Annotated in this window: 216 protein-coding genes, 2 tRNA genes, 1 other RNA gene and 7 pseudogenes (2 of these 226 cut by a window edge); 115 read left to right on the top strand and 111 right to left on the bottom strand. The window is 66.6% G+C overall.

All coding sequences use genetic code 11. The features are described 5' to 3' along the window. Both polA and BDW16_RS11055 read left to right on the top strand, forming a co-directional pair. A protein-coding gene (gene polA, locus BDW16_RS11060) for a DNA polymerase I (RefSeq protein WP_066578257.1) crosses the window boundary here: on the top strand, window positions 1-336 show its 3' portion. It extends 2,430 nt beyond the left edge of the window; the window shows 336 of its 2,766 coding nt (coding positions 2,431-2,766); its start codon lies off the left edge, out of view; its stop codon occupies window positions 334-336. Window positions 337-433: 97 nt separating this feature from the next. After that, on the top strand, window positions 434-1,951 hold the full coding sequence (locus tag BDW16_RS11055; RefSeq protein WP_066578254.1) for a lipopolysaccharide biosynthesis protein: 1,518 nt from the start codon (window positions 434-436) through the stop codon (window positions 1,949-1,951). 89 nt (window positions 1,952-2,040) lie between these two features. On the opposite strand, the gene purH is transcribed toward BDW16_RS11055, so the two are convergent. Genes purH through htpX form a run of 5 tightly spaced genes read right to left on the bottom strand, consistent with a single transcriptional unit; the run spans window position 2,041 to window position 8,364 of the window. After that, window positions 2,041-3,612, bottom strand: coding sequence for a bifunctional phosphoribosylaminoimidazolecarboxamide formyltransferase/IMP cyclohydrolase (gene purH, locus BDW16_RS11050; RefSeq protein WP_066578247.1), 1,572 nt, complete (start codon window positions 3,610-3,612; stop codon window positions 2,041-2,043). Window positions 3,613-3,652: 40 nt separating this feature from the next. Beyond that, a complete protein-coding gene (locus BDW16_RS11045) occupies window positions 3,653-5,401 on the bottom strand; it encodes a heparinase II/III family protein (RefSeq protein WP_066578244.1) in 1,749 nt (582 codons plus the stop codon). Then, window positions 5,398-6,057 carry a ribulose-phosphate 3-epimerase gene (gene rpe, locus BDW16_RS11040; protein ID WP_066578238.1) on the bottom strand — a complete coding sequence of 220 codons (660 nt, stop codon included), beginning with the start codon at window positions 6,055-6,057 and terminating at the stop codon, window positions 5,398-5,400. The genes BDW16_RS11045 and rpe overlap by 4 nt, the downstream gene beginning before the upstream one ends. A 17-nt stretch (window positions 6,058-6,074) precedes the next feature. Next, window positions 6,075-7,355: an RsmB/NOP family class I SAM-dependent RNA methyltransferase gene (locus BDW16_RS11035; RefSeq protein WP_066578235.1), complete on the bottom strand. Its 1,281-nt coding sequence runs from the start codon at window positions 7,353-7,355 to the stop codon at window positions 6,075-6,077. A 43-nt stretch (window positions 7,356-7,398) separates the two neighbouring features. Then, window positions 7,399-8,364, bottom strand: coding sequence for a zinc metalloprotease HtpX (gene htpX / locus BDW16_RS11030; protein ID WP_066578230.1), 966 nt, complete (start codon window positions 8,362-8,364; stop codon window positions 7,399-7,401). Between the two features lie 67 nt (window positions 8,365-8,431). On the opposite strand from htpX, the gene BDW16_RS11025 reads away from it, so the two are divergent. Further along, complete coding sequence (locus BDW16_RS11025) at window positions 8,432-8,593, top strand: DUF1674 domain-containing protein (protein WP_083954300.1); 162 nt, start codon at window positions 8,432-8,434, stop codon at window positions 8,591-8,593. Window positions 8,594-8,606: 13 nt separating this feature from the next. Here the strand turns inward: BDW16_RS11025 and BDW16_RS11020 are convergent, their stop codons facing one another. The 9 genes from BDW16_RS11020 to BDW16_RS10980 all read right to left on the bottom strand — a co-directional run bounded on the left by BDW16_RS11020 (window position 8,607) and on the right by BDW16_RS10980 (window position 14,609). Next, the gene (locus BDW16_RS11020; protein WP_066578227.1) at window positions 8,607-9,407 is read right to left on the bottom strand and encodes a hypothetical protein; all 801 of its coding nucleotides are present in this window, start codon (window positions 9,405-9,407) and stop codon (window positions 8,607-8,609) included. A gap of 75 nt (window positions 9,408-9,482) precedes the next feature. Continuing rightward, window positions 9,483-10,013 carry a DUF1697 domain-containing protein gene (locus BDW16_RS11015; RefSeq protein ID WP_083954299.1) on the bottom strand — a complete coding sequence of 177 codons (531 nt, stop codon included), beginning with the start codon at window positions 10,011-10,013 and terminating at the stop codon, window positions 9,483-9,485. Further along, the gene (locus tag BDW16_RS11010; protein WP_066578221.1) at window positions 10,010-10,987 is read right to left on the bottom strand and encodes an NAD(P)H-dependent glycerol-3-phosphate dehydrogenase; all 978 of its coding nucleotides are present in this window, start codon (window positions 10,985-10,987) and stop codon (window positions 10,010-10,012) included. Before BDW16_RS11010 ends, BDW16_RS11015 begins: the two co-directional genes overlap by 4 nt. After that, window positions 10,984-12,012: a tRNA (adenosine(37)-N6)-threonylcarbamoyltransferase complex transferase subunit TsaD gene (gene tsaD / locus BDW16_RS11005; protein WP_066578218.1), complete on the bottom strand. Its 1,029-nt coding sequence runs from the start codon at window positions 12,010-12,012 to the stop codon at window positions 10,984-10,986. Before tsaD ends, BDW16_RS11010 begins: the two co-directional genes overlap by 4 nt. Before the next feature lie 198 nt (window positions 12,013-12,210). Beyond that, entirely contained in the window at window positions 12,211-12,756 is a 546-nt protein-coding gene (locus BDW16_RS11000) for an SRPBCC family protein (protein WP_066578215.1), read from the bottom strand. Window positions 12,757-12,761: 5 nt separating this feature from the next. After that, on the bottom strand, window positions 12,762-13,196 hold the full coding sequence (locus tag BDW16_RS10995) for an SRPBCC family protein (protein WP_066578212.1): 435 nt from the start codon (window positions 13,194-13,196) through the stop codon (window positions 12,762-12,764). Then, entirely contained in the window at window positions 13,193-13,564 is a 372-nt protein-coding gene (locus BDW16_RS10990; protein WP_066578210.1) for a DUF1428 domain-containing protein, read from the bottom strand. The genes BDW16_RS10995 and BDW16_RS10990 overlap by 4 nt, the downstream gene beginning before the upstream one ends. Beyond that, on the bottom strand, window positions 13,561-13,893 hold the full coding sequence (locus BDW16_RS10985; protein ID WP_066578208.1) for an ArsR/SmtB family transcription factor: 333 nt from the start codon (window positions 13,891-13,893) through the stop codon (window positions 13,561-13,563). The genes BDW16_RS10990 and BDW16_RS10985 overlap by 4 nt, the downstream gene beginning before the upstream one ends. A 44-nt stretch (window positions 13,894-13,937) precedes the next feature. After that, window positions 13,938-14,609 carry an MBL fold metallo-hydrolase gene (locus tag BDW16_RS10980; RefSeq protein WP_066578206.1) on the bottom strand — a complete coding sequence of 224 codons (672 nt, stop codon included), beginning with the start codon at window positions 14,607-14,609 and terminating at the stop codon, window positions 13,938-13,940. Window positions 14,610-14,688: 79 nt separating this feature from the next. On the opposite strand from BDW16_RS10980, the gene pabB reads away from it, so the two are divergent. From pabB to msrA, 3 genes are all read left to right on the top strand, one after another. Then, window positions 14,689-16,452, top strand: a complete 1,764-nt coding sequence (gene pabB, locus BDW16_RS10975; RefSeq protein WP_066578204.1) for an aminodeoxychorismate synthase component I — start codon at window positions 14,689-14,691, stop codon at window positions 16,450-16,452. 34 nt (window positions 16,453-16,486) lie between these two features. After that, entirely contained in the window at window positions 16,487-17,686 is a 1,200-nt protein-coding gene (locus BDW16_RS10970; protein ID WP_066578202.1) for a pyridoxal phosphate-dependent aminotransferase, read from the top strand. Between the two features lie 317 nt (window positions 17,687-18,003). After that, window positions 18,004-18,630, top strand: a complete 627-nt coding sequence (gene msrA / locus BDW16_RS10965; protein ID WP_066578378.1) for a peptide-methionine (S)-S-oxide reductase MsrA — start codon at window positions 18,004-18,006, stop codon at window positions 18,628-18,630. On the opposite strand, the gene BDW16_RS10960 is transcribed toward msrA, so the two are convergent. Together BDW16_RS10960 and mgtE are read right to left on the bottom strand one after the other, a co-directional pair. Next, window positions 18,627-19,049 (bottom strand): DUF1489 family protein, encoded by a 423-nt coding sequence (locus tag BDW16_RS10960; protein WP_066578199.1) that lies wholly within the window; start codon window positions 19,047-19,049, stop codon window positions 18,627-18,629. The genes msrA and BDW16_RS10960 overlap by 4 nt on opposite strands. 34 nt (window positions 19,050-19,083) lie before the next feature. Then, window positions 19,084-20,481 (bottom strand): magnesium transporter, encoded by a 1,398-nt coding sequence (gene mgtE / locus BDW16_RS10955; RefSeq protein ID WP_066578197.1) that lies wholly within the window; start codon window positions 20,479-20,481, stop codon window positions 19,084-19,086. A 259-nt stretch (window positions 20,482-20,740) separates the two neighbouring features. Here mgtE and BDW16_RS10950 point away from each other — a divergent pair, with 259 nt between their 5' ends. The 5 genes from BDW16_RS10950 to BDW16_RS10930 all read left to right on the top strand — a co-directional run bounded on the left by BDW16_RS10950 (window position 20,741) and on the right by BDW16_RS10930 (window position 24,591). Next, on the top strand, window positions 20,741-21,199 hold the full coding sequence (locus BDW16_RS10950) for a peptidylprolyl isomerase (protein ID WP_066578196.1): 459 nt from the start codon (window positions 20,741-20,743) through the stop codon (window positions 21,197-21,199). Window positions 21,200-21,352: 153 nt separating this feature from the next. After that, a complete protein-coding gene (locus BDW16_RS10945; RefSeq protein WP_066578375.1) occupies window positions 21,353-21,970 on the top strand; it encodes a LolA family protein in 618 nt (205 codons plus the stop codon). A gap of 346 nt (window positions 21,971-22,316) precedes the next feature. Beyond that, window positions 22,317-23,102 carry an exodeoxyribonuclease III gene (locus tag BDW16_RS10940; protein WP_066578194.1) on the top strand — a complete coding sequence of 262 codons (786 nt, stop codon included), beginning with the start codon at window positions 22,317-22,319 and terminating at the stop codon, window positions 23,100-23,102. Continuing rightward, window positions 23,099-24,157: a GTP cyclohydrolase II gene (ribA, locus tag BDW16_RS10935; RefSeq protein WP_066578191.1), complete on the top strand. Its 1,059-nt coding sequence runs from the start codon at window positions 23,099-23,101 to the stop codon at window positions 24,155-24,157. Before BDW16_RS10940 ends, ribA begins: the two co-directional genes overlap by 4 nt. Beyond that, window positions 24,157-24,591 (top strand): hypothetical protein, encoded by a 435-nt coding sequence (locus BDW16_RS10930; RefSeq protein WP_066578189.1) that lies wholly within the window; start codon window positions 24,157-24,159, stop codon window positions 24,589-24,591. Before ribA ends, BDW16_RS10930 begins: the two co-directional genes overlap by 1 nt. Here BDW16_RS10930 and BDW16_RS10925 read toward each other — a convergent pair. Both BDW16_RS10925 and BDW16_RS10920 read right to left on the bottom strand, forming a co-directional pair. Next, window positions 24,588-25,262, bottom strand: a complete 675-nt coding sequence (locus tag BDW16_RS10925; protein ID WP_237241219.1) for an HAD family hydrolase — start codon at window positions 25,260-25,262, stop codon at window positions 24,588-24,590. The genes BDW16_RS10930 and BDW16_RS10925 overlap by 4 nt on opposite strands. Beyond that, window positions 25,259-25,927 carry a YggS family pyridoxal phosphate-dependent enzyme gene (locus BDW16_RS10920; RefSeq protein ID WP_066578182.1) on the bottom strand — a complete coding sequence of 223 codons (669 nt, stop codon included), beginning with the start codon at window positions 25,925-25,927 and terminating at the stop codon, window positions 25,259-25,261. Before BDW16_RS10920 ends, BDW16_RS10925 begins: the two co-directional genes overlap by 4 nt. 22 nt (window positions 25,928-25,949) lie before the next feature. On the opposite strand from BDW16_RS10920, the gene BDW16_RS10915 reads away from it, so the two are divergent. After that, a complete protein-coding gene (locus BDW16_RS10915) occupies window positions 25,950-26,477 on the top strand; it encodes a thiamine phosphate synthase (protein ID WP_066578179.1) in 528 nt (175 codons plus the stop codon). Here BDW16_RS10915 and BDW16_RS10910 read toward each other — a convergent pair. Next, window positions 26,474-27,199 carry a hypothetical protein gene (locus BDW16_RS10910; RefSeq protein ID WP_241230434.1) on the bottom strand — a complete coding sequence of 242 codons (726 nt, stop codon included), beginning with the start codon at window positions 27,197-27,199 and terminating at the stop codon, window positions 26,474-26,476. The genes BDW16_RS10915 and BDW16_RS10910 overlap by 4 nt on opposite strands. A gap of 196 nt (window positions 27,200-27,395) precedes the next feature. Between BDW16_RS10910 and BDW16_RS10905 the strand changes: the two genes are divergently transcribed. From BDW16_RS10905 to holA, 4 genes are read left to right on the top strand one after another with little or no spacing between them, the layout of a single operon-like run. Next, window positions 27,396-27,845, top strand: coding sequence for a DUF3576 domain-containing protein (locus tag BDW16_RS10905; RefSeq protein WP_066578369.1), 450 nt, complete (start codon window positions 27,396-27,398; stop codon window positions 27,843-27,845). Window positions 27,846-27,888: 43 nt separating this feature from the next. Continuing rightward, on the top strand, window positions 27,889-30,393 hold the full coding sequence (gene leuS, locus BDW16_RS10900) for a leucine--tRNA ligase (protein ID WP_066578174.1): 2,505 nt from the start codon (window positions 27,889-27,891) through the stop codon (window positions 30,391-30,393). Continuing rightward, window positions 30,390-30,893: an LPS assembly lipoprotein LptE gene (gene lptE, locus BDW16_RS10895; RefSeq protein ID WP_066578172.1), complete on the top strand. Its 504-nt coding sequence runs from the start codon at window positions 30,390-30,392 to the stop codon at window positions 30,891-30,893. The genes leuS and lptE overlap by 4 nt, the downstream gene beginning before the upstream one ends. Continuing rightward, entirely contained in the window at window positions 30,890-31,912 is a 1,023-nt protein-coding gene (gene holA / locus BDW16_RS10890) for a DNA polymerase III subunit delta (RefSeq protein WP_066578170.1), read from the top strand. The genes lptE and holA overlap by 4 nt, the downstream gene beginning before the upstream one ends. 386 nt (window positions 31,913-32,298) lie before the next feature. Here holA and BDW16_RS10885 read toward each other — a convergent pair whose 3' ends face one another. The 6 genes from BDW16_RS10885 to BDW16_RS10860 are packed head-to-tail and all read right to left on the bottom strand — an operon-like array spanning window position 32,299 to window position 38,008. Beyond that, a complete protein-coding gene (locus BDW16_RS10885) occupies window positions 32,299-33,219 on the bottom strand; it encodes a ParB/RepB/Spo0J family partition protein (RefSeq protein WP_066578168.1) in 921 nt (306 codons plus the stop codon). Further along, complete coding sequence (locus tag BDW16_RS10880) at window positions 33,216-33,995, bottom strand: ParA family protein (protein ID WP_066578166.1); 780 nt, start codon at window positions 33,993-33,995, stop codon at window positions 33,216-33,218. The genes BDW16_RS10885 and BDW16_RS10880 overlap by 4 nt, the downstream gene beginning before the upstream one ends. Further along, entirely contained in the window at window positions 33,992-34,600 is a 609-nt protein-coding gene (rsmG, locus tag BDW16_RS10875; protein ID WP_066578162.1) for a 16S rRNA (guanine(527)-N(7))-methyltransferase RsmG, read from the bottom strand. The genes BDW16_RS10880 and rsmG overlap by 4 nt, the downstream gene beginning before the upstream one ends. Then, a complete protein-coding gene (mnmG, locus tag BDW16_RS10870; protein WP_066578159.1) occupies window positions 34,597-36,432 on the bottom strand; it encodes a tRNA uridine-5-carboxymethylaminomethyl(34) synthesis enzyme MnmG in 1,836 nt (611 codons plus the stop codon). The genes rsmG and mnmG overlap by 4 nt, the downstream gene beginning before the upstream one ends. Window positions 36,433-36,488: 56 nt before the next feature. Then, window positions 36,489-37,778: a tRNA uridine-5-carboxymethylaminomethyl(34) synthesis GTPase MnmE gene (mnmE, locus tag BDW16_RS10865; protein WP_066578157.1), complete on the bottom strand. Its 1,290-nt coding sequence runs from the start codon at window positions 37,776-37,778 to the stop codon at window positions 36,489-36,491. Further along, window positions 37,775-38,008 (bottom strand): DUF6489 family protein, encoded by a 234-nt coding sequence (locus BDW16_RS10860; RefSeq protein ID WP_066578155.1) that lies wholly within the window; start codon window positions 38,006-38,008, stop codon window positions 37,775-37,777. Before BDW16_RS10860 ends, mnmE begins: the two co-directional genes overlap by 4 nt. A gap of 50 nt (window positions 38,009-38,058) precedes the next feature. Between BDW16_RS10860 and BDW16_RS10855 the strand changes: the two genes are divergently transcribed. Next, complete coding sequence (locus BDW16_RS10855) at window positions 38,059-38,304, top strand: hypothetical protein (protein ID WP_066578153.1); 246 nt, start codon at window positions 38,059-38,061, stop codon at window positions 38,302-38,304. A 12-nt stretch (window positions 38,305-38,316) separates the two neighbouring features. Next, window positions 38,317-39,009 carry a dienelactone hydrolase family protein gene (locus BDW16_RS10850; protein ID WP_066578147.1) on the top strand — a complete coding sequence of 231 codons (693 nt, stop codon included), beginning with the start codon at window positions 38,317-38,319 and terminating at the stop codon, window positions 39,007-39,009. 56 nt (window positions 39,010-39,065) lie between these two features. Here BDW16_RS10850 and BDW16_RS10845 read toward each other — a convergent pair whose 3' ends face one another. The 4 genes from BDW16_RS10845 to hemE form a co-directional block, all read right to left on the bottom strand. Continuing rightward, on the bottom strand, window positions 39,066-39,743 hold the full coding sequence (locus tag BDW16_RS10845) for a YjbE family putative metal transport protein (protein WP_066578144.1): 678 nt from the start codon (window positions 39,741-39,743) through the stop codon (window positions 39,066-39,068). A 24-nt stretch (window positions 39,744-39,767) separates the two neighbouring features. Further along, a complete protein-coding gene (gene rho, locus BDW16_RS10840) occupies window positions 39,768-41,024 on the bottom strand; it encodes a transcription termination factor Rho (RefSeq protein WP_066578138.1) in 1,257 nt (418 codons plus the stop codon). A 150-nt stretch (window positions 41,025-41,174) separates the two neighbouring features. Beyond that, window positions 41,175-41,630 (bottom strand): CopD family protein, encoded by a 456-nt coding sequence (locus tag BDW16_RS10835; protein ID WP_066578135.1) that lies wholly within the window; start codon window positions 41,628-41,630, stop codon window positions 41,175-41,177. After that, window positions 41,627-42,682 carry a uroporphyrinogen decarboxylase gene (hemE, locus tag BDW16_RS10830; protein ID WP_066578132.1) on the bottom strand — a complete coding sequence of 352 codons (1,056 nt, stop codon included), beginning with the start codon at window positions 42,680-42,682 and terminating at the stop codon, window positions 41,627-41,629. The genes BDW16_RS10835 and hemE overlap by 4 nt, the downstream gene beginning before the upstream one ends. A 297-nt stretch (window positions 42,683-42,979) precedes the next feature. Between hemE and BDW16_RS10825 the strand changes: the two genes are divergently transcribed. From BDW16_RS10825 to BDW16_RS10775, 11 genes are all read left to right on the top strand, one after another. Then, the gene (locus BDW16_RS10825; protein WP_174532056.1) at window positions 42,980-43,807 is read left to right on the top strand and encodes a pyruvate, water dikinase regulatory protein; all 828 of its coding nucleotides are present in this window, start codon (window positions 42,980-42,982) and stop codon (window positions 43,805-43,807) included. Then, a complete protein-coding gene (locus tag BDW16_RS10820; RefSeq protein WP_083954297.1) occupies window positions 43,804-44,391 on the top strand; it encodes a Maf family protein in 588 nt (195 codons plus the stop codon). Before BDW16_RS10825 ends, BDW16_RS10820 begins: the two co-directional genes overlap by 4 nt. Continuing rightward, window positions 44,388-45,200 carry a shikimate dehydrogenase family protein gene (locus BDW16_RS10815; RefSeq protein WP_066578130.1) on the top strand — a complete coding sequence of 271 codons (813 nt, stop codon included), beginning with the start codon at window positions 44,388-44,390 and terminating at the stop codon, window positions 45,198-45,200. The genes BDW16_RS10820 and BDW16_RS10815 overlap by 4 nt, the downstream gene beginning before the upstream one ends. A gap of 10 nt (window positions 45,201-45,210) precedes the next feature. Then, on the top strand, window positions 45,211-45,804 hold the full coding sequence (gene coaE, locus BDW16_RS10810) for a dephospho-CoA kinase (RefSeq protein ID WP_066578129.1): 594 nt from the start codon (window positions 45,211-45,213) through the stop codon (window positions 45,802-45,804). A 7-nt stretch (window positions 45,805-45,811) separates the two neighbouring features. Next, entirely contained in the window at window positions 45,812-46,504 is a 693-nt protein-coding gene (gene dnaQ, locus BDW16_RS10805) for a DNA polymerase III subunit epsilon (protein WP_066578126.1), read from the top strand. Window positions 46,505-46,553: 49 nt separating this feature from the next. Further along, window positions 46,554-47,132, top strand: a complete 579-nt coding sequence (hpf, locus tag BDW16_RS10800) for a ribosome hibernation-promoting factor, HPF/YfiA family (RefSeq protein WP_066578121.1) — start codon at window positions 46,554-46,556, stop codon at window positions 47,130-47,132. 10 nt (window positions 47,133-47,142) lie between these two features. After that, window positions 47,143-47,613, top strand: coding sequence for a PTS sugar transporter subunit IIA (locus BDW16_RS10795; RefSeq protein WP_066578117.1), 471 nt, complete (start codon window positions 47,143-47,145; stop codon window positions 47,611-47,613). After that, window positions 47,597-48,058 carry a PaaI family thioesterase gene (locus BDW16_RS10790; RefSeq protein ID WP_066578114.1) on the top strand — a complete coding sequence of 154 codons (462 nt, stop codon included), beginning with the start codon at window positions 47,597-47,599 and terminating at the stop codon, window positions 48,056-48,058. Before BDW16_RS10795 ends, BDW16_RS10790 begins: the two co-directional genes overlap by 17 nt. Next, window positions 48,058-48,396 carry a DUF1491 family protein gene (locus tag BDW16_RS10785; protein ID WP_066578111.1) on the top strand — a complete coding sequence of 113 codons (339 nt, stop codon included), beginning with the start codon at window positions 48,058-48,060 and terminating at the stop codon, window positions 48,394-48,396. Before BDW16_RS10790 ends, BDW16_RS10785 begins: the two co-directional genes overlap by 1 nt. A 165-nt stretch (window positions 48,397-48,561) precedes the next feature. Then, window positions 48,562-49,218 carry a cell wall hydrolase gene (locus BDW16_RS10780; RefSeq protein WP_066578104.1) on the top strand — a complete coding sequence of 219 codons (657 nt, stop codon included), beginning with the start codon at window positions 48,562-48,564 and terminating at the stop codon, window positions 49,216-49,218. Between the two features lie 59 nt (window positions 49,219-49,277). After that, window positions 49,278-49,772 carry an MmcB family DNA repair protein gene (locus tag BDW16_RS10775; RefSeq protein ID WP_066578099.1) on the top strand — a complete coding sequence of 165 codons (495 nt, stop codon included), beginning with the start codon at window positions 49,278-49,280 and terminating at the stop codon, window positions 49,770-49,772. 7 nt (window positions 49,773-49,779) lie between these two features. On the opposite strand, the gene BDW16_RS10770 is transcribed toward BDW16_RS10775, so the two are convergent. After that, window positions 49,780-50,379 (bottom strand): ankyrin repeat domain-containing protein, encoded by a 600-nt coding sequence (locus tag BDW16_RS10770; RefSeq protein WP_066578097.1) that lies wholly within the window; start codon window positions 50,377-50,379, stop codon window positions 49,780-49,782. A gap of 71 nt (window positions 50,380-50,450) precedes the next feature. Between BDW16_RS10770 and BDW16_RS10765 the strand changes: the two genes are divergently transcribed. The 3 genes from BDW16_RS10765 to BDW16_RS10755 are packed head-to-tail and all read left to right on the top strand — an operon-like array spanning window position 50,451 to window position 52,140. After that, window positions 50,451-51,044: an SCO family protein gene (locus tag BDW16_RS10765; RefSeq protein WP_066578093.1), complete on the top strand. Its 594-nt coding sequence runs from the start codon at window positions 50,451-50,453 to the stop codon at window positions 51,042-51,044. Beyond that, a complete protein-coding gene (locus BDW16_RS10760; RefSeq protein ID WP_066578091.1) occupies window positions 51,041-51,469 on the top strand; it encodes a YcgN family cysteine cluster protein in 429 nt (142 codons plus the stop codon). The genes BDW16_RS10765 and BDW16_RS10760 overlap by 4 nt, the downstream gene beginning before the upstream one ends. Next, window positions 51,466-52,140: a M48 family metallopeptidase gene (locus BDW16_RS10755; protein ID WP_066578088.1), complete on the top strand. Its 675-nt coding sequence runs from the start codon at window positions 51,466-51,468 to the stop codon at window positions 52,138-52,140. The genes BDW16_RS10760 and BDW16_RS10755 overlap by 4 nt, the downstream gene beginning before the upstream one ends. Here BDW16_RS10755 and BDW16_RS10750 read toward each other — a convergent pair. The 3 genes from BDW16_RS10750 to BDW16_RS10740 form a co-directional block, all read right to left on the bottom strand. Then, window positions 52,116-54,218: a transglycosylase domain-containing protein gene (locus BDW16_RS10750; RefSeq protein WP_066578081.1), complete on the bottom strand. Its 2,103-nt coding sequence runs from the start codon at window positions 54,216-54,218 to the stop codon at window positions 52,116-52,118. The genes BDW16_RS10755 and BDW16_RS10750 overlap by 25 nt on opposite strands. A 74-nt stretch (window positions 54,219-54,292) precedes the next feature. Next, entirely contained in the window at window positions 54,293-54,703 is a 411-nt protein-coding gene (gene msrB / locus BDW16_RS10745; protein WP_066578078.1) for a peptide-methionine (R)-S-oxide reductase MsrB, read from the bottom strand. Window positions 54,704-54,734: 31 nt separating this feature from the next. After that, a complete protein-coding gene (locus BDW16_RS10740; protein WP_066578075.1) occupies window positions 54,735-55,358 on the bottom strand; it encodes a class I SAM-dependent methyltransferase in 624 nt (207 codons plus the stop codon). Window positions 55,359-55,490: 132 nt separating this feature from the next. Here BDW16_RS10740 and BDW16_RS10735 point away from each other — a divergent pair, with 132 nt between their 5' ends. Next, a complete protein-coding gene (locus tag BDW16_RS10735; protein ID WP_066578072.1) occupies window positions 55,491-55,814 on the top strand; it encodes an antibiotic biosynthesis monooxygenase family protein in 324 nt (107 codons plus the stop codon). Between the two features lie 52 nt (window positions 55,815-55,866). Further along, window positions 55,867-57,132 (top strand): MFS transporter, encoded by a 1,266-nt coding sequence (locus BDW16_RS10730; RefSeq protein WP_066578358.1) that lies wholly within the window; start codon window positions 55,867-55,869, stop codon window positions 57,130-57,132. Here the strand turns inward: BDW16_RS10730 and BDW16_RS10725 are convergent. Then, window positions 57,086-59,377, bottom strand: coding sequence for a CDC48 family AAA ATPase (locus BDW16_RS10725; RefSeq protein WP_066578070.1), 2,292 nt, complete (start codon window positions 59,375-59,377; stop codon window positions 57,086-57,088). The two genes, BDW16_RS10730 and BDW16_RS10725, sit on opposite strands and share 47 nt — an antisense overlap. Window positions 59,378-59,725: 348 nt before the next feature. On the opposite strand from BDW16_RS10725, the gene BDW16_RS10720 reads away from it, so the two are divergent. Continuing rightward, the gene (locus BDW16_RS10720; protein WP_066578068.1) at window positions 59,726-60,613 is read left to right on the top strand and encodes a LysR substrate-binding domain-containing protein; all 888 of its coding nucleotides are present in this window, start codon (window positions 59,726-59,728) and stop codon (window positions 60,611-60,613) included. Window positions 60,614-60,667: 54 nt separating this feature from the next. Here the strand turns inward: BDW16_RS10720 and BDW16_RS10715 are convergent, their stop codons facing one another. Beyond that, window positions 60,668-62,977, bottom strand: coding sequence for a DNA translocase FtsK (locus tag BDW16_RS10715; RefSeq protein ID WP_066578343.1), 2,310 nt, complete (start codon window positions 62,975-62,977; stop codon window positions 60,668-60,670). 96 nt (window positions 62,978-63,073) lie between these two features. Between BDW16_RS10715 and BDW16_RS10710 the strand changes: the two genes are divergently transcribed. Beyond that, complete coding sequence (locus BDW16_RS10710; protein WP_066578061.1) at window positions 63,074-64,291, top strand: FAD-dependent monooxygenase; 1,218 nt, start codon at window positions 63,074-63,076, stop codon at window positions 64,289-64,291. A gap of 1 nt (window position 64,292) precedes the next feature. Here the strand turns inward: BDW16_RS10710 and BDW16_RS10705 are convergent, their stop codons facing one another. Beyond that, entirely contained in the window at window positions 64,293-64,916 is a 624-nt protein-coding gene (locus BDW16_RS10705) for an LON peptidase substrate-binding domain-containing protein (RefSeq protein WP_066578058.1), read from the bottom strand. Next, the gene (locus tag BDW16_RS10700; protein WP_083954296.1) at window positions 64,913-65,824 is read right to left on the bottom strand and encodes a tetratricopeptide repeat protein; all 912 of its coding nucleotides are present in this window, start codon (window positions 65,822-65,824) and stop codon (window positions 64,913-64,915) included. The genes BDW16_RS10705 and BDW16_RS10700 overlap by 4 nt, the downstream gene beginning before the upstream one ends. A gap of 192 nt (window positions 65,825-66,016) precedes the next feature. Between BDW16_RS10700 and BDW16_RS10695 the strand changes: the two genes are divergently transcribed. The 3 genes from BDW16_RS10695 to BDW16_RS10685 all read left to right on the top strand — a co-directional run bounded on the left by BDW16_RS10695 (window position 66,017) and on the right by BDW16_RS10685 (window position 67,691). Continuing rightward, window positions 66,017-66,091, top strand: a tRNA-Gly gene (locus BDW16_RS10695). Window positions 66,092-66,381: 290 nt separating this feature from the next. Next, window positions 66,382-66,846 (top strand): DUF2147 domain-containing protein, encoded by a 465-nt coding sequence (locus BDW16_RS10690; RefSeq protein WP_241230435.1) that lies wholly within the window; start codon window positions 66,382-66,384, stop codon window positions 66,844-66,846. Between the two features lie 35 nt (window positions 66,847-66,881). After that, on the top strand, window positions 66,882-67,691 hold the full coding sequence (locus BDW16_RS10685; RefSeq protein WP_066578055.1) for a DUF72 domain-containing protein: 810 nt from the start codon (window positions 66,882-66,884) through the stop codon (window positions 67,689-67,691). 101 nt (window positions 67,692-67,792) lie between these two features. Here BDW16_RS10685 and BDW16_RS10680 read toward each other — a convergent pair whose 3' ends face one another. From BDW16_RS10680 to BDW16_RS21325, 12 genes are all read right to left on the bottom strand, one after another. Continuing rightward, window positions 67,793-68,899, bottom strand: coding sequence for a CaiB/BaiF CoA transferase family protein (locus BDW16_RS10680; RefSeq protein WP_066578052.1), 1,107 nt, complete (start codon window positions 68,897-68,899; stop codon window positions 67,793-67,795). Beyond that, the gene (locus tag BDW16_RS10675) at window positions 68,896-69,420 is read right to left on the bottom strand and encodes a GNAT family N-acetyltransferase (protein WP_083954295.1); all 525 of its coding nucleotides are present in this window, start codon (window positions 69,418-69,420) and stop codon (window positions 68,896-68,898) included. The genes BDW16_RS10680 and BDW16_RS10675 overlap by 4 nt, the downstream gene beginning before the upstream one ends. Beyond that, entirely contained in the window at window positions 69,420-70,604 is a 1,185-nt protein-coding gene (locus BDW16_RS10670) for an acyl-CoA dehydrogenase (protein WP_066578043.1), read from the bottom strand. Before BDW16_RS10670 ends, BDW16_RS10675 begins: the two co-directional genes overlap by 1 nt. Before the next feature lie 22 nt (window positions 70,605-70,626). Further along, window positions 70,627-71,520, bottom strand: coding sequence for a hypothetical protein (locus BDW16_RS10665; RefSeq protein ID WP_066578041.1), 894 nt, complete (start codon window positions 71,518-71,520; stop codon window positions 70,627-70,629). A 24-nt stretch (window positions 71,521-71,544) separates the two neighbouring features. Then, window positions 71,545-72,213 carry a uroporphyrinogen-III synthase gene (locus BDW16_RS10660; protein WP_066578039.1) on the bottom strand — a complete coding sequence of 223 codons (669 nt, stop codon included), beginning with the start codon at window positions 72,211-72,213 and terminating at the stop codon, window positions 71,545-71,547. Beyond that, window positions 72,210-73,118, bottom strand: a complete 909-nt coding sequence (gene hemC / locus BDW16_RS10655) for a hydroxymethylbilane synthase (protein WP_066578036.1) — start codon at window positions 73,116-73,118, stop codon at window positions 72,210-72,212. The genes BDW16_RS10660 and hemC overlap by 4 nt, the downstream gene beginning before the upstream one ends. Before the next feature lie 124 nt (window positions 73,119-73,242). Then, window positions 73,243-74,439, bottom strand: coding sequence for an acetyl-CoA C-acyltransferase (locus BDW16_RS10650; RefSeq protein WP_066578033.1), 1,197 nt, complete (start codon window positions 74,437-74,439; stop codon window positions 73,243-73,245). 65 nt (window positions 74,440-74,504) lie between these two features. After that, window positions 74,505-75,290: a crotonase/enoyl-CoA hydratase family protein gene (locus tag BDW16_RS10645; RefSeq protein ID WP_066578030.1), complete on the bottom strand. Its 786-nt coding sequence runs from the start codon at window positions 75,288-75,290 to the stop codon at window positions 74,505-74,507. Window positions 75,291-75,318: 28 nt separating this feature from the next. Then, complete coding sequence (locus tag BDW16_RS10640) at window positions 75,319-75,780, bottom strand: winged helix-turn-helix domain-containing protein (protein ID WP_066578027.1); 462 nt, start codon at window positions 75,778-75,780, stop codon at window positions 75,319-75,321. A 169-nt stretch (window positions 75,781-75,949) separates the two neighbouring features. Continuing rightward, complete coding sequence (locus BDW16_RS10635) at window positions 75,950-76,783, bottom strand: hypothetical protein (RefSeq protein WP_066578015.1); 834 nt, start codon at window positions 76,781-76,783, stop codon at window positions 75,950-75,952. Continuing rightward, the gene (locus tag BDW16_RS10630) at window positions 76,771-77,718 is read right to left on the bottom strand and encodes a hypothetical protein (protein WP_066578012.1); all 948 of its coding nucleotides are present in this window, start codon (window positions 77,716-77,718) and stop codon (window positions 76,771-76,773) included. The genes BDW16_RS10635 and BDW16_RS10630 overlap by 13 nt, the downstream gene beginning before the upstream one ends. After that, window positions 77,715-77,873: a hypothetical protein gene (locus BDW16_RS21325; protein ID WP_157081403.1), complete on the bottom strand. Its 159-nt coding sequence runs from the start codon at window positions 77,871-77,873 to the stop codon at window positions 77,715-77,717. Before BDW16_RS21325 ends, BDW16_RS10630 begins: the two co-directional genes overlap by 4 nt. Before the next feature lie 127 nt (window positions 77,874-78,000). Here BDW16_RS21325 and BDW16_RS10625 point away from each other — a divergent pair, with 127 nt between their 5' ends. After that, window positions 78,001-78,438: a PaaI family thioesterase gene (locus tag BDW16_RS10625; RefSeq protein ID WP_066578010.1), complete on the top strand. Its 438-nt coding sequence runs from the start codon at window positions 78,001-78,003 to the stop codon at window positions 78,436-78,438. After that, window positions 78,435-78,824 carry a PaaI family thioesterase gene (locus tag BDW16_RS10620; protein WP_083954294.1) on the top strand — a complete coding sequence of 130 codons (390 nt, stop codon included), beginning with the start codon at window positions 78,435-78,437 and terminating at the stop codon, window positions 78,822-78,824. Before BDW16_RS10625 ends, BDW16_RS10620 begins: the two co-directional genes overlap by 4 nt. Here BDW16_RS10620 and BDW16_RS10615 read toward each other — a convergent pair. Further along, a pseudogene (locus BDW16_RS10615) lies at window positions 78,821-79,962 on the bottom strand (PQQ-dependent sugar dehydrogenase). The gene BDW16_RS10620 and the pseudogene BDW16_RS10615 overlap by 4 nt on opposite strands. Before the next feature lie 117 nt (window positions 79,963-80,079). Between BDW16_RS10615 and BDW16_RS10610 the strand changes: the two are divergent. From BDW16_RS10610 to pnp, 12 genes are all read left to right on the top strand, one after another. Continuing rightward, the gene (locus BDW16_RS10610) at window positions 80,080-81,783 is read left to right on the top strand and encodes a sulfatase-like hydrolase/transferase (protein ID WP_066578007.1); all 1,704 of its coding nucleotides are present in this window, start codon (window positions 80,080-80,082) and stop codon (window positions 81,781-81,783) included. A 131-nt stretch (window positions 81,784-81,914) separates the two neighbouring features. Then, on the top strand, window positions 81,915-82,460 hold the full coding sequence (gene rimP, locus BDW16_RS10605; protein ID WP_066578004.1) for a ribosome maturation protein RimP: 546 nt from the start codon (window positions 81,915-81,917) through the stop codon (window positions 82,458-82,460). Continuing rightward, a complete protein-coding gene (nusA, locus tag BDW16_RS10600) occupies window positions 82,460-84,091 on the top strand; it encodes a transcription termination factor NusA (RefSeq protein WP_066578002.1) in 1,632 nt (543 codons plus the stop codon). The genes rimP and nusA overlap by 1 nt, the downstream gene beginning before the upstream one ends. 13 nt (window positions 84,092-84,104) lie before the next feature. Beyond that, entirely contained in the window at window positions 84,105-84,815 is a 711-nt protein-coding gene (locus BDW16_RS10595; protein WP_066578334.1) for a DUF448 domain-containing protein, read from the top strand. A gap of 1 nt (window position 84,816) precedes the next feature. Then, on the top strand, window positions 84,817-87,474 hold the full coding sequence (gene infB, locus BDW16_RS10590) for a translation initiation factor IF-2 (protein WP_066577999.1): 2,658 nt from the start codon (window positions 84,817-84,819) through the stop codon (window positions 87,472-87,474). 15 nt (window positions 87,475-87,489) lie between these two features. Beyond that, entirely contained in the window at window positions 87,490-87,870 is a 381-nt protein-coding gene (locus BDW16_RS10585) for a glyoxalase superfamily protein (RefSeq protein ID WP_066577997.1), read from the top strand. Then, a complete protein-coding gene (gene rbfA / locus BDW16_RS10580; RefSeq protein WP_066577995.1) occupies window positions 87,857-88,258 on the top strand; it encodes a 30S ribosome-binding factor RbfA in 402 nt (133 codons plus the stop codon). The genes BDW16_RS10585 and rbfA overlap by 14 nt, the downstream gene beginning before the upstream one ends. Window positions 88,259-88,343: 85 nt before the next feature. Beyond that, window positions 88,344-88,928: a thymidine kinase gene (locus tag BDW16_RS10575; RefSeq protein ID WP_066577993.1), complete on the top strand. Its 585-nt coding sequence runs from the start codon at window positions 88,344-88,346 to the stop codon at window positions 88,926-88,928. 43 nt (window positions 88,929-88,971) lie between these two features. Next, window positions 88,972-89,664, top strand: a complete 693-nt coding sequence (locus tag BDW16_RS10570) for a site-2 protease family protein (protein WP_066577990.1) — start codon at window positions 88,972-88,974, stop codon at window positions 89,662-89,664. Further along, entirely contained in the window at window positions 89,664-90,578 is a 915-nt protein-coding gene (gene truB, locus BDW16_RS10565) for a tRNA pseudouridine(55) synthase TruB (RefSeq protein ID WP_066577987.1), read from the top strand. The genes BDW16_RS10570 and truB overlap by 1 nt, the downstream gene beginning before the upstream one ends. A gap of 21 nt (window positions 90,579-90,599) precedes the next feature. Beyond that, window positions 90,600-90,869 (top strand): 30S ribosomal protein S15, encoded by a 270-nt coding sequence (gene rpsO, locus BDW16_RS10560; protein WP_066577984.1) that lies wholly within the window; start codon window positions 90,600-90,602, stop codon window positions 90,867-90,869. Between the two features lie 180 nt (window positions 90,870-91,049). Further along, a complete protein-coding gene (pnp, locus tag BDW16_RS10555; RefSeq protein ID WP_066577979.1) occupies window positions 91,050-93,404 on the top strand; it encodes a polyribonucleotide nucleotidyltransferase in 2,355 nt (784 codons plus the stop codon). Window positions 93,405-93,416: 12 nt separating this feature from the next. Here the strand turns inward: pnp and BDW16_RS10550 are convergent, their stop codons facing one another. Further along, window positions 93,417-94,163, bottom strand: coding sequence for a siderophore-interacting protein (locus tag BDW16_RS10550; RefSeq protein WP_100362748.1), 747 nt, complete (start codon window positions 94,161-94,163; stop codon window positions 93,417-93,419). A gap of 256 nt (window positions 94,164-94,419) precedes the next feature. On the opposite strand from BDW16_RS10550, the gene BDW16_RS10545 reads away from it, so the two are divergent. Further along, entirely contained in the window at window positions 94,420-95,223 is an 804-nt protein-coding gene (locus tag BDW16_RS10545; RefSeq protein WP_198585787.1) for an AraC family transcriptional regulator, read from the top strand. A gap of 48 nt (window positions 95,224-95,271) precedes the next feature. Here the strand turns inward: BDW16_RS10545 and BDW16_RS10540 are convergent, their stop codons facing one another. Then, entirely contained in the window at window positions 95,272-97,065 is a 1,794-nt protein-coding gene (locus tag BDW16_RS10540; protein WP_066577970.1) for an ABC transporter ATP-binding protein, read from the bottom strand. Window positions 97,066-97,303: 238 nt separating this feature from the next. After that, complete coding sequence (locus BDW16_RS10535) at window positions 97,304-98,200, bottom strand: LysR family transcriptional regulator (protein ID WP_066577967.1); 897 nt, start codon at window positions 98,198-98,200, stop codon at window positions 97,304-97,306. 125 nt (window positions 98,201-98,325) lie between these two features. Between BDW16_RS10535 and BDW16_RS10530 the strand changes: the two genes are divergently transcribed. Beyond that, the gene (locus tag BDW16_RS10530) at window positions 98,326-99,393 is read left to right on the top strand and encodes an NAD(P)-dependent alcohol dehydrogenase (RefSeq protein WP_066577964.1); all 1,068 of its coding nucleotides are present in this window, start codon (window positions 98,326-98,328) and stop codon (window positions 99,391-99,393) included. 34 nt (window positions 99,394-99,427) lie between these two features. After that, window positions 99,428-100,585: a serine hydrolase domain-containing protein gene (locus BDW16_RS10525; RefSeq protein WP_066577962.1), complete on the top strand. Its 1,158-nt coding sequence runs from the start codon at window positions 99,428-99,430 to the stop codon at window positions 100,583-100,585. Between the two features lie 39 nt (window positions 100,586-100,624). Here BDW16_RS10525 and ssrA read toward each other — a convergent pair. After that, window positions 100,625-100,985: a transfer-messenger RNA gene (gene ssrA, locus BDW16_RS10520) on the bottom strand. 48 nt (window positions 100,986-101,033) lie between these two features. Here ssrA and BDW16_RS10515 point away from each other — a divergent pair. Further along, a complete protein-coding gene (locus tag BDW16_RS10515; protein WP_066577958.1) occupies window positions 101,034-101,465 on the top strand; it encodes an RrF2 family transcriptional regulator in 432 nt (143 codons plus the stop codon). A 118-nt stretch (window positions 101,466-101,583) separates the two neighbouring features. On the opposite strand, the gene mscL is transcribed toward BDW16_RS10515, so the two are convergent. Next, on the bottom strand, window positions 101,584-102,012 hold the full coding sequence (gene mscL / locus BDW16_RS10510; RefSeq protein WP_066577956.1) for a large conductance mechanosensitive channel protein MscL: 429 nt from the start codon (window positions 102,010-102,012) through the stop codon (window positions 101,584-101,586). Between the two features lie 156 nt (window positions 102,013-102,168). Here mscL and BDW16_RS10505 point away from each other — a divergent pair, with 156 nt between their 5' ends. From BDW16_RS10505 to BDW16_RS10490, 4 genes are read left to right on the top strand one after another with little or no spacing between them, the layout of a single operon-like run. Then, entirely contained in the window at window positions 102,169-102,753 is a 585-nt protein-coding gene (locus BDW16_RS10505) for a LemA family protein (RefSeq protein ID WP_066577950.1), read from the top strand. A 23-nt stretch (window positions 102,754-102,776) separates the two neighbouring features. Then, the gene (locus BDW16_RS10500) at window positions 102,777-103,628 is read left to right on the top strand and encodes a TPM domain-containing protein (RefSeq protein WP_066577948.1); all 852 of its coding nucleotides are present in this window, start codon (window positions 102,777-102,779) and stop codon (window positions 103,626-103,628) included. A 5-nt stretch (window positions 103,629-103,633) separates the two neighbouring features. After that, window positions 103,634-104,305: a TPM domain-containing protein gene (locus BDW16_RS10495; protein WP_371836694.1), complete on the top strand. Its 672-nt coding sequence runs from the start codon at window positions 103,634-103,636 to the stop codon at window positions 104,303-104,305. Beyond that, window positions 104,302-104,838: an NUDIX hydrolase gene (locus BDW16_RS10490; RefSeq protein ID WP_066577944.1), complete on the top strand. Its 537-nt coding sequence runs from the start codon at window positions 104,302-104,304 to the stop codon at window positions 104,836-104,838. The genes BDW16_RS10495 and BDW16_RS10490 overlap by 4 nt, the downstream gene beginning before the upstream one ends. A gap of 6 nt (window positions 104,839-104,844) precedes the next feature. Here the strand turns inward: BDW16_RS10490 and BDW16_RS10485 are convergent, their stop codons facing one another. Next, window positions 104,845-105,126, bottom strand: a complete 282-nt coding sequence (locus tag BDW16_RS10485; RefSeq protein WP_066577942.1) for an ETC complex I subunit — start codon at window positions 105,124-105,126, stop codon at window positions 104,845-104,847. An 11-nt stretch (window positions 105,127-105,137) separates the two neighbouring features. Continuing rightward, entirely contained in the window at window positions 105,138-107,594 is a 2,457-nt protein-coding gene (hrpB, locus tag BDW16_RS10480) for an ATP-dependent helicase HrpB (protein ID WP_066577941.1), read from the bottom strand. Between the two features lie 90 nt (window positions 107,595-107,684). On the opposite strand from hrpB, the gene BDW16_RS10475 reads away from it, so the two are divergent. Next, the gene (locus BDW16_RS10475; RefSeq protein ID WP_066577940.1) at window positions 107,685-107,897 is read left to right on the top strand and encodes a hypothetical protein; all 213 of its coding nucleotides are present in this window, start codon (window positions 107,685-107,687) and stop codon (window positions 107,895-107,897) included. A gap of 39 nt (window positions 107,898-107,936) precedes the next feature. Here BDW16_RS10475 and BDW16_RS10470 read toward each other — a convergent pair whose 3' ends face one another. Beyond that, window positions 107,937-108,950 carry a polyprenyl synthetase family protein gene (locus tag BDW16_RS10470; protein ID WP_066577938.1) on the bottom strand — a complete coding sequence of 338 codons (1,014 nt, stop codon included), beginning with the start codon at window positions 108,948-108,950 and terminating at the stop codon, window positions 107,937-107,939. Between the two features lie 213 nt (window positions 108,951-109,163). Between BDW16_RS10470 and BDW16_RS10465 the strand changes: the two genes are divergently transcribed. Beyond that, window positions 109,164-109,457, top strand: coding sequence for a chorismate mutase (locus tag BDW16_RS10465; RefSeq protein WP_066577936.1), 294 nt, complete (start codon window positions 109,164-109,166; stop codon window positions 109,455-109,457). A gap of 97 nt (window positions 109,458-109,554) precedes the next feature. Continuing rightward, window positions 109,555-112,056, top strand: a complete 2,502-nt coding sequence (locus BDW16_RS10460; RefSeq protein WP_100362747.1) for a TonB-dependent receptor — start codon at window positions 109,555-109,557, stop codon at window positions 112,054-112,056. 121 nt (window positions 112,057-112,177) lie between these two features. On the opposite strand, the gene BDW16_RS10455 is transcribed toward BDW16_RS10460, so the two are convergent. The 3 genes and pseudogenes from BDW16_RS10455 to BDW16_RS10445 all read right to left on the bottom strand — a co-directional run bounded on the left by BDW16_RS10455 (window position 112,178) and on the right by BDW16_RS10445 (window position 115,504). Beyond that, window positions 112,178-113,083, bottom strand: coding sequence for a flagellar motor protein MotB (locus tag BDW16_RS10455; RefSeq protein WP_066577927.1), 906 nt, complete (start codon window positions 113,081-113,083; stop codon window positions 112,178-112,180). Window positions 113,084-113,085: 2 nt separating this feature from the next. Next, window positions 113,086-113,949 carry a flagellar motor stator protein MotA gene (motA, locus tag BDW16_RS10450; protein ID WP_066577925.1) on the bottom strand — a complete coding sequence of 288 codons (864 nt, stop codon included), beginning with the start codon at window positions 113,947-113,949 and terminating at the stop codon, window positions 113,086-113,088. Between the two features lie 398 nt (window positions 113,950-114,347). Next, window positions 114,348-115,504: pseudogene (locus tag BDW16_RS10445) on the bottom strand (IS110 family RNA-guided transposase). Window positions 115,505-115,638: 134 nt separating this feature from the next. Here BDW16_RS10445 and BDW16_RS10440 point away from each other — a divergent pair. Then, the gene (locus tag BDW16_RS10440; RefSeq protein WP_125958771.1) at window positions 115,639-115,962 is read left to right on the top strand and encodes a hypothetical protein; all 324 of its coding nucleotides are present in this window, start codon (window positions 115,639-115,641) and stop codon (window positions 115,960-115,962) included. Between the two features lie 293 nt (window positions 115,963-116,255). On the opposite strand, the gene BDW16_RS21645 is transcribed toward BDW16_RS10440, so the two are convergent. From BDW16_RS21645 to BDW16_RS10430, 3 genes are all read right to left on the bottom strand, one after another. Beyond that, window positions 116,256-116,594 (bottom strand): tyrosine-type recombinase/integrase, encoded by a 339-nt coding sequence (locus BDW16_RS21645; RefSeq protein WP_371836741.1) that lies wholly within the window; start codon window positions 116,592-116,594, stop codon window positions 116,256-116,258. After that, a complete protein-coding gene (locus tag BDW16_RS21950; RefSeq protein WP_422396479.1) occupies window positions 116,507-116,716 on the bottom strand; it encodes a hypothetical protein in 210 nt (69 codons plus the stop codon). The genes BDW16_RS21645 and BDW16_RS21950 overlap by 88 nt, the downstream gene beginning before the upstream one ends. A gap of 107 nt (window positions 116,717-116,823) precedes the next feature. Then, on the bottom strand, window positions 116,824-117,432 hold the full coding sequence (locus tag BDW16_RS10430) for a TetR/AcrR family transcriptional regulator (protein WP_066581542.1): 609 nt from the start codon (window positions 117,430-117,432) through the stop codon (window positions 116,824-116,826). Between the two features lie 172 nt (window positions 117,433-117,604). Between BDW16_RS10430 and BDW16_RS10425 the strand changes: the two genes are divergently transcribed. Further along, on the top strand, window positions 117,605-119,908 hold the full coding sequence (locus BDW16_RS10425; RefSeq protein WP_066581544.1) for a TonB-dependent receptor: 2,304 nt from the start codon (window positions 117,605-117,607) through the stop codon (window positions 119,906-119,908). Between the two features lie 2 nt (window positions 119,909-119,910). Next, window positions 119,911-120,783 (top strand): alpha/beta fold hydrolase, encoded by an 873-nt coding sequence (locus tag BDW16_RS10420; RefSeq protein WP_066581547.1) that lies wholly within the window; start codon window positions 119,911-119,913, stop codon window positions 120,781-120,783. Window positions 120,784-120,895: 112 nt separating this feature from the next. On the opposite strand, the gene BDW16_RS10415 is transcribed toward BDW16_RS10420, so the two are convergent. The 5 genes and pseudogenes from BDW16_RS10415 to BDW16_RS10395 form a co-directional block, all read right to left on the bottom strand. Further along, window positions 120,896-121,108 carry a hypothetical protein gene (locus BDW16_RS10415; protein ID WP_125958772.1) on the bottom strand — a complete coding sequence of 71 codons (213 nt, stop codon included), beginning with the start codon at window positions 121,106-121,108 and terminating at the stop codon, window positions 120,896-120,898. Further along, on the bottom strand, window positions 121,099-121,812 hold the full coding sequence (locus BDW16_RS10410) for a LysR family transcriptional regulator (protein ID WP_169803340.1): 714 nt from the start codon (window positions 121,810-121,812) through the stop codon (window positions 121,099-121,101). The genes BDW16_RS10415 and BDW16_RS10410 overlap by 10 nt, the downstream gene beginning before the upstream one ends. A 27-nt stretch (window positions 121,813-121,839) precedes the next feature. Next, window positions 121,840-123,339, bottom strand: coding sequence for an alkaline phosphatase D family protein (locus BDW16_RS10405; RefSeq protein WP_066581555.1), 1,500 nt, complete (start codon window positions 123,337-123,339; stop codon window positions 121,840-121,842). A 26-nt stretch (window positions 123,340-123,365) separates the two neighbouring features. After that, window positions 123,366-125,657, bottom strand: a complete 2,292-nt coding sequence (locus tag BDW16_RS10400) for a TonB-dependent receptor plug domain-containing protein (protein WP_083954464.1) — start codon at window positions 125,655-125,657, stop codon at window positions 123,366-123,368. 293 nt (window positions 125,658-125,950) lie between these two features. Then, window positions 125,951-126,070 (bottom strand): annotated as a pseudogene (locus BDW16_RS10395) (IS5 family transposase); the annotation flags it as partial. A gap of 385 nt (window positions 126,071-126,455) precedes the next feature. Between BDW16_RS10395 and BDW16_RS10390 the strand changes: the two are divergent. Then, entirely contained in the window at window positions 126,456-127,421 is a 966-nt protein-coding gene (locus BDW16_RS10390) for a thiolase family protein (protein WP_241230436.1), read from the top strand. Window positions 127,422-127,424: 3 nt separating this feature from the next. Then, a complete protein-coding gene (locus BDW16_RS21640; protein ID WP_255265783.1) occupies window positions 127,425-127,715 on the top strand; it encodes a hypothetical protein in 291 nt (96 codons plus the stop codon). 193 nt (window positions 127,716-127,908) lie between these two features. Here BDW16_RS21640 and BDW16_RS10385 read toward each other — a convergent pair whose 3' ends face one another. From BDW16_RS10385 to BDW16_RS21490, 6 genes are all read right to left on the bottom strand, one after another. After that, on the bottom strand, window positions 127,909-139,917 hold the full coding sequence (locus tag BDW16_RS10385) for a LysM peptidoglycan-binding domain-containing protein (protein WP_066581562.1): 12,009 nt from the start codon (window positions 139,915-139,917) through the stop codon (window positions 127,909-127,911). Between the two features lie 30 nt (window positions 139,918-139,947). After that, on the bottom strand, window positions 139,948-141,507 hold the full coding sequence (locus tag BDW16_RS10380) for a ComEC/Rec2 family competence protein (RefSeq protein ID WP_066581565.1): 1,560 nt from the start codon (window positions 141,505-141,507) through the stop codon (window positions 139,948-139,950). Further along, window positions 141,504-145,340, bottom strand: coding sequence for a hypothetical protein (locus tag BDW16_RS10375; RefSeq protein ID WP_066581568.1), 3,837 nt, complete (start codon window positions 145,338-145,340; stop codon window positions 141,504-141,506). The genes BDW16_RS10380 and BDW16_RS10375 overlap by 4 nt, the downstream gene beginning before the upstream one ends. Window positions 145,341-145,344: 4 nt before the next feature. Beyond that, window positions 145,345-148,896 (bottom strand): hypothetical protein, encoded by a 3,552-nt coding sequence (locus BDW16_RS10370; RefSeq protein WP_066581571.1) that lies wholly within the window; start codon window positions 148,894-148,896, stop codon window positions 145,345-145,347. 118 nt (window positions 148,897-149,014) lie between these two features. After that, on the bottom strand, window positions 149,015-150,688 hold the full coding sequence (locus tag BDW16_RS10365) for a Hint domain-containing protein (protein ID WP_066581572.1): 1,674 nt from the start codon (window positions 150,686-150,688) through the stop codon (window positions 149,015-149,017). Between the two features lie 401 nt (window positions 150,689-151,089). Beyond that, window positions 151,090-151,296 (bottom strand): hypothetical protein, encoded by a 207-nt coding sequence (locus tag BDW16_RS21490; protein ID WP_066581575.1) that lies wholly within the window; start codon window positions 151,294-151,296, stop codon window positions 151,090-151,092. Here BDW16_RS21490 and BDW16_RS10360 point away from each other — a divergent pair. Together BDW16_RS10360 and BDW16_RS10355 are read left to right on the top strand one after the other, a co-directional pair. Further along, window positions 151,247-151,458: pseudogene (locus tag BDW16_RS10360) on the top strand (transposase); the annotation flags it as partial. The gene BDW16_RS21490 and the pseudogene BDW16_RS10360 sit on opposite strands and share 50 nt — an antisense overlap. Continuing rightward, window positions 151,459-151,989, top strand: a pseudogene (locus BDW16_RS10355) (IS5 family transposase); the annotation flags it as partial. Between the two features lie 109 nt (window positions 151,990-152,098). Here BDW16_RS10355 and flgL read toward each other — a convergent pair. From flgL to BDW16_RS21100, 12 genes are read right to left on the bottom strand one after another with little or no spacing between them, the layout of a single operon-like run. Then, window positions 152,099-153,007 (bottom strand): flagellar hook-associated protein FlgL, encoded by a 909-nt coding sequence (gene flgL, locus BDW16_RS10350; protein ID WP_066581017.1) that lies wholly within the window; start codon window positions 153,005-153,007, stop codon window positions 152,099-152,101. A gap of 5 nt (window positions 153,008-153,012) precedes the next feature. Next, entirely contained in the window at window positions 153,013-154,347 is a 1,335-nt protein-coding gene (gene flgK, locus BDW16_RS10345; RefSeq protein ID WP_066581019.1) for a flagellar hook-associated protein FlgK, read from the bottom strand. Continuing rightward, window positions 154,344-154,688 (bottom strand): rod-binding protein, encoded by a 345-nt coding sequence (locus BDW16_RS10340; RefSeq protein WP_066581020.1) that lies wholly within the window; start codon window positions 154,686-154,688, stop codon window positions 154,344-154,346. The genes flgK and BDW16_RS10340 overlap by 4 nt, the downstream gene beginning before the upstream one ends. Beyond that, the gene (locus BDW16_RS10335) at window positions 154,685-155,779 is read right to left on the bottom strand and encodes a flagellar basal body P-ring protein FlgI (RefSeq protein ID WP_066581023.1); all 1,095 of its coding nucleotides are present in this window, start codon (window positions 155,777-155,779) and stop codon (window positions 154,685-154,687) included. The genes BDW16_RS10340 and BDW16_RS10335 overlap by 4 nt, the downstream gene beginning before the upstream one ends. 11 nt (window positions 155,780-155,790) lie before the next feature. Further along, window positions 155,791-156,477, bottom strand: a complete 687-nt coding sequence (locus tag BDW16_RS10330) for a flagellar basal body L-ring protein FlgH (protein WP_100362746.1) — start codon at window positions 156,475-156,477, stop codon at window positions 155,791-155,793. A gap of 25 nt (window positions 156,478-156,502) precedes the next feature. Next, window positions 156,503-157,291 carry a flagellar basal-body rod protein FlgG gene (gene flgG / locus BDW16_RS10325; RefSeq protein ID WP_066581025.1) on the bottom strand — a complete coding sequence of 263 codons (789 nt, stop codon included), beginning with the start codon at window positions 157,289-157,291 and terminating at the stop codon, window positions 156,503-156,505. Between the two features lie 54 nt (window positions 157,292-157,345). Next, window positions 157,346-158,089 carry a flagellar basal-body rod protein FlgF gene (gene flgF / locus BDW16_RS10320; RefSeq protein WP_066581027.1) on the bottom strand — a complete coding sequence of 248 codons (744 nt, stop codon included), beginning with the start codon at window positions 158,087-158,089 and terminating at the stop codon, window positions 157,346-157,348. A 26-nt stretch (window positions 158,090-158,115) separates the two neighbouring features. After that, the gene (flgE, locus tag BDW16_RS10315; protein ID WP_066581029.1) at window positions 158,116-159,405 is read right to left on the bottom strand and encodes a flagellar hook protein FlgE; all 1,290 of its coding nucleotides are present in this window, start codon (window positions 159,403-159,405) and stop codon (window positions 158,116-158,118) included. A 22-nt stretch (window positions 159,406-159,427) separates the two neighbouring features. Beyond that, the gene (locus BDW16_RS10310) at window positions 159,428-160,114 is read right to left on the bottom strand and encodes a flagellar hook assembly protein FlgD (protein WP_237241214.1); all 687 of its coding nucleotides are present in this window, start codon (window positions 160,112-160,114) and stop codon (window positions 159,428-159,430) included. Beyond that, window positions 160,114-160,527 (bottom strand): flagellar basal body rod protein FlgC, encoded by a 414-nt coding sequence (flgC, locus tag BDW16_RS10305; RefSeq protein ID WP_066581032.1) that lies wholly within the window; start codon window positions 160,525-160,527, stop codon window positions 160,114-160,116. Before flgC ends, BDW16_RS10310 begins: the two co-directional genes overlap by 1 nt. Window positions 160,528-160,529: 2 nt before the next feature. Further along, window positions 160,530-160,883, bottom strand: coding sequence for a flagellar basal body rod protein FlgB (gene flgB / locus BDW16_RS10300; RefSeq protein ID WP_066581034.1), 354 nt, complete (start codon window positions 160,881-160,883; stop codon window positions 160,530-160,532). A 35-nt stretch (window positions 160,884-160,918) separates the two neighbouring features. Beyond that, window positions 160,919-161,125 carry a hypothetical protein gene (locus BDW16_RS21100; RefSeq protein WP_125958773.1) on the bottom strand — a complete coding sequence of 69 codons (207 nt, stop codon included), beginning with the start codon at window positions 161,123-161,125 and terminating at the stop codon, window positions 160,919-160,921. Here BDW16_RS21100 and BDW16_RS10295 point away from each other — a divergent pair. From BDW16_RS10295 to BDW16_RS10260, 8 genes are all read left to right on the top strand, one after another. After that, window positions 161,124-161,810, top strand: a complete 687-nt coding sequence (locus BDW16_RS10295) for a motility protein A (protein WP_066581121.1) — start codon at window positions 161,124-161,126, stop codon at window positions 161,808-161,810. The two genes, BDW16_RS21100 and BDW16_RS10295, sit on opposite strands and share 2 nt — an antisense overlap. Further along, window positions 161,807-162,325: a flagellar motor protein MotB gene (locus tag BDW16_RS10290; protein ID WP_174532078.1), complete on the top strand. Its 519-nt coding sequence runs from the start codon at window positions 161,807-161,809 to the stop codon at window positions 162,323-162,325. Before BDW16_RS10295 ends, BDW16_RS10290 begins: the two co-directional genes overlap by 4 nt. Before the next feature lie 13 nt (window positions 162,326-162,338). Then, window positions 162,339-162,860 carry a flagella basal body P-ring formation protein FlgA gene (locus BDW16_RS10285; protein WP_066581036.1) on the top strand — a complete coding sequence of 174 codons (522 nt, stop codon included), beginning with the start codon at window positions 162,339-162,341 and terminating at the stop codon, window positions 162,858-162,860. A gap of 67 nt (window positions 162,861-162,927) precedes the next feature. Next, the gene (gene flgM / locus BDW16_RS10280; RefSeq protein ID WP_066581037.1) at window positions 162,928-163,215 is read left to right on the top strand and encodes a flagellar biosynthesis anti-sigma factor FlgM; all 288 of its coding nucleotides are present in this window, start codon (window positions 162,928-162,930) and stop codon (window positions 163,213-163,215) included. Next, window positions 163,202-163,522 carry a hypothetical protein gene (locus BDW16_RS10275; protein ID WP_066581039.1) on the top strand — a complete coding sequence of 107 codons (321 nt, stop codon included), beginning with the start codon at window positions 163,202-163,204 and terminating at the stop codon, window positions 163,520-163,522. The genes flgM and BDW16_RS10275 overlap by 14 nt, the downstream gene beginning before the upstream one ends. Window positions 163,523-163,694: 172 nt before the next feature. Beyond that, on the top strand, window positions 163,695-164,564 hold the full coding sequence (locus BDW16_RS10270; RefSeq protein WP_066581041.1) for a flagellar biosynthesis protein FlgJ: 870 nt from the start codon (window positions 163,695-163,697) through the stop codon (window positions 164,562-164,564). Window positions 164,565-164,569: 5 nt separating this feature from the next. Beyond that, the gene (flhA, locus tag BDW16_RS10265) at window positions 164,570-166,660 is read left to right on the top strand and encodes a flagellar biosynthesis protein FlhA (protein WP_066581043.1); all 2,091 of its coding nucleotides are present in this window, start codon (window positions 164,570-164,572) and stop codon (window positions 166,658-166,660) included. After that, complete coding sequence (locus BDW16_RS10260; protein WP_066581044.1) at window positions 166,657-167,400, top strand: sigma-70 family RNA polymerase sigma factor; 744 nt, start codon at window positions 166,657-166,659, stop codon at window positions 167,398-167,400. Before flhA ends, BDW16_RS10260 begins: the two co-directional genes overlap by 4 nt. A 169-nt stretch (window positions 167,401-167,569) precedes the next feature. On the opposite strand, the gene BDW16_RS10255 is transcribed toward BDW16_RS10260, so the two are convergent. Then, window positions 167,570-167,917 carry an antibiotic biosynthesis monooxygenase family protein gene (locus BDW16_RS10255; RefSeq protein WP_066581045.1) on the bottom strand — a complete coding sequence of 116 codons (348 nt, stop codon included), beginning with the start codon at window positions 167,915-167,917 and terminating at the stop codon, window positions 167,570-167,572. Further along, entirely contained in the window at window positions 167,914-168,219 is a 306-nt protein-coding gene (locus BDW16_RS10250) for an NIPSNAP family protein (RefSeq protein WP_066581047.1), read from the bottom strand. Before BDW16_RS10250 ends, BDW16_RS10255 begins: the two co-directional genes overlap by 4 nt. A gap of 66 nt (window positions 168,220-168,285) precedes the next feature. Here BDW16_RS10250 and BDW16_RS10245 point away from each other — a divergent pair, with 66 nt between their 5' ends. Genes BDW16_RS10245 through BDW16_RS21095 form a run of 3 tightly spaced genes read left to right on the top strand, consistent with a single transcriptional unit; the run spans window position 168,286 to window position 169,626 of the window. After that, a complete protein-coding gene (locus tag BDW16_RS10245) occupies window positions 168,286-168,954 on the top strand; it encodes an ArsR/SmtB family transcription factor (RefSeq protein WP_066581049.1) in 669 nt (222 codons plus the stop codon). Beyond that, the gene (locus tag BDW16_RS10240; protein ID WP_066581050.1) at window positions 168,955-169,308 is read left to right on the top strand and encodes a YbaN family protein; all 354 of its coding nucleotides are present in this window, start codon (window positions 168,955-168,957) and stop codon (window positions 169,306-169,308) included. Window positions 169,309-169,317: 9 nt separating this feature from the next. Continuing rightward, on the top strand, window positions 169,318-169,626 hold the full coding sequence (locus BDW16_RS21095; RefSeq protein ID WP_125958774.1) for a hypothetical protein: 309 nt from the start codon (window positions 169,318-169,320) through the stop codon (window positions 169,624-169,626). A gap of 168 nt (window positions 169,627-169,794) precedes the next feature. Here BDW16_RS21095 and BDW16_RS21635 read toward each other — a convergent pair. Beyond that, window positions 169,795-170,070: pseudogene (locus BDW16_RS21635) on the bottom strand (flagellin); the annotation flags it as partial. Between the two features lie 816 nt (window positions 170,071-170,886). After that, window positions 170,887-171,252, bottom strand: a pseudogene (locus tag BDW16_RS21630) (flagellin N-terminal helical domain-containing protein); the annotation flags it as partial. A 249-nt stretch (window positions 171,253-171,501) separates the two neighbouring features. On the opposite strand from BDW16_RS21630, the gene BDW16_RS10230 reads away from it, so the two are divergent. The 18 genes from BDW16_RS10230 (at window position 171,502) to fliS (ending at window position 186,665) form a co-directional block, all read left to right on the top strand. Next, window positions 171,502-172,749 (top strand): sigma-54 interaction domain-containing protein, encoded by a 1,248-nt coding sequence (locus tag BDW16_RS10230; protein WP_066581055.1) that lies wholly within the window; start codon window positions 171,502-171,504, stop codon window positions 172,747-172,749. Beyond that, complete coding sequence (gene fliE, locus BDW16_RS10225) at window positions 172,746-173,117, top strand: flagellar hook-basal body complex protein FliE (protein WP_066581057.1); 372 nt, start codon at window positions 172,746-172,748, stop codon at window positions 173,115-173,117. Before BDW16_RS10230 ends, fliE begins: the two co-directional genes overlap by 4 nt. 5 nt (window positions 173,118-173,122) lie before the next feature. After that, entirely contained in the window at window positions 173,123-174,790 is a 1,668-nt protein-coding gene (gene fliF / locus BDW16_RS10220) for a flagellar basal-body MS-ring/collar protein FliF (protein ID WP_066581058.1), read from the top strand. Further along, a complete protein-coding gene (gene fliG, locus BDW16_RS10215) occupies window positions 174,787-175,797 on the top strand; it encodes a flagellar motor switch protein FliG (RefSeq protein ID WP_066581060.1) in 1,011 nt (336 codons plus the stop codon). Before fliF ends, fliG begins: the two co-directional genes overlap by 4 nt. After that, entirely contained in the window at window positions 175,790-176,509 is a 720-nt protein-coding gene (locus tag BDW16_RS10210) for a FliH/SctL family protein (RefSeq protein ID WP_066581062.1), read from the top strand. Before fliG ends, BDW16_RS10210 begins: the two co-directional genes overlap by 8 nt. Before the next feature lie 9 nt (window positions 176,510-176,518). Beyond that, window positions 176,519-177,847, top strand: coding sequence for a FliI/YscN family ATPase (locus tag BDW16_RS10205; protein WP_066581064.1), 1,329 nt, complete (start codon window positions 176,519-176,521; stop codon window positions 177,845-177,847). Window positions 177,848-177,861: 14 nt separating this feature from the next. Next, entirely contained in the window at window positions 177,862-178,287 is a 426-nt protein-coding gene (locus tag BDW16_RS10200; RefSeq protein ID WP_066581065.1) for a hypothetical protein, read from the top strand. 28 nt (window positions 178,288-178,315) lie between these two features. Continuing rightward, window positions 178,316-179,497, top strand: a complete 1,182-nt coding sequence (locus BDW16_RS10195; RefSeq protein WP_125958775.1) for a flagellar hook-length control protein FliK — start codon at window positions 178,316-178,318, stop codon at window positions 179,495-179,497. A gap of 24 nt (window positions 179,498-179,521) precedes the next feature. Continuing rightward, window positions 179,522-180,127, top strand: coding sequence for a flagellar basal body-associated FliL family protein (locus BDW16_RS10190; RefSeq protein ID WP_066581068.1), 606 nt, complete (start codon window positions 179,522-179,524; stop codon window positions 180,125-180,127). A gap of 27 nt (window positions 180,128-180,154) precedes the next feature. Then, window positions 180,155-181,084 (top strand): flagellar motor switch protein FliM, encoded by a 930-nt coding sequence (locus BDW16_RS10185; RefSeq protein ID WP_241230438.1) that lies wholly within the window; start codon window positions 180,155-180,157, stop codon window positions 181,082-181,084. Then, entirely contained in the window at window positions 181,081-181,371 is a 291-nt protein-coding gene (gene fliN / locus BDW16_RS10180; RefSeq protein ID WP_066581072.1) for a flagellar motor switch protein FliN, read from the top strand. The genes BDW16_RS10185 and fliN overlap by 4 nt, the downstream gene beginning before the upstream one ends. An 11-nt stretch (window positions 181,372-181,382) precedes the next feature. Continuing rightward, window positions 181,383-181,634, top strand: coding sequence for a flagellar biosynthetic protein FliO (locus tag BDW16_RS10175; protein WP_307695810.1), 252 nt, complete (start codon window positions 181,383-181,385; stop codon window positions 181,632-181,634). After that, window positions 181,631-182,449 carry a flagellar type III secretion system pore protein FliP gene (fliP, locus tag BDW16_RS10170; protein ID WP_066581076.1) on the top strand — a complete coding sequence of 273 codons (819 nt, stop codon included), beginning with the start codon at window positions 181,631-181,633 and terminating at the stop codon, window positions 182,447-182,449. The genes BDW16_RS10175 and fliP overlap by 4 nt, the downstream gene beginning before the upstream one ends. 9 nt (window positions 182,450-182,458) lie before the next feature. After that, window positions 182,459-182,728 (top strand): flagellar biosynthesis protein FliQ, encoded by a 270-nt coding sequence (gene fliQ / locus BDW16_RS10165; RefSeq protein ID WP_066581078.1) that lies wholly within the window; start codon window positions 182,459-182,461, stop codon window positions 182,726-182,728. Between the two features lie 130 nt (window positions 182,729-182,858). Next, complete coding sequence (gene fliR, locus BDW16_RS10160) at window positions 182,859-183,632, top strand: flagellar biosynthetic protein FliR (RefSeq protein WP_066581080.1); 774 nt, start codon at window positions 182,859-182,861, stop codon at window positions 183,630-183,632. After that, window positions 183,632-184,774 carry a flagellar type III secretion system protein FlhB gene (flhB, locus tag BDW16_RS10155; protein ID WP_066581082.1) on the top strand — a complete coding sequence of 381 codons (1,143 nt, stop codon included), beginning with the start codon at window positions 183,632-183,634 and terminating at the stop codon, window positions 184,772-184,774. The genes fliR and flhB overlap by 1 nt, the downstream gene beginning before the upstream one ends. A 33-nt stretch (window positions 184,775-184,807) precedes the next feature. After that, complete coding sequence (gene fliD, locus BDW16_RS10150; protein WP_066581084.1) at window positions 184,808-186,262, top strand: flagellar filament capping protein FliD; 1,455 nt, start codon at window positions 184,808-184,810, stop codon at window positions 186,260-186,262. Window positions 186,263-186,278: 16 nt separating this feature from the next. Continuing rightward, window positions 186,279-186,665, top strand: a complete 387-nt coding sequence (gene fliS / locus BDW16_RS10145; RefSeq protein WP_241230439.1) for a flagellar export chaperone FliS — start codon at window positions 186,279-186,281, stop codon at window positions 186,663-186,665. Here the strand turns inward: fliS and BDW16_RS10140 are convergent. Continuing rightward, on the bottom strand, window positions 186,662-187,726 hold the full coding sequence (locus tag BDW16_RS10140) for a CaiB/BaiF CoA transferase family protein (protein WP_066581088.1): 1,065 nt from the start codon (window positions 187,724-187,726) through the stop codon (window positions 186,662-186,664). The genes fliS and BDW16_RS10140 overlap by 4 nt on opposite strands. Before the next feature lie 67 nt (window positions 187,727-187,793). Here BDW16_RS10140 and BDW16_RS10135 point away from each other — a divergent pair, with 67 nt between their 5' ends. Together BDW16_RS10135 and BDW16_RS10130 are read left to right on the top strand one after the other, a co-directional pair. Continuing rightward, a complete protein-coding gene (locus BDW16_RS10135; protein WP_066581089.1) occupies window positions 187,794-188,339 on the top strand; it encodes an NADPH-dependent FMN reductase in 546 nt (181 codons plus the stop codon). A 70-nt stretch (window positions 188,340-188,409) separates the two neighbouring features. Beyond that, window positions 188,410-189,015, top strand: a complete 606-nt coding sequence (locus BDW16_RS10130; protein ID WP_066581091.1) for a response regulator — start codon at window positions 188,410-188,412, stop codon at window positions 189,013-189,015. On the opposite strand, the gene BDW16_RS10125 is transcribed toward BDW16_RS10130, so the two are convergent. Genes BDW16_RS10125 through argH form a run of 5 tightly spaced genes read right to left on the bottom strand, consistent with a single transcriptional unit; the run spans window position 188,993 to window position 193,578 of the window. After that, window positions 188,993-189,943 carry a zinc transporter ZntB gene (locus BDW16_RS10125; RefSeq protein WP_066581092.1) on the bottom strand — a complete coding sequence of 317 codons (951 nt, stop codon included), beginning with the start codon at window positions 189,941-189,943 and terminating at the stop codon, window positions 188,993-188,995. The genes BDW16_RS10130 and BDW16_RS10125 overlap by 23 nt on opposite strands. Next, on the bottom strand, window positions 189,940-190,695 hold the full coding sequence (locus BDW16_RS10120) for a precorrin-2 dehydrogenase/sirohydrochlorin ferrochelatase family protein (RefSeq protein ID WP_100362745.1): 756 nt from the start codon (window positions 190,693-190,695) through the stop codon (window positions 189,940-189,942). The genes BDW16_RS10125 and BDW16_RS10120 overlap by 4 nt, the downstream gene beginning before the upstream one ends. Continuing rightward, complete coding sequence (gene lysA, locus BDW16_RS10115) at window positions 190,692-191,951, bottom strand: diaminopimelate decarboxylase (protein ID WP_066581093.1); 1,260 nt, start codon at window positions 191,949-191,951, stop codon at window positions 190,692-190,694. The genes BDW16_RS10120 and lysA overlap by 4 nt, the downstream gene beginning before the upstream one ends. A 19-nt stretch (window positions 191,952-191,970) precedes the next feature. Beyond that, entirely contained in the window at window positions 191,971-192,204 is a 234-nt protein-coding gene (lptM, locus tag BDW16_RS10110; RefSeq protein ID WP_066581094.1) for an LPS translocon maturation chaperone LptM, read from the bottom strand. 3 nt (window positions 192,205-192,207) lie between these two features. Continuing rightward, complete coding sequence (argH, locus tag BDW16_RS10105) at window positions 192,208-193,578, bottom strand: argininosuccinate lyase (protein WP_066581096.1); 1,371 nt, start codon at window positions 193,576-193,578, stop codon at window positions 192,208-192,210. Window positions 193,579-193,594: 16 nt separating this feature from the next. Here argH and BDW16_RS10100 point away from each other — a divergent pair, with 16 nt between their 5' ends. After that, the gene (locus tag BDW16_RS10100) at window positions 193,595-194,191 is read left to right on the top strand and encodes a TlpA family protein disulfide reductase (protein WP_307695821.1); all 597 of its coding nucleotides are present in this window, start codon (window positions 193,595-193,597) and stop codon (window positions 194,189-194,191) included. Between the two features lie 557 nt (window positions 194,192-194,748). Here BDW16_RS10100 and BDW16_RS10095 read toward each other — a convergent pair. Next, a complete protein-coding gene (locus BDW16_RS10095) occupies window positions 194,749-195,408 on the bottom strand; it encodes a TetR/AcrR family transcriptional regulator (protein ID WP_066581100.1) in 660 nt (219 codons plus the stop codon). Window positions 195,409-195,521: 113 nt separating this feature from the next. Here BDW16_RS10095 and BDW16_RS10090 point away from each other — a divergent pair, with 113 nt between their 5' ends. Together BDW16_RS10090 and BDW16_RS10085 are read left to right on the top strand one after the other, a co-directional pair. Further along, window positions 195,522-197,753, top strand: a complete 2,232-nt coding sequence (locus BDW16_RS10090) for a TonB-dependent receptor (RefSeq protein ID WP_066581102.1) — start codon at window positions 195,522-195,524, stop codon at window positions 197,751-197,753. Window positions 197,754-197,844: 91 nt separating this feature from the next. Continuing rightward, complete coding sequence (locus BDW16_RS10085; protein WP_066581103.1) at window positions 197,845-199,122, top strand: spinster family MFS transporter; 1,278 nt, start codon at window positions 197,845-197,847, stop codon at window positions 199,120-199,122. A 29-nt stretch (window positions 199,123-199,151) separates the two neighbouring features. Here the strand turns inward: BDW16_RS10085 and BDW16_RS10080 are convergent, their stop codons facing one another. Further along, window positions 199,152-200,726 carry a peptide chain release factor 3 gene (locus BDW16_RS10080; RefSeq protein WP_066581104.1) on the bottom strand — a complete coding sequence of 525 codons (1,575 nt, stop codon included), beginning with the start codon at window positions 200,724-200,726 and terminating at the stop codon, window positions 199,152-199,154. Between the two features lie 155 nt (window positions 200,727-200,881). Between BDW16_RS10080 and BDW16_RS10075 the strand changes: the two genes are divergently transcribed. Further along, a complete protein-coding gene (locus tag BDW16_RS10075; protein WP_066581105.1) occupies window positions 200,882-201,712 on the top strand; it encodes an alpha/beta fold hydrolase in 831 nt (276 codons plus the stop codon). A gap of 6 nt (window positions 201,713-201,718) precedes the next feature. Here BDW16_RS10075 and BDW16_RS10070 read toward each other — a convergent pair whose 3' ends face one another. The 9 genes from BDW16_RS10070 to BDW16_RS10030 all read right to left on the bottom strand — a co-directional run bounded on the left by BDW16_RS10070 (window position 201,719) and on the right by BDW16_RS10030 (window position 210,324). Beyond that, window positions 201,719-202,579, bottom strand: a complete 861-nt coding sequence (locus BDW16_RS10070; RefSeq protein WP_066581107.1) for an aldose 1-epimerase family protein — start codon at window positions 202,577-202,579, stop codon at window positions 201,719-201,721. Beyond that, window positions 202,576-203,322 (bottom strand): SDR family NAD(P)-dependent oxidoreductase, encoded by a 747-nt coding sequence (locus BDW16_RS10065; RefSeq protein WP_066581109.1) that lies wholly within the window; start codon window positions 203,320-203,322, stop codon window positions 202,576-202,578. The genes BDW16_RS10070 and BDW16_RS10065 overlap by 4 nt, the downstream gene beginning before the upstream one ends. Before the next feature lie 139 nt (window positions 203,323-203,461). Beyond that, window positions 203,462-205,873 (bottom strand): phenylalanine--tRNA ligase subunit beta, encoded by a 2,412-nt coding sequence (gene pheT / locus BDW16_RS10060; protein WP_066581110.1) that lies wholly within the window; start codon window positions 205,871-205,873, stop codon window positions 203,462-203,464. Beyond that, window positions 205,870-206,967: a phenylalanine--tRNA ligase subunit alpha gene (pheS, locus tag BDW16_RS10055; RefSeq protein WP_066581115.1), complete on the bottom strand. Its 1,098-nt coding sequence runs from the start codon at window positions 206,965-206,967 to the stop codon at window positions 205,870-205,872. The genes pheT and pheS overlap by 4 nt, the downstream gene beginning before the upstream one ends. 70 nt (window positions 206,968-207,037) lie before the next feature. Beyond that, on the bottom strand, window positions 207,038-207,661 hold the full coding sequence (locus BDW16_RS10050) for a LysE family translocator (RefSeq protein WP_066581116.1): 624 nt from the start codon (window positions 207,659-207,661) through the stop codon (window positions 207,038-207,040). A 199-nt stretch (window positions 207,662-207,860) separates the two neighbouring features. Continuing rightward, complete coding sequence (gene rplT, locus BDW16_RS10045) at window positions 207,861-208,226, bottom strand: 50S ribosomal protein L20 (protein WP_010543146.1); 366 nt, start codon at window positions 208,224-208,226, stop codon at window positions 207,861-207,863. A 14-nt stretch (window positions 208,227-208,240) separates the two neighbouring features. Further along, the gene (rpmI, locus tag BDW16_RS10040; RefSeq protein WP_066581118.1) at window positions 208,241-208,444 is read right to left on the bottom strand and encodes a 50S ribosomal protein L35; all 204 of its coding nucleotides are present in this window, start codon (window positions 208,442-208,444) and stop codon (window positions 208,241-208,243) included. Between the two features lie 230 nt (window positions 208,445-208,674). Then, the gene (gene hisN / locus BDW16_RS10035; protein ID WP_066581255.1) at window positions 208,675-209,457 is read right to left on the bottom strand and encodes a histidinol-phosphatase; all 783 of its coding nucleotides are present in this window, start codon (window positions 209,455-209,457) and stop codon (window positions 208,675-208,677) included. Window positions 209,458-209,544: 87 nt separating this feature from the next. Then, complete coding sequence (locus tag BDW16_RS10030; protein WP_083954445.1) at window positions 209,545-210,324, bottom strand: DUF1134 domain-containing protein; 780 nt, start codon at window positions 210,322-210,324, stop codon at window positions 209,545-209,547. 179 nt (window positions 210,325-210,503) lie between these two features. Between BDW16_RS10030 and BDW16_RS10025 the strand changes: the two genes are divergently transcribed. The 7 genes from BDW16_RS10025 to BDW16_RS09995 all read left to right on the top strand — a co-directional run bounded on the left by BDW16_RS10025 (window position 210,504) and on the right by BDW16_RS09995 (window position 217,220). Then, a tRNA-Ser gene (locus BDW16_RS10025) sits at window positions 210,504-210,593 on the top strand. Window positions 210,594-210,805: 212 nt separating this feature from the next. Next, window positions 210,806-211,525: an META and DUF4377 domain-containing protein gene (locus BDW16_RS10020; RefSeq protein ID WP_066581258.1), complete on the top strand. Its 720-nt coding sequence runs from the start codon at window positions 210,806-210,808 to the stop codon at window positions 211,523-211,525. 262 nt (window positions 211,526-211,787) lie between these two features. After that, window positions 211,788-212,894, top strand: coding sequence for a phospholipase A (locus tag BDW16_RS10015; RefSeq protein ID WP_066581259.1), 1,107 nt, complete (start codon window positions 211,788-211,790; stop codon window positions 212,892-212,894). 65 nt (window positions 212,895-212,959) lie between these two features. Beyond that, window positions 212,960-213,505: a peroxiredoxin gene (locus tag BDW16_RS10010; RefSeq protein WP_066581260.1), complete on the top strand. Its 546-nt coding sequence runs from the start codon at window positions 212,960-212,962 to the stop codon at window positions 213,503-213,505. A 122-nt stretch (window positions 213,506-213,627) separates the two neighbouring features. After that, window positions 213,628-214,653 (top strand): GGDEF domain-containing protein, encoded by a 1,026-nt coding sequence (locus tag BDW16_RS10005; protein ID WP_066581261.1) that lies wholly within the window; start codon window positions 213,628-213,630, stop codon window positions 214,651-214,653. A 651-nt stretch (window positions 214,654-215,304) separates the two neighbouring features. Further along, complete coding sequence (locus BDW16_RS10000; protein ID WP_066581262.1) at window positions 215,305-216,306, top strand: threonine aldolase family protein; 1,002 nt, start codon at window positions 215,305-215,307, stop codon at window positions 216,304-216,306. After that, the gene (locus BDW16_RS09995; RefSeq protein ID WP_066581264.1) at window positions 216,303-217,220 is read left to right on the top strand and encodes a DMT family transporter; all 918 of its coding nucleotides are present in this window, start codon (window positions 216,303-216,305) and stop codon (window positions 217,218-217,220) included. The genes BDW16_RS10000 and BDW16_RS09995 overlap by 4 nt, the downstream gene beginning before the upstream one ends. Here BDW16_RS09995 and BDW16_RS09990 read toward each other — a convergent pair. Next, a complete protein-coding gene (locus BDW16_RS09990; RefSeq protein WP_083954446.1) occupies window positions 217,130-217,954 on the bottom strand; it encodes a Rossmann-fold NAD(P)-binding domain-containing protein in 825 nt (274 codons plus the stop codon). The genes BDW16_RS09995 and BDW16_RS09990 overlap by 91 nt on opposite strands. A gap of 31 nt (window positions 217,955-217,985) precedes the next feature. Next, window positions 217,986-219,680, bottom strand: coding sequence for a M28 family metallopeptidase (locus BDW16_RS09985; RefSeq protein WP_066581266.1), 1,695 nt, complete (start codon window positions 219,678-219,680; stop codon window positions 217,986-217,988). 112 nt (window positions 219,681-219,792) lie between these two features. On the opposite strand from BDW16_RS09985, the gene pepN reads away from it, so the two are divergent. Then, on the top strand, window positions 219,793-222,375 hold the full coding sequence (gene pepN, locus BDW16_RS09980; RefSeq protein WP_066581268.1) for an aminopeptidase N: 2,583 nt from the start codon (window positions 219,793-219,795) through the stop codon (window positions 222,373-222,375). Here the strand turns inward: pepN and BDW16_RS09975 are convergent. After that, the gene (locus BDW16_RS09975) at window positions 222,372-223,988 is read right to left on the bottom strand and encodes an alkaline phosphatase D family protein (RefSeq protein WP_066581270.1); all 1,617 of its coding nucleotides are present in this window, start codon (window positions 223,986-223,988) and stop codon (window positions 222,372-222,374) included. The two genes, pepN and BDW16_RS09975, sit on opposite strands and share 4 nt — an antisense overlap. Before the next feature lie 107 nt (window positions 223,989-224,095). Here BDW16_RS09975 and BDW16_RS09970 point away from each other — a divergent pair, with 107 nt between their 5' ends. Continuing rightward, a protein-coding gene (locus BDW16_RS09970; RefSeq protein ID WP_066581272.1) for a dipeptidyl-peptidase 3 family protein crosses the window boundary here: on the top strand, window positions 224,096-224,112 show its start. 1,642 nt of this gene lie beyond the right edge of the window; 17 of the gene's 1,659 nt are visible here — the first part of the coding sequence; the start codon lies at window positions 224,096-224,098; its stop codon lies beyond the right edge, outside the window.

Here is a 224,112-nt window from a genome sequence, read left to right as displayed (position 1 = left end):
ACGCACTTCCCGCGCCTCAAATCGGCCACCCAGCACGAGCGTGCAGGCAGCGAACGCGCTGCGATCAACGCGCCGATCCAGGGCACCAGCGCGGACATCATCAAGCGCGCGATGGCGCGGATGGGCCCGGCGCTGCGGGACGCCGGACTGGAGAACGTCAGGATGCTGATGCAGGTCCATGACGAACTGGTCTTCGAGCTGCCCGCAGGCGATGTCGAAGCGGCAACACCGGTCATCCGCGGGGTGATGGAGAGCGCGGCGGAACCCGCCGTCACGCTCAGTGTGCCGCTGGGGGTCGAGATCGGCACAGGCCCAAGCTGGGGCGCGGCGCATTGACGATGGATATTTCGTTCGTTTCGGGGGAAACCGGTAACGGCATGGTGACAGGAGAGGCTTCGCGACACGGCGTTGCGCGCTCGAACGGAGTTCGCGCGTGACGTCCGACGCACGCCCCGCCCCCTCAAGCGCGCCTTCCGACGACATCGCGGCGCTCGCCAAGGGCGGGCGCACCAACATCTTCGGGTTCGTCCTGCGGCTCGCCGCGCGGCTGCCCTTCCTGTTCATCGCCGGGCGTCTGTACGGCCCCGAGATCGTCGGACGGTTTGCGCTCGCCGTCGTCGTGGTCGAGCTGGCGGCATTGCTCGCGACCCTGGGTCTCAAGCGCGGGCTGGCGCAGGCGCTCGCCTCGACCGAGCGGCCGCATGCCCATGTCGTGTGGGACGGTATGGTGGTCGCCTTCGTGGTCTCGATGATCGCAAGCGCGGTGCTCTTCACCTTCCCGCAGATCATGTACGCCAACAGCCAGGTGACGGGGCTTGAGGGGTTGCTGCCAGTTATCGTCTTCGCGATCGCCTGGTCCGACGTCAGCCTCGCCGCGCTCGCCTATCGCGGCAATGTGAAGGCCGCGGTGACCGCGCGGGCGATCGTAGAGCCTTGGACGATCAGCATCGCGGCCTGGGCGCTTTACTACGCCTCGCCGCGCGATGGTCTGATCATCGCCTATGTGCTGTCGATGGCCGCCGCCCTGATCGCCAGCCTGATCCCCTTCATCCGCAGCTATGGCCTGCCGCATGGCTGGTCGCCGCATGTGACCCCGCTGCTCCAGCTTGCCCGGCGCAACGTGCCGCTGGCGGGCGCGGACGCGATCGAATGGGGTACGCGCAACATCGATCGCTTCATCCTCGGCCTGCTGTTCCCCCCGGCGATCGTCGGCATCTATTACATGGCGCAGCAGGTCGCCTCGATCCCGCAAAAGCTCAAGACCAGCTTCGATCCGATCCTGGGACCGGTGATCGCGCGCAACCTCGCCGCCGGAAATCGCGTCGCGATCGCGCATCAGGTGAAGCAGGTCGCATTCTGGATCATCACCGCACAGGCGGCGTTGCTGCTGATGGGCGGCATTCCTGCCGAGGGCGTGATGGGCGTGGTCGGCCCGCAATTCGTCGCGGGCGCGGGCGCGCTGTGCTTCCTTCTCGCCGCCGAAATGTTCGCCTCGCCAGGGGCCGTCGCCGAAGCGGGCCTCGTCTATATGGCGCGGCACCGCAACCTGATGGTTTCGATGTTGCTGCTTGGCTTTCAGGCCGCGCTAAGCTTCGCGCTGGTCTTCATCATGCGCGACCTCGGCTGGGACGTGAACTATCAGGCGGCAGGCCCGGCGGTGGCGCTTGCGGTCACGCTGGCGGCCGGATCGACGATCAAGTGCTGGATGTTGTCGCGGCTGACCAAGGCGTCGGTGTTCAGCCTGCGCCCCGGCTTCGTCGCCGCGGTCGCAGTGGCGGGAGTGGTCGGCTGGGCCTTCACCCAACTCCCGCCCCGCCTCGAATGGGTCGAACTGTCGGTCGGCGTGCCGGCCATCTTCGCTGCCTATTTCGCCGTGATCGGCAAATGGGCGTTCGGCGAGGAAGATCGCAAGCTGTTCAAGAAGCTGCCGAAGGAGGGCAGCGGGGCCTAAGCGATTTGGATATGGCGAATGCGATGACGGCCGGCCCCCGGGATGGGAGCGGAGCGGGCCGCCATTTCGTCAGTAGAGCCAGAGCGGCATCAATGCCGGAAGTGGCGCATCCCGGTGAACACCATCGCGAGGTCCGCTTCGTCGGCCGCGGCGATGACTTCCTCGTCGCGGATCGATCCGCCCGGCTGAATCACCGCCGTTGCGCCCGCCTCGACCGCGGCGAGCAGGCCGTCAGCAAAGGGGAAGAACGCGTCCGAGGCGACCGCCGAACCGATCGTGCGCGGCGTCGCCCAGCCCGCCTTGTCGGCGGCGTCCTTCGCCTTCCACGCGGCGATGCGCGCGGATTCGAGGCGGTTCATCTGGCCCGCGCCGACACCGGCGGTGCTGCCGTCCTTGGCATAGACGATCGCATTCGACTTGACGTGCTTGGCGACGGTCCAGGCGAACAGACAGTCGGCAAGCTCCTGCGCCGTGGGTTCGCGCTTGGTCACGACCTTGAGATCGGCGCGCGTGATGATGCCATTGTCGCGCGACTGGACCAGCGCTCCGCCCGCGATCGTCTTGAGCATCAGGCCGGGACGCGCCGGATCCGGCAGCGCATCGCAGATCAGCAGGCGCAGATTCTTCTTTGCTGCGAAGATCGCCTTCGCCTCGTCGCTCGCGCCCGGCGCGACGACGACTTCGGTGAAGATTTCGGTGATCGCCTTCGCCGTTTCGGCATCTAGCGGGCGGTTCAAGGCGATGATCCCGCCGAACGCCGACACCGAATCGCAGGCGAGCGCCGCCTTGTAGGCATCGGCCAGCGTGTCGGCGGTGGCGACACCGCATGGGTTGGCGTGCTTGACGATCACCACTGTGGGCGGGCCGTCGCGAAACTCACTGACCAGTTCGAGCGCGGCATCCGCGTCATTGTAATTATTGTAGCTCAGCTCCTTGCCCTGAAGCTGCTGCGCTTGTGCAATCCCGGCGGCAGCGGGGCCGGCGGGCAGATAGAGCGCGGCCGACTGGTGCGGGTTCTCGCCATAACGCAGTTCCTCGCCGCGCTTGAACACCAGCGGGAGCGTCGCCGGGAAGCGTTCGCCCTGATCGGCAAAGGCGAACCAGCTCGCGATCGCCGCATCATATTGCGCGGTCAGCGCATAGGCCTTGGCGGCGAAGCGGCGGCGGTCTTCCAGCGTCGTCTCACCCTTGGCCACCACATCATAATCGGCGGGATCGGTAACGATCGCGACATAGGCGTGATTCTTCGCGGCCGACCGCACCATCGACGGGCCGCCAATGTCGATATTCTCGATGATCTCGTCGCGGTCGGCGCCCTTGGCCACGGTCTGGGCGAAGGGGTAAAGGTTCACCACCACCAGGTCGATCATGCCGATCGCATGATCGACCGCCGATGCCATGTGCCCGGCATCCTCGCGCACCGCGAGCAGTCCGCCATGAACCACCGGATGCAGCGTCTTGACGCGCCCGTCCATCATCTCGGGAAAACCGGTGAGGTCGGAGATGTCGCGCACCTCAAGCCCCGCATCGCGCAGCGCCTTGGCGGTGCCACCGGTCGAGACCAGCTCGACGCCCCTGGCGGCGAGCGACTGCCCGAGTTCGATGATCCCGGTCTTGTCGGAGACCGAGAGAAGGGCGCGCTTGATTGTGATGCTGCTCATGGGCGCGCCCTTTAGGGAAGCCACCGCGGGCTGCAAACCCCTAACGCGCGCGGTGAAAGAGCCAGGAGACGCTGGTGCCCCCTGCCGGCGACTCCCCGGTTAGCACAAGCTGCTGGGTTTCCCTCGGAATCCCGCGTCCGTCGATCCACACGCTTTCCTCGATACCGAGCGTGGCACCATTGGCCCGAAACTGCCACGCCGCCCCCGATGGCGTGCGAAGCAGCGCGCCGGCGCCGTCGGCGGTGGGCGAGACCTGCACTCCCGGATGCAAATGGAAGCGGACCGCAAAGGGAATCGCCGCTGCCTTCCTGCGCCGCCCTGCGGGGATCAGATTGTCTTCGCCTCGGACGTCGCGCCCATCGGCACCAAGCGCGATGCGGCGGCGATGGATGACGCCGTGGCGGCGGACATAGCCGTCGTGGCTCGCCTCGATCCGGCTCGCGGTATCGGTTTCCTGGCGGCTGAGCTCCATCTCGCCCACCCCGCGGCCGAGCGTTCCGTCGGGATGGATCGCGGTCGAGTTGCTGTTGTCCACCACCAAGGTCGAATGCGCCGCAGTGGTCCGCAGCCCTTCGGCAAGCGCCGGCGGCAGCCGCAGATCGGCACCGCGCGCGCCGCCGCAGCTCACCACGATGCGGTCCGGACCATCGGAGAATTCGAACGCGAGGGTCGAAGCGCAACCACCCTCCATCACCCGCGCGACCGGCGGCGGTGCCGCATCCACGATCAACACGGTGCGCTGCTGGGCCAGCCGCTGATAGCCCCAGTCGAGCGCCTGGCGCAGCGGGCGGACGCGTGCGCCGGTCGCGGCGACGATTTCCGCCAGCGTATCACCATCGACGGGTATGCCGCCCTGCCAGCTCGCGAGGCCGCGATCACCATGACACACGCCGAGCAGCGCCGACACCATCTGGGCAAGCGCGCGGCTCTGGGCCTCGGGCGGGTCGAGCCGGCGTGCGGCATAGGTCTCCCGCAGCAGCGTGAGCAGCATGATCGCGTCGAGCAGGGCGGCGGGCGATCGCCCGCTGATCCCCCCATCCTCGCCGACCGATCCTGCCAGCGCCCGTGCAAGCCCCGCCTCGCCAAAGGCACGGCGCGGATCGCCGCCCGGGATCATCAGCCCGGCAACGAGCACCCCGCACCAGGCGGCGATGCGCGGCGCGCCCGGCGGCACCCGATCCGCAGTGCGATCGAGGTGCCGCGCGCCGCGCGCGAGCGTGTGAAGCACCCGCGAGCGGTACACGAGATCGGTGCTCGACAGGATCAGCGGCGCATGCGCGGTCCAGAAGAGGATCCGCCGTCCCCAGAGATCGGCGCGCCATGCCGGGTCGGTGACCTTGTCGGCATGGGCCTCCAGCCATTTGCGCATGAGCGCTTCGGCGACAGGCGCGGCACCGGCGCGGGTCGTCACTGTCGAAAGATCGCGCAGCCAGGCAAAGCTGTGGAGATAGTCGCCAAACGGCTTCGACCAGTTGGGCTTGGCCAGGTCGAGCGCGTCGATGGCATGGTTCTCACCACGAAAGGAGAGCTTGCCATCGAGCAGCGCGTTGCCGCGCGCCGGATCGCCTAGAAAGGGGTCGTCGGCAACCGCAATCAGCTTGAGCGGGTAGCGGCCCTTGAGCCGCAAACCGTGAAGCGGCGTGCGCCAGGCAAGGCGGTGAAAACGCTCGGACAGCCGGTCGGCAAGCGAGAGGCCGCGATCACCGCCGATCCGGATCAGCCGTCGTCCCTGCTCGATCCCGTCGGCTTCAGGCCCATCGACGGCGCGGTCGTCCTGCTGCGCCTTCACCCCGCGCGCAACGCCCGGATATTGTCGGCATAGGCCGACGCGCCGCCCTTGAACGCCGCGGTGCCTGCGACCAGCGCATCGGCACCGGCGGCGATGACGCGCGCGGCATTGTTCTGATCGACCCCGCCATCCACCTCCAGATCGATCTGGCGGCCGCTGGTGTCGATCTTGGCGCGTAGCACCGCGATCTTGGCCAGCTGGCTCTCGATGAACTTCTGCCCGCCGAAACCGGGGTTGACGCTCATCACCAGGATCAGATCGACCAGATCCATGACGTGATCGACGACATCGACCGGAGTCGCGGGGTTCAGCACGACGCCGGCGCGCTTGCCCAGCGCCTTGATCGTCTGAAGCGTGCGGTGAAGATGCGGCCCGCTTTCCGGGTGGACCGACAGGCAGTCGGCACCCGCCTCGGCAAAGGCTTCGAGCATCGGATCGACGGGTTCGATCATCAGATGGACGTCGAACGGCTTGGCGCTGTGCGGCCGCAGCGCCTTGATCACGGCCGGGCCGATCGTGATGTTGGGCACGAAATGCCCGTCCATCACATCGATGTGGATCCAGTCGGCGCCCGCCACGTCGATCGCGCGCACTTCCTCCCCCAATTTGGCGAAGTCGGCGGAGAGGATCGATGGGGCGATACGGACGGCGGTCATGTCAGCCCTTTAACACCTCATGAGTCGCCCGCAACACGCATGAGGCGCACCATGAAAAAGCCGTCGAGCCCGCCTTGTTCCACGAGCATACCGGGAAGTGTGCGTAACCAGCCGCGTTCATGCGCGACCAGCCCCTCAGGAAGTTCGTCCGGCAGCACCGGATCGATCGCGAATTCCGGGTGCCCGGCCAGGAAGCGCTCAATCTGATGCTCCCCCTCCTCGGGCTCGAGTGAGCAGGTGGCATAGACCATCAGCCCGCCCGGCCGCACCCAGCGCGCCGCTCGGGGAAGAAGCTGCGCCTGAAGCTCAGCCATCTCCGAGATCACGCGCGGACGAACGCGGTGGAGCACGTCGGGATGGCGGCGGAAGATGCCGGTGGCGCTGCATGGTGCATCGAGCAGCACGGCGTCGGCTTCGAACCCGGGCTCCCAGTTCATGAGATCGGCAGTGACGACCTTCGCCGAAAGGCCAGTGCGATCGAGATTTTCCAGAAGTCGCGCCAGACGACTTTCGGAGATGTCGACCGCGGTCACGTCCCATCCGGAAGCCGCCAGCTGAAGTGTCTTGCCGCCCGGCGCAGCGCACAGATCGAGCGCGCGCCCCGTTCCGCCGCCGAGTAGGCGCGCCGGAAGCGATGCGGCAAGGTCCTGCACCCACCATGCGCCTTCGGCATAACCGGGCAGCTCGGGAACGGAGGTATCGCCCGTGATGCGCAGATGGTTGGAAACCAGGCTTTCGCCATGCAGCTCAGCGACCTCGGCGCGCAAGGTGAGATCGAGCGGTGGCGGTGCCGCGATCGCGGCGGCGGCGGCATCGGCAACACGCTCGCCCCAATTGCCGGCAATGCGGGCATGGACCGGACCGGGCAGCGAGGGATGATCGGGTAGCACCGCGCCCTTGCGGTCGAGCGTGCCGAACACGCCATGGACCAGCTTGCGCGGGCCACCATCGACCAGAGGCAGCACGGTCGAGATCGCGGCATGCGGCGGCGTACCGAGGCGCAGCGCCTGAGCGAGCGCAATCCGCAGGGCGAAACGCGCCTTGGCGTCATCGGGCAGGCGATTGCGGGTCGCGCTGTCGATCAGCGCGTCGAGGTCGGAGAGCCAGCGCAGCACCTCGGCGGCAATGGCGTGGGCAAGGCCCCGATCGGGCGGGGGCAGACCCTTGGTCGACGCTTCCAGCGCCTGTTCGATGGCAAGGCCGCGGCGGAGCACGGCATCGAGCAGGCGAAGCGCCGCTCGCCGTGCCGGAACGCCGGGGGGATCAGAAGGAAAGCGGTGGTTCGAAGGCCGTGACATCAATCGCCCCTACGCCGTTTCCGGCGTCGGGGACAGCCGTCGATCATCCACGGCGATTGGGGTCGAGCGCGCTGGAGCGGCGCGGCGCCGGCTTGATCCCCAGCGCCGAAGGCCGCGCGGTTGACGAAACTGACGGAATCCGCGGGTTTTCACCGAAACTGTCAAGCGGCGCGCTCCGCCCCATCTCCTGCGCGATCGCCTCGAGTGCGGCGATGCGGTTGCCGGTGTCGGGGTGGGTCGAGAACAGGCTGTCGCCGCCAAGGCCGGGGACGATGTAGAGCTGCGCCGCGGCAGGCACGCGCTCGGCGACCGGATTCGGCACGGCCGCCGCACCGCGGGCGAGCTTGGCCAGCGCCGAGGCAAGCGCGCGCGGGTTGCCCGAAATCTCCGCGCCGCCGCGGTCCGCGCCATATTCGCGCGTGCGGCTGATCGCCATCTGGACGATCATCGCGGCAAAGGGTGCGACGATCACCGCGAGGATCGTCGCCAACATCGCCCCGCGATTGTCGCCGCCGCCACGGAAAAACAGGCCGAAATTGGCGAGCATCGAGATGGCACCAGCGATCGTCGCGACCATCGTCATGATCAGCGTGTCGCGATTGCGCACATGCGCCAGCTCGTGCGCCATCACGCCCGCGATCTCGTCACGATCGAGCATGTTCAGCAGGCCGGTAGTCGCCGCGACCGCCGCGTTCTGTGGATTGCGTCCTGTGGCGAAGGCGTTTGGGTGAGGTGAGTCGATGATATAGACCTTGGGCATCGGCAGCGCGGCGCGCTGCGCCAGCCCCGCGACGAGCTGGTAGAATTCGGGCGCACTGCTCGCATCGACCTGCTTGGCGCCGTGCATCGACAGCACGATCTTGTCGGCGTTCCAGTAGGTGAAGAGGTTCATCCCCACCGCGACCAGCAATGCGATGACCATTCCGCCACGCCCGCCAATGGCGAATCCCAATGCCATGAACAGCGCCGTCAGCGCTGCCAACAGCATCGTCGTCTTGAAACCGTTCACTTGGATTCGATCCTTTCAGCGCCCAATGTGGGGGATCGACGCCACCGCTGCAATCAGGACCCCTATCATGGGCAAGCGCCCCGACCATGTGAAACCGCCTGCCTATCTCTCCAAGAGCCCGCCCGTGCCGAAGCCCAAGCCGGGGACGAAGGCCGACAGCGATCCGCTCGGCGAGGACCCCACCCGCTATGGCGATTGGGAACGCAAGGGCATCGCCGTCGACTTCTAGTGCGGCATTCGCATCATCCCGCGGCGGGATCCGCCCGGCTCGCTGCGAAGATATCGCGGTCGATGAGGTTCATCTCATCCTCCACATCCTGTTCGAAGATCGCTTCGAACCGCTGCTGGCCGAGCTGTCCGGCGACCTCGACCAGATGATTGCGAAGCCGTGCGTCGATTTCCTCGGCGGTGATATCCGCGCGCTCGCCCATCGCGTCGAGTTCCGCGTCGAAATCGCGCCGCCGCGCCAGCAGATCGCCGAGCAGGTCGTTTCGATCCGTCAGAACACGCTGCGCACGTAAGGTGAAATCGTCGCCATCGTCGAACATCGCATCTACGCCGCTGCCTTCCAGGCAGGCGTCGAGCTTAGAAGCCCAGGCCGAATTGCGCCGGCCATATTGCCGGTAGAAATAGACGCTCTTGTAATAGCCGCGCGATCCCCGGACGCTGACCGGCGGCGCGTTCGCCGTAGCGGTGGCGTGAAGGACCTGGTTTGCGACCTGATGGCAAACGCCATGGATGCCGTAGAGCGACACCGTGCCGCGCGCCGCCGGGACTTTGACCGAATCCGCATTGGCCTGGACGACACAGCCGGCCAGCGGGAGCCGCCCGTCCCCCGTGACGATCAGGCCGTCGGCATGTTCCGGCGCGCCGCCTCGCGGATGGAAAGCGCCCCAGCACATCCACAAATGCTCGCCCGCCGACGCAACCTCTTCCAGCGATCCAGGTTGAACCTGACGATTGTCATAGGTCGTAACCCAGGTGTGGTCGGCCCATCTTCCGATCAGATTCGCGGGTTTCGCCCATGCGTGCAGCGTTACCATCCCAGCCCCTCTCTTTCGCCAGCGCCATACGGCATCGGGCGCGACGGCGAGTCAACCGACCGCCGACGCAGAGCATCAGAGCGCGTCGCGGATCTTGAGAACGGTGTTCCAGTTGCGCGCGGTATTGACCGGGTCCAACTTCGCCTTGGTCATCGCCGGATGCAGGGTCGAACGGCCCTGACCGTCGGGGAAGTCGATATAGAGTTCGCGGCCGATGACGCGCATCCGCTCGGGCCCTTCATGGCTTTCCGCGAGCCGTGCCACCGCTGCCGCATCGACCGGCTTGCGGTGGAAGGTGACGACCACGAAGCTCGGGCGGTCGCTGGTGGCTTCGGGGAAGGGGTCGGCGGTGGCAACCGCGGCCATCTCTTCCGGCGAGCGCACGAAAATCTCCGACTTGAGGCCCGTCGCCGCAAACAGCGCACCGTGAAGTGTCGCTTCGAGCGCGGCCGCATCCGCCTCGTCCGCGGTGAAGACGACATTGCCCGAGGCGAGCAGGGTCTTGACGTCAGTATACCCCAACCCTTCGACCGCGGCCTTCAGTTCCGCCGATTTGAGCTGGCGCTTGCCGAGATTGATCCCGCGCAACATCGCCGCCCATCTCATACATGCTCCTCCCGCAGCGGGCGGCTGAGCAGCGCATCGACGACCTGACCAACCGGCGTACCTTCAAGCAATGCGCACACCGCCTGGGTTACCGGCATGTCGACTCCGGCAGCTCTGGCGGCCTCGCGCAAGACCGGCGCGGTTGCCGCGCCTTCAGCGACGGTGCGGCGGTCGGCGAGCAGTTCGGCGGCGCTCTTTCCTTGCCCCAGACCCACGCCAAGTGAGAAGTTACGGGAATTGATCGAAGAGCAGGTGAGGACGAGATCGCCTAGGCCGGACAACCCCGCCAGCGTCTCCGGCCGGCCGCCGCGTGCCACGCCGAAGCGCGTCATCTCGGCAAAGCCACGCGCGATCAGCGCGGCGCGGGCGTTGAGGCCAAGACCCGCGCCCTCGACCACGCCGCAAGCGATGGCGAGGACGTTCTTGACCGCACCGCCGATCTCGGCACCCGCCACGTCCGATGAGCCATAGGTGCGGAAGGCTGGGCCCGCGAGCCGCTCGGCGAGCCGCTCGCGCAAACTGTCGTCCTCGCAGGCGAGCGTGACGGCGGTGGGAAGCCCCTTGGCCACCTCATGCGCGAAGGTCGGACCAGACAGGACCGCAACCGGCGCGTCGGGGTGCAATTCGCGCGCGACTTCGGCGACGAGCTTCTGCGTGCCGGCCTCGATCCCCTTGGCACACAGCACCAGCGGGCGGCACTCGACGGGGACCTGGGTCAGGACCGAGCGAAGGAACTGTGCGGGCACGACAACCAGCAGCGCCTCAGCATCCGCGAGATCGGCAAGGTCTCCGGTGGCGCGGATCGAAGGAGAGAGAGGAACGCCCGGGAGGAACAGGCTGTTTTCGTGGCGAGCATTGACTGACGTCGTGACGTCATCCTCGCGCGCCCATAACGTGACCGGTTCACCGCCCCGCGCCGCGACCTGTGCGAGCGCTGTGCCCCACGCGCCACCGCCGATGACTGCGATCTTCATGCCTTCACCCCCGCTCCCCGTACCCTCTCCGCATCCGGATCGAGCGGCCAGCGCGGGCGCGCGGGCAGGTCGAGCGGATCGGTGAAGCCGAGCGAGAACCGCTCGACCCCGGCCCAGGCAATCATGGCCGCATTGTCGGTGCAGAGCCAGAGCGGCGGCGCGATGAAGGGCAGATCATGCTCCGTCGCCAGCATCGTGAGTGCCGAACGAACGGCGGTGTTGGCGGCAACCCCGCCCGCGACGACCAGAGCCGTCGCTTGCGGCGTCTTGTCCAGCGCGATGCGGGTACGATCGACCAGGCAATCGACCACCGCCTGCTGGAACGAGGCGGCGAGATCGGCGGGGGCGAACTTGCCGACTTTGCGCGCGACGTCGCTCTTGAGACCGGCGAAGGAGAAATGAGGCTCGCCCGATCCGACCAGCGGGCGGGGAAGGGGGACGGAACGGGGATCGCCCTCCAGTGCCGCGCGCTCGACCGCGGGACCGCCGGGGAAGCCGAGATTCAGCAGCTTGGCCGTCTTGTCGAATGCCTCGCCCGCAGCATCGTCGATCGTGGTGGCGAGGCGGCGATAGCGGCCGACGCCCTCGACCAGCAGCAGCTGGCAATGCCCGCCCGAGACGAGCAGCAGCAGATAGGGGAAGGCGAGGTCCGGTTCGGCCAGGCGCGGCGAGAGCGCATGCCCCTCGAGATGATTGACCGCGACCAGCGGCTTGTTCGCGGCATGCGCCAGCGCCTTGCCGGTGACGAGGCCCACCATGACGCCCCCGATCAGGCCCGGCCCGGCGGTGGCGGCGATCGCATCGACATCGGCGAGGGTGACCTTCGCCTCATCGAGCGCCGCCTCGATCAGCGGACCGAGCGCCTCGACATGCGCGCGCGCGGCGATTTCGGGCACCACGCCGCCGAACGGGCGATGCGCCTCGTCCTGCCGGGCGAGGCGGTGGGACAGGATCGTGCGGTCGCCACGCACCAGCGCGGCGGCAGTTTCGTCACAACTCGATTCGAGGCCGAGGATCAGCATCACGCCGATCTAGGGAGTCGCTGGCCGATTGTCGAAGGGGCCCCGTGTCGTCGATCACGGTATTGGATTGCGGCTCGGGCAGCGCGATCCGCGCACGAACCGCACCGCACAGGCATTTGCCTTCGAGCTTCGTCGCATCGGTCATCGCGACCCTCTGCGCTGTTCCGGCCGGCACAGCGCGCCGGGAACAGGACGGGAAGCTCAGCCGGCAGTGGCGATCGCCGCTGCGACCCGCGCCTCCGAATCGGCATGTTGCACCCAGAAATCGCGCACCGGATCGCCGCCCAGCAGCCCCACCAGCACTGCGAGGTGCGAATGCCAGCCGCCGCCGAAATCGGCCATCGGTGCCGGGCCGGTGATGCCGCTATGCGTCAGGGTGAGGCGCGTGCGGCCACCGCCGGCATCGGCCAGTTCGAAGCGCGCGACACCTTCCTTGCCCTCGTCCCAGCTGATCGCGAAAACGTGCGGCGGGTCGAACTCGATCACCTTCTCGCGCCCCACCGCGCCCTTCCATTTGGCGTATTCGGGCGGATAGGGGGCCTGGTCGGCCGACAGCTCGTCATGGTTGAACACCAGCTCGACCGTCTCGCCGAAGCCGATCGCGTCGGTTCCGCCCGAGAACCATTGGCGGCGCAGGTCCGCTTGCGTGAGATAGCGCCACACCGTTGCCGGATCGGCGTCGAGCACACGCACCATCCGGAAGGTATCCGGGGCGAGGATTTCCATGTCGGCGAGGGTAGCGGTCATCGGGGTCACTCCGTGATGCGGGCGAGGCTGGCGAGGATCATCGTCCAGCCGCCGCGCGTCTGATCTTCATAGGCGGCCCATTGCGGGTCCATTTCGTGGGTGAGGGTGAGGGTGCAGCCCGTCGCGGTCGGCACGATGGCAATGCTGACCCGAGTCCATTCGCCATCCTCCGCAGGATCGGCGGCGAACAGGAAGACGAGCCGGGCGGGGCGATCGATCACCTCGAACCGGAGGCGGTGGACGGCATCGCCCTGTGTGCGCCGCTCGACGATGTGCGCGGTGCCGCCGACGCGGGCATCGATCTCCACCGTCCGCATCTCGCCCTCCGGCGTCGCGAACAGGAAGCGTCGCGCCTGCGCCGGATCGAGCCAGGCGTCGAACACACGCTCGGGCGAGGCCGCGAAGTCGCGGCGGATCGTAAGAATGACGGGCCCGCTCATCGGTCGCTGCCCCGCTCGTCGACCACCGGCACGAAGCCACCATAGATCATGCGCCGCGAGTCGAAGATGTCCCTTTCTCCGGGCAAGGGCTCGAGACGCGGGTCGGCCGCAGCCGTTTCATTGCCCCGGTCGCGTGCCTCCTTCGACGGCCATTCGATGAAGGAGAAGACGATGGTTTCGTCCTCTCCGGCCTGTGCCGCGCGATAGAAATCGGTGATCTCGCCCCTGGCGACGTCGTCTCCCCAATTCTCGACCGCGCGCAGCGCGCCATGCTCGACGAAGATCTTGCCGACGCGCGAGGCCATCGCGCGGAACCGTTCGCGATTGGCTGTAGGCACGGCGAGTATGAAGCCGTCGATATAGGTCATCGGGAACCGCCCTTCGGTTCGGAGCGAAGCAAGGCTTCGAGATTGTCGAGGCGAGTGTTCCAGAAGCCGCTCCACTGCTCGAGCCATCGGTTTGCCTCGGCGAGCGGCTCCGGACGGAGCGCGCAGATCTGGGCACGCCCGGCCTTGCGGCGCGTGACGAGACCGGCGCGCTCAAGCACCTGAACATGCTTGGAGGCGCCCGCGAAGCTCATCGCATAGGGCTGGGCCAGTTCGCCGATGCTCTTTTCGCCGAGCGCGAGGCTCGCCAGCATTCCCCGGCGCGTCGGATCGGCGAGGGCATGGAACGTCATGTCGAGTCGTTCAACCATGTGGTTGAATTACGACTTGCTCCGACAATTGTCAACCGATCGGTTTAACTTCTTGCAAGCACCGCATCGGCGACGAAGGGGTTGGTGCGGCGTTCCTGGGCGAAATTGCTCGGCTGGCCATGGCCGGGGACGAAGACGGTGTCGCCGCCCAGCGGCCACAGCTTGCCGGTGATTGCGTCGAGCAGGTCCTGATGATTGCCCATCGGGAAATCGGTGCGGCCGATCGACCCCTGAAAGATCACGTCGCCGACGATGGCGAGCTTCGACGGCGCGTGGTGGAACACGACATGGCCCGGCGTGTGGCCGGGGCAGTGATAGACGTCGAGCGTCAAGTTGCCGACGGTGACGGTATCGCCATCGACCAGCCAGCGATCGGGTTCGAACGGCTTGCCGTCGATGCCGTACTTGCGGCCATCGTCGTCGAGGCGACTGATCCAGAAGCGATCGGCCTCGTGCGGGCCCTCGATCGGCACGCCCAGTTCCTTCGCCAGCATCCCCGCCTGGCCACAATGATCGATATGGCCGTGGGTGATCAGCAGCTTCTCGATCGTGACGCCATGCTGCTGCGCCGCCGCCTTGAGCCGGTCGAGGTCGCCACCGGGATCGGTGAAGGCACCGCGCATGGTTTCGGTACACCAGAGAAGGGTGCTGTTCTGCTGGAGCGGCGTGACCGGCACGATCGCGGCGCGAAGCGGAGGGGTGGAAGCCGTGTTCATCGCCCGTGGAGATAGGCGGAGCGGCGGAGGGCGGCAACAGAGGGTTGCGGCGCGGCGCGCGGGATTGCAATGCGGGCCGATGCTTGGACCGGCTCCTTTCGTGCTGCTCGACGATGCCCGGCCGGATGGCGCCGATGCGCGGCTGTATCGCGATCCGGTGCGGATCGTGACGGCGCAAACACCGCAAGAGGTGCAGCCCGCACTCGATGCACTGGATGCCGCATGTGCGGAGGGCCTGCATGCGGCAGGACATCTCGCCTATGAGGCAGGCCATGCGCTCGAGCCCAGGCTCCGCGCCCGCCATTCTTCGTCTCCGCTGCTCTGGTTCGGGCTGTTCGAGGGGTTCGAGACCATTGCGACTGATGACGTCATCGCGCTGTTGCCCGACCCGAGAGGGGCCTGGATCGGCCGGCCGCAGCCCGGGATCATGCGCGCCGCCTATGACGCCGCCTTCGCCCGCGTACACGACTGGATCGAGGCGGGGGATATCTATCAGGCCAATCTGAGCTTCCGGGCATCGGTACGCATGCTGGGCGATCCGCTGGCCGCCTATGCCGCGATCCGGGCGCGCGCGGCGGCGGGCTATGGCGGGATCGTCTGGACGGGCGACGACTGGCTGCTGTCCTTCTCGCCCGAGCTGTTCTTCGCGCTGCGCGATGGCGAGTTGATTGCGCGACCGATGAAGGGGACCACACCGCGCGGTGCCACCCCCGAGGAGGACGAGGCCGCCAGGGCAACGCTGGCAACCGACGCCAAGCAGCGCGCCGAGAATCTGATGATCGTCGATCTGATGCGCAACGACCTCACGCGCATCGCGGCGCCGGGAAGCGTCCGCGTGCCAGAGTTGTTCAAGGTCGAGACCTATCCGACCCTGCACACGATGGTCTCGACCGTTTCGGCCCGGCTCGCGGATGGAACCGGCATCGCCGACGTGCTGGCCGCGACCTTCCCCTGCGGTTCGATCACCGGCGCTCCCAAGATCCGCGCGATGGAGGTGATCGACGCGGTCGAACCGGATGCGCGAGGGCCTTACACCGGCTCGATCGGGCGCATCGATCCAAACGGAGATGCCGCCTTCAACGTCGCGATCCGCACGCTGCACTTGCCTCGCGTCAGCGAAACCGCGAGCATCGGCCTGGGATCGGGCGTGGTCGCGGATTCACGCGCGGGGGAAGAATGGGACGAGTGCCTGGCCAAGGGCGCGTTCCTGACACGGGGGCAGCGGCAGGTGGACCTCATTGAAACGATGGCGTTCGACCCCAGGGAAGGCATTCCGCTGCTCGAACGGCATCTGGCGCGGATGAAGGCGAGCGCGCAGGCGCTGGGCTTCGCCTTCGACCGGCACGCCGCGCGCAACGAGCTTCAGGCGGCAACCTTCCGCCTGCGCGCGCCTTCACGGGTGCGCCTGCTGCTCTCGCGCAACGGCAATGTCGCGATCGGCACAGCGCCGATGCCCGCCGCACCGGACGGGCCGGTCTCGGTCGCCATCCGCGCGCGCCAGGTTGCGCCGCGCGACTTTCGCCTCGCCCATAAGACCAGCGACCGCAGCGTCTATCCCCGCAGCGCAGGCGCGTTCGAGACGCTCTATGTCGATGCCGAAGGGTATCTGACCGAGGGCAGCTTCACCTCCATCTTCGTCGAGCGAAACGGCCGGTTGCTCACCCCGCCACTGGCCCGGGGCGCGCTTCCGGGGGTGCTGCGCGCCGAGTTGATCGACACCGGCCGCGCGGCCGAAGCGGAGCTCACGCCCGCAGACCTCGGCAACGGATTCTTCATCGGCAACGCGCTGCGCGGACTGGTTTCCGCGGTTACGGTTGCGGAGGAGGCACCGGCGGACCTATAGGGCGCGCGTTTCCCCTCCATACAGGCGACCGCCCATGCAGACTTCCGCCGCGCTCAACCGTATCCAGCCTTCCGCTACGCTCGCCATGACGAGCCGCGTATTCGAGCTGAAACGGCAGGGCATCGACGTGATTGGTCTGGGCGCGGGCGAGCCCGATTTCGACACGCCCGACTTCGTCAAGGAAGCTGCGATCGAGGCGATCCGCAAGGGCATCACCAAATACACCAATGTCGATGGCACGCCCGAGCTCAAGGCCGCGATCGTGGGCAAGTTCGCCCGCGACAACGGCCTCACCTATGCCGAGAACCAGATCAGCGTGAACTCGGGCGGCAAGCACACGCTGTTCAACGCCTTCTGCGCGACGATCGACGCGGGTGACGAGGTCGTCATTCCCGCACCCTATTGGGTAAGCTATCCCGATGTGGTCGAGTTCGCGGGCGGCAAGCCGGTGTTCATCGCCGCGGGCGCCGAGGCGAATTACAAGATCAAGCCCGAGCAGCTTGAGGCCGCGATCACCGCCAGGACCAAGTGGGTCGTGCTCAACTCGCCGTCCAATCCCACCGGCGCCGCGTACAGCGCCGCGGAACTGAAAGCGCTGGGCGAGGTGCTCGAGCGGCATCCGAATGTGCTGATCTATGCCGACGATATGTACGAGCATATCCTGTACGACGGCTTCGAATTCGCGACGATCGCGCAAGTCTGCCCGTCGCTCTACGAGCGCACGCTGACCGCCAACGGCGTGTCAAAGGCCTATGCGATGACCGGCTGGCGCATCGGCTATGCCGGCGGCCCGCAGTGGCTGATCAAGGCGATGGGCAAGCTCCAGTCGCAGTCGACCAGCAACCCGTGCAGCGTGTCGCAAGCCGCGTCGGTGGCGGCGCTCAACGGCGACCAGTCGTTCCTCAAGGATCGCGCTGCAGCCTTCCAGAAGCGCCGCGACCTCGTCGTGTCGATGCTCGGCCAGATCAACGGCATGAACTGCCCGCGGCCCGAGGGCGCCTTCTACGTCTATCCCGAATTCAGCCAGCTGATCGGCAAGACCACGCCCAAGGGTCTGGTGATCGACACCGACGAGACGATGGTCGGCTACCTGCTCGACGACGCCAAGGTCGCGGCGGTGCATGGCGGCGCGTTCGGTTTCTCACCCGCGCTGCGCATCAGCTACGCGACGAGCGAGGACGTGCTGGCCGAGGCATGCGGCCGTATCCAGGAAGCCTGTGCCGCACTGCGCTGAGTTTTTCCGGCAAGGCCTGAAACCTTTTCGGCTTCCTGAACGAATGGGTGAACAAGCCGGCCAGCGCATGTTCATCCCGGCCAAGTAGAACTTCTCTTGGATTCAAGGGCGGAGACCCCATCTCCGCTCCAACCCAAGACAAAGGGCAATGTGATGCTTACGGTTTTGAAGTCGCAGTTCCTGCGGCGTGTTCTGGCCGGGTTCTCGCTCGGTGCGATCGGTATGGTCGCGCTCAATATCGAGCGCGTGACGGCGACCCCGTTCTTCTGATGCGGGCGGCAGCCCTCGGCCTTGCCGGACTGGCGAGCCTGGGCTTCATGTCGGCTGCGGGACTCGTCCCGCCGATCCCATCCGCCAAAGCCGAGAAGGCGGTCGCGATTCCCCCCTCCACCATCGACGTCGCGCCCGCAGCGGGCGATCAGGTCGCGGTTCTTGCCGGGGGCTGTTTCTGGGGCGTCGAGGCTGTGTTCGAACAGGTGAAGGGCGTCCGCGCCGTCACCAGCGGCTATGCCGGCGGCACCAAGGCAACCGCGACCTACCAACAGGTTTCCACCGAACGCACCGGCCATGCCGAAGCGGTACGCATCGTCTATGATCCGCGTCGGGTAAGCTATGCCACGCTGCTCCGCATCTACTTCGCGGTCGCGCACGATCCTACCCAGCTCAACCGGCAGGGTCCCGATACAGGCCCGAGCTACCGTTCGGCGATCTTCCCGCAAAATCCGGGACAGGTACGCGTTGCCCGCGCCTATATCGACCAGCTCGGCAAGGCGGGGATCTACGGCAAGCCGATCGTGACGACCGTCGAACAGGGCCAGTTCTATCTCGCCGAGGCGCAGCACCAGGACTTTGCCCGCCGTAACCCCAACCACCCCTATATCGTCCGCTGGGACAAGCCGAAGGTCGCGGCGTTCCGCGCCGCCTTCCCTTCGCTCGCGCGCTAGACGATCCCGAGCTCCGCCAGCTTCCCCGCCAGTTCGGGCGGAAGTGACGCCATGTCGCCGGTGCCAAGATCGGGCGGCGCATCGCTGCCTTCGAGATAGCGCCAGCCCTGATGCGCGCGCTTGGGGCGCGGCTGGACCAGGATCAGTTCAGGCGCGAGATGGATCGCCACGCGCCCGCCTTCAGCCTCACCGAAGCGCAGGATGGGCGAGCGTCCGACCAGCTGATGCTTGATGATCCAGAACAACGAACCGCCCTCGGCTCCCTCGGAGGCGATTTCCTCATGCCGCTTGGGCAGATAGCGCGTCGTCAGGAACGCCGTCGGGCCATGCGCCGCACGCAGCGCCAGACGCTCGCGCAGATAGTCGATGCTGTCGCACCCATAGGCGACCTTGGTGAGATGAAGCGGCACGCTTCCCATCTGGGCGCAAGCCGCGTGCGGTTCAACCGGCCAATCAGCCGGTAAGACCGCTCGCGCTGGCCAGGCCGAGGAAGACGAGGAAGCCCATCGAATCGGTGGTCATCGTCACGAACACCGACGAGGCAACCGCCGGATCCGCACGGAACCGGGCGAGGGTGAGCGGCACCAGCACCCCTGCGCAGCCGGCGATGACGATGTTCGCAAGCATCGCGGTGGCGATCACCCCGCCGAGCAACGGATTCTGGAAGACGAGACCGACGCCGCTGCCCAGAACCGCGGCGATGGTGACTCCGTTGAGCAGGGCAACCTTAATCTCGCGCCGGATCGCACGCATGGTGTTGGACTGGGTGAGCTGGTTGGTGGCGAGTGCGCGCACTGTCACCGCCATCGTCTGCGTGCCGGCATTGCCGCCGACGCCGGCGACGATCGGCATCAGCGCGGCGAGCGTCACCATCTTGGCGATCGTACCTTCGAACATGCCGATGATCGTCGCGGCGACCATCGCCGTACCGAGATTGGCGATCAGCCAGCGCACGCGCACCTTGTACGAATCGACCACGGGTTCGTTGATGTCGCCCTCGCCCGCACCCGACAGCAACAGCGCGTCCTCGCCCGCTTCCTCGGAGATGATGTGGACGACGTCGTCCACCGTAATCATGCCGACCAGACGGCCGCTGTCATCGATCACCGCGGCGGAGATCAGCGCGTATTTCTGGAAGATCAGCGCGACTTCTTCCTGATCCATCCCAACCGGGATCAGTGTCTGCTCGCGTTTCATGACGTCACCCATCGCCACCGAGCGCGGGGTACGCAGGATCCACGACAAGGCACAGGTGCCGACCGGCTTGTGCCCGGGATCGACCACGAAGATTTCCCAGAAGTCGGTCGCCAGCTCCTCCTCGCCGCGGAGGTAATCGAGCACGTCGCCGACGGTCCAATGCTCAGGCACCGCGATCAGCTCGCGCTGCATCAGGCGACCGGCGGATTCCTCGGGATAGGAAAGCGCTTCCTCGATCGCCGCGCGATCGTCCGGGTCGAGGGCACGCAGCACCGCGCGCTGATCCTCTTCCTCCATGTCCTCGATGATCGCGACGGCGTCGTCGGTATCGAGTTCGGCGGCGATGTCCGCGACCTCGTGCGGATCGAGCGCTTCGATCAGCTCGTCGCGCACCCAGTCGTTCATCTCGGCGAGCACGTCGCCGTCGATGAGGCCCGCAATGGCCGCGGCGAGCGGCTGGCGCTGCTCGGCCGGGGTCAGTTCGACCAGATCGGCGATGTCTGCCGGGTGGAGCGGCTCGACCTTCTCGCGCACCGCCTCGACATCGCCGGCCTCGACCAGATCGAGCACGGTGCGCACGAAATCGCGGCTGAGATGCTCGTGCGAATCGCGGGCTACGGAATCCGGCGCGGTGGTCTCGGTCTCGTCGGTCATCGAGCCTTCCCCTGCTTCGCGCCTGCCCTCCCTCTAACGCGCTCGAATCCCGCTGCCAATCCGCAGCGGCGCCGGTTTGACGGAGAGAGACGGCGCGTGTCCGGCCGGGCATGCCCCCGGCATGATGCAGCAGCACAGGGCGCTGTTGCCGGATCCCGGACCGGCGCGATCCTGTCGAAACCCACGCCGGCGATTTGCAACGGCGCGTGGGAGTGCCTAGTTGACGCGCCCCCATTTTATTTTCGGAGTTGTGTTTCAAATGGCCGACCTTCCCAGCCGCCTCGTCATGACGCTCGACACCGGTGACGTGCACATCAAGCTGCGTCCCGATCTGGCGCCGCAACATGTCGAGCGGATCACCAAGCTGGCCGACAGCGGCTTCTATGACGGCGTCGTCTTCCACCGGGTGATCGACGGCTTCATGGCGCAGGGCGGCGATCCGACCGGCACCGGCATGAGCGGGTCGAAAGAGCCCAACCTCCCCGCCGAGTTCAGCCGCGCGCCGCACGTCCGCGGCGTCTGCTCGATGGCGCGCACCAACGATCCCAACAGCGCCAATTCGCAGTTCTTCATCTGCCTCGACGATGCGACCTTCCTCGACGGCCAGTACACCGTGTGGGGCGAAGTGACCGAGGGCATGGAGCATGTCGACGCGCTGCCCAAGGGCGAGCCGCCGCGCACCCCGGGCAAGATCGTCAAGGCGCGCAGCGAAGCCTGAAGCCTTTTTTCGCGGTGCCGGCCCGCTCCCCCGCCTGGCGACCCATGCTAGTGTATCTTGATGGGTGGTCGAGCGGGAGAGCGGCCGGCACCGTCCTATTCAGAACCCGTTCAACACGGAACCGGCAGGGGCGTGGATATGTTTGGCAAACCCATGACGATCCGGCCCCTGGCGGTTCTGGCCGCCGTAGCTCTTCCCCTTGCCCTGCCCGCCGCTGCTCAGCAGCAGGGCACGCTCGCTCAGGTGCAGCAGCATCTGCGTGGCGCGCAGACGATGACGGCATCGTTCGCGCAGACCGACCGCGCAGGCAAGACGCTCAACGGTACGCTCACGCTCAAGAAGCCGGGCAAGGTCCGTTTCCAGTATGAAAAGGGCGTGCCGCTGCTGATCGTCGGCGACGGCAGCTCGCTGTGGTTCATTGACTATTCGGTCAAGCAGGTATCGCGCTGGCCGGTCAAGAACTCGCCGCTGGGCGTGCTGCTGAACCCCGATCAGGACATTTCGCGCTTCGCCAAGGTGGTGCCGACCGGCAGTCCCGATGTGGTCAGCATCGAAGCTCATGACCCCAAGCGGCCCGAGTACGGGCGCCTGACGATGGTGTTCGCCCGCAATTCCGCAGCGCCCGGCGGCCTGATGCTCCAGGGCTGGGTGGCACTCGATTCGCAGAACAACCGCACCACCGTTCGCCTGACCAACCAGCGGTTCAACGCTCCGGTGAGCGACGGAACGTTCCGCTGGAACGACCCGCGGAATCGCGGCGGGCGCCGCTGATCCGCTTTGGGCGGTGCCATTCATGTTGGCGACAGCTTCCTACCGCTAACACACATAGTGCGGACGGGGCTTTCGGGATTTTTCCCCCTGTTGCCCGAAGCTACCTCGTCCCGCCTGCGTGACGAACGCCAGGTCGGCCCTCGCTCCATGCCCCCGGAGCGGGGGCCTTTGGCGCTTTAGGGTTGGCCGCTTCGCGGCGCGGCACCGGCCCGCTCCCCCGTCCAGCCACCTACTTCAAGGTATCTTCGATGGGGGCCGGGTGAGGAGCGGGCCGTGCCCCCTGCGCCGTCAGGCGCAGAACGACTCTCTGGCGCCGCACGGCTTCCCCGACTACATCCCCGGTCGCATGAAGATCGCATCCTGGAACATCAACTCCGTCCGCTTCCGCATGGAGATCGTCGAGCAATTCCTCCGCGAGGAGGCGCCCGATATCCTGTGCCTTCAGGAAACCAAGGTGATCGACGGGGATTTCCCCCACGCGCCGCTACGCGCGCTGGGCTATGATCACATCATCATCCACGGCCAGCGCATGCACCACGGCGTCGCGATCATCAGCCGCGTCCCCGTCACCGAGGACGACCGGCTCGACTGGCAGGCCAATGGCGAAGCGCGGCACGTCGGCGTGCGCCTTCCCAACGGCGTGCGGCTCGAGAATGTCTATGTCCCCGCCGGCGGCGACATTCCCGACCGCGAGGCGAACCCCAAATTCGGCCAGAAGCTCGATTTTGTCGAGCGGATGACCCGCTGGTCGGAGGGGCTGGGCGATCTGCCCGTGATCCTGACCGGCGACTTCAACATTGCCCCGCTCGAATCCGACGTGTGGAGCCACAAGCAGCTGCTCGGCGTCGTCAGCCATACGCCGATCGAGGTCGAGGCGCTGGCCCGGCTTCAGGCGGCGAACGAATGGGTCGATCTCGGCCGCCACTTCATCCCGGCGCCCGAGCGTTGCTTCACGTGGTGGAGCTATCGCGCCAAGGACTGGGCGGCGTCGGATCGCGGCCGCCGGCTCGATCATATGTGGGCGAGCAAGGACGTCGCGGCCAGGGCGACCGCGCACCGCGTGTGTGAGCCGTGCCGCGGCTGGCTCAAACCCTCGGACCATGTCCCGATCGTCACCGAGTTCGACTTTTGAGCGCCCCCCGCGCCGCTGCCCGCGCGATCGACGCCCTGCGCCGCGGCTGGCCGATCGCGATCCGCGGCGAATCGGGTACGCTCTCGCTGCTGGCGATCGAAACGGGCGACGCCGCGCGTCTGGCTGAGTTCGACCCCGAGTCCTCAGCGCCCGTCCTGATCTCCGCGGGCCGCGCGGCGACGCTCAAGCTCGCCAACCAGCGCGATGCCGCCGTCCCCGATGCACCTGTGCTGGTCCAGCGCGCACTCTGGCTCGACTTCGACGGTGCGGTGGCGCTGGCCGACCCGCAGCTAGACCTCGCCACCCCGCTCAAGGGACCGTTCCGCGCGATTCCCGTGCCCGTACCCGATGCCGCCGCGGCAGCGCTGCGGCTCGCGCGCATCGCTGGGCTGCTTCCGGCCTTCTTCATCCGTGAAGGCGAGGCCGAAGGCGCGATCACGTCTGCCGATATCGATGCGCATGAAGATCCGGCCCGCCTGCGGATCGTGACTCGAGCGCGCCTGCCCGTCGCAGGCGCCGAGAATGCCGAGATCGTCGCCTTCCGCACCCCCGAATCGCCGGACGAGCATGTCGCGCTGCTGATCGGCCAGCCCAACGGCACCGCGCCGCTGGTGCGGCTGCACAGCGAGTGTCTGACGGGCGATGTGCTCGGCAGCCTCAAATGCGATTGCGGACCGCAGCTTCGCGCCGCGATTCATGCGATCGCCGAGAATGGCTGGGGCGTGCTGCTTTATCTGCGCCAGGAAGGGCGCGGGATCGGCCTGATCAACAAGCTGCGCGCCTACGCCCTGCAGGATCAGGGCTTTGACACCGTCGATGCCAATACAAGGCTGGGATTCGCCGTGGATGCGCGCGATTTCGGCGTAGCCGGGCGGATGCTCAGGCTGCTGGGGCAGGATCGGGTACGCCTCCTCACCAACAACCCCGAAAAGGTCGTCGGCCTTGAGTCGACAGGAATTGCGGTTGCCGAACGCGTTCCGCACAGCCTGCCGCCCAACCCGCACAATGAACGCTATCTGGCGACCAAGCGCGACCGCACGGGGCACCAGCTCTAGTGCGCTACTATCTCGACGCCGAGTTCAATGGGTTCGGCGGACCGCTGATCGCATTGGCGCTCGCACCGGAGGATGGTGGCACGCCTTTCTACGCCGCGCTCGAATGCCCGGAGCCGACACCTTGGGTCGCCGCGCATGTGTTGCCGGTTCTCAACATCGCGTCGGTGGATCGCGAAACGCTGGGCCGAACGCTCGCTGCCTATCTGGAGAGCGATCCCGATCCGGTGGTGATTGCCGACTGGCCCGAGGATATCGCCCATGCCGCGATGACACTGATAGCGGGACCCGGTTATCGCCACCCGATCGCACGCATCACCTTCGAGCTGTGCGATGCCCCGGGCTTCGACACGGCCAAGGCTAGCGCGATACCGCACAACGCGCTTGAGGACGCGATCGCCTTGCGCGCATTCATGCTGAAGCATCGCGGCTGCTAGGCGAGCAGCCGGGCAACCTCGCCGAAGTCATGCGCGATATCGTTGACGCCGACGGCACGCAGCCGTTCGTCATGTCCGTCGCCGCAATGGCTGCCAGCGCACAGTCCGATGACGTGCGCGCCGGATGCGACTGCGCCGGTCGCCCCCACCGGCGAATCCTCGAGGATCGCGCAACGTGCGATATCGACGCCCAGCGCCTGCGCAGCGTGAAGATAGATGTCCGGCGCCGGCTTACCGCGCTTCACATGCTCGCGGCCGCTGAAGATCCTGTCCCCGAATGCATCGCGGATGCCGAGATGGTCGAGATGCCCGGCAATCCAGGGGGTCCGGCTCGACGACGCGATGGCGCGGGGAAGCGACTCCGGGAGTGAGCGGATGAAGGCGACGGCACCGACCACGGCCTCGATTCCCTCCTCGAGCGCCCGCTGGTCTTCGATCGCGCGCGCATCGTGGAAATCATCGGGCAACGGCCGGCCGATCCAGCGTTCGACGGCGTCCAGAAACTCGCGTCCCGAAAACCCCATGAAGTTCGCCATCGACTCTTCGGGGGTGGTCGGATGACCGATCCCGGTGAGATACTCGGCGACCTGCTTGTTGCCGGCATATTCGCTTTCGAGGAGCACGCCGTCGAAGTCGAAAATCAGGGCATCGAAGCGGATCGGCAGGCTCATTCACGTTCTCCGAACAGGGCAGTGCCGACGCGGACATGCGTGGCGCCAAGGGTGACGGCAGTCTCAAAATCGTCGGACATGCCGATGCTGAGGCCACTGACGTCATGGTCGCGCGCCAGCTTCGCCAGCAGGGCGAAATAGGGCGCCGCATCGACGCCAAGGGGCGGAACCGCCATCAACCCCGCAACCGGCAGCGCCGCACTGCGCGCTTCGGCCAGCAGCACCGGCAGGCCGGCGACCGCGCAGCCCCCCTTTTGCGGCTCGTCCCCGATATTGACCTGAACGAAGCAGGACGGGCGGCGGTCGGCCTTGTCCATCGCGTGCGCGAGCGCGGTGACGAGCGATGAGCGATCGACCGAATGGATAGCGTCGAACAACGCCACTGCTTCCTCCGCTTTGTTCGACTGAAGCTGGCCGACCAGATGGAGTTCGATGCCCCGCGCCTCCTCGCGCAGACCGGGCCATTTGGCCGCCGCTTCCTGCACGCGATTCTCGCCGAATATGCGCTGGCCTGCATCGATCAGCGGGCGGATTGCGTCCGCCCCATGCGTCTTTGAAATCGCGATGAGCGTGACGTCGGCCGGATCGCGGCGCGCGATGGTCGCTGCACGGGCGATTCGGTCGCGGATGGTGGAAAGGCGCGAGTCAGCGGTGTCGGATGCCATGGGCGCGGCTATAGAAGGGGCAATGCGCCGCCGCCACCCCTCCCTTGCCCAGGAATTGCCCCGGCGCTGGCTGATGACCGACGAGCGGCTGGGTGAAAGGCTCTGGGATGCGCTTGCCGCATTGCCAAAGGGATCGGGTGTGATCCTGCGGCATTACGGGCTGCCACCGGCCGAGCGTCGGGTCCTGTTCGCCAGGATCGCCCGAATCGCGCGGCGCCGGGGGTTGGTCCTGGTTGTCGCGGGCACGGAGCGGCTGGAACAGGCCCCGCGCCATGGCCGTCATCGCGGCGCCCTGACCGCACCGGTTCATTCCCGGCGAGAAGCGATCGCAGCGGTGCGCAACGGCGCGAAGCTGATCTTCGTTTCGCCGGTGCACGCGACTCGCTCCCACCCCGGCGCGCGAACGCTGGGAGCTGTCCGACTAGGGTTGCTGATTCGCGGATCGAACGTACCGGTCATCGCACTTGGCGGGATGAACGAGCGCCGCTGGCGCGCACTCAGGCCGCTAGGCGTATATGGCTGGGCCGGGATCGACGCGTGGAGCGGTTAGAAGCGGATCGCAGTGCCGACATAGACCGACTGGCTGTCACGCCGGTTGTCAGTCAGCTGCGGCAGCCGGTTCTCTTCCGACTTGTAGCGAACGCCCGCGGTCAGGTCGAAATTGCGGCTCAGCGAATAGGAGCCGCCGACATCGATCGAATAGCTGGGATCGGCGGCGATCAGGCGCGGCGCACCGTCGAGCGGGCGCTCGGCTCCGGCCTTGATCCGGCCCGATGCGCGCTTGCCGGTATAGCTGATGCCGACATCCACCGCCTCGCGGCTGCCCGGCTGGCCAGCCAGATCGAGCTTGGACAAATCCCCCGAAACGGCGAACCGCTTCCAACCCACCGACATGCCGAGATTATAGGCGATCGGCTGCAGCGTGACGGCGGCGGGCGCCGCAGCGCCGCGATCCGCGAGCGCCGCTGCCGGGCGCGCCGTCCGGGCGCGTACCGCTACGGTCACGCTGCGGCTGGTTGCACGGGCCGAATCGGCGGGTGTGAATCGGAAACCATTGCCGCCCAGACCAGTGCGCGCGAGAACCGCCGCAAGCTTGGGGTCCGCAGCCGCGGGGGTAAAGGTACCGATGCTGCCGATCGAAGCCGCACGCTTGGTGACGGCGAGTCGCTGCTGCTGCGGGGCAGTCTGGGCGAGAAGCGCGGGCGCGACGACAAGGCCGGCTGCGCCCAGCGCGCCGATCCCGATGCCAGTCATGAGTCGCCGAACGCTCATTTCGTCCCCTACCTTGGCTTTGGGCCTACCATGATTCGGCCGCAATGTTCCACAGGTGGAATCGCTTTTCCCCGCAAGTGTTGCACAAGACGCACATAGGGGCGCACCGGCAGGACAAAGCGGCTTGCGCTTGCGGCGGGCGCATGACGATCTATAGATGCTGGCCACCCATAGAGTTTCCCATAGGAAGATGCCGATGAACCGCCTGTTGCGCACCGCGATCCTGGGCAGCCTTGCCCTGAGCCTCACGGCTCCGCTTGCCGCGTGCGGCGGCGGCAAGGAACGCCCTCGCGCGGATCTCGCCGCGTCGAAGGTCACGACGATCGGCGTCAATGCCTATCTGTGGCGCGCTGCACTCGACACCGTTTCGTTCGCGCCCATCATGCAGACCGACTCGAACGGGGGCGTGATCGTCACCGACTGGTACGTGAATCCCAACCTCCAGACCGAGCGGACCAAGCTGACGGTCGCGATCCTAGACCAGGATCTGCGGGCCGATGCGCTTCGCGTGAGCGCGCAGCGCCAGGTCAACCGCAACGGCCAGTGGGTCGATTCGCCGGTCGAAGCATCCACGGTGCAGAAGATAGAGGACATCATCCTGACTCGCGCCCGCGACCTGCGCCGCGCGGCGATCGTCGAGAATTGAGAGCGGGCGGGATCGCCCGCCGCTCCGAAAAGAAGGAAGAAATGTGTCGCGGTTCAACGCGCTGAAGGCCGATTCTGCGTGGCAGAAGCTGTGGGAGGAACGCGGCACCTTCGCCGCCGACGACAGCTCGCCAAAGCCCAAATCCTATGTGCTCGAGATGTTCCCCTATCCGTCGGGGCGCATCCATATGGGCCATGTCCGCAACTACACGATGGGCGACGTGCTGACCCGCTATCGGCGGATGAAGGGCATGGAAGTGCTCCACCCGATGGGCTGGGACGCATTCGGCATGCCTGCCGAGAATGCGGCGATGGAAAAGAAGGTCCATCCGGGAAGCTGGACGCGCGACAACATCGCGACGATGCGCGCGCAGCTCAAGCGGCTGGGCCTCGCCATCGACTGGACGCGCGAACTCGCGACGTGCGAACCCGACTATTACGGGCATGAGCAGGCGCTGTTCCTGGACCTGTTCGCCAATGGACTCGTCTATCGCAAGGAATCGACGGTCAACTGGGATCCGGTCGACATGACCGTGCTCGCCAATGAGCAGGTGATCGACGGCCGCGGCTGGCGATCGGGCGCGCTGGTCGAGAAGAAGAAGCTCAACCAGTGGTTCCTCAAGATCACCGATTTCGCCGACGAGCTGCTCGACGGTCTCGGCACGCTCGACAAATGGCCCGACAAGGTCCGGCTGATGCAGGAAAACTGGATCGGCAAGTCCGAGGGGCTGCAGTTCCGGTTCAAGCTCTCCGATGGCGCTGACGTCGAGGTCTTCACGACGCGGCCCGACACGATCTTCGGATCGAGCTTCGTCGCGATCGCGGCGGACCATCCGATCGCACGCAAACTCGCGCAGACCAGCCCCGAAGCCGAAGCGTTCATCGCGCGGTGCAAGCTGGGCGGCACGACCGCGGCCGAGCTGGAAACGCAGGAGAAGCTGGGCTTCGACACCGGCATCCGTGCGACGCATCCCTTTGATCCCGCTTGGGAATTGCCGGTCTACATCGCCAATTTCGTGCTGATGGACTATGGCACGGGTGCCGTCTTTGGCGTGCCGGCGCACGACCAGCGCGATTTCGAGTTCGCGACCAAATACGGCCTGCCGATCCGCCGCGTGGTCTCCGACGGCGCCAGAACGGAACCCGAATTCACCGACGCGGAGGCCTATTCGGGGCCCGGCACGCTGGTGAACTCGCACTTCCTCGACGGGATGGACGTCCCCGATGCCAAGCGTGAGGTGATTACTCGCGCCGAGGCGGGCGGCTGGGGCAAGGGCACCACCGTGTGGCGCCTGCGCGACTGGGGCGTCAGCCGCCAGCGTTACTGGGGCACGCCGATCCCGATCGTCCATTGCGAAGTGTGCGGCGTCGTTCCGGTGCCCAAGAAACAGCTTCCCGTGGTGCTGCCCGAGGACGTCAGCTTCGACATTCCCGGCAACCCGCTCGATCGTCACCCGACGTGGAAGCATGTCGATTGCCCGCGCTGCGGCAATCCCGCGCGGCGCGAGACCGACACGCTCGACACGTTCGTCGATTCGAGCTGGTACTTCATCCGCTTCGCCAGCCAGCCCGGCGACATGCCGTTCGACCGCAAGATCGCCGAACAGTGGCTGCCGGTGAACCAGTATATCGGCGGGGTAGAGCATGCGATCCTGCACCTGCTCTATGCCCGCTTCTGGACGCGCGCGCTCAAGCGCATCGGCATGCTCGACATCGCCGAGCCGTTCGAGGGGCTGTTCACCCAGGGCATGGTGACGCACGAGACCTACAAGGCCGCCGATGGTCGCTGGCTCTCGCCGGGCGAGGTCGTGCGCAAGGGCGAGATCTGGATCGAGGAATCGAGCGGCAATCCCGCGACGGTCGGCCGCATCGAGAAGATGTCCAAGTCCAAGAAGAACACCGTCGATCCCGAACCGATCGTCGACCAATATGGTGCGGACGCGGTGCGCTGGTTCGTGCTTTCGGATTCGCCGCCCGAGCGCGACCTCGAGTGGACCGAGAACGGCATCGAGGGTGCGTGGCGCTTCGTTCAGCGGCTGTGGCGCCTGTTCGACGGGCTCGAGGCCTGGGAGGGTGAGGACAAGCCGCTCGATCGCATCCTGCACCAGACGATCGCCGGGGTGGCTTCCGACATCGAAGGGCTTCAGTTCAACAAGGCCGTCGCCAAGCTCTACGCACTGGTCAACGCGATCGAGAAAGCGCAGCCGAGTGCTTCGCGCGCCAGCGCGATCCGCACCGCGATCCGGATCGCCGCGCCGATGGTTCCGCACCTGGCCGAGGAAGCCTGGGCAGCGATGGGGAATGACGGGCTGATCGCCGACGCGGAATGGCCGCAGGTAGATCCGGCATTGCTGGTCGAGGACGAGGTGACGATCGCGATCCAGGTCAACGGCAAGCTGCGCGACACGGTGAAGGCCGCAAAGGGCGAAGCGAAGGACGCGCTCGAGGCGATGGCCTTGGCAAACCCGAATGTGCAGCGCATTCTGGAAGGCGCCACCCCCAGGAAGGTGATCGTCGTGCCCGACCGTCTGGTGAACATCGTCGCATGAGAATCGCGCCAGCCCTGCTCGCGCTCTCGGCGCTCGCGCTCAGCGGCTGTGGCGGGCTGCGGCCGCTTTATGGCGGGGGAGTCGGCGGTCCGGTGCAGACGATGCTCTCAGGTGTCGAGGTCGCGCCGATCGAGGGCGAGAGCGGCTGGCTGGTCGCCAACGCGGTCCGCGACCGGATCGAGGCGACACGCAGCGGCACCCCCGCCTATCGGCTCGACATCAAGCTCGACGACCAGATCCAGGGCCTGGGCGTACGCCGCGACGATGTGGTGACGCGCGAGCGTCGCACGTTGCGCGCACGCTATCAGCTCGTCGACCTCGCGACCGGGCAGGTTGTGCTCGATGCCACCGCTGGCTCGGACGCCGGCATTGACGTGGCTGGCTCGGAATATGCCACGATCGCGGCTGAGAAGAGCGCGCTCGAGCGGCTGTCGGGGATCGTCGCCGACCAGATCGTCGCACGCCTCGCCCGCTACGCGCGCGCCTCCGAAACCAAGTGAAGGCCAGCGAAGCGCAGATTAGGGCCCGGCTGGACAAGCCCGGGCCGGATATCCGCCTCTTCCTCCTCTACGGCCCCGACGAATCGGGTGCCAACGATCTCGCCGCGCGGCTCGGCCGGGCAATGGGGGCCGAGGCCGAGCGCATCGATATCGAAGGATCCTCGCTAAAGGGCGACCCGGGACGGCTCGCAGGCGAAGCCGCATCGCTCTCGCTGTTCGGCGGCGCGCGCTATGTCCGCATCGCCGGCATCGACGACGACGGTACCGAGGCGGTGCGGCTGCTGCTCGACGCGGAAGTGGCCGGGAACCCCGTGGTCGCGGTCGGTGGGGCTCTGAAGGGCACCGGAAGGCTGCTCAAACTCGTCCTCGCGGCACCCGGCGCGATGGCGCATGCCTGCTATATCCCCGACGCGCGCAACGCGGCCCAGCTCGCCGCCGGAATCGCACGCGAGAATGGCCTGAGGCTGATCAACGGCAGTGCCGAACGGCTCGCGGCGCTCTCTGGTGGCGATCGCGCTGTGCTGGCGCGGGAGATCGAGAAGCTTTCCATCTATCTCGATGCCGCACCCGATCGCCCGCGTGAGGCGGGAATGGAGGCGCTGGAGGCAATCGGCGCCGATCTCGGCGACGCAGAGATGCAGAGCGCGATCGAGGCGGTGGTCGAGGGCCGAGCGGCCGAGATCGGCATCGAGCTCGCCAGACTCGAACAGGCCGGCGTCTCTGCGATTCCGCTGCTTCGCCAGCTCGTCCGCCGACTGATGAGCCTCGCCGAGATGCGCGCCGATATCGACCGCGGCGCGTCACCCGATGAAGTCGTCAAGAAGCACCGCGTCTTCTTCAAGGAGGAGATGAGCACCAAGATCGCGCTGCGCCGCTGGACCAGCCCGATGCTGGCGCGCGCCGTAGAACGCGTGCGGGAGGCGGAACGCGGCATGACCCGTGCCGGCGGCAATGCGGGCCAGGTGATCGCTGACGAGGCGTTGGTGACGCTGTCGCGAGCCGCGGCGCGGGGGCGGTGAAGGGACAACAATCGATTGATAAGGTCAGACCTGTCAGTCGGGTTCCTTCTCGGTTGCGATCATACCGCAACGCCGCAACACTCTCCGTTTGCGCAACGGCGAGCTAGCTATCGTACCGATACCCGCTCTCGTGGCGATTCTACTCGATTGAGAGCGGAGAAAGGGTCTCCGCTAATCGAAGATGAGGTTTTAGCTGTCCGGGACGGGCCGGCCGTATGCATGACGGTGCCTCCTCCGGTAGCTGCGGAACTCGCGGCGAAGCGCCGTTATGGCGACAGCAACTCCGAGACTGTGTGAGAGGATTGGCAAGCAACCGTCCATTCTGGTCGTTTAAGTGTTCGGCTCATGGGCGAGGTACGGAGAAATCAGTTAAGCATCTGAAAATACTATATTTTCTCACCCGTCAGCCGCTGGCAGATCATGTCGAGCTGATCGAGCGTCGAATAGGCCAGGGTCATCGTCCCGCCTTTGTCGCCATAGCCGATCTTCACATTGAGGCCGAGCACATCGCCCAACTGCCGCTCTAGCGCAGCGATATCGGCATTGGCGCCAAGATCGGAAGACGGACCGTTCCCCTTCCCCGGCGCGCGTGGCTTAGCTTCGCGCGCCAGCTTCTCGGTCTCGCGCACCGACAGGTCGCGCTCGACGACAATCCGGGCGAGCTTCTCGGGGTCGGGCGCGCCGATAAGCGCGCGGGCATGACCCATGGTCAGCGTACCCTCGACCACGCGCTCGCGGACGCTCGGCGGCAGATCGAGAAGGCGTAGCAGGTTGGCGATATGGCTCCGCGACTTGTGGACGATCTTGGCCAACACTTCCTGCGTATGGCCGAACTGCCCGATCAGCTTGGCATAGGCCTCCGCTTCCTCGATCGCGTTCAGCTCCTCGCGCTGGATATTCTCGATGATCGCGATCTCGAGTGTCTCGGCCTCGTCGAGATCGCGGACGATCACCGGAACCTCGTGCAGCCGCACCCGCTGCGCCGCTCGCCAGCGGCGCTCACCTGCGACGATCTGATACTCCTTGCCATGCGGACGCACGACGATCGGCTGGATCAGCCCGCGCGCCGCGATCGACTTGGCCAGCTCCTCCAGCGCGTCCTCGTCGAAGTGACGCCGCGGCTGCTCCGGATGCGGCGCGAGCGAACTGACCGGCAACATCCGGACGCCCGGCGAATGCTCGGAACCGGGGCGGACCGGCTCCTCGCGCTCGGCATCGCCGAGCAGCGCGCTAAGCCCGCGACCGAGTCCGGGCCGCGGCTTGCGCAGCGGAGTGACGGAGGCGGATGGCGTGGTTTCGTCGGTCATGCGGCTTTCCTCAGCCTGGGCAGTCGATCAATTACCTCGCGAGCGAGCGCGATATACGCTTCCGAGCCAGCGCAGCGATAGTCGTAGATCAGCGCCGGCATGCCATGGCTCGGTGCTTCGGAGAGGCGAACATTGCGCGGAATCACCGTGTCGAACACGACGCCCCCCAGCACCGCGCGCACATCGTCCGCGACCTGATCGGTGAGGCGGTTGCGGCGATCGTACATCGTCAGCACGACGCCCAAGATCGACAAGCCGGGATTGAACCGGCTGCGAATCCGCTCGACCGTGCTCAGCAGCTGACTCAGTCCTTCCAGCGCAAAGAATTCGCATTGGAGCGGGACCAGCAGCGCATCCGACGCGACCATCGCATTGATCGTCAGCAGGCCTAGCGAGGGCGGGCAATCAATCAGGATCACGTCCCAGCGCTGTTCGCTGCGATCGATCGCATTGTCGAGACGATGGGTGCGCGCATCGAATTCGATCAGCTCGATCTCTGCGCCCGACAGGTCGACCGTGGCCGGAACGATGTCGAGCCCCGGAACCTTGGTCGCGACGGCGACCTCCTGCAGCGTGACATCGCCGACCAGCAGATCATAGGTTGAACGCTCGCGATCGGCCCGGCTGATACCGAGCCCTGTCGAGCAATTCCCCTGCGGGTCGAGGTCGAGGAGCAGCACGCGCTGCCCGGTCGCGGCAAGCGCAGTGCCGACATTGATCGCGCTCGTGGTCTTGCCAACCCCACCCTTCTGGTTCGCGATGGCGATGCAGATCATCTCGGGCGGACCCCCTTAGCGACGACGATGAGTGAATCGGGAGCCGTAATGCTCGGTTCCACGTGGAAGGAACCATGCCAGTTGCGGCGCGCCTCTTCCACCTCCGATTGCGCATTTCGGCCCTTTGGCAGCACCCAGACTGTGGAAGACGTGGATCGATGCCTGGCGATGCGGAACAGGTCGGCGAGCTGTGCGACGGCTCGGGCGGAGATGACGGCTGCCGGCCCTTGGGTCCGTTCGATCTTCGCGGTGTGGACGGAGACGTCGCTCAGATCCAGCTCCGCTGCTGCACGCGACAGAAAATCAGTGCGCAGCTTGCGCGGTTCGACAAGTTCGACCGGCGCGTCCCGAAGCAGCGCAACGACCAGCCCCGGTAGCCCCGCACCGCTACCGATATCCAGCCACATACCAGTGCCGGGCGCATGGGCCAGCAGCTGCGCCGAATCGACGATATGCCGCGCCCAGATCTGATCGAGCGTCGAGGGTGCGATCAGATTCTGCTTCTCCGCTTCCTTGCGGAGCAGCTCGACGAACAGTGCGAGCCTTGTTTCACGTGAAACACCGTAACGCTCACGGATCCAATCTCTGGCTTCATCCTCAGTCATGCGGCACGCCGAACATGAAGCATGATGGCGGTGAGCGCCGCCGGGGTGATCCCGCGCACGCGCGCGGCATCGCCAACCGTTGCCGGCCGTGCGAGCGACAAGCGCTCGACCATCTCGTTCGACAGGCCGGGGATCGCCGCATAGTCAAGCGATCCGGCGATCGGCGTCGCATCGGATCGTGCCATCGCCTCCTGCTCCGCTGCCTGCCGCTCCAGATAGGGCGCATAGCGCGCATCCTCGATCAACTCGGCGAGCAGGTCCGGATCGACATCCCCGGTATCCAGACCGAGATGAGCGATGCTAACCCCCGGAAAGCGCAACCACTCAAACGCGCTGCGACGCGCGCCATCCTGAGATACCGATGCCCCCGCCTGCCCCAGCTGGCGGGCTGTCAGCGGCGCGGTGAAGCGCGCATCGAGCGCCGCGCGGTCCTCGCGGCGGCGCCGCTGATGCGCTTGCCGGACCTCGCCGATGCAACCGGCCGTTTCTCCGATCGCACCCAGCCTGGTCTCGGCATTGTCGGCACGCAGGCGCAGGCGATACTCGGCGCGGGCCGTCAGCATGCGATAGGGCTCGGTCACGCCCTGAAGCGTGAGGTCGTCGATCATCACGCCGATATAGCTGAGCTCGCGCGGCAGGATCATCGGCGCCTGGCCGAGCGCCAGCGCCGCGGCGTTGACCCCGGCAACCAGCCCTTGCGCCGCCGCTTCCTCATAGCCCGTCGTGCCGTTGATCTGACCCGCGCAGAACAGTCCCGGCACATCTCGGCACTCAAGCGAAGCCTCCAGCGCGCGCGGATCGACATGGTCATACTCCACGGCATAGCCCGGCGTGACGATCGCCGCGCGTGCCAGCCCCGGGATCGACGCGATCATCGCTGCCTGCACATCGGTCGGCAGTGAGGTCGAAAGGCCATTGGGATAGACCAGATTGGTGTCCAGCCCCTCCGGCTCGAGGAAGATCTGATGCCCGTCGCGGTCGCCGAAGCGGAAGATCTTGTCCTCGATCGACGGGCAGTAGCGCGGACCGCCGGCCTCGATCGCGCCGCTGAACAGCGGCGAGCGGTCGAGACCACCCCGGATGATATCGTGCGTTTCGTGCGTCGTACGCGTGATAGCACAAGCGAGTTGGCGCAGGCGCGGCGTGCATGTCAGCGGGGACATTCGCCACGATTCCGTGTCGGAGGGCTGTTCTTCGAGCGCGCCCCAGTCGATCGTGCGGCCGTCCAGACGCGGCGGGGTGCCCGTCTTCAGGCGCGTGATCGGAAGCGCAAGTTCGCGTAACTGGATTCCTAACGCGGTAGCGGCACGCTCGCCGACGCGTCCGCCCGTCTCGCGCTCCTCGCCTCGGAAGATGCGCCCGCCCAGAAAGGTACCGCTGGCGATGACCGCCGCCGCGCAACGCAGCATCTCGCCATCACCCAACTGGACGCCGTTCACCCGTCCCTGCTCGATCAGCAAGCCCACTGCCTCACCTTCAACGATATCGAGCCCCGCCTGGGCAGCCAGCATCGTCTGGATCGCAGCGGCGTAGCGCCTGCGGTCCGCCTGAACCCGCGGACCCTGTACAGCCGGGCCCTTGGATCGATTGAGCAGGCGATAATGGATCGCCGCCTGGTCCGCGGCGCGTCCGATCAGGCCATCCAGCGCATCGACTTCGCGCACCAGATGACCTTTGCCGAGGCCCCCGATGGCGGGGTTGCATGACATCGCGCCAAGCATCGCCGGGTCGAAGGTGACAAGCGCGGCGCGCGCGCCACAGCGCGCAGCCGCCGCAGCCGCTTCGGTTCCGGCGTGTCCGCCGCCGATCACGATCACATCCCATGTCCGCATGGCGCCCGAAATAGCGCCGGCGGGGGCCCGGGTCAAAAGCGTTCCACGTGGAACATCTACTTACCGATGCAAAAGCGCCCGAACAGCGTGTCGAGCATCGCCTCGACATCGGCGGCGCCGGTGATCCGGTCGAAGGCGCGCAGCGCGCGCCGCAGCTCCTCCGCGATCAGCAGCAGGTCGCTTCCCTCGGCCACGCCACGTAGAGATGCCGCGGCCAATGCCGCGAGATCACGCTGGCGACGATTGAACGGGATGGCGTCCGGTGTCGGAAGCATGGCTCCAGCCAGCTCGGCGATCCGCTCCCACAACTGCGCCATCCCCTCCCCGGTCCGGGCGGACACACGCAACCGGCGGTCCACGACGGCCCCACGTCCGGGCTCGTCGGTTCGAGGATGGATCAGGATGTGTGGCGCGGTCAATGCGGGCGGCGGAACGTCGTCAAGCCACAGGATCAAGTCCGCCTGATCGAGCGCCTCCTTCGCCCGGACGATTCCGATCTCCTCGACCATGTCCGACGGTGCATCGTGCAATCCGGCGGTATCGGTGAGCAGATAGGCAACACCGTCCCGCATCACCGGAGCCTCGATCCGGTCCCGCGTCGTTCCCGCAAGCGGCGAAACGATCGCCGCCTCACGCCCGACCAACGCGTTGAGCAAGGTCGACTTGCCGGCATTGGGCGATCCGGCGAGCACGACGCGGATTCCATCGCGCAGCCGCTCTATCCCCGGCTCGGCCAGCAGCGCCTCGATCTCCGCCGCCAATGTCCGCGCATCCGCACGCACCTGATCGAGCAAGCCGGCTTCGGCAGCGATATCATCCTCATCGGCATGATCGAGCAGCGCCTCGATCGCCGCGGAGAATTGCAGTGTACGCGTTGCCCAGTTGCCGATCCGCTGACGCATGCCGCCCTCGGCAGCTCGCATTGCCGCACGACGCTGTGCCTCGGTCTCGGCCGCAAGCAAGTCCGCCAGACCTTCCGCCTCGGTCAGGTCGATCCGACCGTTGCCGAGCGCTCGCCGTGTAAACTCTCCCGCTTCGGCGCTACGCAGGCCCGGTACGGTGGAAAGCGCCGACTCGATCGCCCGCACGACTGCCCGGCCGCCGTGGACGTGAAGTTCCGCAAGATCCTCTCCAGTCGCCGTTTCAGGACCAGGGAAGATCAGCACGAGCGCCCGGTCGAGATGCGCGTCTTTTGTGCGTAACGTTCGCAACGATGCGCGGCGTGGCGGCGGCAAGCTACCCGCGAGCGCTTCTACCGCCACGAACGCTTTAGGTCCGGAAATACGGATCACGCCGATCGCCGCGGGTACCTGCCCGCTCGATAGCGCGAAGATCGTGTCGGTCACTCGCTACGCTTGCCCATGTCGAACATGCCGCGCCAGAAATTCATTCCGGCCTCGCCCATTGGCATCCAGCCTTTCATCATCGACTCGATCATATCGGGATTCACCATCCCCTTGTCCATCGAATCGAGCAGCATCTTGATATAATGGTCGTGAACCGGCGTGAAATCCGGCAACCCCATCGTGCGCCGGGCTTCCTCGGGCGTGCAATCGATCTCGACATTGATCTTCATAGGCTCTTCTCCGCTTGAGCGGGACGCTCGCCCTGCCCTACGCTAGTCCCATGTATGCGCGCGACCATGTCCTGATCGCAACGCCCATCGGCCCCGCCCCCATCGAAGGCGCTGGCGAAACGAAGATCCGTATCGATCTGGGCTCGGAAATTAGCGTGCGACAGGGTGAAACGGATATCGTTCGTGAAGCCGAGGAGCAGATACGCGCCTATTTATATTGGAATTTCAATAACTTCTACTTGAACGACCCGGCGACCTCGCAAAAGCTGCTCGATCACGAGCAGCGCCACCTCTGACAGGAGATACGAATGGCGACCACCACGATTCACAGCCTCGATGGCAGCGGCAGCTTTGTCGCCTATCGCGCAGATCCCGAAGAATCGCCGCGCGGCGCCATCATCGTCATCCAGGAGGTCTTCGGCGTGAATGAGGGAATCCGCCGCAAATGCGATCACTGGGCGTCCAAGGGCTATGTCGCCTTCGCGCCCGACCTGTTCTGGCGGCTCGATCCCGGCATCCAGCTCGACCCGGACGTCCCCGACCAGTTCCAGCGCGGGCTCGACCTGTTTGGCAAGTTCGATCAGGACAAGGGGATCGAGGACATCGAGGCGGCGATCCGCGCCGCGCGCGCCGCGACCGACGGCAAGGTGGGCGTCACCGGCTATTGCCTCGGCGGCCGCCTCGCCTACATGACCGCCGCACGCACCGACAGCGACGCCAGCGTCGGTTATTATGCGGTTGGCGTCGACGGGCTGCTGAACGAGAAGCATGCCATCGCCCGGCCGCTGCTACTCCACATCGCCGGCAATGACGGCTTCGTGCCGCCCGAGGTTCAGGCGAAGATGCATGAAGGGCTCGACGATCACCCGCGCGTCACGCTCTACGACTATCCCGGCGAGGACCATGGCTTCGCGACCGAGATGGGCAACCGCCGATCGGAGGCAGCGGCCCATCTCGCCGACAGCCGCACCGAAGCCTTCTTCGCCGAGCATATCGGCTGATACGAAAAGGGCGGCGCCCTGATGGACGCCGCCCGTTTTCGTTCTGGATCAGCAGCTTAGTGGAAGAGCTGCAGGATCCCGATATCCTTGTCGACGATTCCCGAATAGATCATCGACCCGGCGACGTAGAGGATAACCAACAGGCCGACCCAGGCAATCCAGCGATAGCGTTCGATATATTTGGCAATGATGTTCGCTGCGACGCCCATCAGCGCGACCGCGATGACCAGGCCGACCATCAGAATGCCCGGATGTGCGCGTGCCGCACCTGCGACCGCCAGGACGTTGTCGAGGCTCATCGAGACATCGGCTACCGCAACCGCCCAGGCAGCCCCGGCAAAGCTCTTGGCGGGCTTCAGGCCCGAATGCTCGTCGCCCTCGATCTCGGGCGATCCCGGGCTGTGGCTGCCGACGACGATCTCACGATACATCTTCCAGGCGACCCAGAGCAGCAGCACGCCGCCCGCGAAGACGAGGCCGATCACTGCCATCAGCTGGGTCACCACCAGCGCGAAACCGATGCGCAGCACCAGTGCGGCGATGATGCCGATCAGGATCACCTTCTTGCGCTGATCCGCAGGCAAGCCCGCTGCCAGCGCGCCAATGACGATCGCATTGTCGCCCGCCAGCACGATATCGATCAGGATCACCTGACCGAAGGCGAGCCATGCGCTGGCATCGCCCGCGAACAGCCCCGCGAAATCGTGGACGATATGCCCCCAGAGTTCCGACATGCCCTGTTAAACCCCCAAAGCCGCTTACTGGTTCATCGAGTCGAAGAAGTCCTCGTTGGTCTTCGAGTCCTTCATCTTGTCGAGCAGGAACTCCATCGCGTCGATGGTACCCATCTGCATGAGGATGCGGCGAAGGACCCACATCTTACTGAGCGTACCCTTCTCGACCAGCAGCTCTTCCTTGCGCGTGCCCGATTTGCCGACATCGAGCGCCGGGAAGATGCGCTTGTCCGCAACCTTGCGGTCGAGGACGATTTCGGAGTTACCGGTGCCCTTGAACTCTTCGAAGATCACCTCGTCCATGCGGCTGCCGGTATCGATCAGCGCGGTGGCGATAATCGAGAGCGAACCGCCTTCCTCGATGTTGCGCGCGGCGCCGAAGAAACGCTTCGGACGCTGGAGTGCATTGGCATCGACGCCGCCGGTCAGCACCTTGCCCGATGAGGGGACGACGGTGTTGTAGGCGCGGCCGAGACGCGTGATCGAGTCGAGCAGGATGACGACATCCTTCTTGTGCTCGACCAGGCGCTTGGCTTTCTCGATCACCATTTCGGCGACCTGGACGTGGCGGGTCGCCGGCTCGTCGAACGTCGAACTCACCACCTCACCCTTCACGCTGCGCTGCATGTCGGTGACTTCCTCAGGCCGCTCGTCGATGAGCAGGACCAGCAGGAACACTTCGGGATGGTTGTCGGTGATCGCCTTGGCGATGTTCTGGAGCATCACCGTCTTGCCGACGCGGGGCGGCGCGACGATCAGCGTGCGCTGGCCCTTGCCCTGGGGCGAGACGATGTCGATGACGCGTGCCGACTTGTCCTTCACGGTGGGATCGGCCGGATCCAGGGTCAGCTTCTGCTCGGGATAGAGCGGCGTCAGGTTATCGAAATTGACGCGATGGCGCACCGCATCGGGATCGTCGAAGTTGACGCTGACCAGCTTGGTCAGGGCGAAATAGCGCTCGCCGTCCTTGGGCGCGCGGATCTCGCCTTCGACCGTGTCGCCGGTGCGCAGGCCGAACTTACGCACCTGGTTGGGCGAGACATAGATGTCGTCGGGACCGGCGAGATAGTTTGCCTGCGGGCTGCGCAGGAAGCCGAAGCCGTCCTGGAGCACTTCGATCGTGCCCTCGCCCATGATCTGCTCGCCATTCTCGGCCTGGGCCTTGAGGATCGCGAACATCAGATCCTGCTTGCGGAGCGTCGAGGCGCTCTCGACGCCGAGCTCCTCGGCCATCGTCACCAGCTCGGCGGGGGGGGTCTTCTTGAGGTCTTTGAGATGCATTTGGGGGGAGTCCGTGTGGCGATCGCTGGGAAGGTTTCCGGGCGTTGAGACGCTGGCGATGGCTTGAGGAAAAAGGAAGGATGCCGCAGCCGCCGGAAGGGCGACACGACAGTTGCGCGATTAGGTTCCGGCCGGATTCAAGTCAAGCGGTCAGAACGGGCGTACCACGGCAAGAACAACGATCAGCGCGACGAAGATTGCGGGGATCTCGTTGATCATCCGCAACTGGCGGGAGGAGAGGCTGCCCTGTCCCGCCGCGAGCCGCTTAGAATATGCCACGGCCCAGCCATGATAGCCCGACAGCAGCAGGACAAGGAGCAGCTTGGCATGCAGCCAGCCCAGCCCCGCTCCGCCCTCGAAAAGGCCGAGGTTGATCGCCAACGCGATGCCGAGCACCCAGACCACGCCAATCGAAGGAGTTAGAATCATGCGGCGCAGCTTCACCTCGCGATCCGCCCAGGCCCTGGCCTGCGCCGGATCAGCCAGCGCTTCCTGATGGTGAACCAGATACCGGGGCAGAATGAACAGCCCCGCCATCCAGAAGATCACGAAGATGACGTGCGCTGCTTTGACCCAGAGATAGGCTGCGCCCAGAAATCCGGTCACTTGGCTGCCCCCCGAACGATGCCGATCAGCTGGTCGACATGGGCGATCGGCGTATCCTGCTGGATGCCGTGCCCTAGATTGAAGATATGGGGTCGGTCTGACAGCGCATCAAGCACCCGCCGGACCGCCGCCTCCAGCTCCGTTCCGCCGGCGATCAGCGCCAGCGGATCGAGATTGCCCTGAACGGGCAGCCCGGCTGGCAGTTCGCGATGCGCCCAGACGGGATCGACCGTCTCGTCCAGCCCGATCGCGTCCACCCCGGTTTCGCGGGCATAGGCGGCGAGCTTGCCGCCCGCACCCTTGGGAAAGCCGATGATCCTCACCTGCGGACATCGCGCACGCAGACCTGCGACGATGGCCGCATTGGGCGCAATCACCCAGCGTTCGAACTGTGCGGGTGACAAGGATCCGGCCCAGCTGTCGAACAGCTGCACCGCCTCGACGCCCGCTTCGACCTGCTTCGCCAGATAATCGATCGACATCGCGACGATCGCATCGATGATCGCTCCGAATGCGCCCGGATCGGCATAGGCCATTCGCCGCGTCTCGCTCTGGTCACGGCTGCCCTGTCCGGCCACCATATAGGTCGCGTTGGTCCAGGGGCTCCCTGCAAAGCCCAGGAAGGCGGTTTGAGCCGGAAGCGCGGCTGCAACCCGGCGGACCGTTCCGTACACCGGATTCAGCCGCTCAGGGGCCGCAGTGAGGCTTTCCAGCGCATGATCGACCAGCTTGGGGGCCAGCCGAGGTCCTTCGCCCGCCTCGAACCACAGATCCTGTCCCAGCGCATGGGGCACGACGAGGATGTCGGAAAAGAGGATCGCGCCGTCGAAGCCGAAACGCCGGATCGGCTGGAGGGTGACCTCGGCTGCCGCTTCGCTGTCGTTGACCAGCTCGAGGAACCCGCCCTTCTCCGCCCGCAATGCGCGATATTCGGGAAGATAGCGTCCGGCCTGGCGCATGAGCCACATCGGCGGCGCATCGACGCGCTTTCCGGAAAGCACATCGAGAAGGGGCTTTGAGGGCAGAAGGTTCGAATTCACAGGACCGCTCATTCCATCTTCTAAAAGAAGAAAAGATTCAAAGAAGGATGTTGTTGTTAGTTGGCGCGTGGATGCCGGGGCTTAGGCGTTCGTGCCCATTCTGCCAACAGATTGACGCCGGAATCGCCCGCGATTCGCCGCGGAGTCGCAGATGCCGTCCACATCATCCACAGGCTGTGCGTGCATCCGGACCCATGTGGAACGCGTTGTGGATGAGTTGCCCTGATCGTGGATCGATCGGGCCGCTTGGCGTGCCCCTGCCGTTGCGCTAGCGATTTTCCGCATGTTTTCCACAGATCTGTCCCGCTGATGCGGCTGCACCTCCATTTGCTCTCCGATTCTACCGGCGAGACGCTGGAGAATATCGCCAAGGCCGCGCTGGCGCAGTTCGACGATGTCGAGGTGCTGCGCCATTTCTGGCCGATGGTACGAAGCGAGACGCATCTCGAACGTATCCTGGGCGAGATCGCGCAGAATCCCGGGCTGGTGATCTTCACGCTGGTCAATCCCGAGATTCGCCGCACGCTGGAAACGCGCTGCCGTGCGATCGGCCTGCCGGCGGTGGCGCCGCTCGATCCGGTCAACCACGCGCTGTCGAGCATGCTGGGGCAGGAGATGAAGGCGCGGCCGGGCCGGCAGCATACGCTCGACGCCGCCTATTTCGCGCGTGTCGACGCGATCCAGTTCACCATCGCGCATGACGACGGGGTCAATTGGGAGAATTGGGAGGAGGCGGATATCCTCCTTGCCGGCGTGTCGCGCACCTCCAAGACGCCGACCTCGATCTATCTCGCCAATCGCGGGTTCAAGGTCGCAAACATCCCGATCGTCCCCGAATCCCCGCCGCCTTCCACCCTGTTCGCGCTCAAGCATCCGATGGTCGTGGGCCTCACCACCAGCCCCGAGCGGTTGATCCAGGTGCGCCGCAACCGCCTGCTCTCGCTCAACCAGCAGGACGAGACCTCCTATGTCGAGCATGAGGCGGTACAGCGCGAGGTCGCCTATGCCCGGCGCATGTTTGCCGACAATGGCTGGCCGGTGATCGACGTCACCCGCCGCTCGATCGAGGAAACCGCGGCAGCGATCATCACCTTGTGCAACGAGCGCGCGACGGGCTCGGGGACGCGTGCCGAATGATCGTGCTCGCGTCTACCAGCGCCTCGCGCCGCGCGATGCTGACTGCCGCCGGGGTGCCGCATGAGGCGCTGGCCGCACATGTCGACGAGGACGCCGCCAAGGCGGGACTTGCAGGAGTTGCGCCGCGCGACTTGGCCGACGCGCTTGCCGAGCTCAAGGCGCTCAAGGTGAGCCAGCGGGTCCCCGGCACCTTGGTGCTCGGCTGCGATTCGGTCGTGGCGATCGAGGACGGCATTCTGCTCGACAAGCCGGTCGATCGCGCCGATGCGCAGCGGCATCTCCGCCTGCTCTCGGGCAAGCGCCACGATCTCTACAGCGCCGCAGTGATTGCCGAGAACGGCCGCCCGGTCTGGCGCCATGTCGATCGTGCGCGCCTGACTGTACGGCCGCTCTCCGATGCGTTCATCGCCGACTATCTCGATGCCGAATGGCCGGCGATCGCGGGGTGTGTCGGCTGCTACCGGGTCGAGGGCCGCGGGGTGCAGCTCTTCTCCCGGATGGAGGGGAGCCAGTACACGATCCTCGGCATGCCCCTGCTGAACATCCTCGATTATCTGCGTACAAGGGGCGTGTTGACGTCATGACCAATGCCTATGCCGAAGTGATCGGTGACCCGATCGCCCAGTCCAAATCGCCGGTGATCCACGGGTTCTGGCTCGACAAGCTCGGCCTTTCCGCATCCTATCGGAAGACGCATGTCACCGCCGAGGGGCTGGCCGGCTTCTTCGCTTCGCGCCGCGACGATCCGAACTGGCGTGGCTGCAACATCACCGCGCCGCACAAGATCGCGTCGCTCGATCATGTCCCCGATCCCGGCGGCGTGCGCGACACGATCGGGGCGATCAACACGGTGTTCCGCAGCGCGGAGGGAACGCTGATCGGCACCAATACCGATGCGGCGGGATTCTATGCGCCGCTCGCCGAGTTCGACCTTGAGGGCGCGCCGGTCGCCATGGTCGGTGCGGGTGGTGCGGCGCGCGCGATCCTGTTCGCGCTGGCACGCGCCGGGGTCGGGCATGTGACGATCCTCAACCGCTCGCCCCTGAAGGCGATGGGGCTGCTCGCGACCTTCGGGTTGAAGGGCGATGTGGTCGCGCTGAATGCGCCGATCCCGCCGGTGGCGCTGCTGGTCAATGCCAGCTCGCTCGGGATGACCGGGCAGCCGCCGCTGGAGCTCGATCTCGGCAACCTGCCCGACGATGCCGTGGTCTATGACGCGGTCTATGCCCCGCTTGAGACAGGGTTGCTGGCTGCGGCGCGCGCGCGCGATCTGGATACGGTCGACGGGCTGGAGATGCTGATCGGCCAGGCAGCGCTCGCCTTCGAATTGTTCTTCGGCAACGCTCCGCCCCGCGAGCATGATGCCGAGTTGCGGGCGCTGCTCACCGCATGATCATGCGTCGATGATCATCTTGGGCCTCACTGGATCGATCGGCATGGGCAAGTCGACCGTCGCGGCGATGTTCGCTGACGATGGCGTGCCGGTGTTCGATGCCGATGCCGAGGTTCACAGGCTGCAGGGCCCGGGGGGACGGCTGGTGCGGCAGATCGAGTCGGCATTTCCCGGTACGACCGGCGAATCGGGCGTAGACCGGGCGCTTTTGGGCAAGGCCGTCTTCGGTAATCCGGATGCGCTCAAGCGATTGGAGGCGATCGTCCACCCCGCCGTCGCGGACGAACGCGCCGCGTTTCTCGAATCGAATCGCGCGCAGCCGCTGGTCGTGCTCGACATCCCGTTGCTGTTCGAGGCGGGGGGGTGGCAGCAAGTCGATAAGATCGCTGTCGTTTCCGCGCCTGCAGACATCCAGCGCGCACGTGTTCTCGCGCGGCCGGGAATGACCGGGGAACGGTTCGAGTCGATTCTTTCCAAGCAGATGCCCGACTCCGAAAAGCGCAAGCGTGCCGATTTCGTGATCCCCACCGGCGGTACGCTGGACGAAACGCGTTCGGCGGTTCGCGCGGTCATCGCTTGCCTAGCGGGCACGGAAGGCCGATAGTCAGCTCATGCGGGAAATCGTGTTCGATACCGAAACCACCGGCCTCAGCTTCAATGCAGGGCACCGGCTGGTGGAGATCGGCTGTGTCGAGCTGGTGAACCGCGTACCTACCGGTCGCAGCTTCCATCGCTACCTCAATCCCGATCGCGACATGCCGGTTGAGGCGTTCGCGGTGCACGGCCTTTCCGAAGCCTTTCTGGCCGACAAGCCGCGCTTTCCCGAGGTTTGCGACGAGCTGATCGAGTTTCTGGGTGATTGCCCGCTGATCGCGCACAATGCGATGTTCGATTTTGGCTTTATCAACGGCGAGCTGGGTGCTTGCGGGCGCCCGCTGCTCCAGGTGGAGCGCATCGTCGATACGCTGACCATGGCGCGCGCGAAGCATCCCGGCGCGAAGCACACGCTGGATGCGCTGTGCGTGCGTTACGGCATCGATCTTTCGGCGCGCGAGCTGCATGGCGCGCTGCTCGACGCGCAGCTGCTGGCGCAGGTGTTCATCGAGCTGACCGGCGGACGGCAGATCACGCTGGGCCTCGCGGTAGAGGCTGCAGCGGCGAGCGAGCGGGTGGAGGCCGCCGCGGTGAAGAGCAACGCGCGCCCGGCACGGGTTTTTGTGCCGAGCGATGAGGAACTGGCCCGCCATTCGGCGTTTATGGCCGGGTTCGAGGAGCCGCTTTGGGGCAATCCGGCAGCCGGTTGACGGCTGCCGCGTGCGTTCCTAGCTGCTGCTCATATTGACGGAGGAAGATATGGATATCCGGGTTTCGGGTCATCGGGTCGATACGGGCAACGCCATCCGGCAGCACGTGGAAGACCGGCTCCAGGGTATCGCCGACAAATATTTCTCCCGCGCAATTTCGGCTCAGGTGACCTTCGGCAAGGGGCCGCATGACTACGGCTTCACCTGCGACATCGTTGCGCATGTCATGCAGGGCCTGGTGCTCAAGGGCTCGCATGCCGCGCCCGAAGCGCATCTCGCCTTTGACGGCGCCGCCGACAAGATCGAGAAGCAGCTGCGCCGCTACACCCGCCGCCTCAAGGACCGCAACAACGGCCATGCCCAGGCGGCGTTCGATGGCGCCTATGACGCGGGCTACACCGTCTTCCAGCTCGACGAGGAAGAGGAAGACGTCGTCGATGCGCCCCCCGTGATCGCCGAGACGCGGGTTGACGTGCCCGACGCCAGCGTGTCCGACGCGGTGATGATGCTCGATCTGCGCAACACCAACGCGCTGCTGTTCAAGAACAGCGGCACCGGCAATTACAACATGGTCTATCGCCGCGCGGACGGAACGATCGGATGGGTCGAGCCCAACCGGGCCGCCTGACCACCGCACGATGAACGATCTGGGCGATCTGTTGAAACCCGAAGCCGTGGGCTCGGGAACCCCGGCGGGCAGCAAGAAGAAACTCTTCGCGCTGCTCGGCGAGGCCGCGGCCAAGGCCTATGGCCTCGATGCCGCCGAGGTGACCGAGCGGCTGGCCGCGCGCGAGAAGCTCGGCTCGACCGGTTTTGGCGGCGGGATCGCCATTCCCCATGGCAAGATCGCCGGGCTTGCGGGCGTGCGCGGGTTGTTCATCCGGCTCGACAAGCCGCTCGACTTCGCCTCGGTCGATGATCTGCCGGTCGATCTGGTCTTCGCCCTGCTTTCTCCCCCCGATGCGGGGGGCGAGCATCTGAAGGCACTGGCGCGGGTCTCGCGACGGCTGCGCGATCGCGTCTTCACCGCCAAGCTGCGCGGGGCCGGATCGGCAGACGCGCTCTACGCGCTGCTCGCGGGGACGGAGTCGCGTGACGCAGCCGCCTGAACCGGTCGGGGCCGAGGCGCATTACCGTGCGCTTGAATCGCTCTACGCGGCGGCGCCGATCAACCAGCTGTTCGATTCGCGCCTGGAGATTCCGTCCGCGGGGCAGGCGCGGATCTATTTCACCATCGATGAACGGCATTTCCATGCCGGCGGCGCAGCGCACGGCACCAGCTACTTCAAGATGCTGGACGACGCTGCCTTCTACGCCTGCAACAGCCTGGTCACCGACCGCTTCCTGCTCACCACCGCATTCAACCTGCTTTTCACCCGCCCGCTCGGGCCGGGGCCGGTGATCGCCGAGGGGCGCTGGGTCAGCGGACAGCGCCGTGTATTCGTGGCCGAAGCGCGGCTGATCGATGCCGATGGCGAGGAAGCGGCGCGCGGCACCGGCACCTTCATGAAATCGCGCATTCCGCTCGCCGGCCTTCCCGGCTACCGCCCCTGATGGCGCGGCTCGCCGCCGGCCTGCTCGTCAACGCGCTCGTCCGGCGGGTCAATGCGGCGGGCGGAAGCGCGATGGTGCTGGCCAAGGGGGATGCCGAAGCCGGGGCGATCCTGGTCCTGACGCTCGATCGCGGTGAGAATCCCGCCTTCCTCGAGCGCGGAATCGGCCCGGACGGCAAGCCTGCGCTCGTCCGCTCCGGCCCTGCCGAACTCACCGGAGAAGCTGCCATTTCCGACTATTGGCACCGCCGCCGGAGCCGCGATTCGGACCTGTGGGTGGTCGAACTGGATATCGCGGGGGCGGAACGGTTCGCCGCTGAAACGCTCACAACTGGTTGACACTCCGTAACCATTTGGCCAGAGGCTCGCGCACGTTTAAGTAGCGTTGTGCCGTCGGGGTGTGAAGCCGCCGGTTACGCAGTCGGGGGGAAAGCCCGACCGGTCCTTTGTTTATAGCAAGGAAACGGACCGGATCGCGCGCCAACCGCATAGTATCGAAGTTGAATGACCTTTTCCGCTCGCGCCGCGATTGTCGCGGCTGTGACACTTGCCTTTGCCGCAGGCATCGGCGCGACCGCTCCGGGTGTGGCCCGGCAAGCCGAAACCGCGCAGCCTGTCAGCAATAACACGCCGGAACCGCAACAGGTTCCGACCATGGCCGAAGCGCTTGCCGATCTTGAGATCGATGCGCCGGCTGCCCCTGCCAAAGCCGAGCTCCAGACGCTTGTCGATGATGGCGACGATGCCGATTACGCGTCGCTTGCCGCCGCGGTCGCTGCGCAGCCGCTCGCCATCGACGACGACGAGCTCAACTGCCTCGCCATCGGCATCTACTATGAATCGAAGGGTGAGCCGTTGGAAGGCCAGCTCGCCGTGGCCGAGGTGATCCTCAACCGTACCGAGTCGGGCCGTTTCCCGAGCAGTGTGTGCGGCGTGCTCAAGCAGCGCGGCCAGTTCTCGTTCGTCCGCGGCGGCCAGCTGCCGCAGCCGCCCGAGGGCGCCCGCGCATGGAAGACCGCGCTCGCCGTCGCTAAGGTTGCCCGCGGCGACATGTGGGACAGCAAGGTCTCGAGCGCGCTCTATTTCCATGCCCGCCATGTTTCGCCCGGCTGGCGCCGCGCACGCGTCGGCAGCGTCGGCAACCACATCTTCTACCGCTGATCGCAGTGAGCAGCCCCTCAAGGGTTTCGTTCGTTCGACAAATGTTCTAGGCAGCGGGGATGGCGTCCACCATCCCTGCTGCCGAATCGCTGCCCCATGCGGCTGTCCAGCTCACGGCTGAGGTAACGCGCGGCGCGTGCCGCATGCTGCTTCGTCATGATTGCGTGGCGATGGCCGAAGTGCCGCTGGGCGACGGCCGCCGCGCTGATCTGATGGCGCTCAATGCGCGTGGCGAGGTGGTGATCGTCGAGGTCAAGGTGTCGCGAACCGATCTGATGGGCGACGGCAAATGGACGGACTATCTCGCCCATTGCGACCGTTTCTTCTGGGCCGTTCCCGCCGGATTCGACCTCACGCCGCTCGAAACGCCGGGCTTCCTGCCCGAGCGTGCCGGGATCATCGTCGCCGATCGCTATGACGCGGCGATCCTGCGGGAAGCGAAGACGGTTCCGCTCGCCAGTGCGGCGCGACGCAAATGCACGCTCGCCTTCGCGCGCCGCGCCGCGCGCCGGGTGATTGCCCTGACCGATCCTGATGCCGAGAGTATCGGCTGAGCTGCGCCTAGAAGCTCGGTCCTGAAACCGCGCGCTTCTGAATAGCGGGCGCATCCTTGAGCAGCTGCGCGATCGTGGGTGAGCGCGTGTCCCGCGCCGCGTAATCGCGAGCGTTCATGCCGGCCAGCCGGTCTCGCTGGTCGGGATCGGCCTTGGCGTTGAGGAGTGTGCGGACCATGTCGACGTCGCGGCGCTGCACGGCACGCATCAGCGGAGTTTCGCCGCCATTGTTGGCGAGGTTGATATTGGCGCGTTTGGACAGCAGCAGCGTCACGCCCTCGGGCCAGTTCGCTTCGACGGCGAGCATCAGCGCGCTGTTCCCCGCCCCGTCCTGCAAATTGATATTCCCGCCGCGCGCGAGGATGAAATTCAGATAGGTATAGTCGCGACGCTTGGCGACGATATGGATCGCCGCTTCGCCCTTCTCGTCCCTGGCGTTGACGATCGTCTGACCGGGCTGATTGAGAAACTCGGTCACCTTGTTGCCGTCCTGATCGCGCACGGCCTTCAGGAAATTGTAGCTGTCGGAAAATTGCTGAGCGGCCACCGGAAGCGCCAGCGCGAGCAGCGCCGCGGCAAAAACGGGCCGGGACGGACGGAAAGACATGATCGGACGATGCCCCTGATGACTGGGAAACCTTGCAACCTGCCCCGTATCAGATCATTGCGGGCGGCGCCATGAACAGGTTGCTTATCCCCGCCCTTGCCCTTGCTTTCGCCCTCGTCAGTTGCGGTGGAGGCACGTCCGGCAGCAAGTCGCTTGCCGACGCACCCCTCGCCGGCGCTTCGATCGGTGGTCCGTTCACGCTGGTGAATGGCGACGGCAAGACGGTGAAGGACAGCGATTTCACCGGCAAGTACCGGATCATGTATTTCGGCTACACCTTCTGCCCCGATGTCTGCCCCGTGGACGTCCAGAATATCGGCGGCGCGATGAAGCTTCTCGACAAGAGCAATCCCAAGCTCTCGGAACAGATCGTGCCGATCTTTGTCACGATCGATCCCGCGCGCGATACGCCCAAGGTGGTCAAGGAATTCGCCGCCGCTTTCCATCCGCGCATGGTCGGCCTCACGGGCACCCCGGCGCAGGTCGATGCCGCGGCCAAGGTCTATCGCGTTCCCTATGCCAAGCGCGAGACGCCGAGCGGCTATCTGATGGACCATGGCCGCCAGGCCTATCTGATCGGCCCCAAGGGTGAGCCGATTGCGTTGCTGCCGCAGGATCAGAACCCGCAGGCGATCGTCGCGGAGATCGAGCGCTGGATCGGATAACGCCCTTCTGGGAGCAGCCGCTCTCGACGCTTGACCGCGCACAGTGGGAGGCATTGTGCGACGGCTGCGGCAAATGCTGCCTGCACAAGATCGAGGACGAGGACACGGGCGATGTCTATGCGACCAACGTCGCCTGCCGCCTGCTCGACCGCCAGACCGGCTTCTGCAGCGATTACAAACACCGCCGCGCTTATGTCGCCGAATGCGTCCGGCTCACCGCCAGCAATGTCGAGGACATCGCCTGGCTGCCGCGCACCTGTGCCTATCGCCTGCGTGCGAATGACGAGCCGCTGCCCCATTGGCACTATCTGGTGAGCGGGGATCGCGAGGCAGTGCACGCCGCCGGCGAATCGGTGCGCGGCTGGACGATTTCCGAGGACGTCGCGGGTGATCTCGAGCATCACATGGTCGACAGGCTGTTGTGAGCCATCCGATCGAGGTCGTCCGCCATCCGCGTGCGCGGCGGATGAAGCTCTCGGTCGATAATGCCACCGGCCAGGTTCGGCTTACCCTCCCGCCCCGCGCACCGATGGGGGAAGCGATGCGTTGGGCACAGCAGCAGCATGAATGGATCGCGCGCGCGCTGGAGCGCCGAGCCGTACCCGTGCCCTTCGCGCCGGGGGCGACGATCCTGTATCTGGGCGAGGAGATCGGGCTGGGCTGGGATAGCGGCTTTCCGCGCACGCCCGTGCTCGACGATGGGCAACTGATCGCTGGCGGCCCGCGTGAGGGTTATGAGCGCCGTATCGAGCGTTGGCTTCGCAAGACCGCGCTCGATACGCTCAGCACCGAGACTGCCGAATATGCAGCGCTCGCAGGCGTCACCGTCGCCCGCGTCGCGATCGGCGATCCTTCGGGACGCTGGGGCAGCTGCGCGTCATCGGGCGTCATCCGCTACAGCTGGCGGCTGATCCTCGCTCCCCCTGCCGTCCGCCGCGCCACCGTCGCGCACGAGGTCGCGCACCGCGTCCATATGAATCACAGTCCGGCCTTCCACGCGGTTGTCCGGCAGATCTACGGCAAGGATCCCGCCCGCGAGCGGGCCTGGCTACGCACCAACGCGATGCGGCTTCACTCGTTCGGCCGCGATTCCTGAAGCGGACGGGCACCGTCGCGTCCGGAGTCACGCGGCGGTGCGCGGTCGGCGGGCTCGCGGCGCGGCGGCGGCGCATCGCGCTGGCCCCGCCCGGTCATCCGGTCGAGCCAGTCCTGGTCGATCGTGCCATCGTCTTCGTGGGGCGGGTCCTGCGCCGCATCGGGATTGGCCTCTTCGCGCGGGATCGGATTGCCGTCCTCGTCGACGAAAATGGCGTTGTCGGGCGCGCCATAGGATTCGTCGTCGGGCTCGATCTGCCATTCGGGCAGCGTCACCTCGGTTTCGAATTCCTCGGCCGGGCGGTTGGCGACCGCAGGGCGCATGAACGCGGCAAAGGCGCGGGCAGGCGCGGCACCGCCCTGCAGCCCGCCGACGCGCTTAGCATCGTCGCGGCCCATCCACACGCCGGTGGTCAGGCCCGATGAGAAACCGAGAAACCAGCCATCCTTGTTCGAGGTGGTGGTGCCGGTCTTGCCCGCGACCGGACGGCCGATCTGCGCGGCCTTGCCGCTGCCGGTGGCGACCGCAGTCTGCATCAGATCGGTCATCTGCGCTGCGACATAGGGAGCGACCAGCACGCGCGAAGTGTCGACCTCATGCTGGTAGATCACCGCGCCGTTCGCGGTGACTCGGGTGATCGCATAGGGGGTGACGCCCACGCCCTTGTTCGCGACCGAGGCAAAGGCGCGGGTCATGTCGATCAGGCGCACATTGCTGGTGCCAAGCACCATCGCCGGCTGGGTGTTGACCGGGGTGGTGATGCCAAACCGGCGTGCCATGTCGGCAACGGTGCCGAAGCCCACTTCCTGGCCCAGCTTCGCGGCAACGGTGTTGATCGAATAGGCGAACGCCGATCGCAGCGACATCTCGCCCGAGAATCGGCCCGAATTGTTGCGCGGGCTCCAGCCGCCGATCGTCACCGGCTCATCGACCACCTGGTCGTCCGGCTTGTGCCCGGCCTCGAGCGCGGCGAGGTAGACGAACAGCTTGAACGCCGAGCCCGGCTGGCGCGTCGCCTGGGTCGCGCGGTTGTAGATCGACGACACGTAATCGCGTCCGCCGACCATCGCGCGAACTGCACCGTCACGGTCGAGGCTGACCAGCGCACCCTGTGCGCCAGCCGGAGTGTTGGCCTGGATCGCCTGGGTCGCCGCATTCTGCATGCGCAGGTCGATCGTCGTCCACACGTCGAGCGGCGCTTCGGTCTCGTCGATCAGCACCTCGAGCTGGGGCAGCGCCCAGTCGGTGAAATAGCGCACGCTGTTCTGCTTCGGCGCGGCGGCCAGCTTGACCTCGGCCGGGCGCGCGGCGTCGGCCTGAGCGCGGGTGAGCGCGCCGGTCTCGACCATCACGTCGAGCACCACGCTCGCGCGGCCGATCGCGGCCTCGGCGTCGGCGGTGGGCGAATAACGCGACGGTGCCTTGACCAGGCCTGCGATCACCGCGGATTCGGACAGGGTCAGATTGGTTGCGGGATGGCCGAAAAAGGTGCGCGAGGCGGCATCGATGCCATATGCGCCCCCGCCGAAATACACCTTGTTCAGATAGAGTTCGAGGATCTGGTCCTTGGTGAACTTGCGCTCCAGCGCCAGCGCCAGCACCATCTCGCGCAGCTTGCGGCCGACATCATATTTGTTCGACAGGAAGATGGTGCGCGCGACCTGCTGGGTGATCGTCGATGCGCCCTGCAGGCGGCGGTCGGTGCCGCGATGGTCGAATGCGAACTTGGTGATGCGCGCCAGCGCCACCGGATCGACGCCCCAGTGCGAGCGGAAGCGGCGGTCCTCGATCGAGACCATCGCGTCGCGCATCGGGGCGGGGATCTTCGAATAGTCGATCCACTCGCCATAGCTCGGTCCCAGCGATGCGATCACCGTGCCGTCGACGGCATGGACGCGGATCATCTGACCGTTGGGGGAGGATTTGAGTTCCTCGAAGCTCGGGAGCGAGGCGCGGGCGGTGTACACCGCGATGGTCAGCGCGATGAGGCCGGCGAGCGCGAGCGTCACGCCGCCGATCAGCACCCATTTCAGGATGCGGCGAAACTTGCCGGGGCGGGCGGGGGATTTCTTTGGCATCGGAAGTGGCGCGAACCTACCGGCGAACCGCGCGGCTCACAAGCGGGTCCATGGGCTGACCGGACGCATCGAACTCAGGCGTCGTCCCCCTCGCCGCGTGGACGAAACTCCAGCGCGACCGAGTTGATGCAGTAACGCAGCCCTGTCGGCGGCGGGCCGTCCGGGAAGACATGCCCCTGATGCCCGTCGCATCGTGCGCAGCGGACCTCGGTGCGCACCATGCCGTGGCTCTGGTCGCCATGTTCGCTGACATGATCGGGCGCGACCGGCCGCGTGAAGCTCGGCCAGCCCGATCCAGAATCATATTTGTCGTCACTGTCGAACAGCTCGAGCTGGCACCCGGCGCAGCGATAGATGCCATCGGCCTTGTTGTCGGTGAAATGGCCCGAAAAGGCGCGTTCGGTGCCCGCCTCGCGCAGCACATGATACTGCGCCGGGGTGAGCCGCTGGCGCCACTCCGATTCGGAAAGATTGAGCTGATCCATGTCCCCGATGTGATGCGCCGGGGGGCCGCCGTCAATCGGCGGCTTCGTCCTTCCAGGCCCACCAGAGCTGTGCGGGCGGCATGTTCCACCATTCCATGTCATGGTCGATGCGCTGGAAATGCGGGGTCAGGAAATTGCGGACGTTGGGATTGAACTGATAGACCAGAAACTGCCCGCCGGGGCGCAGCACCTTTTGGGTCGCCGCCGCGATCCGCTCGCCCACGCCCGCTGGCAGGGTCGAGAAGGGCAAGCCCGACAGCACGTAATCGGCATGGTCTTCACCGTGATCGGCGACGATCGCATTCACGTCCTCAGCCGAACCGTGAATCGCCGAGAAGCGCGGATCGACGATCGACTGGCGCAGATAGGCGACGAAATCAGGGTTGGTGTCGATCGCGATATATTTTGCATCCGGGCCAAGCCGGTCGAGCACGGCGCGGCAGAAGGTACCGACGCCCGGGCCATATTCCACGAACAGCTTGGTATTGTCCCAATCCACGCGCCCCAGCATCTTGCGGATCAGCTTGCGCGAGGAGGGGATGATCGATCCGACCATCACCGGATGCTTGAAGAAGCCCTGAAGAAAGAGCGCTTGCGGCGAGAGGGGACGCGAAGCTTTGCGTTTCGCGCGGGTAATCGTGGTCGAACCGTTCATCAACTTCCCTCTGTCGGTGTCACGTTCCTGTAGGACGTTTGCCACGCGTCTGTCATCAGATACGTGCGCTTCTTAACGCTCTTCTCGTCGCGGCGGTTGCGCACGCCGCCGAAACGTTTCATCCAGCAACCCATGGAGCACCCGCGCCAAGGTCAGGTCGCCGTGATCTTCGTCTCGCAGCGCACGGACGAGGATGCCGAAGGCTACGCGCAGGCTGCAGAGGCGATGGGCGCTCTCGCCGCGGCTCAGCCGGGCTATGCCGGGGTGGACAGCGTCCGCGATGCGGGCGGGCTCGGTATCACCGTCAGCTACTGGGCGGACGATGCGAGTGCCAGGGCGTGGCGCGACAATCCCGAACATGCGCGGATCCGCGATCAGGGCCGCGCGCGCTGGTACGACTGGTACGTGCTGGAAGTGACGCGCGTCGAGCGCGGCTATCGCTGGTCGCGGCAATGATGCGCGGCTGATTTTGGCCCGGGACCGCACCTTCGGCCTGTTGTTTCTGGTGATGTTCACCATCGCCGCCGGCAACACCGCGCTGCAATCGGTTCTGCCCGCGCTCGGCCGTTCGCTCGGCGTGCCCGACAGCGCGGTGGCGGCCGCCTTCTCGGTTTCGGCGATCCTGTGGACGCTGGTCGCGCCCTTCTGGGCGAACCGTTCGGACCGGCACGGGCGGCGCAACATGGTGCTGCTGGGACAGATCGGCCTCACCGCTTCGCTGTTTTTCTGCGGCCTGTTCCTCGCCGCCGGGATCAACGGCTGGATCGCGCCCACGACCGCCTTCATCTTCTTCGTCGGCGCGCGGATGCTCTATGGCGGGTTCGGTTCGGCGGCGCCGCCGGCGGTGCAGGCGATCGCCGCCGCACGCACCAGCCGGGACGACCGGACCAAGGCGCTCACCCTGCTCGGCTCCGCCTTCGGCCTCGGCACGATCCTCGGGCCGGCGATCGCGCCCTATCTGGTCGTGGGCGACCTGTGGCGCGGCGGCCCGACGATCGGGCTGGCGGGGCCGGCACTGATTTTCAGCGGCGTATCGCTTGCGATGGTCTTCACGGTCGCAAGATTCCTCCCGCGCGACGTGGACAGCTCGGTCAGCCACGGGGCGGTAACCAGCTATCCCTCGATCGGCGGGCAGGCGAGCGGGGCGAGCATCACCGCGGCCACAGCACCCAGGGTCGAGCCGATCGGCTATCTCGATCCGCGGGTGCGGGCCTGGATGATCTGCGGGCTGATCCTCGGCCATGCCCAGGCGATGGCCGGGCAGGTGATCGGCTTCCTCGTCATCGACCGGCTCGGCGTTCCCCCGATCGAGGCAATCCAGGCGACCGGTCTCGTGCTGATGATGGGGGCAGGTTCGGCGCTGCTCGCGCAATGGGGCATCATTCCCCTGCTCAACCTCAACCCGCGTCAGCTGATGCTGATCGGCCTGTCGCTCAGCGCCATCGGCTCGCTCGCCACCGGCAGCGCGACCACGCTTTACGGCATCGCGACGGGCTATGCGCTCGCGACACTCGGGTTCGGCTTCTCGCGGCCCGGGTTCACCGCCGGCTCCTCGCTCGCGGTGGGCCAGGCGGCGCAGGGATCGGTGGCGGGCAAGGTCACGTCGATCAACGGCGCCGCCTTCATCCTCGGTCCGTCGATCGGCGTCGCCCTTTATGGCGTCTGGCGGCCGCTCCCCTATCTGGTCGCGGCCGCCGCACTCGCGCTGCTGATCGTCTACGGCCTGTTCAGCCTGCGTCCTTCTTCCGGCTCTGAAGCATCCCCGGGGCGATGAACCCGATCGGGTTCAGCGCCACCGCATCCTGCTTCATCCTTGCCACGAGCTGAGCGTATTCCGCCTCCATTTCGGGTGTCACTGTGGCGCGCGAATCGGCCAGCGCCGCCTCGAAATGCGCCATGGTCACATGGGTGTTGGTGAGCGATTCGCGCAACGCCACCAGGCCCGCGCGGCGCACCACATCCTCCAGGTCGGCGCCGGTGAAGCGCTCGGTCCGCTCGGCGATCGATCCCAGATCGACATCGTCGGCAAGCGGCATCTTCGCGGTCTGGATCTTCAGGATACGCTCGCGTCCCGCGGCATCGGGCACGCCGACATAGATCAGCTCGTCCAGCCGGCCCGGGCGCATCAGCGCCGGGTCGATCAGGTTCGGCCGGTTGGTCGCACCGATCACGACGACCGACTGAAGCTCTTCCAGCCCGTCCATCTCGGCCAGGATGGTGTTGACCACGCGCTCGGTCACCTGCGGCTCGCCCATGCCTGACCCGCGCGCGGGCACCAGCGAATCGAGTTCGTCGATGAAGATCACGCACGGTGCCACCTGACGCGCGCGGGCGAACAGCCGGGCGATCTGCTGCTCGCTCTCGCCATACCATTTGGACAGGAGGTCGCTCGATTTGGTGGCGATGAAGTTCGCCTCCGCCTCGCGCGCCACCGCCTTGGCGAGCAGCGTCTTGCCGGTGCCGGGCGGGCCATAGAGCAGGAAACCCTTGGCCGGGCGGATGCCCAGCCGCCGGAACGCGTCGGGATCCTTCATCGGCAGCTCGACGCCCTCTTTCAGGCGCATCTGCGCGTCGTCGAGGCCCCCGACATCCTCCCAATGGACGTTGGGCTTCTGCACCATCACCTCGCGCATCGCGCTCGGCTGGACGCGTTTCAGCGCCTCGACGAAATCCTCGCGGGTGACGGCCAGCGTCTCCAGCACCTCGGGGGGGATCGTCTTCTCCTCGAGGTTGAGCTTGGGCATGATCCGCCGCACCGCCTCGATCGCCGCCTCACGCGTCAGCGCCGCGATGTCGGCGCCGACAAAGCCGAAGGTGGTGCGTGCCAGTTCGGTCAGGTCGACCTTGTCGCCCAGCGGCATGCCGCGGGTGTGGATGCCCAATATCTCGCGCCGCCCGCGCTCGTCGGGCACGCCGACCACGATCTCGCGGTCGAACCGGCCCGGCCGCCGCAGCGCTTCGTCGAGCGCCTCGGGCCGGTTGGTTGCGGCGATGATCACGACATTGGCGCGCGCCTCCAGCCCGTCCATCAGCGTCAGCAGCTGGGCGACCAGCCGCTTCTCGGCCTCGCCGGTCACCTGCCCGCGTTTGGGCGCGATCGAATCGACCTCGTCGATGAAGATGATCGCGGGCGAATTGGCGTTCGCCTCCTCGAACACCTCGCGCAGGCGCTTCTCCGATTCGCCATAGGCCGATCCCATGATCTCGGGCCCGTTGATCAGGAAGAAGCTGGCGTCGCTCTCGTTGGCGACGGCGCGCGCGAGGCGCGTCTTGCCGGTACCGGGCGGCCCATGCAGCAGCACGCCCTTGGGCGGGTCGACGCCCAGGCGCTGGAACAGCTCGGGGTAGCGCAGCGGCAGCTCGACCATCTCGCGCAGCTGGTCGATCGTCGCGGCCATCCCGCCGATATCGTCATAGGTGACGTCAGCGCGGCGGAATTCCTTGGCTTCCTCATAATCGGTGCGCAGCTCGATCTCGGTACTCTCGTCGATATGGACGATGCCGCGCGGCGCTGCCGACACCACGGTCAGGCGGATTTCCTGCAACGCATAGGCGGGCGCGCGCAGATGCTGGAGCACGTTGGGCGGCATGTCCGCGACGCGCTGCTGCCCGACGGTCGAGACCGTGTCGCCCTGCGCCAGGGGACGTCCGATGAAGGTGCGCTTGAGCGCGTTGGCCGATCCTTCGAGGCGCAGGTCCTTGCGTGCGGGTGCGAACACGACGCGCGTCGCAGGGCGCGATTCGCCGCGGCGGATCTCGACGAAATCGCCCGATCCGACCCCGGCATTGGCGCGCTGAAGGCCGTCGATGCGCAGCAGCTCCAGCCCTTCGTCCTCGGGATAGGGGAATACCGCGCGCGCCGGAGTGATGCGCTTGCCGACGATCTCGATCACGTCGCCCTGTTGAAGGCCGAGCTCGCCCATCAGGGTGCGCGGCAGATGGGCCAGGCCACGCCCGCTGTCTTCGGGGCGCGAATTGGCGACCTGGAGCTTGCGTGTCGGGGTGTCGGTCTCGGCCATTGGCTCTCCTTCCCTCTGGATCAGCGGTCCAAACGACCTTGGAGGGTGAGCGCGCCAAATAGGCATGCAGTTCCGGATCGCCTAGACAAGCTATCGTTTCACCCGCGATTCGGGCAAAAAAAAGGGCCGGCCCAAGGGGACCGACCCATGAAAGGTTTAGGAGAGGATGCCTGAAAGGCACGCCCTATGTGCAGTGCAGCGAATTATTGTGCAAGTGCGAAAAGGCTATATCGTGATTGCAGTTTCTGCAATCTGTAACAATCGCGGTTTAGTGCCAGTGTAACCGTTGTCAGGGTCGTAACCGCGATAACAAGTTGCAAACGGAAACGCTGCACCACACAAAAAACTATGCGAAGGCTCCCTCCCCTCACTGCCATCGAGGCATTCGTCCAGGTCGCGCGGCTTGGTTCGGTCAAAGCCGCCGCGGAGGAGCTTGCGCTCTCCTCGCCAGCGCTCAGCCGTCGGGTTCAGGCGCTCGAGCGTTTCATCGGCAAGCAGTTGTTCGAACGGCGCCACCAGGCGATGAAGCTCAACGCGGAGGGTGAGCGGCTGCTCGGCCTGATCGCGCCCGCGCTCGATTCGATGAGCGATGCGATCGAGGGGATGACCAGCGGCGTCGAATTGCTCCGTCTTCGCCTCGGCACGCCGGCGTTGTTTGCGACGCAACGACTGCTCCCGCATCTGGGTGCGTTGCGTGCGATGCATCCGCAGCTCCATCTCGACATCGATACCGGCGGGCATGGCATGTCGCGTCTCGGCGACGGGCTCGATGCCGCGATCGTCCTCGCGCGCGATATCGACACGCTGCTTTACGGCCGCCGCCTCGATCGCAACCGCATCCGTCTGGTCGCCGCGCGGCATCTGGTCGAAGGGCCGCAGGCGATCACGCGGCCCGAGCAGCTCGATGGCATGACGGTGATGGTCCACCGCGACATGGCCGACAGTTTCGAGATCTGGCGCGACGCGCTCGGCCTGCCCGCGATCGAGCCGGTCGCGGTCGATCTGTTCGATTCGGGCTCGCTGCTGCTCGAAGCGGCGGCGCAGGGCGTCGGCATCGCCTTCATGCTCGATTCGCACGTGGTGCCTGAGGACGATCCGCGCATCGCGACGCTGTTCGAGCCGGTGGTGAAGAGCCCCTATTCCTACTGGTTCGTCTGTCGCCCGCGCGCGCTCGAGCAGCGCCCGGTCAAGCTGTTCCACGACTGGATGATCGGCACGATCGAGCTGGAGAGCTGAGCGGCGCTCTCGAAAGGGAACGGGCCGGTGCCGGTCGGCGCAGCTGACCCAAACCTACAGCGGCCGCCCGTCCTGATCCATCAGCACCTCGCGCCGCCCGACATGGTCGGGGCGCGAGACGAGGCCGTCCTTCTCCATCCGCTCGATGAGGCGCGCGGCGCTGTTGTACCCGACGCGCAGCTGGCGCTGGAGCCACGACGTCGACGCTTTCTGACTCTCCGCGACCAGCTGCACCGCGCGACGATAGAGCTGCTCTTCGGGGCTGTCCTCGCCATCGGGCGCGCCATCCAGCGCGAACTCCTCGCCCTCGGGCTCCTCGGTGACGGCCTGAATGTAGTCGGGTGCGCCTTGCGCGCGCCAGTGATCGGCGACCCCCTGCACTTCCTCGTCGCTGACGAACGGGCCGTGGACGCGCGCGATCTGCTTGCCGCCAGGCATGTAGAGCATGTCGCCCTTGCCCAGCAGCTGCTCGGCGCCCTGCTCGCCCAGGATCGTGCGCGAATCGATCTTCGACGTGACGTGGAAGCTGATGCGCGTCGGCAGGTTCGCCTTGATCACGCCGGTGATGACATCGACCGATGGGCGCTGGGTCGCCATGATCAAATGGATGCCCGCCGCCCGCGCCTTCTGCGCGAGTCGCTGGATCAGGAACTCGACTTCCTTGCCTGCGGTCATCATCAGGTCGGCCAGCTCGTCGACGATGATCACGATCTGCGGCAGCGGATTGAGCTCGAGCGTCTCTTCCTCGTACATCGGCTGGCGCGTCTCGGGATCGTATCCGACCTGCACCTTGCGGCCGAGCTTCTGCCCCTTGGCCAGCGCCTGGCGCACCTTGTCGTTGAAGCTGCCAAGCGATCGAACGTTGACCGAAGCCATCATCCGGTAACGCTCCTCCATCTGCTCCACCGCCCATTTGAGCGCTCGCACCGCCTTGGGCGGGTCGGTGACCACGTCGGCGAGCAGGTGCGGGACGTCCTTGTACATGCTGAGTTCCAGCATCTTCGGATCGATCATGATCATCCGGCACTGGTCTGGGGTCAGCCGGTAGAGCAGCGACAGGATCATGCAGTTGAGGCCGACCGATTTGCCCGAACCGGTGGTGCCGGCGACAAGCAAGTGAGGCATCGGCGCCAGGTCCGCGATCACCGGATCGCCGGCGATGTTCTTGCCCAGCACGATCGGCAGCTGCGCGCCCATATCCTCGAAACTGTCGCTGCCGATCAGTTCGTGCAGGCTCACCATCTCGCGCTTGGCGTTGGGCAGCTCGATGCCGATCACGCTGCGGCCGGGGATCGTCGCGACGCGCGCCGATACCGCCGACATGTTGCGTGCGATATCGTCGGCCAGCTGGATCACGCGGCTCGCCTTGATCCCGCTCGCCGGTTCCAGTTCGTACATCGTCACGACCGGACCCGGCCGTACCTCGACGATCTGGCCCTTCACATGGAAATCGTCGAGCACGCTCTCCAGCAGCCGCGCGTTGCGCTCGAGCCCCGCTTTGTCGATCGCCGCGCTGCCGCTCTTGGGCGCGGGCTTGAGCAGGTCGAGCGGCGGAAGCTTGTAGCTGCCCTTGAAGTCGAGGCTGGTCTGAACCGGCTTGGCCTTGGGCGGGCTGGGCGGCGGTGCCGGATCGGCGATCACCGGGCCGGGCCGGTTGTCGGGCAGCGCCATCTTGCGCGGCTTGGGCGCCGCCGCGGGGGTGAAGAGGTCGGCGGTATCGTCGATGCCCTCGTCCGCTTCGCCCGCATCCGTGCCGCCCCGCTCGCGTCGCGGCAGACGCAGCTGCGACACCTCGATCTGCACGCTGCGCGCCCAGATGACGACGCCGGCGACCCCGGCGATCAGCCCGAACGCGCGCCCGCCCCACAGGGCCACCGCCGGCTCGCCGGCAAGATTCAGTCCCCAGCGAAGCAGATTCGCGACTGAAAGCCCGACAATTCCGCCCCAGCTGCCCGGAAGCTCCCAGTCGAGCACGGATCGGCTGGAGACGAAGGCGAACGCCGTGCCCATCAGCGCGACGCCCAGCGCGGCGCCGCCCAGCATCCGTCCCCAGGCACCGACCGGATTGCCCTTCCACAGCCGCGTCGCGACGATGAGGCCGACGGGCGCGAGCAGGACGACGGGCAAGCCGCCGATCGCGAGCAGCAGATCGGCGAGCCAGGCGCCCGGCGTTCCGAGCAGGTTCTTCACCGGCCCGCCCGCTGCGGTGTTCAGCGACGGATCGGTTCCCGTATAAGTGCCGATCGCGAGCACCGCGGCGAGGGTCAGCACGAACAGCGCGATCGCACCGATCAGCGCGCCGCTGCGTTTCGCCCCTGCCTTCATCGTGTCACGCCACAGCATCGGCTGCACCCGGCTCGCCATCATTGTTCCTGGAAATGTCTCGAAAGTCCCGCTTTGCCGGATTCATCCACCCTGCGGACTCTGGCGTCAAGGCAGCCGCTCGGCTACTCGCCGCATATGACCCAGGCAGACCTCCTCATCCTCGGCGGCGGACTGGTGGGGAGCGCGCTCGCCGTCGCGCTCGACCGCCATGGCATTTCCTGCATCGTGATCGATCCCGCGGACCCGGCGGTGATACTCGCCGCCGCGCATGACGGCCGCGCTTCGGCCATCGCCGCCGCCCCGATGCGGATGCTCGAAGCGATCGGCGTCGCTGATCGCCTGACCGGCAAGGGTTGCCCGATCCAGAGCATCCGGGTCAGCGACGGACTGGAGCCGGGCAAGCTCGACTTCGATCCGCTCGATGGCGAAGGCGCGCTCGGCACGATGTTCGAGAATCGCCATCTGCGCGCCGCGCTGATGGCGGCGGCCAGCGAAGCGCCGCGCGCCGATGTCCGCATGCAGACCCGCGCGCTTCACGTGGAACGTGGCGCGCACCGGGTGACCGCGACGCTCAGCACCGGCGAAACGGTCAGCGCGCAGCTGCTGATCGGCGCCGAGGGGCGCAACTCGCCCACCCGCGACGCCGCGCACCTCAACGTCGCCCGCTGGACCTATGATCATTCCGCCATCGTGACCTCGCTCCACCACGAGTACAGCCACGAGAATACGGCGTTCGAGATCTTCTATCCCCAGGGCCCGTTCGCGATCCTGCCCTTGGTCGATGACGAACAAGGGCATCGGTCGGCGATCGTATGGTCGGTGAAACGGCACGAGGAAGCGGGAATGATGAAGCTCTCCGAACGCGGTTTCCTCGCCGAGGCGGAAAAGAAAATGGGTGGATTCCTGGGCAAGCTAGGCCCGCTCGGCCCCCGCTTCAGCCACCCGCTCGGCTTTCACCATGCGGCAACGATCACCGCCGATCGCCTTGCTTTGGTCGGCGACGCCGCGCACGGCATCCACCCGATTGCGGGACAGGGCGTCAATGTCGGCTTCCGCGACGTCGCCGCCCTGGTCGAGGTGCTGGTCGAGGGTAAGCGGCTCGGCCTCGACATGGGCGATCCCCAGCTGCTCGCGCGCTACCAGCGCTGGCGCAGCCTCGACACCTTCATGGTCAGTGTCGCAACCGACGCGTTGACGCATCTGTTCGGCATTCCCGGAAAAACCGCCCATGCCGCGCGCCGCTTCGGCCTGTCGGCGGTGGATAAGGTCCCCGCGCTCAAGAACTGGTTCATGGCCGAAGCGCGTGGCGAATCGGGCGCGACGCCCCGGCTGCTGCACGGGGAAATGGCCTAACCTACTGCAACGTCCCCTCGTCGCTGTCGTGGCGGCCGAAGAACTGCATCAGCTGCACCGTCAGCTCGGCGCGATCGCTCAGGCTGCTCGCCTCCAGCAGCGCCTGTTTCGCCGCCGGGTCGAACGGCGCGATCTGGGCGATGCCGTTGACCAGCGCCTCGTCGTCGAGCCGCGACACCGCGCTCCAGTCGATCGCATAGCCCTGCCGCTCGGCGAAGCGGCGCGATTCGAGCTCGAGCGACGCGCGCTCGCCCATCCCCAGCACCTCGTCTTGCGGATCGGCGATCAGCTCCGCCTCGATCTGGCGGAACGGCGTCGTCACCTCCAGCTCGCGCACCAAGCGAAACCGCGACAATCCCTCCAGGACGATGTCGAACTTGCCGTCGTTCAGCGCCTCGACTTCGGCGATTCGGCCGACACAGCCGATCTCGAACAGCGGCACCGGCTCGCCTTTGGCCTCGCGAAAGCCCGGGCGCGGCTGGATCATCCCGATCCGCCGGTCGCGCGCCAGCGAATCGGTCACCATGGCGCGATAGCGCGGTTCGAAGATATGCAGCGGCAACTGCATCCGCGGGAACAGCAGCGCCCCCGCCAGCGGAAAGACGGACAGACGCGTCGTCGTCATCCGAACAGGATGGCGGAAAGCTTGCGGCGCTGGGCCGAAACCCACGGATCCTCCAGCCCCACCGCCTCGAACAGCTTGAGCAGGCGTGCGCGGGCGGCGCTCTCGTTCCACTCGCGGTCCTCGGCGATCATCGCCAGCAGCGTCTCGGCCGCGCCGTCGCGGTCGTTCGCCGCCATCTGCGCGCCGGCCAGCTCGTAGCGCGCGCCCATATCGGCCGGATTCTCTGCCGCCCGCGCGCGAATCGCGGCGAGTTCGTCGTCGGCAGGCGCTTCACGCGCCAGCATCAACGCTGCCTGTGCGCGTTCAACCTCGGCGGTCTTGGCGGCATCGTCGGGCAGCACGTCGAGCGCAGCCTGCGCTTCATCGAGCCGGCCGAGCGCGATCAGCGCCTGCGCGCGTCCCGCCGCAACCTGCGGATGCTCGGGTGCCATCTCGCCGATCTGGTCATAGACCACCAGTGCCCGTTCGTGCTCGCCATTGGCCAGTATCTCGGCGGCCATCGCCAGCAGCGGCTCGAGCTCCGCCTCTTGAGCGGCAAGATCGCTCTCGACGGGGATCTGACGAAGGATCTGGTCGAGATTGGCGCGCAGCTGAGTCTCGGTACGGGCGTTGGTGAGGTCCGCGACCAGCTGGCCCTGGAACATTGCATAGACGGTCGGGATCGACCGCACCTGGAACTGCGCGGCAATGAACTGGTTCGCATCGACGTCGATCTTGGCGAGGATCACGCCCTTGTCGGCATAGTCGGCGGCGACCTTTTCCAGCACCGGCGCCAGCGCCTTGCACGGCCCGCACCACTCCGCCCAGAAATCGAGGATGACCAGCTTTGTCATCGAAGGCTCGACAATGTCCTTGCGGAACGCCTCGACGGCATCCTTGTCGGCGGCGGAAAGTCCCAGCGTGGCCACGGCGAATCCCTTGTCTCGAAAACCGGCGCCCTATGTGGGCGCTGGCGGCGCGCTGGCCAACCCTTTTCGCCGAAACCATATGGAAGTTGGAAAAGGCGTGATTGGGGGCTTGCGGACCCCGAAACCCGCTGCTAGAGGCCGCCACCTTGCCCCGCCCCCTCGGTCTTTCGAGCGGGCACCAAGCGCCAGAGAGCGGGCGTAGCTCAGGGGTAGAGCACAACCTTGCCAAGGTTGGGGTCGAGGGTTCGAATCCCTTCGCCCGCTCCAGGACGACCCGCGATTGAGCGGTGGTCGATACGATCCTTCCAATATGCCTGCCGGCGTCGCCCGATGTGGCTTGTCTGCCTCAGTCGACTCTTGCCGCTGGTCGCAACGCCGATGACCGAGGGGCGCGGCAGTTGCTCAAAGAGGGTGACGGGTAACGCCGAACCTGCCTTATTTCTGAACCGAGCGTTTCAGAAATAGCCCCTTTCCCGCCCTTTTCCGGCCCGGCCCCCTGCCTATCTGACCCTCCAGACGAACGTCCCGTTCGGGATGGAGGTAAAGGAGGTTCATCCATGCAGAGCAAGGAACAGGTGCGGCGCACTTCGCGTCCGCTTCGCTGGATCGCCGCATTCGCCGGCACGATGATGATTGCGACGCCGCTCGCTGCGCAGGCTGGCGCCGGGAACGGCGGCGGCAGGGTGCCCGGGGCTGCGAGCGAATGGCGCAATCCCAAGGACAGCGTCCGCATCCGCTTCAGTCCCTGCGGGCAAGATCGCATGTGCGGCATCGTCACTTGGGCGAGCGACAAGGCGAAGGCAGATGCTCGCCGCGGCGGCACCGATCAGCTTGTCGGCACCAATTTGTTCCGCAACTTCAAGCGTGTCGCCCCCGGTGAATATAAGGGCCATGTCTTCGTGCCCGACATGAACCGCACCTTCTCCGGCCATATGGAGATCAAGGGCGATTCGATGATCGGCAAGGGCTGCGTTCTCGCCGGTCTTATCTGCAAGCAGCAGGTTTGGACGCGCATTTCGTGATGTGAGCGTGTCGCGGCCGCGCTAGTCTCGGCTTCATGACAAGCAATCAGAATCGGGCACCCATCCGAATCGGCATCGGCGGCTGGACCTTCGAACCCTGGCGCGGGACCTTTTATCCGGAAGGTCTCAGCCAGAAGAAAGAGCTGGAGTACGCCAGCCGCCAGCTGACCGCGATCGAGATCAACGGCACCTATTATTCGGGGTTCAAGCCCGCGACCTTTGCCGGCTGGGCCGCGACGGTGCCTGACGGCTTCGTCTTCGCGGTCAAGGCGTCGCGTTTCTGCACCAACAGGAAGGTGCTGGCGGAGGCGGGCGAATCGGTCGCCAAGTTCGTGGGACAGGGGATCGTCGAACTGGGCGACAAGCTCGGCCCGATCCTGTGGCAGTTCATGGCCACCAAGAAGTTCGACGCCGACGATTTTGGCGCCTTTCTGAAATTGCTCCCCCACAGCCATGACGGGGTGAAGCTGCGCCACGCGATCCAGGTGCGGCACGACAGCTTCCACGTGCCGGAGTTCGTGGCTATGTGCCGCGATGCTGGCGCCGCCATCGTCTTCGCCGATTCGCCAGACTATCCCGCGATCGCCGATATCACCGGCGACTTCGTCTACGCCCGGCTGGAGAAGGGCGAGGACGACAATCCTCTCTGCTATCCGGAGGGTGATATCGATCGCTGGGCGGATACGGCGAAGCTATGGGCGGCGGGCGGCACGCCTGAGGACCTGCCCTATGTCGAAGCCGGCGTTCCGCCTGCGCAGCCGCGCGAGACCTTCATCTTCTTCATCCACGGGGGCAAGGTCCGTGCACCAACCGCAGCAAAGGCGCTGATCGAACGCACTGCTTGAAATGTCGGATTCGGGCGGGCAGCTTGATTCCCGCTCTTTGAAACGGTTTCGCCAACCAGCTCGCGTACGCGTGACAGTTTGAACTTCGAGAACTTTGGCCCTCAGGCCCGCGCCGGGCTAGGCTGGCCCGAGACCATCCGTTCGCCGTCGATCACGATCGGGCTGGCGACACCAGGCAGTCCGCCCGCGGCGATCTGCATGCCGCGCGCCACCACCTGCGGGTCGGCGAACACCTCGCCGATATCGTTGATTGGCCCGGCAGGCACGCCCTGCGCCTCAAGTGCGTCGGACAGTGCCTGTTTGGTCCAGCCCGCCACCGCCGCCTGGATCGGCGCGATCAGCCGCGCCCGGTTGCGCACCCGTGCCGGATTGGTCGCGAAATCGGGATTGTTGTGCAGGTCGAGCCCAAGCACCGTACAAAGCTTGGCGAACTGGCCATCATTGCCCACCGCGATGATCAGGTCACCGTCGCTGGCGGTGAACGCCTGATAAGGGGCGAGGTTGGCGTGGCCGTTGCCCATTCGGTGCGGCACCTTGCCGGACGCCATCCAGTTCAGCGCCTGATTGGCCAGCACCGCGACCTGCGTGTCGAGCAGTGCCATGTCGATATGGGCGCCCTCTCCATTCTCGTCGCGTTGCCGCAACGCTGCCAGGATCGCCACCGCAGAATAGACCCCGGTGAAAATGTCGGCATAGGCAATCCCCGCCTTTTGCGGCGGGCCATCGGGCTCGCCGGTCAGCGACATGATTCCACCCATCCCCTGGATGATGAAATCATATCCGGCGCGATGGGCGTAGGGGCCGGTCTGCCCGAATCCGGTGATCGAACAGGTGATGAGGCGCGGATTGACCGCCAACAGGCTCTGGTGATCAAGGCCGTATTTCACCAGCCCGCCGACCTTGTAATTCTCGATCACCACATCGGCCCGCGCGACGAGCGCGCGCACTTCGGCCTGCCCCTCGGGGGTCGCGATATCGATGAAGCGCGCTGTCTTCCCACGATTGGCCGCGTGATAATAGGCGGCGTCTCGGTCGTTGCCCTCGGCGTCGTGCAGGAAGGGCGGACCCCAGTGCCGCGTGTCGTCGCCGGCGCCGGGCCGTTCGATCTTCACGACCTCGGCACCCAGATCGGCGAGCAACTGCCCGCACCACGGTCCGGCCAGAATCCGAGCCAGCTCGACGACCTTGATGCCCGCCAGCGGCTTCATCCGCGAAAGCCCCCGCGGTGAATGACATAATAGCAGTGCCCGGGCAGCATATGTCCATTGCCGCGCTCGACCCGGCCTTCCTGCAGCACCCCGCCGATCTTCTCCATTGCCCGGCGCGAGCGCATATTCTTCTCACCCACCACGAACACCGCTCCGTTCACATATTGATGGATATGATCGAGCATCATCCGCTTGATCTCACGGTTCCACGTCCCGCCCCAATAATTCCGGGCGATGAACGTCCAGCCGATTTCGACCTCGTCGCGCACCGCATCGGGAAAGGCGTAGCGGCTCGCCCCGATGATCTTACCGTTCGCCTTGTCGAGGATGGTCAGCCCGCCCCCGCTTGCCAGCGCATCCTCGAAATAGGCGCGGAAGACCGGTTCCTGCCAGCGGTTGTGGAAGGGGTGCTGTTCCCAGATCAGCGGATCCGACGCGACCGCGAACATGCCCGCCCAATCCTCCGGAACCGTGGGTCGGAGGATGGCAAGTTCGCCGGTCAGCGTCGGCTGGAAGTCCATCAGAACGCCGCGATGCCGGTGATCGCCCGGCCGAGGATCAGACCATGGACGTCGTGCGTGCCCTCATAGGTGTTGACCGTCTCCAGATTGATCGCATGGCGCATGACGTGGAACTCGGCGGAGATGCCGTTGCCACCATGCATGTCGCGGGCAACGCGGGCGATCTCCAGCGCCTTGCCGCAATTGTTGCGCTTGATGATGCTGATCGCCTCAGGCGCCAGTTCGCCCTGGTCGAACATCCGGCCCGCACGCAACGCGGCCTGCAGGCCGAGCGCGATCTCGGTCTCCATATTGGCGAGCTTGAGCTGCACCAGCTGGGTCGCGGCCAGCGGCCGGCCGAACTGCTGGCGGTCGAGCGTGTATTGACGTGCGGCGTGGAAGCATGCTTCGGCTGCGCCCATGCTGCCCCAGGCGATGCCATAGCGGGCGCGGTTGAGACAGCCGAACGGTCCCTTCAGCCCCTGAACCTCGGGGAGCAGCGCATCCTCGCTCACTTCGACGCCGTCCATGACGATCTCGCCGGTGATGCTCGCACGCAGGCTCAGCTTGCCCTCGATCTTGGGCGCCGACAGGCCCTTCATGCCCTTTTCGAGGACGAAGCCCTTGATCCCGCCGCCATGCGCATCGCTCTTCGCCCACACGACGAAGACGTCGGCGATCGGCGAATTGGTGATCCACATCTTGGAGCCGGTGATCCGGTACCCGCCGTCGATCTTCTCGGCGCGGGTACGCATCGAACCGGGGTCGCTGCCCGCATCGGGCTCGGTCAGGCCGAAACAGCCGACCCATTCGCCGCTCAACAGCTTGGGGAGATACTTCCGCTTCTGCTCCTCGGTGCCATAGGCGTTGATCGGGTGCATCACGAGCGAACTCTGCACGCTCATCGCCGAGCGATAGCCCGAATCGACCGCCTCGACCTCGCGCGCCACCAGGCCATAGGCGACATAGCCCAGGCCAGCGCCGCCATAGGTTTCGGGAATCGTCGGGCCCAGCAGACCGAGCTGGCCCATCTCCGACATGATTTCGCGGTCGAAATTCTCGTCGAGGAACGCGCGGGTCACGCGCGGCAACAGCCGCTCCTGCGCATAGGCGCGCGCGGCATCGCGCACCATCCGCTCCTCGTCGGTCAGCTGTGCGTCGAGCGCGAACGGATCGGCCCAGTCGAAACGGCCCATCGCGGCCATGACATCTCTCCTTGGATTGAACTTACTGAGCCGGCTCGGCCTTGGCGGGTACAGCCTCGGCCGGGACGGCGTTTGCGGCAGGTAGCTGCGCGCCTGCGGCAGGCCTAACCGGCCCCCGAATCGCTGCAGATTCCAGTGCATCGAGCGCGTTCCGCGTCTCGACATAGCGGCTGGCGGCAGCCATCCAGCTTTCGGCGCCCTGTGCGCCGGGAAGGCGGGAAACCTCGGCGAGCGCGGCTTCGACATGCCCCTGTCCCAGCAGGCGGCGCGCCCGCGCCAATCGCGCGCGCGGATGCGGGCTGGCCGCGTTCTCCTTGCGCACGATTATCAACGTTGCAGCCTCGCGGCGCAGTGCGTCCCACCAGCTTTCGCCTGGGACGCCGGTCGATAGCCTTGGTGCGATCTGGTCGAAGGCAAGGCGCAGATCCTCAAGCGTCACCGGCTCGTTCGCTCCGCGCACTACCGTTGCTACGGCGCGCGGATCGATCTCGCCGAAACGAGTCCGCAGCTCGCCGGCAATCGGATCGAGCGACTGGCCGCGCTCGATTGCGCGCCGGGCACCAAACACAAGCATCATCGCCTCGGCGCGTCCCGCATAGCTTGCCGCGGTGCGTGCATCGGCATCGCTTGCCTGAATCCGGCTGTCGATCGTGTCGAGACGAGCAGCAAGCGCCTGTTCGCGTGCCGCAAGCGTCGCGACATCGGTTGCGGGAGCTGCAGCGGGCTCGGCACTGAGCGCAGGCTGGACAGGACCGGCCGGCGGAACCGGCGCTGCATTCCACCAGCCGCCGAAGCGGAACACCGCCGCCATCACCGCGAGTCCCGCGAGGAAAGCGATCAGGCCAGCGACTAGCGCGACGGTCAACGTGTTGCCGCGTGCCGTGACCGGCGGCTCGATCGGCGTATCGGAAGTCATGGGTCGTTTATTCTCCCGAAGCGGTCAGGGGTCAATCGTGAGCGGGCGCGCGGCCGCGATCATCGCTTCGTCATTGGGTGCTGCGGCGATGGCGATCGCGCCCCAGCCCGGCCCAGCCGCCGCTGCCGCCTTGCCACTGATGGCCACGATCCGCACTGTCGCACGCGGAATGGCGTGTCGGCCCAGCTCGGCCGCCAGCTGCATTCCGGCGCGGGCCGAATGGATGAGCACGACAGTGTCGCGAATCAAGACGGGATCGGCGAGCGGGATCACGTCACTTGCATAGACCGCGATTGCCGCAGTGAGGGAGGGGTGCTCGATCGCCGTATGCTCGCGCCCCGTGAGCCACAGCAGCCGACTGAAATCCGGCGCGTCGTGCAGCAGCGCCGCGACATCGGTCGATCCGGTACGCGTCACGCCGAGTCCGGCCGCACGCGCGACATCCGCCGTCGCGCTGCCCACCGCTAGGACCGGCAGCCTGCTCATCTGATCCAGCCCCTTGCCCCCATGGCGCACCGCATTGGCGCTGGTGAGCAACAGCCCGTCAAATGCAGTCGTATCGGGTGGCGTCCAGTCGAGCGGGTGCACCTCGAACAGGGGCAGTGACAACGGCTCAAGTCCGGCGTCGCGCAACCGCGTGGCGGTGGCGGCATTGCCCGGTTCGGGCCGCAGAATCGCGACGGGGCGGCTCAATGTCCGAACAGGGCGCGCAGGCGCGGGCTGGCGGCGGCAAGCAGATCGTGGGCGATCGTCGCTGCCTCATGCGCCGTGCCTTCCAGCCCGGATCGGTCCAGGCGGACATGTTCGCTTCCGTCCTCGGTCAGGATTTCGGCACGCAGCCGCAAGGTGCCGTCCTCGATCGTGGCCAGCGCCGCAACAGGCGAATGACAATCGGCCGACAGCGCGGCGAGCATCGCACGTTCGGCGAGCACGCAGCGTTCCGTGACGGGATCGCCGATTGCGGAAACCAGCATCCGGGTTGTGACATCATCGGCTCGGACCTCGATTCCGACGGCGCCTTGTGACGGTGCAGGCAGGAGTTGGTGGAGCGGAATCGGCGCACCGACGTCGGGCCGCTCGAGCCGCTCGAGACCTGCGGCGGCAAGCAGTGTCGCGTCGGCGTGGCCATCGCGCACCTTGGCCAGCCGGGTATCGACATTGCCCCGCAGCGGAACGATCGCGAGGTCGGGGCGAACGCGGCGAATCTGCGCGGCGCGGCGCGGCGAGCTGGTGCCGATCCGCGCGCCATGAGGCAGCGCATCGATCGAGTCCGCGCCGATCAGCCGGTCGCGCACATCCTCGCGCACCAGCATCGCGGCGACGGCGATGCTCTCTGGACGGATCGTCTCGACGTCCTTCATCGAGTGGACGGCGAGGTCGATCTCGCCTTCCAGCAGCGCGCGGTCGAGTTCCTTGGTCCAAAGCGCCTTGCCGCCGATCTCGGCGAGCGGGCGGTCCTGCACCTTGTCGCCGGTGGTCCGGATCGGGACGATCTCGACCGCTTCCGGGCCCCAGCCATGCGCGGCGAGCAGCGCGTCGCGCACAAGATTGGCCTGGACGAGCGCAAGCGGTGATCCGCGGGTGCCGAGACGAAGCATGGCGGCCCTCTAGAAGCTTTTTCGGCAAAGCAGAAGCCGCACCGGCCCACCCCCATCCCGCACCCGGCGACGGCTTTGGCAAGTGGAGTGGCCGAGTGGGCTGGTGCCGTCCGCAAGAGACGCGTCAGGGAATCTCGAACAGTCCGGCCGCGCCCATGCCGCCCGCGGTACACATCGACACCACCACCCAGCGCACCCCACGCTTGCGCCCTTCGATCAGCGCATGGCCGATCAGTCTTGCGCCCGTCATGCCGAACGGGTGGCCGATCGCGATCGCGCCGCCATTGACGTTATACTTCTCCGGATCGATGCCCAGCGTGTCGCGGCAATAGAGGCACTGGCTGGCGAACGCCTCGTTGAGCTCCCAGAGGCCGATGTCTGCGACCTCGAGACCCGCGCGGCCGAGCAGTTTGGGGATCGCGAAGACCGGGCCGATACCCATCTCGTCGGGCGCGCAGCCTGCCGCCTGAAATCCGCGATAGATGCCCAGGATCTCCTTTCCCTCGGCTTCAGCGATTGCGCGATCCATCACGATCTGCGCTGCTGCGCCGTCGGACAACTGGCTGGCATTGCCCGCGGTGATGTGGCGGCCTTCCTTGACGACCTGCCCGTCCTTCCACACGGTTTTGAGGCCGGCGAGCGCCTCAGCCGTCGTACCCGCGCGAATGCCCTCGTCCTGAGTCACCGTCACGCGCTCGCTGCCGGTGCGATTGCCTTCCTTGTCGAAGATCGCCTTCTCGACGGTGATCGGCGCGATCTCCTCGGCAAAGGCACCGCTGGCGAGTCCCGCCTCGGCGCGTTGCTGGCTCATCGCACCATATTCGTCTTGACGCGCGCGGCTGATGCCATAGCGTTCGGCGACGATCTCGGCGGTTTCGATCATCGGCATATATGCGTGCGGCTCGTTCGCCAGCACCGACTGGTTGGCGTAACGCGGCGCGTCCTTGGTGACGGTCAGGCTGATCGATTCCATGCCTCCGGACAGCGCGATGTCGATGTCCCCGGCAATGATCGAGCGGGCCGCCAGCGCCAGCGCGGTCAGTCCCGACCCGCATTTCCGGTCGAGCGTGAAGGCGGGCACGCTTTGCGGCAGCCCGGCGGCGAACACGGCCATCCGTCCGGCGTTGCCGCCCTGTGTCCCCCACTGGTTGCCCACGCCCCAGAAGATGTCGTCGATCCGCGCGGGATCGACGCCCGCCCGCTCGACCGCTGCGTTCATCACATGCCCAGCCAGCACCGGCGCTTCGGTTGTATTGAATGCGCCACGATAGGCCTTGCCAATGCCCGTCCGGGCGGTGGAAACGATCGCGGCTTCGCGCATGACACCTCTCATTCGTATATTGGGTATGGTCTTCTTGTAACCTTCTATACCGGATATTGGAAGCTTCAGTCGGTGAAGTGCGGCGGGCGCTTCTGCATGTTCGCCATCACCGCCTCGATCTGATTGGGGGATCGCAGCAGCCGCGCCTGTTCCGAGCTTTCCGCGGCGAGGATCGCGGGCGCACCGGCTTCGGCGGCAAGGTTGGCGAGGCGCTTGGCGGCGCGGACCGCGTGGGGATTGCGCCCCGCGATTTCGCGCGCCAGCGTCATCGCCTCGCCATAGGCTCCTTCCCTCACGCGCGTCGCGAAGCCGAATGCCAGTGCCTCTTCCGCGGTGAATTCCCGTGCGGTGTAGGTGAGTTCGCGCAACACGTCGTCGCGTACCGTGGTTCGCCACAAGGCGAAGCCAGCCATGTCGGGGACGATCCCCCATTTCATCTCCATGATCGAACAGCGGGTTCCCGGCGCGAGGATGCGGATGTCGGCGCCGGAGAGAATCTGAAAGCCGCCGCCGAAAGCGATGCCGTGGGCCGCCGCGATCACCGGTACCGGCAAGGTACGCCAGCCCCAGGCGACCTGCTGGAACAGATTGGCTTCGCCATGGCTGCGCGTGCCGAGGTCGAGATCCGTACCGCCCCCCGCCATGCTCGCCATATCAAGCCCGGCGCAAAAGGCGCGCCCCTCTCCCGACAGCACGACCGCGCGCAGTCCGGCCATGCCGTTCAGCGTCTCGATCGCGTCCGCTATCCCGGCGAACATCGCCGGATCGAGCGCGTTCATCTTGTCGGGCCGGGTCAGCCGGACATCGGCAATGCCGTCGCTGAACTCGATTGAAACGCGTCGTTCGCTCATCGCTATCTCTCCTGGCCTTTGCACAAGGCTAGGCCGCATCGAGACGATATCCGAGTCCCTTGACGCCCCGGATCATCGGTGCTGCGAAGCCGCGATCGATCTTGGCGCGCAGCTTGGATATGTGGACGGCGACCACATTGGTGCCCGGATCGAAGCGCAGGCCCCAGACCTGTTCAAGCAGCTCGCGGCGCGACACGAACTCGCCATGCCGCTCGGCGAGGTAGAGCAGCAGCGCGAACTCGCGCGGAACCAGCGGGATGGGAATACCCGCGCGCGCGATTGTGCGGCGCACCCGATCGATGCGCAGATCACCGATCCGGGTGTCGCCCGGCATATGGCTGCGTACCCGCACATCGAGGCGCGCGGCCAGCTCATAGGGGTTGACGGGGTAGGAAACCGCGTCCGCCGCGCCTGCGTCGAGCGCCGCTGTGAGCCATGCCGCGCATCCGGCCACCGCGATCTCGGGCACATGGGTGCTGCGGATACGCATCCCCGGCCGCCACGCACGCAGGATTGCGGCGACGCCCCGATCCGGGGCAGCGCAAGGGCCGCCGAGAACAAGCGCATAACCCCGTTGGGCAACAGCCTGATCCAGCAACGGTATCTCGATTTCGGACAGAATCTTCTGCGCCACGCCCTGGAAATCTAAGCGCCGCGCATCACGAGTCTGCCGGAAACTGATCCATATCGGATAGAGCGCGCACGGAATGCAGCGCTGCTACTGCCGTCCGGCGCATCCGCGGATGGGGATGACGGCGAGCGATATGATCGATCAGGTCGAGCGCGTTGCCCCCGCCCAGATGCGCAGCAATCGTCACCAGACCCTCCGATGGTGCGGTGGTCAGCCCTTCCGCTATCCGGTTGCGTGCGATGTCGAAGCGGTACTGGTCGATCCAGGGATGGCTGGGGTGCTGGCCGAGAATGTTGAGCGAGACCGAGAAACTGTCGGGCGGAAGCTGGACATGCACATCGCGCTGCATGCGGTAGAGCATGAGTTTGCCGGGTTCGAGTCTGCTGCGCTCCACGAAGCGCAATCCCGCCATTTCGCTGGCTGAGCCTGTCACCGCCCGCCCGTCATACTCGTAATAGTCGCTCCAGTAGCCGGGGCCCAAATAGCCATAGGTCAGGAACGGGAAGTTGTGATCGTGCGCAAGCCCGTAGAAAAAGGGCGCGGTTCCGCTCGCCCGTACCACGGCATCGTCTGCCGCGGGCCAGAAATTGGCACGGATCACATAGCGCCCGTTGGGCGGGCGCAGCAGAAAGACCTGAGGGCCGTAGCCGTTGGCGGCGCTTTGCCGCGTGCAGCGCAGCTTGAGTTCCTCGATCGCCAGGTCGGCGAGGAAACTGCGATTGCGGCCCAGCTGTGCGAGCAGCGGACCGAGCGCGGCGAAGCTATCCTCGTCGTGCGGATCGAACGCGGTGGAATCGAGCGCGTCGGTCAGCGCGTCGAGCGTGATAGCGGCGCCATCGCCGGCGGCGATCAGGCGGGGCATGGTGGACTGAGGCGCCGTTCCAGCGCCGCGTATGTGGCAGCCGCCGCTGTCCGGACTTCGGCATTGGGATCGTCCGCGCGCATCGCGGCGAGCCGATCGCGCGCCGTTCCCGCATCGAACATCAGCCATTCGCGCATCGCCGCCCAACGCAGGTGGAAGGCGGGGTGGCGCGATGCCTGTTCGAACAGGTCCACCGCGTCCACGCGGCCGCTCACCCGCAAGAAGGTCAACAGCATTTCGATCCGCGACGCTGCGTCGTCGGCGCAGGCCGCGCGAACGAGCGCTCCGTCCGCGACGGCATATTCGCGTATTAATGGGTCGGCGCCTGGCTTGATCGTTGCGGTCAGTGCCACGATGTCGCAGACGGCGCCGGTCAGCAAATGCCCGCTGATGCGCCCATCCTGACGGATCAGGTCGCCATCGTGCACGGTGCGCGGCGCTATCTCGCGCGCAGCTGCCGCAGTGGCGGCACTGAACGCCGGCCCGGCGGGGTCTGCCCGCCAGCGCCGCATTCGCGCCCTGCCCCCGCGGCGGTAGAGGGTGAGGGTCACCCGCCCCGGCAATACCAGTGTGGCGGGGGGCGGCATGCGATTGAGTGCGTCGGCGTTGGTAACGGTCGCCGTCAGGGTCAGGGCGGGGCAATCGAGCAATACCGCACCGGTACGAAGCCGGTCGCGGCTCACCTTGAACGGCGGTTCGAACCAGGGATCGGCACGGAGCGCAACGATCAACGGCGCCAGCATTGTCTCGACACGGCGCGGATCGGCAAGGAACGCTGTGGCGTGGCGCTCGATCTCACTGGCCTCGGTGATGCCGGCAAATTCCGTTGCTACCGCCGCTGCCGGTCCTGCCATCCAGTCGGCATTGACGGCAGCCGATCGCGCGCGGGCGTCAGCAAGGCTGGGATGGCTCTTCGCATCAAACCGCCGGGTCACCGGATCGGGGCGGGATAGGTTTCGTACACCAGCACCGCGATCGCGATCAGCATCTCGAAAATATCGTCCCCGGCGATTTCGGCGGCACGGATCGCGCCATGCGTAGCGACCTGAGTACCGAGCGTGGCGATCTCTGCGATGGATAAGGTGATCATGTGCGCCTCCCTTTGGGTGCCTGAGCCTAGACGGGCCGAGCCGGGCGGCTGAGTTAATTCGAGTTTACGATGTGTGGCCGAACCTTGGCATTGCCGCGCTTTGGTGCAGCCGCTAGTTCGCCGTGCGATGGAGCCCGCGCCTTTTCCGTTCGATCCTGCCGCCTTCTTCTCGGCGCGCGGCGCTGGGCACGGGCATCGGCTGGGCATTCGCTATGATTCGCACGGCGCAGACTGGTGCCAGCTTGTCCTCCCTTGGCGCGAGGATCTGGTCGGCGATCCGGCGCGCGGCGTGATTGCGTCTGGGCCGATCGTCGCGCTGCTCGACATGGCGACCAGTATCGGCGTGTGGATGAAGCGTGGCGGTTTTCTGCCGCATGCAACGCTCGACTTGCGCGTCGACTATCTCCGGCCCGCGGCATCGGGCAATGCGGTGATCGGGCGTGGCGAATGCTATCGCGTGACGCGCTCCATCGCGTTCGTGCGCGGCATCGCGCATGATGGGGACGCCGACGATCCGGTCGCACATGTCGCTGGCACCTTCATGTTCACTGGGGTGTCGGCATGATCCTCCCGCCCTACGCCGGTCTGCTCGGGATCACGCTTGAGCTGGACGAAGGCGCGCCGGTGCTGGCGATGCCTTTCGGCGCCGATGTGATTGGCCGCCCCGGCTTCGTCCATGGCGGCGCGCTCGCCGGGTTGCTCGAAATGGCGGCGGTTGCCGCGCTCAAACATGCGCTGGCGGCCGAGGCGCGGACAGGAACGCGGATCAAGCCGGTCAACGTCACCGTCGACTTCATGCGGGGCGGCCGGGAAAAGATCACCCGCGCGCAGGGGCACGTGTCGCGGCTCGGCACCCGCATCGCCAATGTCGAGACGATCGCCTGGCAGGACGACCGGGACCGCCCGGTCGCCGCTGCGCGGCTGAACTTCCTGCTCGCGGCCGCGGACTAGCGCTTCGGCGTCAGTTTGAGCAGGCGACCTGCGATCCGTCGCGGCCGTCCTCGAGCAGCCAGATCGCACCGTCCGGGCCTTCTTCCACTTCGCGGATGCGCGCGCCCATCGGCCACTGGTCGCCCTTGGCGGCGCTGGTGCCGTTCACGTCCACCCGCACCAGTGCCTGGCTCGAAAGCCCGCCGATGAACAGGTCGCCTCTCCATTGCGGAAAGAGCTTGCCCGAATAGACGATCAGCCCGCCGGGCGAGATCGCCGGGTTCCACGAAACCTTGGGCGCTTCGAACTCGGGGCGGGTCTTGTGGTCGGGAATGTCGGCGCCGCCATAGTGATCGCCGTCCGACACGATCGGATAGCCGTAATTCTTGCCAGGCAGCACCAGATTGACCTCATCGCCGCCCTGCGGACCCATTTCCTGCTCCCACAGATTGCCCGCCTGGTCGAAGGCGATGCCGAGCAGGTTGCGATGACCATAGGACCAGATGGCGGGGTGGAAACCCTTGGCGGTCAGGCCGGGATCGCCCGCCGGCTTGCCGTCGAGCGTCAGGCGCAGCACCTTGCCCAAGGTCGATTTGGGGTCCTGAGCCGGATCGAACTTCTGGCGCTCGCCATTGGTGAAGAACACATGCTGGCCGTCGGGCGCAAAGACGATGCGGCCCGAATAATGGCCATTGCCGCTGACATAGGGCGTCGCTTGGAACAGCCGCTCGACCCTCGCCAGCACGGGCATGGCAGCGCGGTTGTCGGTCAATTGCCCACGCGCGAGCACGACGCCCTTGCCGCCCTCTCCTGCTTCGGAGAAGCTGAAATAGACCAGCCGGTTCTTCGCGAAATCGGGGTGGAGGACGACATCCTTGAGTGCGCCCTGTCCCGCGCTGTCGACTGGCGGGATGCCGCCTACCGGTCTCTTTGTCTTGCCGTCAGGGCTGACCAGCAGCAGCGTGCCTGTCTTCTCTGTGACGAGCATCCAGCCGTCGGGCAGGAACGTCATCGCCCAGGGCGAATCGAAATCGGCGACCGGAGTGACGGTGAAGGGAAGGCCGTCCGACGATGCGACAGCCTCCTGGCTATTTCCCGGCTTGGCGCCGGTGCAGGCGATCAGGGTGAGCGAGACGGCGGCGATCGGCAACAGGCGCATCGGGTTCTCCGGGGAAGCTGCAAGCCCCGGCAAGATCCCGGAGCAAAACGGATTTCGCACGGCATTTACGCTGTGGCAACGCGGGTTTGTTAGTCTGCCCGCGTCGGGGGGAATGTGATGCAATGGCTCCAGCGCGCGCCGGTTAAGGAAGCGCTGCTCATCCTCTATCTCGTGGCCGATGGCGGGAACCTCGCTGATCGGGTGGTGTCGCTCGGCCTGTCGCCCTGGCTTGGCATCTTCACCATTTTCTACGTCGCGTTCGTCGGTGCATTGTGGGTGGCATCGCGGCTGGCCTCAAACCTGCTGCGCTGGGCGATCGGCGTGCTGCTGTTCGCCGCGACCGCGTTCATCGGAGCGAGCGAGCGCATCCTCGGCGATCACCTGACCTATGACGGCTTCCTCAACTTGATCGGTTCGGCGGGGTTCGCGGGCGACGCGATGGCCGAGCACGGAGTGCGGATCGGTGCGGAGATCTTCATCGCGCTGCCGCTGTTGTTTGCGATCGGCTTTGCGCCGCGCCGCACCCGCCGGTTCGATGTGCGTTGGGCGGCGGTGCCGCTGGGTGCGCTTGCGCTGCTGACGGGGATGCTGTTCTTGCGCGGTGGCGAGGGTGCGCGGGGTCTGCCCGGGGCTTTCACCGCGCTCGCCTATCTCACGCTCGCGACCGGCGAGGAACTGGCGAGCGACGGCAAGCGGCGTCCGGTGACGCTGGTGCCGCGGGCAGTGGCGGGAATGGGAGACATCGTCCTGATCATCGATGAAAGCGTGTCCGCGCGCTATCTCGACCTGATCGATCCGGCGGGCGTGCGCACCGGGCTGCTGACTCCGCCGGGCGGGATCGCAGTGCACAGCTTCGGAGTCGCGGCAGCGATCACCAATTGCTCGCTCGGTACCAACCTGACGCTGCGCCACGGTGGCACGCGTGACCGCTACGGCGAGCTCAATGCGACCGGCCCGGCGATCTGGGACTATGCGCGCAAGGCGGGGTTCGCGCCGGTCTATATCGATGCGCAACGCACCGGCGGCGGGCTGCACAACGGCATGGATGCAGCCGAGCGCGCGCGGATCGATACCTTTGTCCAGCTCGATTCGGTGCCGGTCGGGGAACGCGATGCCGCGGCCGCCGACCGGATAGTGAGTCTCCTGGCCAATGGCCGACGCGAGTTCATCCTGGTCAACAAGGTGGGTGCACATTTCCCGGTGCACGACAAATATCCCGACAGCCACGCCGTCTATCGACCGGCTTTGCCGCGCGGGCGCTTCCTCGGCATTGCCGACACTGGCGATCGCGACGGTTTCGATGGCGACGCCGAGCAATGGCGGCGGTACCGCAACGCCTATCGCAACACCTTGCTGTGGAAGGTCGGCGGCTTCTTCGAACGGCTGCTCGCGCCGGGGACACTGAACGGCGCGACGGTGATCTACACTTCGGATCATGGCCAGGATCTGCGCGAGCGTGGCGGTACCGGCGTGCACACCCATTGCAGCGCGCATCCGGTACCGGAGGAAGGGGCGGTGCCGCTCGCGGTGCTCACCGACGCCGGCGCTGCGGATCGCTGGCCGGATGCGGCGCAGCGCAACCGCGACCGCTCAAGCCACTATCAGCTCTTTCCCACGATTCTCGAGATGATGGGGTATCCCGAATCCGCGGTTCGCGCCGAATATGGCATGTCGCTGCACGCCCCGCTCGCGGACGAGCTGCGCTTCAACACGCATTTCAACGCCCGGCTCGGACGCAAGCCGCAATGGCAGCGGATCGACGTTCCAGCGCTCGCCCGGCCGCCGCGCGGCGATGGCGGCCCGGCCGTGGCGGCGCGCTGACTCGACCATCTTGCCGTCGTCGCACCATGCGCCTATAGAGGCGCTGTTCTCGACATTGGAAACCTTGCCGAGGTCGGCCCTACGGGGTTCGGCGGCGATAAGGCGTATCCGGTGCCTATTGGAGTTTTTGCGTGGCGGATATCGCTGCACTCACCAGTCTGATCGAGCCCGAAGCGCGCGCTTTGGGCTTCGATCTGGTGCGCGTGAAGATGTTCGGCGGCGAGGGCGACCGCACGCTGCAGGTGATGGCGGAGCGCCCGGATACGCGCCAGCTGAACATCGACGATTGCGCCGACCTGTCGCGCCGCATCTCGGATCGGCTGGATGAGCTTGAGGCCGCCGGCCGCGACCCGATTCCCGAGGCCTATCGCCTCGAGGTCAGCTCGCCGGGGATCGACCGGCCGCTGACCCGGCTCAAGGATTTCGAGGACTGGAAGGGGCATGAGGCCCGGATCACGCTCGCCGAGAAGATCGACGGGCGCAAGCAGTTCAAGGGCGACCTTGCCGGGGTGGAGGGCGAGACGATCGCGATCACCGACGGACAGGGCGTGACTCACGCCGTCCCCTTCGCATCCATCGAGGACGCGAAGCTCGTCATCACTAACCGGCTCATCGCCGCAACCCGCCCTCTCTCCACCGAGGGTGCGGACGAATTCGAAGCAGAGGAACAGGACTGATGGCCACCGCCATTTCTGCCAACAAGGCCGAGCTGATCGCCATCGCCAATTCGGTGGCGAGCGAGAAGATGATCGACAAGTCCATCGTCATCGAGGCGATGGAAGAGGCGATCGAGCGCGCCGCCAAGAACCGCTACGGCGTCGAGAACGACATCCGCGCCAAGCTCGACCCGCAGACCGGCGACCTTCGCCTGTGGCGCGTGGTCGAGGTGGTCGAGGCGGTCGACGACTATTTCAAGCAGGTTGACCTCAAGGGCGCGCAGAAGCTGCAGAAGGACGCCAAGGTCGGTGACTTCATCGTCGATCCGCTGCCCCCGATCGAGTTCGGCCGCATCCAGGCGCAGGCAAGCAAGCAGATCATCTTCCAGAAGGTTCGCGACGCGGAGCGCGAGCGCCAGTTCGAAGAGTTCAAGGACCGTCAGGGCGAAATCATCACCGGCGTCGTCAAGCGCGTCGAGTTCGGCCATGTCGTCGTCGATCTGGGTCGCGCCGAGGGTGTGATCCGCCGCGACGCACAGATCCCGCGTGAAGTCGTCCGCGTCGGCGACCGCGTCCGCAGCCTGATCCTCAAGGTGGTGCGCGAGACCCGCGGTCCGCAGATCTTCCTCAGCCGCGCGCATCCCGACTTCATGAAGAAGCTATTCGCGCAGGAAGTGCCCGAAATCTATGACGGTATCATCGAGATCAAGGCTGCCGCCCGTGACCCGGGCTCGCGCGCCAAGATCGGCGTGATCAGCCATGACAGCTCGATCGATCCGGTCGGCGCCTGCGTCGGCATGAAGGGCTCGCGCGTCCAGGCGGTCGTGCAGGAGATGCAGGGCGAGAAGATCGATATCATCCCCTGGTCGCCGGACACCGCGACCTTCGTCGTCAACGCGCTGCAGCCGGCCAATGTCGCGCGCGTGGTGATCGACGAAGAGGATGACCGCATCGAAGTCGTCGTTCCCGACGATCAGCTTTCTCTCGCCATCGGTCGCCGCGGCCAGAATGTCCGCCTCGCCAGCCAGCTGACCGGCAAGGCGATCGACATCCTGACCGAGACCGATTCGAGCGAGAAGCGCCAGGCCGAGTTCGTCGCGAACAGCGAGATGTTCCAGAACGAGCTCGACGTCGACGAGACGCTGGCGCAGCTGCTGGTCGCTGAAGGCTTCAGCCAGCTTGAAGAAGTCGCCTATGTCGAGCTTGACGAGCTCGCCGGCATCGAGGGCTTCGACGAGGATCTCGCGCAGGAGCTGCAGAGCCGCGCCGCCGAGGCGCTTGAGCGCCGCGAGGAGGCCAATCGGACCGCCCGCCGCGAGCTGGGCGTCGAGGACGATCTCGCGACCATGCCGTACCTCACCGAAGCGATGCTGGTCACGCTCGGCAAGGCGGGCATCAAGACGCTCGACGATCTCGCCGATCTCGCCACCGACGAGCTGGTCGCCAAGAAGCGTCCCGAGCCGCGTCGTCGCGGCGATGGCCCGGCAGCCCCGGTCCGCGAGAGCGACAAGGGCGGCGTGCTCGGCGAGTACGGCCTGAGCGACGAGCAGGGCAACGAGATCATCATGGCTGCCCGCGCGCACTGGTTCGCGGACGAAGAAGAGTCGGCTCCGGCCGGTGGGGAGGACGCTGTTGCGGACTCCGAGCAATGAGACCCGGCCTGAACTGACGGGCGGCAAGCGTGCGGATGGGGATGCCATCCGCACCTGCATCCTCTCGCGCGCGGAATCCCCGCGCGACGGGCTGATCCGGCTCGCGCTTTCACCCGATGGCGAAGTGCTGCCCGATGTCCGCGCCAAGGCGCCGGGCCGCGGCGCGTGGATCGGCGTCGATCGCGCCGAGCTGAATGCCAGCGGCAAGAAGCTGCACGGGGCGTTGTGTCGCGCGTTCAAGACAAGCGCGTTGCGCATTCCAGACGATCTCGGCGACCGAATCGCGGCACAGCTTGAGCGCGCCCTGCTCGACCGCCTCGGCCTTGAGGCCAAGGCGGGGTATGTCGTGATCGGCGGCGAGCGGATCGAAAAGGCCGGGCGCAGCGGTAAGCTGCACCTGCTGCTCCACGCATCGGATGCTGGCTCCGACGGCTCGCGCAAGCTCGATCAGGCGCTGCGCGTCGGCACCGATCGTGAAGGCTCTGGCGACACGGGCTTCACATTACCGCTGCCGCGCACCATATTGTCCTTGGCCCTTGGCCGTGAAAATGTGGTACATGTCGGCCTGACAGACCCCAAGGCAGCCGCGCGGGTGAGCGAAGCGCTCTCCCGCTGGCTGCATTTTATCGGTCCCGATCCAGACCCCAAACCTTGCGAAATGGCTTCGCAAGGCGCATCGGGCGCTGGCGGTGACGTGACGAACGACGAACAGACGGGAATTTGAGTTGAGCGATACCGAAAACGACAAGCCGAAACTGGGCATGCGCCAGCCGCTGGGGCTGAAGCGCACGGTCGAGACCGGCAAGGTGAAGCAGAGCTTCAGCCACGGGCGCTCGAACACCGTCGTGGTCGAGGTCAAGCGCCGCCGCGTGTTGGGCCCCCAAGGCCAGCAGGACTCTGCACCTGAAACCGTAGTGGAGGCTGCGCCCCCGCCGCCCCCTCCGCCTCCGGCCCCCGCGCCACGTCCGTCCGCCCCCGCGGGCGAGACCGCCCAAGAGCGGCAGGCGCGTCTGCTACGCGAAGCCGAAGAGCAGCGGATGCAGGCGAACGAGGAAGCGCGCCGCCGCGAGGAGCGTGAGCGCGCCGAGGCCATCGAAGCCGAAGCGCGCCGCGCCGAGGAAAAGGCGCGTGCCGAAGCCGAGGCCGCCAAGGCGCCCAAGGAAGAGCCCAAGCCCGAACCGGCCCCCGCGCCGGTGATCGAGGCCGCTCCGCCGCCCGCGCCCGCTCCGGCTCCGGCTCCCGTACCGCCGAAGCCGATTGCGGTTCAGCTCGATCCGAGCCGCCCCGCGCCGCGCCAGTTCACCCCCGTGCAGCGCCCCGAGATTCCGCGTCCGGCGCCCGCAAAGGCCGAGCCGGCAGCAGCCGCTCCGGCCAGCACCGGCGGTGGCGCGGCGACTCCGCGCACGCCCAATCTTGGCCCTAACCGCGCTCCGGCGCGGGCGCCTGAGCCTCAGCGGCCGCAGCAGCGCGACCGCAAGGGCGATGAGCGCCGCGGCGGCAAGCTGACCGTCAATCGCGCGCTTGGCGGCGACGATGGTGCGCGTGCGCGCAGCCTCGCCGCGCTCAAGCGTGCGCGTGAGAAGGAGCACCGCCGTCATTCGGGTCCGCGCGAGCCGCAGGCCAAGCAGGTCCGCGACGTGCAGGTGCCCGACGCGATCACCGTGTCCGAGCTGGCGAACCGCATGGCCGAGAAGGGCGCCGACCTGGTCAAGGCGTTGTTTAAGATGGGCATGCCCGTCACGCTGACTCAGACGATCGATCAGGACACTGCCGAGCTGCTGGTGACCGAATTCGGCCACAACATCGTCCGCGTTTCGGATTCGGACATCGATCTGGCGACCGACACGATCGAGGATGCGGCCGAGACGCTGCAGCCGCGTCCGCCGGTGGTGACGATCATGGGCCATGTCGATCATGGCAAGACGTCGCTGCTCGACGCACTGCGCGGCACCGACGTGGTGCGCGGCGAAGCCGGCGGCATCACCCAGCATATCGGCGCCTATCAGGTGACGCTCAAGGACAAGTCGAAGATCACCTTCCTCGACACCCCGGGCCATGAGGCGTTCTCGGAGATGCGCGCGCGCGGCGCAAACGTCACCGACATCGTCGTGCTGGTGGTCGCCGCCGATGACGGCCTGATGCCGCAGACGATCGAGGCGATCAACCACACCAAGGCGGCTGGCGTCCCGATGATCGTCGCGATCAACAAGATCGACAAGCCCGAGGCCAACGCCCAGCGCGTGCGCGAGCGTCTGCTCGAGCATGACGTGCAGGTCGAGGAAATGGGCGGCGAGACCCAGGATGTCGAGGTGTCGGCGCTCAAGAAGACCGGCCTGGACCAACTGATCGAGAAGATCCAGCTTCAGGCCGAACTGATGGAGCTCAAGGCCAATCCCGATCGCGAAGCCGAAGGCAATGTGGTCGAGGCGAAGCTCGACAAGGGTCGCGGTCCGGTCGCCACCGTGCTGGTCACGCGCGGCACGCTCAAGGTCGGCGACGTGTTCGTCGTCGGCGCCGAGAGCGGAAAGGTCCGCGCGCTGGTCGACGACAAGGGCCGCCAGATCAAGGAAGCCGGTCCGTCGATGCCGGTCGAGGTGCTCGGCCTGTCGGGCGTGCCGATGGCCGGCGACCTGCTCCAGGTCGTTGAGAACGAGGCACGCGCCCGCGAGGTCGCGGCCTATCGCGCCAGCGTCATCCAGAACAAGCGCACCACCAACACCCCCGCCAGCCTCGAGAGCATGTTCAGCGCGCTCAAGGAAAAGCAGGCGATGGAATATCCGCTGGTCGTCAAGGCGGATACCCAGGGCACGGTCGAGGCGATCGTCGCGGCGATCAACAAGATCAGCACCGACGACATCAAGGCGCGCGTGCTGCACGCGGGCGTGGGCGGCATCACCGAAAGCGACGTGAACGCGGCCGCGGCCTCGGGCGCGCCGATCATCGGCTTCAACGTCCGTCCGAACGCCAAGGCACGCGAGATCGCCGATCGCCACAAGGTCGCGTTCAAATATTATGACGTGATCTACGAACTCACCGACGAGATCCGCGCCGGCATGGCCGGCCAGCTCGGTCCGGAAGCGTTCGAAACGGTGGTGGGCCGCGCCGAAATCCGCGAGGTCTTCTCGGCGGGCAAGCACGGCAAGGCGGCTGGTCTGCTGGTCACCGACGGCGCGATCCGCAAGGCGCTCAAGGCACGCATCACGCGTGACGACGTCATCATCTACCAGGGCGAGATCGCATCGCTGCGCCGCTTCAAGGACGATGTGGCGGAAGTCCGTGCGGGTCTCGAGTGCGGTGTGACGTTCAGCCAGAACTTCACCGACATCAAGCCAGGCGACTATCTCGAAACCTTCGAGGTCGAACTGCGCGAGCGGACGCTCTAAGGAGCGCCGCTCGCCATGCTCGGCGCCCCGACCCCGGTCCTTCGCAGCTTCGACGAGAAGCGGATGAAGGACTTCTACCTGGACTTCCTCGGCTTCGAGCTGGAGTTCGAGCATCGATTTGACGCCGGGGCGCCGCTCTACATGGGCGTGCGTCGCGGGGACTGCGCGCTGCATCTTTCGGAACATTATGGCGATGCGACGCCGGGCGGCGCGGTGCGGATTCCGGTCGACGACGTGTCGGCGTACATGGCAACGCTGCGCGCCAAGCAGCACGGCAATGCGCGTCCCGGCGAGCCGGAACGGATGCCATGGGGTTCGTACGAGATCACGATCCAGGATCCGTCGAGCAACCGGCTGACCTTCTACACGGAAGGGGCCGTCGATGGTGAAGGCTAGCAGCTCGACCGAGGAACGCTCGGTCCGCCTACTACGCGTGGGCGAGCAGGTGCGCCATATCCTGTCGGACATCCTCGCGCGCGGCGAAGTACATGACGACGTGCTCGCCAGCCATATGGTGAGCATCACTGAAGTGCGCATGTCGCCCGACCTGCGCCATGCTACCGTGTTCGTGAAGCCGCTCCTTGGCAAGGACGAGGAGGTGGTGATCAAGGCGCTGCGCACCAACACCGCCTATCTCCAGCGCGAGGTCGCCAGCCGCGTGAAGATGAAATATGCCGCGCGGCTCAAGTTCCTGGCGGACGAGAGCTTCGATGAAGGCAGCCATATCGACCAGCTCCTGCGCGACCCCAAGGTGGCGCGTGACCTGGAACAGTCGGAGGACTGATCAACAGGCTTTTCCACAGCCTTGTCCACGGCTTTGGAGCCGGGGCGGATGAAACATACCGGATCATCCGCCAAGGTCACCGCAAATGGCCAAGCTCTATTTCTATTATGCCTCGATGAATGCGGGCAAATCGACCAACCTGCTTCAGGCGGACTTCAACTATCGCGAGCGCGGCATGCGCACGATCCTGTTCACCGCGGCGGTGGATGACCGGGCAGGTGAGGGGCGGATCGCGTCGCGCATCGGCCTTGCTGCCGAAGCGATCAGCTTTGATCCCGACATGGACCTGCGATTGCGGCTCGAGCGTGAGGCAGATGCCGGGCCGGTGCATTGCGTGCTGGTGGACGAGGCGCAGTTCCTTACCGCTGCGCAGGTCGATCAGCTCGCCGCGGTCGCCGATGTGCTCGGCGTGCCGGTGCTCGCCTATGGCCTGCGCACCGACTTCACCGGTGCGCTGTTCGAGGGCTCGGCGCGGCTGCTCGCGCTTGCCGACGCGCTGATCGAGATCAAGTCCGTGTGCCGCTGCGGGCGCAAGGCGACGATGAACCTGCGGGTCGATGAGCAAGGCCGCGCGGTGGCGCAGGGCGCGCAGACCGAGATCGGCGGCAACGACCGCTATGTCGCGCTGTGCCGCCGCCATTTCACCGAGGCGATTGCAGTGGCGGGCTGAGACGCGGCTGGTGAATCGTGCCGCACAACCTTAGATCACGGCCATGAACCCCGATTCCATCGTCTATGGCGCGGCCATCTGGCTGATCCCCCTGGTCATCGCGATCGTCTTCCACGAGGTCGCGCACGGTCTGGCCGCGCGTGCGCTGGGTGATCCGACCGCGGCGGAGCGCAAGCGGCTGTCGCTCAATCCGATCCGTCACGTTGATCCGATCGGCACGGTGGTACTGCCGCTGATACTGGCGCTCACCAAGATGCCGGTGTTCGGCTGGGCGAAGCCAGTGCCGGTGAACTTCGCGCGTCTGCGCAATCCGCGGCGTGACATGATGCTGGTGGCGCTGGCGGGCCCCGGTATGAACTTCGTGCTGGCGCTGGTGGGAGCGGTGCTGTTGGGCCTGCTGCTTGCAAGCGCCGGGGAGGATCGGCTGGGGAGTGTCGGTGCTTTCGTTGCGCAGAATCTGTTCAACTTCGTCGGCGTGAATCTCTTCCTCGCGCTGTTCAACCTGATCCCGCTTCCGCCCTTCGATGGTGGCCATGTGGTGCAGGGACTGTTGCCACCCGCAGCAGCGGAGCGCTGGGCATCGTTCGGCCGGTTCGGCTTTCCGCTGTTGTTCATCCTGCTGCTCGTCATCCCGTCGATCTGGCCCAGCGCCAACATCGTCGCACAGCTGATCGTCCCGCCCTGGGAGGTCGTGACACGTTGGTATCTGTCGATCACCGAGGCGATCGCGGGCTGATGCATGGCTGGATCGTCATCGACAAACCGCTGGGGCTCGGTTCGACCCAGGGGGTGAGCGCGGTCAAGCGCGCGCTGCGTGACTGTGGCTACGGGCCGAAGCTGCGCGACCTGCCCAAGGTCGGGCATGGCGGGACGCTCGATCCGCTGGCAACCGGCGTGCTGCCGATCGCGGTAGGGGAGGCGACCAAGCTCGCCGGGCGGATGCTCGATAGCGACAAGGTTTACGACTTTACGATCCGCTTCGGCGAAGAGACGGATACGCTCGACCTCGAAGGGACGGTTATTGCCGTCTCAACCGTATACCCGTCACTCGCGCAGGTCGAGGCCGTGCTGCCGCGTTTCACCGGCCCGATCGAACAGCTACCGCCGAACTATTCCGCACTGAAGGTGGACGGCGAGCGGGCCTATGACCTTGCCCGCAAGGGCGAATCATTTGAACTCGCGCCCCGTGCCATTACCATCCACGCGCTGTCGGTTACGGGTTGGACTGATAGCGGCGCGGGCGACCTGATGGATGTCACCCTCACCGCGCATGTCTCCAAGGGCACCTATATCCGCAGCCTGGCGCGCGACATTGCCCTTGCGCTCGGCACCGTCGGCCATGTGACGATGCTTCGGCGGTTCAAGGCGGGGCCGTTCACCCTCGAATCCGCGATTTCGCTGGACAAACTGGCCGAAGCCGCTAAGGGCCGCACGCTTGAACATTGCCTCCTGCCGCTGAGGGCGGGGCTGGACGACATCCCGGCTCTAACTCTCGAACCCGGTCAGGCAGGGGCTCTCCGTCAGGGGAAAGTGCTGACCGGGATCGCCATGGAAGACGGCCAATACTTTGCGCTTGAGGGCGAAACGCCCGTCGCGCTGGTCGAGGTTTCGGACGGTACCGTCCGGGTCGTCCGCGGCTTCAACCTGTAGAATGATGTCGAAGGAAAACACATGACGATCACGACCGAGCGCAAGGCCGAGCTGGCCAAGGAACATGGCCGCAGCGAGGGCGACACCGGCAGCGCCGAAGTCCAGATCGCGATCCTGACCGAGCGCATCGTCAACCTGACCGCGCACTTCAAGGGTCACGCCAAGGACAATCATTCGCGCCGTGGCCTTCTCATGCTGGTCAACAAGCGCCGCAGCCTCCTCGACTACCTCCGCAAGACGGACGGGGATCGCTACACCGCACTCATCGCGAAGCTCGGCCTTCGCAAGTAACCGGAAAGGCGGCCTTCGGGTCGCCTTTTTGCAATACCGGGCAGCTAGTGCCTGGACCCTTGGGGCCGTGGCAATCCGGCCGAAGCCCTGAACAGGGGTGAAATCACCCCGCACCGCGCGAGCCGGACAGCTCGCACACAGGCCCCGGGTGCATTGGGCGTCCGGTCCAAAGGAAATCAGATGTTCGACAAGAAAACCGTATCGATCGAGTGGGGCGGACAAACCCTGACACTCGAAACGGGCAAGGTTGCCCGTCAGGCCGATGGCGCCATCATGGCGACGCTCGGCGAAACCGTGGTGCTGTGCGCCGTCACCGCCGCCAAGTCGGTGAAGGACGGGCAGGATTTCTTCCCGCTCACCGTCCACTATCAGGAAAAGTACAGCGCGGCCGGCCGTATCCCCGGCGGCTTCTTCAAGCGCGAGCGCGGTGCGACCGAGAAGGAGACGCTGGTCTCGCGTCTCATCGACCGCCCGATCCGCCCACTGTTCCCGGAAGGCTTCTACAACGAGATCAACGCCATCGCTCAGGTGCTGAGCTATGACGGCGAGAACGAGCCGGACATCCTCGCGATGGTCGCGGCGTCGGCCGCGCTCACCATCTCGGGCGTGCCCTTCATGGGCCCGATCGGCGCCGCGCGCGTCGGCTATGTCGATGGCGAGTACATCCTCAACCCGACCGACGAGCAGGTTGCCGAAGGCGACCTCGACCTGGTCGTCGCCGCGACGCACGACGCGGTGATGATGGTCGAATCCGAAGCGAACGAGCTCTCGGAAGAGGTCATGCTGGGCGCCGTCCTGTTCGCGCACGACGCGTGCAAGGAAGTCATCAAGGCGATCATCAAGCTCGCCGAGCAGGCCGCCAAGGAGCCGTGGGAAATCGCGTCGTCGGACGACAACGCCAAGCTCAAGGACAAGCTCAAGAAGCTGATCGGCAAGGATATTGCCGCCGCCTACAAGCTGACCGACAAGTCGGCCCGCTCGAACGCGCTCAATGAAGCGCGCGCGAAGGCGAAGGAATCGTTCGCTGCCGACGGCCTCAGCCCCCAGGAAGTCATGGCCGGCATCAAGCTGACCAAGAAGCTGGAAGCGGAGATCGTCCGCACCGCTATCCTCAAGGACGGCAAGCGCATCGATGGCCGCACCACCACGCAGATCCGCCCCATCGTGGCGGAAACGCACTTCCTTCCGCGTGCGCATGGCTCGGCGCTGTTCACCCGCGGCGAGACCCAGACGATCGCCACGGCGACGCTGGGCACCAAGGATGCGGAGCAGATGATCGACGGCCTCAATGGCCTGTCGTACCAGCACTTCATGCTGCACTATAACTTCCCGCCCTATTCGGTCGGTGAAGTGGGCCGCTTCGGCGCGCCGGGCCGTCGCGAAGTCGGTCATGGCAAGCTGGCATGGCGCGCGCTGCACCCGGTGCTGCCGACCAAGGACGAGTTCCCCTACACGATCCGCCTGACCAGCGACATCACCGAGTCGAACGGCTCGTCGTCGATGGCGTCGGTGTGCGGCGGGTCGCTCGCGATGATGGACGCCGGCGTGCCGATCAAGCGTCCGGTTTCGGGCATCGCCATGGGCCTGATCCTCGAGGGCAAGGATTATGCGATCCTCAGCGACATCCTTGGCGACGAGGATCACCTCGGCGACATGGACTTCAAGGTTGCGGGCACGTCCGAAGGCATCACCACGATGCAGATGGACATCAAGATCGCGGGCATCACGCGCGAGATCTTCGAGGCTGCGCTGAACCAGGCCAAGGAAGGCCGTGCGCATATCCTGGGCGAGATGAACAAGGCGCTGGGCGAGACCCGCTCGGAGTTGTCGGCGCATGCGCCGCGCATCGAGACGATGCAGATCGACAAGTCGAAGATCCGCGACGTCATCGGCACCGGCGGCAAGGTCATCCGTGAGATCGTCGCCACCACCGGCGCCAAGGTGGATATCGACGACGAGGGCGTGATCAAGATTTCGTCGTCCGACGTGTCGCAGATCGAAGCCGCGATGAACTGGATCAAGGGCATCGTCGAAGAGGCGGAAGTCGGCAAGATCTACAACGGCAAGGTCGTCAACCTCGTCGATTTCGGCGCGTTCGTGAATTTCATGGGCGGCAAGGACGGCCTGGTTCACGTCTCCGAGATCAAGAACGAGCGCGTCGAGAAGGTCAGCGATGTCCTGAGCGAAGGCCAGGAGGTCAAGGTCAAGGTTCTCGAGATCGACCAGCGCGGCAAGGTGCGCCTGTCGATGCGCGTCGTCGATCAGGAGACTGGCGCTGAGCTTGAGGATACGCGTCCGGCCCGCGAACCGCGCGAGGATCGCGGTCCCCGTGGCGACCGTGGTCCGCGCCGTGACGGTGGCGATCGCGGCCCGCGTCGCGATGGCGACCGTGGTCCGCGCCGCGATGGCGGCGACCGTGGCCCGCGGGGCGATCGCGGCGACCGCGGCCCGCGCCGCGAGCGTTCGGAGTCGAAGGACGAAGGCGGCGAGGACATCGGCCTCCCCGCATTCCTGACTGGCGGTAGCGACGACTAAGGTCGCGCAGCCTCAGGCTGAAACGAAGAGGGCCCCGGGAAACCGGGGCCCTTTTTGGTTTGGGGCATTGGCTCGGCCCGGCGTCAATCGAGCCCGGTCTTGCCGGGAGCCCAATAGGCCTTGGTCAGGATATGCGTGGCGGGAACGCCACAGAGCTTGAGGCGTCGCCGCTTCCATCGATTCGAGATGCGCGTCGCCGTCCTGCTTCGCGAACAAGGTTGCGTCCCCGATGCAGAGCTGCACCAGCACCTGCCTGACGCTCTCGGTATCCCAGATTTCGAAAAGGCAGGTCACGGCGCGCGCCGGATCCGCATGGGTCAGCGCGTAGGCGAGGCCGATTGATGTCTCGTCGCCCATCACCACGGCGAATTGGGGAATCCGGCGCAGGTCCAGCGATCCGCGCGGGCCGAACAGGTCGCATCGATCACCGGCTTCGACATTGCGCACCCAGGCGCTGCCCGGGCCATCGCCCGGTGCGAAGCCGAGGATGCAGCCCCGGCCGGCATCGGCATTCCATTCGAGCGGTGTGTAGGTCCGCGCGGTGAAGGCGGATCCCATTGCAATCTGGATCTTCTGCCCCGGTATCCACGCGATCCCGACAAGCGCCGATCCTTCGAGCAGGATCAACTTGAAGCGCCCGGCCAGCCATTCGGTCGCAACGATCCGCGCCTGCCGCATCAGCAGGCGCAGCAACGCCTGGCTGAACCGGCCGGCCGGTTGGACTGTGGGGCGTTCGGGTGATCCCGCCGCGAGCATCATGCCGCCCCCGGGTCGCAGCTGCGCGTCGTGCGGGCCACACGCACCGGTGCAAGGTTGCGCGCTGTCGATCGGCCCAAGGCCGGGCTGCTGGTCGCCGAGATCAAGAGATGTCCTTTCGTCCGGGTCGGGACCGGATTGCCCTCGACCGATACCGAGTTGAAATGATAATGGATCGCAATACTGGCGTCATTCCGAAGTCAGCACAGATTATTATTCAATCTCGCCAGGTCGCGCCGGAGCATCGTCTATGCCGATCATGAACACATTCGCTGATCCTGCGGGGTGGATCGAACCCGATAATGTGCCGCGCCCGGTGGTGACCTTTGGCATCGTCACCACCGAATTTGAGGGGCTCGAGCTCGATTTCCATCGTCATGCCAAGGGGCAGATCATGTTCGTGCAGCGCGGTGCGCTGAGCTGCGAGGTCGAGGGCGGACTGTGGATCGTGCCGCCGCGCAGCGCGATCTGGATACCCGGTGGTGCGCTTCACGCGATCAAGGCCACGGGCGCGTTCGAGGGCTACAGCGCCTTCGCCGCTGCCGAAGTCAGCCGCGGACTGCCCTCTACCTGCTGCGCCGTTTCGGTATCGCCCTTGCTGCGCGAGTTGCTCGTTCGGACGGCGAGCCTCCCGGCACTCTATGAGGAGAATGACATCAATGCGCGCCTCACCGGCGTGCTGCTCGACGAACTGGCTGCCGCGCAGGTGGAGGATCTGCATCTGCCGATGCCGGCCGATCCCCGCTTGCGCCGAATCGCCGGCGAGATGCTCGAGGCTCCGGCCAGCCGGGGCACGCTGCAGAGCTGGGCGGAACGTGCGGGGATGAGCGTACGCACGCTCGAGCGGCTGATCGGCCGGGAAACGGGGATGAGCTTCGGGCGCTGGCGCCAGCAGCTCGGTGTCGTGCTCGCCGTCAAATGGCTGGCCGGGGGGGCTTCGATCCAGGCTGTCGCGGCCGATCTCGGTTATGAGAGCGTGCCCAGCTTCGTGACGATGTTCCGCAAGGCGCTCGGCACTTCCCCGGGCCGCTATATGGCGGAGCGGCATTCGAGCAGTATGTGATACGAGGAAAGGCGCGCGCAACCGTCCGGCTGCGCGCGCCCCTGCCCCTTACGCCTCCTCGAGCTTGGGCGCGTCGTCGACGATATTGCCCGACTGGCGGTCGAACAGCCGGCGATACTGGCCGCCGGCATTGACCAGCAGCGTATCATGGTCGCCGTCCTCGATGATCCGGCCCTTGTCGAAGACCAGGATGCGGTCGAGCGTGCGCACTGTCGACAGCCGGTGCGCGATGACGATTGCGGTACGGCCCTTCATCAGCCGGTCCATCGCTTGCTGGATCAGCGCCTCGCTCTCCGAATCGAGGCTTGAGGTCGCCTCGTCCAGAATCAGGATCGGCGCATCGGCCAGGAACGCCCGGGCGAGTGCCACGCGCTGGCGTTCGCCGCCCGACAGCTTGACCCCGCGTTCGCCGACCAGGGTCGCATAGCCGCGCGGCAGTCGGACGATGAAGTCATGCGCATTGGCCAGCCGCGCCGCCGCCTCGACTTCGGCCTGGCTCGCCCCGGGGCGGGCATAGGCGATGTTGTCGGCGAGGCTGCGGTGGAACAGGATCGGCTCCTGCTGGACGATCGCGATCTGCGCGCGCAGCGACTGCTGGGTCGCGTGCGACACGTCCTGCCCGTCGATCGTCACCCGGCCTTCGTTGACGTCGTAGAGGCGCTGGATCAGCTTGACGAAGGTCGTCTTGCCCGACCCCGAATGGCCGACCAGTCCGACGCGTTCGCCCCCGCGGATGGTAAGGGTGAGATGCTCGTAGAGCGGTGTCTCGTGCCCGCCATAGCGGAAGGTAACGTCATCAAAGTGTACCTCGCCCGCGCCGATATGGATCGGCTGAGCGTCCGTGCGGTCGTCGATGCCGAGCGGCTGATCGTGCAGGTCGACCAGCTCCTCCATCTCGTTCACCGCGCGCTGCATGTGATGGATGTGGAAGCCGACATCGACCAGATAGCCATGGACGACGAAGTAGCTTGCCAGCACGAAGGTGACGTCGCCCGGCGTCGCTGCGCCCGTCCACCACAGCCAAAGGGCGGTGCCGGTGATCGCGCTGCGGATCGCCCACAGCACCGCGATCTGCGCGCTGCCCGACCAGGTGTAGCGCATCCAGGTCCGCCGGGTACGCTTCGCCCATTTGGCGAGCAGCCCGCCGATCCGCTGCTCCTCGCGTTCCTCGGCGCCGAACGCCTTGACCACGGCGTTCGAGCCGATCGCATCGGAGAGCATTCCGCCGAGCTTCGTATCCCAGGCGTTGGAGAGCGTCGCGGCCGGCGAGGCCCAGCGTGTCGCCAGCACCACCGTCATCGCGACATAGGCGACAGCGCCGATTGCCATGACCACGCCCAGCACCGGCCAGTGCCAGCCGAGCAGCAGCATCGTGCCGCCCAGCACCGCGATCGACGGCAACAGCTGGAGCAGCAGCACGTCGTTCAGCGTGTCGAACGCCCACATGCCGCGGGTGATCTTGCGCACGGTCGAGCCGGCGAAGCTGTTGGCGTGCCAGTCCGTCGAAAAGCGCTGGACACGGTGGAAGCCGTCCTGCGTCACGTCACGCATCATGCGCAGCGTAAAGGGGACCACCCCTGCCCAGGCAAAGTGGCGTAGCACCACCATGGCGAGGCCGAGGGAGGCCATTGCCGCGAACAGCGCGAGCGCCTCGCTGCGCAGATTGCCGGCGAGCGCGTCGATCAGCCGTCCCGCGAACAGCGGGACGAAGATCTCGGTCACCGTCGCGGCGGTGATGAAGAAGGCGATATAGGCTGCGCGTCCGGGTTGCCGCACCCAGTGGCGGAAGGCGAAGCCCAGAACGCGACGGATCGAATCCGTACGGTCAGTGTCTTGAGTCATGTCGTGAACCGGCGCGTAGGCGCCGTCTCCAATGCAATGTCAGATTTTGGTGATGCGGGCGGAAACCCGGATCAGGGCGGCTTCAGGACCTAGTGGCGGAAGCGCTCGGTGGTTGGAAACCTGCCGGAAGGGCGTGCGATGGTATCTGACATGTACGCCCTCCTTTCATTCGCATTGGAACGGAGGCCGATGTAACAACGTCCCACCGGTCTGGCAACCCGTTGCGTCCGGAGCGTGCTCAATCTTCCCGGTACCGCAGCCCTTCGACCAGCGCCGTGAAAGCGGCGGTAGGCTGGCGACGGCTGGAATAGTAGAGATGATAGCCGGGAAATTCGGGCGACCATTCCTCCAGCACCGTCTCAAGCGCGCCGCTGTCGAGATGCTGCTGCGTCAGTGCCGTCGGCAGATAGGAGATGCCGAACCCGTCGAGCGTGGCCTCGAGCACGGGCAGGATCGAGGTGAAGGTGAGCTGGCCATCGACCCGCACCCGCAGGTCGCGTCCCTTGGTCTGAAACTCCCAAGCATAGAGCCCGCCATAGGTGGGCAGCCGCAAGTTGATGCAGCGATGCCGGGCGAGGTCCGCAGGAGTGCGTGGTCGGCCATATGCCGCGAAATAGCGCGCCGAGGCGACGGCGAGCATTCGCGCGGGCGGGCCGATCGGCACTGCGATCATATCGCGATCGATCGTTTCGCCGAACCGCACGCCCGCATCGAACCGGTCGGCGACGATGTCGGTCAGGCGGTAGTCGGTGACGATTTCGACGTGGATGTCGCGGTAGAGGGGGAGGATCTCGCGCAGCTTGGGCCACAGCACCGTGGTCATCGACAGCTCGTCGGCGGTGATCCGGACATTGCCCGCGGGCTTGTCGCGCAGCGTGCCGAGCGCGGCGACCTCGGCCTCGACCTCGTCGAGCAGCGGACCCAAGGTGCGCAACAGCCGCTCGCCCGCCTCGGTCGGCGTGACGCTGCGCGTCGTGCGGTTGAGCAGCCTGAGCCCGAGCCGCTCTTCCAGCGTGCGCATCGAATGGCTGAGCGCGGAAGGGGTGACCCCCAGTTGCGCTGCCCCGCGGGTAAAGCTGCGTTCGCGCGCCACCACGAGGAAGGCGGCGAGTTCGCCCAGATGCTGGCGGTTCATTGTTGAATACAGCTCATAGCTATTTTCAGATCATAGCGTCTAATCGGGGTAATGTACCACGCCTATCTCTTGGACGCAGGCACGCGTACCCCGGTGCTCGCCCCCCCTCGATCCAGGAGCTTTCCATGCCCAGCCCAGCCAAGGCCTATGCCGCGCAATCGGCGACCACCCCGCTCGCGCCCTTCAGCTTCGAGCGCCGCGACGTGCAGCCCGACGACGTCGCGATCGACATCCTGTTCTGCGGCGTCTGCCATTCCGACCTGCATCAGGCGCGCAGCGAGTGGGAAGGGACGCTGTTCCCCTGCGTTCCCGGTCACGAGATCGTCGGCCGGGTGACCGCGATCGGCAGCGACGTGACGACGTTCGCGGTCGGCGATCTGGTCGGGGTCGGCTGCATGGTCGACAGTTGCGGCACCTGCCCCTCATGCCATGAGGGCGAGGAGCAATATTGCGAAGGGACCGGCTTCGTCGGCACCTATAACGGCCCCGACGCGCACCTCGGCGGCCACACCTTTGGCGGCTATTCGGACACGATCGTCGTCAAGCAAGGCTTCGTCCTGCGCATCGGCCATGACGAGCAGGATCTTGCCGCCGTCGCGCCGCTGCTCTGCGCGGGTATCACCACCTACTCGCCGCTCAAGCACTGGGGCGCAGGACCGGGCAAGAAGGTCGGCGTGGTCGGCATCGGCGGGCTCGGCCATATGGGGGTCAAGATCGCCGCGGCGATGGGCGCGCACGTCGTTGCCTTTACCACCTCCGAAGGCAAGCGCGCCGACGCTCTCGCGCTGGGCGCGCACGAGGTGGTCGTCTCGCGCAATGCGGACGAGATGGCGGCGCACGCGGGCAGCTTCGACTTCATCCTCAACACCGTGGCCGCGAGCCACGATCTCGACGCCTTCACCAATTTGCTCAAGCGCGACGGGACGATGACGCTGGTCGGCGTGCCCGAACATGCCCATCCCTCGCCCTCGGTGCTCAACCTCGTCTTCCGACGCCGGTCGATCGCCGGATCGCTGATCGGCGGGATCGCGGAGACGCAGGAGATGCTCGATTTCTGCCGCGACCACGGCATCACCGCGGATATCGAGACGATCGCGATCCAGGATATCGACGCCTCGTTCGACCGGATGGTCAAGGGCGACGTCAAATACCGCTTCGTGATCGACATGGCGTCGCTCGCCGCCGTCGCCTGATTGCATTCCGGCGCGGCGCGGGCATGATCGGGCCATGCGCCTGATCCTGCTGCTCGCCGCGCCATTCATCGCCCCGCTTGTTGCCGGCACCGCCTTCGCCCAGCCGGCCGAGGTGCGCGTGGCGTTCGACGCCTCCCGGATCACGGCGTCGCGCGCCGCGGGCCTCGCCGACCGCGCGAGCGGACGCCCGGCGACCGCCGACGATCCGGTGCGGATCGCGAGCATCTCCAAGCTGGTGGTCGCGCTCGGCGTGATGCGGATGGTCGAGGCGGGGCAGCTCGATCTCGACCGCGATGTCAGCGAGGTGCTGGGCTGGCCAGTGCGCAACCCGGCATTTCCCAAGGCGCCGGTGACGCTGCGCCAGCTGCTGTCGCACACCTCCGGGCTGATCGATCCCGAGGAGTATCGCGTGCCGCTGGGCGAGCGGCTGGCAGACCGGATCGCGCAGCCCGGGCTGTGGGATGCCAGGCAACGGCCGGGCGAATCCTTCCGCTACGCCAATATCGGCTTTCCGGTGATCGCGAGCGTGATGGAGAAGGCGTCGGGCGAGCGGTTCGATCGCCTGATGCACCGGCTGGTGCTGGCGCCGCTCAAGCTCGATGCCTGTTTCAACTGGTCGACCTGCGCGGACGCGAGGATCGCGCGCGCGGTGGTGCTCTATCGCGCGGACGGATCGGTGGCGCTCGACGATCTGGGTGGCAAGCGGCCCGATTGTCCTGTGATTGCCAAGGCAGGATGCGATCTGGCGGGATACCGGCCGGGGGAGAATGGCGCGCTGTTCTCGCCCCAAGGGGGCCTGCGCGCGTCGATGCGCGACCTTGCGGTGATCGGCCAGATGCTGCTGAAGAATGACGGCAGCTTCCTCAAGCGCGAATCGATTGCGCAGATCGAGCGGGTCGCGTGGCGCTATGACGGGTCCAATGGCGACACATCGAACGGCTTCTACTGCCAGTACGGCCTCGGCATGACGATGCTGCCGACCGCGCACGATATCTGCGCCGACGATCTGTTCGGCGACGGGCGGACGCGCATCGGCCATGCCGGTGACGCCTATGGCTTGCGTTCGGGGCTGTGGATCGATCGCGTCAAGGGCACGGGCGTCGCCTTCTTCGCCACGGCGACCCCGCCGGATAGCAAGGGCTTCACCGCGTTCACGGTGGAAGAGGAACGGCTTGCGCGCGAAAAGGACTGAAGTGGGGAGCTTCTGTTGCCCGGTGCTCCCCGTACCGCTGGATTCCGCTTCTGTTGCCCGGTGCGGTCCAACCGCGCATTTTAGAGTAATCTTAGACCGTTAGGTCTTGGGATTACGCCGCAATAGCGAGTGCTTCGTTATCGTTGGCACTTGTGTGTATGGGCCGTCGCGGTGGTCCCATTCCGAACGAAAACAGCGCTTTTCAACACACGTCGATCCTGGTTCGGCCCCGTCAGAACCGGTGTCCAGAACGCCCTTGAGGATTCTGGCACCCATTATGGTGGAGCCGCCGGGTACTGCCCCCGGGTCCGCTGCGTCTATTGCACGCCACAATTTATCGTCATAGCCGGGCGAGCCCGGCACGTTCCAATATAGGGAACGGAATCCGAATGAAAAGAGCAGGTTTTGGCCTTCACAAGGCCGCAATGCGGGTGCAAGGGACAATGTCATGCTGACTCAGCGTTCCCGTTATGCCCTGCGCGCCATGCTCTTCCTGGCGAAGCAGCCGCGGGAAGGCGCGCCCACGCCGATGACCCGTATTGCCGCCGAGGCGAATGTGCCGCGCAAGTTCCTCGAGCTGATCCTTGCCGATCTGCGCGAGGCGGGGTTCCTCGATTCCACGCGCGGCAAGATGGGCGGCTATCGCCTGGCGCGGCCCAATCACCTGATTTCGCTGGGCGAGATCATCCGGGTGATCGAAGGGCCGCTGGCACTGGTGCCGTGCGTCAGCCGCACCGCCTATCGCCCCTGCCTCGACTGCAAGGACGAGGCGGCATGCGCGATCCGCCACGCCATGGCGCGGGTGCGCGACGAGACCGCGCGAATTCTTGACGGCACGAGCCTGGCGGACGCCACGGCGGAGAATCTGGCAGCGGCCTAGGTTCGACTGGCGCCTGACGGCGCGCGGTACCGCTCCGCTCCCGCACCCGGCCACCCAACGCACCTGTATTCTACGGGTGGCCGGGTCGGGGAGCGGGCCGGCACCGGCCCATCAAAGGCTATCCGTTGCGCTTCTTCAGCTCGTCGCGGATCTCGCGGAGCAGCACGACATCGGCGGCTTCCTCTGCCGCGGCTTCCGGCGCCTTGGGAACCACGCGATTCACCGCGCGCACCAGCAGGAAGATGATGAAGGCGATGATCAGGAAGTTGACCGCCTGGGTGACGAACTCGCCATAGCCCAGCAGCGGCACGCCCGCTTTCTTGAGCGCGGCATAGTCGGTCGACCCCTGCAGGTTGGCCGGCACTTCGCCCAGCACCAGGAAGTAGCTCGAGAAATCGAGCCCGCCGAAGATCTTGCCGATTACCGGCATGATGATGTCTTCGGTCAGCGAGGTGACGATCTTGCCGAACGCCGCACCGATGATGACCGCGACGGCAAGGTCGAGCACGTTGCCGCGCGCGATGAAGGCCTTGAATTCACTGAGCATGGACGCACCCCTGAACTGTCTCTGCGCCGCTCAGGGTAACGGCGGGATTGGGTGCCCGCAATCCGTACCCGGTCCGGTTATCATTGCGTGCGGACCAACGGTCTCCTATTTTCGCGGTGTCGTATCGATGCGACACACTTGGAGGGATAGTTCGACATGAAGCTTCGTCTCGTTGCCGCGATGGCTGCGGCGGCCATGCTTTCGGCCTGTGGGCTCAACAGCGTTCCGACCGCCGAGGAAGCGGCCAAGGCGAAATGGGCCGAGGTGCAGAACCAGTATCAGCGCCGCGCCGACCTGATCCCCAACCTCGTCTCGACGGTTCGCGCCGCGGGCGCGCAGGAGAAGTCGATCCTGGTCGAGGTGACCCAGGCCCGCGCCGCGGCGACCCAGGTGCGCGTCAGCGACGCCGACCTGACCGATCCGGCCAAGGTGCAGGCGTTCGACCGCGCGCAGAACGCCGTGACGATGACGCTGCAGCGGCTGCAGGAGGCCTATCCCGAGCTCAAGAGCCAGGGCAATTATGCGACGCTGATGACCCAGCTGGAGGGTACGGAGAACCGGATCGGCATCGCGCGCCGCGACTATAACGAGGCGGTGCGGAGCTATAACACCACCATCCGCACCTTCCCCGACGCGATCGGCGCCAAGATCTTCTACGGCGCCAAGCCGATGACCCCGTTCCAGGCGACCACGCCGGGCGCGGAGACCGCGCCGACGGTGAATTTCGGCAACGGCAACTGATCGCCGTCTGAACGGGTAGCGGCATGATCCGCCTCCTCCTTGCGCTTGCGCTCGCGGTGCTTTCCGGCACCGCGGTGCAGGCGCAGACCTTTCCGAAGTTCACCGGTCTGGTGGTGGACGACGCCAACGTCTTGCCGCCTGATGTCGAGGCGTCGCTGACGCAGAAGCTCGAGGCGCTGCAACGCGATACCAAGCGTCAGCTCGTCGTCGTCACGATCGGGGATGCGCAGGGCTATCCCTTGTCCGACTATGGCTATCAGCTCGGCCGTGCCTGGGGCGTCGGGCTGAAGGACGCCGACAATGGCGTGATCCTGATGATCGCGCCCAACAACCCCAAGGGCCAGCGCGGGCCGAGGATCGAGGTCGGGCGCGGGCTCGAGCCGATCGTCACCGACGCGCTCGCCGGGACGATCGTTCGCGGCCAGATGATGCCGCTGTTGAACGAAGGCAATGTTCCGCAGGCGATGGTAGCCGGCGCCGATGCGCTGATCGCGCAGCTGCGCGCGTCGCCCGAGGAAGCGCAGGCCAAGGTCGATGCGGCGGTGCAGGAGTTCAACCGGACGCACCAGCGCAAGGCCGGCGGCGGCGGGATCGGCATCGGCGGGATCCTATTCTGGCTGTTCGTCTTCTTCATCGTGATCATCCCGTTGATCCGGCGCGTGCGCGGGCGGCGCTATCGCGGCGACGACAGCGACCTGCCGATCGTGCTGTGGACCATCGGGAGCGAGATCGCGCGCCATAGCGGCGGCTGGTCGTCCGGCGGAGGGGGCTGGTCGTCGGGCGATGGCGGCGGTGGCGGCGGCTGGGGCGATGGCGGCTTTACCGGCGGCGGCGGCGGCGATTTCGGCGGCGGCGGCGCCTCGGGGGACTGGTGATGGGCATGCGATTGAGCGAAGCGGATCATCGCCGCGTCACGGCCGCGGTCACCGCGGCGGAGACCGGGACCGATGGCGAGATCGTGACGATCGTCGCGCGCCGATCGGACGAGTATCACGACATCGCCTTGCTGTGGGCGATGCTTGCGGCGCTGCTGGTGCTGGCGCTGCTCGCGGCCTTTCCGCAGGCGATCGATCATGTCCATGGCTGGTTCGGCGATCCCTGGGGAGAGGCGGCACCGGCCGGTCATGTCCTGCTGATCGCGATGGCGGCGATGGTCGCCAGTTTCCTGGCGGCGCGCCTGGCGCTGGCCTGGCTGCCGCTGCGCTTCGCGCTGACCCCGCGCTCGGCCAAGGCGCGGCGCGTGCGGCGCAAGGCGCTGGCGCTGTTCCGGGCCGGGGCCGAAGCGCGCACCATCGCGTCGACCGGGGTGCTGCTCTACCTCAGCATCGACGAGCATCGCGCCGAGATCATCGCCGATTCGGCGATCCATTCGCGGGTCGATCAGGCGGTATGGGGGGAAGCGATGGCGGCGCTGATCGCGGCGGTGCGCGACGGCCGCCCGGCCGATGGCATGGCCGATGCCGTCACCCGGATCGGCGTGGTGCTGGCCGAGCATTTCCCGCGCAGCGCAGGCGACACCAACGAGCTTCCCGACCGGCTGATCGAGCTGTGACGACACCGGATGCGGACGCGCCGGTCGAGACCGTCTGGCAGGGCAGGTTCCTCACCGCCAAGAAGCAGGGGCGCTGGGAATATGTCGCCCGCGCCCGCGGCATCCGGGCGGCGGTGATCGTTGCGATCGATGAAGACGGACAGCTGATCCTGGTCGAACAGTATCGCGTGCCGCTGGGCCGCGCGTGCCTGGAGCTGCCCGCGGGCCTGGTCGGTGACGAGAATGAGAGCGAGGCGGTGGAGATCGCCGCGGCGCGCGAGCTGGAGGAGGAGACCGGCTACCGGCCCGGCCGGATCGAATCGCTTGGCGAGTATTTCTCCTCGCCCGGCATGGTCAGCGAGAGCTTCACGCTCGTTCGCGCGCGCGATCTGGTCCGGGTCGGCGAAGGCGGCGGGGTCGAGGGCGAGGGCATCACCGTCCATCGGGTGAAGCTCGACGATGTGCCGGCGTTCGTCGAGACCTGCCGGGCACGCGGCATGGCGATCGACGTCAAGCTGCTGCTGGTGCTGGGTCAGACCTTTCTCGGGGCCTGACCGCGCTTACCGGAAATTGTCGGCGTAGGCCTGGAGCTTGAGCTTGCGTTGCGGCGCGGGGACGACGTGGAAGGCAATGCCCTCGCGCGCGGCATAATCCCGTGCGGCCTCGAGCGTCGGGAAGTTGAGGCGCAGCTGGTTGCGCGTGTCGCCCGAGCCGGCCCAGCCGGTGAGCGGATCGGCCTTCTGCTGCTCGCCGGGCTCATATTCGAGCACCCAGCGATCGGTGCGGAAACGGCCCGACTGCATGGCGTTCTTCGGGCGCTGATAGATGCGTGCGGTGGACATGGTTCCGCCCTTTATCGCGAACCGCTGCGCCGTGCATCCGCATTTTTCGTCCGCAGCGTCGGGTTCGCGGCGGCGGGGTCGTCGGGCCAGGGATGGCGGGGGTAGCGGCCGCGCATTTCCTTGGCGACATCGGCCCAGCTGCCCTTCCAGAAGCCGGGCAGGTCGCGCGTCGTCTGGATCGGGCGGCCGGCAGGCGAGGTGAGCGACAGGACCAAAGGCGTGCCGTCGCCGAGCATTGGGTGAGTGGCGAGGCCGAACAACGCCTGCACCCGGACCTCCACCATCGGCCCGCCCTCTGCCGCATAGTCGATCTCGTGGCTCGACCCCGCGGGGGTTTCGAGCCGGGCAGGCGCGAGCCGGTCGAGCTGCTTCTGCGCATCCCAGCCGAGCCGGTTCTGCAGTGCCTGCGTCAGTGCCTCCGGCGCAATCGCGTCGAGGCGGCGCTTGCCCGCGAGCGCAGGCGCCAGCCAGTCATCGAGATCGGCGCGCAGGGCATCGTCCGACAGGCTTTCGAGCCCTGCATAGGCCGCGCGGATCCTGAGGGCCCGGGCGTTGGTGGACCAGGGCAACAGGTCGAGGCCGTGCTGACGGACGCCCTCGAGCAAGGCTGCGGCGATCTCGTCCGGATCAGCGGCGGTGTCGGGGCCGTTCGACAGGCGAATCGCGCCGAGGCGGCGTTCGCGCGTGGCTTCGACGCGGCCGCTCGCGGGAACGAAGCGGACGTGACGACGGGTTTCGATCCGGTGGCCGAACAGCGTTTCGACACCGGCAGCATCGATCGGCGTGGCGGAGAGGATGCGTGCGCCTGCGGCCATCCCCTGCGTTTCGGCGACCGCCAGCCATTCGTGGCGCGCGAGCGAGGACGCCGGGTCGAGCCGGAATCCGCGTCCACCCGCCGATGCCCAGGTCTCACCCGACGCGTCGCGGCGTTTTGCGATCCGGTCGGGAAAGGCGAGCGCGACACAGGCCGCAACCGCTTCGGGCGAACCGGGCTCGATGGCCGCTGCCCGGGTGCCGGGCACGAGCCTGGTCCAGCGTTCGGCGAGGCGCCGTGCGTTCTCGGCGCGCTGGCCGCGTTCGGTCTTCCAGCGGCGCAGCCGATGTTCGAGATCGGCATCCGGACCGCCCAGGCCGCGCTCGCCAAGCAGGACCGCGATCTGCGCAGCGGTCTGCGCCAGCCCGAGTTCGCCCGCCCGCACCAGCATATGGCCGAGGCGCGGCGGAAGCGGCAGTTGTGCGATCGCCTTGCCATGCGCGGTCGGGCGCCCATCGGCGTCGAGCGCCTCCAGTGCGCCGAGACGCGCGCGCGCTTCCTGCACCGCGGCTTCGGGCGGCGGGTCGAGCCAGTTGAGCGCGCGCGGATCGGCGACGCCCCAGAGCGCGCAATCGAGCGTGAGCGCCGACAGATCGGCTTCGAGGATCTCGGGCGGATCGAAGCGGGGGAGGCCGGCGGTGGCGGCCGCTTCCCAGAGCCGGTAGGCGAAACCCGGCCCCTGCCGCGCCGCGCGTCCGGCGCGCTGCGTCACCGCGGCCTGGCTCGCGCGCTCGGTGACGACGCGGGTCATCCCCGCGGCGCGATCGTAGCGCGGGCGGCGGGCAAGGCCGGAGTCGACGACGACGCGGATGCCATCGAGCGTCAGGGACGTCTCGGCGATCGAGGTCGCCAGCACGATCTTGCGCCGTCCTTCGCGGTCGGGCGCGATCGCGGCGCGTTGCGCGGCGGGGTCGAGGCTGCCGTGCAGCTTGTGCAGCGCGATCCCCGGCACGTCGCCGATCCGTTCGGCGGTGCGTTCGATCTCGGCGACGCCGGGGAGGAAGGCGAGGATGCCGCCGTCGGTCTCGCGCAGCGCCTGGCGGATCGCGCCGGCGACCGACTCCTCGATCCGCGCCTCCGCGGCGCGACCGAGATGGCGCAGTTCGAGCGGATGGCTGCGGCCCTCGCTCTCGATGACCGGCGACTCGCCCATCAGCGCTGAGAAGCGCGCGCCGTCGAGCGTGGCCGACATCGCGACCAGCCGCAGATCGGGCCGCAGTGCCGCCTGCGCGTCGAGCGCCAGCGCCAGACCGAAATCGCTGTCGAGGCTGCGCTCATGAACCTCGTCGAACAGCACCGCCGAGACGCCCGCCAGTTCGGGATCAGCCTGGATGCGATTGACGAAGATGCCTTCGGTGACGACGGTCACCCGCGTCTGTGCCGAGCGTCTGCTGTCCATGCGTGTCGCATAGCCAAAGGTCTTGCCGACCGGCTCGCCGGCGAGTGCCGCCATCCGCTCCGCTGCGGCGCGCGCGGCGAGGCGGCGGGGGGAAAGAAGCAGGATTTCTCCGGCGCACCAGCTTTCGATCAGGAGCGCCGGCGCGACCGCGGTGGTCTTGCCCGCACCGGGCGGCGCGACCAGTACCGCGTTGCTCGCGCTGCGCAGCGCGGCGAGCAGATCGGGCAGGACGGCGTGGATCGGCAGGTCGGTCACGGCCCGGCTCTACGCAATTCGCCGCATTGCTTGAAGCACCATGGCACCCATTTGCGTGACGCGCGTTGCGCGCAGGGAAGGAGACGGGTCATGGCACGCACGCTTTCGAGCTTCAGCATCGCCGCCGACGGCAGCGGCGACTATCTGCTCAGCATCGAGGATGACGACGGCGAGACCATCGAGCTGACCGCGACCTATGAGCAGCTCGACATATTGGGCGAGGCGATCGAGGATGCACTCGAGGAGGAGGATGACGACCCGCTCGGCGCCGACGAGGATGAGGACGAAGCGGCGGAGGAATAGGGCGGCCCCGGTGCGACGTCAGGCAGCCCCAGACGACATTCAATAGGCTCGGGCGACCGCGAACTCGACGGCTTCGATCATCGCGTCCTTGGCGGCGCTTGCGGGGAAGATGCCGAGCGCGTCGATCGCGCGCTGGCCATAGTGCCGGGCGCGCGCGAGCGTGTCGTCGACCGCGCGGCTCGACCGGACGAGGCCCTGGGCATGGGTGAAGTCGTCGTCGCCGTTGCGGCGGCCGAGCACGGCTTCCTTCCAGAAGGCGCGATCGTCATCGCTGCCTCGGGCATAGGCGAGGATGACGGGGAGCGTCATCTTGCCCTCGCGGAAATCGTCGCCCGCGTCCTTGCCCATCGTCCCGGCGTCCGAGACATAGTCGATCGCATCATCGACCAGCTGGAAGGCGATGCCGAGGTTGCGACCATAGGCGTCGAGCGCGGCCTCCTCGGCCTCGGGGCGTTCGGCGACGACCGCGGCGATGCGGCAGGCCGCGGCGAACAGCGCGGCGGTCTTCGCACCGATGATGTCGAGATAGCGTTCCTCGGCAAGATCGATGCGGCGCGCGGCGGTGAGCTGGTTGACCTCACCCTCGGCGATCACCGCCGAAGCGTTGGACAGGATCTTGAGCACCTTGACGCTGCCGTCCTCGACCATCAGTTCGAAGCTGCGGCTGAACAGGAAGTCGCCGACCAGCACGCTTGCCGGGTTGCCCCAGATGAGATTGGCGGTGCGCTTGCCGCGGCGCATGTCGGATCCATCGACGACATCGTCATGGAGCAAGGTCGCGGTGTGGATGAACTCGACCGATGCGGCGAGCTTGTGATGGCGCGCGCCCGAATAGTCGAGCAGCCGCGCGCTGGCCAGCGTCAGCATCGGCCGCATCCGCTTGCCGCCGCCCGCGATGAGGTGGCCGGCAAGCTCCGGGATCAGCGGGATCTGCGACTGCATCCGGTCGAGGATCACGGCGTTGACGAGGTTCATGTCCGCCGCGACCAGCGCGATCATGGGCTCGAGCGAGGGCTCCGCCCCGCGGCCGATACGGTGAATGGTCGCGCTCATGCTGGGCGCGATGTGGCGGGAACATGCCAGAAAGGCAAGTGCGTGGGGGTTGCGTACGCGTAAAAGCGGCGCAACAAGCGCGCTGAGCCTGGTGAGGCGGCACCGGCCCGCTCCCCCGCCCGGCCACCCATAGGATACTGAAGTTGGGTGGCCGGGCGGGGGAGCGGGCCGGTGCCGCGTTGTCAGCGCAGCTGACACAATCAAGGATATTTCATGAGCGACGAGACGCTGCAGCGCTATCGGCAGAGCATCGACCGGATCGACGCCGCGCTCGTCTTTCTGCTCGCCGAGCGGTTCCAGATCACCCAGGCGGTGGGACGGCACAAGGCCGAGACCGGGCTTCCTCCCGCCGATCCGGGGCGCGAGGATCGCCAGATCGCGCGGCTGCGCGAGCTGGCCGCACAGGCCGATCTCGACCCCGAATTCTCCGAAAAGTTCCTGCGCTTCATCATCGATGAAGTGATCCGCCACCATGCGCAGATGCAGGAACAGAGCGACGCGGGCTGAGCATCCGCCGTTCATCTTTGCCCGGGCATAGTTCTGCGACAAATCGTCCCTAAGGGGCGCTGATCGGCTGTGTGCCGGGTGTTTGCGGGAGTGAAGAATGCGGCGTGTTGGGTGGTTGGTGGCGGGCTGGATGGTGACCGCGGCGCCGGTGGCGATGGCTGCGCAGGCCGCTGCGCCGCAGACGCCGGGTCAGGTCCCCGGAACACCCCAGACCGCTAGCCAGGACGCTGGCCAGGACAATGGCGGCGATGCTCCTGCCGACGGCATGGAGGAGGCCGAGGAAGTGGTCGTCACCGGCCAGCTGCGCGGCGCCGTGCAGGGCGACGTCAAGCCGGAACTGGTACTGAACCCCGCCGATATCCGCGCCTATGGCGCCGCCTCGCTCGCGGAGCTGCTGACCGAGCTCGAGCCGCAGACGCGCAGCGGGCGCGGGCGCGGCGGCGGTGGCCCGGTGCTGCTGCTCAGCGGCCGCCGCATCTCGAGCTTTGCGGAGATCCGCGACATCCCGCCCGAGGCGATCGAGCGGATGGATATCCTGCCCGAGGAAGCCGCGCTCAAGCTCGGCTATCGCGCCGACCAGCGCGTTGTGAACATCGTGCTGCGCCGCCGTTTCCGGTCGATCACCGGGGAGCTCGACGCGACGGTCGCGACGGCAGGCGGGCGCGGGGGGCAGGATGCGGAACTGAGCATGCTGCGCATCAACCGTGACGGCCGCCTCAACCTCGATATCGAATATGAGCGCGATACGGCATTGCTGGAGAGCGAGCGCGAGGTCGCGCGCGATCCCAACGTTCCAACCGCCGATCCGAACTATCGCACGTTGCTCCCGAAGACCGAGAATGTCGCGCTCAACGGCGTGTTCAGCCGCAATATCGGCAAGGTCGCCGCGACTGCCAATCTGCGGCTCGAGCAGAATGCGAGCGAGTCGCTGCTCGGGCTGCCGGTCGGCGGCGCGACCACGCCGCTGCAACGCGCCAGCGATACCGGCACGCTGCACGGCGGTTTCTCGCTCAACGGCGATCTCTCGCCCAAATGGCGCTGGTCGGTGACGGGCAACTGGGACCGGGTCGAAAGCCGGACGGTCACCGACACCGATAGCGGACGGAGCGATCGCGCGCGTTCGGTATCGAACGTCGGATCGATCGACGCGCTGGTGAACGGCGCGCTGCTGCCGCTGCCTGCCGGAGATATCTCGGCCAGCATCCGAGCCTCGGGCCGCACCAGCGACCTGCAGAGCGATTCGCTGCGCGGCGGGCTTTTCTCGGCGTCCGATATCGGCCGCGACACGGGAAGCGTTCAGGCCAATATCGACCTGCCGATCGCCAGCCGCAGCCGCGCGGTGCTGAAGGGGCTCGGCAACCTCTCGCTCAACGGCAATGTCGAGGTCGAGGAGCTGTCGGACTTCGGTACGCTTCTCACCTATGGCTATGGGGTCAACTGGTCGCCGATCGAGCAGGTCCGCTTGATCGCCTCGTTCACCGAGGAGGAGGGTGCACCCTCGGCGCAGCAGCTCGGCAATCCGCTGCTGACCACGCCCAATGTGCGGGTGTTCGATTTCGTGCGGGGCGAGACGGTGGACATCACCCGCATCGACGGCGGCAATCCCAATCTGATCGCCGACAATCGCAGCGTGATGAAGCTCGGCCTCAACCTGCGGCCGCTCAAGGACACCGACCTCAGCTTCAATGTCGACTACAACAAGAGCACGATCCGCAATCCGATCGCGTCCTTTCCGACCGCGACGGCCGAGATCGAGGCCGCGTTCCCGGATCGCTTCGTGCGCGACGGCAGCGGCACGCTGATCCGGATCGACAACCGGCCGGTCAATTTCCTGCGCAGCGAGCGCGAGCAGATCCGCTGGGGCATCAACTTCTCCAAGGCGATCAGCTCGCCGCTGGCGCGCAAGGCGGCCGAGGCGTTCCAGGCGCAGCGCGCGGCGCGGCAGGCGGCCCGCGAGGCGGCGATCGCGCGCGGCGAGACCCTGCCCCCGGGCGCACGCGGCCCCGGCGGGCGCGGACCGGGCGGCGACGGACCGCGCCGGTTCGGCGAGGGCGGGCGGCCTGGCGGTGGCGGCGGCGGTTTCCGCGGCGGTGGCGGGGGTGGCCCGGGCGGCGGCGGGCGGTTCCAGTTCGGGATCTTCCACACCGTCGCGCTCGCCGACAAGATCACGATCCGCGACGGCCTGCCCGAGCTGGATTTGCTCAATGGTTCGGCGACGGGCAGCCGCGGCGGATCGCCGCGCCATCAGATCGAGCTGCGCACGGGCGTGGTGCGCGACGGCATCGGCATCCGCCTCAACGCCGACTGGCAAAGCGCGACCCGGGTGCGCGGGGGCGCGACGAGTGCCGATGAGCTGCGCTTCGACGATTTCGCGACGGTCAATCTGCGGCTGTTCGCGACGCTGGGGCCGCAGTTCAAGTTCGTGCGCGACAATCGCTGGCTCGCGGGCACGCGGGTGACGCTGTCGGTCGACAACCTCTTCGACAGCCGCCTCAAGGTGACCAATGCGGCCGGCACGACGCCGCTGAGCTATCAGCCCGCGCTGCTCGATCCGCTCGGGCGCACCGTGAAGATCAGCGTACGGAAGCTGTTTTTCTGAGGGTTGCTGCTCCGCTTGCGCGGATGCGGCACCGGCCCGCTCCCCCACCCGGCCACCCACGCCAGTGTATCCTGATGGGTGGCCGGGTGGGGGAGCGGGCCGGCGCCGCAAACCATAAGACTCAGCGTTCGAGCTTGCTCTTGCGATAGAGCAGGGTGATCGCGACGCGGCGGTTGCGCGGATCGGCGGGATTGGCCTTGATCAGCGGCTCGCGGTCGGCGACGCCCTCGATCCGCTCGAAGCGGGGTTCGGGAACGCCGGCGGCGACGAGGCGGCGGCGCGTTTCCTCCGACCGGGCGCTGGAGAGCATCCAATTGTTCATGTTGCGCGGATCGCCATAGCCGAGGCTGTCGGTGTGCCCGCGGATCATCAGCGGGTTCTGCGAATCGGCAATCGACCGGGCGACCAGTTCGACCAGCTTGGCCGCTTCGGGGACGAAGTTGGTCGTGCCGAGCGCGAACATCGAGTAGTCGGCATCGTCCATCAGGTCGATCCGCATCCCCTCGCGCGTCGGGACGAAGCGGACCTGCTTGCCGAGCTTGGTGAGGCCGGGGGTCGACTTGATCTTGCGTTCGATCTCCGCCTTCATCTTGGCGAAGCCCTGCCGGTCCTGCGCGTCCATCGCCTCCTTGTTCTTGAGGCTGCCCTGCTCGCCGGTGCCGACAAAGTCGCCGCCCTGGGCGCCGGCCGGGATCGTCATCGATCGCGTGCCGGTCTGCTTGGCCATGGTCGGGTAATTGTCCTTGCCCTGCATCGCGTCGCCGCCGAGCAGGCCGTTGGAGCCGGCGCTGTTCTGCTTGAACTCGATCAGCGTGGGCGCGAAGTAATCGGCCAGCGCCTTGCGCTGCTTCTCGTTGGTCGCGCCGAGCAGCCACATCAGCAGGAAGAACGCCATCATCGCGGTCACGAAGTCCGCGTATGCGACCTTCCACGCGCCGCCGTGATGGCCCCCGCCACCCTCGACGAAGATCTTCTTGACGATGATCTTGGGCGGCAGCTTCGCCGCATGTGGCGCCCTGGCCGTCATGCTTATCTACCGCGGAGGCCGTCGAACACTTCGGCGAAGCCGGGCTGGTTGTGGTGGGCGATACCGCTGCGCGCCGCCTCGATCACCAGCGGCTGCGGGTGGCCGTGGAGCGAGGCGATGATGATCTGCTTGACCGTGTGGTAGATCGCGGCGTCGGCATCGATGATCTGCTTCAGGCGGCCCGCAAGGGGACCGACCAGGCCATAGGCGAGCAACACGCCGAGGAAGGTGCCGACGAGTGCCGAGCCGATCATCGCGCCGAGGATCGCGGGCGGCTTGTCGATCGAACCCATCGTCTTCACGACGCCGAGCACGGCCGCGACGATGCCCAGCGCGGGAAGCGCGTCGGCGAGCCCCTGCAGCGCATGCTGCGGCTCCTCGACATGGTGGTGGTGGGTCTTGATCGCATTGTCCATCACGTCCTCGACCGCATGCACGTCGAGCGTGCCCGACGAGACGACGACCAGGCGCAGCGTATCGGAGATCAGGTCCACGAGCGTGTGATCGGCGAGGAGGCGCGGATATTCGGCGAAGATGGCGGAGGATTTGGGATCCTCGACATGCGGCTCGAGCGCGATCGGGCCGTCGACGCGCAGCATCTTCATCAGCTTGCTGACGAGGAAGATGACGTCGAGATAATCCTGCTTCTTGTACTTGGGACCCTTGAGCACCTTCATGAAGCCGCCGCCGAGCGCCTTCAGTTCGCGGCCCGAATTGCCGATGATCAGTGCGCCCAGCGCGGCGCCGCCGATGATGAGCATCTCGTGCGGCAGCGCGTGCAGCACAGGCTCGAGCGCGCCGCCGGTGATGGCGAATCCGCCGAACACCATGGCGATGAGGACGACGAAACCGATTGCTGGAAACATGACTTCGCGTTGCCCCCCGGCGCTGGCTTGGTTACCGATACAAACGACCGCGCGACCCGGAACTTGAGCGAAAAAGCGCTAGAATATGGTTAGGTCGTGAACCCATAAACGGCCGCTCACATGATGAGGGATCAGGTCAAGGGCGATTAGGGAGGCATCTTCGTTCTCCATTTTGTCGGATCCAGGTGGGCCCGTTTTGTTGACGCGGATCGAGGGCTCGATTCGTATCCAGCTCACATACGGTTGCCGCCAGGCGGCAAGACCATCATCCCGCGTACGGCGGGTCGGGCGCAGGATAGCGAGACCAGTCTTTCAGGCGGCGTTTAAGCCAACAGCCGTTTCGGTTCGCATCCTGGATCCGCGGAGCTGTCAGGCTCCGGGGAAGGTTTAGCGGGCGATCAGGCGGTCTTGATGATCGCTCCTTCGATGACCACGCCGGCGGTGGCATATCTCCACAACGCCACGAGCAACTTTCTTGCTAAGGCAACGATCATGGGCTTCTTGAGCCGGCCGCCGTTGCGCTCCACTCGTTCATGGAACCAGCGCGAGAGCCCGGTGTCCGGCTGGTAGCGTAGCCACAGCCACGACAGTTCTACCATCGCGGTTCGCAGCCTCGCATTGCCCGCTTTGGAGACTCCTTGTTCGTGGCGGATAGATCCGCTCTGCCACGGGGTCGGCGCCAAGCCGGCATAGGCGGCGAGCTGGCGTCGGTTGTCGAAGTGTCGGAACAACCCTTCCGAGGTAAGGATCGCGGCTGATTCTGCGCCGATGCCCTTGAGATTAGTAAGCATCGCCATCGGCCGCTCCCGCGTTTCGGACGCGAGAACGGCGTCGCGCTCTGCCTCAAGCTCTTTGACCTGCGCGATGACCAGCTCGAGCCGGTCCAACTCGCGCAGGATCTGAGCGCGCATGTGCGGCGCAAGCGCATGACCGTCACCCGTTCTAAGCTCGTCGAGCCGCTCCGCCGATCCCGGCGCATTGGTTCATAAGTTGTGATACCCTGCGAGAAGAGCAGGCCTTTGATCCGGTTGATGTGCCGGGTGCGCTCGCCCATCAACACGCTGCGCTCGCGGTTCACGCGTCGCTGATCCTCCTCGGCGACACTCGGCGCGCGAACCATCGCGCAGACACGCGGCTCGTCTCGCTTGTAGGCAAGCAACGCCCGCACCAGCGCTTCGCCGTCGATCTTGTCGGTCTTGGCACGACGCCGGCGACGTGACGTCGCGATCGATGCGGGGTCGACGACATGGCTCTCGATCCCTTCTTCCTGCAGCACACGATGGATCCAGAACCCGTCGAGACCTGCCTCCTGGATAACGATGACAGCGAAGTCTTGTCCGGCTCGCTTCTTCGCCTTCGCCCTCAGCTGGGCAAAACGCTCAAAGAGCCCAGCGACGTCGCCGGCACGGATCGTGTGCCTCGACATCCGCTCGCCCGCACCAGGCGATAGCGACGTCACCAGCCAAGTCGATTTACTCAGTTCCATCGAAACGAAGATCGCGCCAAGATCAGTCCGGCTAGCGACGGGCGCGAGGGGTCGATCTGCTACAAGCATGGTTGCCTCCACAGAGTTAGGGTCAGCAACCGCACTCTGACAGAGCGTCAGCCGCTATCCACCCTCGCCATGGGATCTTTCGGCACGAGAGCCGAATGTCCGCTATGGGGTGGGAAGCCGACATTGCCTGAACGATGCTGATCAGCCATCCTGCTGCAATGAAGGTCAGCCGTGCTCGCTACGCCCCGATGATTGGCACCGCGATCCTCTTCGCCGGCCCTATCTTGCTATCCTATCCCTTCCTCGCCGCATGGAACGGCGCAGCAAGCTATCCAAATCCGCTCAGCCCTTGGCTTTATCCGGTTTTACTGCTGTCTCTCGTCGCCGGTTGCACGGGTTTCCTCCTGCTGAGGCAAAGGACATCCACCAAGCTGCTTATGCTGCTTTTTTACGTTCCAGCGGCGGTCTTTGCGCTTTTCGTTTGGTCGTATTCGTGGTGCCGTCTCTGCGATTGGTGAACCGAAGCTTTGTCCGCAATGGGGTCGCTTCCGGACAGGCCGCTTTTATGAGTCTACGGCTTAGGTCGGAGATCCCTCGCCGACCTAGTTTTCGTCCCATGGTTGCAATCTTGACCCCAATCCACCACCAGACACGCCCGCTTCTCCGGTAGATTGCCTCGACGATCGGCTGCCTCAGTGCGGTTAGATATAGCGTGCGCAATGCCGCTTCAGCGATTTCGCCCAGTGGCCCCTCTCCTCACTCACCCAATCTCGAAATGCCGACCGGAACCCATGAACAGTGTAAGGCTGCTTCATTCCTTGAGCAGCTTTGTAAGGGTCATGTCCGAAAGTGACTGAGAGCCTCGCAGCCCTGGGAACACAAGCGGACAGTCGCGAACTCCGAGTTCCTGGCACCGTTCAATGACCTGCATCGCAGACTTAGCCAATGGTACAACCTGCTCGCGATGCGTCTTCATCCGATCTTTCGGAATCGTCCAAAGGCGCGCCCCAGCATTGATATCATGCCACGTCGCGCCATGCACCTCGCCCGAACGAGCGGCGGTCAGAATCGCGAACCCCCGCGCCAAGCGACTGAAAGACTCTCGCTCGCGCAACTTGGCAACGAAAGCCGTAACCTGCGCGTACGGCATGGCCGCGAAGTGACCGTCCTTCTTGGGCTGCCGCGGCAGCCCCTTGGTGATCGCGCGCATTGGCGCCTCGGTGTCTCGGTCGCATACGCCCAATCGAGCACCGTCTCTATACGCTGCCGCACCCTTCGCGCCGTCTCCGGCTTCGAAAGCCAGATTCCGCAAGCCGATTGCACTGGGCCGTTTTTTGACGGCCAATCGGCCGTTCGCGCATGCTGACTTAATCCATGCCTCAGGGTGCGGTCAAAAATGTCTGGCAGACGCTCCGGATCACCGCGCGATCACCCGAAAGCAACGTATCGCCGATCACATAGCTGTAGATCATGAACGCGCGAGCCGGCACCTGCTCCTTTGGCACCCCATTTGCCGTGAGCAGCGATTCAAAATAGGCCAAGCGGTGCCGGTCAATCTCTTCGAGCGCACGCTTGGCGCGCTTGTCTGTAAGGGCCCAGCTACGCATCGCGACCTCCACCCAGGCGCCCGTTTGGGTGCGATCCAGGCGCGAGATTGCGAAAAGCCGCGCGAGCCGGTCTTCGGGGCCCGAGTCCATTGCGCTCAATTCCGCAATAAGGCCTGTGGTTGTGCGTTGGCGCCAATAATCGACCATGGCGTCCAGAAAGACCTCGCGCGTGTCGAAGCGTGCATAGAACATGCCCTTTGTGACGCCGAGCTGCTCCGCGAGCACTTCAATGCGGACCGCGTCGATGCCGCCGAGCGCGAGCTGCTCGAGCGCAGCGATGAACCAGCGTTCGGCTGTAACTTTGGGTTTGGGACCGCGCTTGACGGGGGCGCTGGCCGCACCCGGAAGTACCGGTTGGGGTGGAAGAGGCGATAATGACATTGATCGAGGCTAGGGCGCGCCATCCTCAGGGTCAACGTCCAGCCGAATTTTGATCCGATATAGAATTAGATTTCATAGCCATCGAGATGGACATTGACTGAAGAGAAACAGTGCAATTATCAATATCTCATACCGAATCGTATCAAATGATTCGGATGGGAGGGATGATCTGATGACCGAATGCCATCGGGTGCTGAAATGCATGCTGTTTGCCGGGGCGGCGCTGGGCGCGATGGAGATCGGGACCGCCGCCGCGCAGGAGACTGGCCCCGAAGGCGCCAGCAATGCCCAGGTCGATGAGATCGTCGTGACCGCGCGGCGGCGTGAGGAGAGTCTGCAGGACGTTCCGATCTCGGTCACCGCCTTCACCGCCGATGCACTCGATCAGAAGGGGGCGGCCGACATCACGGCGCTCCAGCGATCGACGCCCAACCTGACGCTTCAGGTTTCGCGCGGCACCAACTCGACGCTTACCGCCTTTATTCGCGGCATCGGTCAGCAGGATCCGCTGTGGGGCTTCGAACCCGGCGTCGGCCTCTATGTCGACGATATCTACATCGCGCGGCCGCAAGGGGCAGTTCTCGACATCTTCGATATCGAGCGGATCGAAGTGCTGCGCGGGCCACAGGGCACGCTTTACGGCCGCAACACGATCGGCGGCGCAGTCAAGTATGTGACCAAGCGGCTCGGTCATGATTTCAGCGGCAAGGTGCGGGGCGAATATGGCAGCTACAACGAATATAATCTGACCGGATCGATCGCGGTGCCGGTTTCCGATGCAATCTCGATCGGTGCGGCCTTTGCCTGGTACAATCGCGACGGTTACGGCAAGAATCATTTCACCGGCGCCGATACCAACAACAAGGATGTGATCGCCGCGCGCGTATCAGTCGAGATCGCGCCCTCCGAGGATGTCTTCATCCGGCTTGCGGCGGACCGCACCGAAGATCGTTCCAACGCCAACCATGGCCATCGCGAACTGCGCGAACCCAACAGCAACATTGCGGTCCTTCCGGGCAGATATGACACGCTCGCTGGGGTCGGCGACAGCAACAAGGTCGTGACGCAAGGTATGTCGCTGACGGGCGAATGGGCCGTATCCGACGCGGTCACGCTCAAGTCGATCACCGCCTATCGCGACGGCTATTCGAGCGGCCCGGGGATCGATTTCGACGGAACCCCTCAGGCTTTCCTCGACATCGCGGCCAAGGGAAAGGTCTATAAGGATCGCCAGTTCAGTCAGGAGTTTCAGGCGCAGATCGAGACCGACGCTCTGCAGGGTGTGGTCGGCGTCTATTATCTCGATGCCATGGCATCGGGCGCGTTCGACACGATCCTCGGCCGCGGCCTCGTTCCCGAGACGCTACTCGTGCCGCGGCCGAGTGCCGGGACCGCACTGACCCAACTCACCAGCGGGTCGGTCGATACCCAGAGCTTCGCGATCTTCGGCGACCTGAACTACAATCTGACCGAACGGCTGAAGCTTTCGGTGGGCGCGCGCTGGACGCGCGACAAGAAGGTCGGAACGGTCTTCAAGGCCAATTATTTCGGGACGATCGGCAGCCCGTTGCTGAAACCCTATGTCCCGATCCTGCCGCCGCCCTTCAACGCGCCGCAAATCCTGACCGACTATACCAACAGCCGCACGTTCGAGGAATTCACGCCGCGGGTCAGCCTGACCTATGCCGCCAGCGACGACGTGAATATCTATGCCGCTTATGGTCGGGGCTTCAAATCGGGCGGCTTCGACATGCGCGGCGACGCCACCGCGACCCCGGCGACGAAGAACGGTTATGACGCCGAGATCGTCGACTCCTACGAACTCGGCATCAAGGGCGATTTCCTCGACGGCCAGTTCCGGATGAATGCTGCGGTCTTCTACACCGACTATGCCGGGCAGCAGGTAACGACGCAGGTGCCCAAAGTCACACCGCCACCGGGCGTCGTCAGCTTCGTGGACAATGTCGGCAGCTCACGCATCTGGGGCGCGGAGATCGAGGCGCAGGCAGTGCTCAGCCGCAATTTCAGCGCCAGCTTCAGCTTTGGGTACATCAATGCGAAGTTCAATGAGTTCATCGTTTTCGACCTCGCTACGGGCCAGAATGTCGACGTCGCCGATCTCCGGCGTTTCCAGAATACGCCGAAGTTCACGGGCAGCGCCTCGCTCAACTGGCAGGCCGATTTCATGGGCGGGCGGATGGCGATATTGCCTTCGATATCGTTCCGCAGCGACACGCACCTCTTCGAGATACCGATCCCGTCGATCGACCAGGACGGCTATTCGCTCGTCGACCTCAGCGTCACATGGACGTCGCCCGACGAGCGCTGGCGGCTTGGCGTGCACGGACGCAACCTGTTCGACGTGCGCTATCGGACCGGCGGTTATAACTTCCCGTCCAACCAGTTCGCGCAGTCGGTGATCGGATTTTACGGGCCGCCGCGCACTGCACGCTTCTCGGCCGAATACCGGTTCTGACGATGGCGGAGTTCGGCGAGTTGCGCTGGCCGGCGCCCGATGGCGTATCGCTCTTCGCGCGCGATTACCCGGCCGCCGGCGGCGCGGCGCGGCTTCCGGTGATCTGTATCCACGGGCTCACCCGCAATTCGCGCGATTTCGAGGAACTCGCCCCGTTGCTTGCCGCGTCGGGGCGGCGCGTGCTCGCTGTCGATGTGCGCGGACGAGGGCGCTCGGGCCGGAGTTCCGACCCGATGCGCTACCAGCTGCCCGTCTATGCGCGCGACATGCTGGCGTTGCTCGATGCACTTGGCATCGCCCGCGCGCATTTCATCGGCACCTCGATGGGCGGGCTCATTACGATGATGATGGCGGCGCGGCGGGGACGTGCGGTTGCCGGCGCGATCCTCAACGACGTCGGGCCGGAGATCGACCCCGCCGGGATCGCGCGTATCGCAGGCTATGCCGGACAGCAGGTTACGCTCGATACATGGGCCGATACGGTTGCCTATTTGAAGCGCACCAGTGCGGTCGCCTTTCCAAATCTCACCGAAGACGGCTGGCTAATGCTTGCCGAGCGCGGTTGCGTCACGGACCGGCAGGGGCGTCCGGTATTCGATTATGATCCATCGATCGCGGTTCCGCTCAGGGCAAAGCCGCTGCCCAGCCGGTCCTGGCTCGCCTGGATCCTGTTCCTGAAGCTCGCGCGGACACGACCTACGCTGCTGATCCGCGGCGCGCTTTCGGATCTGCTTTCGCAGCCGATTGCCGAAAGGATGCGCCGCGCGGCACCGGGCATGGCCTATGCCGAGGTTCAAGGGGTAGGACACGCACCGCTGCTATCGGAACACGAAGCGAAGCAAGCGATTCTGGAGTTTCTCGATAGACTGCCCTGATTTTTTACAAGGTGGCAATTTGGTGCATCAGCCTCCTCCGGCATTTCCCGCTCTGAAGGCGCGAAGCTGTCCCGCGAAGCGCCGCCGACCGTTCTGAAACATTCACGAGCATTCAGCTCTGCGAACGCTGGACGCGTTCGTTGAACTCTGCCTGCGACCGCTTGATCGCGCCCCGCAGCCACGCGGCGAACTGCCGCTCTGTGGCACCGGGACCGCTGCGACGCATCGGGCGAAACAGCGAATAGCCTTCGCCCAGTTGACGCGCCGCGCGCATCGCGGGCACCAGCCTGCCGGAGGCCAGATAGCTGTCGGCGATCACGGGCATCGCCAGCACCATCCGCCGCCGGCGCAGGCCGCCTCGTACATGAGCTGGAGCGTTGGAAACACACGTTGCCTTAGCTGGCTCTGCCCCGCCTCGCCTTCGCCCGCGAACCAGCGCTCCCACAGACGCGAGGGTGATTGCACAGTAAGAAGCGGTTGGCTCGCAAGCTCCGCGGTCGACCAAAGCCTGCCTTCGACGCGCCGTGAGCAGGCCGCCGGGATCGCCACGGCATCGAACAGGCGCTCCGCCGTCAGGCCGGGCTGCGCCGCCATGCCGCCCCAGATCGCGAGTTGCGCCTCGCCCGAGCGCAACACATCGGGGTCACGTGACGGCAGGATTTCGACCTCGATCCCGAGCAGATCCTGCACTTCGGGCAGCCGCGGCGCGAGCCACGCTGCGGCTAGGCTATGCGATGTTGCGATGGTGAGGCGGCCCACTGCATCCGCGCTGACCTGCCCCGTCGCGCGCCGGATCGCATCGAGCGCAGGCTCGACCGCGGTCAGATAGCGCACGCCTGCCGCACTCAACCGCTGCGACTGACCGTTCCGGTCGAACAGACGCGTGCCGAGAAACGCCTCGAGCGCGGCGATGCGTCTGCTGACCGCTGACGGACTGAGTGCAAGCTCGCGCGCCACCGACCGGAAGCTTGCGCCGCCGGCCGCCGCGACGAAAATCTCGATCGCTTCGAGCGGAGGCGCCTGCCGCAACATGCGCGCACGGCTAGCGCCCCTGTGTCACGAGATTGTGACAACAGCTCCGGGACGTCCGGATTCGACGGCATAACGCGTCAGCGAGCGGCATTCGCTGTCCGGATCGACGAGGCTGTTCACCGCGCGCATGTCGATCATGAGGCGCGCGGGCGTGACGTCCAGCAAGGCGTAGCCGGCATGGGCGTTATCGAGAAACCGCACATGGGGATTGAGCGACCGCGCTCGTCCGAACAGCGCCTCCGGCCCATTGCGCGACGCGAGGCAACTGGTGACGATCTCGGTGGCGACCGTGGCCGACTCAGGCCGCGCGAAATCGCGTTTCACGTCGTTGATCCAGAAGGAATGGACGTCCCCGCCGAGCAGCACGGGGTTCCGCACTGCCGGCTGCGCAAGCGCGGCCAGCGCGCGTTCGCGGGCCGCGGCATAGCCGTCCCAGATATCCGAATAGGCCGCGTCCCGGCCCTGCGGAAGATAGAGGCGGGAGAACAGGGTCTGCTGGGCAACCAGCGTCCAGGCCGTGGATTCCCGGCGTAGCCCGCGCTGTAACCACGCCTCCTGCGCCGCGCCGAGCATCGAGGCACCCGGCATAGCGGCCTCCGCGCAGTTGCGGATAATCTGCCCCCCGCGCTGCCCCGCCGCGCAGGGTTGTGGCGTACGGTATTGACGGGTGTCGAGCATATGAACGCTCGCCAGCCGCCCCCATGCGAAGCGGCGATAGAGCCGCGCCTCCCCGCCCGGCAACAGGCGCGCGGGATCAAGCGGCATGTGCTCGAAATAGGCCTGGTAGGCAGCGGCGCGGCGTCGAGCAAAGGCGACAGGATCGATCGTAGCCACGCCTTCGCCCGCGACATAATCATTCTCCACCTCGTGATCGTCCCATGAGACGATGAAGGGCAGCCCGGCATGGGCGTCGGCCAGATCGCGGTCGCTGCGGTAGAGCGCATGGCGCGCGCGATACGCTTCCAGCGTGCGCGGCTCGGGCGCGTCGAATGCGCGCACGTCCGGTCCCGCGCCGAAAGACTTCTCATAGACATAGTCGCCGACCTGAAGCACCGCGTCGGGCCGCTGCGCAATCATGTCGCGATAGGCGGAAAACCACCCCTGCTCCCAATGCTGACACGAGGTGAGCGCAAGCCGCAACACGCGGGGATCCTGAGGAATCGTGGCGGTGCATCCGACCCGGCTGACCGCGTCGCCGAGATGGAAGCGATAGAAATAACGCCGCCCGGGGAGTAACCCCTGCAATCGCACGTGCACCGCGCCGGCACGCCCTTTCGCCCCGAGCGCGCGGCCCGTGCGCACGATCCGCCTGAACCCCTCGTCCTCCGCGACTTCCCAGGCGACCGCGACATCCTCCGCCACGCCGAGAATACGTGTCCAAAGCACGAAGCCGTCCGGTGCCGGATCCCCCGAAGCGACGCCGAGCGCGAACGGGTCGCGGGTTTGTCGTGGTCGGGCGTCACGAACTCGTGCGGTCGCCCCGGCATAGCTGAAACGCGCGGCGGCCGCCGCGATCGCCGCCATTGCAAGCAACCTCCGCCGATCGAGCATCAGAAGCGCACCGACAGGCGCGCGTAGTAGCTGCGGCCGTTGAGTCCCAGCGGCGTCTCCTCGCCGGTGGGAAAGCTGCCCCCGGTCGCGGCGATCGCGGTCGCCTGGTCGATAATCGTGTCCGGCCGCGCGTCGAACAGATTCTGGACACCGAGCTGAAAACGCAGCCCATCGGCAAAGGCGTAGCCGCCGGAGAGATCGGCCGATTCCTTTCCGCCGAACGTCTGCGCCCTGACCAGCGGCGCCGAGGTGTAGGTGCCGAACGCGGTGATGCCGGCGGTGATCTCGAACCGGAGATGCGTCAGGTTCGCCTGGACCGTGCCCTTGGCGCGCGGCTGCGCTTGGGTCAGGAACAGGATCGACTTGGTCGCGAGCAGCGGCAGCGCAGGCAGCACCGGGTTGGGACGCAGGGTGTCGAGGCGGTTGTCGAGCCAGCTATAGCCCGCTGCGACCGACAGCCGCGTCTGGGGACTCAGTGCACCCTGCCATCGCGCGGTCACCTCGACACCCTTGGTCGTGGTGTCGACTGCGTTGGTGAAGAACCGTACCTGGCTGAAGCCGGTGATGCCCGCATCCCGCAAGATCGCATTGACCGCGCCGCCGCCGAGTTGCTCGCTGAGCGCAATACGGTCACGGATGCGGATGTGGAAATAGTCGGCGGTGAAAGTGAACCCCTCGAACGGCCCGAACACCACACCGGCGGTCAAGTTGCGCGAGCGCTCCGGCTTGAGCGGTGCCGCACCGAGCGCGCGGGCGACCGGGTCGGACACCGGCAGCGTGGCGACATTGACCAGCACGCCGGCGCTCAGCGCACCCTGCACCGCGCTGTAGAACTGCTGCTGGAGCGACGGCGCCTTGAAGCCGGTCCCGAAGGTAGCACGTACTGCGACGCCGGGCGCGGCATCGAGCCTGCCGGTCGCGCGCCAGGTCATCTGCCCCCCGAAATCGTCATAACGATCGTAACGCAGCGCCCCCCCGATCAGCAGCGGCTGGACGGGACGCAGCTCGATGTCGAGGAAGCCAGCATAGGCGTCACGACCGGCATCGGTGGGGTTGCGCGGGTTGAAACCTGCAAAGCCGTCCGCGCCCGTCCCGGCATAGGCGAGCGGCTCGCCGTTCCGGATCGCATAGCTTTCATGCCGGTACTGCGCGCCTGCAGCGATATTGCCACCCGCCATTACCCCGTCGAGCGACAATGCCAGCACGAAGTCGGTCACATGCTGCTGATAGGTAACGCCCCCCGAATCGAAGCGCGACGGGCTGGCGAGCCCGAGCGACGCGTTGGCGGTATCGAACACCCGGAAATCCGCCTTGTTGTGACCGTAGGATTGGCTGAGATCGGCTTTGAGAGGGCCGAAACGCCCCCGGACGCCGATCGTGCCGCCCACATCCCAGATCGTCGGCTCGATGATCGGCAGGAAGCCGTTCGGATAAAGCGGCGAAAAGCCGGGAACGCGGAAGCCGGCGGCGTTGTTCGACACTTTGCGGGTGACGGTGCCGAACCCGTACAGCTTAAAATCGCCGACCGGCACGCCCGCATCGAGCGTTAGGCTCGCTATTGTGGCAAGTGGATCGCCGATGCGATAGGTGACGCGGCCGAACCGCTGGTCGGTAAATGCGCGGTTGGTTGGCTCCTGGTGACGGGCGAGCGCGGTCACGGTTAGATGGCCGCCTTTACCCAATCCGAAGCCGGCGCTGGCGGTCGCCATGCCGTTCAGCCCGTCGCCCTCTGCGGTAACGCCGCCGAGCACGCTGCCCGAGCCGCCGCGGGCATTGGACTTGAGAATGATGTTGACCACGCCTGCGATCGCATCCGATCCATATTGAGCGGCGGCGCCGTCACGCAGGATCTCGATCCTCTCGATCGCGCTTTCGGGGATGGTATCGAAGTCGACACCGGCTGCACCACGACCGATGCTGTTGTTGACGTTGAGTACCGCATTGGCGTGCCGGCGCTTGCCGTTGACCAGCACCAGGGTCTGATCGGGGGAAAGACCGCGCAGCGTGATCGGCCGGGTGTTGGCCGCACTCGCCGTGGTCGCTGCGCGAGCGAAATTAACCGAGGGCTGGAGGAAGTTGAGCGCGCGGCTGAGGTCGGGATAGCCGGTGCCCTCGATCGCCGAGTTGGTGACCACGTCCACCGGCGCGGACGATTCGATCGCCGCGCGACCCGCCGAGCGCGTGCCGGTGACGATGATTTCCTGGCCGGCCGCGGTATCGTTCGGCGCCTGCTGCGCCGTGGCCGACCCAGCCCACAATGTCGTTGTTACGAGGAAGATGGTCCGGATCACGCGCGCCCCCTGAATGTTGCGATCGCGCGGTCCCTACGGTGCTGAAGCATCGCCCGTTATCGCGAAAAGCGACGCAGCTGTTGCCCTACGCGCAACACCGCGACAGGTCATTCGACATAGAGGTGGGACGGAGAGGAACCGCCACTCACGGTAGGCAATGGTGCAGCCCCGAGGTGCGGAAGATAGTTCAAGCGGTGCTGACAAGAGGAGCGGCCCGAGTTTCGGTCTCGTCAGAATGTCGGCGATCGAATGAAATCACATAGAGTTGGTTGAACTAAGGTCAGGACGCATGGTCATAGCCAGAAGATGACGGTGGCAGCGAGCACGATGGCGGAGAAGAAGGCGGTTGGGCATCGATCGTAGCGGGGCGCAACCCGGCGCCAGTCCTTCATACGGCCGAACATGATCTCGATGCAGCACTGCTGGGAGGCCCATTTGATCTCAAAGTGATCCTGCGCGGTGGGATAAGAGGACGCGACCGAATTGCTCGGCATCTCTGGCGCATGTGCCTAGCGCTCATGATGACTGCGGCGGCGTTCTTCATGGTCAGGTCGAAGTATTCCCCGTCTGGGTCCGGCAGAGCGGTGCGCAATTCACATCCGTAATCATACTAGCCCTGTGCCCCTTATATTGGCTTGCCCGATTGCGCTTCGGAAAGTGGAACCCGGATCCGCAGACACCATGAACGATGGCGCTTCAATCATAAGCCAAGTCTGCGATATGCGATGACGTTTTCCCGGAGAAGGCCAGGCACGTCAGCAGTCGCCAACAGTCCCACCGATGTCCAGGGGATCAATCATGCAGCGTTCGCACAAAAAGATCTTTGTGGCCTCCGGCCTTCGCACCCCGTTCGGGCGCGGCGGCGGGGCGCTTGCCGATCATGACGCGATCAGCCTGTCGGTGCCGCTAGTGCAGGCCATGGCGGCAAAGACGCGTCCCGACCTGTTCGTCTGGGGCACGGTAATCCCGAGCCTCGGCTGGAGCAATATCGGGCGCGAGGTCTGGCTCGATGCGAAGCTCGACCCGACCGTTCCCACCTTCTCGGCGGTGCTCGCCCGTTCGACCAGCATGATCGCGGCGTTCGCCGCCGCCGGCATGCTCGGCGGCTCGGTCGATCTCGCGCTGGTCGGCGGCGCCCAGGTGATGAGCAATCCGCCGATCGGCCTGAAGCTCGACGCATCCAAGCGGATCGTGAAGCTGTTTCGTACCGACCCGCCCGCCGCCGCCGCTCTTCAGGCGCTGACCGCCGACGACCTGACCCTGCCGGTCAAGGGCTGGGCTAACCGCATTACAGGTCGCACGATGGGCGATCATATGGAAGAGACCTCGCAGCAATGGGGTATCACGCGCGAGGCGCAAAACGATTGGGCTTTGAAGAGCCATCAGCGCGCGGTTGCGGGCTGGGAGCGGGGCTTCTTCGACGATCTTGTCATTCCGCTTTCCGAGCTCGCGCGCGACGCCAATCCGCGTGCCGATAACTCGGCCGAGAAGCTTGCCGCCCTCCCGCCCGCCTTCGACAAGTCGGGCAAGGGGTCGCTGACCGCGGGCAACAGCTCGCCGATCACCGACGGCGCCGCAGCCTGCTGGGTCGCGACCGAGCAGGGGCTGGCCCGGCTTCCCGAGGGCACGCGCCATGCAGAGCTGGTCGATCACGAGATCGTAGCGGTCGACCACGGTGTCGATGGTCTGCTGATGGCGCCGAGCTTCGCGATCCCGCGGCTGCTCGCCCGGCACGGGCTGCGCTACGAGGATATCGCGCTGTGAGAGATCCACGAAGCGTTCGCCGCGCAGGTGCCGGCGAATGTCGCTGCGCTCCAAAATCCCGGCTGGACCCGCGAGCGCGCCGCCGTGGATTTCGAGTGCGGCCCCTTCCCCTGGGACCGGGTCAATCCGAATGGCGGATCGGTCGCGATCGGCGATACCTTCGCGGCAACCGGCGCCCGCGACCTCAGCCAGGCCGTCAAGGAATTGTGGGACATGCCCTCGGGATCACTGGCGATCGTCAGCGTATGCGCCGATGGATGCCATGGCACGGTGACGTTGCTGCGGCGGCCGTGATCCTGAAGCCATAGCTGGCAGGACGGCTCCTGCGCACGCAGCAGTCGGTCGGGGGAACTGCCCCGTCCATCTTCGATGCGCTGGAGCCGAATCCCGAGGGATTCAAAGGCTCGGGCAGCTGGATTCGAAGCGGCGCGTGGCGGCGCCAAACACCTGATGCCCGTCATCCCACCCCAACTACAAGACTCAGAATTCAGCTACTCCCGGCGAGGCGATAGACCAGACGCTCGATCGTCAGCAGGGTCAGTTTTTCGCGGTTCTGGATCTGCGAATAGAGCGCAAGCGATACAACGATCTCGCCACCATTGCGGCTCGGGGCCTGAGCGTCGATCCAGCCGTCGACAGCCGTCTGGATCGTGGCCCCGGTCGTGGCGCCAAGCTGTTGATCGGGGTAGAGCGCGATCGGCAGATAGGTCACCAGCGGCGCTTCACCCGTATCGGCCAGCAACTCATATCCGTAGCTTAGCGCCAGCGTCACCGGCTGCCCCACATAGCCCGTGGTACCGAACAGGGCCTGGAACGCCGCGGTCAATGCCGAGCCGAGGTCCGAACCGAGCGCGGTAATGTCGAACCGCATGTCCTCGCTGTTGATCGGCGTCACCGTGGAGGCGGCGCTGACCTGGTCTGTCGAAAGGACGAAATCGGGATTGGTCGTGAAGTCGGCCGACAGATTCTGGTTGCGCGTGACCATCAGCGATGCGGTGGCGTTCTGATAGGCCGCCATCGCGATATCGTGCCAGAGCAACGTCACATCGGCGTAGCTTCCCGCCGGCACCTGCCGCTCGAGCGTGTAGCGGCTCTCGGTCGACGAGATCGCGCTCCGGCTAGTATTGACGGGCACGCCGTCGACCGTGCGGAAGACGAGCTCGGGCCACTCGCCGGACGGTCCCGGACCGGCACTGCCGCACGTCACACGGACATCGCTCACCGCCACCGGACCGCCGATCTCCTGCACATAGTCGAGCTCGATTCCGAAGTCATAGACAGCCGGCAACAGGCCCGGCGGCACATCTTCCGCAGCGGAAGCCGCCATCAGCCGCAGCTGTTCGAGATCGGGCCAATGCGCCTGCCAGGCCGTAGCGATCGTGGCGGCCAGACTCGCGAAGCTCGCCGCGGCGTTCGCCGCGGTCTGCGCATCGCCCTTGGTGGGATCGGCATAGAAGCTGAGCATGTCCCACAGCCCCGTCCCCACGGCGCTGTACGAGATCAGGGCGGTCGCCAGCGCGTCGCTCGCTTCGGCCAGCTTGGCCGCCCCCCCCGGCGGCTGGTTGAAGCGCACCTCGAGATGCACGTCGTCCTGGCTCGCATGTTCGTGCGAATAGCGCAGCCCATAGGTCCACAGCGCCGCCTCGGCGAGCGTGGTCACCGGGTCCTTACCCACCATCTGTCCCCGCAATGTCGGCAATTGCGGGAAGGCGCGAAGGGGGATCGGCACCTGGACACTGCCCAGGCTGGTCGTGGTGCCCTGCGGCATCGTCGCAGGCGTCAGCACCGGTGTGAAGGCAAGCCAGTCCGACGCGTCGTAGGTGGTCGCCACATCGACGGTGATCGGATCGATGTCGAACTCCAGATTGCTGAAGGCATAGTCGAGATCGAGCGCGATCTCCTGCGCATGCGCCGGATCGTTCAGAGTGAGCAGGAAGCTGACATAGTCGCTCGCCGCATCGAGCCGGGTCTTGGCCGCGGTGATCGCATAATGCATTCCGGCCGAACTCTCGTCGTCCTGCCGCCCGACGGCATTGCCGAGCAGGCGCGCCGGAGACGGCGGGCTTTCGCCGGTCCAGGCCGAGCTGCAGGTCGAGACATATTGCAGGATTGTCGAGACCGAATAGCCCTGAGCAAGGCTGACCGACAACGCCTGGCGAAGCTGGGCCGCGGCGGCGCGGATGGCGGAACTCAGGCCGGGATCGGTCTGCTCGAAGACCGGCGCGATGCCATTGGCGACAGCGGAGGCCAGTACGCGCTTGCTCGCGATCACCGAAAGCAGCGACGCCCGCACCGCGGCATCGGCATAGAGCGGACCGGCATATTGCGCCGAAAGGTACTGATCGACGTCCTGGAGGATACGCTGGGCGATCGGCTCGACATCGATGCCAATGAGATCGGAACGCGGCGTATCGTGCTCGAGCGTGCCGTCGGGATTGAGGGACGGCAGCTGGATCCCCTGCAGTGACACCAGTCGCCCGTAGAGCGGCCGCAAGGCGAAATAGCGGGGCCATTTGCCACCCTGCCCCCCCGGCGGATCGAACACACCTTCCACGTCGAGCGTCGAGATTCCCGAAGCATCGAAGGGCAGGAACCACAATTCGTCGGTCGCGCCGGCCACTCGGCCGGTCACCAGGCGCAGGGTCGGGAACAGCTGCGCGAGCAGCGTCCCGAAACTGTCCTGATCCATACCCTTGCCGCCACCTGCCCCCGACGAGGAGACGGGCGCACCGATACGGCTGGTGAAGGTCTCGACATCGCTCCCCGCTGCAAAGGCCGGGTCGATCCGCGAAGGCGGACGCGCAAGGGTGAGTGCGACCTGCAGCGGCACGACCGGATCGGCGAACGGCCCGGCCGCGGCGGGGACCGACACGGCCATCGTCAATGGCACCGGCGGCAGAAGCGCGAGCGCGCCGGCGGCGAGGAACGCAAGGTCGCCATTGATCTGGGCGAGCTGCGCCACATCGATCTGTGCGCCCGCCGCCGCCATCCGCGCGAGCAGCGCTGTGATGCTGTCCTGCGGCGCCGTATCGACCGTCACCGGGTTCGGCCCGGGGCCGCTCACCGTCACGCCGGACTTGAGCAACCCTTTGAGCCCGGCATTGGCGGCGAGAAAGGCAGCGTCGTCGATGCCGAACGCCGCTGCTGCCTGGACGGGCGAAAGCGCGGTGCCTGCCGCTCCGGGCATTACCGCGGGCGGGCAGGACAGCAATGCCCCCTGGGCAAGCAACCCTGTCTGTGGCCCGATCGAGGTCATGAGGATGGCGAGGGTGACATCGCTCGACTTCGCCTGAAGGCGCGCGAGCACCGAGCCGATCGAGTCGCCCGCCTGAGTGGTCGTATCGTAGCTGTTGCCGCCCGCGCTGACCGTCACCGTCTGACCCGGCACGAACAGGCCCGGCATATATTCGTTGTCGAGTCCCAGCTGGTCGAGCCCGTTGCTGGGATAGGCGAAGCGGCCAGCGATCCCGGTCAGCGTATCGGAGGCCTGTACCGGGCACGGAATGCGCAGCGAGGCCGCGTCTTGAGGCAGTGCGAGCATGCCCGGGATGGTCAGCGCCTCTCCCTCGGGCAAGGTCGGCTGTGGCGTCTGCTGCGCGAGCGCATCGAACAGAAGTGCCGGCGTCGTCCCGTACTGATTGCAGAATTCGGCCAGTGTCGTGGTGCTCGATTCCTGCGCCGCAGGGCTGCCCGGGAAGTCGCCGAGATAGACCAGCGCACCGGTGTCGAAGATGTTGACGGTGGCGGCGTTGAGCGAAGCCAAATCCGCGACCGCGGCGCCGCTGCCGTTGCTCGCCAATGTCTCATAGGGTTCGCCGATTGTCGGGAGCGGCACCAGATAGCGCTTGGCGACCATCGTGCTGCCCGCCACCAGCGTGCCGGTCTGGTCGGCGAGTTGCGCGCCGACGTCGCCGACGAACACGATCACCCCCTGCCCCGCAAAGGCCGCGACGATGTCGTCGAAGCTGCGCACGCCGGCGGTGCCCGGCGCCGCGGTGGTGACGGTCAGTCCATCGAAGATGAGAGTGACCCCGCCCGCCAGGATGTCGGTGGCGGCGTGGTTGTCCTCGGCCAGCAGCGGCGCGGTGCTGCCCGCCTGCCCGGCGATCGTTCCGAGTGACGGCACCGGATCGGACGGCGGCACGGGAACCGACCGGTCGCGGATCGCAAGCAAACTGCCGGGGCGCAGCGGCAGGTGATCGGCATTTTGCGGCAGCGCGAGCAGCCCCGAACCGGATGCGGGCTGGGGCCAGCCCGGCCGGACGACAGCCTGGATCGCGTTGGCGGTCTGGTTCTCGGCGAAGGGCACTTGCGCGGGGATCGTCAGCACCTGGCCGCCGAGAATGTCATAGGCACGTGCGTTGACCTGCGCCGCCGCCAGCACGTCGCTGCCGATCCCATAGGTCTGGGTCAACGCGCCGATCGTCTGCGCGCCGGCCGCCAGCGGACGCTCCGGCTGAAGCCCGGCCACCGCGCGCGCATAAAGCAGACTCGCTGCGGCAAACCGCCAGAGCGCGGGCAATTGCGTAGACAGATCGACCGGCTGGGGTCGTCCAGCGTTCGTGCCGCTCGCCTGGGTGTAGAGGGTCGATGCGAACGCCAGCGTGAGCGATGGCTGCGAGAGCTGATAATAGACCGTCTCATAGGTCGCGGCCTGATTCTCCGCCGCCGCCACCGCGCTTTCAGCCGGGCCGCTCAAGGCGGGCATGAGCACCCCGGCCTGGCTTGCGAAAGTGACCCCAATGGCGACGGTCCCGGTGACGGAACCCGTTGCCAGCCCAAAGCCGGTCGCCAGCGCGGGCCATGTCTCAAAGGGCACGAGCACGTCGGTATAGCCGATCGGGAGGTCGATCGACTTGGCCTGATCCTGCGCTGTCGCGTTCCCGAAGATATCGAGAAAACCGACCTTGAGCGTTGCTTCGGCAAGCGTGCTTCCGGCGTTGATCCCGCGATAGGGGTCCGCGGCCGGGAGCGGCAGCCCCGACACGGCGGGCGCGCTCGAAACCGGCCCCATCTGCGCGACGGGGAATGCCTGGCTGTAGCTCCAGCGCGTCGGCTCCGGATCCTCATAGAGCGCGCCGCGCGCCCGCGCCCGGCGGGCGAGCCGCTGGCGCGCCGCCGCAGTCAATTCCGGATCGTCCTTCGCTTCGGGGGTGACCGGCATACCGGGCCGGTCCGCGTAGAAGGTCGCACCGGGCTGGCCGACGCCGAAACTTGCCATCGAGAAGAGCTGCAGCGTCCGATCGGCAGCCGTAGCCGGATCGGTCGGCGCCATCGGGATCACCATGCTCATGCCCGCATTGCCCGGCGGCACTGTGGCGATGCGCGTCATGTCGCTGCCGTCGGCGGCTTCGAGATAGACGGTCGAGGCCGAGGCATCGAGGCCGGGGCCGATCAGCGCGCAGGTGTTGAATGGGAGAAGCGACCGCCCCGCCGGCGCCGATCCCTGTTGCGCGCCGGCGATGACGAGGAAGTAGATCAGCGCCTCGCCATTGCCGGTGAAGATCGTCGCCGGAAGCCCGCCGCCGCTGGCGTCCTGCAGCGTCAGATAATAGCCGGCTCCGCCCACCGAGACGCCTTCCCAGAGCAGCTTGAGGAACCCCGGTATGTCGTCGAGCGCGGCTGCATAGACCGGCTGGGCGTCACGCGGCGCAGTTGCCTGGGCGCGGAGCTGCGGATGCACGTCCGCCAGTCCCGGCACCGTCTGGGTGGAAAGGTTGGTCTTCACGATCGCCGACACCGGATCGTCGAGCGCGACCTGGGCGAGGCCCTGGATATTGGCGGCCGCGGGATCGGGCGAGACGAACAGCGAAAGCGTTGGCGCAGGGCTGTCATTCTCCGCGAGATATTGCCACAGGTGCAGCAGCGTCTGACGCTGGACATCGTCGGTGCCGAGCAGCTGGTAGAGCGTCCGCGAGCCCGGCAGGGTCTTGACCTTGGCCGAGAACAACGTGCCGTAGCTCGACGAGAGCAGCGTCTCGGGCTCGCTGCCCGCCACCCCTTCCGGCGCCGACTTGACGAGCTCATAGGGCGTCGATGCGCCGGCAAGCGCAAGTGCCTGCACGGTCGCCGAGAAGGGCCAGAGGCTGGGGTTGCCGGTCTTGGGGGCGGTGCCCGTGGCAGGAATGGCGAGCGGTGAGGTCACCTGCAGCTCGATCCGGTTCGAAAGGCCGTGGGTCACCGGCACCTCGGCCGTAAGCGGCAGCGCAGCCGGGCCGGCGAACGGTGCAATGGTCATCGCCGCCGCAGGATACTGGTTGCCCAGTTCGGTCTGCGTGTAGGTGAAATCGAGCTGCGAAACGCTGTCGAGCTGAAGGATCGCACCCGCCTTCGGCGCTGCTGCGGCGTTGCGCGTCAGGCGGCGATTGCTCGACAGCGCGGCGGACGCCCGGGCGGCGAGCGCGTCGCGGCTCTCGCCCGTATCGGCGGAGGTGCTGTCGACGAGCCCGATCCAGCCATAGCCCGTGTCGAGCGTTGCGGCGATCGTGATCGCCGGGGTGGTGCCGGTACCCGGTGGCGGCCCGGTGAACTGCTGGCCCGCAAGCGCAGCCATCGCCGTCATCGGGCCAGTCGCACGCGGCGGATCGCCATTTTTTTCCGCAACCGGTGCAGGCAGACGCAGCCCGGCCATGAGCTGGCGGCTGCTCTGCGCGCTGATGTCGGTGAAGCTCTTGCCGGCGAGGATCAGCGGAACAAGGACGTCGACTTCGACGACCGGCACGTCGGTAACCACCCAGGCGGGCTCGTCGTCGGCAAGTACCGGCACCAGATCGTCCGTGGCCAGTTGTCCGGCAAGTTCGGCGATGTCCAGCGCGAGCGCCTGCGACACCGAATTGAAGCTGGGATAGACATTGGTGTCGAGCGTGAACCCGTCGATACCCAGCGCTGCGTGGACCGCGAGCAGATCGGGTGCGGTGGCAATCCAGCCGATCAGTCCGGCGACGTCGGGCGTCCCCTGCCCGCCGAAAATGTAGCTGCGGCGGGCAAGATGATCGAGGCTTTCGCCCGGCAGAATCGTCACGACGGTGGGAACCAGCGCGGGCGCCGCGGCGCCGCCCGATCCTGCAGTGAAGGCGGCGACCATCGCATCGCGATAGGTGGCCCAGCCCGGCACCGTCGCGGCCGTCCCGGACGCGTAGTTCTGCGCGAGATCGGCCATGGCGGCGATGGCGTTGACGCTGTCGCCGACCTGGCTGGTATAATTGGCCTGGGCCGGTTCGGTGAGATCGCCGAGCGCGACCGGCAGCTTCAGCCCTATCCCCGGCGCGATCGGATCGCCGGGCTGCTGATCGCTCAGGGCCTGCGCATTCCAGTGCAGGATCAGATCGACATACCATTGCCGGTCGGGCAGCGTGCGCGTCTCCTGGAAGCGCGCGAAGAAGAAGGAGGCGGACTGGAGCGCGCTGAACCCGGCGGGCGCGGTATAGTGCGTCGCCGGCGCAGTGAAGACCGCATCGGTACGCAGCAAGGCCGGATTGACGGCAAGCGTCGGGTCGGACAGCAGGCTGGTCGGACCGGCCAGGCCGAAGCTGGTCGCGATCCCCGACAGCGTATCCCCGGCGCGGACCTGATAGGCGATGTGATCGACGGTGTATCGACCGGGCACCAGCGTGCGATCGGCATTGTCGAGCGCGATCGCTTCAGGCGCCACGCCCAGAACGATGTCGATTTCCGTTCCAGCCGCAGTCGTGCTCAAAAGCGTGGCCAGACCGTCGTTGAGATAGAGCAGATCCTCCGTGGTCACGCCGAGCGCCAGCGCCACCGAATCCAAGGTATCGCCGTCGCGCACGGCATAGGGGACATCGGTGCTCGTAAAGGTGCCGGCGATCGCATCGAGGCTGGTCACCGCCGCGGGGCGCACGTCCCAGCGTGCAAGCTGCTTCTGCGCCTCATCCACGGCCGAGCGCGTCAGCATCAGGCACCAGTCCGAGAACATGTGGCTGGCGAAGGATACCGTGGCTGCCGCCTCGTTCGGCCCGGCGCTGGATTGCGCCGCGGTCGGGGTGAAGCGCTGCTGATAGGCGGCGACGTCGGCGATATAGTCCGGGCCGATCATGTTGAAGGTGGCGAGATCGACCGAACCCGACACGTCGCCGCTCCACGCAAAGCCGAACACCGGCGGCACGGCCACCGGCATCGCGCTCAGATCGGAGGACTGTCGGTCCGGCTGGCCGCCAACCGTCAGGCGGACATTCGTTTCGAGGAAGCTGTCGAGCGTGGAGAAGGTGAAGGCCGTGCGCGTCGCGGGGTCGCCCGCCGCCATCTCATCCGCGAGATAGGAAAGCTGCCCGGCGGTCACGTCGGCTTCCGCGGTGCCGCCCTTGGGATTGGTTACCGCATAGATTGCCCAGCGCAGGAACGTCTCGATCAGCTCGGCCGCGGGCATCTCGTCCACACTCTCGGCATGCGCGCTGGTGTCGGTGTGGCGCCGATAGCTGTCCGCGATGCTTTCCGGATCGGTGACGGTCCCGGTCTCGGCCCAGAGTTGCATGACGATCTTGTAGGACGGGGTCGTCGCTGCAGGTGCCGACGACCAGCCGAGCGCGACATCGTCGCAGCTGAAGGCCGGGAGCAGGATCAGCGGGATCTGGCGCGGAGAATCCTCGCCGAAGACCTTGAAATCGGGATCCCAGTTGAGCGTCTCGCCAACGCCCTGCACGGCTGCCATCCGCGTGCCGGTCCTGCCGCGCCGGTCCCTGGCCCTGTCCATCATCAGGCTGCGCGGTGTCGCCGGCGCGGGGATCAGGCCCGCCTCATGCAGTTTGCGCAGATGCGCGCTGCGCAGCACCGCCCTGCGCACATCGCGGCGGGCGCGGTTCAAGCGATAGAGGCTGGCGGACGAGCCCGGCGACGCGACGGTCCCGCGCGGCGCGGTCAGACTCTGCCCCTGGTTGCCTGCGCTGTTCGCCGGCGCCAGGATCCACGGCGTGGTCGACTTGCTGCCGATGGTGAAGTCGAACGACACCGTCACGTGGAAGCTGAAATGGATCCTGATGAAGAGGATCTTCACTGTCGCGCGCGCAGTGACGTCGACCTCCATCTCGACCAGGGTCGGCTGGTGCGATTCGAGCGTGAGCGTCACCGTCGCCGACGCCTCCAGCGTCACGTTCACCTTGATGACGACGAAATCGACCTGGCCGTAGATCTTGCCGTGAAGCCCGGCGATGCCGCGCACCCAATAATAGAGTGCCGTGTCCGCGCCGGCGTTGCTCGGCAGGAAGCGCGCGAAAACACCCTCGAAGATGACCTGCAGTTCGATGAACGCGCCTGCGCTCAGTACGCCGACGCTGAAATCCTTGCCCACACCGACGGCGAGACCGATGCCGAGTTCGATAACCGGCGCAAAGAAGCCGTTGGTAATCGCCGGCACCCGGCTGGAGCTGTTACCGTCGAGAAGCCCGAAATAGATGCCGCCGCGGCCGATGAAGGGGAACACCTCGACACTGAACGATCGGGTGAAATCGCGATTATAGGGAAAGCCCAGATCGACCTTGAAATTGCCGTTGGTGTAAACTTCGACCACCACGACGCCGAGGGTGATCGACACCTCGCCGAATTCGAGATGGCGGAACGCTTCGGGCAGTTGCAGTTCGACGCGGAACATGCCGAGCGAGTCGGTGATCTTCTTGTAGAGAATCTCGAAGTAGAGGCCGGCAAGCGAGCCAGCATCCGGCCCGCCGAGCGAGATCGACAGGCCGTACAACCGCGGATCGTTGAAGATCAGCCCCAGGTCGATCACCCCGGCGATACCGATATCGAGCCCGATCAACCATTGGCTGTCGGCGTCGAAGGATACGCCGTTCGCGCCCGGCTGCCCGATCGGCGACTGATCGGGCGATACCGGCTTCATCGCATGCTCCATCTGCAGGAGCACGGCGCGGACAGTATCCAGACCCTCGATATTGTTGACCTTCACATGCTGGCCGAACGCCAGGTAGCGCAGGTCGATCACGGCAGTGTTGGCCGGCACCAGATCGGGCGGACTGTCGTTGATCACGTCCCAGTCGAGCGCATCGTCACCGGTATAGTCCTGGCCCAGCGCGGCGCCCTCCAGGATCAGGTTGACGCTGCCTTCGCCCTGCTTGCGACTGTATTTCACGCCGATCTTGTCGACACGGAAGATCGTCAGATCGACGTTCACGTCATAAGTCAGCGCGATCGTCTGCTCCGTAGGGTCGAGCGTGAGCGCGAAACGCGACAGATCGACCTGATTGAGCAGATCCCAGGGCGGGGGCAAATGATAGCCGAGCGTCGGAGCGGCAAGGTTGACGAGATATTCGAGAATCTCTCCGAGCGTGATCGAGCTCAGCTGGAGCGTGATGATCTGATGGCGCCCCTCACCTTCGCCGATCCAGGCGGTCTGGGCCTGCAGGTAATTGTCACCGAACAGGACGCGGAAGGTATAGGTCGGGAACTCGACGCCGATATCGCGCGAGGCGTAGAGACCGAACCGGTTGATATCGAAGCTGCCCGCCAGATAGCCGGTCGGGCTCGTGTTGCTGTCCGGACGCGAGATCGCGGCAGAAGCCCGCGCCGAAACCGTCAGCGGCGTGCCGAATGGCGCGAACTGCCAACGTGCCAGGATCGATCCCTCGACACTGTAGGACTTGCTCGTCGACCCGAACGAGATCGCCATCGTCTCGACGTTCAGCGTCGGGAGATTGTCCGGCGGGTTATCGGTCAGCAGATTCGCGACCAGCGTCACCAGCTCGAGCGGCGCGTTCTGGTTCAACACCCCCCGGAAGGTCCATTCACTACCGCGGCCCGAAGGCGGGTAGCTGGCGCTGACGGTGAATTGCGGCTGCGCTACGCCGCTGCCCCCGCCTGTCAGCTGCAGCGTGCCCGCAATCGACCCGCCCACCGCGGCCTGCCGCACATCGATGTTGAAGCGCAGTCCGATCAGGTCGAGGCTCACCGAGTTGGTGAACGGGATCGACCAGTTCATCGCAACGACGGCTTCGGCCTGGAAGGTCAGGCGAAGCGGATCGGCCAGGAATGAAAACGCGGTGATCCGCATATCGTCCGGCGTCGGCGGACCGGGGTTGCCGAAGAACTGGTTGAAGGCATAGCCGATCGGGATCTGGTCATTGGTGCGCAGCCGCCCTTCCAGCATGAAGGAAGGGATGTAGCCCGCCAGGTCCACGGTGAAGCTGTCCACCTCGTTCGGCCCGTCGACCGGGTCCTCGTCCGCCGCGAGCACCGTCACCGCACGCGCATCGCCCATCGCCGGATTCGGCCCCGACAGCAGGGGCAGGTTCCGACCCGAGGGCCGCACCGCAGCCTCCCCGTCCGGAACGCCGACATTGAGCCCGCCAAACACGGTTCCGAAGGTGAACATCTCGGGCTTGTTGTCCGCGCCGATCATCCAGCCGATATCCCAGCGCATGCCCGTGTCGATCACGCGCACAAAGGGAATGGGCGGGTTCCAGACCCGATCGGACTTGAGCGTCACGCCGATATGCGAGACGTCGAAGGCGAGCGCACCGAGTCCGTCCAGAAGGCTGCCCTGATAGGCCGGCAGCCAGATTTCGATGGACGAGAGGTAGAAGGCGTTGAAGGTATCGAGCGTGTCGGGGGAGATGAGCTGCTCGACTGTCAGCCCGAGCAGCGCCGCGACATTCTCGATCTGGTCGCCGATGCGGATCGTATCCGGATCGGCTTCGACCAGCAGCCGCCAGGTCGACTGCACCGTCATGATCGCAACGATCAGGCGCAGCCGGTGATCTGCATCGAACTGCACCACGCCGGCCAGGCTGAGGATCGAGACGGCGGTATAGCCGTAATTGTCGGCATCGAACCCGGTCTGGATCTCGATCTCGAAGCCCAGGTCGAACAGGGTCGTGTCGCCGAACGGCAGCGTGCTGCCGCCGACGGTCGCCAGCATCTCCAGATCGGGGGGCAGGTCGTAGCTGGCGGGCAAGGTCAGCGTGCCGCTCGCCGCCAGCGGCCAGCGGCCCGGGAACAAACCGGCATAGGCGGGCAAGGCAAAGACCCCCGACTGGGGCAGGCTGCCGGAAAGCGTGGCGCTGGCGCCGGCAACCGAGGTGGCGGTGAGCGCCGCGTCGAGCAGCGGCAGACCGATCAGAAAGGACGGTGCCAGCTCGACCGTCTGCCCGTCCTGTGCGATCTGCTGGCAGTCGGGCAGGTTGGCGAAGGTATCGGAAAAATGCCAGTTCTGCGGCGGTGGCAGCAAGCTCAGCGTGAACACCGCATTGCCGCTCTGGTCGAGCGTCACGGTGAGCGTCACGCCCACATCGACCATATGGCTGCCCGCCGCCTCCGCGCCCGGCAAACCGTATCGGGCGGTGCCGCGTAGCAGCACCTGATTGACCGGCTGGGTCAGGACCGCATTGGCCACGACGAAATGCGTCTTGAGCTGCAGCAGGTCGAGCGCCGCAGTCATCGAAGCAAGCGTTCCGGTGGCGGCAGTCACCAGATCGATCGAGTCATCGACGATGTCGCCGCGCAGTGCCTGAAAGATCTGGTCGAGCGTCATGGCGCGCCCCCTCGCGATCGAAGCCCGCGCTCAGACATCGATCTGCCTCAGCCGGCGCAGCGGCCGGACATGCAGGGAGTGCTCGCCGCCCGCATGCAGCTCGGCAATGCGGGCAGGCGGGCGTAATGCCATCGTCCGGCTGGGTGTGGTGTCGAGCGCCGCGGGGGCATCGGCAACGGGTCGCGCTTTCCCTGCCGCGCCCCGATCCTTCGTCATTCTCATGACCGGAACCGCGACGAAATCGTCGCCGTCCTTGCGGTTCACGAGCCGTTCGAGGTCGGTGTTCCCGGTCGAGGCGACGCTCGTATAGCGCCAGGCAACGGCGAAAGGCGGGCTGGTGGTGGCACCCGATTTCGGGATGCTCGTTACCTTGCCCGGATCGGGCGGAAACGTCGCCGTCTCGTTCTTTGCAGGATCATAGGCCTGGGGACGGACATAATAGCGATTGGTGAAAATGGCGTGTTGGGTTGCAAAGGTCCACCAGTCGTCAAAGGGAGGCAGATTCTCGGTCCGCTTCTTTTTCTTCTTCGATTTGGGGTCGATCTCCTCAAGGACGATATTGAAATCGTCCTCTTCCATGAAATAGGCATTGTAGAGATGCTGGTTCCCGGTCAGCACCGGGTCGTCATACCATGACGTCGTGTCCACATAGTCCCAGAAATAGCTCATCACGAACGCCGAGGGATGGCGGAAGCTGCCGACATCCTCCGCGCTGGCGTGGATCGTCCGCGGCGCGACGCTGGCGGCGAACGCGTCGATGACCTTCTTGGCGGCATCGGGAACGCGCTCCTTCTCCCTCTGGCGCTTGGTGCGGCTCGCGGTGAGGCCGAAGGTCGTGGGCTCACTGGAATGGTGCGGCATCGTCATCGCCGCGACATTGGCAAACTTAACCGATTGATTCTTTATGATATAGTTGGCTTGAGCAATCGTTGCGCCGGTCGCGTCGCCAGTTATCACATACTCCCAGTCATCGAACGCGACGACAAAGATGAGGGAATAGGTGTTCAGCGAGTAGCTATCCGTTCGCCACTGCTTGTCGCCGATCTTCTTTCTTACCGTACGCGGCTCGCTCGAAACATGATTTCCGACAAGAAGGCGTATTTCAACCTCGTCCTTCGCGAACATCGGCGCCGTTCCATAGAAGGACGAGTTGTTCGACGGCAGCGGCTGGGGCTTGGTCGTCCCCTTGGGCTGATAGGCTTCGATCGAGGTGAGGACGTTGGTGCCGCTGTGCTTGGCGTAGAGGACGCGCGGGCCGCCATAGATGACGCTGCCGATCTCCAGGATCGGCTTCTTGGGCTTCTTGGTACCGGGCGGATCGAAGAAGGCGAGAAGATCCTGCACCAGATTGATGTGATCGCTGTCGCTGTGGGACAGCGAGAAGAAGTCGATCCGCGGTTTGGTCATCGACGTGAGCTGCTTTACGAGATAGTCGACCGACGGGCCGCCGGCCTCGTCCTTGGCACGTTCCGAACCGAGATCGAGAAGCGCGGTCGCGGTGATCTTGGTGCCCGTATAGATCTCGACAAAGGTACCCGAGCCCTGACCCACGTCGAGCATGGTCACTGCGATCTTGCTGGCCTTGGTCATTGTGGTCCCCCCCGGGAGCGCCGTCCCGACCGCGCGTTGCGGAGTTGGCGGAGCTTCTCATGCCGGCGCAGCGGCGGCGGGGCCGGTTCCACCTCGCCACCCGCGGGCGCCGCCAGCCGAACCCGGCCCGGTCTTGCCTGCGCCTTCTCTTCCTCCTTCGTGTCCTTGGCATAGGCGGCATACCAGCCCAGCTTGCTGCTGCCGCTCTGGTCGGGATTGCCGAACAGGACGATGTCGTTGTTGCCGGGCGGGAAATTGAGCAACCCGAGGACCGAAAGCGTGAACTGGTGCAGGCGCAGCAGATAGACCAGGGCGTCGTTCTCATCGATATAGGTGAGAAACTGGAAGTTGCGGAAGCCGAGACTCAGAACGCCCTGCAACGGCCATTGCACGCCCTCGGCCGGGCCGGTGTCGATCTTGAGGCCGAGATATTGCGGCGGCGTCGACTTCGGCTCCGCTCCCGGCTGCCAGGCAGCAAGTACTTCCACGCCGATACCGACACTGCCAAGCAGCGCCCCCAACGTACCGAGATCGAGCGTGAAGCGCAGCCCGTACCAGGGCGCGGCAAGCGGCGTCTGCTCAAGTGGCGCGGAGACCGAGGTGAAGCCGACGTCCTCCGGACTGGTGCCCGTTGCCGTGTCCGACTGGCGTTCCTGGTCCTCCGTCGGCAGCACAGCCACGAGCCCGTTCAGCGCCAGCGGGAAATGGCCGACGAGCGACTGTGCCCGCACGCTGCTGTTCGCCAGGTCGAAGGACAGATTGCCTTCGTCCACGCGGAACTGCTTGCTCGCCGCATCGCCACCCAGCGCGAACTGCATCGAGACGACGAGTCCGCTATAGCGCAGGCCCACGGTGGAATCGGTCGGCACACCCTCGGCGACGCGCTCGGGACCGAAGGAATAAAGGTCGAATGCCTGCGGCGCGCCGAACTGCAGCGTGCCCGAAAGCGTGAAATCGGTGACGAGCTGGCCGGCGGTGCTACCGGCACTGCGGGTCTGCAGCGCTACGGTGGAGACGTCGATCGTCGACAGTACCGACGCGCGGGTGCCATAGCTGTTCAGGCCCTCGAGCACGAAGCTGTAGACCGCAACCGTTCCCACGCGTTGATAGCCACCGTCGAGCACCAGGTTGTTGCCGTGCTCGGTCTGCGCTTTGGTCAGGAAATCCGAGAAGAGCCGGTTCGCCAGCAGCTCGGCCTTCGCGGAGAAATCCGTCAACGCCGAATTGGCGAAGCTGGCGCGCAGCTGCAGCGTCTTGAAGTCGAACGCAACGGTCTCCTCGCTGTAGAGGTCGACCGGGTCGTTATAGTCGATAAGGCCGAAGGCGGCTGTATTCTGAAGCGTCGGCTGAGTGCCGGCGACCACGAACGGCGTCTGGGACAGGCCGAGATGGTGCGCATAGAAGCGATCGGTATCGATGCCTGCGGTCAGGAACAGCAGGTCGGCGGGCATCTCGGCGATGTCGACCGGTGCGTTCAGGAACAGGAAGCCGTTCCAGGCCGAATTGTCGACAACATCGTCGAAAAAGCGCCGATAGGGTGAGCCGGCCTCGGCCGTCGCCGCACTGGCGAAGATGTCGAGGATCAGCCGCTGCGTCTGGCCGATCGTCCCGCCGGCGATCGGCGGCACCGCGACCTCGGGCCACAGCCAGCTGCTGCTGTCGGCAACGAGGTCCGACAGCGACCGGTTGCAGAATTTGGCGAGCATCATGGTAGGGCTGTTCACCGTCGCCTCGAGCTCGCCGTTCGGGCCACCCTCGTCGAGCCCGAGCCGCCAGGGTCGCCAGGCGCGCGGCGAAACCTGGAAGGTCCAGCCGTCCATCTGCGCCTGCAACAGCCCGGCCATGGCGAGATAGACCGGCAGATAGGTTGGCGTGGCCGCCACGCCGATACAGGCGACGAAATCGGCTTCGGTGTCGAAGGGCTGGGTCTTGCCGTTCAACGCCGCATAGACGGCGGTGACGATGGATTGCGGCACGCCCTTTGCCAGCAGCAAAGCCGTGTTCAGCGCGGTTTCCAGCAATTCGTAGCGGACCGAGGTCGCCTGCATCAGCACATCGGGGTTCGCCGCGACGAAGAACAGCTGGTTGCTCTGAAGCGCCGACTTGAAATTGCCGGTGACCACCGTGAAGTCGAGGCGCGGATAATCGGTGTTCGGCATATTGGCGATGTAGACGCCGTCATAGTCCTGATAGTCCGGGGTCAACTCGACGACCAGGCCCTGGGGGGTCACCCCCAGCGGATCGGCTTCGTCCCGGACCCGCCGGAGCGGGCCGAACGAAGGCGGTTCCTTCCCCGCCGCAAGTGCGTGACGTGCCTTGGCGCGCTCGCCATAATGGGTATCGATCTGGAAATGGCGGTAGGGCGCGATGCTCGCATTCTCCAGTTCCTCGGCAAGGGCGATGCTGCCGCTGCTCAGCCCCGCATAGGCCCCGAACGGAAATACCGGCGGCGTCCCCGACGCGGTCAGCGTCGCCGCCGGCATCGGGTTGAAATCGAGGAAGTTCGCGGCGATCTGGCTCTTGCCCGAGAAGATCGGCGCCTGGCGTGGCTGCGCGAAATAGACGGCGTCGCTCGCGCTCCCCACCGGCAGGATGGCAGCGTGCGAGGTGGTGGCGGTATCGTTCAGCGCATCTGCGACCGTCGGTGCGTCGGGCGCCCCGTCCCCGGCGGGAATGGCGAAGGCCGGGTTATCGCCCGCAAATACGATCTGGTGGCTATTGGCAGAGATCTCGACATATTCGAGCCCCGAAAGGCCGGTGAGCAGCTGATAGGGGGCGGCGGCCCCACCCTCGGGCGGAACCACGCCGATCTGGAACGCGCCATCGGGACTGAGATGATAAAGGATACCGTCGTCGCGGCTGCTTCCTTGAACCGGCGCGGCGCCGAAGACGAATCGTGCATCGGGCGCGCCCCCGGCGGCGGCGAGCGGAGTCAGCGTGACCGGATAACCCAGCGTCGTGCGAAGAAAAGAGGCGAGCGCGGGCGCCTCATCCCCGATCTCGGGCGCCAGCGAAACATGGGTACGCGCACCGGCCAGCGGGTTGAGCGGGTCAAAGGCGAGCGCAGCGGAAATCGCCGTCGGCTGGCCGTCGAACACGCTCTGGAACAGCAGCCGCGTCGCATTCTGCACTGCGATCTGTTGCGGCGTCACCTCGCTGTCGAGCGCGAGCGGCGGAGCGGCGTAGCAAAGGCCGATCCCGAACTGGTTCCAGATCGATTCCGCATTCTGGCCGGCCGGTGCCGCCGGGACCGTGAACTGGCCGGTCAGGCTGGCAACGGCCGCGCCATCGAACGGCATCGCGAGCGTATCCGCCGTGAACGCAGCATCGCCGTCAGGCCCGAGGAATGCGCCCCCGCCTGCAAAGGCGATACCGCCCCCGGCGTTGTCCGCAATCTGGGTCAGCGCACCGAGGCCGGCGATCTCCAGCCCGTAATAGCCGAGCCGAAAGCCGGTCGCCCTGATCGTGCGCCACGTGATGGTGGCACCCGAGCCCTGGGCCTGAGCCTGAAGCACAGTAAGGCGCCATTGGATCATCGGCGCATCGGGATTCTCGATCCAGAGCAGCCGCAATTGTTCGGGCGGCGCGAGATTGGGGCGCAGTGCATCGAACCCGCTGAGGAACACCGCCCAGTCCGCGGGCGTCGTACCCAGCACCAGATAGGTACCGCCCTTGTCTTGCCAGATCTGCGTCGTCGAGAGCGTGCCCGACAGGGACGAGCCGGGCGCCGCGCAATAGCCGGCCCAAAAGCCGGGCGCGCCGGCCTGTGCGCTGGTGGACAGCGCGAAGATCCGGCTGCCTGCCTGCTGCTCGAAGACCGGAACCGAGGGCAAGGGATCAGAACCCAGCGGTCAGGATCTGGTCGCCCGCGAGCAATGGCAGCGAGTAACCGTCCAGCCCGCTGCCCGCTGTGTAGACCACCCCACCCTGCCAATCGAGCATCACCTCCAGCTGCGCCGCGAGGCTGCCCGCCGCAGACGTGGCGGTCTGGCCTGGGCCACTCGCGCGCAGCAGACGCAGACCGCCGCTCCGGCCTGCCGCGTTCGGCCTTCGCTGGAGTTGCTCGAGCAGATTACCGAGACTCGTTCCGACTGGAACCAGCCGCTCGCCGCCGTCGACACGCACCCGGATCATCGCTTCCAATGTGCTTCGTCCCCGGAAATAGGCGGTGGCATATTGCTGTGGATTGGGGGTCGCGCCGTTGATCGCGGTAAAGCTCGCCGCCGCGACGATGGCGAAGTTGAGGTTGGTCTGGTTGGCGTTGGTCGTGCTGCTTGGCGAGAGCAAGGTGGCCGGCACGAACGCGCGGAAATAGGGCTGCTGGAACTGCGGATAGTAAAGGTCTGCTGCCGCCGCCACGCCCGACTGGCCCATGCCCGTTGTGCTCTTGAACGGTGCCGGGACCTGCAGCGCGTTGTGCGAGGCCAGCTGGTTCAGGAACCCGTCGAAACCGACACGCCAGGCACCATTTGTGTGATAGCTGCCAACCTCGAAGTCGAACACCGTGGCGCCGGCATAGCCGTTGAGCCATGTCGGCAGCGACTGCTCGTTGATGCTGACATAGTCGCTGAGCACGACGCGCAGCACCATTCCCGGACGCAGGTCGACATAAGCGCTGCCCGCGCTGGTCGAGAGCGACAGCCCGTAATTATAGTAGAGCTGCTCGTCGAAGGTCTGGGGCATCATCCGCCCGATCGCATTCTGCACCAGGTAGATGCCGTAAGGACTGGCCCCCGCCAGCCCCGTCCCCGGCGCTTCCAGGCTGGTGAGCAGCTGGACATAGTCCGTCTGCAGCGCCGGACGGACCGAGGTGGTGTCGAAGCTCCATACCGCCGTGTCGGCTGCGATGGTCAGCTTGTACGGCAGATCGGCGTCGCCCGATGCCGCGACCGTGAACGGCCCGCTGACGATCGGATTCGGGCCGAGCGCGTCCGTCGTCAGGCCGAGTTGCGGAAGATAGAGGGTGATCGCCTCCGCAGGCGGGTTGGCCGCATCGCTGCCCAGATTGGCTTGCGCCGTCGCCGGATAGGCATAGGGCGTCGCGCTCGCCGCCGGCTGCTGGCTCAGGAAAAAGGCCGGGGCGAACAACGGTATCGCATTGGCCGAAAGACCGACCCCCTCGGCGGTGACCGGCTGGACATAGACCGAATAGGCCTTGGCCGGATCCGCCGCGAAAGCGAGCGAGCCCGCCGTCCCGTTGACGGTCACGCTGGCAGCGGCGGTCGCAGTGGCGGCGTTGTCGTAGATCGACAGAATATGCGCGTCCGCGCTGCCATGCGCCTCCCAGCTGGCGGTTACCGCGATCCCGTCATAGCGTGCAGCCGCCAGCGTATCCGCCGCGGTCGGGACTGCGACCGCGGCGCTGTACGGACCGGTCACGATCACGCCGTTGGCGGTCTGCGTCGAGGCGACCTGATAGCGCAGCCCGGCATCGACCCCGGCCGCGCTGGTCAGCGTGTAGCTTGTCGTGCTGCTCGACTGGCTCGTGCCGTCGGAGAATTGCAGCACGTAGCTGATGCCAGTGCCGGCATCCGCCCAGTTCAACGTGGCCAGTCCGGTCGCGGGGTTGGTCGTCGCCGCCGCGATGCGCGGCGCGGCGAGGATCGCGGTCGCCTGCTGGCCGGCCGCCATCGACCGGTCGGCAATGACACGCACCGGCCCCAAGAGCAGATCGACCATGGCAACCGCGCTGCCGCCAGCCGGCACCGAAAGGCCCGCCAGCGGTACGGCTGCGGCGGTGCCGCCGGTCGGCGCGCCAACGAGCAGCGTCTGGTTCGCGCCTGCACCAGCGCCGTTAATGACCCTGATTGCATAGGCCGCATCCGGCCCGGCGGGAAGCCCTGTGGGCGCCGTCCATGCCACCGCGAGCTGATCGGCACTGGCGGTGACCGTTGCCAGCGTCGGTGTGACGAAGGCGAGCGGCTGGGCCGCGGCAGGCGACGTACCGCCGCTGACGCCGGTTGCCAGCAGCGAGAGCGTCTGGGTCGCACCCGCGGTGATCGCCGTCTTGGCGAAGCTGAGCACCGCCGCCACCCCGCTGGTCGTCGCAGTCGCCAGCGGCGTGGCGCTGCCGCTTTGCATGACGCTGACCGTATAGCTGGCCACGCTCGACGGGCTGTCCGGCAGCGGCGCCCAATGGCAGGCGACCTGCCAGTTGGCGCTGTTCGACGGATCGGTCTGGATCGTGACGGCAACGGGCGCGGGCGCTGTCGCAAGCAAAGTCGCCGGCGCGCTGCGCGGACCGGTGGTCTTGCCGTCGCTCGACTTGCCGCGCGCGACCACGGTCAGGCCGACAGCGCCACTCGCGGCATAGGTGAAGGTCAGCTTGCCGCTGGCCGCCGCCACCGGCCCGGCAACGACATCGTCGCCACGCAGCAGCCAACCCTCGCTCGCCGCTGCGCTGGTGGTGACGCTGGCCTCGACCGCGGCGCCGTTGATCGCGACGTTGCTGACCGTCGGTGCCGCCGTGATCAGCGGGATACTGAGCGGCGCCGCACCGATAGCGAGCGCCTGGGTCTGGACGACTGCGGTGACACCGGACGCAGCGTCCGTCGCCACCCCGAAGCCCGCCGAGGTCGGACCGCCGTCAAAGCCGGCAATCTCGGCGCCACTGACCTGCACCGCCACCCGGCTGCCTTGCGGGATCGGCGCGCCCTGCACCCCGTCGAGCCCCCAGACGAGCGAGACAGCCGCCCCGTCATAGTCCGCCTGGATCAGCGAAGATGCGGCCTGCGGGACGGTCTGCGGCGGGCTGAACGGCCCCTGGCTGAACGGCGCGGCAAAGCTGCCGGCGCCGCCGGGGTTCACCGCCGGGATCAGTGCGGTCGCATAGATGCGATAGGGCGCCGGATAGCCGGACACCCCGACCGTTGCGGTACTGCCCTCGACATTCGCGCTGCCCGCGAACGCCCAGACGCCGCCCGAATAGCCATAGACCAGCAGCTGTGCCCCGATCTGGAAGCTGCTCTGGCCATAATCGAGCAACGCGGTGACGTTCTGCCCGTCGAAGCTGGCGCTCGTCACGGTGACCAGGGCGGCCGTGACCGGCGCGGTGGCAACCGCCTCGCTCCAGTCGATGCCGTCGGGCGACGTACCCTGCGGCACCCAGATGAGATCCACGAGGTAGCTGGTGGTCGCGGAAAGCGGAAAGGAGGGCTGGTAGAGCGCGTAGATCGGCGAGGTGCCTGCGCCCGACGTAGCCGACACGCCGATCACCATCGGATCGTTCGCCAGCCGCAACCGAATCACCAGCACAAGATTGGGTGGTGTCGTGGGCACGCTCGACTGCTTGACGTTGACCGTCAGGCCGGCGGTCCCGCGCCCTGGCGGCAGGGTCGCATAGGGGCTGACATAGTAGATGCTGGAGATGATGTCGGCCGGGCTGGTCATCCCGATTCTCCCCTCGATGAACAGGCCTGAATGGCGGGCCGGAACTCAGGGCCTGGATGCTTGGCCGGCCGCCATGGGGACGCGTGTGCGGCCCATGGCGGCTCGGGTCAGCGGTGGATCAGAAGCGGCGATGCGCGAAGGCGGACCTGCAATCCGTATGCAGGTGTTCGGGCGCGCGCGCGAGAATGGCGTCAAGGTCGTTGCGCCGCTTCAGCGTGTGCGACCGCATCGCCAGGTGATCGCCACTGCCGATCCCGCCGGTAAAATAGACGGCGGCATCGGTCGGATAATCGCTGCCGGTCACCTCATCGACGCTGCCGATCGCGAGCGAGTAACAGAAGCCGTCATACGGGATGACGTTGTTGCCGGTGACGCTCGCCGCCCCGTCGATCGTCAGAACCTCGTCACCCTCTGCGAGGTCGCAGATCTGGGCGAACGAGCCGTCGGCCATCGCGATGAGATGGGCGCCGCTGGCGCTGAGCGACAGCCCGTTGTCGGTCTCCAGCGTGTAGACCGCCGCGGTGCCGCTGGCATCGCCGCCCGACTGATGCGCACCGTGCCGCGTCGCACGCACCTGCCAGGCGCGACCATCGGCACTCCTCACACGGTGGCCGTTGTTGATCTCCTCGATCGGCAGCGTCTCGCCGCTCTCAAGCGTCACTTGCGTCCCCTGGACGGCGCAGTGCCACCAGAACATCAGGTTATCGATCGTGGTGCAGTTTACCGAATGCGCTTCCGGCGAGTTCTTCGAACAGACGTAGAAGGTCTGGTTGGGCTGCCCGTTCTGCATCGGGATGTCGAACATGAAGTAGAAATAGCTGACGATTTCGGACTGCAGGTTCGACACTTGATACACCAGCGACGCGGTGTTGGCGTAATAGGTGTTCGGTCCGTCATAGGGATAGGACCAGGTCACGACATTGGGCGGACTGCCCTGATGAACGCCGGCCACCAGCGCCGTATCGGTAGTGTATTGCGAGTCCCGCGGGATCGTCCATGAACCGCCGCTGCCATCGTCGACGACGATGTTGGTCAGCAGGTTGCTGACGGTCAGCGCTGAAAGGTTGGGCGTCCCCGACAGCGCTGCACTGCCGACGAACGGGCAGATTAGATTGGGCTGGGTGATGTTTCCGACGCTGCTCGGATTGAGGTAGATATAGTCGCAGTCGTTGTTCTGGTAGCCGTTCATCCGGCCGACGCAGATTTCGACCACGGTATGGCCGGACTTGGAGATCACCGGCTGGGTGACGGTCGCCTGGATGCCCTGGCCGGTGTCGGCCTCGGTCGCCATGGCGAAGAAGCGGCTGTTCCCGGCCGGATCGGTGGCGTGGCTCAGCTGCAGGAGCTTCATGCCGTCGCTCGGGGCTGCGGCGGCTAGCGCGCCGCGGGTGGGACAGCTCAGGAAGCCGCTGGACAGCGCGCTGTTCTCGCCACAGGCCACCAATGCGCCCGTTTCACGATCGAACGCGAAGAGCACGCCGCCGAGCATCAGCACATCGCCGCCGGCAGAGGTCCAGACTGTCGCCGTCGCCTTGCCATCCGCAGTAGGACCGGCATCGACCAGCATAAGCGCATCCGCGGGCGGATCGCTGGGAGGCGCGGTGTCGAGCGCCGCGAACAAGGCCGGATATTTCTCCGCAGTGAAACCGCCGGCTTCCAGGCTGATCCGAATGGCCTGATTCTGCTGTGAATCACGCGGATCCAGCGCCTTGGTCTGTCCGGGCGGGAGGCCCTGCCACAGGTCGTGCAACGTATCGAGATCGGTCGTCGACAGCTCCGGTAACGCTTCCATGTCCTTCTCCCCAAAGGAAACCAACGCAGAGGCCCAAATGCGCGCCATGTTCATGGGGTGGATCGACTCAACCCCTAAAATACTTTCACGCGTCCAGCTGCTTATGACGAATACTACCCGTTGCCAACATTACAATTTAATTATGTTCCAAATAGTCCATTTCGGACAAGGAACATAACATTATAGGATGTAATATATTCACGGAAACGACACTGAATCCATCACGAAAAATCGCAAACATATTATATAATACATAACTGCAATACTATTTGGTGAACCTGATTTTAGTATATCGATATAGATTTTCATGAATTTGTAGAAACTACGCGAGGGCAATTTCCTACTGATTGCGGGACGCAAACGCGCCGGGCATGTCGATGGTGCACGGGACATGCTGGACGTCACAACTCGCCCGACATCCGGCCGGAAACGCACAACTCAATGGAAGCTGATGGGGTGGCGCCGAAGAGCGTGGTGCGATGGTCTTCAGCCGCTAGCTGGCGAGAGCCAAGCTGCTCGACTTCTTCGCGACACAACCGGCTTGCGTAGTCGCGCTCGAGGCATGTGACGGTGCGCATCATCGGTCCCATCGCCGCCACTGTGATCATCGCGCTGGCTCCGCCCGTCGAGACGTTCGCCAAAAGCCGCGACTTCGCCGCCTGGCTCGGCCTCGCGCCTCGCCAACACTCAACCGGCGCAAGCAGCGGCTTGGCAGCATATCGAAGATGGGCGAGCGCACGATCAGCCGGTTGCTGATCATCGGCGGCAGCTATGGGCCGCACAAGACGCTCTACAATCGCTGGAAGCGGTGGGGCGAGATGGGCGTCTTCGCCCGGATAATGGAAGGGCTGTCGACCGCGGGGGCTGAGCGCAAGACGGGGATGATCGACGCGACCTATTTGAAGGCGTACCGCACCGCTTCGAGTCTGGCGGTAAAAAGGGGATCTCGGAGGGCTGGTCGGTCGCACCAAAGGCGGCATGAACACCAAGCTTCATGCCGTCACCGATGCCAACGGCCGTCCGCTAAGCTTCTTCATGACCGCCGGTCAGATCAGCGATTACATCGGCGCAGCGGCACTGCTCGATGAATTGCCCAAAGCGCAATGGCTGCTCGCCGACCGGGGCTATGATGCCGACTGGTTCAGGGACGCCCTGAGGAAAGGGGATCAGGCCCTTGCATCCCAGGCCGGAAATCCCGCAATGAGCCGATCAAATACGACAAACGCCGTTACAGGCGTCGAAGCCGCATCGAGATCATGTTCGGCCGTCTGAAGGACTGGCGCCGGATCGCCACCCGCTACCCCCTTATCGAGTTATGAGTTCGCGACCTAATAAACCGGGTCTTTTGGTGCTCGGCAATGCTGAGTACGTCCCGCACCAGCCTGCACCGGGTGCCGAGACGTTCGAGCGTCAGCGGATATAGTCGAACAGCGACAGGCTGGTGAGCTTGCTGAAGCTCGCCTGCGTCGCCTGGAGGATCGTCAGTGTCTTCTGCAGCTCGGCGATCGCCGTGGCCGGGTTGACGTCCTCGATCCCCGAACGGGTCGTTTCGCGTGCCGCATCGGCATCGGTCAGGCGATCGGCTTCCAGATCCATGCGGAAAGCGCGCGCGCCGACCGAGGCGCGCGTGGTGCCGACCTGGTCGAGCGCAGCGTCGAGATCCTTCATCGCGGTTTCGATCCCGCCCGTTTCGCCGCCGGGTTCGAGCGCGGCGGCGAAGGCGCTGAGGATGGCGAACATGTCGGTCGTGCCATTGGCTCCGGCGATGCCGCCAAAGGCGCGCGCGCCGGTTTCGGTCGCGGCGATATCGACACCCTCGCCGACCGGGATCGTCGCGGCCTCGCCCTGACCGACATAGGCGATCGAGCCATCGGGCTGGCGCGCATAGGCTGAATCGCCGGCTGCGCCGCCGAACAGGGGCTGTCCGCGGCTGTCCTTGGTGTTCGCGACCCCGAGCAGATCGGCGATGATCGCCTGGACGTCCTTGAGGATCGCCGCGCGCCCCTCCGGCGTCACGGTGTCGCTATTGGCCTGTACCGCGAGCGTCTTGGCGCGCTGGAGCTGGGTCTCGACCGTTTCGAGCGCGCCGTCGGTCGCGGCGAGCAGCGACTGCGCCATCTTGACGTTGGACGTGTAGGCGCCGTCGTCGGCGGTCGCGCGCTTGAGGCCCGACAGCTGCTGCCAGCCCGACGCACTGTCCGACGGCGCGAGGATCTTCTTTCCGGTCGCGACCTGGGTCTGCAACCGGTCGGCCTGGCTGTTCAGGCTGGCCATCAGCAGCGACGGTCGGTCAAAGCTCTGGGCGGTCGTCACACGCATTGCGGTCACCGGATATCAAAGAGGGTCTGGAGCGTTTCGCGCGCCACCTGGATGACGCGGCTCGACGCCTGATAGGCTTGCTGGAAACGGATCAGATCTACCGCTTCCTCGTCGACATTGACGCCCGCGATCGAATCGCGTGCGGCCGCGGCGTTCGAGCGGATCGTCGATTGCACCTCGGCGATCGAACGGCGCGCTGCGAGCGCGCTCGCATTGTCGGTGGTGAGCGTGGTCAGGCTGCCTTCGAACTTGCCCTCCTTGCGGAGCGTGGCGAGCGCAGCGAGGTTGCCGTTGTTCCGTTCGCCGCCGCCCGGCGCCGCCGCGGCAATCCTGCGCGGATCGTCGAGGACGAGCTTGAAATCCGACGCGCCGGTGGCGCTGAACATCGCCGTACCGGCATCGCCGTCGAGATCCTCGCCGCCTGCCTGGACGGCATTGACGCCGTTGGCGAGATCGACGGCGATCCGGTCGAGCGCGTCGCGGGCATCGGCGATGCGTGCAGCGCCCTCGGCCACGCCCGCCAGCGCACCGCCGCCGGGCGCAAGCGCATGGCTGCCGTCGATGCCGTACACGGCGAACGAGGTCGCGCCGTCGGGTCCCCGCGCATAAGTCGCGACCGCGGCCTGCTCGCCCTGGACGAGCAGCGGCCCGCCTGCGCCAGCCTTGACGGTGGCGCGGCCGGCCGTGTCCAAGCTGACGCTGACATCGGTGAGCGCGCTCATCGATTCGAGCAGCCGGTCGCGCTCGTCGAGCAGGGCTGCCTGCGAACTGGTGCCCTGCGACGCGCGGCCGAGCGCCGAATTGACCTTGGCGAGGCTGGCCGAGAGGCTGTTGAGCTGACCGGCCATCGCGCCGGCGCTGGCGTCGAGATCGGCGAGCGCGCCGTCGAGCGCGGCGCCAGTCGCCGAGAAGGCGGTGGCGAGGCTGGCGGCAGCCTGAAGCATCGTCGCGCGCGGGGCGCTGGCCGAAGGATCGGCAGCGAGCGCCGTCGCGGCATTGAAGAAGGCGGTCAGGCGCTCGTCCAGCTTGTTGCCGGTCAGTGCGCCTTCGATCCGGCCGAGCCACACTGCCCCCGCCTCGCTCCGCGCGAGATCGGACCCGGCGGCGCGGACTTCGGCGTTGCGCAGGTCGCTGCCCGAGCGCGTGATGCCGGAGACGGTGACGCCGAGGCCGTTGAGCACGCGGTTCGAGCCGTCGCTGGGCGCGGCGATCTCGCGCGTGCCGGTGACGCGGCGCGAATAGCCCGCGGTGCCTGCATTGGCGATATTCTCCGACGTCGTGGTCAGCGCGGTCTGGTACGCGCGAACGCCGCTGGCGCCGATCGAGAGCATGTCGGTCATTCGGGCTTACCTTCCGCCGGCGGTGCGGCTTCCGTGACGCTTCCCGCCTTGGCGAGGAATGCGGTCATCGCCTTGCCGATCCCTATCGGCGTATGCGCGGCCATGTTCTCGGCCAACTTCTGATCCTGCATATCGCGGAACTGGTCGAGCGCCTGGCTTTCGAAGAGGCTGTCGGCGAGCTTCGCCTTGCGCATCGACGCGAGCATCATCTTGGTGAAGATCGCCTCGAACTGCTCGCCCGCCTTGTCGAGATTGTCGCGCGTGCCGAGGCGAGAGGTGTCGGTGGAAACCGTACCAGCCAGCTTGAGCGTTGCAGGAGAAGGCGCGCGAAACTCGGTCACAGGACGATCAGCTCCGCCTTGAGCGCGCCGGCCTGCTTCAGGGCCTCGAGGATCGCGACGAGATCGGCCGGGGACGCGCCGATCGCGTTCACCGCCTTGACCACATCGGCAAGCTTCGGACCCGGGTCCAGCAGGAACATCGGACGCCTCTCCTCCTCGACGCCGACCGTGCTGCGCTGTTCGAGGGCGGTTTCCCCCTGGCTGAACGGTGCGGGCTGGCTGACGCGCTGCGCTTCATCAATACGAACAGTCAGTTTACCATGTGTTACCGCGGCGGGACTGACCCGGACGGCCGAGTTGATCACCACCGTTCCGGTGCGCGCGTTGACGATGACCTTGGCCGGCGCTTCGGCGGCATCGACGGCGAGATTCTCGATCTCGCTCATCATCTGCGCGCGCACGTCCGCGCCGGGCTTGGCCATCACCGCGACCGACACGCCGTCGATCGCACGGGCGGTACCGAAACCGAAACGACCGTTGATCGCATCCGCGACGCGCTGCGCCGTGGTGAAGTCCGACCGGGCGAGATTGTAGGTGAGCATCGGCGTGTCGGCGAAGCCGGTCTCGACCGCGCGCTCGACCGTCGCTCCCTCGGGGATGCGGCCCGAGGAGGGCGTGTTGACGACGATCTTCGACCCGTCGGCGCCTTCCGCGCCAAGGCCGCCAACGGCGAGGTTGCCCTGTGCCATCGCATAGATCTGGCCATCGGCACCGATCAGCGGGGTCAGCACCAGCGTGCCGCCGCGCAGCGACTTGGCCTTGCCCATCGACGAGACGGTGATGTCGAGTTTCTGCCCCGGCTTGGCGAAGGGCGGCAGCTCGGCGGTAATCATCACCACCGCGGCGTTCTTGAGCGCCGGGTTGACTCCAGGCGGCAGCGCCAAGCCGAAGCGGGCGGTGACGCCCTTCATCGACTGGACGGTATATTCGAGATTGTCGTCGCCCGTGCCGGGCAGGCCGACGACGATGCCATAGCCGGTCAGCTGGTTCGAACGGATGCCCTGGAACGCGCCCAGATCCTTGATCCGCTCGGCCGCGACGGGCTGGGCGAAGAGGAAAGCGGTGAGCAGGGCGATGAGGAATCGAGTCATGTGCGGTTTCCTCAGAACGGGCTGATGACCGAGAAGAAGCGGCTGAGCCACCCCTGACGGCTGGCGCGGGCGACATCGCCCTTGCCGGTGTAAGCGATGCGGGCATCGGCGACGCGGGTGGAGGCGATGCGGTTGTTCGCATCGATATCGGTCGCGCGGACCACGCCCTTGATCTGGACGAACTCGTCGCCGCGGTTGAGCGTCACGCGCTTCTGCCCCTGAACCAGCATGGTGCCGTTGGGATAGACTGCCGCGACAGTGACGGTGATCTCACCCGACAGCGCGTTCGACTGGTCGGCGCTGCCCGCGCCCTTGAAGTTGCGCTTGCCGCTGAGGCTGGCGTCGCTTTCCTTGAACAGCGACAGCGCGCCGGTGCTGGGCGGGGTAAGTCCGAAGCCGCCGCCGCTGTCGAGCTGCGAGCCTGCGGACTTGGATGCGCTGGTGCGCTCGACCAGCACGATCGTCAGCGGATCGCCGACGCGGCGCGCGCGCGTGCCCTCGTGCAGTGCGGCATAGCCTTCGCTCGCCTGGAAGATCGACCCATTGGCCGGCGCGGCGGCGGCGGGCGCGACCGGAAGCGAGGCGCTGAAGTCCTCCCTCGGCCCCTTCTTGCCGAACAGCTGTGCCTTGGCGGGCTGGGCGATGGCGATCGCCGCGACGATCGCGGCGCCGGTGAGCAGGCCTGCTGCGAACTTCATGACATTCCCCCTGGAAGCTCTGGCCTCAGATGTTCTGATTGACATATTTGAGCATCTCGTCGGACGCCGAGATCATCTTCGAGTTCACCTCATAGGCGCGCTGGGTCTCGATCATGTCGACCAGCTCCTCGACGACATTGACGTTCGAACCCTCGAGCATGCCCTGGCGGATCTTGCCGCGGCCGTCCTGCCCGGCGATGCCGAGATTGACCGCGCCGCTGGCCGAGGTCTCGACCAGGAAATTGTCGCCGATCGCCTGCAGCCCCGCCGAGTTCGGGAAGGCCGCGATCTGGATCTGGCCGATCTGGCTCGATTCGGTCTGGCCGGGCACGGTCGCGGAAACGGTGCCGTCGGTGCCGACGGTGATCGCGGTCGCGCCCTCCGGGATCGTGATGCCGGGCATCACCTGATAGCCCTCGGCCGTTACCAGCAGCCCTTCGGGGCTACGGGTGAAATTTCCTGCACGGGTATAGCCGAGCTGGCCGCCGGGCATCTGCACCTGGAAGAAGCCGTTGCCGTCGAGCGCCATGTCGAGCGCGCCGCCCGTCGTCTGGAACGAACCCTGGGTGTCGATCCGCGCGGTGCCCTGGACGCGGACGCCGGTGCCGAGGTTGAGGCCGGTGGCGTATTGCGTCTCCGACGTGCTTGCCGAACCGGGCGCAGTGACGACCTGATAGGCGAGCGCTTCGAACGAGGCGCGGTCACGCTTGAAGCCCGTGGTGTTCACGTTGGCGAGGTTGTTCGAGATCACCCGCATGCGCATGTCCTGGGCATCAAGCCCGGTGCGCGCGATGTGCATTGCTGCAGAACCCATAGCCTATTCCTTCCTCAAATCTCTCAGCTCACGCGCATCACGCGTGCTGATGTTTCAGCTGACGCGCATCAGGCTCGCGGAGCTCTCGTCCATGTTCTTCGCTTCGCGGAGCAGGTTGGCCTGCACCTCGTAGCTGCGCTGGTTCTCGATCATGTCGACCAGCGCCTGTGTGAGGTTGACGTTCGACTGTTCGAGCGAACCGGTCTGGACGCGCGCGTCGAGATCGGCGGGCAGAACGCCGCCACCGCGGACGTGGAGCAGATTGTCGAGCCCCTTGACGGTGCGGCTGCCCTGATCGCTGACGAGTTTCAGCTGATCGATCACCTGTGGCGGGGCGGCGGGATCCGCGCCCGGCGCCACGATCGAAATCGTGCCGTCCTCGGCGATCATGATCTTGTCGTGTGGCGGCACGGTGATGGGGCCCCCCGACCCCATCACCGGGAAACCGTCGCCGGTTTCCAAGACGCCACTCGGCGCGATTCGGAGATCGCCGCGCCGTGTGTAAGCTTCGCTGCCGTCGGCAGCCTGCACGCCAAGCCAGTTGTCGCCCGTGATGGCGACATCGAGCCCGCGGCCGGTCTGGACGACCGTGCCGGCGCGCCGGTCCATATCGACCACGGTCTCGGCGCTGGGCTGGCGGCTGTCGTGGCCTTCGCCCTTCACCATCATCCGTTCGAAATTGACCCGGTCGGCGCGGAAGCCGATCGTGGAGGCGTTCGCGATGTTGTTCGCGATCGTCGCCTGCGCGTCCATCTGGCCCTTGAGCCCAGACAGCGCGGTATAGACGAGCCTGTCCATCGATTGTGCCTCCTAACCGGGTGAAATCAGCTGCGGATGTTGAAAATGGTCTGCGAGATCTGGCTTGCGGTATCGAGCGCCTTGGCGTTCGCCTGGAAGTTGCGCTGCGCCGCGATCAGCCCGACCAGTTCCTCGGTAATGTCGACGTTCGACCGTTCGATCGCGCCCGACATGAGGCCGCCAAAGCCGTTGGTGCCCGGCTCGCCGAGCCGCGGCTCGCCCGAGAGACCAGTCGAGGCCCAGGTCGAATTGCCGAGCTGACGCAGGCCCGACGGGTTGGAGAAGTTCGCGAGCGCGACCTTGCCCAGCGCCTGGCTGTCGCCGTTCGAGAAGCTGGCACGGACGGTGCCGTCCTCGCCCACGGTCACACCGTCGAGCTGGCCCACGGCCTTGCCGTCCTGCGAGCGATTGTTGACGCTGAACGGCGCGCCGAGCTGCGTCGTGGCGCTGCCGAAATCGAGCGCGATGGTCTGTTCCGTGGTGCTGGTGCCGACGGTGAACGGCGCAAACTGGGTCGGCGCGGTCGGCGCGGTCAGCGCACCGCTCGAATCGAAGGTCAGCGTGATCGGGGCCGGGTTGGCCGGATCGGTGCCGAGCTGCTTGTCGCCGACAAAGGTGTAGACCGACCAGCTGCTCGGCGACGCCGAGGTTTCGCGCACGAAATAGCTGGTCATGGTCAGCGGGTTACCGCTGGCGTCATAGATCGTGGTCTGGGTCGAGTTGTTGTAGGTGCCCGGATCGAAACGGTCGAACGCATAGGGCGTGTCGGGCGTGAAGCGCGACGCTTCCTTGGGCACCGACGAATAGGCCGAGAGATTGAGCGAGAGATTCACATTCTCGGTCGCCTCGGGCACGCCGCTGGTCTGCGGCAGACGCAGGTTGACCGTCGAACCCAGGCCGGTCGCGATGACCGCGCCCGAGCCGTCGACCGGATAGACCTGAAGATACGAACCCTGCGAATCCGTGACGTAGCGCTCGCTGTCGACCAGGAAGCTGCCGTTGCGGGTGAAGTTGACGCCGGCGGCGTCGAGGCTGGGCTTCACCGCGAAGAAGCCGTCGCCCGAGATTGCGATGTCGAGCGAGGACGAGGACTGCTGGGTGCCGCCCTGGCCGAACTGCTGGCGGATCGCCTTCACCGTGGTGCCCGAACCGATCATCTGGTTCGGGTTGAGCGACACGCTCGACGCGATGACGTCGGCGAACTCGGTCCGGCTCTTCTTGAAGCCGTTGGTCGAGACGTTCGACAGATTGTGGCTGATGGTCGACATATCGGTCTGCGCCGCCTGAAGACCCGAGAGCGAGGTGTAGAAGGACATTGCTTATGCTCCTTGAAAAGGCTCAGCCGATCTTGCGGACGGCGGTGGTGGAAACCTGACCGATGCCGGGCAGGGTGAGGACGGGGTTGCCGTCGCTGCCCATCGCCACCGCGGTGACGGGGGCCCAGACAAGCGGCTTGGCCGAGACCGCGCCGCCATCGGCATTCTGCGCGGCGACGCGGATCTTGAACGGGCCGTCGCCGGCCTTCTCGCCGGTATCGGTCTTGCCGTCCCATTCGAACTCGAGCTGCCCCTTACCGGCCTTGCCGAGCGCGACATTCCTGAGGATTTCGCCGTTCGGCCCCTCGATCACGACGTTGACCTCGTTGGCGTCGGCGCCGAGCTCGATCACGCCGCCAAGCGTGCCGTCGGTGCGCGGATAGGCCGTGTTGCCCTCGGTCAGCACGGTACGGCCGACCCATGAGACGAGGTCCGTGGTCGAGGTCGCGCCGAGCTTGGTGGCGATCGCCTGGAGCGTGGTATTCATCTCGCTGATGCCGGCGAGCGACGAGAATTGCGCCATCTGGGCGACCATCTGCGTGTTGTCGACCGGATCGAACGGATCCTGATTCTTCATCTGCGCGGTCATCAGCGTCAGAAAGTCCGACTGGCCCAGGGTCGATTTGCCGCCCTTGGCCACGGCATTCTTGTCGGTGGCGCCGGTTCGGCCGATGCCGAGCTTGGTCATCACATCATCAAAGCCGGCCATCAGCTGCGTCCCAAATTGAGCGTCTGGGTGATCAGCGTCTTTGCCGTCTGCATCACCTCGACATTGTTCTGATAGGTGCGGGCGGTCTCCATCATGTCGACCAGCTCGCGGGTCTCGTCGACCGCGCTTTCCCAGATGTTGCCGTCCTTGTCGGCCATCGGGTTGCCGGGGTCGTAGCGCTTGGTCGGCGCCTCGCCGGCGGTAACGACGCTTTCGACATCGACGGTGGCGAGGTTGTTCGCGGCGTCGAAGGCGGTGCGGAACACCGGCTTCTGCGTGCGATAGGCCTCGGCCGCAGTCGATGCGACCTGGCCGACATTGGCGAGGTTCGACGCGGTGGTGTTCATCCGCACGAGCTGCGCCGACATGGCGCGGCCCGCGACCTGGAAGATGCTGAGCGGCTGATCGGCCATGGTTACTCTCCCTTCAGCGCGCGGGTGATGGTGGAGATGCGCCCGTTGAGGAACGCGAGCGTCGTCTGATAGGCGACGGCGTTCTCGGCGAAGGCGGTCTGCTCGGTCGCGAGCTCGACGGTGTTGCCGTCGAGGCTGGGCTGGAGCGGGATGCGGAACTTGGTCGCACCCCCGATCGGATCGACGCCTTCCATTCCCGGCGTCTCGATCGCGTTCAGCGCTTCCTTGAAGTCGATGTCCTTGGCCTTGTAGCCGGGCGTCGAGGCGTTCGCGATGTTCGACGCGAGCACGCCCATGCGCTGCGAGCGCACCGCGAGCGCCGCACCGTGCACCCCGAAAAGACTGTTCTGACCCATGCTATGCGTCCTCCGCACATTTGTTCGCGACCTTCCTAGCAATGGGCGTGCCAGTTTCCGGGTTCGGGGCTGAAATCGTCCGGATTGCCGGGAAATGCGAAGAGGGCGGCAAGATGTTGCCGGGGGCGGCAATGGTTTTTGCCGGTTTTGCCGGTCGCTGCTGCCCAGCCGTGCGCACGGCCCTTGCACGCAGGCAGGAAGGGCAATTGGCCCGGGGCTTGCAAAGAATCGCGCATGAACATGGCCGCGATCTCCCAACCCGCCACCACAGCCGCGACGGCGCTCGTCCCCGGCACCTTTCTCGATCCGGTGGCGATCGGGATCGTGCTGGGTGGCACCGCGCTCGCCATGGTGCTGCGCAATCGGCTTGCCGATGTCGGACGGGCGTTGGCGGCATTGACGGTGCTGTGGCGGCGGCCGTTCAGCGCCGATGTGCTGCTCGGCCAGATCGCGGCGCAGGAGCGGATCGCGCATCGCCATGGCCTGTTCTCGCTCGACCGCGCGGTGATCGCGGATCCCGACATGGCGGCGGCGATCGAGGCCGCAGTCGACGGTGCGTCGCCCGAGCAGGTCGAGCGGCTGGTCTGCGATCGCGTAACCGCGCGTGCCGAGCGCCATCGCGCCGCGATCGAGGTGTGGACCGGTGCGGCCGAGGCGGCGCCGGCGATGGGGCTGATCGGCACGATCCTGGGCCTCGTCCAGATGTTTGCATCGATGCAGGATCCCGTGACGATCGGCGCGGCGATGGCTGTCGCGCTGCTCGCAACGCTCTATGGCGCGCTGGTCGCCAACCTGATCGCGATGCCGGTTGCGTCCCGGCTCAAGCGGCTCGCGCGTGCCGAGGCGACCGAGCGGCTGCGGCTCGCCGCGCCGCTCGCGCATCTCGCGACGCTCGAGCGCGCGCGCAAGCGGGAGATTGCGGCATGAGCGCCCGCCTTTCCGCCGACATGTGGGACGAGATCGCGCCCGCACGATCGGTGTGGCTGATCACGCTTGCCGACCTCGCGCTGCTGCTGGTCGGCTTCTTCGTGCTGCTCCAGGCCAATCGCGAGCTGGATCGCGAGACGCTGCTCGCCGGGCTGCGCGCAGGCTTCGGGATCGAGGATAGCGCGCCCGCGCCGATGGCTGTCGCGATGGCGCGGGTCGAGGGATTTGCCGAGGGGGTGGCCGTTGCCGATCCGCGCGGCGCGATCCTGTGGGCCCGCGATGCCGCGCGCGATTCGCGGACGCGCATCACCATCACCGGATCGACCGATGGCGCGCGCGACGTGGATGCCGCGACCGGCAGCGCCGCGATCCTCGCCGCCGATCGCGCGCGCGCCGTTGCCGCAGCGCTGGTGCGCAGCGGCGCGGCGTCGCCCGATCGCATCGTCATTCTGACCGACCCCGGCAAGCGCCGGGCGGTCACTCTTTCCGTCGGCTTTGCCGGCGCCAGCAATTGAACCGGAGGCAAAGATGATCGTCATTCTCCTGTCCGCATTGGCGGCAAGCACAGGCCCGGCCGCATTCCAGTCCACCGACACGCTCGACCGGCTGGTCGAGCAATTCGCTGGGGCGCCGATCGGCATGGAAGGCGGCGCACGTGCGCCGGTGGACAAGCGCCTGAGGCTCGCCGCGTGCGACGCTCCCCAGCTGAGCTGGCGCTCGGCCGCGGAGGATGCGGTGGTGATCCGCTGTCAGGGACCGCAGCAATGGCGGGTGTTCGTGCCGGTCAACGCGCTGCCCAGGCCCGCCGCTCCGGTCGTGGCGGCGATGCCTGCGCCTGCAGTGGTCAAGCCGGCGACGGTGATCAAACGCGGCGATCCGGTACTGATCGAGGCGGGCGCCGCCGGCTTCTCGATCAGCCGCGAGGGGCTGGCGATGGCCGATGCGGCCGCGGGCGCGCGGGTCCTGGTGAAGGTCGACGACAAGCGGCCGCCGGTCGCCGCGATCGCGCTGGAACCGGGGCGTGCGCGGCTGCCCGGATTCGGCGAATGATTTTTTGCTAAAGCTTCCGCGCGTGCTGCCGTTCTTGCGTATGTCCGCAGAATAAAGGGTTGCAGACATGGTTGATCCAGTCGGCTTCAAGCCTGCATCAATTGCCGACCGGCGCCTGACGCCGGTAGCCCCGGCCGCGCCTGTGAAGGCGGCGGAAGGTGTGACGCAGGCTGCCCAGACCAGCACCGCCGCCTCGATCACCCAGGCTGCCGCTGCAAGCGTGCCGGTGGATGCCGAGCGCGTCGCGCGGATCAAGAAGGCGATCGCCGAGGGCAAGTTCCCGCTGGTTCCTTCGACCGTCGCGGACCGGCTGCTCGCGCTCAAGCTTCAGTGGAACCCGCATGACAAGGCGTGACGCCCTGGTTCGTGTGATCGATGCGCTGCACGCCGAAATCGACGCATTGAAGGCGAATGACGTCGCCGCGCTCGAACGCGCGACGCGCGAGAAGCTGATCGGCATCGACGCGGTGGGGGCCGCGAACGACGATGATCCTGCGCTCTCGCCCGAGCTCAAGGCGCTGGCCGAGGAGGCGCACCGCCTCAACGAGACCTGCCGCATCTACGTCAACCTGATGGCTGCCAATGTGCGGCGGCGGCTGCAGACGCTGACCGGCAACAATTTGCCGTCCTACCGGCCCGGAATTGCCGGAAGCTTTGCCTGATTGGCGCCGCTGACGCGACGCGTGCCGCTCCAGCCCGCTCCCCCACCCGGCGACCCATAGGGTAGCTTCGCTGGGTGGCCGGGTGGGGGAGCGCGCTGGAGCGGCCCTCCCAGAAAAAATGGCACGCCTCTTGCTGATCTTCCTGCACTCAGGGGAAGAAGAGCAAGAGCCGATGAGCATTCCTTCGATCGGAGCCAAGGCGAACGTCACCACGGCGATCGCAACGGCCAGCCAGAAGACCGGTATCGACTTCAACTATCTGCTCGGCCAGGCGCAGGTCGAAAGCGGGATGCGCAGCAATGCGCGCGCACGCACCTCGAGCGCCACCGGCCTCTACCAGTTCATCGAGCAAAGCTGGCTCGGCGTGGTCAAGGAACATGGCGACAAGCACGGCATGGGCTGGGCGTCGGACAGCATCCGCCGCACCGCCAGCGGCCGCTTCGTCGTCGGCGACCCCGCCATGCGCCAGGCGATCCTGTCGATGCGCAACGATCCGCAGGCGGCGTCGCTGATGGCCGCCGAACATGCCAGCGACAACAAGGACAGCCTCGAGAGCTCGCTCGGCCGCGAGGCGACCGGGACCGATCTCTATATGGCGCATTTCCTCGGCATCGGCGGCGCGCGGAAATTCCTGCGCGCGATGGACGCCAACCCCGGCCAGCCGGGGGCGAACCTGTTCCCGGCCGCGGCGCGCGCCAACCGCAGCGTGTTCTACGCGTCGAACGGCGCACCGCGCTCGCTCGGCCAGATCTATGAGCGCTTCGCAGGCAAGCTCGACAAGGGTGCCGCCTCGGCGGGCGCGACCGGACTTCCTTCCGGCCAGCTCGATGCGAAGTTCCAGCAGCTCGTCCAGTCGCTGGGCCCCGATGCCGAAGTTGTGCTGGGCAACGACGCTATCGGCCAGGACCGCAATTGGCTGGCCACGCTCGACCGGCTGCAGGCCGCCGGACGCGGGACCGAGACGCGCGGGGTGAACCCCCTGCGGCCGACGCCTGAGACCGCCAAGCTTGCCTATATGATGCTCGCGAGACTGGGAGCGTAATCCGCGTGAACGCACTTGCACTCAAGGGGGGCATCGGCCCCGCGCTGAAGAGCTTCGCCCTGCCCGTCGCCATCCTCGTGCTCGTCGCGATGATGGTCGTGCCGGTGCCGACCTTCCTGCTCGACGCCTTCTTCATCATGAACATCGTCATCAGCCTTGCTGTGCTGATGGTCGCGCTCAACGCGCAGAAGCCGCTCGACTTCTCCGCCTTCCCGACCGTGCTGCTGTTCGCGACCCTGTTCCGGCTGGGCCTCAACGTCGCATCGACGCGCGTGGTGCTGGGTCACGGGCATGAGGGCGAGGCCGCCGCCGGCCATGTGATCGAGGCGTTCGGCACCTTCATGATCGGCGGCGACTATGTCGTCGGCCTGTTCGTGTTCGCGATCCTGATCATCATCAACATGATCGTGGTGACCAAGGGCGCGGGCCGCGTGTCCGAAGTGTCGGCACGCTTCACCCTCGATGCCTTGCCCGGCAAGCAGATGGCGATCGACGCCGACCTGAACGCCGGCCTGATCACCCCGGACGAGGCCAAGGCGCGCCGCGTCGAGGTGGCGACGGAGGCCGACTTCTACGGCGCGATGGACGGTTCGTCCAAGTTCGTGAAGGGCGACGCGATCGCCGGCCTGCTGATCCTGTTCATCAACATCATCGGCGGCCTGATCCTCGGCCCGGTCAGCCATGGTCTGACGATCGGCGAGGCGGCGCAGACCTATGTGCTGCTGGCGATCGGCGATGCGCTGGTCGCGCAGCTGCCCGCGCTGCTGCTGTCGATCGCTGCCGCCGCAATCGTCACCCGCGTCAGCGCGAACAAGGAACAGGGCCTGACCGATCAGATCGGCAGCCAGTTCGGCAGCCACAAGACCTGGACCCCGGTCGCGGTCATCGTCGGCCTGCTCGGCCTGTTGCCCGGCATGCCCGCCTTCATCATCCTGCCCGCTGCGGCCGGCTCCGGCTTCATGGCCTGGAAGATGTACCAGGCGAGCAAGCGCCCGCCTGCGCCGGTTGAAACGATCGATGCCGAACCTGCCGACCCGTCGAAGATCGGCTGGGACGAGGTGACCGACAACATGCAGGTGATGATCGACATCGGCTATGGCCTGGTGCCGCTGATCGACGAGCGCCGCGGCGGATCGCTGATGGGGCGGATCACCGGGGTGCGCCGCCAGCTTTCGAAGGAGCTTGGCTTCGTGGTGCCGCAGGTGCGCGTGCGCGACGACATCAACATGGGGCCGTTCACCTATCGCATCGTCGTCGGCGGCGTGGTGATCGGCGAGGACAGCGTCTCGCCCGACGAGGTGCTGGCGCTCGACACGGGGCAAGCGGTCGGCACTCTCAACGGCAAGCCGGTCAAGGACCCGACCTTCGGACTCGATGCGATGTGGATCTCGTCCGCCGATGCCGATGCGGCGACCGGCCAGGGCTGGCTGGTGGTCGATCCGGGCACCGTGATGGCGACGCACCTCAACCAGGCGCTGATCACCAACGCCGCCGACCTGCTCGGCCCGGACGAGGTGCAGGCGCTGCTCGACGGCCTGCGCGAGCGCGCGGCGCAGCTGGTTTCCTCGCTCTCGCCCAACCCGCTGCCGATCACGACGCTGACTCAGGTGCTGCGCGGGTTGCTCGCCGAGAATATCCCGCTCAAGGAATTCCGCCGCATCGCCGCGGCAATCGCCATGGCGGCGCAGAAGACGCTCGACGCCGACGAGATCATCGAGACGATCCGCCCGGAGCTCGGCCCGCTGATCATCCAGCGGCTGTGCGGTGTGCGCGAGCCGCTGCGCGTGATGACGCTGGAAGGCCAGCTCGAGGCGCTGCTGGGTCAGGCGATCCGTTCCGACCCCGCCAAGCGCCACACCATCGAACCCGATCTCGGCCGCCGCATCGTCGACGCGCTCCAGCGCGCCGCCCAGCCGCTGGTCGCCGAAGCCAAGCCCTTCGCCCTGGTCGTCCAGCCCTCGATCCGCATCGCGATCCGCAAGCTGGTCAGAACCTGTCTCCCGGATACCCCCGTGATGAGCTTCTTCGAAGTGCCTGAGGACAAGTCGGTCGAAGTCGTCGCCGTCATCGGTGCGCCGGAGGCGCTGCCCGCATGAGCTTCCAGCCCTCTCCCAACGAATTCGCGCTGACCTATGGCCGCACCGGCGAAACGAAGCGCGACATGGACGGCCTCGTGCGCAAGCATATGCCACTGGTCCGCCGGCTCGCCTGGCACGTCCATGGATCGATGAGCAGCCTGATCGACGTCGAGGATCTGGTGCAGATCGGCCTTGTCGCACTGGTCGAGGCAGCGGCGAGCTTCGAGGATCGCGGTCTCGTCAGCTTCGACCAGTATCTGCAGACGCGGGTCCGCGGCGCGATGATCGACGAGCTGCGGCGCCAGGCGACGATCACGCGCGGCGCGATGAAGCGGCGGCGCGTCTACAATGACGCGATCGCGGCGCTGACCGACGAGCATGGCAAGCGGCCCGACGAGGCCGCGGTCGCGTCACGCCTTGGCGTCACGATCGAGAAGCTGCGCAGCGACTATGCCAGCGCGGAGGCGGTGCGCTTCGATTCGATCGACGAAGTCTATTCGGACGAAGGCCCCTGGTTCATGTCCGACGAACCCTCGGCATTCGACCAACTCGCCGACGCCGATCAACGCGAGGCGCTGATCGCAACAATTTCCGAGCTGCCCGAGAAGGAACAGCTGGTGATCCAGCTATACTATGTCGAGGAGCTTAACCTCGAGGAGATCGGACAGGTGCTCGGCGTGGGTGCCGCGCGCGTCTGTCAGATCAAGAAGAGCGCGCATGACCGGCTCAAGAAAGGGCTGATGCGGCGTCTGGGATGACGGATGCGGTGCCGGGGGGCCCGTATCCGCATAGGGGGCAGGGGCGGGAGCGTGCCGGGGGGCCGCTTCCGCCCCTTCTTTCTGGGACCCGTCGAAAGCGCGATCTTCTGCGCTTCGATGCTCGACGATCACCCTTCTCGCCTCGACCTGAACTGAATTTCGACCGATCCTATTCGGCGTGTACGGCGCGGCTGTCGGGTGGGGCTTCGGCGCGATCGTTCAGGCCATAGTCGCGCATCACGGTGGCGATGCGGACGCGATAGTCGCTGAACACGCCGTCGCGTCCGGCGGTTTGGGCGCCGCGGTGCTTCGGGCGGTTGCGCCACTCGGCAATTGCGGCCTCGTCGCGGAAGAAGGAGAGCGAGAGCAGCTTGCCGGGGGTGGTCAGGCTCTCGTAGCGCTCGACCGAGATGAAACCGTCGATCGCCTCCAGATCGGCACGCAGCGACGCGGCGATATCGAGATAGCTTGTCTCCTGCCCTGAAGCGGGCATCGATTCGAAGATGACTGCAATCATGACGTCACCTTGCGCAGGAAGATGCGGTCCTCGCGCCGGATGAACCCTTCGTCGCGTGCGAAGGCGAAATTGTCGCGCGCCCCGGGGTCGTCGCGCAATCGCGCGCGATACGCTTCGTAGGCCGCGAGATCCGCGATGTCGTAGATGCCGTATGCGGTCGTTGCCGATCCTTCGTGTGGGGCATAATAGCCGGTGAGCCGAGCGCCGCAGCGCGGGATCGCATCGTTCCAGCCCCGCGCATATTGTTCGAACGCATCGGTGCGGAACGGGTCGATCTGGTAGCGGATGAAGCAGGTGATCATGCGGGTCCTCCTTGCGCTGCCGGATAGCCGATTGTTCGCCGCCAATGCTTCGGCTATGGCCGAACTATGCAGGACGGCCCCTCCATATCGCGCGTCGCGGCGCTGATCGGCGATCCGGCGCGCGCGAACATGCTGGTCGCGCTGATGGATGGGCGAGCGCTGACGGTGAGCGAGCTTGCGCAATGCGCCGGCGTCGCGCTGCCGACGGCTTCGGGGCATCTGGCACGGCTGAGCGACGCCGGGCTGGTCGTCCCGGCGCGGCAGGGACGCCACCGCTACTTCCGGCTCGACGACGGGGATGTCGCCGCGGCGATCGAGCTGCTGATGGGGATCGCCGAACGGACCGGCGCCAAGCCCGTGCGCCCGGGCCCGCGCGATGCGGCGATGCGCGAGGCACGGGTCTGCTACGATCATCTCGCCGGCGACCGTGCGGTCCGGCTGGCGGAGCGCTTCGTGGCCGACGGCTTGGTGACGGCAGGCGACATGCCGCAGATCACCGCGTCCGGCCGTCTCCGGCTCGACACGCTCGGGGTGGCGCTGACGGCGCACGGGCGGCGGCCCGAGTGCCGGACCTGTCTCGACTGGAGCGAGCGGCGCAACCATCTCGCCGGTATGCTCGGCGCAGCGATCCTTCAGCATGTGCTGGCCCAGGGCTGGGCGAGGCGGGGGCCGGGGCGGGTGATCGCGTTCGATGCCGCCGGCGCCGCCGCGTTCGACCGGGCGTTCGGCCTCTAGGTGCGGCGGCACCTCTACCTCGCTGCGGGCTTTGTCAGCCTTGGCCTTGCGGTGATCGGTGCGATCCTGCCGGTGATGCCGACCACGGTGTTCGTGATCCTGGCCGCCTGGTGTTTCGCGCGCAGCTCGCCCCGGCTCGAGCGCAAGCTCCTCGACCATCCGAAGTTCGGTCCGCATATCGTGCGCTGGCGGGAAAAGGGGGCGATCAGCCGCGGGGGGAAGAAGGCTGCGACGGTGGCGTTCGCGGCGAGTATCGCGCTGACGATGATCTTCTCGCCCATGCCCTGGCCGCTGGTGACGATCGCCGCGGCCGTCACGGTCGGCGGGTGGATCTGGACACGACCTGAAACTTAGGAAGCGGGAATGGTGCGCCCACGCAACATCAAGACGATTGCATTGGCTGGGGTCTGCATCGCGATCGGAATTGCGATAGGCCTTTGGTTGCCGCGCGGCACGGATACCCCGCCCTTGAGACCGAATGCGGTGCCCGGTTCCGGAAAATCGAGGGCCGGACTCAATGGTCGAGGCATGTTCTCGCCGGACATCAGCAATGATCCCTTTGTCCGACAGGAACAGCTCAAGGTGGTGGAGATGCTCGAGCAACAGTGCCGCTCCAGCGGCAAGGACTGCGCGCTCGCGAAGGCGGCGCGCGAAGCACTCGACAGAAACTGACCATCCCGCCGAAGGCGCGGCCGTGCCTTGCTTGCCGAAAAGGAAAAACCCCGGCGGAAGCCTCCATTTCTGGGGCGACCACCGGGGCTTCCTCGCATGCCCTCCCGCGAAGAGAGGGTGACCGGCCGTGGTGCCTGTCAGGGGGGTGACACCCCGACCGGCACACGCTTAGCGAAGCAGCGAGAGAACGTTCTGCTGCGACTGGTTGGCCTGGGCCAGCATCGCGGTGGAGGCCTGGCTCAGGATCTGTGCCTTGGCGAGCGCGGTCGTTTCGGCCGAGAAATCGGCGTCCTCGATGCGGCTGCGCGCTTCGGACAGGTTGCTCGTCGTGGTCGTCAGGTTGGCGACGGTCGATTCGAGGCGGTTCTGCACCGCACCGAGATCGCCACGGCCGGCCGAGATCTCGGTCAGCGCGTCGTCGATCACCTTCATCGCCGCCGAGGCATCGTCCTGGGTCGCGATCGACAGATCGCTGCCCTTGGCCGAGGTCGCGGTCAGGCCGATCGAGGCCATCGCCGCGGTCTCGCCGCCGACGATGATCGTCTCGCCCGCAGCCGCGGTCAGCACGACCTGGTTGAGCGCGACCGTGGCGTCCGTGTCGTCCGTCATCGCCAGATCGGCGGACGCACCCTCGGCGCGGACCTTGAACTTCGCGAGGTCGGCGGTGTCGGCCTTGAACACCACATCTGCGGCGCTGGTCAGTTCGATCGCGGTGCCGGCCTCGTTGAGCGCGGCGGTGACGCCGACACCGCTGGTGCCGTTGATCGCGGTGACGAGCAGTTCGAGGTCGTAGTAGCCGGGAACCGCAGGCGGGCCGGTGACGTCGGCGACTGCGCCATCGGAAAGATCGATCGCCTTGCCGTTGATGTTGAGCGTGCCGGTGGTGTTCTTGTCGGCGCCGACCATCGTCAGCGTCGCCTTGGTCTGTGCAGCGGCCGTCACCCCGGTCTCGCTGGTCTTGGCGTTGATCGCGGTCACCTTGTCGGCGATCGCGCTGCTGGCGTCACCATTGGTGTCGACGCTGGCGCCGATCCAGGTGCCGTTGATCTGCAGCTCGTTCTTCTTGATGCCGGTGTTGGCCACCGTGCCCGTCACCGGGCCTTCGACGCCGACCTTGAGGCCGAGCTTCTCGGACGAGGTGTTGAGCATCGACATCGAGATCGTCTCGCCGGCGTTGATGCCGGTCTGCAGCGTCACGTCGCCGGTCTTGCCGTCGAGCAGGCTGACGCCGTTGAAGTTCGCGGTCTTCGAGATGTTGCCGACTTCAGCGATCAGCTGGGTCATTTCGGCCTGCAGGGTCGAGCGGTCGCTGGGGCTCAGCGTGCCGTTCGAAGCCTGGGTCGCCAGTTCCTTCATGCGCTGAAGCATGTTGGTGACTTCGCCCAGCGCGCCTTCGGCAGTCTGAGCGAGCGAGATGCCGTCATTCGCGTTGCGGATGGCGACGTTCATGCTCTTGACCTGCGCGGTCATGCGGCTCGCGATGGCGAGGCCCGCGGCATCGTCCTTGGCGCTGTTGATGCGCTTGCCGGTCGACAGACGCTCCATGGCGGTCTGCAGCGACGACGAAGCCATCTTGGACGCATTCGCGGCGCGGAGGCTCGCAATGTTCGTTCCGATAACAGTCATGTCTTGTCTCCGTTCAGTCCGGCGTCCCCGCTTACCCCCCTGAATGCGAAGGAGCTCGAGCCGCCACTGGGGTCAAACGGCAGGCTGAGGCGGGGATTAAGCACTTTTCTGAACCACGGCCCGAACGGCCTACGCGCACACGCGTAGAGGCGCGCGCGGCAATCTGGAGCCGTTTCGGCTGATTTTTGCCGCATGGTTTACGACTCGTTTACCATCAATCCTGCATCACCCTCCCAACAGGGGGTTTGAATGCAGACGATCTTTCCGTCAGCTGCGGTGCTTCGGCAGCATTATGCGCTGGTCTCCTCGCTGCGTGCGCAGGGCTTCACCATCGGCGCCGCCGACAAGGTCAAGCCCATGCCGGGCGATCTGTTCATGATCGTAGAGGGCGAGGCGCCCCCGGTTTCGGCGAGGACGCTGGTGCTGGCCGAGGGGCCGGTCGCTGCGGTGCCGTTCCATGACGGCAACCCCGCGCGGCTGAGCTTCGGTCCCGAAGACGCCGCGATCGCCGGCGGCTTTGCCAGCGCGATGCTCCGCGGCGCTCATGCCCCGGTCGCGGCCGATCCCGAGAGCCTTGCGCTCTACGCGCTGGCCGAGCGGGTCGCGGCCGCCGACATCACCGTATTGATCAACGGCCCGACCGGCACCGGCAAGGAAGTGCTGGCTAAGGCGATCCATATGGGCAGCACCCGCCGCGACGGCCCGTTCATCGCGGTCAACTGTGCGGCGTTGCCCGAGACGATGCTCGAGGCGCTGCTGTTCGGCCATCAGAAGGGCTCGTTCACTGGCGCCAATGCGGCAGGCGAGGGGTTCTTCCGCGCCGCGAACGGCGGCACGCTGCTGCTCGACGAAGTCGCGGAGATGCCGCTGGCGCTCCAGGCCAAGCTGCTGCGCGCGCTGCAGGAGCGTGAGGTGGTGCCGATCGGTGCGACCAGCCCCGAGAAGATCGACGTCCGCGTCATCGCCTGCGCCAACCGCGACCTTCAGGCCGAAGTGGCCGAAGGCCGGTTCCGCGCCGACCTTTACTACCGCCTCTCGGTGTTTCCGCTCACCACCCGCCAGCTCGCCGAGCGGCCGGGCGACGTCGCCGCGCTCGCTTCGGCGATGGTGCTGCGTCACGCCGGCAATCGCGCCCGCCTGCCCTGGGTGACGCAGGACGCGCTGGCGGTGCTCCAGTCGCACGACTGGCCGGGCAATGTCCGCGAGCTGGAGAATGTGATCCAGCGCGCGCTGCTGCTCTGCCCGGGAGATGCGATCACCGCCGATCACCTGATCTTCGACCGTGCGCCCGCCGCTGCCCCGGCGCAGGCGGAAGGCACGCTCAGCAACATCGTCCAGCTCAGCGAATTCGCGGCGATCCGCGAAACGCTGGCGGCGTGCGGCGGCAGCCGCACCGAGACCGCCAAGCGCCTCGGTATCTCGGAGCGCACGCTGCGCTACCGCCTCGCCAAGGCGCGCGAGCAGGGTGAGGACATCACGCGGAGGGCCACGGCATGAGCGGCATTGGCGGCGTCGGCGCAGCGGGCGGTATCGACCGCGTCATGCAGCTCCGCGCCCAGATCCTCGAACGCAACGAAGCGCTCCAGCGCGCGACCAGCGGCGCGGCTGCTCCGGCGACGGCGCCGGTCGGCCAGCCCGCGGGTCCGGCGAGCTTCACCGAGACGTTCGAGACCGCATTCCAGCAGGTCAACGGTGCGCAGCACCGCGCCAGCGAACTCTCCGCCGCCTACGAGCGCGGCGAGACGGTCGACATCGCCAGGGTGATGCTCGCCCGTCAGGAGGCGTCGGTCGGCTTCGAAGCGACGCTTCAGGTCAGGAACAAGCTCCTGACCGCCTATCGTGACATCATGAGCATGCCGGTCTGATCGCTATGAGCAACGCAGTCTCCGTCGCCGAAACCGCCGCTCTCCCCGCCACCACGGGGCCGGGCGGTTTCGCCAATCCGCTGAGCCAGATACGCTCGATCCTCTCGCAACCCGCGGTCAAGCGCAGCCTGCCGCTGATCTTCATGGTCGGGCTGATCGGCGCTGCCGCGCTCGCCTGGATGGCGCTGGCGACCCCGCCGCAGCGCGTGCTGTTCGCCAGCCTGCCCGAGAGCGATAAGGCCGCCGTGGCCGAGGCCTTGAGCGCCGCGAGCATTCCGAACGCGATCGACGGCGCGGGTTCGCTGACCGTTGGCGAGGACGATTATCACAAGGCGCGGATGCTGCTCGCCGGACAGGGGCTGCCCAAGGCGGCGCCGGGCGGCTATGCGCTGCTCGACCAGCTTCCGATGGGCGTCAGCCGTGCCGTCGAGGGCGAACGCCTGAGGCAGGCGCGCGAGACCGAACTCGCCCGTTCGATCAGCGAGATCGATACCGTCGCCGAGGCGCGCGTCCATCTCGCGACCCCGGAAGCCACCGTGTTCGTGCGCGACAAGGCCGAACCTTCGGCCTCGGTGATCGTCAAGCTCCAGCCGGGCCGCACGCTGTCCGACGCGCAGGTCCGCTCGATCGTCAACCTCGTCGCATCGTCGGTGCCGGGGATGAAGGCCGAGGCGGTGACCATCGTCGATCAGGCGGGCGCCTTGCTCAGCAAATCGGGCCAGGAAGGCAGCGCCGGCGACGCACGCATCGATTTCCAGCGCCGCATCGAGGACAAGTATCGCCAGCAGCTGGTGCAGCTGCTGACTCCCCTGCTGGGTGCCGGAAACTTCACCGCCGAGGTGCAGGCCGATGTCGATCTCGACGAGAGCCAGGCGACGCGCGAGACGTTCGACAAGGCGGGCGCCGTGGTGCGCGCCGAACAGGGCAACTGGACCGGCGCGCCGCGCGACGGCGCCAATGCGCCTGGCGGTATTCCTGGCGCGCTCTCCAACGTCGCGCCTGCGCCGAGCGTCGTGGCCACGCCGACGCCCGAAGGCGTCACCGCCGGTGCCAATCAGCCTGCCACGCCGGCCGCCGCGCCGGGCATGAAGCAGAGCGACAGTTTCGCGCGCAGCTACGACAACGCCAAGGAAATCTCGGTCACCCGCGCCGCGCCGGGCAACATCAAGCGGCTGTCGGTCGCGGTGCTGCTCAAGGAGGAGCCGGGCAAACCGCGGGGCCAGGTCGAGATCAAGCAGATCGACGATCTGGTGAAGGCCGCGGTCGGCTTCAACGCAGCACGCCAGGATCAGGTAACCGTGGTCAGCCGCAAGTTCAGCACGACTGCGGACGCGGCGAGCGAGGGCCCCGCCTTCTACGAAAGCGGCTGGTTCGCGATGGTTGCGCGCAATGTGACAGCAGTGGTGATCGCGCTGCTGGTGCTGCTGCTCGGCGTGCGTCCGCTCGCCAAGGCATTGCTCAAGAAGCGCGACGACACCAATCGCGGCGGGGCGCTGCCGATGGGCGGAGCCGACGGCGTCGCGATGCCGGCGCCGGTGAGTGCCGAGATGCTCGGTGCGGGCGGCGTGCCGCTCGGGGAACGAGTCGGGCTGGTGCGCGATTTTACCCGTGACAATCCGGCGCGCGCTGCACTCGCCGTGCGCGACATGATCAAGGCGGAGGGCAATCGATGAACGCGCCGCGCAATTTCTCCGGTGTCGAACGCGCCGCGGTGCTGATGATGGTCGTCGGCGACGAAGAGGCCGCCGCGATCCTCCAGAAGCTCGACCCCGAGGAAGTCCGCCAGCTCGGCACCGCGATGATGAGCGTCGCCGATGTCAGCGAATGGGAGATGGCGCAGGTTCTGGACGATTTCACCGGCCGCGCGCAGGAGCGCAGCGCGATCCAGTTCGATCCGCGCCCCAAGCTCGAATCGGTGGTCACCAAGGCGCTGGGACCGGAACGCGCGAGCACGATCCTGTCGCGCATCCTGCCGCCCGAGCCCAACGAATCGATCTCGGCGCTGCAATGGATGGATGCGACCGAGATCGCGGCGATGCTGGAGGAGGAGCATCCCCAGATCGCTGCGGTGCTGCTCGCGCATCTCGAGCCTGCGACCGCGGGGCAGGTGCTGGAGATGCTGCCCGAGGCGATTCAGCCGCAGGTGCTGCGCCGCGTTGCGCGGCTGGGGCCGGTGACCGCAGAGGCGCTGGCGACGCTGACCGCGCTGCTCGAACGCCATTCGAGCCAGCCGCGCCGCGTCGCGGGCGTCCAGATGGGCGGCACCCGCGAGGCGGCGAAGATCATGTCGAGCGTGCGCAAGGTGACCGAGCAGAAGGTGATGCCCAAGCTCGCCAAGCTGGATCGCGACGTAGCGAGGGCGATCGAGGAGGCGATGTTCGTCTTCGACAATCTGCTCGATCTCGACGACAAGAATATGGGCACCCTGCTGCGCAACATCGAAAGCGACGTGCTGGTCCGCAGCCTCAAGGGCGCGGACGAGGCGGCGCGAACGCGCTTCCTGTCGTGCATGTCGAGCCGTGCGGCCGACACGATCCGCGACGAGATGGAAGCGCGCGGCCCGATGAAGCTCGCCGAGGTGCTGGAGGCGCAGAAGGTGATGATCGCCATCGCCCGCCAGCTGGTCAAGGACGGCACGATCACGATGCCGGGCAGCGGCGGAGACGACGACTATGTCTGATCCGGCCGGTTTCGTTCCGGGTCTCGCCGCACGCAGCGCGGGGATCGCCGAGGCGCTTCAGCGTGCCTTCGCCCCGCCCGAGGAATTCGCCCCGCGGGCGGTGCGCCCGCGCGACGCGGCGTCGGCTGAGCCGCGGCATTTCAGCCCGGCCGAGCCGGGCCACAATCCCACCGAAGGCTGGGATCCGTTCGATCCCGAGCCCGCGCCCGAGCCCAAGGACTTCGTCGATCCGATCGCGGCGGCACGCGCCGCCGGCTATGCGGAAGGGCTGGCAGCGGGGCGCGCCGAGGCCGACGCAGTGGCCGCGCAGCAGGCTGCCTTGCTGCAGCAGGTCAGCAACGCATTGGCGCAGGGCGCGCATTTCGACCGCGAACGCCTGGCCGGGCATCTGCGCCAGACGGTGTTGCATCTCGTCGCGAAGATGATCGGCGAATCGGGCATCGCCCCCGATGTGCTCGCAGGCCGGATCGAGGCGGCGACCGACATGCTCGCCGACAGCGCCGAATCGGCGATCCTGCGGCTGCATCCCGACGACATCGCGCTGGTGCAGGATCATCTGCCCAAGACGGTGTTCCCCGTCGGCGATCCTAATGTGACCCGCGGCGGATTCGTCATCGAAAGCGCATCGACCATCGTCGAGGACGGCCCTGACATGTGGCTCGAGCAGCTCGCTCAGGCGATCGACCGCGTTCCGATTCCTCCGGCTGTCTGAGGGCGCCGCATGTATAACCGCTTCACCGCCGACTATCTCGACGGCCTCGCCTGCCGCGATTTCCGCCCGCAGCCCAAGGTTTCGGGGCGCCTGTCTTCCTATGACGGGCTGCTGATGGAAGCGGTCGGTCTGTCGCTCCCGGTCGGCACGGTCTGCGCGATCGGCACCGGCGCCAGCCGCGTCGAAGCCGAGGTGATCGGGTTTCGCGGCGGCAAGACCTTGATGATGAACCTGGGCGGCCCGGCCGCCCTGCTTCCCAACGCGCCGGTCCGTCCCGTCGGTCCTCCTGGCGAAGCGGAGGTGGGCGCGGCGATGCTCGGTCGCGTAGTCGATGGCGCGGGCAAGCCGATCGACGGGCTCGGCCCGATCCGCGGCGCCGGCAAATGGCCGCTTGCGGGGAAGATTCAGTCACCGCTCGACCGCGGCCGCGTACTCCAGCCGCTCGATGTCGGCGTCCGTGCGATCAACGGGCTGCTGACGATCGGCCAGGGGCAGCGGGTCGGCATCATGGCCGGATCGGGCGTCGGCAAATCGGTGCTGCTCGGCATGATGGTGCGCGCGGCCAAGGCCGACGTCATCGTGATCGGGCTGATCGGCGAGCGTTCCCGCGAAGTTTCCGACTTTCTCGAGACCAAGGTCGCAGGCGAAGCGCGCGCGCGCTCGGTTGTGGTCGCAGTCCCGGCCAACCACTCTCCGGTGCTGCGCATCCGCGGCGCACTGCGCGCTACCGCCATCGCCGAAGCCTTTCGCAACGAGGGCAAGAAGGTGCTGCTCATCATGGATTCGCTGACCCGCGTCGCGCATGCGGGCCGCGAGATCGGGCTGGCACTCGGCGAACCGGCATCAGCACGCGGCTATCCGCCGAGCGCGATCGCGATGCTGCCGAGCCTGATCGAGCGCGCCGGGACCGACGTCCACACCGGCGGATCGATCACCGCAATCTATACCGTTCTGGCCGATGGCGACGACGGCAACGACCCCGTGGTCGATTCGGCACGATCGATCCTGGACGGGCATATCGTGCTCAGCCGGGCATTGGCGGAGCGCGGCGTCTATCCTGCGATCGATCTGGGCCCCTCGGTCAGCCGCGTGATGACCGACATCGCCGACAAGGAGCATGTCGCCGCCGCGCGCGTGCTGCGCCGCCACCTCGCCACCTATGAGGAGAATCGCGATCTGGTGCTGATGGGCGCCTATCGCGCGGGCGCCGATCCGGCGATCGACGCGGCGATTGCCTGCCACGATTCGGTGCTTGACTATATCCGTCAGGCTTATGACCAGACCGTCAGCCTCGAAGAGGCGGTGACGGAGCTGGTCGGCGTGTTCGGGGATGCCTGATCTGAACGCAGCGCATGGCTGACAAGCACCAGAAGAAGCTCGGTCGCCTGCTGCGCGTCCGTACGCTCCAGCTCGACATGGTGCGGGTGAGCGAAGTCGCGGCCCAAGCGAAGGTGACCAATGAGGAAGCACTTCGCGCGCGCATCGCCCAGCTGGCGCAGGGCGTCGCGCCGGCGCCCAAGCCGGGAAGCGCCACCAGCCTGATTGCCGAAGCCTATTATCGCGATCGCCTCCACCAGTCCGCCTTTGCCGCCGACCGCCGCATCGCCGAGGCGCAGCGCGGGCTCGACACGGCGCGTGCTGCGACCCGCGAAGCCAAGCGCGACCAGACCGCGATCGAAAAGCTGATCGAGCGCGCCGAGGCGAATGCGGCTCGCCGCGCGATGCGGGCGCTTGAGGATATGCCGGCCATTCCGAAAAAACGGCACGATCCTTGCTGATCAGCGGGCGAAGGAGTTTTCGCCCGCAATGCCAGACTTGCTCGCCTCCACGTCGCTGCTCCCGCTCACGCCTCCGCTCGCCCCGCGCGCGCCCGTAGCTGCGCCGGCCACGGCCGATTTCATGGCGGTTCTGGGCGAGCTGGTGCTTCCGCCCGGAGCGAAGCTGTCGGGCGGCAAGGGGCAGGCGATTGCCGGAGACGGCAAGAACTTGCCGCTCGAGGGCGAGGCTGATGCCGACGCGGAGGAGGCGAAGGACCCGGTCGTCGCATGGCTTCCCGCGGGTCTCGCGCCTGTTCCGGCCGACCTGGCTCCGTTGCCCGATCCTGCGCTCCTACCGCCACAGTCTGGAACCGGTATCGACGCTGCGGCCGCGGCAGCGCTTCCCGCGCAGGCGGCCGGAAAGACGGCGGGCGAGTTGATGGCCGGAGCCGCCAGCCTCGTTCCTGCACCCGTCGAGGTTTCGGCGGCCAAGGCAGCAGAGGCGCCGGTTGTTCAGACGCTCACTGTCGAAAGCGAGGCTCCGTTGCCGGAAGCGCCCGAAGCGGTTCCGGAGATCGACAGGCGCGACAAGGGCGGTGCGCCCGAGCGCGAGTGCGTGTTCCGCCCCTCGCCGGCGTCCCTCATCATCCCGCAGCCGGTCGTGTCCGGTGCGCCCGCCGCTCAGACCGCTGCACAGGTCTTTGCCGCTGCGATCTCGGCCTCGTTCGACGCGCCCGCCGCGCCGCGCGCCGCCGATCCGGTCGCGATGCAGGCGCAGACCGCCGCTACCGAGCAGCTGCGCACGACGGTGCAGGCGATGTCGGGCGCGGATCAGGCTCCGCTCGATCTCAGCCGCGACGACTGGGCGGGCAGGATGGTCGATCGGATCGCCGCGCTGCGCGATGCCGCCGAGGCGACCGACACGCGCATCCGCCTCGCGCCCGAGAATCTCGGCAATGTCGATGTCTCGATCCGGCGCGACGGTGACCGGCTGCACGTCCACTTCACCGCCGAGAATCCCGCGGCGCGCCAGCTGATCGCCGAAGCGGCGCCGCGACTTTCGGAACTGGCCGAGGCGCGCGGCATGAAGCTCGGCCAGACCAGCGTCGACGCCGGTACCGGCGGCCAGTCTCAGGGCCAGCCGGGTCAGCCGCAATCCCATCGACCCGCGCGCCCGGCCTCCGCCGCGGCGCACACCACGCAATCGAGCCGCGACGATCGCGTCGCCTGAACCATCTCCAGGGGGAACTGAGTCATGAGTGACGAGAAAGAGGCTGCACCGGTCAAGAAGAAGGGCGGAGCCAAGAAGTGGATCCTGATCGGCACCGGCCTGATCGTGCTGGTCGGCGGCGGGGTCGGCGGCGGGCTCTATGCATCCAATGCCGGCCTGTTCGGCGGCGCCAAGGCCGAAGGCGAGGCCGAGAGCGGCAAGCCCCGCCTCGTCCCCAAGGACGAGGAAGTCCGCGCCAAGGCCGAAGGCAAGGAAGGCGAGGGCGGCGAAAGCAAGGGGATGAAGCCCTCGGCGGGTGAGGGCGGGGACAAATATGCCTCGACCTATTACCAGCTCGAGAAGGAGTTCACCTCCAACCTGCGGGAAAGCGTCCACTTCGTTCAGGTCGGGATCGCGATCTCGACCCCCTATGACAACACCGTCATCGAAGGCCTGAAGACGCACGAGATGGCAGTGCGTTCGGCGATCCTTCTCGCACTGGGCGAGACCAGCGAGGAGGAGGTGTTCACCGCCGAGGGGAAGAAGAAGCTCCAGAAGCGCCTGGCCGACGCGATCAACGCTGTCCTCAAGGAAAAAGAGGGCTTTGGGGGTGTTGGTAACGTCTACTTTACCAATTTCATTGTTCAGTGAACGGGCATGGTTAACAGCCCTTCAGACATGTCCGCGCCCGAGCGGCGCGAGCGTCCCAGGACCGGAGCGGAACACGCCCCGGCGCTGGGGACGGCGAGCCTCAACCCGTTCGGGGACCTGCATTCGGTGCAGCATCTCTCGGCGCGGTTGGCCAAGTCATTGAAGGGCAGTTTCGAGCCGCTGGTCGGCGAAGGCGCGCGCTGCTGGGCCGAGCCGCTCAGCGTGCAGCGCTTCGGCGACTATCGCGCCGAACGCCCGCAGACGCTGACCGCATGGCTGCCGGTCGCGATGACGCCGGGCCGCGGCCGCGCGCTGATCGTGATCGACGGCAAGTTCGGCTTCGAAATGCTCGACCGCTTCTTCGGTGGCGAGGGCGAGGCGCCGCAGCCGATGCCCGCCGAGTTCACCGGTTCGGCCGAGACATTGCTGGCACGGCTGTCCGATACGCTGGCTCAGCAGCTGGCGCCCGCCTGGGAGTTGCTTGCGAAGATCGACTTCGCGCCGGCGCAGACCTTTGCGCCGCTCTCGGTGGTGCCGGAGATCGATGCGGGCGAGGCGATGGTCGTCACCCGCCTCGGCATCGCCACCGGCGAGGCCAAGCCGCAATGGATCGACATTCTCTATCCGGTCGCGGCGCTGAAACCCTACACGCCGTCGCTTACCGCCAAGGTGATCGGCGGGGAGCCCGAGCCCGAGCCCGAATGGCGCAATGGGCTGACGCGCGCGGCGATGGCGCTGCGCCTGCCGGTGCGATCGGTCCTTGCCGAGCCGCTGGTGCCGCTGTCGAAGCTGATGGCGCTCAAGCCCGGCGACGTGATCCCGATCAGCTTCGGTCCCGACGTGCCGGTGATGGTCAATCGCCAGCAGATCGGTGCCGGCACGGTCGGCACCGCCAATGGTCAGGCCGCAATCCGCCTGACCCGCTTCGAATCCTTCAGCCTTGAGGACGCACGATGAACGACATGACCGGGGGCATCGCCACCGACTCCGCCGCGGCGGCCAACTTCCACCTGTTGCAGGACGTGGACGTCAAGCTGACCGTGGAAATCGGATCGACCACGCTGACCCTGCGCGAGTTGCTCGCGCTCGGCGAATCGAGCGTGATCGAGCTCGACCGTCAGGCCGACGAGCTGCTCGACGTGTTCGTCAACGGCACGCTGATCGGCCGCGGCGAGGTCGTCACCGTCGGCGACAAGTTCGGCATCCGCATGACCGAGCTGGTCGCCCCCGAGAAGCGGGGCTGAACCCAGCCATGATGTGGTCCTACATCCTCAAGCTGGTCGTGCTGCTGCCGCTCGTCTGCGGGCTGCTGATCGGCTGCCTCTATCTCTGGCGCAAGCTCGAGGCGCGGCTGCCCGGCAATCAGGGCGACCGCATGCTCAAGGTCAGGGAGACGATGATGGTCTCGACCGGGACGCGGATCGCGGTGCTTGAGGTCGAGGGCAAGCGCATCCTCGTCTCGGTGAGCCGCAACGGCGTTTCGCTGATCGACCGGATCGACCCGTGATCGCCGCCTTTCGCCATCTCGCGCTCGTGCTGGCCGCGGTTGCGCTCGCGTTGTTCCTGGTCGCGCCGGCATTCGCGCAAGGCGCGCCAGCGCCGGCTCCGGTCGCTGCGCCCGCTGCCGCGCCGGCTCCGGGTGTAGGCGATGCGGTCGACCGGGCGTTGGGCGATCTCGGCGGCGGCGACGCGCCGCTCAGCCTGTCGCTCCAGGTCCTCATCATCATGGGGCTGCTCACGGTTCTGCCGGGCATCCTGCTGATGATGACCAGCTTCACGCGGATCATCATTGTGCTGGCGATCCTGCGGCAGGCGTTGGGACTCCAGCAAACTCCACCGAATCAAGTGTTGGTCGGGCTGTCGCTGTTCCTGTCGTTCTTCGTGATGGCACCGACGATTTCGCAGATGAACACCGCGGCGATCCAGCCCTATGCGCAGGGCCGCATCGGCGCGACCGAGATGATCGAGAAGGCGGGCGAGCCGCTCCACGCCTTCATGCTCAAGCAGACGCGGGTCAAGGACATCACCATGTTCGCGCAGATGGCCAAGGTCGGCCCGATCGCAAACCCCAAGGATACGCCCTTCTCGATCCTGCTTCCGGCGTTCGTGACGAGCGAGCTCAAGACCGCATTCCAGATCGGCTTCCTGATCTTCCTGCCGTTCATCGTCATCGACCTGATCGTCGCCACCGTGCTGATGAGCCTCGGCATGATGATGATGTCGCCGACGATCATCTCGATGCCCTTCAAGCTGCTGCTGTTCGTGCTGGTCGACGGCTGGGCGCTGACGATGGGCAGCCTCGCCTCAAGCTTCGTGACCTAGGAATTTCCGATGGACGCAGAATATTTCCTGACGGTCGCGCGCGAGGCGATGTGGGTGCTTGCGCTCGCATCGGCCCCGATCCTGATCCCGGCGCTGCTGTCGGGCCTGATCCTCGGCATGGTGCAGGCCGCGACCTCGATCCAGGAGCAGACGCTCACCTTCGTGCCCAAGCTCGCGATCGTGGGGGTCTCCCTCGTGATCTTCGGCGGCATGATCATGACCCTGCTCGGCGATTTCACCACCGGCATCTTCGAACGCATCCCGGAACTGGTGCGCTGATGCGTGATTCAGCTTCGCTGAATGGCGGTACCGGCCCGCTCCCCCGCCCGGCCACCCATCGAGAGTACCGTGTGGGTGGCCGGGCGGGGGAGCGGGCCGGTACCGCTTCCGCGCGAACGGACGGCAGATAATGCTCGGCTTCGGCCTCTCGATCGAGCCTCAGCTCTGGGCGCTGCTGTTCACGATGGTGCGCGTCGGCGCGGCGTTCGTCGCGGCGCCGGTGTTCGGCGCGGTGTCGGTGCCGATGAACGTCCGCATCCTGCTCACCGCAGCGGTCGGTATCCTGTCGATGAACGCGGTGCCGATCGATGCGCCGGGCGAGGTGTTCGCGCTCGCGACCTTCCTCGCCGTCGCTGCCGAAGTGCTGGTCGGCTTGGCGCTCGGCTTCATCCTCCAGATCGCCTTTGCCGCGCCCTTGGTGGCGAGCGAGGTAATCGGCGTGTCGATGGGTCTTTCCTTCGCCACCGCGGTCAACCCGCAGACCGGCCAATCGACTCCGGCACTGGGCCAGTTCCTGACGATCCTACTGACCTTGCTGTTCCTCGCTGTCGATGGCCACCTCGTGCTCGTCGAGCTGGTGGTGCGCTCCTATGAGCTGCTCCCGCCCGGCCAGGCCTGGCTGACGCCGGGCAAGCTGCAGAACATCGCGCTGTTCGGCGGCTATGCCTTCCTTGCCGGACTGCTGCTCGCGCTGCCGGTCGGCTTCCTGCTGCTCTGTCTCAACATCGTGGTCGGCATGCTCTCGCGATCGGCGCCCGCGCTCAACCTGTTCGCCATCGGCATTCCCGCCAGCCTCGCGATGGGCGTGCTGGCGCTGCTCGTCGGCATGCCCGCGATGGGCGACTATATGCTCGTGATCGTGCGCGAGGCGCTCGACGCGGCCCAGACGCTGGTGCTTGGCTGATGTCGGAGAGCGCAGGCGAAAAGACACAAGCACCAACACCCAAGCGCAAGGAGAAGGCGCTTGAGCAAGGCGACCTGCTCAAGTCGCGTGATTTCGGCGCGGCGCTGATCATCCTGCTCGGCTGCGGATGGATAGTGCTGATGGGGCCGCAACTGCTCGGCGCGATCAAGGAGGTGATGGGCGCGAGCTTCACCTTCGGCCGCGCCGATATCGAGAGCTTCCAGCCGTGGAAACCGCTCGCCACCGCGGGGTGGAAGCTGGCGCCGTCGCTCGGCGCCTTGCTGGCGATCACACTGGTGGGCGCGATTGCGAGCCAGGCGGCGCTTGGCGCGCTCCACTGGAACGGCAAGCTGCTCGCGCCCAAGGGCAACCGCATCAATCCCGGCTCTGGCCTCAAGCGCATCTTCGGCCCGACCGGCTGGATCGAGCTGTTCAAGTCGCTGCTCAAGGTGCTGCTGCTCGGCGGGATCGGCGCGTGGATGCTGTGGGGATCGGCCGGGCCGACCATGGGGCTGGTCTCGTCGGACCTCGGCACCGCGGTGAAATCGCTCGGCGATACCTTTGCGACCCTGGTCTTCGTGATGGCCGGCGGGCTGCTGCTGATCGCGGGCATCGACCTGCCGATCCAGATCTTCCGCCACATGCAGCGCCTCAAGATGAGCCTTCAGGAAGTGAAGGACGAGCACAAGGAAAGCGAAGGCTCGCCCGAAGCCAAGGCCGCACAGCGCCAGCGCCAGCGCGAAATGGCCAAGGGCGGGCTTCGCTCCAAGCTGCAGGAGGCGCATGTCGTCCTGACCAACCCGACCCATTTCTCGGTCGCGCTGCGTTATTCGAGCGGCAAGGATCAGGTGCCGGTGGTGGTGGCCAAGGGTCGCGGCGAGATCGCGCTGGCGATCCGCGAGCTGGCCGACGAATTCGCGGTGCCACGGATCGAGCTGCCGCCGCTGGCGCGCGCCATCTACTTCACCAGCCGCGAGAATCAGGAGATCCGCGACGATCTGTACATGGCGGTCGCGACCGTGCTCGCCTTCGTCTTTGGCCTCAACCGGCAGGCGGGCGGCCGCATGCCCGCAATCACCGTGCCCGATACCGCGCTGTTCGACGAAAACGGCGTGCAGAACGGCCTAAAGGCCGCGCGATGACAGCCGTTAACCAGCATAGAGGGGGGCGTTCACGTGGCGGTTGAATCGACGACATCGGCGAGCTCGATCGCCTCGAAGATCGGCACCGGATCGGGCATCGATACGGCGGCGCTCGTCAAGGAGCTGGTCGAGAAGCAGTTCGCATATCGCACTGCCAAGCTCACGCAGCGCGAGGAGCTGGTGACTGCGCAGATCAGCGCGGCAACCACGCACAAGAGCAACATCACCAGCTTTGCGACCGCGCTCTCGACGCTGTCGCGCGGCGGCAGCCTTGCGACGCAGCCGACCAGCTCGAACACCGGAATCCTCAACGTTTCGCGATTGGCGGGAGCCGATCTCAGCAATCTGAGCGCGCAGATCGAGGTACGCCAGCTCGCTTCCGCCCAGGCCGTGTCGGCAGCGCCGGTCGCGGACAAGACTGCGGCGATTGGCCGGGGCACGCTGACGCTGACCTTCGGCACCGCCACAGTCGCCAACGGCGCGATGACCGGCTTTGCGGCCGGTGGCGGCACGCCGGTGACGATCACGATCGGCGAGAACAACTCCAGCCTTGAGGGAATCGCCGCGGCGATCAACGCCGCCAATGCCGGCGTCAGCGCCTCGATCCTCACCGACGCGGCCGGATCGCGGCTGGTGGTGAAGGGCGGCACGGGCGAAGCGCGCGCCTTCACGCTGACCGCATCCGAGACGGCGGGGCATGAAGGGCTCGCCGCGCTCAACATCGGGATCGGCGCGAGCGGCACGACCATCGGCAGCGCCGCCGCCGATGCGATCGTGGCGATCGATGGCGTGGCGCTGAAGCGCGAATCCAATACCATCTCGGATCTCATTCCTGGCGTGAAGCTCGACCTTGCCTCGGCGCAGCCCGGAACGATGGTGAACATCGGCAAGACGCTGCCGACCAATGCCCTGATGCAGGCGGTTCAGGATTTCGTCGAAACCTATAACGAGCTCTACAAGGCGCTGCAGAAGGACCTCAATCCGGTCGATGGCGCGTTGCGGCAGGATCTTGCGGCGAAGACTCTCAAGCGCCAGCTCCAGCAGCTGACGCTCAGCCCGATCGCGAGCGGCGCGGCCGACATACCCACCACGCTCGCGCAGATCGGGGTCAAGACCAACCGCGACGGCACGCTGAGCCTCGACACGCCGGTGTTGACCAAGGCGCTGGTCAACCATCCCGGGCAGGTTGAGAAGATGTTCGCGCAGCCCGCCGGCAGCGCGACCACGAAGAACGGCCTGTCGGTGGTGCTCGATGCGATCTCGAGCGCGGCTGCCAGCACCCTACGCGGTCTGGGCGCGAGCGAGATCAACTATACCAAGGCCAAGATCGACGTGGTCGACGACAAGACCGAAGCGGTGCGCGACGCCGAAGCGGTGCGCACGCGCATGACGCGCCAGTTCGCGACGATGGATGCCCGGGTTGCGGCGTACAAATCGACCCTGACCTTCCTCCAGAACCAGGTCGATGCGTGGAACAAGCAGGGCTGATGCGATGAAGGCCCCGATGCGCCTCAGCGCAAACGCCGCGCAGACCTATCGCTCGATCGACGCGGTCGGCCGGACCGCGGCCGCCGATCCGCACGCGCTGGTCGAGATCATGTACAAGGAATGCATCGCCGCGCTCCGTGCCGCGGCCTTCGCGCTCGAAAAGGGGCAGCTGCCGGTCAAGAGCGAGCGGATCGCGCGCGCCACTGCGATCCTGTTCGCGCTCGAATCAGGTCTCGATTTCGAGCGCGGCGGCGAGGTCTCGCAGACGCTCGCGACGCTCTATCACGGGCTGCGCGCGCAGATCCTGAACGCCAGCATCGGCGGCGATCCGACGCCCTTCCGTGCGGTTGCCGACGATCTGGAGGACATTGCGAGCGCCTGGAGCCAGGCGCGCGCCGCCTAGCGCGACCAGCGCGCCAGCACCTCATCGACCGATACCGGACGCGCGGGCGGTGCCACCCCGGCGCGCGGCGCGAACTGCGGCGCGGTCGCTGCGCCCTCCGGCCCGGCCGCGACGGGGCGGCGCGCCAGCGCATGCGGGTGCCGCGCGGCTTCGGCCAGCGACAGCACCGGCGTGACGCAGGCCTCCCCCTGCGCGAAGGTCCGCACCCATTCGTCGCGCGTCCGCGCCGCGAAGCGCTCGGCAAAACGTGCTGCCATGGCCGGCCAGCCGGTGCGGTCGAGCTGCGCGAAGCTGCCTGCCGGGAAACCGAGGCCGGTGCACAGGGAGTCGAACTGCACCGGTTCGATCGCGCCGACCGCGACATGCTGGCCGTCGGCGCAGGCATAGCTGCGGTAGAAGGGGGCGCCGCCATCGATCAGATTGGCTTCGCGCCGGTCGATCCAGCGGCCGCTGGCGAACAGGCTCTGGGTCAGTGCCATCAGCGTCGCGACCCCGTCGATCGCCGCGGCATCGACCACGCGTCCTTCGCCATCGATGTGTGCGCCAAGCATGGCCGAGACCATGCCCAGCGCAAGGAACAGCCCGCAGCCGGCATGGTCGCCGAGCAGGTTGAGAGGCACCGCGGGCGCATCCGGCGCACCGATCGCATGGAGCGCGCCCGTGAGTGCGAGCACGTTGATGTCGGCACCGGGGCGTCCCGCGAGCGGCCCGGTCTGTCCCCAGACGCTCGCCCGGCCATAGACGAGCCGCGGATTGCGTGCCCGGCACCGGTCGGGCCCCAGCCCCAGCGCCTCCATCGATCCCGGTGGCATCCCCTCGACCAGGGCATCGGCGTGCCCGGCCAGCGCGAGCACCTCGGCGATCGCGGCGGGTTCGCGAAAGTCGAGCGTCACGTCCTGCCGTCCGCGATACATGGCGGGGACGATCGCGCTGGTGCCGCTGCCCGGCTGGGCGACGCGCACGACTTCGCACCCCAGATCGGCGAGCAGCATCGACGCGAACGGCACCGCGCCGATCGCATCGATCTCGATCACCCGCATCCCCGCCAATGGTGCCTGCATATTTTCTCTGTTCCCGCGTTCGTTTCAGTGGGTGGCCCGGGGCATCTGTTTCGGCTAGCGCGGGCGCATGAGCAAGCCGCACATCGTCGCCCTCGGCGGCACCTCGCGTCCCGAATCGGCGACCGGCCGCGCGCTCGCGCATTGCCTGACACTGGCCGAGGCAAGGGGCGCGCGCGTTACGCTGCTGACCGGCGAGGCGATCAACTTCCCGCATTACGAGCTCGGCTGCACCACCGACGATCCGCGAATCGTGCACTTCGTCTCGGTGCTGCGCGAGGCGGACGGGCTGATCGTCGGTTCGCCGGGCTATCACGGCTCGCTCTCGGGCATGGTCAAGAATGCGCTCGATTATGCCGAGCTGCTGCGCGGCGACGAACGCGCCTATTTCGACGGCATGCCGGTCGGGCTGGTCGCGACCGCGGGCGGATGGCAGGCGGCGGTCTCGACGCTCGCCGCGTTGCGCACCGTCATCCATGCATTGCGCGGCTGGCCGACCCCGCTCGGCGTCGCGATCAATACCGGCCCGGGCGCAGGCGGCGCGGACGCCGTGGGGGATGCTTCGCCCCAGCTCGGTACGATGGTCGATCAGGTCCTGGGCTTCCTGCGCCGCTGAGCGTCCGTCCGTCAGGTGGTTGCCGGAGCATTAACGGGATCGTGACGCTTTCGACTCTACGCTCGCGCGCATGAGCCAGAGCCTCCTTTCGAACGAAACGCGCCGGGCTGCTGCCACGGTGCTGATCGTCGACGACAGCCGGACCAACCTCAATGTGATGGGCGCGCGGCTGGGACAGGCGGGCTATCTGGTGGTGCTCAGCGACAATGGGCGCGAGGCGCTCGACCTGATCGCCGGGCGCGGTTTCGACCTTGTCCTGCTCGACATGATGATGCCCGGCATGTCGGGGATCGAGGTGCTGGCCGATCTGCGCGCCACCCCACGTACCGCCGACCTTCCCGTCATCATGATCACCGCGCGCAGCGATAGCGGCGCTGCGGTCGAGGCGCTTGCCGCGGGCGCCGACGACTATGTTCCCAAGCCGTTCGATTTCGATGTCCTGCTTGCGCGGATCGACCGTACGCTCGGGCGGGCAAGTCGCATCGCCGAGCTCAAGCGTGCGGTCGCTTCGCTCGATGCGCGAATTGCCGCGCGGGCGATCGAACTGGGCGAGGCCCGGACCGAACTGGCCATCACCCGCGCCGATCGGGCGCGGCTGGTCAGCTCGATCAGTTCGCTCAATGCGGAGGTCGAGCGGCTGTCGGGGACGATCCCTAACGGAACCAGTGCCGCCTGACGAAGTAGAAGGTCACCGCTGCCGCAACCGCCACGCTGAAGGCGGTGATCACCCAGAACGACCCGGGATGGTCGTCATAGGGAATGCCCTGCACGTTCATCCCGAACAGGCCGGTGATGAAGGTGAGCGGCAGGAACACCATCGCCGCGACCGCGATCACCAGCGATCGCTGGTCGATGACTTCGGCGCGAAGATCCGTCAGCGTCTCATGGATCAGCGCCGCGCGTTCGCGAATACTTTCCAGTTCCTCCGCCATGCGTGCGGCGCGATCAGCGGCGCCGCCGATATGCAATCGATCGTCGTCGCTCAGCCAGCGGACGGGCAGCGCCGAAAGCTTCTCCAGCGCCACACGCTGGGGATAGAGGAAGCGTCGATAGCCGATCGCCTGACGACGGACGATATTGACGTTGCGCCTGAGTTCGAACGCCTGACGAGCATCGAGCTGCTCCTCGCAGCTGTCGAGCGAGTCGCCGAGATCGGCGACCTGCGGATCGAGCTGTTCGGTGATCGCTTCGGCCAGCGTCGCGATCAGGTCGCCCGCGTCGCGCACGTCGCCCGCCTCGGATGCCGCGCGCGCGACATCGACGGCATCGAGCGGCAGGCGGGTGACCGAGATGACGCGATCCCCCTCGGCATAGAGGCGGATCGAGGCGAGCGGGTCGGAGCTGCGCATTGCCGCATGTGTCAGTCCGCGCAGGTTGAGTACCGCCCCGCCATTGATCTGATCGCAGCGCGGCCGGGTCTCGAGCGCGGTCAGGGCCTCCACGGTGAATCGGTCGAGCTTGGCCACGTCGCGCAGCCATGCCTGCACCTCTTCGTCGCGCGAGGTGAGGTGGATCCACACGAAACCGCGCCGCAACCCGATCGCGTCATGGGCGTCGAGCGCGCGCACGCCGCTACGGGTGACGACATAGGCAAAGCCGCTCAAATGGCCATCTCCAGATCCACGGTCAGGCCGGGCAAATTAGCGGGCGGGGCTTCGCACACAATGCGCTCGGCATCGGCGCGCGCACGGATGAGGATGGTGCCAGGCACATTAGGGCGATGCGTCACCCGGTCAGCCTGGGCGAGCAGCCGCGCTTCACGCAGGCTGAGGTCGTCGGGGTCGGTAGAGCGCAACGTGATGCGGACGGTCTCGGCATGCTGCGCACCGGGCATCGCGAGCCAGCGCTCGACTGCGCCCGCATCCTGATCGGCGAGCGGATCGAGCGTTCCGGCCAGCGCGGCGCCGATCGCCCGGCGGCGTTCGCTCGCATCGGGCCAGTGCGCGCGGATCGCGTCACGGCTGCCCTTGAGCGCATCCGCGAGCCCGCCAAGCGATGTGGGTAGCATCGTCTCGAACCGCTGCCGCAGCGCCGCGGCGAGCCCGGCCGATGCGCCGCCGGTGCCGATCGCGATCGTCACCGGATCGCGATCGACGATCGCGGGCAGGGTGAAGTCGCACAGGTCCGGCCGGTCGGCGACATTGACAAGGATGCCGCGCGCCTTGAGCCGGGCCGCAGCCGGTTCGGGATCGTCGCCGGCGATGATGGCGAGGCGGGCGTCGCTCTCCTCGCCGACGATCATGGCACCGGCACGTTCGAGCAGGCGGCGCTTGGCCTCCGCTGTCGCGCCACTACCGATCAGGATCACGGGCCGCCCGTCCAGCTGGACGAAGACGGGCAGCCCCGATCGTTTCACCGGACCCACTCGGGCACGCGTTCGGCGCCCATGATGGTTTCGGGCTGGATGCGGTCGGCGACCACCGCGAACCTGTCGCCCGACACCAGCACCTCGGGCACCAGCGCGCGGCTGTTATAGGTGGAGGCCATGGTCGCGCCATAGGCGCCGGCGGTGCGGAACACGGCGAGATCGCCGGACTTCACCACATCGATCTCGCGCCCCATTGCGAAGGTGTCGCCGGTCTCGCACACCGGTCCGGCGATATTGGCGACGAACTTCTCGCCGGTCGGCTCGACCGCCTCGAATTCGTGATAGGCATCGTACAGCGCCGGGCGGGCAAGGTCGTTCATCGCGGCATCGACGATGACATAGGGATTGCCCGCGGCCGGCTTGACCCAGATGACCTCGGTCACCAGCACGCCGGCATTGCCGCAGATGAAGCGGCCCGGCTCGAACATCAGCGTGACGTTCCAGCCCTGGGTCACGCGCGCCACCATCGCGCCGAATTCCTCGGCGGTCGAGACGGTCTGGCCGGCATGATAGGGCACGCCGAGCCCGCCGCCCAGATCGACATGGGTGATGGTGTGGCCGGCTGCGCGCAGCTGAGCGACCAGTTCCCCGACGCGCTTGTACGCGGCTTCGAGTGGCGCAAGCTCGGTGAGCTGGCTGCCGATATGGATGGCGACACCGCGCAGGTTCAGGCCGGGGCGCTTGGCGAGCCGGTCGAAGATCTCGAGCGCGCGGTCGATCGCCACGCCGAACTTGTTCTCGGCCTTGCCGGTCGAGATCTTGGCGTGGGTACCCGCATCGACATCGGGGTTCACGCGCAGCACCGCGGGCGCGGTCTTGCCCTGCGCATGGGCGAGATCGGCAAGGACTTCGCCTTCCTCTTCCAGCTCGAGGTTGAACTGGCCGATGCCCTCATCGAGGCCGAGCTGAAGCTCGGCACGGGTCTTGCCGACGCCCGAGAAAACGACGTCCTCTGCGGGCATCCCGGCCGCCAGCGCGCGCTTGAGCTCACCGCCCGAGACGACGTCGGCGCCATAGCCCTGACGCGCCAGCACGCCGAGCACGGCAAGGTTGGGGTTCGCCTTGATCGCAAAGGCGAGGTGGACGCTGGGCAGGCCGGCGAGCGCGTTCTTGAGCGCGGAGGCGTGGCGTTCCAGGGTGGCGGTCGAATAGACATAGACCGGCGTGCCGACTTCGGCCGCGATCGCGGGGATGGAGACGTTCTCGGCGTGAAGGACGCCGTTCTTGCGGTTGAAATGATCCATGGGTGTCGGGTCTTCTCGATTACTGCGGCGGCAGTTCGAATTCGTCGCCGCGGCGTTCCTCGGAACTGCGCAGCACTTCGTCGCTGCGCGTCGGTCGGGTCTGGGGCGGCGCCTTCACCAAATCAGCCGGTGTCGGTGTGGCCACCGCCCCATAAGGTTTGGTCGGCAGCGATCCCCCGGCGGCCGGTTTCAGGTCGCCCTTGTTGCCGCAAGCAGCCAACAGAAGCGCCGTGAAGACCACCAGGGTTCGCATGTCCTATACTCCTCTTGCGGCGCGTGCCGCCGCAATTGCTTCCCGTACCCGCACGGGTGCGGTCCCGCCGAAGCTGATCCGGCTCGCGACCGAAGCATCGACGGTCAGCACGCCGAACACGCGCTCGTCGATACGCTGGTCGATCGCCTGCAGATCCGCAAGCTCCAGCTGGTCGAGCCGCACATTCTTCGCTTCGGCCGCGGCGACCGCGCGGCCGGTGATGTGGTGCGCCTCGCGGAACGGGATACCGCCCTCGCGCACCAGCCAGTCGGCAAGGTCGGTGGCGGTCGCAAAGCCGCTTTCGGCGAGGCCGCGCATCCGGTCGGTGCGGAACTGCGCGCTTTCCACCATCCCGGTCATCGCCGCGATCGACAGCGCGAGCAGGTCGTGCGCCTCGAACACCGGCGGCTTGTCGTCCTGCATGTCCTTCGAATAGGCGAGCGGCAGCCCCTTCATCGTGATCATCAGCGACGTCAGGCAGCCGACGATGCGACCCGAATGGCCGCGCACCAGCTCGGCCGCATCGGGGTTGCGCTTCTGCGGCATGATCGAGCTGCCGGTCGACCACTGGTCGGAGAGCTTGACGAAACCGAAGGGCTGGCTGGCCCAGATCACGAATTCCTCGGCCAGACGGCTGAGGTGCAACGCGCATTGCGCCGCCGCCATCAGGTAATCGAGCGCGAAGTCGCGATCGCTCACCGCATCGAGCGAATTGCGCGTCGGCCCGTCAAAGCCGAGCGCCGCGGCGGTCGCGTCGCGGTCGAGCGGAAAGCCGGTGCCGGCCAAGGCCGCCGAGCCGAGCGGGCAGCGATTGCCGCGCGCTCGCGCGTCGGCAAAGCGTGAGACGTCGCGCGCGATCATCTCGAAATAGGCCATCAGGTGATGGCCGAGCGTCACCGGCTGCGCGCTCTGGAGATGGGTGAAGCCGGGCATCACGCTGCCGGCATGTTCATCGGCGCGGGCGAGCAGCGCGTCCTGAAGCGCGGCGAGCGCGGCGAGCACCTGATCGGTCGCGTCGCGCACCCACAGGCGGAAATCGGTCGCAACCTGATCGTTGCGGCTGCGCGCGGTGTGCAGGCGCCCGGCGACCGGCCCGATCTTCTCGGCCAGCCGCGCCTCGGTCAGCATATGGATGTCTTCGAGCGCCAGATCCTCGGGCACTCCGTCGCGCTCGTAATCGGCCGCGACCGCATCGAGCCCGGCCGAGATCGTCGCCGCATCGGCCGCATCGACGATGCCCTGTTCGCCGAGCATGGCCACGTGCGCTTTCGATCCGGCGATGTCCTGACGCCACATGCGCTTGTCGAACGGGATGGATGCGTTAATCTCACGCATCACCGATGACGGGCCTTCGGCAAAGCGCCCGCCCCACATGCTATTGGAGTCTGTCTTGCGCTCGACGATCGCGCTTCTCCCTGTCCTTGCCACGCTGGCGCTTGGAATCGCCGGCTGCGATACGGCCAAGCAGCCGGGCGAGCAAGCAAACGCCGCTGTTGACGGCGAAAGCCCCACTGCACCCGCGAACGGTACCGATGACGCCGAGCGGATCGGCACGATCGACCGCAGCCACAAGGGCGAGGCGGCGCCGGCGATCGCCTTCACCGCGCCCGACGGCAAGAAGACGAATCTCGCCGCGTTCAAGGGCAAGCCGGTGCTGCTCAACCTGTGGGCGACCTGGTGCGCGCCGTGCGTGCGCGAAATGCCCGCGCTCGACCGCCTTGCCCAGCGTGAGGGGGTGAAGCTGCAAGTTCTGACGGTGAGCCAGGATCTGGAGGGCGCGGCCAAGGTCACACCTTACTTCGCGAAGGCCGGGTTCAAGGCGCTAAAGCCCTGGCTCGATCCGGATGTCGGGCTGTCCACGCATTATGGCGTCAACCTGCCGACTACGGTGCTCTACGATGCGCAGGGCCGCGAAGTGTGGCGCGTTGCGGGCGACATGGACTGGGATGGCGAGACCGCGAAGGAATGGCTGGCCGAGGCGGGGTGAAGTTGACGAAGTTACGCGGAACGCGATTCATTCTGTCAACTTTGTCGGCTTTGTCGGGGCGGCGTTTGTAGCGGGTGCCGATCGACGCGATCAAAGAGCGGCCGCCATGCGGCTGGTCGATGCAAGCAGAGCAATTCCAACATTGCAAGCGGTGGCTATGGGGTGGGAAGCGCGTTGGCAGCGGCCAAATATGCTATGGTCGGGCGAAGATGATGAGCGAGCGCGCCATGCCAATAAAGGATCTCACCGGACCGCCTCTTCCCACCGCAGAGGAAAAGGCGCTGCTGGCCAAGACACTTAGGCAGTTGGGACTGCCGTTACCGAAGCGACCGGGATTTCGGGATGATGGGGGGCTTGAGCCCGCGCCACATCCTTCGGGGCCGAAGCCCACTCCTCTGGCAGGTGGAGCAGAAGCGGTTCTGGACTGACTGTTTTCGGGCGCTCGCCTATCCCTGTGGCGGCGGCATAGAGGCTCCTGCTTCCTGTTCGCCTCCCGGTGGATCCCGGCACAAGGCCGGGATGACGGTTGGGGTGGGTGAAGGCTGATACGGGCTACCTCAGCCCTTCGGCCCCAGCCCCCGCGCCAGCATCTCCGCCACCGTATCCGCCACCTCGTCTGCCTCGCGGTCATCGCCCCACACGCCGTAGCGCAGGCCCAGGAACACGTTCATCCCCATGATCGCCCAGGCGTGGACGTCGGACACGTCGGCACGCACCTCGCCACGCTCGGCGGCGGCGCGCAGGCGTTTTTCGATGCGGTCGGCGGTGGTCGCATAGTGGAGGCGGAAGCTTTCGGGGTCGACGAACTCGGCCTCGTCGATGATCCGGTAGATCTCCTTGTGCCGCCGCACGAAGCCGATGAACGTCTCCAGGCCCGCCCGCTCGGCCGCGATCTGTTCGGGTGCGGCGCGGATCGCGGGGGCGACATGCTCGCGCACCCGCTCGCTCATGTCGCGCACCAGCGCGCGGAACACCGCGTCCTTCGAATCGAAATAGGTGTAGAAACTGCCCAGCGCGACGCCCGCGCGGCGGGTGATCCCGCTGATCGAGCCCTCGTGGAACCCTTTTTCGCCGAACTCGGCCGCAGCGGCATCCAGGATCGTGCGCAGCGTGCGGCGCCCGCGCGCGGTGCGCGGCTCCTTGCCCTCGCTCGCCACGCGCTCGTTTCGCGCGAGGCCCCCGGCAACTGTGGCATCCGAGCCACGATCCTGCGTCATTCGCCCCTCTCCGCATCCGGAAGTTGAAACCCGGTTCAGGTTTCACTATAGCCTCCCTCAACGTCTTACAAGCCGCGGGATTCACGCGGCTGTCATCTGGGGAGGAAGCTTCGATGCTACGCCTGATTCCGTCTGTTCGCACGATTCTCAACGCCGGCGCCGCATTCGGGGCGCTCGCCGCCATGCCCGCCCTCGCGCAGGAGGCGCCCGCAGCCTCAGCCGAGGAAGCCGCACCCGTTGCCGAGGGCGAGATCGTCGTCACCGCGCGCCGCCGCGAGGAAAGCCTGATCGACGTGCCGATCTCGATGTCGGTGGTCTCGGGCGATTCGCTGGTGAAGAGCGGTGCGGCGGACATCACCGCGCTGCAGGACAAGACACCCAACCTGACACTCCAGATCGCGCGCGGCTCCAACTCGACGCTGATCGCGTTCAGCCGCGGCGTCGGGCAGCAGGATCCGCTCTGGGGCTTCGAGCCGGGCGTCGCGCTCTATATCGACGACGTCTATGTCGCCCGTCCCCAGGGCGCCGTCCTCGACATCTTCGACGTCGAGCGGGTCGAGGTGCTGCGCGGGCCGCAGGGCACGCTCTATGGCCGCAACACGATCGGCGGCGCGGTGAAGTACGTCACCCGTCGCCTGGGCCATGATTACAAGGCGTCGGCGCGCGTCTCCTATGGCTCGTACAACCAGGTCGACCTGGTGGGGCAGGTAGTGGTGCCGGTGGGCGACACGCTGTCGCTCGGCGCCGCGGTCGCGCAATATTGGCGCGACGGGTTCGGGACCAACCTGACCACGGGTGCGGAACATTATAACAAGGACGTGTTCGCCGCACGGCTTTCGGCCGAGTTCACCCCGTCGGACACCATCTTCATCCGCGTTGCGGGCGATCGCGTGCTCGACCGCTCGAACCCGCGTCATGGCACGCGCCTGCTGCCCAACGGCACCGACCCGATCTACGCGCCGACCGGAGACGTCTATGACACCCGCGCCGGGATCGGCGATCGCAACCGCGTCGAGACGCGCGGCCTCTCGGTGACCGGCGAGGTCAACCTGTCCGACGCGCTGACCTTCAAGACGATCACCTCGTGGCGCGACGGCAGTACCGATACGGTGATCGATTTCGACAACACCATCCTGCCCACGCTCGACGTTCCCGCGGAATATTCGGACCGCCAGTTCACCCAGGAGCTCCAGCTCCTGTATGAAGGCGACCGGATCCAGGGCGTGTTCGGGGTCTATTACCTCAACGGCCGCGCCAGCGGCGCGTTCGACACGGTGCTGGGTGCGCTCAACACCACCACGCTCACTGCGGGCGAGGTGTTCACCAAGAGCTATGCCGCATTCGGCGACTTCAGCTTCGACGTGACCGATCAGTTCAAGATCTCGGCGGGCCTGCGCTACACCCGCGACGAGAAGACCGGCACCGTCTTCCGCCGCAACTATACCGGCATTCGCAGCCCGCGCTTCGGCAACGCCGCGGCGGTGCCCGGCCTGATCCGTTCGGACTATACCAACAGCCGGGACTTCGAAAAGCTGACCCCCCGCGTCAGCCTGAGCTACGAACCGCGCCAGGACCTCAATTTCTACGCCAGCTACGGCAAGGGGTTCAAATCGGGCGGCTTCGACATGCGCGGCGACGCCATCCTGACGCCGACCACGGTCAACGGCTACAAGCCCGAGACGATCGACAGCTATGAGCTGGGCATGAAGGGCGCGTTCCTCGACCGCACGCTGTTCGTGAACATCGCCGGCTTCTATTCGAACTACAAGGATCAGCAGGTCACGATCCAGGTGCCGGCGCTGCCCAGCGGTATCGCCAGCTTCGTCGACAATGCCGGCAAGGGCGAGATCTACGGTTTCGAATTCGAGGCGCGCGTCGTGCCCTCGCGCAATCTCTCGGCCAGCCTCGTGCTTGGCTATACCCATGCCGACTACAAGGAGTTCTTCACCTTCATCGGCGGCGGCACCACCCCGGTCGACGTGTCGGACCAGCGCGCCTTCCAGAACACGCCCGAATGGACCGCCAATGCGTCGGTCACCTGGTCGGAGGATCTGGCCGGCGGCACGATCGCCTTCACCCCTTCGGTCTCGCTGCGCAGCGACACGCAGATGTTCGAGCTGGCGACCCCGGCGCTCGACCAGGACGGTTATGCGCTGGTCGACGCCTCGCTCAACTGGACCTCGGCGGGCGGGCGCTACCGGATCGGGGTCGCGGCGCGCAACCTCACCGACGCGCGCTACCGCGTCGGCGGCTACAACTTCCCGGGCGCGCTCTTCGGCAATTCGATCATCGGCTATTACGGCCCGCCGCGCACCTTCACCGGCACGTTCGAGGTGAAGTTCTGATCGCCTTGCCGTCTTGAGTTTGGCACACTGATCCGGCCGGGCGTCTCGCAGGGGGCGTCCGGCCAATCTGTTTTCGAAGGGGAGGGATGCGATGAATGCCAGCGAAGGAGCGCCTGCGCGCCAATCGACACCAGGATATCGCGGTGTCGTGCTCGCGATGCTGTTGCTGGTCTACACCTTCAACTTCCTCGACCGGCAGATCCTCGGCATCCTCGCCGTGCCGATCAAGGCGGACCTCGGCCTCACCGACGCCGAGTTCGGCGCGATCGGCGGCCTCGCCTTCGCGCTGCTCTATTCGATCCTTGGCGTCCCCCTCGCCTATCTCGCCGACCGCACCAGCCGCAGCGCGGTGATCGCGGGCAGCCTTGCCGTGTGGAGCGCATTCACCGCGCTGTGCGGCACGGCGACCGGCTATTGGCATCTGTTCCTCTACCGGCTCGGCGTCGGCGTCGGCGAGGCGGGCGGGGTCGCGCCGTCCTATGCGCTGATCGCCGACTATTTCCCGCCGGAAAAGCGTGCACGGGCGCTCGCCATCTACTCGCTCGGCATCCCTGTCGGCCTTGCCGGGGGGACGTTGCTCGGCGCCTATATCGCCGCGCTGGTCGATTGGCGCACGGCGTTCATTGTCATGGGCGTCGCCGGGATCGTGCTGGCACCGATCTTCAAATATATGGTGCGCGACCTGCCCCGCCCGGCCGCCGCGGCCAAGGCGACGCCGGTGTCGGGCGTGTTCCCGATCCTCGCGAAAAAGCCGGCCTTCTGGCTGATGGCGTTCGCTGCGTCGTTCAGCTCGCTGTGCGGCTATGGCCTTGCGCTGTGGACGCCGTCGATCCTGATGCGCAGTTTCGGCTTCGATCTCATCACCACCGGCCAGTTCATGGGATCGATCCTGCTGGTCGGCGGGGTCGCGGGCGTGTTCGCGGGCGGCTGGTTCGCCGATCGGCTGGGGACCAAGGATCGCGGCTGGTACGTCAAGCTGCCTGCGATTGCCTGGGCGATCACCATGCCGACCTTTGCCTTCGGCTTGCTCAGCCCGTCCTCGACACTGGCCTGGGTGCTGCTGCTGATTCCCAACGCGCTGAACATCCTGTGGCTCGGCCCGGTCACCACCGCGATCCAGCACCTTGTCCCGCGCGAGATGCGCGCGACCGCCTCGGCCAGCTTTCTGCTGATCAACAATCTGGTCGGCCTCGGTGCGGGTCCGCTGCTGATGGGCGCGCTGTCCGACGCACTCAAGTCGAGCTACGGGATCGAATCGCTGCGTTACGCAGCAGTCGGATGCCTCATCTTCTACGGCATTGCAGCGGCGCTGATGCTGCTTGCGGTCAAGCCGTTGCGCCGAGGTTGGGTCGACGACGTTACCGGTTGATTTCGGTTCGGCAGAGCCGAGACCGGCGCCTAGCGCTCGCGCGTGGCCATGAACTTCACGCGCGAGTAGCGGTCGGCGACATAGCCGACTTCCCAGGCCGATTTGGCTAGGAACACCGGGTTGCCGTCGCGGTCCTTGGCCATCGCGCCGCGGTTCAGGTCCATGAACTCCTTCACGTCCGCCGCCTCGCCGCCGATCCAGCGCGCGGTGTCGAACGGCGCGGGCTCGAGATTGGCGCCGACCTTGTACTCGGCATCGAGGCGCGACAGCAGCACGTCGAGCTGGAGCTGGCCGACCACGCCGATGATCCAGTTCGACCCGATCTCAGGGTAGAAGACCTGGATCACGCCTTCTTCGGACAGGTCGTCGAGCGCCTTGCGCAGCTGCTTGGTCTTGGTCGGATCCTTGAGCACGACGCGGCGCAGGATCTCGGGCGCGAAGTTGGGAAGCCCAGTGAAGCGCACCGCCGCCTTCTCCGACAGCGTGTCGCCGACGCGCAGCGTGCCGTGATTGGGGATGCCGATGATGTCGCCGGGGAGCGCCTCGTCCGCCAGTTCGCGCTGCTGGGCGAAGAACATGATCGGCGAATGGATCGCGATCGGCTTGCCGTGCCCGGTCGGGGTCAGCTTCATGCCGCGCTTGAAGGTGCCCGACACCAGCCGCATGAACGCGATGCGGTCGCGATGATTGGGGTCCATGTTCGCCTGCACCTTGAACACGAAGCCGGTGACTTCATTGTTGTCGGGCGAGACCGGCGCCGGCTCGGCGGGCAGCGCGTGCGGGGGCGGCGCATGGCGCGCGATCGCATCGATCAGCGAATCGACGCCGAATTCCTTGAGCGCCGATCCGAAATAGACCGGGGTCAGGTCGCCATTGCGATACGCCTCGCCGTCGAAGCTCGCATAGCCCGCCATCGCCAGCTCGGCATCCTCGCGCAGCTTGGCGAGATTCTGGGGCGAGACGATCGCGTCGAGCTGGGGATCGTCGAGGCCGGTGGTCTGGATGACCTTGCCCTGGAACTCGCGGCTGTCACCCTCGGGCAGCAGCAGGCGGTTGGAGACGAGGTCGTACACCCCCTCGAACGTGCCGCCCATGCCGACCGGCCAGGTCATCGGCGCGACGTCGAGCGCGAGCAGGTCGGCGATCTCGTCCAGCGTCTCGAACACCTCGCGGCCTTCGCGATCGACCTTGTTGACGAAGGTGATGATCGGCACGTTGCGCAGGCGGCACACCTCGAACAGCTTGCGCGTCTGGCTCTCGATGCCCTTGGCGACGTCGATCACCATCACCGCGGAATCGACCGCGGTAAGCGTGCGATAGGTGTCTTCCGAGAAATCCTCGTGGCCCGGCGTGTCCAGCAGGTTGAAGGTCACCCCGTCGCGCTCGAAGGTCATCACCGAGCTGGTGACCGAGATGCCGCGCTGCTGCTCGATCTTCATCCAGTCCGACCGCGCGCGCCGCGCCTGGCCGCGCGCCTTCACCTCGCCCGCGAGATGGATCGCGCCGCCGAACAGCAGCAGCTTTTCGGTCAGCGTGGTCTTGCCGGCGTCAGGGTGGGAGATGATCGCGAAGGTGCGGCGACCGGGAATCGGGTTGTCGGGCATCGCGGCCCTCTAGCGGGAAGTGGCGCGCGAATCGAGAGTTTCGCCAATGGAAACGATCGCTTTCGAACGTTGCACTTTCTCGACTCATCTGCCGGTGTCATCTTCTGCGCACGCCACGCTTGCCGCGCGGCGATCCACATCAGGGATGCCAGCCGATGAGCACGATCACCACCAGCGACGGTACCGAGATCTTCTACAAGGACTGGGGTCCGCGGGAAGCCACCCCGATCGTCTTTCATCACGGCTGGCCGTTGAGCGCGGACGATTGGGACAACCAGATGCTGTTCTTCCTCCACAAGGGCTATCGCGTGATCGCGCACGACCGGCGCGGGCATGGCCGCTCTTCCCAGACCTGGGAGGGGAACGAGATGGACACCTATGCCGCCGATGTCGCGGCGCTGGTCCAGGCGCTCGATCTCAAGGGGGCGATTCATGTCGGTCATTCGACCGGGGGCGGCGAGGTGGCGCATTACGCCGCGCGTGCCGAGCCGGGGCGGATCGCCAAGGCGGTGCTGATCGGCGCGGTGCCGCCGGTGATGGTCCGGAAGGAAAGCAATCCCGAAGGGTTGCCGATCGAGGTGTTCGACGGTTTCCGCGAGGCACTGGTCGCCAATCGCGCGCAATTCTACATCGACGTGCCTGCCGGACCCTTTTACGGCTTCAACCGCGATGGCGCGACGGTCAGCCAAGGGCTGATCGACAATTGGTGGCGCCAGGGGATGATGGGCGGCGCCAAGGCGCATTACGACTGCATCAAGGCGTTCAGCGAGACCGACTTCACCGAGGATCTCAAGGCGCTCGATATCCCGGTGCTGGTGATGCACGGCACCGACGACCAGATCGTGCCGATCCACGACAGCGCGCTGAAGGCAATCAAGCTGCTGAAGAACGGCACGCTCAAGACCTATGAGGGCCTCCCGCATGGTCTGTGCGCGACTCATCCCGAGGTGGTGAACCCCGACCTGCTTGCCTTTATCGAAGGCTGAGCGGGATCAGGCGAGCGTCACGGCCATCGCAAAGGCGCGGCGCTCGCCCGGTTCCAGCCGCAACATCCCCGGCTTGTCCCAGATCTCGCCCGCGAACCCGGTGGGATCGGCATGGCCCTGCCACGGCTCGATGCAGATGAAGCGCGCGCCGGGCTTGGTCCACACCGCCAGCGTCGGCATGTCGGGGAAGCCGATCTCAAGCTGCGGGCCCTCCGGCGCGCCATAGCGCAGCGACCGGCTCTCCGGCGCGGTCCAGACCAGCGCGTCCTGCTCGAACAGATCGTCGCGCAGCCACAGCGTATCGCCCTCGACCGGGGTCTCGCGGTCGACCGGTCCGATCAGCTTGCCCTCCAGCCGGGCAATCGGCTGCGGTTCCTCATGCTCGAAGACGATGCGGTGATCCTTCCGCGCGCCGCCATAGGGCAAGGGCCAGGCGAAAGCGGGGTGGAAGCCGAAGCTTGCCGGCATCGCGCGGTCGCCGCGATTGACCAGCGTGACCGTCATGGTGAGCGTTGCGTCGGCGATAACGAACTCGGCGTCGAGCGCGAAGGCGAAGGGGTAGGCTTCGCGTGTCGCGTCATCGTCGCTCAGCCGGAACCAGGCGCGGTCCGCGGCCCGATCGACCAGCGTGAATTCGCGCCGTCGCGCGAAGCCATGCGGGGGCAGCGGATAGTCGTGGCCGTCGAGCCGATAACTGTCGCCATTGAGCGCGCCGACCACCGGGAAGAGCAGGGGCGCGCGACCGGCCCAGAAGGCGGGATCGCCGTCGCTCATCAACTCGTTGCCCTGCGCGTCGCGCAGTCGGGTGAGCTCGGCACCCAGCGGATTGATCGTTGCGCTGAGCGCAGCGGAACCGATCTCGATCATCCCGCGCGATGCACCGCGAAGCCGGCGAAGCTCTGGTTCACCGGCATCATCTCCATCGTGTTGATGTTGAGATGCGGGGGGAGCTGGGCGACCCACAGGATCGTGCCGGCGATATCCTCCGCGGTCATCGGATCGGCGCCGCCATAGAGCGTGTCCGATGCTTCCTGGCTGCCGGTGCGGACCAGGGTGAACTCGGTCTCCGCCATGCCCGGTTCGATCGAGGTGACGCGGACGCCGGTACCCGCGAGGTCGCTGCGCAGCGACAGGCTGAACTGGTGCACGAAGGCCTTGGTGCCGCCATACACATTGGCGCCGAGATAGGGGTAGGTCGCCGCGACCGAGGAGAGGTTGATGATCGCGCCCTTGCGCTCGATGAGCAACGGGAGGAGCTTGTGCGTAATCGAGACCAAAGCCGTGACGTTGGTGTCGATCATCACCCGCCATTTGTCGAGCGAGGCGTCCTGGGCCTTCTCGGTGCCAAGCGCGAGGCCGGCATTGTTGACCAGCAGGTCGATGCCGCGAAAAGCTTCGGGCAGGCTGTCCAGTGCCGCATCGCGCGCTGCCTCGTCGCGGATGTCGAACACGGACGGGTGGAACTTGTCGTCGCCCAGCTCGGCCTTGAGCGCATCGAGCCGCTCGGCGCGCCGCCCGGTGCCGATCACCCGCCAGCCCGCGGCCACGAACGCGCGGGATGCGGCGGCACCGAAGCCGGAGGTGGCGCCGGTGATGAGGGCGGTGCGCATTCCATCTACTCCTTCGTCATCCCGGCCCCGTGCCGGGATCCACCGCGCGTCAGGCGGTGCGCATGAGGTTCCAGTCCACCGTTGCCGCCCCGTGGACCCCGGCACAAGACCGGGGTGACGGGTTGGGTTAGCGGGACGGTCAGCCCCGCAGCGTCGCGCCCAGCTTGGCCGCGGCGGCGACGACCTTGTCGGCCACCGCCTTGATCTCGGCGTCGGTGAAGCTTTTCTCACCCGGTTGCAGCGTCACTTCGATGGCGAGGCTCTTCTTCCCCTCCTCGACGCCCGCGCCGGTGAACAGGTCGAACAGCCGGGCTTCGGTGATCACCGCCTTGTCCGCACCCCTGACCGCGCGGACGAGGTCGCCCGCCGCCAGCTCGGCGGGAACGATGAAGGCGAAGTCGCGGGTCACCGCCTGCAGCGCGGGCGGCGTATAGGCCGGCCGCATGAAGCCTGTGGAGCGCTTGGCCGGAATCGCGTCGAGGAAGATCTCGACCGCCGCGACGGGACCGTCGAGGTCGAACTGCTTGAGCAGTGCCGGATGCAACATGCCGAACGCCGCCAGCACCGTCTTCGGCCCGAGCCGCAGCGTCGCCGACTGGCCGGGATGCCAGGCGTCACCCGCGTCGCCCATCACCTGAAGGTTGCCGACCGGCGCCCCCGCGGCTTCGAGCAGCGCCAACGCCTCGGCCTTGGCGTCATAGGCGGTGAAGGGCTGTGCCTTGCCGTTCGCCCAGCCGCGGGGCGTCTTGTCGCCCGCGAGCAGGGCGGTGAGCGTCGGCTTCTCGGCATCGGCGAGGTAACGGCGACCGATCTCGAACAGGCGAACGCTGGTGGCGCCGCGTTTCGTGTTGCGGCCGGCGGCCATCAGCAGGCCGGGCAGCAGCGAGGGGCGCATGACCTTCAAATCCTCGCTGATCGGGTTGGCCAGCGTCCAGGCGCCGCCGCCGACGGCCGCGGCTTCCTTTTCGGCGATGAAGCTCCACGTCACCGCCTCGTTGAGGCCGCGCGACGCGGCGGTGCGGCGCATGCGACGTTCGAGCTTCTGTTCGGGCGTCGCGGTCGGCGTGGCGACGCCGGGCGCGCGCGGTAGCGGCGTCGAGGGGACGTTGTCGATCCCCTCGATCCGGATCACTTCCTCGACCAGGTCGGCCGGGCCGTCGATGTCGCGGCGCCAGCTCGGCGCGGTGACGCGGAAAGCGTCGAAGCCCGCGTCGATGCCGACCGGATCGCCGTTTGCGTCGAGCGGTTCGACCGTGAAGCCAAGCGATTCGAGGATCGCCTTCTGGCGCCCGGCAGGAATGACGAGGCCGCCCAGGGTTTCGGCAAGCACCGGATCATAGCCGGTGGTGATGCCGACGCGCGGCAAGGTGCCGACGCGGGTGACTTCGCTCGCGCCGCCGCCGCAGATCTGGGTGACGAGCCGCGTGGCGATGGCGATGCCGTCCTCGAGGAAGGCGGGATCGACGCCACGCTCGAAGCGGGTGCGCGCGTCGCTGGTGAGCAGCAGTTTCTGGCCGGCGCGTGCGATATGCTCGGGATCGAAATAGGCGCATTCGATCACGACATCGGTGGTCGTTTCCGACACGCCGGTATCCTCGCCGCCCATGATGCCGCCGATGTCGTGGACGCCATTGTCGTCGGCGATCACGGTGATGCTCTCGTCGAGCGTGTAGGTTTTCTCGTTGAGCGCCAGCACCTGCTCGCCGGCCTTGGCCTTGCGCACGACGAGCGCGCCCGACAGCTTGGCCTTGTCATAGACGTGGAGCGGGCGGCCAAGGTCGATCATCACATAGTTGGTGATGTCGACCAAAGCCGAGATCGGGCGCTGGCCCACGGCCTTCAATCGCGCCTGCATCCAGTCGGGCGAAGCGCCGTTGGTCACCCCGCGCACGGTCTGGCCGTAATAAGCGGGGCAGCCCTCGGGCGCGTCGATCCGCACCTCCGGCCCGGCGCCTTCGCCCTTCACCGGGGTGGCGTCGAGCGGCTTGAGCGTACCGAGGCCCGCGGCGGCGAGATCGCGGGCGATGCCGCGCACGCCCATGCAATCCTGACGGTTCGGCGTGATCGACACGTCGAACACCGGATCGTTGAGGCCGGCATAATCGGGGAAGCTGGTGCCGATCGGCGCGTCTTCGGGCAGCTCGATGATGCCGTCATGATCCTCGCCGAGTTCCAACTCACGCGTCGAGCACATCATGCCGTTGGATTCGACACCGCGTACAGCCGCGACCTTGAGCACCATGCCGTTGGCCGGGACGACCGCGCCGGGAAGCCCGAGCACGCCGACCAGGCCTGCGCGCGCATTGGGGGCGCCGCACACGACCTGGAGCGGCACGCCGTCGCCCGCGTCCACGGTCAGCACCTGAAGCTTGTCCGCCTGCGGGTGGCGTTCGGCGGTGAGCACCTTCGCGACGCGGAACGGCGCGAGCTTCTCGCCCGGATTTTCGATGCCCTCGACCTCGAGCCCGACACGGGTCAGCGCTTCGTCGATCTGATCGAGCGTCGCGTCGGTGTCGAGGTGCTCCTTGAGCCAGCTCAGGGTGAACTTCATGCGCCCACTCCCCCGCTCAGCGTGGGCACGTCGAGCGCCGAGAAGCCATAATGTTTGAGCCAGCGCAGATCGCCGTCGAAGAAGGCGCGCAAATCATCCATCCCATATTTGAGCATCGCGAGGCGATCGATCCCGCAACCGAAGGCGAAGCCCTGCCATTCGTCGGGATCATAGCCGCCGGCCGCGATCACCTTGCGGTGGACCATGCCGCTGCCGAGCACCTCCATCCAGCCGCCATCGCCCTTTGACGGGTCACCGCCGATGACGCGCTTGCCGTTGATGAGCGTGTAGCCGACATCGACCTCCGCCGACGGCTCGGTGAAGGGGAAGTAGCTCGGGCGCAGGCGCAGGACGATGTCGTCGCGCTCGAAGAACGCCTTGAGGAAGGTCTCCAGCGTCCATTTGAGGTGGCCAAGGGTAATGCCCTTGTCGATCACCAGCCCCTCGACCTGATGGAACATCGGGGTGTGGGTGGCGTCGCTGTCGCTGCGATAGGTGCGGCCCGGCGCGATGATCCGCACCGGCTTGTGCCCGCCCGCCGCCTTCATCGCGCGGATCTGGACCGGCGAGGTGTGGGTGCGCAGCACCATCGGCGAGGCATGATCGCCCGCGAGGTAGAAGGTGTCGTGCATTGCGCGCGCGGGATGCGTCTCGGGAATGTTGAGCGCGGTGAAATTGTGCCAGTCGTCCTCGATCTCCGGCCCGGTGGCGACCGCGAAGCCCAGGTCGGCGAAGATCTCCGCCAGCTCGTCCATGACCTGCGAAACCGGGTGCACGCTGCCCGCAGGCACGCTGTCCGCCGGCAGGGTCATGTCGAGCGTCTCGGCGGCGAGTTTCGCCTCCAGCGCCGCGCCCTCCAGCGCCGCCTTGCGCGCGGCGATCGCGTCGGTCACCGCCTCGCGCAGCGCATGGATGCGCGGGCCGGTTTCCTGCCGCTCCTCCGGCGACATGCCGCCGAGGGTCTTGAGCAGGCCGGTGACGGCACCCTGCTTGCCGAGCGCATGGACGCGTACCGCGTCGAGCGCGTCGACGCCGGACGAGGCATCGATCGAAGCGAGGAGTTCGGCCCTGAGTTGGTCGAGATCGGTGGTCATCGAAATTCCGTTCGTTGGTCGATGTGGCCCGAACCGCAGTCGGGCGCGAAGGTCAAGGCCCCGGGGTAAACTAGACGCGGTGTCCGAACAGCGCGGCGCCGAACGCGACGAAGATTCCACCGGTGATGCGGTTGAACAGGCGCTGGCGGTTGGCCGGGGCGAGCCAGGCGGCGAGCGAGCGGCCGCCCAGGGCGTAGACACTGTACCAGAAGGTCTCGATCACGATGAAGCTCGCCACCAGGATCGCGAGCTGCGGTGCGAAGGGTTTGCCCGTATCGATGAACTGCGGGAACAGCGCCGCTGCGAAGACGATCAGCTTCGGGTTGGCGAAGCCGGTGCCGAGCCCGGTCGCGTAGAGTGCGCGGAGCGAGGGCGGGGCCGGCTTCTCGGCATCGGGATCACTGTCGGCGACCGGCGCGCGCCATGCCTTGATCCCGAGCCAGACGAGATAGGCGACACCGGCATAGCGCAGCACGTCGAACAGCATCGGCGATGCCTTGAGCAGCGCGCCAAGGCCGGCGGCGGAGGCGAACAGGCAGGTGAGAACCGCGGTCATCAGCCCCGCCATCGACGCGATCGAGCGGCGCGTCCCGTGGTGGATGCTCTGGGCCATGACGTGCAGCATGTTCGGCCCCGGCGTCGCGGCGATCAGGAACACGGCGGTGACATAGAGCCACCAGGTGTGGAGCGTCATGGTCTCATTCCTCCCATCGTCACCCCGGCCTTGTGCCGGGGTCCACCGTGCCGCGCGCGACACGCTGGAGCCCTCGTGTCCATGACCTGCCTCCCGGCGGGCCCCGGCACAAGGCCGGGGTGACGGAGAGGGAGGCCAAACCAAAAAGGGCGCCGGTGTCTCCACCGGCGCCCCATTTGTTCGGTCGCTACAGGTCGCCTCAGGCGGCCTGGGGCAGAGCCGCCTTCGCCTGCGCGATGATGGCGGTAAACGCCTCGCCCTCGTGCATGGCGATGTCGGCCAGGACCTTCCGGTCCAGCTCGATCCCCGCCAGCTTCAGGCCATGCATGAACTGCGAATAGGTCAGGCCTTCCGCGCGGACGCCGGCGTTGATGCGCTGGATCCACAGCGCGCGGAAGCTGCGCTTCTTAACCTTGCGGTCGCGATAGGCGTACTGGCCGGCCTTTTCGACGGCCTGGCGCGCGATGCGGATGGTGTTCTTGCGACGGCCATAATAGCCCTTCGCCTGATCCAGAATCCGCTTATGCTTCGCCTTGGTGGTCGTACCACGCTTAACACGTGCCATGTCTCAGGTGCTCCTTACTTCAGGCCGTACGGCGCCCAGAGGCGCACGTGGCCGGCATCAGCTTCGGAAAGGACCGACGTGCCGCGGTTGGTGCGAATATACTTCGCGTTGTGGCTGCTCAGGCGGTGACGCTTGCCGGCGACGCCGTGCTTCACCTTGCCCGTCGCGGTGAATTTGAAGCGCTTCTTCACACCGCTCTTGGTCTTCATCTTGGGCATTTTCGTCTCCTTTTACGCGCGACGATTACAAGACAGCCACGGCAGCCCTAGTTAGCCGGACGGTCCACCTGAATCGCGGAAAGGCGGCGCATTAGTTTGTTTGAGGTGGTTTTGCAACCGCCTGCGGTACCGGCCCGCTCCCCCTCCCCGCCACCCATCGAAGATACCTTGAAGTGGGTGGCGGGGAGGGGGAGCGGGCCGGTACCGCTTCGCGCGTCAGCGCGACAAACCTAATGCCCCTGGCAGGCGAGCGCTTCGACGAGTTCCTCGATTCGCGCCGGGTCGCCCGCGGCGATGACTTCGCCATTGCTGCCGGCGTGGAGCGGGTCGCCCTGCCAGTCGCACATGCGCCCGCCCGCGCCCTCGACCACCGGCACCAGTGCGGCGAAGTCGTGGAGCTTGAGTCCCGCCTCGATGACGATGTCGAGATGGCCCGAGGCGACCAGGCCGTAATTATAGCAGTCGCCGCCCAGCACCGTGCTCATCACCGCGGCGTCGACATGCTCGAACGCGTGGAGCTGGCCGTCGGTGAACAAAGCGGGCGAGGTGGTGGCGAGCAGCGCCTTTGAGAGTTCGCGGCAGGTACGCGCGCGGGCGGGCTTGCCGTTGAACAGCGTCTCGCGGCCGGTGACGCCGAGCCAGCGTTCCTTGATGATCGGCTGGTCGATGATGCCGAGTACGGGCCAGCCATCTTCGAGCAAGGCGATCAGCGTGCCGAAGATCGGGCGCCCCACGATGAAGCTGCGCGTGCCGTCGATCGGGTCGAGCACCCAAATTCGGCCGCTGGTGCCCGGGCGGTCGTCCTCTTCCTCGCCGATGATCGCGTCCATCGGCCGTTCGGCGATGATCAGGCGCCGCATCGCTGCCTCGGCAGCCTTGTCGGCGAGCGTCACCGGTGAGGAATCGTCCTTGGACTCGAGGCCGTGCTCGGCGCGGAAATAGGGGCGGATCGCCGCGCCCGCCGCATCGGCGAGGCGTCCGGCAAGGTCGATATCGGCTTGGCTGACTGGCATGGCGCGGCCCTAGCGGGGCGGCGAGGCGCGCGCCAGTCCCGCTGTTCTACCGCCGGAGCGCGTCTTGCGCGCTCCCGAATCAAGCGCTCAGAAGGGGAACCAGCGGCTCTTCTCGCTGAATTTCATGTATCCGACATTGGCGCCGAGCCGCCAGCCGACGCCGAGCCGCACCGGAATCAGCACCACGTCGCCGCGGCGCAGATAGGTGGCAGAGAAGCCGCCGACGAAATAGACGCGGCCCTCGCCCGCCGGGAAGCGCTTGTAGAGCTCCTGGCTATCGTAGAGATTGTAGACCAGCACGAACACCTTGGTCGCGTCGCCGCCGATGTCGAAGCCCACCGAGGGGCCGGTCCAGAAGACCTTGCGCTCACCCTCGACCGCATGAACCATCTTGCCCGAGCCGTAGCGCAGCCCGACGACGATCGCGCCCGAACCTTCGCTGCCGGCGATATAGGCATTGGGTTCGCCCTGATCCTTGAGGATGTCCTCGATCAGCGCGGCGAGGCCGCTGGCGCCCTTGCCGAACACGCCCTCGGCCGCGGCGACCACGCGCACCCGGTCGAAGGTCGTCGGGGCTTCGGGCTTGACGAGTTGGGTGCCGGGGGGCGCGGGTGCCGCGGTCGTGACGGGCTGCTGCGCGGACGTCCCATCGGCGGGCGGCGGGCCGTAATCAGTGCCGGGATCGACCGGCTCGTCCACCGGCTGACTTGCCGGCGGCGGTGTCTGGCTCTGTGCGGGCCGAGGCTGGTTGAGGTCGGCGTCGATTGCGCTGTCCGGATCGACCGAACGGATCTGCGCCGCCGCGGGCGCCGCCGCGAGCGAGGGCACCGCCAGTGCCAGTGTGAGCCAGATCAACGCGCGTCGCATGGTAAGTCCTCCCGCCATGATGCCATTTGAATCCGCAGGTGATGTCCCGGCAATGAACGGGCGATGACCCGAGTCGATTTCGCGTTCACCTGAGTCCAACCGGAGGCGAACCGTGCGAAAAAGGGCCGTTGATCGCCCGCACATCGCTCGCTATAGCCCCCGCTTCGCCGCTGGGCACCGGAGACGTGGGTGAGTGGCTGAAACCAACGCTTTGCTAAAGCGTCGTACGGGGAACCGTACCGAGGGTTCGAATCCCTCCGTCTCCGCCACCTGATCAATCGAACCAGTCCCAGCGCCCGGGAATCCCGGCGCCGATTGGCCGCGCCCCACATTTTTGCGGCGCAGCAATCCGCTCAGGATGCTGGTTTCATTATGAAATTCGGAGGGCAGGCCGTTTCCTGTCGCTCCGGCAACAAGCGGGACAGGCCTAATTCAGGGGAAGGTGCCCAGATGCGCCCTTCAGTTGAAACAGGAGCCAAGAATGAACTTCCCCCGCCATGCCGGCGCCGTCTCGATCGCCATGGCAGCGATGCTTGCAGCCAATGGAGCCCAGGCGGCGCCTTCCTCGACGAAGGGCGCGCCCGCGCTTGCGGCGCAGCATTGGGACCTGGTCGAGTGGAGCGGCCGCACCCTGCCCGAAGGCAAGTCCCTGCGCCTCGATTTCGACGCCAGGACCGGCCGCTTCTCGAGCAGCACCGGCTGCAACCGCACCGGCGGCGCGTTCAAGGTCAAGGGCAGCACGATCCGCTTCGGCGGCAAGAAGGGCGGTTTCGCGAGCACGCTGATGGCCTGCCCCGAGCCTGCGATGGCGACCGAGCGCGCCTATGTCGATCGGCTGGGCGCCGTCACCCGCTACACGATCAAGGGCGACCAGCTCGTCCTTCGCACCGCCAGGGGCGAAACGCTGACCTATCAGGCCGCGCACAAGCCCGCCGCCGACGCGCCGCGCAAGTTCATCTATGTTTCGGCCGAGACGAAGCCGTGCACGGGTGTCGCGCCGATGACCTGCCTGCAGGTGCGCGAGAAGGAAAGCGACCCCTGGCAGCTCCACTATTTCGGGATCACCGGCTTCGAGCCGCAGCCGGGCATCGAATACCGCCTGCGCATCATCGAGGAGAAGGTGAAGAACCCGCCCATGGACGCCTCGTCGATCCGCTGGACGCTTGACCAGGTGATCGAGCAGCGTGTGGTCAAGCCCTGAACTCCATCAAGGGCCCGTGCGCCGGCGCCGGCCCTTGATACTTGCGCATTGCGCCGCGCCTTTAGCCGCCTAGAGGCTGGCGGCCACGCCGGGCCGCTCATGATCCCAGATCATGTCGATACCCTTCCAGCCGTCCGCGTCCATTCAGCGCCCTCCCGCAAGTGTGACCGGCCGATCCCAGGCCTCGTCCGGGCGGTAGCCGATAGGCGATCCGCAGCAATCGACTCGCAATCGTCATCGCTTGCTGGCATCCGGAGCGCCGATGCGCTCGCTGCTTCTCGTTCCGCTCGCCTTGACCGCCGCGCCCGCGCTGGCGCAGGTCCGTGCCGTGCCCACCCAGCCCGCGACCGAGCGGGAGGCGCTGCGCGGGGTCGAGGTGATCCTGCTCAACGAAGGCGCGGCGCCCGTGCCCGCCGAAGGCCCGCGCCAGATCGAGGTGACCGCGGCCGACGGCACGCGGATGACGCTCGAGCGGCTACCCGCGCCCGCGGCGACGATTGCGCCCGGCGGCTTCGCCAAGGCGCGCTACGTCCCCGTCGCCTATGCCGCCCGCCCGGCGCCGTCCACTGCAGGCGAGCTTCCGCCCGGTGTCGGCAGCGCCTATCCCGCCGATGCGCGTGCTGCGGCCTCTGCCGCCGCGGCCAATGCCGATGGCGAGACCGAGGTGCGGGGCTCTGCGGGAACCGCGTCGGGCTTCCTCGCTCGCTTTGCGCCGCACGAGCCGATTTATGGCGCATTCGGCGCGGGCGATTCGGGGACGAAGCTGCAGTTCAGCTTCGCCTTCCAGCCGTTCAGCAACGAGAGTGCGCTGAGCGGGTTCAAATTCGCCTATACCCAGACGATGTTCTGGCGGCTCGACCTGCCCTCCGGCCCGTTCGAGCATACGACCTATTCGCCCGAAATCTTCTACGAGAAGGCGGTCGACGAGACCGCGACCTTCGGGATCGGCTGGCGGCACGATTCGAACGGCGAGGGGCCGGCGACCTCGATCGATTCGAACCGGATCTTCGCGCGTTTCACCAAGGCATTCGATCTGGGCGGCAACTGGCGCGCGGAAGTGACTCCACAGGCCTGGATCTATGTCGGCAAACAGGGCGTCGCGCCGGACCTCAACCGATATTGGGGCAATGCCTCGCTCGGCCTGACCGTGGTCAAGCCCGACAGCCTCAAGCTCAGCCTGAACGTGCGTGGCGATTTCGAGACCGGGCGCGGCGCGGCCGAGTTGTTCGCTTCCTATCCGCTCGCGGATCTCGGCGGCGGGTTCGGCCTCTATCTGTTCGGACAGGGGTTCACCGGGCATGGCGAGGCACTCGACGATTTCCGCAGGCGCGATACGCACGGCCGGATCGGGATTTCGCTTACGCGCTAAGAGTTTGGACCGCATGCTTGGCGCGGGTGGAGGAGAGGCGCATAAGCGCTGCAAAGAGGAGTGATATGATGCGCACGACGATCCTTGCCGCACTTGCCGTGACGGCCTCGCTGCCTGCCGCCGCCCAGATCGCGCCCGGCGCAGTCGCGCCCGATTTCACCACGCAGGGCGCGCTTGCCGGCAAGGAATTCACGCTCAACCTCAAGAAGCAGCTCAAGAAGGGGCCGGTCGTCCTCTATTTCTACCCGATGTCGTTCACTCCGGGGTGCAGCGCCGAGGCGCAGGCCTTTGCCGCCGCGACGCCTGAGTTCAAGGCGGCGGGCGCGACGGTGATCGGCATGGCCGCCGACCCGATCGAAAAGCTCAAGGACTTCTCGACCAAGGATTGCGCGAGCAAGTTCGCGGTGGCGCAGGCGACCCCGGCGATCATCGATGGCTATGACGTCGCGCTGAAGCGCAACGGCACCAAGACCGCAATGACCAGTCGCACCAGCTTCGTCATCACCCCCGATGGCAAGGTGATCTATGCCCATAGCGAGATGAGCCCCGCGCCGCACATCCGCAACACGCTCGCGGCGGTCAAGGAATGGCGGGCCAAGCGTCCCAAATAATATGCTTATTACAGGCGTAACGATTTCACCGGATCTTAGCAGTTAGGACCTAGGTCAAGGTCATCAGAGTGCGTTTGCGGGCGCGGGTGAAGGGCGCCCCGATGAGCGTGGGGATAGGATTTATGACGGTGGCGAGGGCCGCTCGAACCGCTGCGGCCGCTGATCCGGCCTGGCAGCTTTTCGAGCGCATCGGCACATTTCTGGCCGATCAGCGGCTGGAGCCCGATCCGGCGAATTTCGCATTCGCCTGGCATCTGCTCCACGATTCGGACGGCCCGCTCGCGCGGGCGGTCGCGGCGCTGACCGATGGCGGAGTGCGGCTGACCAAGCGGGATATCGAGTCGCTGGGCGTTGATTCGCCCGCGAGCGCGCGAAGCGTTCGCGACAAGGCAGACGGGCTGGTCGCGCAGACCCAGATGCAGGTCGAAGGCTTTCAGGACATGGTGCAGGCGATGCGCCACGAGACCGCGGGGTTCGGCCGCGATCTTGCCGCCAGCGCGAATGCGATCCGCCGCTATGGCAGCGGGACCGAAGGCGCGCTGTTCGACGAGCTGTCGCGCGTCACCGCGACGATGCTCGAGCGCGTGCACAATGCCGAATCCCGGCTCGAGAACGCGACGCGCGAGGCGACCGAGCTGCGCGACAAGCTGGAAGAGGCGCGCGACAATGCGCGCCGCGATCCACTGACCGAACTGCCCAACCGCCGCGCCTTCGAGGAAGCCTATGCCGAACTGGCGGCCGCGGGCGCGGGCATGTGCGTGGCCCTGTGCGACGTCGATCATTTCAAGGGGGTCAACGACCGGTTCGGCCATGCCGTGGGCGATCGCGTGCTCAAGACGATCGCCGAGACGCTGAAAGCCTGCTGCGGTGGGCACCTGGTCGCGCGCTATGGCGGCGAGGAATTCGCGATCCTGTTCGCGGCCACCGGGCTCGAGAGTGCGCGCGTGACGCTGGACAATGCCCGTGCCACCGTCGCTGCCAAGCGCTATCGTCTGCGGGAGACCGATGCGCCGCTCGGCGAGATCACCTTCTCGGCGGGCCTGACCCTTGTCGCCGATGGCGAGTCGCTCGGCACCAGCGTCGGCCGCGCCGACCGGTTGCTCTACGCCGCCAAGAAGGACGGCCGGAACTGCGTCCACGCCAGCTGACGCATCGGCTTCGGTTTTCTGCCGCAAATTGTTGGTGAAATTCGCCAAATATATTGGCGTAGAATACCAACAATCTCGGCAACAAAATTTCTACTTCATATAATTCAATCACTTATATGAGTTGGCACGGACCCTGCAAATCTCTGTGCATCCCGCCGGACGGTCTGGCGGAACACAACAGGGAACAAGATCATGGCACTCCGTTTCGACTCGCTCAGCCGCTACGCCTTCTCGCTGGTCGGCGCTGCCGCCTTCACCGCGTTCCTGATCGCCAACACCCTCAGCATGGGTCCGGTCGCCTGACCGGACCAGCCAGCAGGAGCAAGATCATGGCACGCAGCATCCTCATCACCCTCGTTTCCTTCGGTCTCACGACCGTGACCATCCTCACCACCACCGCCGTGCCGGGCTCGGGCATCATCGCCTGAGCCTCGCCGGCCCGGCCCCTTCTCCGGAAATGGGCGGGCCGGGATGACCGGGCGGGAGATTGCCGCCTCCCCGCACAGGCCGGAACCGATCCTCCCTCAAGGTCGAGGATCGCCAGACGGCAAGATCCAGCGAAACAGTACCGCTCAGCGCCGGGACGCGTGATTCATCCCGCGCGGCAGGCGTCCGATTGACGGCGCGAATCGCAGGGCGCATGGGGCCGCCATGCGCTTCTTCTCCGACAACGCCGCCCCCGCCTGTCCCGAGGTGCTCGCGGCACTGACGGCCGCGAATGTGCAGGACACCGCCTATGATGGCGACGCGCTCAGCCAATCGCTCGATGCGCGCTTTTCCGAACTCTTCGAAACCGATGCCGCGGTGCTGTGGCTGCCCACCGGCACCGCCGCCAACTGCCTGGCGCTCGCCTCGCTGTGCCCGCCCTATGGCGGCGTGGTCTGCCATCGCGAGGCGCATATCCAGGCCGACGAGGCCGGCGCGCCCGAATTCTTCACCCATGGCGCCAAGCTGCTGCTCGCCGAAGGGGCGGGCGCGAAGCTGACCCCGGACGCGATCCGCGCGGTGATCGACCGGATCAAACCGGGCGTCCACTGGACCCAGCCGCACGCGATCTCGATCACCAACGCCACCGAATATGGGCTTGCCTATACGCCGCAAGAGACCGCCGCGATCGGGGCGCTGGCGAAGGAGCGCGGCCTTGGCTTCCATGTCGACGGCGCGCGCTTCGCCAATGCGCTGGTGCATCTCGGCTGCACGCCGGCCGACCTCAGCTGGCGCGCCGGGGTCGACGCGCTGAGCTTCGGCTTCATCAAGAATGGCGGGATGGGCGCGGAGGCGCTGGTGTTCTTCCGTCCCGATCTTGCCCAGGCCGCGCGCGTGCGCCGCAAGCGTGCGGGGCACCTTCAATCCAAGGGCCGGTTCCTCGCCGCGCAGCTGCACGCGATGCTCGACGGCGAGCTGTGGCTGCGCAATGCGCGTGCCGCCAATGCCGGCGCCGCGCTGCTCGCGCAGGCCGCGGGTCCGCGCCTGCTGCATCCGGTCCAGTCGAATGCCCTGTTTCTCAAGGCGACTGCGGAAGAAGCCGCTTCGCTTCGCGCGCAGGGCTTCGGCTTCTACGACTGGGCGCCGGGCGAAATCCGGGTCGTCGTCTCCTGGGATCAGGATGCGGCGGCGGTCCGCCCGCTGGCCGACGCGATCGCGCGTCTGTGAGCACCGCGCCCGCGCCCAATTCCACACGGCTTTCCGTCCTGCTGCCGTTCGCGGCGGTGACGCTGATCTGGGGGTCGACCTGGATCGTCATCACCGGCCAGCTCGGCGTGGTGCCGCCGACCTGGTCGGTCACCTACCGTTTCCTGATCGCGGGCGTGATCATGCTCGGCTGGGCGGCGTTCACGCGACAGCCGCTCCGGCTCGATGCGCGGGGCCTGCTGTTCGCGGCGCTGATGGGCGCCTTCCAGTTCGCGCTCAATTTCAACTTCGTCTATCGCGCGGAGGGGCATGTCACCTCGGGCCTGGTCGCGGTGGTTTTCGCGCTGCTGCTGGTCCCCAACGCGATCTTCGCGCGCGTCTTTCTCGGCCAGCAGATGGGGCGGCAGCTGATCATCGGATCGCTGATCGCGATGGCGGGCGTCGGGCTGCTGTTCCTGCACGAGCTGCGCCGCGACCCGATGGGAAGCGGCGAGATCTGGCTGGGGATCGGTCTCACCTGTCTGGGCGTGCTCTCCGCCTCCACCGCCAACATCATGCAGGCGACCGAGACCGCGAAACGCTATCCGATGGCGACGATGCTGGGCTGGTCGATGCTGCTCGGCGCGTCGATGGACGCGGCCTTCGCCTGGATCACCACAGGCCCGCCGGTGTTCGACACCCGGTTCACCTATGTCGCAGGGGTGCTCTATCTCGGGATCCTCGGCTCGGCAGTGTCGTTCCCGCTCTATTTCAGCGTGCTGCGCAAGATCGGGCCGGCCAAGGCCGCCTATTCGAGCGTGATCATCCCGGTGCTGGCGATGCTGCTCTCGACCCTGTTCGAGGGCTATCGTTGGTCGTGGCTTGCGGCGGCGGGCGCCTTGCTCGCGGGCGCTGGGCTGGTGCTTGCGCTGAGGGCGCGCAGGCCCAACCGGTAATCACGGTGGCGCGGCTGCCAGCCGAGCACGCGCTTCGCCTTGCCGTTCGCGACGCGGCGATTCTCCGAATAGAAGGCGCGTGCGGCGGGCGAGAGGTTCGCTTCCTCCAGCGGCACCAGCGGCGGCACCGGCAACCCCAGCAGCCGGCAGCCGAACGCGATGACGTCGCTCTGCGGCGCGGGTTCGTCGTCGGCGAGATTGTAAGCGCCCGGCGGCGCATCGAAGCCGGCGATCACTCCGCCGGCGATGTCGTCGACATGGACGCGGCTGAACACCTGCCCCGGTACGTCGATCCGCCGCGCCTCGCCGTTGCGGATGCGATCGAGCGGCGAGCGGCCGGGGCCGTAGATGCCCGGCAGTCGGAAGACGCGTGCGCCCAGTGCGAGCCAGGCGGTGTCCGCGGTCGCGCGCGCGCTGCGCCGTCCGGTGCCGGTCGGCGCGCTCTCGTCGACCCACGCCCCGGCGGTGTCGCCATAGACTCCCGTCGAGGAGAGGTAGCCGAGCCACGCGCTAGTTGCGGCAAGCGCATCGCCATAGCCGGCGAGCACCGGATCATCCTCGCCGGGCGGCACCGAGGAGAGGATGTGCGTCGCCTGCGCGACCTCGAACCGCACGCGATCCGCATCGTCGAAGGCGAGGTTGCCGGCGCTTCCGGTTGCAGCCACCCGAGCACCCGGCAACCGCGCGGCGATTGCCGACGCGGTATAGCCAAGGCCGAAGACGAGCAGGCGCATCTAGCTTCTGCCCCGCCGGGGGAAGCTCACCTCACTTCGCGCCATATCCATTGTACAGCACGCCGAAGAAATCGCCCTTGTTCCACGCCGGGCGCGCATCGGCATCGGCGATCTCGCGCGCGATGGCGTAGTTCGCCTCGATGAAGCGCACGCCCTGATCCCATTTGATCTCGGGGTTGGTGATCTCGTCCGACGGGCGGTGATAGCGGGTGGCGAGGAAACGGTTGAACGCCTCGCCGCCCACGCCAGCCATGCCCGGCCACAGGAAGACCGAGGGGATGCCCTGCTGGACGAAGCGGTAATGGTCCGAACGGACGAAGAAGCCCTGTTCGGGCATCGGGTCCTTGCCGACGCCCACGCCCACCGCTGCGGTCGCGCGCGCGACGATCGGGCCGAGCGTCGAGCGCGCCGCGCCGAACGCGATCATGTCCTCGAACTTGTAGGTGATCACCGGCATGTCGAGATTGACGTTGGCGACGAGATTGGCCTTGGGCACGGTGGGGTTGTGCGCGAAATAGTCCGCGCCGATCAGCCCCTTCTCTTCGGCGGTGACGGCGAGGAACATGATCGAGCGGCGCGGCGGCTTGCCCGATGCCTGGAAGCGCTTCGCCTCCTCGATCAGCGAGGCGATGCCCATGGCATTGTCCATCGCGCCGTTGTGGATCGTGTCGCCCTTCGCGTCGGCCTTGCCCACGCCGACATGGTCGAGATGCGCGGAGAGGACGACGACCTCGTCCTTGAGCTTGGGGTCGCTGCCCGGGATGATGCCCGCCACGTTGCTGCTGGTCACCGTCTTGCGCTCGGTCTTGAGCGCGGCGGCGAGCGTCGCGCTGCTCGCGAAGGGTGCGATCGTCGGTTTGCCCGCTTCGGCGGCCTTCACCGCCGCGGCCCAGCCCTTGTCCTTGCCGAACAGCTTGCCAGCGCCCTTGAGGCTGACCGACGCGATGGTCGGCGTGCCCTTGGCCGGCAGATGGCCATTGCCCTGCGCATCGGCCCAGGTCATCCGCCACTCGTCCCATACTTCGGTCATGCGCGAGAAGGGGCGGACCTTGGCCGAACTCGGGCTTTCGAGCACGATCACAGCGGCCGCGCCCTTGCTCGCGGCGATCGCCGCCTTGTTGGCGTTGCTGCCGAAATGCGCGCGCTCTTCGCCGTCGAAGCCGCCCGGCGCGCCCGAGAAGATCGCGACGACCTTCCCCTTCACGTCCACGCCCTTATAGTCGTCGCGCTTGTACTGCGGCGCGACAATGCCATAGCCCGCGAACACCACGCCCGCGTCGATCAGCGTGCTTTCCCGCTCCGGATTGCCGCCCGGGATATAGTCCTCGCCAAAGACGAGGCTGACCGGTGCCGCACCGCTGCGGGTGACGGTCAGCGTGCCCTTGTCGGCTGCGCGGAAGCTGAGCAGCGGCACCGGCTGGAGATAGGAGCCATCCACGCCTGCGGGCTTGAGGCCGGCGGCATAGAATTGCGCGGCGACGTACTGCGCGGCGATCTCATACTCGTTGGTGCCCGACTCGCGGCCCTTCATTGCGTCGGACGCGAGGAACATGACATGCGCCTTCATCGCCGCCTGATCGGCCGGAAGCGCGGCGTTGACGAAGGCGTTGGTCTCCGCCGCGGTCGGTGTCCTGGCCGCCTCGGGCGCGGCCTGAGGTGCAGCCTCCTGCGCGGCGAGCGGGAGAGCAAGGCTGACGAGAGCAAGCGTAAGCGTCGGACGCAGCATCAATGAGGTCTTCCGATTGAACAAAGGATGGGCTGAGGCGTAGCACTACAGCTATACACCGCAACGAAATTTCGTGGTGCCGCCCGGGCGGCTCCGCTTATAGGCTTGTCCCATGATCGATGCTCTCGCCGCCACGCCCCATGTCACACGCCGCGAGGACTATCGCGCGCCCGACTGGCTGGTGCCGGAAATCGCGCTCGACTTGGATCTCGATCCGGCGGCGACGCGGGTGACCGCCGTGCTGACGGTCGAGCGCAATGGCGCGCATGATCGCGTGCTTCGCCTCGACGGCGACGGGCTGACACCGCTTTCGGTGAAGGTCGACGGCGCGGAGGCGGCCTATGAGATGGACGGCCCCGCGCTGGTGATCGCGCTGCCCGGCGACGTGCATGTCGTCGAGACTCAGGTTGAGATCGCGCCCGAGCGAAATACCCAGCTGATGGGCCTCTATGCTTCGGGCGGGAACCTGTGCACCCAGTGCGAGGCCGAGGGTTTCCGCCGCATCACCTTCTTCCCCGACCGGCCCGACGTGCTGAGCAAATACCGGGTGAAGATGACCGCGGACAGGACGCGCTTTCCGGTGCTGCTCGCCAACGGCGATCCGGTGGCTTCGGGTGAGGCGCCCGACGGCAAGCACTGGGCCGAATGGCACGACCCCTTCCCCAAGCCCTGCTACCTCTTCGCGATGGTCGCGGGCGACCTTGCCGCCAATCGCGGGACCTTCACCACCCTGTCGGGGCGCGAGGTGCAGCTCGGCATCTGGGTGCGCGAGAAGGATCTGCCCAAGACCGATCATGCGCTCCACGCGCTCAAGCTCAGCATGGCCTGGGACGAGAAGGTCTATGGGCGCGAATATGATCTCGACGTGTTCAACATCGTCGCGGTGGACGATTTCAACTTCGGCGCGATGGAGAATAAGGGGCTGAACATCTTCAACAGCCGCTACATTCTCGCTGATCCCGATACCGCCACCGATTACGACTATGACGCGGTCGCCGCGGTGGTCGCGCACGAATATTTCCATAACTGGTCGGGCAACCGCGTCACCTGCCGTGACTGGTTCCAGCTCTCGCTCAAGGAAGGCTTCACCGTCTTCCGCGACCAGAGCTTCTCCGCCGATCAGGGTTCGGCGGCGGTCAAGCGGATCGAGGATGTCCGCGGCCTGCGCGCGGCGCAGTTTCCCGAGGATGCCGGGCCGCTCGCGCACCCGGTACGCCCCGACGAGTATCTCGAGATCAGCAATTTCTACACCGCGACCATCTACAACAAGGGCGCCGAGGTCATCCGCATGATGGCCACGATCCTGGGCCCGCAGAAGTTCCGCGCGGCGACCGACCTCTACTTCCAGCGTTTCGACGGCACCGCCGCGACGTGCGAGGACTTCGTCGCATGCATGGAGGAAGCGAGCGGGATCGACCTCGCTCAGTTCCGGCTCTGGTATTCGCAGGCCGGGACGCCGCGGGTCACGGCGACGCTGGAGCATGAGGACGGCCGCGCGCGCGTGACGATCCGCCAGACCGTTCCGCCGACGCCCGGCCAGCCCGGCAAGGCGCCGATGGTGCTTCCGCTCAAGCTGCGGCTGTTCGGCGGCGAGAGCGCGAAACCGGTGGCGCCCGAGCAGCTTGTCCTGCTGTCGGATGCCGAGGCGGAGATCGCGTTCGACGGCGTGACCGAGCGTCCGGTGCTGTCGATCAACCGCGGTTTCTCGGCGCCGGTGATCGTCGATACCAACCGCAGCGCGGCCGATCTCGCCTTCCTCTCGGCGCATGACGACGATCCCTTCGCGCGGTACGAGGCGATGCAGCAGCTGATGCTCGACACGCTCGTCGCCGCGGTGACGCAGGGCCGCGCCGATCATGCCCCGGTGATCGAGGCGGTGGCCAACACGCTCGGCGATCCGGCGCTCGACCGGGCGTTCGTCGCCGAAGCGGTGCTGCTCCCTTCGGACAGCTTCATCGGCGACCAGCTGGCCGTGGTCGATCCGGAGCTGATCTTCCAGAAGCGTGAGGCGCTGCGCCGCGATCTCGGCAAGGCGCTCGAGCAGCAATGGCGCGACGCGCACGACGCGGTGAAGGCCAACCGCTTCGAATACAGCCCGGCGGGCAAGGGCGCGCGGCGGCTGCGCACCGTATCGCTCGGCTATATCAACGCCAGCGGCGCGGCCGACGGCCCCGATCTCGCCTTCAGCCAGTTCGAGGGCGCTGACAACATGACCGACCGGCAGGGGGCGCTGATGACGTTGGTCAACGGGCTTTCCGACAAGCGCGAAGCGGCGCTCGACATTTTCTACCACCGCTATTCGGACAATGCGCTGGTGCTGGACAAATGGTTCCAGACCCAGGCGCTGGCGACGCGCGCCGACACGGCCGAAGCGGTCGAGGAACTGGCGAAGCATCGCGATTTCACGCTGGCCAACCCCAATCGCGCCCGCGCGCTGGTCGGGGCCTTTGCGATCAACCAGCGCGCCTTCCATTCGGGCGAGGGGCGCGGCTACCGCTTCGTCGCCGATCAACTGATCGCGCTCGACAAGTTGAACCCGCAGACCGCGGCGAAGCTGGTCCCTCCGCTCGGCCGGTGGAAGCGCTTCGACGAGGCGCGTGCGGCGCGGATGCGCGCGGAGCTCGAACGCATCCTCGCCGTGCCCGGTCTGTCGAAGGACATGACCGAGCAGGTGAGCAAGAGCCTGGAGGGCTAGGCCATCACATTGCGGCCGCGGCGCACCGTCGCGCTGTGGCCGATGCTCGCCGCGGGCGTGCGCTGGCGGATCGTGTCGGCGAACAGCCAGTCGTTGCGCACCTGATCGGGCGTCAGCGTCAGCGCCATATAGCCGCGGCGCGAGGTGTCGCACCATTTGAGCTCGGCATTGGTCTCGACCAGCGCGCGGGCGATCGCCTTGGGGTCCGCCGCGGTGGAGCTTTCATAGCCGGGCGAGGTCACCGCATGGCCGGCGAACTCGACCCCCGCGGGCCTGCCATCCTGCGCCAGGTCATAGGCCCAGGCGTTGTGGCTGTCGCCGGAGAGCACGACGAGGTTGGCGTTGGCTGCCTGCGCGGACTTGAGGAAGCGTGCGCGGGCGGCGGGATAGCCGCCCCAATTGTCGAGGTTGGTCGGCAGGCCGAGCGCAGCGAGGGTGACGCCCGCCTTCACATAGCGTTTGGCGATTTCGGGCGCGTCGGGCTTGAGCCAGTCCATCGCCTGCTTCGGCGCGACCTGCCGGCCCATGATCGTGCCGAACCCGGCCACCTGCCAGCGCGTGCCGGCGCGGACCGATCGCTTGAGCTCGGCGGCGATCCACGCCTCCTGCTCCCAGCCCATCATCGTCATCGCCGGGTCCTGCCACGCGCCGTCGCGGAACGCCTTCAGCGCCGCGAGCGGATCGTCCGCCATCAGGAAGGGCGCGGCGCTATAGGGTCTGGTCCGCCCGAGCAGCCGGGTCTCGGTCCGGAACAGCGTGGCGAGGGTACCGATCTCATAGGCCTTCCACGGCTCGTCGGAGACCGGCATCCATTCGCGCCATGCCTGCATCGCGGCGGCGCGGCGCGCGTTCCAGTCGCCTTCCTTGTCGGAATTGTGATTCTGCGCGCCGCCTTCCCAGCTGTCGTTCGCCGACTCATGGTCGTCCCACTGGATCAGCATCGGCTTGGCCGCGTGCAGCGCCTGCAGATCGGGATCGGCGCGGTAGCTGGCGTAGCGCAGGCGATAGTCGGCGAGGTGGACGATTTCGGTCGCCGGCAGCGGAAGGCGGCTCGTCACGGCCTGGTCCGCCGACGGGTAATAGCCGTGCGGATACTCGTAGATATAGTCGCCGAGGTGCACGGCCAGGTCGATGTCGTCGCGCGCCGCGGCATGGGCATAGGCGTTGAAATAGCCGAAGCCGATGTTCGAGCAGGAGAAGATGGCTATACCGAAGCGCGCCGCATTGCCCTCGGGCAGCGTCCGCGTCCGCCCGAGCGGGGAGGCGCTGCCGTCGGGTGCGACGAAGCGATAATGGTAGCGGGTTGCGGGCTTGAGGCCGGTCACGACGATCTTGACCGTCCAGTCGCGCCACGGCCCGGTGATCGCCTCGCCGCCCGCCACCACCTTGGCGAAGTCAGCGCTCTCGGAGACCTCGACCCTGAGCTTCGCCGAATCGCCCCTGCCGGCATAGCGGGTCCAGAGCAGCATCGAGGTCGCGCCGGGCTCGCCGCTCGCGACATTGTGCGTGAAGCCGTCCGCGGCCGCCGTTTGCGCGAAGCCCGGGATGGCATAGGCGCCAAGGCCCAACGTGCCGGTGAGGATCAGTGAACGGCGATCGATACGGATGGTCATGTCGGGTCTCCCTTCCGCGTCCCTGGCCCGTGCATATGGCGGGTTCGTGACAGCCGATCCTGACAGGTCTAGAGCGGGCCGCAACCGACAGGTTTCCGGAGTTACCGATGCGCAAGACCGCCCT

The organism is Sphingomonas koreensis (genome assembly GCF_002797435.1).
Classification (GTDB): Bacteria; Pseudomonadota; Alphaproteobacteria; order Sphingomonadales; family Sphingomonadaceae; genus Sphingomonas; species Sphingomonas koreensis.
Note: the sequence above shows the minus strand (reverse complement) of the source record. Positions and strands in the feature narration are given on the sequence as shown.

Excerpts from the sequence above, each read along its gene's own strand:
- purH (WP_066578247.1), bottom strand. The coding sequence starts at position 3,612 with ATGAGCAGCATCACAATCAAGCGCGCCCTTCTCTCGGTCTCCGACAAG.
- rpe (WP_066578238.1), bottom strand. The coding sequence starts at position 6,057 with ATGACCGCCGTCCGTATCGCCCCATCGATCCTCTCCGCCGACTTCGCC.
- BDW16_RS11035 (WP_066578235.1), bottom strand. The coding sequence starts at position 7,355 with ATGTCACGGCCTTCGAACCACCGCTTTCCTTCTGATCCCCCCGGCGTT.
- BDW16_RS11025 (WP_083954300.1), top strand. The coding sequence starts at position 8,432 with ATGGGCAAGCGCCCCGACCATGTGAAACCGCCTGCCTATCTCTCCAAG.
- BDW16_RS11020 (WP_066578227.1), bottom strand. The coding sequence starts at position 9,407 with ATGGTAACGCTGCACGCATGGGCGAAACCCGCGAATCTGATCGGAAGA.
- BDW16_RS11015 (WP_083954299.1), bottom strand. The coding sequence starts at position 10,013 with ATGAGATGGGCGGCGATGTTGCGCGGGATCAATCTCGGCAAGCGCCAG.
- BDW16_RS11010 (WP_066578221.1), bottom strand. The coding sequence starts at position 10,987 with ATGAAGATCGCAGTCATCGGCGGTGGCGCGTGGGGCACAGCGCTCGCA.
- BDW16_RS11000 (WP_066578215.1), bottom strand. The coding sequence starts at position 12,756 with ATGACCGCTACCCTCGCCGACATGGAAATCCTCGCCCCGGATACCTTC.
- BDW16_RS10995 (WP_066578212.1), bottom strand. The coding sequence starts at position 13,196 with ATGAGCGGGCCCGTCATTCTTACGATCCGCCGCGACTTCGCGGCCTCG.
- BDW16_RS10990 (WP_066578210.1), bottom strand. The coding sequence starts at position 13,564 with ATGACCTATATCGACGGCTTCATACTCGCCGTGCCTACAGCCAATCGC.
- BDW16_RS10985 (WP_066578208.1), bottom strand. The coding sequence starts at position 13,893 with ATGGTTGAACGACTCGACATGACGTTCCATGCCCTCGCCGATCCGACG.
- BDW16_RS10980 (WP_066578206.1), bottom strand. The coding sequence starts at position 14,609 with ATGAACACGGCTTCCACCCCTCCGCTTCGCGCCGCGATCGTGCCGGTC.
- pabB (WP_066578204.1), top strand. The coding sequence starts at position 14,689 with ATGCTTGGACCGGCTCCTTTCGTGCTGCTCGACGATGCCCGGCCGGAT.
- BDW16_RS10970 (WP_066578202.1), top strand. The coding sequence starts at position 16,487 with ATGCAGACTTCCGCCGCGCTCAACCGTATCCAGCCTTCCGCTACGCTC.
- msrA (WP_066578378.1), top strand. The coding sequence starts at position 18,004 with ATGTCGGCTGCGGGACTCGTCCCGCCGATCCCATCCGCCAAAGCCGAG.
- BDW16_RS10960 (WP_066578199.1), bottom strand. The coding sequence starts at position 19,049 with ATGGGAAGCGTGCCGCTTCATCTCACCAAGGTCGCCTATGGGTGCGAC.
- mgtE (WP_066578197.1), bottom strand. The coding sequence starts at position 20,481 with ATGACCGACGAGACCGAGACCACCGCGCCGGATTCCGTAGCCCGCGAT.
- BDW16_RS10950 (WP_066578196.1), top strand. The coding sequence starts at position 20,741 with ATGGCCGACCTTCCCAGCCGCCTCGTCATGACGCTCGACACCGGTGAC.
- BDW16_RS10945 (WP_066578375.1), top strand. The coding sequence starts at position 21,353 with ATGACGATCCGGCCCCTGGCGGTTCTGGCCGCCGTAGCTCTTCCCCTT.
- BDW16_RS10940 (WP_066578194.1), top strand. The coding sequence starts at position 22,317 with ATGAAGATCGCATCCTGGAACATCAACTCCGTCCGCTTCCGCATGGAG.
- BDW16_RS10925 (WP_237241219.1), bottom strand. The coding sequence starts at position 25,262 with ATGAGCCTGCCGATCCGCTTCGATGCCCTGATTTTCGACTTCGACGGC.
- BDW16_RS10920 (WP_066578182.1), bottom strand. The coding sequence starts at position 25,927 with ATGGCATCCGACACCGCTGACTCGCGCCTTTCCACCATCCGCGACCGA.
- BDW16_RS10915 (WP_066578179.1), top strand. The coding sequence starts at position 25,950 with ATGCGCCGCCGCCACCCCTCCCTTGCCCAGGAATTGCCCCGGCGCTGG.
- BDW16_RS10910 (WP_241230434.1), bottom strand. The coding sequence starts at position 27,199 with ATGAGCGTTCGGCGACTCATGACTGGCATCGGGATCGGCGCGCTGGGC.
- BDW16_RS10905 (WP_066578369.1), top strand. The coding sequence starts at position 27,396 with ATGAACCGCCTGTTGCGCACCGCGATCCTGGGCAGCCTTGCCCTGAGC.
- lptE (WP_066578172.1), top strand. The coding sequence starts at position 30,390 with ATGAGAATCGCGCCAGCCCTGCTCGCGCTCTCGGCGCTCGCGCTCAGC.
- BDW16_RS10885 (WP_066578168.1), bottom strand. The coding sequence starts at position 33,219 with ATGACCGACGAAACCACGCCATCCGCCTCCGTCACTCCGCTGCGCAAG.
- BDW16_RS10880 (WP_066578166.1), bottom strand. The coding sequence starts at position 33,995 with ATGATCTGCATCGCCATCGCGAACCAGAAGGGTGGGGTTGGCAAGACC.
- rsmG (WP_066578162.1), bottom strand. The coding sequence starts at position 34,600 with ATGACTGAGGATGAAGCCAGAGATTGGATCCGTGAGCGTTACGGTGTT.
- mnmG (WP_066578159.1), bottom strand. The coding sequence starts at position 36,432 with ATGCGGACATGGGATGTGATCGTGATCGGCGGCGGACACGCCGGAACC.
- BDW16_RS10860 (WP_066578155.1), bottom strand. The coding sequence starts at position 38,008 with ATGAAGATCAATGTCGAGATCGATTGCACGCCCGAGGAAGCCCGGCGC.
- BDW16_RS10855 (WP_066578153.1), top strand. The coding sequence starts at position 38,059 with ATGTATGCGCGCGACCATGTCCTGATCGCAACGCCCATCGGCCCCGCC.
- BDW16_RS10850 (WP_066578147.1), top strand. The coding sequence starts at position 38,317 with ATGGCGACCACCACGATTCACAGCCTCGATGGCAGCGGCAGCTTTGTC.
- BDW16_RS10845 (WP_066578144.1), bottom strand. The coding sequence starts at position 39,743 with ATGTCGGAACTCTGGGGGCATATCGTCCACGATTTCGCGGGGCTGTTC.
- rho (WP_066578138.1), bottom strand. The coding sequence starts at position 41,024 with ATGCATCTCAAAGACCTCAAGAAGACCCCCCCCGCCGAGCTGGTGACG.
- hemE (WP_066578132.1), bottom strand. The coding sequence starts at position 42,682 with ATGAGCGGTCCTGTGAATTCGAACCTTCTGCCCTCAAAGCCCCTTCTC.
- BDW16_RS10825 (WP_174532056.1), top strand. The coding sequence starts at position 42,980 with ATGCGGCTGCACCTCCATTTGCTCTCCGATTCTACCGGCGAGACGCTG.
- BDW16_RS10820 (WP_083954297.1), top strand. The coding sequence starts at position 43,804 with ATGATCGTGCTCGCGTCTACCAGCGCCTCGCGCCGCGCGATGCTGACT.
- BDW16_RS10815 (WP_066578130.1), top strand. The coding sequence starts at position 44,388 with ATGACCAATGCCTATGCCGAAGTGATCGGTGACCCGATCGCCCAGTCC.
- coaE (WP_066578129.1), top strand. The coding sequence starts at position 45,211 with ATGATCATCTTGGGCCTCACTGGATCGATCGGCATGGGCAAGTCGACC.
- dnaQ (WP_066578126.1), top strand. The coding sequence starts at position 45,812 with ATGCGGGAAATCGTGTTCGATACCGAAACCACCGGCCTCAGCTTCAAT.
- hpf (WP_066578121.1), top strand. The coding sequence starts at position 46,554 with ATGGATATCCGGGTTTCGGGTCATCGGGTCGATACGGGCAACGCCATC.
- BDW16_RS10795 (WP_066578117.1), top strand. The coding sequence starts at position 47,143 with ATGAACGATCTGGGCGATCTGTTGAAACCCGAAGCCGTGGGCTCGGGA.
- BDW16_RS10785 (WP_066578111.1), top strand. The coding sequence starts at position 48,058 with ATGGCGCGGCTCGCCGCCGGCCTGCTCGTCAACGCGCTCGTCCGGCGG.
- BDW16_RS10780 (WP_066578104.1), top strand. The coding sequence starts at position 48,562 with ATGACCTTTTCCGCTCGCGCCGCGATTGTCGCGGCTGTGACACTTGCC.
- BDW16_RS10775 (WP_066578099.1), top strand. The coding sequence starts at position 49,278 with ATGGCGTCCACCATCCCTGCTGCCGAATCGCTGCCCCATGCGGCTGTC.
- BDW16_RS10770 (WP_066578097.1), bottom strand. The coding sequence starts at position 50,379 with ATGTCTTTCCGTCCGTCCCGGCCCGTTTTTGCCGCGGCGCTGCTCGCG.
- BDW16_RS10765 (WP_066578093.1), top strand. The coding sequence starts at position 50,451 with ATGAACAGGTTGCTTATCCCCGCCCTTGCCCTTGCTTTCGCCCTCGTC.
- BDW16_RS10750 (WP_066578081.1), bottom strand. The coding sequence starts at position 54,218 with ATGCCAAAGAAATCCCCCGCCCGCCCCGGCAAGTTTCGCCGCATCCTG.
- msrB (WP_066578078.1), bottom strand. The coding sequence starts at position 54,703 with ATGGATCAGCTCAATCTTTCCGAATCGGAGTGGCGCCAGCGGCTCACC.
- BDW16_RS10740 (WP_066578075.1), bottom strand. The coding sequence starts at position 55,358 with ATGAACGGTTCGACCACGATTACCCGCGCGAAACGCAAAGCTTCGCGT.
- BDW16_RS10735 (WP_066578072.1), top strand. The coding sequence starts at position 55,491 with ATGGAGCACCCGCGCCAAGGTCAGGTCGCCGTGATCTTCGTCTCGCAG.
- BDW16_RS10730 (WP_066578358.1), top strand. The coding sequence starts at position 55,867 with ATGTTCACCATCGCCGCCGGCAACACCGCGCTGCAATCGGTTCTGCCC.
- BDW16_RS10725 (WP_066578070.1), bottom strand. The coding sequence starts at position 59,377 with ATGGCCGAGACCGACACCCCGACACGCAAGCTCCAGGTCGCCAATTCG.
- BDW16_RS10720 (WP_066578068.1), top strand. The coding sequence starts at position 59,726 with ATGCGAAGGCTCCCTCCCCTCACTGCCATCGAGGCATTCGTCCAGGTC.
- BDW16_RS10715 (WP_066578343.1), bottom strand. The coding sequence starts at position 62,977 with ATGGCGAGCCGGGTGCAGCCGATGCTGTGGCGTGACACGATGAAGGCA.
- BDW16_RS10710 (WP_066578061.1), top strand. The coding sequence starts at position 63,074 with ATGACCCAGGCAGACCTCCTCATCCTCGGCGGCGGACTGGTGGGGAGC.
- BDW16_RS10705 (WP_066578058.1), bottom strand. The coding sequence starts at position 64,916 with ATGACGACGACGCGTCTGTCCGTCTTTCCGCTGGCGGGGGCGCTGCTG.
- BDW16_RS10690 (WP_241230435.1), top strand. The coding sequence starts at position 66,382 with ATGCAGAGCAAGGAACAGGTGCGGCGCACTTCGCGTCCGCTTCGCTGG.
- BDW16_RS10685 (WP_066578055.1), top strand. The coding sequence starts at position 66,882 with ATGACAAGCAATCAGAATCGGGCACCCATCCGAATCGGCATCGGCGGC.
- BDW16_RS10680 (WP_066578052.1), bottom strand. The coding sequence starts at position 68,899 with ATGAAGCCGCTGGCGGGCATCAAGGTCGTCGAGCTGGCTCGGATTCTG.
- BDW16_RS10675 (WP_083954295.1), bottom strand. The coding sequence starts at position 69,420 with ATGGACTTCCAGCCGACGCTGACCGGCGAACTTGCCATCCTCCGACCC.
- BDW16_RS10670 (WP_066578043.1), bottom strand. The coding sequence starts at position 70,604 with ATGGCCGCGATGGGCCGTTTCGACTGGGCCGATCCGTTCGCGCTCGAC.
- BDW16_RS10665 (WP_066578041.1), bottom strand. The coding sequence starts at position 71,520 with ATGACTTCCGATACGCCGATCGAGCCGCCGGTCACGGCACGCGGCAAC.
- hemC (WP_066578036.1), bottom strand. The coding sequence starts at position 73,118 with ATGCTTCGTCTCGGCACCCGCGGATCACCGCTTGCGCTCGTCCAGGCC.
- BDW16_RS10650 (WP_066578033.1), bottom strand. The coding sequence starts at position 74,439 with ATGCGCGAAGCCGCGATCGTTTCCACCGCCCGGACGGGCATTGGCAAG.
- BDW16_RS10645 (WP_066578030.1), bottom strand. The coding sequence starts at position 75,290 with ATGAGCGAACGACGCGTTTCAATCGAGTTCAGCGACGGCATTGCCGAT.
- BDW16_RS10640 (WP_066578027.1), bottom strand. The coding sequence starts at position 75,780 with ATGCGTATCCGCAGCACCCATGTGCCCGAGATCGCGGTGGCCGGATGC.
- BDW16_RS10635 (WP_066578015.1), bottom strand. The coding sequence starts at position 76,783 with ATGCCCCGCCTGATCGCCGCCGGCGATGGCGCCGCTATCACGCTCGAC.
- BDW16_RS21325 (WP_157081403.1), bottom strand. The coding sequence starts at position 77,873 with ATGATCACCTTATCCATCGCAGAGATCGCCACGCTCGGTACTCAGGTC.
- BDW16_RS10625 (WP_066578010.1), top strand. The coding sequence starts at position 78,001 with ATGGAGCCCGCGCCTTTTCCGTTCGATCCTGCCGCCTTCTTCTCGGCG.
- BDW16_RS10620 (WP_083954294.1), top strand. The coding sequence starts at position 78,435 with ATGATCCTCCCGCCCTACGCCGGTCTGCTCGGGATCACGCTTGAGCTG.
- BDW16_RS10610 (WP_066578007.1), top strand. The coding sequence starts at position 80,080 with ATGCAATGGCTCCAGCGCGCGCCGGTTAAGGAAGCGCTGCTCATCCTC.
- nusA (WP_066578002.1), top strand. The coding sequence starts at position 82,460 with ATGGCCACCGCCATTTCTGCCAACAAGGCCGAGCTGATCGCCATCGCC.
- BDW16_RS10585 (WP_066577997.1), top strand. The coding sequence starts at position 87,490 with ATGCTCGGCGCCCCGACCCCGGTCCTTCGCAGCTTCGACGAGAAGCGG.
- rbfA (WP_066577995.1), top strand. The coding sequence starts at position 87,857 with ATGGTGAAGGCTAGCAGCTCGACCGAGGAACGCTCGGTCCGCCTACTA.
- BDW16_RS10575 (WP_066577993.1), top strand. The coding sequence starts at position 88,344 with ATGGCCAAGCTCTATTTCTATTATGCCTCGATGAATGCGGGCAAATCG.
- BDW16_RS10570 (WP_066577990.1), top strand. The coding sequence starts at position 88,972 with ATGAACCCCGATTCCATCGTCTATGGCGCGGCCATCTGGCTGATCCCC.
- truB (WP_066577987.1), top strand. The coding sequence starts at position 89,664 with ATGCATGGCTGGATCGTCATCGACAAACCGCTGGGGCTCGGTTCGACC.
- rpsO (WP_066577984.1), top strand. The coding sequence starts at position 90,600 with ATGACGATCACGACCGAGCGCAAGGCCGAGCTGGCCAAGGAACATGGC.
- pnp (WP_066577979.1), top strand. The coding sequence starts at position 91,050 with ATGTTCGACAAGAAAACCGTATCGATCGAGTGGGGCGGACAAACCCTG.
- BDW16_RS10550 (WP_100362748.1), bottom strand. The coding sequence starts at position 94,163 with ATGATGCTCGCGGCGGGATCACCCGAACGCCCCACAGTCCAACCGGCC.
- BDW16_RS10545 (WP_198585787.1), top strand. The coding sequence starts at position 94,420 with ATGAACACATTCGCTGATCCTGCGGGGTGGATCGAACCCGATAATGTG.
- BDW16_RS10540 (WP_066577970.1), bottom strand. The coding sequence starts at position 97,065 with ATGACTCAAGACACTGACCGTACGGATTCGATCCGTCGCGTTCTGGGC.
- BDW16_RS10535 (WP_066577967.1), bottom strand. The coding sequence starts at position 98,200 with ATGAACCGCCAGCATCTGGGCGAACTCGCCGCCTTCCTCGTGGTGGCG.
- BDW16_RS10530 (WP_066577964.1), top strand. The coding sequence starts at position 98,326 with ATGCCCAGCCCAGCCAAGGCCTATGCCGCGCAATCGGCGACCACCCCG.
- BDW16_RS10525 (WP_066577962.1), top strand. The coding sequence starts at position 99,428 with ATGCGCCTGATCCTGCTGCTCGCCGCGCCATTCATCGCCCCGCTTGTT.
- BDW16_RS10515 (WP_066577958.1), top strand. The coding sequence starts at position 101,034 with ATGCTGACTCAGCGTTCCCGTTATGCCCTGCGCGCCATGCTCTTCCTG.
- mscL (WP_066577956.1), bottom strand. The coding sequence starts at position 102,012 with ATGCTCAGTGAATTCAAGGCCTTCATCGCGCGCGGCAACGTGCTCGAC.
- BDW16_RS10505 (WP_066577950.1), top strand. The coding sequence starts at position 102,169 with ATGAAGCTTCGTCTCGTTGCCGCGATGGCTGCGGCGGCCATGCTTTCG.
- BDW16_RS10500 (WP_066577948.1), top strand. The coding sequence starts at position 102,777 with ATGATCCGCCTCCTCCTTGCGCTTGCGCTCGCGGTGCTTTCCGGCACC.
- BDW16_RS10495 (WP_371836694.1), top strand. The coding sequence starts at position 103,634 with ATGCGATTGAGCGAAGCGGATCATCGCCGCGTCACGGCCGCGGTCACC.
- BDW16_RS10485 (WP_066577942.1), bottom strand. The coding sequence starts at position 105,126 with ATGTCCACCGCACGCATCTATCAGCGCCCGAAGAACGCCATGCAGTCG.
- BDW16_RS10475 (WP_066577940.1), top strand. The coding sequence starts at position 107,685 with ATGGCACGCACGCTTTCGAGCTTCAGCATCGCCGCCGACGGCAGCGGC.
- BDW16_RS10470 (WP_066577938.1), bottom strand. The coding sequence starts at position 108,950 with ATGAGCGCGACCATTCACCGTATCGGCCGCGGGGCGGAGCCCTCGCTC.
- BDW16_RS10465 (WP_066577936.1), top strand. The coding sequence starts at position 109,164 with ATGAGCGACGAGACGCTGCAGCGCTATCGGCAGAGCATCGACCGGATC.
- BDW16_RS10460 (WP_100362747.1), top strand. The coding sequence starts at position 109,555 with ATGCGGCGTGTTGGGTGGTTGGTGGCGGGCTGGATGGTGACCGCGGCG.
- BDW16_RS10455 (WP_066577927.1), bottom strand. The coding sequence starts at position 113,083 with ATGACGGCCAGGGCGCCACATGCGGCGAAGCTGCCGCCCAAGATCATC.
- motA (WP_066577925.1), bottom strand. The coding sequence starts at position 113,949 with ATGTTTCCAGCAATCGGTTTCGTCGTCCTCATCGCCATGGTGTTCGGC.
- BDW16_RS10440 (WP_125958771.1), top strand. The coding sequence starts at position 115,639 with ATGCTGATCAGCCATCCTGCTGCAATGAAGGTCAGCCGTGCTCGCTAC.
- BDW16_RS21645 (WP_371836741.1), bottom strand. The coding sequence starts at position 116,594 with ATGCCGTACGCGCAGGTTACGGCTTTCGTTGCCAAGTTGCGCGAGCGA.
- BDW16_RS10430 (WP_066581542.1), bottom strand. The coding sequence starts at position 117,432 with ATGTCATTATCGCCTCTTCCACCCCAACCGGTACTTCCGGGTGCGGCC.
- BDW16_RS10425 (WP_066581544.1), top strand. The coding sequence starts at position 117,605 with ATGACCGAATGCCATCGGGTGCTGAAATGCATGCTGTTTGCCGGGGCG.
- BDW16_RS10420 (WP_066581547.1), top strand. The coding sequence starts at position 119,911 with ATGGCGGAGTTCGGCGAGTTGCGCTGGCCGGCGCCCGATGGCGTATCG.
- BDW16_RS10415 (WP_125958772.1), bottom strand. The coding sequence starts at position 121,108 with ATGCCCGTGATCGCCGACAGCTATCTGGCCTCCGGCAGGCTGGTGCCC.
- BDW16_RS10405 (WP_066581555.1), bottom strand. The coding sequence starts at position 123,339 with ATGGCGGCGATCGCGGCGGCCGCCGCGCGTTTCAGCTATGCCGGGGCG.
- BDW16_RS10390 (WP_241230436.1), top strand. The coding sequence starts at position 126,456 with ATGCAGCGTTCGCACAAAAAGATCTTTGTGGCCTCCGGCCTTCGCACC.
- BDW16_RS10385 (WP_066581562.1), bottom strand. The coding sequence starts at position 139,917 with ATGACGCTCGACCAGATCTTTCAGGCACTGCGCGGCGACATCGTCGAT.
- BDW16_RS10380 (WP_066581565.1), bottom strand. The coding sequence starts at position 141,507 with ATGACCAAGGCCAGCAAGATCGCAGTGACCATGCTCGACGTGGGTCAG.
- BDW16_RS10370 (WP_066581571.1), bottom strand. The coding sequence starts at position 148,896 with ATGACCAGCCCGGCCGACATCATCTCCAGCATCTACTATGTCAGCCCC.
- BDW16_RS10365 (WP_066581572.1), bottom strand. The coding sequence starts at position 150,688 with ATGGAAGCGTTACCGGAGCTGTCGACGACCGATCTCGATACGTTGCAC.
- BDW16_RS21490 (WP_066581575.1), bottom strand. The coding sequence starts at position 151,296 with ATGATCACAGTGGCGGCGATGGGACCGATGATGCGCACCGTCACATGC.
- flgL (WP_066581017.1), bottom strand. The coding sequence starts at position 153,007 with ATGCGTGTGACGACCGCCCAGAGCTTTGACCGACCGTCGCTGCTGATG.
- flgK (WP_066581019.1), bottom strand. The coding sequence starts at position 154,347 with ATGACCGACATGCTCTCGATCGGCGCCAGCGGCGTTCGCGCGTACCAG.
- BDW16_RS10335 (WP_066581023.1), bottom strand. The coding sequence starts at position 155,779 with ATGACTCGATTCCTCATCGCCCTGCTCACCGCTTTCCTCTTCGCCCAG.
- BDW16_RS10330 (WP_100362746.1), bottom strand. The coding sequence starts at position 156,477 with ATGAAGTTCGCAGCAGGCCTGCTCACCGGCGCCGCGATCGTCGCGGCG.
- flgG (WP_066581025.1), bottom strand. The coding sequence starts at position 157,291 with ATGGGTTCTGCAGCAATGCACATCGCGCGCACCGGGCTTGATGCCCAG.
- flgF (WP_066581027.1), bottom strand. The coding sequence starts at position 158,089 with ATGGACAGGCTCGTCTATACCGCGCTGTCTGGGCTCAAGGGCCAGATG.
- flgE (WP_066581029.1), bottom strand. The coding sequence starts at position 159,405 with ATGTCCTTCTACACCTCGCTCTCGGGTCTTCAGGCGGCGCAGACCGAT.
- BDW16_RS10310 (WP_237241214.1), bottom strand. The coding sequence starts at position 160,114 with ATGGCCGGCTTTGATGATGTGATGACCAAGCTCGGCATCGGCCGAACC.
- flgC (WP_066581032.1), bottom strand. The coding sequence starts at position 160,527 with ATGGCCGATCAGCCGCTCAGCATCTTCCAGGTCGCGGGCCGCGCCATG.
- flgB (WP_066581034.1), bottom strand. The coding sequence starts at position 160,883 with ATGGGTCAGAACAGTCTTTTCGGGGTGCACGGTGCGGCGCTCGCGGTG.
- BDW16_RS10295 (WP_066581121.1), top strand. The coding sequence starts at position 161,124 with ATGGCCGCGATCTCCCAACCCGCCACCACAGCCGCGACGGCGCTCGTC.
- BDW16_RS21100 (WP_125958773.1), bottom strand. The coding sequence starts at position 161,125 with ATGTTCATGCGCGATTCTTTGCAAGCCCCGGGCCAATTGCCCTTCCTG.
- BDW16_RS10290 (WP_174532078.1), top strand. The coding sequence starts at position 161,807 with ATGAGCGCCCGCCTTTCCGCCGACATGTGGGACGAGATCGCGCCCGCA.
- BDW16_RS10285 (WP_066581036.1), top strand. The coding sequence starts at position 162,339 with ATGATCGTCATTCTCCTGTCCGCATTGGCGGCAAGCACAGGCCCGGCC.
- flgM (WP_066581037.1), top strand. The coding sequence starts at position 162,928 with ATGGTTGATCCAGTCGGCTTCAAGCCTGCATCAATTGCCGACCGGCGC.
- BDW16_RS10275 (WP_066581039.1), top strand. The coding sequence starts at position 163,202 with ATGACAAGGCGTGACGCCCTGGTTCGTGTGATCGATGCGCTGCACGCC.
- BDW16_RS10270 (WP_066581041.1), top strand. The coding sequence starts at position 163,695 with ATGAGCATTCCTTCGATCGGAGCCAAGGCGAACGTCACCACGGCGATC.
- BDW16_RS10260 (WP_066581044.1), top strand. The coding sequence starts at position 166,657 with ATGAGCTTCCAGCCCTCTCCCAACGAATTCGCGCTGACCTATGGCCGC.
- BDW16_RS10255 (WP_066581045.1), bottom strand. The coding sequence starts at position 167,917 with ATGATTGCAGTCATCTTCGAATCGATGCCCGCTTCAGGGCAGGAGACA.
- BDW16_RS10250 (WP_066581047.1), bottom strand. The coding sequence starts at position 168,219 with ATGATCACCTGCTTCATCCGCTACCAGATCGACCCGTTCCGCACCGAT.
- BDW16_RS10245 (WP_066581049.1), top strand. The coding sequence starts at position 168,286 with ATGCAGGACGGCCCCTCCATATCGCGCGTCGCGGCGCTGATCGGCGAT.
- BDW16_RS21095 (WP_125958774.1), top strand. The coding sequence starts at position 169,318 with ATGGTGCGCCCACGCAACATCAAGACGATTGCATTGGCTGGGGTCTGC.
- BDW16_RS10230 (WP_066581055.1), top strand. The coding sequence starts at position 171,502 with ATGCAGACGATCTTTCCGTCAGCTGCGGTGCTTCGGCAGCATTATGCG.
- fliE (WP_066581057.1), top strand. The coding sequence starts at position 172,746 with ATGAGCGGCATTGGCGGCGTCGGCGCAGCGGGCGGTATCGACCGCGTC.
- fliF (WP_066581058.1), top strand. The coding sequence starts at position 173,123 with ATGAGCAACGCAGTCTCCGTCGCCGAAACCGCCGCTCTCCCCGCCACC.
- fliG (WP_066581060.1), top strand. The coding sequence starts at position 174,787 with ATGAACGCGCCGCGCAATTTCTCCGGTGTCGAACGCGCCGCGGTGCTG.
- BDW16_RS10210 (WP_066581062.1), top strand. The coding sequence starts at position 175,790 with ATGTCTGATCCGGCCGGTTTCGTTCCGGGTCTCGCCGCACGCAGCGCG.
- BDW16_RS10205 (WP_066581064.1), top strand. The coding sequence starts at position 176,519 with ATGTATAACCGCTTCACCGCCGACTATCTCGACGGCCTCGCCTGCCGC.
- BDW16_RS10200 (WP_066581065.1), top strand. The coding sequence starts at position 177,862 with ATGGCTGACAAGCACCAGAAGAAGCTCGGTCGCCTGCTGCGCGTCCGT.
- BDW16_RS10195 (WP_125958775.1), top strand. The coding sequence starts at position 178,316 with ATGCCAGACTTGCTCGCCTCCACGTCGCTGCTCCCGCTCACGCCTCCG.
- BDW16_RS10190 (WP_066581068.1), top strand. The coding sequence starts at position 179,522 with ATGAGTGACGAGAAAGAGGCTGCACCGGTCAAGAAGAAGGGCGGAGCC.
- BDW16_RS10185 (WP_241230438.1), top strand. The coding sequence starts at position 180,155 with ATGTCCGCGCCCGAGCGGCGCGAGCGTCCCAGGACCGGAGCGGAACAC.
- fliN (WP_066581072.1), top strand. The coding sequence starts at position 181,081 with ATGAACGACATGACCGGGGGCATCGCCACCGACTCCGCCGCGGCGGCC.
- BDW16_RS10175 (WP_307695810.1), top strand. The coding sequence starts at position 181,383 with ATGTGGTCCTACATCCTCAAGCTGGTCGTGCTGCTGCCGCTCGTCTGC.
- fliQ (WP_066581078.1), top strand. The coding sequence starts at position 182,459 with ATGGACGCAGAATATTTCCTGACGGTCGCGCGCGAGGCGATGTGGGTG.
- fliR (WP_066581080.1), top strand. The coding sequence starts at position 182,859 with ATGCTCGGCTTCGGCCTCTCGATCGAGCCTCAGCTCTGGGCGCTGCTG.
- flhB (WP_066581082.1), top strand. The coding sequence starts at position 183,632 with ATGTCGGAGAGCGCAGGCGAAAAGACACAAGCACCAACACCCAAGCGC.
- fliS (WP_241230439.1), top strand. The coding sequence starts at position 186,279 with ATGCGCCTCAGCGCAAACGCCGCGCAGACCTATCGCTCGATCGACGCG.
- BDW16_RS10140 (WP_066581088.1), bottom strand. The coding sequence starts at position 187,726 with ATGCAGGCACCATTGGCGGGGATGCGGGTGATCGAGATCGATGCGATC.
- BDW16_RS10135 (WP_066581089.1), top strand. The coding sequence starts at position 187,794 with ATGAGCAAGCCGCACATCGTCGCCCTCGGCGGCACCTCGCGTCCCGAA.
- BDW16_RS10130 (WP_066581091.1), top strand. The coding sequence starts at position 188,410 with ATGAGCCAGAGCCTCCTTTCGAACGAAACGCGCCGGGCTGCTGCCACG.
- lysA (WP_066581093.1), bottom strand. The coding sequence starts at position 191,951 with ATGGATCATTTCAACCGCAAGAACGGCGTCCTTCACGCCGAGAACGTC.
- lptM (WP_066581094.1), bottom strand. The coding sequence starts at position 192,204 with ATGCGAACCCTGGTGGTCTTCACGGCGCTTCTGTTGGCTGCTTGCGGC.
- argH (WP_066581096.1), bottom strand. The coding sequence starts at position 193,578 with ATGTGGGGCGGGCGCTTTGCCGAAGGCCCGTCATCGGTGATGCGTGAG.
- BDW16_RS10095 (WP_066581100.1), bottom strand. The coding sequence starts at position 195,408 with ATGACGCAGGATCGTGGCTCGGATGCCACAGTTGCCGGGGGCCTCGCG.
- BDW16_RS10090 (WP_066581102.1), top strand. The coding sequence starts at position 195,522 with ATGCTACGCCTGATTCCGTCTGTTCGCACGATTCTCAACGCCGGCGCC.
- BDW16_RS10085 (WP_066581103.1), top strand. The coding sequence starts at position 197,845 with ATGAATGCCAGCGAAGGAGCGCCTGCGCGCCAATCGACACCAGGATAT.
- BDW16_RS10080 (WP_066581104.1), bottom strand. The coding sequence starts at position 200,726 with ATGCCCGACAACCCGATTCCCGGTCGCCGCACCTTCGCGATCATCTCC.
- BDW16_RS10075 (WP_066581105.1), top strand. The coding sequence starts at position 200,882 with ATGAGCACGATCACCACCAGCGACGGTACCGAGATCTTCTACAAGGAC.
- BDW16_RS10070 (WP_066581107.1), bottom strand. The coding sequence starts at position 202,579 with ATGATCGAGATCGGTTCCGCTGCGCTCAGCGCAACGATCAATCCGCTG.
- BDW16_RS10065 (WP_066581109.1), bottom strand. The coding sequence starts at position 203,322 with ATGCGCACCGCCCTCATCACCGGCGCCACCTCCGGCTTCGGTGCCGCC.
- pheT (WP_066581110.1), bottom strand. The coding sequence starts at position 205,873 with ATGAAGTTCACCCTGAGCTGGCTCAAGGAGCACCTCGACACCGACGCG.
- pheS (WP_066581115.1), bottom strand. The coding sequence starts at position 206,967 with ATGACCACCGATCTCGACCAACTCAGGGCCGAACTCCTCGCTTCGATC.
- BDW16_RS10050 (WP_066581116.1), bottom strand. The coding sequence starts at position 207,661 with ATGACGCTCCACACCTGGTGGCTCTATGTCACCGCCGTGTTCCTGATC.
- rplT (WP_010543146.1), bottom strand. The coding sequence starts at position 208,226 with ATGGCACGTGTTAAGCGTGGTACGACCACCAAGGCGAAGCATAAGCGG.
- rpmI (WP_066581118.1), bottom strand. The coding sequence starts at position 208,444 with ATGCCCAAGATGAAGACCAAGAGCGGTGTGAAGAAGCGCTTCAAATTC.
- hisN (WP_066581255.1), bottom strand. The coding sequence starts at position 209,457 with ATGCCAGTCAGCCAAGCCGATATCGACCTTGCCGGACGCCTCGCCGAT.
- BDW16_RS10030 (WP_083954445.1), bottom strand. The coding sequence starts at position 210,324 with ATGCGACGCGCGTTGATCTGGCTCACACTGGCACTGGCGGTGCCCTCG.
- BDW16_RS10020 (WP_066581258.1), top strand. The coding sequence starts at position 210,806 with ATGAACTTCCCCCGCCATGCCGGCGCCGTCTCGATCGCCATGGCAGCG.
- BDW16_RS10015 (WP_066581259.1), top strand. The coding sequence starts at position 211,788 with ATGCGCTCGCTGCTTCTCGTTCCGCTCGCCTTGACCGCCGCGCCCGCG.
- BDW16_RS10010 (WP_066581260.1), top strand. The coding sequence starts at position 212,960 with ATGATGCGCACGACGATCCTTGCCGCACTTGCCGTGACGGCCTCGCTG.
- BDW16_RS10005 (WP_066581261.1), top strand. The coding sequence starts at position 213,628 with ATGACGGTGGCGAGGGCCGCTCGAACCGCTGCGGCCGCTGATCCGGCC.
- BDW16_RS10000 (WP_066581262.1), top strand. The coding sequence starts at position 215,305 with ATGCGCTTCTTCTCCGACAACGCCGCCCCCGCCTGTCCCGAGGTGCTC.
- BDW16_RS09990 (WP_083954446.1), bottom strand. The coding sequence starts at position 217,954 with ATGCGCCTGCTCGTCTTCGGCCTTGGCTATACCGCGTCGGCAATCGCC.
- BDW16_RS09985 (WP_066581266.1), bottom strand. The coding sequence starts at position 219,680 with ATGCTGCGTCCGACGCTTACGCTTGCTCTCGTCAGCCTTGCTCTCCCG.
- pepN (WP_066581268.1), top strand. The coding sequence starts at position 219,793 with ATGATCGATGCTCTCGCCGCCACGCCCCATGTCACACGCCGCGAGGAC.
- BDW16_RS09975 (WP_066581270.1), bottom strand. The coding sequence starts at position 223,988 with ATGACCATCCGTATCGATCGCCGTTCACTGATCCTCACCGGCACGTTG.